Origin of the sequence: Variovorax beijingensis, from assembly GCF_007828835.1 — a bacterium.
GTDB lineage: Bacteria > Pseudomonadota > Gammaproteobacteria > Burkholderiales > Burkholderiaceae_C > Variovorax > Variovorax beijingensis_A.
Genome location: NZ_VIVL01000001.1, coordinates 662,616 through 850,000, shown reverse-complemented (window position 1 = coordinate 850,000; position 187,385 = coordinate 662,616). Strand labels below are relative to the sequence as shown.

Annotated in this window: 183 protein-coding genes and 1 tRNA gene (1 of these 184 only partly in view); 85 read left to right on the top strand and 99 right to left on the bottom strand. The window is 68.4% G+C overall.

Annotation, left to right across the window (positions count from 1 at the left end; all coding sequences use genetic code 11):
• Together FB547_RS04115 and FB547_RS04110 are read left to right on the top strand one after the other, a co-directional pair.
• Positions 1 to 363, top strand: partial view of an ATP-binding cassette domain-containing protein gene (locus FB547_RS04115; RefSeq protein WP_145739860.1) — the 3' portion only. Its footprint begins 1,548 nt before the window's first position; the window shows 363 of its 1,911 coding nt (coding positions 1,549-1,911); its start codon lies beyond the left edge, outside the window; the stop codon is at positions 361 to 363.
• Between the two features lie 93 nt (positions 364 to 456).
• On the top strand, positions 457 to 2,196 hold the full coding sequence (locus FB547_RS04110) for a phospholipase D family protein (protein WP_145739858.1): 1,740 nt from the start codon (positions 457 to 459) through the stop codon (positions 2,194 to 2,196).
• A gap of 10 nt (positions 2,197 to 2,206) precedes the next feature.
• On the opposite strand, the gene FB547_RS33780 is transcribed toward FB547_RS04110, so the two are convergent.
• The 4 genes from FB547_RS33780 to FB547_RS04090 form a co-directional block, all read right to left on the bottom strand.
• Positions 2,207 to 3,115 (bottom strand): copper chaperone PCu(A)C, encoded by a 909-nt coding sequence (locus FB547_RS33780; protein ID WP_145739857.1) that lies wholly within the window; start codon positions 3,113 to 3,115, stop codon positions 2,207 to 2,209.
• A gap of 34 nt (positions 3,116 to 3,149) precedes the next feature.
• The gene (locus FB547_RS04100) at positions 3,150 to 5,432 is read right to left on the bottom strand and encodes a TonB-dependent receptor (protein WP_145739855.1); all 2,283 of its coding nucleotides are present in this window, start codon (positions 5,430 to 5,432) and stop codon (positions 3,150 to 3,152) included.
• Positions 5,433 to 5,549: 117 nt separating this feature from the next.
• Positions 5,550 to 5,921 carry a DUF2946 family protein gene (locus FB547_RS04095; protein ID WP_124958820.1) on the bottom strand — a complete coding sequence of 124 codons (372 nt, stop codon included), beginning with the start codon at positions 5,919 to 5,921 and terminating at the stop codon, positions 5,550 to 5,552.
• An 11-nt stretch (positions 5,922 to 5,932) separates the two neighbouring features.
• Positions 5,933 to 7,075 (bottom strand): TraB/GumN family protein, encoded by a 1,143-nt coding sequence (locus tag FB547_RS04090; protein WP_225613255.1) that lies wholly within the window; start codon positions 7,073 to 7,075, stop codon positions 5,933 to 5,935.
• A gap of 120 nt (positions 7,076 to 7,195) precedes the next feature.
• On the opposite strand from FB547_RS04090, the gene FB547_RS04085 reads away from it, so the two are divergent.
• Both FB547_RS04085 and FB547_RS04080 read left to right on the top strand, forming a co-directional pair.
• The gene (locus FB547_RS04085) at positions 7,196 to 7,609 is read left to right on the top strand and encodes a VOC family protein (RefSeq protein ID WP_145739852.1); all 414 of its coding nucleotides are present in this window, start codon (positions 7,196 to 7,198) and stop codon (positions 7,607 to 7,609) included.
• Positions 7,606 to 8,817 carry a toxin-antitoxin system YwqK family antitoxin gene (locus tag FB547_RS04080; RefSeq protein WP_145739850.1) on the top strand — a complete coding sequence of 404 codons (1,212 nt, stop codon included), beginning with the start codon at positions 7,606 to 7,608 and terminating at the stop codon, positions 8,815 to 8,817. Before FB547_RS04085 ends, FB547_RS04080 begins: the two co-directional genes overlap by 4 nt.
• 4 nt (positions 8,818 to 8,821) lie before the next feature.
• Here FB547_RS04080 and FB547_RS04075 read toward each other — a convergent pair whose 3' ends face one another.
• The 3 genes from FB547_RS04075 to FB547_RS04065 are packed head-to-tail and all read right to left on the bottom strand — an operon-like array spanning position 8,822 to position 11,820.
• On the bottom strand, positions 8,822 to 9,796 hold the full coding sequence (locus tag FB547_RS04075; protein WP_025569699.1) for a Bug family tripartite tricarboxylate transporter substrate binding protein: 975 nt from the start codon (positions 9,794 to 9,796) through the stop codon (positions 8,822 to 8,824).
• Between the two features lie 3 nt (positions 9,797 to 9,799).
• On the bottom strand, positions 9,800 to 10,030 hold the full coding sequence (locus FB547_RS04070) for a hypothetical protein (RefSeq protein WP_145739848.1): 231 nt from the start codon (positions 10,028 to 10,030) through the stop codon (positions 9,800 to 9,802).
• Positions 10,027 to 11,820 (bottom strand): FAD-dependent monooxygenase, encoded by a 1,794-nt coding sequence (locus FB547_RS04065; protein ID WP_145739846.1) that lies wholly within the window; start codon positions 11,818 to 11,820, stop codon positions 10,027 to 10,029. Before FB547_RS04065 ends, FB547_RS04070 begins: the two co-directional genes overlap by 4 nt.
• A gap of 80 nt (positions 11,821 to 11,900) precedes the next feature.
• Between FB547_RS04065 and FB547_RS04060 the strand changes: the two genes are divergently transcribed.
• Positions 11,901 to 12,680 carry a LuxR C-terminal-related transcriptional regulator gene (locus tag FB547_RS04060; RefSeq protein ID WP_145739844.1) on the top strand — a complete coding sequence of 260 codons (780 nt, stop codon included), beginning with the start codon at positions 11,901 to 11,903 and terminating at the stop codon, positions 12,678 to 12,680.
• On the opposite strand, the gene FB547_RS04055 is transcribed toward FB547_RS04060, so the two are convergent.
• Entirely contained in the window at positions 12,681 to 13,754 is a 1,074-nt protein-coding gene (locus FB547_RS04055) for a fumarylacetoacetate hydrolase family protein (RefSeq protein ID WP_145739842.1), read from the bottom strand. It lies immediately after the preceding gene.
• 134 nt (positions 13,755 to 13,888) lie between these two features.
• Between FB547_RS04055 and FB547_RS04050 the strand changes: the two genes are divergently transcribed.
• Together FB547_RS04050 and FB547_RS04045 are read left to right on the top strand one after the other, a co-directional pair.
• The gene (locus FB547_RS04050; RefSeq protein WP_145739840.1) at positions 13,889 to 15,100 is read left to right on the top strand and encodes a DUF3108 domain-containing protein; all 1,212 of its coding nucleotides are present in this window, start codon (positions 13,889 to 13,891) and stop codon (positions 15,098 to 15,100) included.
• Between the two features lie 87 nt (positions 15,101 to 15,187).
• Positions 15,188 to 15,499, top strand: a complete 312-nt coding sequence (locus FB547_RS04045; protein ID WP_145739838.1) for a DUF3567 domain-containing protein — start codon at positions 15,188 to 15,190, stop codon at positions 15,497 to 15,499.
• Between the two features lie 67 nt (positions 15,500 to 15,566).
• On the opposite strand, the gene FB547_RS04040 is transcribed toward FB547_RS04045, so the two are convergent.
• Positions 15,567 to 16,628, bottom strand: a complete 1,062-nt coding sequence (locus tag FB547_RS04040) for an AbrB family transcriptional regulator (RefSeq protein WP_145739836.1) — start codon at positions 16,626 to 16,628, stop codon at positions 15,567 to 15,569.
• Between the two features lie 61 nt (positions 16,629 to 16,689).
• Here FB547_RS04040 and FB547_RS04035 point away from each other — a divergent pair, with 61 nt between their 5' ends.
• Complete coding sequence (locus FB547_RS04035; protein ID WP_186454104.1) at positions 16,690 to 17,526, top strand: ChaN family lipoprotein; 837 nt, start codon at positions 16,690 to 16,692, stop codon at positions 17,524 to 17,526.
• On the opposite strand, the gene FB547_RS04030 is transcribed toward FB547_RS04035, so the two are convergent.
• Positions 17,510 to 18,844 carry an aminotransferase class III-fold pyridoxal phosphate-dependent enzyme gene (locus tag FB547_RS04030; RefSeq protein WP_145739834.1) on the bottom strand — a complete coding sequence of 445 codons (1,335 nt, stop codon included), beginning with the start codon at positions 18,842 to 18,844 and terminating at the stop codon, positions 17,510 to 17,512. The genes FB547_RS04035 and FB547_RS04030 overlap by 17 nt on opposite strands.
• A gap of 67 nt (positions 18,845 to 18,911) precedes the next feature.
• Between FB547_RS04030 and purU the strand changes: the two genes are divergently transcribed.
• Positions 18,912 to 19,769: a formyltetrahydrofolate deformylase gene (purU, locus tag FB547_RS04025; RefSeq protein ID WP_145739832.1), complete on the top strand. Its 858-nt coding sequence runs from the start codon at positions 18,912 to 18,914 to the stop codon at positions 19,767 to 19,769.
• A gap of 27 nt (positions 19,770 to 19,796) precedes the next feature.
• On the opposite strand, the gene FB547_RS04020 is transcribed toward purU, so the two are convergent.
• The 4 genes from FB547_RS04020 to FB547_RS04005 form a co-directional block, all read right to left on the bottom strand.
• The gene (locus tag FB547_RS04020) at positions 19,797 to 20,174 is read right to left on the bottom strand and encodes a YXWGXW repeat-containing protein (RefSeq protein ID WP_145739831.1); all 378 of its coding nucleotides are present in this window, start codon (positions 20,172 to 20,174) and stop codon (positions 19,797 to 19,799) included.
• 131 nt (positions 20,175 to 20,305) lie between these two features.
• Positions 20,306 to 21,643 (bottom strand): SGNH/GDSL hydrolase family protein, encoded by a 1,338-nt coding sequence (locus tag FB547_RS04015; protein WP_261380209.1) that lies wholly within the window; start codon positions 21,641 to 21,643, stop codon positions 20,306 to 20,308.
• A gap of 63 nt (positions 21,644 to 21,706) precedes the next feature.
• Positions 21,707 to 25,003, bottom strand: coding sequence for a carboxyl transferase domain-containing protein (locus tag FB547_RS04010; RefSeq protein ID WP_145739830.1), 3,297 nt, complete (start codon positions 25,001 to 25,003; stop codon positions 21,707 to 21,709).
• Between the two features lie 11 nt (positions 25,004 to 25,014).
• Complete coding sequence (locus tag FB547_RS04005) at positions 25,015 to 26,628, bottom strand: AMP-binding protein (protein ID WP_145739828.1); 1,614 nt, start codon at positions 26,626 to 26,628, stop codon at positions 25,015 to 25,017.
• Positions 26,629 to 26,714: 86 nt separating this feature from the next.
• Here FB547_RS04005 and FB547_RS04000 point away from each other — a divergent pair, with 86 nt between their 5' ends.
• From FB547_RS04000 to FB547_RS03990, 3 genes are all read left to right on the top strand, one after another.
• On the top strand, positions 26,715 to 27,413 hold the full coding sequence (locus tag FB547_RS04000) for a TetR/AcrR family transcriptional regulator (protein ID WP_145739826.1): 699 nt from the start codon (positions 26,715 to 26,717) through the stop codon (positions 27,411 to 27,413).
• 23 nt (positions 27,414 to 27,436) lie between these two features.
• Positions 27,437 to 28,693 carry a branched-chain amino acid ABC transporter substrate-binding protein gene (locus FB547_RS03995; RefSeq protein ID WP_145739825.1) on the top strand — a complete coding sequence of 419 codons (1,257 nt, stop codon included), beginning with the start codon at positions 27,437 to 27,439 and terminating at the stop codon, positions 28,691 to 28,693.
• 421 nt (positions 28,694 to 29,114) lie between these two features.
• Positions 29,115 to 32,345 (top strand): bifunctional cytochrome P450/NADPH--P450 reductase, encoded by a 3,231-nt coding sequence (locus tag FB547_RS03990; protein ID WP_145739823.1) that lies wholly within the window; start codon positions 29,115 to 29,117, stop codon positions 32,343 to 32,345.
• A 12-nt stretch (positions 32,346 to 32,357) separates the two neighbouring features.
• On the opposite strand, the gene FB547_RS03985 is transcribed toward FB547_RS03990, so the two are convergent.
• The 5 genes from FB547_RS03985 to FB547_RS03965 all read right to left on the bottom strand — a co-directional run bounded on the left by FB547_RS03985 (position 32,358) and on the right by FB547_RS03965 (position 36,790).
• On the bottom strand, positions 32,358 to 33,131 hold the full coding sequence (locus FB547_RS03985; RefSeq protein WP_145739822.1) for an esterase/lipase family protein: 774 nt from the start codon (positions 33,129 to 33,131) through the stop codon (positions 32,358 to 32,360).
• A gap of 85 nt (positions 33,132 to 33,216) precedes the next feature.
• On the bottom strand, positions 33,217 to 33,852 hold the full coding sequence (locus FB547_RS03980; RefSeq protein WP_145739820.1) for a TetR/AcrR family transcriptional regulator: 636 nt from the start codon (positions 33,850 to 33,852) through the stop codon (positions 33,217 to 33,219).
• A gap of 42 nt (positions 33,853 to 33,894) precedes the next feature.
• Entirely contained in the window at positions 33,895 to 34,404 is a 510-nt protein-coding gene (locus FB547_RS03975) for a phasin family protein (RefSeq protein ID WP_145739818.1), read from the bottom strand.
• A gap of 17 nt (positions 34,405 to 34,421) precedes the next feature.
• Complete coding sequence (locus FB547_RS03970) at positions 34,422 to 34,976, bottom strand: hypothetical protein (RefSeq protein ID WP_145739816.1); 555 nt, start codon at positions 34,974 to 34,976, stop codon at positions 34,422 to 34,424.
• Positions 34,977 to 35,122: 146 nt separating this feature from the next.
• Complete coding sequence (locus FB547_RS03965) at positions 35,123 to 36,790, bottom strand: WS/DGAT/MGAT family O-acyltransferase (RefSeq protein WP_145739814.1); 1,668 nt, start codon at positions 36,788 to 36,790, stop codon at positions 35,123 to 35,125.
• Between the two features lie 154 nt (positions 36,791 to 36,944).
• Here FB547_RS03965 and FB547_RS03960 point away from each other — a divergent pair, with 154 nt between their 5' ends.
• Positions 36,945 to 39,038, top strand: a complete 2,094-nt coding sequence (locus FB547_RS03960; protein ID WP_145739812.1) for a prolyl oligopeptidase family serine peptidase — start codon at positions 36,945 to 36,947, stop codon at positions 39,036 to 39,038.
• Positions 39,035 to 39,958 carry an arginase gene (gene rocF / locus FB547_RS03955; RefSeq protein WP_145739810.1) on the top strand — a complete coding sequence of 308 codons (924 nt, stop codon included), beginning with the start codon at positions 39,035 to 39,037 and terminating at the stop codon, positions 39,956 to 39,958. Before FB547_RS03960 ends, rocF begins: the two co-directional genes overlap by 4 nt.
• 6 nt (positions 39,959 to 39,964) lie before the next feature.
• Here the strand turns inward: rocF and FB547_RS03950 are convergent, their stop codons facing one another.
• The 4 genes from FB547_RS03950 to FB547_RS03935 all read right to left on the bottom strand — a co-directional run bounded on the left by FB547_RS03950 (position 39,965) and on the right by FB547_RS03935 (position 43,972).
• Complete coding sequence (locus FB547_RS03950; RefSeq protein ID WP_145739808.1) at positions 39,965 to 40,993, bottom strand: FUSC family protein; 1,029 nt, start codon at positions 40,991 to 40,993, stop codon at positions 39,965 to 39,967.
• 155 nt (positions 40,994 to 41,148) lie between these two features.
• Positions 41,149 to 41,841 (bottom strand): DUF2242 domain-containing protein, encoded by a 693-nt coding sequence (locus FB547_RS03945; RefSeq protein ID WP_145739806.1) that lies wholly within the window; start codon positions 41,839 to 41,841, stop codon positions 41,149 to 41,151.
• Between the two features lie 83 nt (positions 41,842 to 41,924).
• Positions 41,925 to 42,581, bottom strand: coding sequence for a nucleoside/nucleotide kinase family protein (locus FB547_RS03940; RefSeq protein ID WP_145739804.1), 657 nt, complete (start codon positions 42,579 to 42,581; stop codon positions 41,925 to 41,927).
• 119 nt (positions 42,582 to 42,700) lie between these two features.
• Entirely contained in the window at positions 42,701 to 43,972 is a 1,272-nt protein-coding gene (locus tag FB547_RS03935; RefSeq protein WP_145739802.1) for a Glu/Leu/Phe/Val family dehydrogenase, read from the bottom strand.
• Between the two features lie 202 nt (positions 43,973 to 44,174).
• Between FB547_RS03935 and FB547_RS03930 the strand changes: the two genes are divergently transcribed.
• Complete coding sequence (locus tag FB547_RS03930) at positions 44,175 to 44,636, top strand: hypothetical protein (protein WP_145739800.1); 462 nt, start codon at positions 44,175 to 44,177, stop codon at positions 44,634 to 44,636.
• Positions 44,637 to 44,651: 15 nt separating this feature from the next.
• On the opposite strand, the gene FB547_RS03925 is transcribed toward FB547_RS03930, so the two are convergent.
• On the bottom strand, positions 44,652 to 47,633 hold the full coding sequence (locus tag FB547_RS03925; RefSeq protein WP_145739798.1) for an L-glutamate gamma-semialdehyde dehydrogenase: 2,982 nt from the start codon (positions 47,631 to 47,633) through the stop codon (positions 44,652 to 44,654).
• Between the two features lie 88 nt (positions 47,634 to 47,721).
• On the opposite strand from FB547_RS03925, the gene FB547_RS03920 reads away from it, so the two are divergent.
• Positions 47,722 to 48,195 carry an Lrp/AsnC ligand binding domain-containing protein gene (locus FB547_RS03920; protein WP_145739796.1) on the top strand — a complete coding sequence of 158 codons (474 nt, stop codon included), beginning with the start codon at positions 47,722 to 47,724 and terminating at the stop codon, positions 48,193 to 48,195.
• On the opposite strand, the gene FB547_RS03915 is transcribed toward FB547_RS03920, so the two are convergent.
• A complete protein-coding gene (locus FB547_RS03915) occupies positions 48,192 to 48,878 on the bottom strand; it encodes a YggS family pyridoxal phosphate-dependent enzyme (protein WP_145739794.1) in 687 nt (228 codons plus the stop codon). The two genes, FB547_RS03920 and FB547_RS03915, sit on opposite strands and share 4 nt — an antisense overlap.
• A 51-nt stretch (positions 48,879 to 48,929) precedes the next feature.
• Between FB547_RS03915 and FB547_RS03910 the strand changes: the two genes are divergently transcribed.
• Genes FB547_RS03910 through FB547_RS03900 form a run of 3 tightly spaced genes read left to right on the top strand, consistent with a single transcriptional unit; the run spans position 48,930 to position 52,087 of the window.
• Positions 48,930 to 49,973, top strand: coding sequence for a type IV pilus twitching motility protein PilT (locus FB547_RS03910; protein WP_145739792.1), 1,044 nt, complete (start codon positions 48,930 to 48,932; stop codon positions 49,971 to 49,973).
• A gap of 25 nt (positions 49,974 to 49,998) precedes the next feature.
• The gene (locus tag FB547_RS03905; RefSeq protein WP_124958857.1) at positions 49,999 to 51,135 is read left to right on the top strand and encodes a PilT/PilU family type 4a pilus ATPase; all 1,137 of its coding nucleotides are present in this window, start codon (positions 49,999 to 50,001) and stop codon (positions 51,133 to 51,135) included.
• Between the two features lie 43 nt (positions 51,136 to 51,178).
• The gene (locus FB547_RS03900) at positions 51,179 to 52,087 is read left to right on the top strand and encodes an NAD(P)-dependent oxidoreductase (RefSeq protein WP_145739790.1); all 909 of its coding nucleotides are present in this window, start codon (positions 51,179 to 51,181) and stop codon (positions 52,085 to 52,087) included.
• A gap of 49 nt (positions 52,088 to 52,136) precedes the next feature.
• On the opposite strand, the gene FB547_RS03895 is transcribed toward FB547_RS03900, so the two are convergent.
• The 3 genes from FB547_RS03895 to FB547_RS03885 all read right to left on the bottom strand — a co-directional run bounded on the left by FB547_RS03895 (position 52,137) and on the right by FB547_RS03885 (position 53,982).
• On the bottom strand, positions 52,137 to 52,895 hold the full coding sequence (locus FB547_RS03895) for a BON domain-containing protein (RefSeq protein WP_145739788.1): 759 nt from the start codon (positions 52,893 to 52,895) through the stop codon (positions 52,137 to 52,139).
• On the bottom strand, positions 52,892 to 53,536 hold the full coding sequence (locus tag FB547_RS03890) for an SIS domain-containing protein (protein ID WP_145739786.1): 645 nt from the start codon (positions 53,534 to 53,536) through the stop codon (positions 52,892 to 52,894). Before FB547_RS03890 ends, FB547_RS03895 begins: the two co-directional genes overlap by 4 nt.
• Before the next feature lie 74 nt (positions 53,537 to 53,610).
• Positions 53,611 to 53,982 carry a YraN family protein gene (locus tag FB547_RS03885; protein WP_145739784.1) on the bottom strand — a complete coding sequence of 124 codons (372 nt, stop codon included), beginning with the start codon at positions 53,980 to 53,982 and terminating at the stop codon, positions 53,611 to 53,613.
• Positions 53,983 to 54,026: 44 nt separating this feature from the next.
• Here FB547_RS03885 and rsmI point away from each other — a divergent pair, with 44 nt between their 5' ends.
• Positions 54,027 to 54,977, top strand: a complete 951-nt coding sequence (gene rsmI / locus FB547_RS03880) for a 16S rRNA (cytidine(1402)-2'-O)-methyltransferase (RefSeq protein ID WP_145739782.1) — start codon at positions 54,027 to 54,029, stop codon at positions 54,975 to 54,977.
• Positions 54,978 to 54,992: 15 nt separating this feature from the next.
• Here rsmI and FB547_RS03875 read toward each other — a convergent pair whose 3' ends face one another.
• Positions 54,993 to 55,832: an IclR family transcriptional regulator gene (locus FB547_RS03875; RefSeq protein WP_145739780.1), complete on the bottom strand. Its 840-nt coding sequence runs from the start codon at positions 55,830 to 55,832 to the stop codon at positions 54,993 to 54,995.
• 100 nt (positions 55,833 to 55,932) lie between these two features.
• Between FB547_RS03875 and FB547_RS03870 the strand changes: the two genes are divergently transcribed.
• Genes FB547_RS03870 through FB547_RS03860 form a run of 3 tightly spaced genes read left to right on the top strand, consistent with a single transcriptional unit; the run spans position 55,933 to position 59,272 of the window.
• Positions 55,933 to 56,922, top strand: coding sequence for a tripartite tricarboxylate transporter substrate binding protein (locus FB547_RS03870; RefSeq protein ID WP_145739778.1), 990 nt, complete (start codon positions 55,933 to 55,935; stop codon positions 56,920 to 56,922).
• Between the two features lie 35 nt (positions 56,923 to 56,957).
• Entirely contained in the window at positions 56,958 to 58,472 is a 1,515-nt protein-coding gene (locus tag FB547_RS03865) for a class I adenylate-forming enzyme family protein (protein ID WP_145739776.1), read from the top strand.
• Between the two features lie 17 nt (positions 58,473 to 58,489).
• Positions 58,490 to 59,272 carry a citryl-CoA lyase gene (locus tag FB547_RS03860; protein WP_145739775.1) on the top strand — a complete coding sequence of 261 codons (783 nt, stop codon included), beginning with the start codon at positions 58,490 to 58,492 and terminating at the stop codon, positions 59,270 to 59,272.
• 30 nt (positions 59,273 to 59,302) lie between these two features.
• Here FB547_RS03860 and FB547_RS03855 read toward each other — a convergent pair whose 3' ends face one another.
• Together FB547_RS03855 and FB547_RS03850 are read right to left on the bottom strand one after the other, a co-directional pair.
• The gene (locus tag FB547_RS03855) at positions 59,303 to 60,031 is read right to left on the bottom strand and encodes a glutathione S-transferase (protein ID WP_145739773.1); all 729 of its coding nucleotides are present in this window, start codon (positions 60,029 to 60,031) and stop codon (positions 59,303 to 59,305) included.
• Positions 60,032 to 60,085: 54 nt separating this feature from the next.
• Positions 60,086 to 60,718, bottom strand: coding sequence for an FMN-dependent NADH-azoreductase (locus FB547_RS03850; protein WP_145739772.1), 633 nt, complete (start codon positions 60,716 to 60,718; stop codon positions 60,086 to 60,088).
• Between the two features lie 104 nt (positions 60,719 to 60,822).
• Between FB547_RS03850 and FB547_RS03845 the strand changes: the two genes are divergently transcribed.
• The 3 genes from FB547_RS03845 to FB547_RS03835 all read left to right on the top strand — a co-directional run bounded on the left by FB547_RS03845 (position 60,823) and on the right by FB547_RS03835 (position 63,959).
• Positions 60,823 to 61,710, top strand: a complete 888-nt coding sequence (locus FB547_RS03845) for a LysR family transcriptional regulator (protein WP_145739770.1) — start codon at positions 60,823 to 60,825, stop codon at positions 61,708 to 61,710.
• Between the two features lie 240 nt (positions 61,711 to 61,950).
• A complete protein-coding gene (locus FB547_RS03840; protein WP_222431233.1) occupies positions 61,951 to 62,961 on the top strand; it encodes an ABC transporter substrate-binding protein in 1,011 nt (336 codons plus the stop codon).
• Positions 62,958 to 63,959, top strand: coding sequence for an isopenicillin N synthase family dioxygenase (locus FB547_RS03835; RefSeq protein ID WP_145739768.1), 1,002 nt, complete (start codon positions 62,958 to 62,960; stop codon positions 63,957 to 63,959). Before FB547_RS03840 ends, FB547_RS03835 begins: the two co-directional genes overlap by 4 nt.
• Positions 63,960 to 64,001: 42 nt before the next feature.
• On the opposite strand, the gene FB547_RS03830 is transcribed toward FB547_RS03835, so the two are convergent.
• Positions 64,002 to 65,000, bottom strand: a complete 999-nt coding sequence (locus FB547_RS03830) for a Bug family tripartite tricarboxylate transporter substrate binding protein (RefSeq protein ID WP_145739766.1) — start codon at positions 64,998 to 65,000, stop codon at positions 64,002 to 64,004.
• 17 nt (positions 65,001 to 65,017) lie between these two features.
• Positions 65,018 to 66,187, bottom strand: coding sequence for a M20 family metallopeptidase (locus FB547_RS03825; protein WP_145739764.1), 1,170 nt, complete (start codon positions 66,185 to 66,187; stop codon positions 65,018 to 65,020).
• 102 nt (positions 66,188 to 66,289) lie between these two features.
• On the opposite strand from FB547_RS03825, the gene FB547_RS03820 reads away from it, so the two are divergent.
• From FB547_RS03820 to FB547_RS03800, 5 genes are all read left to right on the top strand, one after another.
• Complete coding sequence (locus FB547_RS03820; protein ID WP_145739762.1) at positions 66,290 to 67,228, top strand: MurR/RpiR family transcriptional regulator; 939 nt, start codon at positions 66,290 to 66,292, stop codon at positions 67,226 to 67,228.
• A gap of 283 nt (positions 67,229 to 67,511) precedes the next feature.
• The gene (locus FB547_RS03815) at positions 67,512 to 69,194 is read left to right on the top strand and encodes a ShlB/FhaC/HecB family hemolysin secretion/activation protein (RefSeq protein ID WP_261380207.1); all 1,683 of its coding nucleotides are present in this window, start codon (positions 67,512 to 67,514) and stop codon (positions 69,192 to 69,194) included.
• A 21-nt stretch (positions 69,195 to 69,215) separates the two neighbouring features.
• Positions 69,216 to 78,014: a hemagglutinin repeat-containing protein gene (locus FB547_RS03810; RefSeq protein ID WP_145739760.1), complete on the top strand. Its 8,799-nt coding sequence runs from the start codon at positions 69,216 to 69,218 to the stop codon at positions 78,012 to 78,014.
• A 66-nt stretch (positions 78,015 to 78,080) separates the two neighbouring features.
• Positions 78,081 to 78,743: a response regulator transcription factor gene (locus FB547_RS03805; RefSeq protein ID WP_261380206.1), complete on the top strand. Its 663-nt coding sequence runs from the start codon at positions 78,081 to 78,083 to the stop codon at positions 78,741 to 78,743.
• Positions 78,653 to 80,611 (top strand): ATP-binding protein, encoded by a 1,959-nt coding sequence (locus tag FB547_RS03800; protein WP_145739757.1) that lies wholly within the window; start codon positions 78,653 to 78,655, stop codon positions 80,609 to 80,611. Before FB547_RS03805 ends, FB547_RS03800 begins: the two co-directional genes overlap by 91 nt.
• 18 nt (positions 80,612 to 80,629) lie before the next feature.
• On the opposite strand, the gene FB547_RS03795 is transcribed toward FB547_RS03800, so the two are convergent.
• Complete coding sequence (locus tag FB547_RS03795) at positions 80,630 to 81,592, bottom strand: LysR family transcriptional regulator (protein WP_145739755.1); 963 nt, start codon at positions 81,590 to 81,592, stop codon at positions 80,630 to 80,632.
• Between the two features lie 88 nt (positions 81,593 to 81,680).
• Between FB547_RS03795 and FB547_RS03790 the strand changes: the two genes are divergently transcribed.
• From FB547_RS03790 to aroQ, 6 genes are read left to right on the top strand one after another with little or no spacing between them, the layout of a single operon-like run.
• Positions 81,681 to 82,610, top strand: a complete 930-nt coding sequence (locus tag FB547_RS03790) for a ketopantoate reductase family protein (protein ID WP_145739753.1) — start codon at positions 81,681 to 81,683, stop codon at positions 82,608 to 82,610.
• The gene (locus tag FB547_RS03785; protein ID WP_145739751.1) at positions 82,611 to 82,997 is read left to right on the top strand and encodes a VOC family protein; all 387 of its coding nucleotides are present in this window, start codon (positions 82,611 to 82,613) and stop codon (positions 82,995 to 82,997) included. It begins immediately after the preceding gene.
• Positions 82,998 to 83,022: 25 nt separating this feature from the next.
• Positions 83,023 to 83,478: a MaoC family dehydratase gene (locus FB547_RS03780; protein WP_145739749.1), complete on the top strand. Its 456-nt coding sequence runs from the start codon at positions 83,023 to 83,025 to the stop codon at positions 83,476 to 83,478.
• A complete protein-coding gene (locus FB547_RS03775; RefSeq protein WP_145739747.1) occupies positions 83,475 to 84,698 on the top strand; it encodes a CaiB/BaiF CoA transferase family protein in 1,224 nt (407 codons plus the stop codon). Before FB547_RS03780 ends, FB547_RS03775 begins: the two co-directional genes overlap by 4 nt.
• Positions 84,699 to 84,712: 14 nt before the next feature.
• A complete protein-coding gene (gene aroE, locus FB547_RS03770; protein WP_145739745.1) occupies positions 84,713 to 85,534 on the top strand; it encodes a shikimate dehydrogenase in 822 nt (273 codons plus the stop codon).
• Between the two features lie 15 nt (positions 85,535 to 85,549).
• Entirely contained in the window at positions 85,550 to 86,014 is a 465-nt protein-coding gene (aroQ, locus tag FB547_RS03765) for a type II 3-dehydroquinate dehydratase (RefSeq protein ID WP_145739743.1), read from the top strand.
• Here aroQ and FB547_RS03760 read toward each other — a convergent pair.
• The 5 genes from FB547_RS03760 to FB547_RS03740 all read right to left on the bottom strand — a co-directional run bounded on the left by FB547_RS03760 (position 85,978) and on the right by FB547_RS03740 (position 90,539).
• Complete coding sequence (locus tag FB547_RS03760) at positions 85,978 to 86,886, bottom strand: amidohydrolase family protein (protein WP_145739741.1); 909 nt, start codon at positions 86,884 to 86,886, stop codon at positions 85,978 to 85,980. The genes aroQ and FB547_RS03760 overlap by 37 nt on opposite strands.
• Positions 86,883 to 87,836 carry a tripartite tricarboxylate transporter substrate-binding protein gene (locus tag FB547_RS03755; protein WP_145739739.1) on the bottom strand — a complete coding sequence of 318 codons (954 nt, stop codon included), beginning with the start codon at positions 87,834 to 87,836 and terminating at the stop codon, positions 86,883 to 86,885. Before FB547_RS03755 ends, FB547_RS03760 begins: the two co-directional genes overlap by 4 nt.
• A gap of 24 nt (positions 87,837 to 87,860) precedes the next feature.
• The gene (locus tag FB547_RS03750; protein ID WP_145739737.1) at positions 87,861 to 88,835 is read right to left on the bottom strand and encodes a Bug family tripartite tricarboxylate transporter substrate binding protein; all 975 of its coding nucleotides are present in this window, start codon (positions 88,833 to 88,835) and stop codon (positions 87,861 to 87,863) included.
• A 28-nt stretch (positions 88,836 to 88,863) separates the two neighbouring features.
• Positions 88,864 to 89,502 (bottom strand): 4-carboxy-4-hydroxy-2-oxoadipate aldolase/oxaloacetate decarboxylase, encoded by a 639-nt coding sequence (locus FB547_RS03745; protein ID WP_145739735.1) that lies wholly within the window; start codon positions 89,500 to 89,502, stop codon positions 88,864 to 88,866.
• 98 nt (positions 89,503 to 89,600) lie between these two features.
• Positions 89,601 to 90,539, bottom strand: a complete 939-nt coding sequence (locus FB547_RS03740; protein ID WP_307698452.1) for an NAD(P)-dependent oxidoreductase — start codon at positions 90,537 to 90,539, stop codon at positions 89,601 to 89,603.
• A gap of 146 nt (positions 90,540 to 90,685) precedes the next feature.
• On the opposite strand from FB547_RS03740, the gene FB547_RS03735 reads away from it, so the two are divergent.
• Entirely contained in the window at positions 90,686 to 91,360 is a 675-nt protein-coding gene (locus tag FB547_RS03735) for a GntR family transcriptional regulator (RefSeq protein WP_145739733.1), read from the top strand.
• 20 nt (positions 91,361 to 91,380) lie between these two features.
• Here the strand turns inward: FB547_RS03735 and FB547_RS33535 are convergent, their stop codons facing one another.
• The 3 genes from FB547_RS33535 to FB547_RS03715 form a co-directional block, all read right to left on the bottom strand.
• Complete coding sequence (locus FB547_RS33535) at positions 91,381 to 91,626, bottom strand: hypothetical protein (RefSeq protein WP_145739731.1); 246 nt, start codon at positions 91,624 to 91,626, stop codon at positions 91,381 to 91,383.
• Positions 91,627 to 92,467: 841 nt separating this feature from the next.
• A tRNA-Arg gene (locus FB547_RS03720) sits at positions 92,468 to 92,542 on the bottom strand.
• Positions 92,543 to 92,585: 43 nt separating this feature from the next.
• Positions 92,586 to 93,260, bottom strand: coding sequence for a TetR family transcriptional regulator (locus tag FB547_RS03715; RefSeq protein WP_145739729.1), 675 nt, complete (start codon positions 93,258 to 93,260; stop codon positions 92,586 to 92,588).
• A 176-nt stretch (positions 93,261 to 93,436) separates the two neighbouring features.
• Between FB547_RS03715 and FB547_RS03710 the strand changes: the two genes are divergently transcribed.
• The 4 genes from FB547_RS03710 (at position 93,437) to FB547_RS03695 (ending at position 100,049) form a co-directional block, all read left to right on the top strand.
• The gene (locus FB547_RS03710) at positions 93,437 to 94,726 is read left to right on the top strand and encodes an efflux RND transporter periplasmic adaptor subunit (RefSeq protein ID WP_145739726.1); all 1,290 of its coding nucleotides are present in this window, start codon (positions 93,437 to 93,439) and stop codon (positions 94,724 to 94,726) included.
• A gap of 16 nt (positions 94,727 to 94,742) precedes the next feature.
• Entirely contained in the window at positions 94,743 to 97,907 is a 3,165-nt protein-coding gene (locus FB547_RS03705; protein WP_145739724.1) for an efflux RND transporter permease subunit, read from the top strand.
• The gene (locus FB547_RS03700; RefSeq protein ID WP_145739722.1) at positions 97,900 to 99,324 is read left to right on the top strand and encodes an efflux transporter outer membrane subunit; all 1,425 of its coding nucleotides are present in this window, start codon (positions 97,900 to 97,902) and stop codon (positions 99,322 to 99,324) included. Before FB547_RS03705 ends, FB547_RS03700 begins: the two co-directional genes overlap by 8 nt.
• 116 nt (positions 99,325 to 99,440) lie before the next feature.
• Positions 99,441 to 100,049, top strand: a complete 609-nt coding sequence (locus FB547_RS03695; protein ID WP_145739720.1) for a c-type cytochrome — start codon at positions 99,441 to 99,443, stop codon at positions 100,047 to 100,049.
• Between the two features lie 68 nt (positions 100,050 to 100,117).
• Here the strand turns inward: FB547_RS03695 and FB547_RS03690 are convergent, their stop codons facing one another.
• Genes FB547_RS03690 through FB547_RS03680 form a run of 3 tightly spaced genes read right to left on the bottom strand, consistent with a single transcriptional unit; the run spans position 100,118 to position 102,187 of the window.
• Complete coding sequence (locus tag FB547_RS03690; protein WP_145739718.1) at positions 100,118 to 100,669, bottom strand: DUF2946 family protein; 552 nt, start codon at positions 100,667 to 100,669, stop codon at positions 100,118 to 100,120.
• A 5-nt stretch (positions 100,670 to 100,674) separates the two neighbouring features.
• A complete protein-coding gene (locus FB547_RS03685; RefSeq protein ID WP_186454116.1) occupies positions 100,675 to 101,685 on the bottom strand; it encodes a YheT family hydrolase in 1,011 nt (336 codons plus the stop codon).
• 49 nt (positions 101,686 to 101,734) lie between these two features.
• Positions 101,735 to 102,187: a YybH family protein gene (locus FB547_RS03680; protein ID WP_145739714.1), complete on the bottom strand. Its 453-nt coding sequence runs from the start codon at positions 102,185 to 102,187 to the stop codon at positions 101,735 to 101,737.
• Positions 102,188 to 102,405: 218 nt separating this feature from the next.
• Here FB547_RS03680 and rutA point away from each other — a divergent pair, with 218 nt between their 5' ends.
• The 6 genes from rutA to rutF are packed head-to-tail and all read left to right on the top strand — an operon-like array spanning position 102,406 to position 106,685.
• Positions 102,406 to 103,518: a pyrimidine utilization protein A gene (gene rutA / locus FB547_RS03675; protein WP_145739713.1), complete on the top strand. Its 1,113-nt coding sequence runs from the start codon at positions 102,406 to 102,408 to the stop codon at positions 103,516 to 103,518.
• A 13-nt stretch (positions 103,519 to 103,531) separates the two neighbouring features.
• On the top strand, positions 103,532 to 104,290 hold the full coding sequence (gene rutB / locus FB547_RS03670) for a pyrimidine utilization protein B (protein ID WP_261380205.1): 759 nt from the start codon (positions 103,532 to 103,534) through the stop codon (positions 104,288 to 104,290).
• 33 nt (positions 104,291 to 104,323) lie between these two features.
• On the top strand, positions 104,324 to 104,716 hold the full coding sequence (gene rutC, locus FB547_RS03665; RefSeq protein ID WP_145739711.1) for a pyrimidine utilization protein C: 393 nt from the start codon (positions 104,324 to 104,326) through the stop codon (positions 104,714 to 104,716).
• A gap of 2 nt (positions 104,717 to 104,718) precedes the next feature.
• Entirely contained in the window at positions 104,719 to 105,519 is an 801-nt protein-coding gene (gene rutD / locus FB547_RS03660; RefSeq protein WP_145739709.1) for a pyrimidine utilization protein D, read from the top strand.
• A complete protein-coding gene (locus FB547_RS03655; protein WP_145739707.1) occupies positions 105,516 to 106,115 on the top strand; it encodes a malonic semialdehyde reductase in 600 nt (199 codons plus the stop codon). The genes rutD and FB547_RS03655 overlap by 4 nt, the downstream gene beginning before the upstream one ends.
• Positions 106,116 to 106,139: 24 nt before the next feature.
• On the top strand, positions 106,140 to 106,685 hold the full coding sequence (gene rutF, locus FB547_RS03650) for an NADH-dependent FMN reductase RutF (protein WP_145739705.1): 546 nt from the start codon (positions 106,140 to 106,142) through the stop codon (positions 106,683 to 106,685).
• A 129-nt stretch (positions 106,686 to 106,814) separates the two neighbouring features.
• Here rutF and rutR read toward each other — a convergent pair whose 3' ends face one another.
• Entirely contained in the window at positions 106,815 to 107,537 is a 723-nt protein-coding gene (gene rutR / locus FB547_RS03645; protein ID WP_145739703.1) for an HTH-type transcriptional regulator RutR, read from the bottom strand.
• Positions 107,538 to 107,739: 202 nt separating this feature from the next.
• On the opposite strand from rutR, the gene FB547_RS03640 reads away from it, so the two are divergent.
• The 12 genes from FB547_RS03640 (at position 107,740) to FB547_RS03585 (ending at position 119,908) form a co-directional block, all read left to right on the top strand.
• On the top strand, positions 107,740 to 108,744 hold the full coding sequence (locus tag FB547_RS03640; RefSeq protein ID WP_145739701.1) for an isopenicillin N synthase family dioxygenase: 1,005 nt from the start codon (positions 107,740 to 107,742) through the stop codon (positions 108,742 to 108,744).
• A 363-nt stretch (positions 108,745 to 109,107) separates the two neighbouring features.
• On the top strand, positions 109,108 to 109,494 hold the full coding sequence (locus FB547_RS03635) for a VOC family protein (RefSeq protein WP_145739699.1): 387 nt from the start codon (positions 109,108 to 109,110) through the stop codon (positions 109,492 to 109,494).
• Between the two features lie 63 nt (positions 109,495 to 109,557).
• Positions 109,558 to 110,667 carry a BMP family ABC transporter substrate-binding protein gene (locus FB547_RS03630; protein ID WP_145739697.1) on the top strand — a complete coding sequence of 370 codons (1,110 nt, stop codon included), beginning with the start codon at positions 109,558 to 109,560 and terminating at the stop codon, positions 110,665 to 110,667.
• Between the two features lie 12 nt (positions 110,668 to 110,679).
• Positions 110,680 to 112,212 (top strand): ABC transporter ATP-binding protein, encoded by a 1,533-nt coding sequence (locus FB547_RS03625; RefSeq protein ID WP_145739695.1) that lies wholly within the window; start codon positions 110,680 to 110,682, stop codon positions 112,210 to 112,212.
• A complete protein-coding gene (locus FB547_RS03620; protein WP_145739693.1) occupies positions 112,205 to 113,356 on the top strand; it encodes an ABC transporter permease in 1,152 nt (383 codons plus the stop codon). The genes FB547_RS03625 and FB547_RS03620 overlap by 8 nt, the downstream gene beginning before the upstream one ends.
• On the top strand, positions 113,353 to 114,285 hold the full coding sequence (locus FB547_RS03615; protein ID WP_145739691.1) for an ABC transporter permease: 933 nt from the start codon (positions 113,353 to 113,355) through the stop codon (positions 114,283 to 114,285). The genes FB547_RS03620 and FB547_RS03615 overlap by 4 nt, the downstream gene beginning before the upstream one ends.
• Positions 114,282 to 114,986 carry a cysteine hydrolase family protein gene (locus tag FB547_RS03610; RefSeq protein WP_145739689.1) on the top strand — a complete coding sequence of 235 codons (705 nt, stop codon included), beginning with the start codon at positions 114,282 to 114,284 and terminating at the stop codon, positions 114,984 to 114,986. The genes FB547_RS03615 and FB547_RS03610 overlap by 4 nt, the downstream gene beginning before the upstream one ends.
• A 5-nt stretch (positions 114,987 to 114,991) precedes the next feature.
• Positions 114,992 to 115,966 (top strand): isopenicillin N synthase family dioxygenase, encoded by a 975-nt coding sequence (locus FB547_RS03605; protein ID WP_145739687.1) that lies wholly within the window; start codon positions 114,992 to 114,994, stop codon positions 115,964 to 115,966.
• A 40-nt stretch (positions 115,967 to 116,006) separates the two neighbouring features.
• Positions 116,007 to 117,053, top strand: a complete 1,047-nt coding sequence (locus tag FB547_RS03600; RefSeq protein ID WP_225613309.1) for an ABC transporter substrate-binding protein — start codon at positions 116,007 to 116,009, stop codon at positions 117,051 to 117,053.
• Entirely contained in the window at positions 117,050 to 118,165 is a 1,116-nt protein-coding gene (locus FB547_RS03595) for an ABC transporter ATP-binding protein (RefSeq protein WP_145739685.1), read from the top strand. Before FB547_RS03600 ends, FB547_RS03595 begins: the two co-directional genes overlap by 4 nt.
• A 34-nt stretch (positions 118,166 to 118,199) precedes the next feature.
• On the top strand, positions 118,200 to 119,093 hold the full coding sequence (locus FB547_RS03590) for an ABC transporter permease (RefSeq protein WP_145739683.1): 894 nt from the start codon (positions 118,200 to 118,202) through the stop codon (positions 119,091 to 119,093).
• Positions 119,090 to 119,908: an ABC transporter permease gene (locus FB547_RS03585; RefSeq protein ID WP_209501049.1), complete on the top strand. Its 819-nt coding sequence runs from the start codon at positions 119,090 to 119,092 to the stop codon at positions 119,906 to 119,908. The genes FB547_RS03590 and FB547_RS03585 overlap by 4 nt, the downstream gene beginning before the upstream one ends.
• On the opposite strand, the gene FB547_RS03580 is transcribed toward FB547_RS03585, so the two are convergent.
• Positions 119,905 to 120,657 (bottom strand): hypothetical protein, encoded by a 753-nt coding sequence (locus tag FB547_RS03580; protein ID WP_145739681.1) that lies wholly within the window; start codon positions 120,655 to 120,657, stop codon positions 119,905 to 119,907. The genes FB547_RS03585 and FB547_RS03580 overlap by 4 nt on opposite strands.
• 56 nt (positions 120,658 to 120,713) lie before the next feature.
• Here FB547_RS03580 and FB547_RS03575 point away from each other — a divergent pair, with 56 nt between their 5' ends.
• From FB547_RS03575 to FB547_RS03565, 3 genes are read left to right on the top strand one after another with little or no spacing between them, the layout of a single operon-like run.
• Positions 120,714 to 121,307: a LemA family protein gene (locus FB547_RS03575; RefSeq protein WP_145740549.1), complete on the top strand. Its 594-nt coding sequence runs from the start codon at positions 120,714 to 120,716 to the stop codon at positions 121,305 to 121,307.
• Positions 121,308 to 121,319: 12 nt separating this feature from the next.
• On the top strand, positions 121,320 to 122,252 hold the full coding sequence (locus FB547_RS03570) for a TPM domain-containing protein (RefSeq protein ID WP_145739680.1): 933 nt from the start codon (positions 121,320 to 121,322) through the stop codon (positions 122,250 to 122,252).
• Positions 122,253 to 122,254: 2 nt separating this feature from the next.
• Positions 122,255 to 122,779 (top strand): TPM domain-containing protein, encoded by a 525-nt coding sequence (locus FB547_RS03565; protein WP_145739678.1) that lies wholly within the window; start codon positions 122,255 to 122,257, stop codon positions 122,777 to 122,779.
• A gap of 115 nt (positions 122,780 to 122,894) precedes the next feature.
• On the opposite strand, the gene pdeM is transcribed toward FB547_RS03565, so the two are convergent.
• On the bottom strand, positions 122,895 to 123,578 hold the full coding sequence (gene pdeM, locus FB547_RS03560; RefSeq protein WP_145739676.1) for a ligase-associated DNA damage response endonuclease PdeM: 684 nt from the start codon (positions 123,576 to 123,578) through the stop codon (positions 122,895 to 122,897).
• Between the two features lie 76 nt (positions 123,579 to 123,654).
• Between pdeM and trxC the strand changes: the two genes are divergently transcribed.
• Positions 123,655 to 124,104 carry a thioredoxin TrxC gene (gene trxC, locus FB547_RS03555; RefSeq protein WP_145739674.1) on the top strand — a complete coding sequence of 150 codons (450 nt, stop codon included), beginning with the start codon at positions 123,655 to 123,657 and terminating at the stop codon, positions 124,102 to 124,104.
• A gap of 6 nt (positions 124,105 to 124,110) precedes the next feature.
• Here the strand turns inward: trxC and FB547_RS03550 are convergent, their stop codons facing one another.
• From FB547_RS03550 to FB547_RS03540, 3 genes are read right to left on the bottom strand one after another with little or no spacing between them, the layout of a single operon-like run.
• A complete protein-coding gene (locus tag FB547_RS03550; RefSeq protein ID WP_145739672.1) occupies positions 124,111 to 126,876 on the bottom strand; it encodes a ligase-associated DNA damage response DEXH box helicase in 2,766 nt (921 codons plus the stop codon).
• Complete coding sequence (locus FB547_RS03545; RefSeq protein ID WP_145739670.1) at positions 126,873 to 128,528, bottom strand: ATP-dependent DNA ligase; 1,656 nt, start codon at positions 128,526 to 128,528, stop codon at positions 126,873 to 126,875. The genes FB547_RS03550 and FB547_RS03545 overlap by 4 nt, the downstream gene beginning before the upstream one ends.
• Positions 128,525 to 129,670: a ligase-associated DNA damage response exonuclease gene (locus tag FB547_RS03540; RefSeq protein ID WP_145739668.1), complete on the bottom strand. Its 1,146-nt coding sequence runs from the start codon at positions 129,668 to 129,670 to the stop codon at positions 128,525 to 128,527. Before FB547_RS03540 ends, FB547_RS03545 begins: the two co-directional genes overlap by 4 nt.
• 136 nt (positions 129,671 to 129,806) lie before the next feature.
• Here FB547_RS03540 and FB547_RS03535 point away from each other — a divergent pair, with 136 nt between their 5' ends.
• The 8 genes from FB547_RS03535 to hpxZ all read left to right on the top strand — a co-directional run bounded on the left by FB547_RS03535 (position 129,807) and on the right by hpxZ (position 136,943).
• Positions 129,807 to 130,712 (top strand): LysR family transcriptional regulator, encoded by a 906-nt coding sequence (locus FB547_RS03535; RefSeq protein ID WP_018906568.1) that lies wholly within the window; start codon positions 129,807 to 129,809, stop codon positions 130,710 to 130,712.
• Positions 130,713 to 130,849: 137 nt separating this feature from the next.
• The gene (locus tag FB547_RS03530; protein WP_145739666.1) at positions 130,850 to 132,016 is read left to right on the top strand and encodes a ring-opening amidohydrolase; all 1,167 of its coding nucleotides are present in this window, start codon (positions 130,850 to 130,852) and stop codon (positions 132,014 to 132,016) included.
• 163 nt (positions 132,017 to 132,179) lie between these two features.
• The gene (locus FB547_RS03525; RefSeq protein WP_145739664.1) at positions 132,180 to 133,394 is read left to right on the top strand and encodes an FAD-dependent oxidoreductase; all 1,215 of its coding nucleotides are present in this window, start codon (positions 132,180 to 132,182) and stop codon (positions 133,392 to 133,394) included.
• A complete protein-coding gene (locus tag FB547_RS03520; protein WP_145739663.1) occupies positions 133,391 to 133,936 on the top strand; it encodes a VOC family protein in 546 nt (181 codons plus the stop codon). The genes FB547_RS03525 and FB547_RS03520 overlap by 4 nt, the downstream gene beginning before the upstream one ends.
• Positions 133,923 to 134,930 (top strand): ABC transporter substrate-binding protein, encoded by a 1,008-nt coding sequence (locus tag FB547_RS03515; RefSeq protein ID WP_145739661.1) that lies wholly within the window; start codon positions 133,923 to 133,925, stop codon positions 134,928 to 134,930. The genes FB547_RS03520 and FB547_RS03515 overlap by 14 nt, the downstream gene beginning before the upstream one ends.
• 8 nt (positions 134,931 to 134,938) lie before the next feature.
• Positions 134,939 to 135,772 carry an ABC transporter ATP-binding protein gene (locus FB547_RS03510; RefSeq protein WP_026284225.1) on the top strand — a complete coding sequence of 278 codons (834 nt, stop codon included), beginning with the start codon at positions 134,939 to 134,941 and terminating at the stop codon, positions 135,770 to 135,772.
• Positions 135,769 to 136,545 (top strand): ABC transporter permease, encoded by a 777-nt coding sequence (locus FB547_RS03505; RefSeq protein ID WP_145739660.1) that lies wholly within the window; start codon positions 135,769 to 135,771, stop codon positions 136,543 to 136,545. Before FB547_RS03510 ends, FB547_RS03505 begins: the two co-directional genes overlap by 4 nt.
• Positions 136,546 to 136,553: 8 nt before the next feature.
• Complete coding sequence (gene hpxZ / locus FB547_RS03500; RefSeq protein ID WP_261380204.1) at positions 136,554 to 136,943, top strand: oxalurate catabolism protein HpxZ; 390 nt, start codon at positions 136,554 to 136,556, stop codon at positions 136,941 to 136,943.
• On the opposite strand, the gene FB547_RS03495 is transcribed toward hpxZ, so the two are convergent.
• From FB547_RS03495 to FB547_RS03415, 17 genes are all read right to left on the bottom strand, one after another.
• Positions 136,944 to 137,471 (bottom strand): DUF3617 domain-containing protein, encoded by a 528-nt coding sequence (locus tag FB547_RS03495; protein WP_145739658.1) that lies wholly within the window; start codon positions 137,469 to 137,471, stop codon positions 136,944 to 136,946.
• A gap of 80 nt (positions 137,472 to 137,551) precedes the next feature.
• Entirely contained in the window at positions 137,552 to 138,259 is a 708-nt protein-coding gene (locus FB547_RS03490; RefSeq protein ID WP_145739656.1) for a phosphatase PAP2 family protein, read from the bottom strand.
• 49 nt (positions 138,260 to 138,308) lie between these two features.
• Positions 138,309 to 139,472 carry a Gfo/Idh/MocA family protein gene (locus FB547_RS03485; protein WP_145739655.1) on the bottom strand — a complete coding sequence of 388 codons (1,164 nt, stop codon included), beginning with the start codon at positions 139,470 to 139,472 and terminating at the stop codon, positions 138,309 to 138,311.
• Positions 139,473 to 139,549: 77 nt separating this feature from the next.
• Positions 139,550 to 140,512 (bottom strand): substrate-binding domain-containing protein, encoded by a 963-nt coding sequence (locus FB547_RS03480; RefSeq protein WP_055808012.1) that lies wholly within the window; start codon positions 140,510 to 140,512, stop codon positions 139,550 to 139,552.
• Between the two features lie 47 nt (positions 140,513 to 140,559).
• Positions 140,560 to 141,585: an ABC transporter permease gene (locus FB547_RS03475; protein ID WP_186454103.1), complete on the bottom strand. Its 1,026-nt coding sequence runs from the start codon at positions 141,583 to 141,585 to the stop codon at positions 140,560 to 140,562.
• A complete protein-coding gene (locus FB547_RS03470) occupies positions 141,548 to 143,086 on the bottom strand; it encodes a sugar ABC transporter ATP-binding protein (protein ID WP_145739651.1) in 1,539 nt (512 codons plus the stop codon). The genes FB547_RS03475 and FB547_RS03470 overlap by 38 nt, the downstream gene beginning before the upstream one ends.
• Complete coding sequence (locus FB547_RS03465) at positions 143,083 to 144,252, bottom strand: ROK family protein (protein ID WP_145740545.1); 1,170 nt, start codon at positions 144,250 to 144,252, stop codon at positions 143,083 to 143,085. Before FB547_RS03465 ends, FB547_RS03470 begins: the two co-directional genes overlap by 4 nt.
• Before the next feature lie 237 nt (positions 144,253 to 144,489).
• Positions 144,490 to 144,909: a F0F1 ATP synthase subunit epsilon gene (locus FB547_RS03460; RefSeq protein ID WP_145739649.1), complete on the bottom strand. Its 420-nt coding sequence runs from the start codon at positions 144,907 to 144,909 to the stop codon at positions 144,490 to 144,492.
• A 12-nt stretch (positions 144,910 to 144,921) separates the two neighbouring features.
• Positions 144,922 to 146,322 (bottom strand): F0F1 ATP synthase subunit beta, encoded by a 1,401-nt coding sequence (atpD, locus tag FB547_RS03455; RefSeq protein WP_124958922.1) that lies wholly within the window; start codon positions 146,320 to 146,322, stop codon positions 144,922 to 144,924.
• Between the two features lie 127 nt (positions 146,323 to 146,449).
• A complete protein-coding gene (locus FB547_RS03450) occupies positions 146,450 to 146,839 on the bottom strand; it encodes a hypothetical protein (protein ID WP_145739647.1) in 390 nt (129 codons plus the stop codon).
• A gap of 87 nt (positions 146,840 to 146,926) precedes the next feature.
• A complete protein-coding gene (atpG, locus tag FB547_RS03445) occupies positions 146,927 to 147,802 on the bottom strand; it encodes a F0F1 ATP synthase subunit gamma (RefSeq protein WP_145739645.1) in 876 nt (291 codons plus the stop codon).
• A gap of 21 nt (positions 147,803 to 147,823) precedes the next feature.
• Entirely contained in the window at positions 147,824 to 149,377 is a 1,554-nt protein-coding gene (gene atpA, locus FB547_RS03440; RefSeq protein WP_145739643.1) for a F0F1 ATP synthase subunit alpha, read from the bottom strand.
• Positions 149,378 to 149,425: 48 nt separating this feature from the next.
• Positions 149,426 to 149,956 carry a F0F1 ATP synthase subunit delta gene (locus FB547_RS03435; RefSeq protein ID WP_145739641.1) on the bottom strand — a complete coding sequence of 177 codons (531 nt, stop codon included), beginning with the start codon at positions 149,954 to 149,956 and terminating at the stop codon, positions 149,426 to 149,428.
• An 8-nt stretch (positions 149,957 to 149,964) separates the two neighbouring features.
• Positions 149,965 to 150,435 carry a F0F1 ATP synthase subunit B gene (locus tag FB547_RS03430; RefSeq protein WP_007830193.1) on the bottom strand — a complete coding sequence of 157 codons (471 nt, stop codon included), beginning with the start codon at positions 150,433 to 150,435 and terminating at the stop codon, positions 149,965 to 149,967.
• Positions 150,436 to 150,512: 77 nt separating this feature from the next.
• Positions 150,513 to 150,776, bottom strand: a complete 264-nt coding sequence (gene atpE / locus FB547_RS03425) for a F0F1 ATP synthase subunit C (protein WP_007830191.1) — start codon at positions 150,774 to 150,776, stop codon at positions 150,513 to 150,515.
• A 60-nt stretch (positions 150,777 to 150,836) separates the two neighbouring features.
• On the bottom strand, positions 150,837 to 151,706 hold the full coding sequence (gene atpB / locus FB547_RS03420; RefSeq protein ID WP_145739640.1) for a F0F1 ATP synthase subunit A: 870 nt from the start codon (positions 151,704 to 151,706) through the stop codon (positions 150,837 to 150,839).
• 4 nt (positions 151,707 to 151,710) lie between these two features.
• Positions 151,711 to 152,196, bottom strand: a complete 486-nt coding sequence (locus FB547_RS03415; protein WP_015867635.1) for an ATP synthase subunit I — start codon at positions 152,194 to 152,196, stop codon at positions 151,711 to 151,713.
• Positions 152,197 to 152,354: 158 nt separating this feature from the next.
• Here FB547_RS03415 and FB547_RS03410 point away from each other — a divergent pair, with 158 nt between their 5' ends.
• The 4 genes from FB547_RS03410 to lipA are packed head-to-tail and all read left to right on the top strand — an operon-like array spanning position 152,355 to position 155,256.
• Entirely contained in the window at positions 152,355 to 153,248 is an 894-nt protein-coding gene (locus FB547_RS03410) for a D-amino acid aminotransferase (protein ID WP_145739638.1), read from the top strand.
• Positions 153,245 to 153,559: a YbeD family protein gene (locus tag FB547_RS03405; protein ID WP_124958932.1), complete on the top strand. Its 315-nt coding sequence runs from the start codon at positions 153,245 to 153,247 to the stop codon at positions 153,557 to 153,559. The genes FB547_RS03410 and FB547_RS03405 overlap by 4 nt, the downstream gene beginning before the upstream one ends.
• A gap of 25 nt (positions 153,560 to 153,584) precedes the next feature.
• Positions 153,585 to 154,265 carry a lipoyl(octanoyl) transferase LipB gene (gene lipB, locus FB547_RS03400; protein WP_145739636.1) on the top strand — a complete coding sequence of 227 codons (681 nt, stop codon included), beginning with the start codon at positions 153,585 to 153,587 and terminating at the stop codon, positions 154,263 to 154,265.
• A gap of 7 nt (positions 154,266 to 154,272) precedes the next feature.
• On the top strand, positions 154,273 to 155,256 hold the full coding sequence (lipA, locus tag FB547_RS03395; RefSeq protein ID WP_145739634.1) for a lipoyl synthase: 984 nt from the start codon (positions 154,273 to 154,275) through the stop codon (positions 155,254 to 155,256).
• A 17-nt stretch (positions 155,257 to 155,273) separates the two neighbouring features.
• Here lipA and FB547_RS03390 read toward each other — a convergent pair whose 3' ends face one another.
• Positions 155,274 to 156,845: an MFS transporter gene (locus FB547_RS03390; RefSeq protein WP_145739633.1), complete on the bottom strand. Its 1,572-nt coding sequence runs from the start codon at positions 156,843 to 156,845 to the stop codon at positions 155,274 to 155,276.
• A gap of 110 nt (positions 156,846 to 156,955) precedes the next feature.
• Between FB547_RS03390 and FB547_RS03385 the strand changes: the two genes are divergently transcribed.
• The 6 genes from FB547_RS03385 (at position 156,956) to FB547_RS03360 (ending at position 162,674) form a co-directional block, all read left to right on the top strand.
• The gene (locus FB547_RS03385) at positions 156,956 to 157,861 is read left to right on the top strand and encodes a LysR substrate-binding domain-containing protein (protein WP_145739631.1); all 906 of its coding nucleotides are present in this window, start codon (positions 156,956 to 156,958) and stop codon (positions 157,859 to 157,861) included.
• A gap of 111 nt (positions 157,862 to 157,972) precedes the next feature.
• On the top strand, positions 157,973 to 159,505 hold the full coding sequence (locus FB547_RS03380; RefSeq protein WP_145740543.1) for a class I adenylate-forming enzyme family protein: 1,533 nt from the start codon (positions 157,973 to 157,975) through the stop codon (positions 159,503 to 159,505).
• Positions 159,486 to 160,622 carry an SLC13 family permease gene (locus tag FB547_RS03375; RefSeq protein ID WP_145739629.1) on the top strand — a complete coding sequence of 379 codons (1,137 nt, stop codon included), beginning with the start codon at positions 159,486 to 159,488 and terminating at the stop codon, positions 160,620 to 160,622. The genes FB547_RS03380 and FB547_RS03375 overlap by 20 nt, the downstream gene beginning before the upstream one ends.
• A gap of 37 nt (positions 160,623 to 160,659) precedes the next feature.
• Positions 160,660 to 161,364: an AraC family transcriptional regulator gene (locus FB547_RS03370; RefSeq protein WP_145739627.1), complete on the top strand. Its 705-nt coding sequence runs from the start codon at positions 160,660 to 160,662 to the stop codon at positions 161,362 to 161,364.
• Positions 161,365 to 161,434: 70 nt separating this feature from the next.
• Entirely contained in the window at positions 161,435 to 162,277 is an 843-nt protein-coding gene (locus FB547_RS03365) for a DMT family transporter (protein WP_145739626.1), read from the top strand.
• Between the two features lie 73 nt (positions 162,278 to 162,350).
• Positions 162,351 to 162,674: a hypothetical protein gene (locus FB547_RS03360; protein WP_145739624.1), complete on the top strand. Its 324-nt coding sequence runs from the start codon at positions 162,351 to 162,353 to the stop codon at positions 162,672 to 162,674.
• A gap of 76 nt (positions 162,675 to 162,750) precedes the next feature.
• On the opposite strand, the gene FB547_RS03355 is transcribed toward FB547_RS03360, so the two are convergent.
• From FB547_RS03355 to FB547_RS03300, 12 genes are all read right to left on the bottom strand, one after another.
• Positions 162,751 to 163,794, bottom strand: a complete 1,044-nt coding sequence (locus FB547_RS03355; RefSeq protein WP_145739622.1) for an NADP-dependent oxidoreductase — start codon at positions 163,792 to 163,794, stop codon at positions 162,751 to 162,753.
• Between the two features lie 115 nt (positions 163,795 to 163,909).
• Positions 163,910 to 165,310: a sensor histidine kinase gene (locus tag FB547_RS03350; protein WP_145739620.1), complete on the bottom strand. Its 1,401-nt coding sequence runs from the start codon at positions 165,308 to 165,310 to the stop codon at positions 163,910 to 163,912.
• Entirely contained in the window at positions 165,307 to 165,999 is a 693-nt protein-coding gene (locus FB547_RS03345) for a response regulator transcription factor (RefSeq protein WP_186454102.1), read from the bottom strand. The genes FB547_RS03350 and FB547_RS03345 overlap by 4 nt, the downstream gene beginning before the upstream one ends.
• A gap of 50 nt (positions 166,000 to 166,049) precedes the next feature.
• Positions 166,050 to 166,439: a hypothetical protein gene (locus FB547_RS03340; RefSeq protein ID WP_261380203.1), complete on the bottom strand. Its 390-nt coding sequence runs from the start codon at positions 166,437 to 166,439 to the stop codon at positions 166,050 to 166,052.
• Between the two features lie 11 nt (positions 166,440 to 166,450).
• Positions 166,451 to 166,849, bottom strand: a complete 399-nt coding sequence (locus tag FB547_RS03335) for a DUF4260 domain-containing protein (protein ID WP_261380202.1) — start codon at positions 166,847 to 166,849, stop codon at positions 166,451 to 166,453.
• Between the two features lie 94 nt (positions 166,850 to 166,943).
• Positions 166,944 to 167,411, bottom strand: coding sequence for a Spy/CpxP family protein refolding chaperone (locus tag FB547_RS03330; protein WP_145739614.1), 468 nt, complete (start codon positions 167,409 to 167,411; stop codon positions 166,944 to 166,946).
• Between the two features lie 45 nt (positions 167,412 to 167,456).
• Positions 167,457 to 167,828: a DUF4148 domain-containing protein gene (locus tag FB547_RS03325; RefSeq protein ID WP_145739612.1), complete on the bottom strand. Its 372-nt coding sequence runs from the start codon at positions 167,826 to 167,828 to the stop codon at positions 167,457 to 167,459.
• Between the two features lie 121 nt (positions 167,829 to 167,949).
• A complete protein-coding gene (gene ptsP / locus FB547_RS03320) occupies positions 167,950 to 169,743 on the bottom strand; it encodes a phosphoenolpyruvate--protein phosphotransferase (protein WP_145739610.1) in 1,794 nt (597 codons plus the stop codon).
• A 103-nt stretch (positions 169,744 to 169,846) separates the two neighbouring features.
• Positions 169,847 to 170,116: an HPr family phosphocarrier protein gene (locus tag FB547_RS03315; protein WP_124958946.1), complete on the bottom strand. Its 270-nt coding sequence runs from the start codon at positions 170,114 to 170,116 to the stop codon at positions 169,847 to 169,849.
• Positions 170,085 to 170,540, bottom strand: a complete 456-nt coding sequence (locus FB547_RS03310; RefSeq protein WP_124958947.1) for a PTS sugar transporter subunit IIA — start codon at positions 170,538 to 170,540, stop codon at positions 170,085 to 170,087. The genes FB547_RS03315 and FB547_RS03310 overlap by 32 nt, the downstream gene beginning before the upstream one ends.
• Positions 170,537 to 171,784 (bottom strand): MFS transporter, encoded by a 1,248-nt coding sequence (locus FB547_RS03305; protein ID WP_145739609.1) that lies wholly within the window; start codon positions 171,782 to 171,784, stop codon positions 170,537 to 170,539. The genes FB547_RS03310 and FB547_RS03305 overlap by 4 nt, the downstream gene beginning before the upstream one ends.
• Positions 171,781 to 172,323 carry a hypothetical protein gene (locus tag FB547_RS03300; protein WP_145739607.1) on the bottom strand — a complete coding sequence of 181 codons (543 nt, stop codon included), beginning with the start codon at positions 172,321 to 172,323 and terminating at the stop codon, positions 171,781 to 171,783. The genes FB547_RS03305 and FB547_RS03300 overlap by 4 nt, the downstream gene beginning before the upstream one ends.
• 89 nt (positions 172,324 to 172,412) lie before the next feature.
• Between FB547_RS03300 and FB547_RS03295 the strand changes: the two genes are divergently transcribed.
• Entirely contained in the window at positions 172,413 to 172,910 is a 498-nt protein-coding gene (locus FB547_RS03295; protein ID WP_145739605.1) for a TlpA disulfide reductase family protein, read from the top strand.
• A 63-nt stretch (positions 172,911 to 172,973) separates the two neighbouring features.
• Here FB547_RS03295 and FB547_RS03290 read toward each other — a convergent pair whose 3' ends face one another.
• The gene (locus FB547_RS03290) at positions 172,974 to 173,420 is read right to left on the bottom strand and encodes a c-type cytochrome (RefSeq protein ID WP_145739603.1); all 447 of its coding nucleotides are present in this window, start codon (positions 173,418 to 173,420) and stop codon (positions 172,974 to 172,976) included.
• A gap of 159 nt (positions 173,421 to 173,579) precedes the next feature.
• Between FB547_RS03290 and FB547_RS03285 the strand changes: the two genes are divergently transcribed.
• On the top strand, positions 173,580 to 174,293 hold the full coding sequence (locus FB547_RS03285) for a cytochrome b/b6 domain-containing protein (protein ID WP_145739601.1): 714 nt from the start codon (positions 173,580 to 173,582) through the stop codon (positions 174,291 to 174,293).
• Positions 174,290 to 174,877, top strand: a complete 588-nt coding sequence (locus tag FB547_RS03280) for a GNAT family N-acetyltransferase (protein ID WP_145739599.1) — start codon at positions 174,290 to 174,292, stop codon at positions 174,875 to 174,877. The genes FB547_RS03285 and FB547_RS03280 overlap by 4 nt, the downstream gene beginning before the upstream one ends.
• A gap of 12 nt (positions 174,878 to 174,889) precedes the next feature.
• Here the strand turns inward: FB547_RS03280 and FB547_RS03275 are convergent, their stop codons facing one another.
• The 17 genes from FB547_RS03275 to rpsG form a co-directional block, all read right to left on the bottom strand.
• The gene (locus tag FB547_RS03275; protein WP_145739598.1) at positions 174,890 to 175,396 is read right to left on the bottom strand and encodes a peroxiredoxin; all 507 of its coding nucleotides are present in this window, start codon (positions 175,394 to 175,396) and stop codon (positions 174,890 to 174,892) included.
• 96 nt (positions 175,397 to 175,492) lie between these two features.
• A complete protein-coding gene (gene rpsQ, locus FB547_RS03270; RefSeq protein ID WP_015867662.1) occupies positions 175,493 to 175,762 on the bottom strand; it encodes a 30S ribosomal protein S17 in 270 nt (89 codons plus the stop codon).
• A gap of 9 nt (positions 175,763 to 175,771) precedes the next feature.
• A complete protein-coding gene (rpmC, locus tag FB547_RS03265) occupies positions 175,772 to 175,981 on the bottom strand; it encodes a 50S ribosomal protein L29 (protein ID WP_026284221.1) in 210 nt (69 codons plus the stop codon).
• A 55-nt stretch (positions 175,982 to 176,036) separates the two neighbouring features.
• Positions 176,037 to 176,453: a 50S ribosomal protein L16 gene (gene rplP, locus FB547_RS03260; RefSeq protein WP_015867664.1), complete on the bottom strand. Its 417-nt coding sequence runs from the start codon at positions 176,451 to 176,453 to the stop codon at positions 176,037 to 176,039.
• A gap of 28 nt (positions 176,454 to 176,481) precedes the next feature.
• On the bottom strand, positions 176,482 to 177,408 hold the full coding sequence (gene rpsC, locus FB547_RS03255; RefSeq protein WP_015867665.1) for a 30S ribosomal protein S3: 927 nt from the start codon (positions 177,406 to 177,408) through the stop codon (positions 176,482 to 176,484).
• 17 nt (positions 177,409 to 177,425) lie between these two features.
• A complete protein-coding gene (gene rplV, locus FB547_RS03250) occupies positions 177,426 to 177,758 on the bottom strand; it encodes a 50S ribosomal protein L22 (protein ID WP_007838134.1) in 333 nt (110 codons plus the stop codon).
• 9 nt (positions 177,759 to 177,767) lie between these two features.
• Positions 177,768 to 178,046, bottom strand: coding sequence for a 30S ribosomal protein S19 (rpsS, locus tag FB547_RS03245; protein WP_007838132.1), 279 nt, complete (start codon positions 178,044 to 178,046; stop codon positions 177,768 to 177,770).
• Between the two features lie 10 nt (positions 178,047 to 178,056).
• On the bottom strand, positions 178,057 to 178,881 hold the full coding sequence (gene rplB, locus FB547_RS03240) for a 50S ribosomal protein L2 (protein WP_015867666.1): 825 nt from the start codon (positions 178,879 to 178,881) through the stop codon (positions 178,057 to 178,059).
• A gap of 2 nt (positions 178,882 to 178,883) precedes the next feature.
• Positions 178,884 to 179,219: a 50S ribosomal protein L23 gene (rplW, locus tag FB547_RS03235; protein WP_007838129.1), complete on the bottom strand. Its 336-nt coding sequence runs from the start codon at positions 179,217 to 179,219 to the stop codon at positions 178,884 to 178,886.
• Positions 179,216 to 179,836, bottom strand: coding sequence for a 50S ribosomal protein L4 (gene rplD, locus FB547_RS03230; protein ID WP_013543942.1), 621 nt, complete (start codon positions 179,834 to 179,836; stop codon positions 179,216 to 179,218). The genes rplW and rplD overlap by 4 nt, the downstream gene beginning before the upstream one ends.
• Positions 179,836 to 180,516 (bottom strand): 50S ribosomal protein L3, encoded by a 681-nt coding sequence (gene rplC, locus FB547_RS03225; RefSeq protein WP_145739596.1) that lies wholly within the window; start codon positions 180,514 to 180,516, stop codon positions 179,836 to 179,838. Before rplC ends, rplD begins: the two co-directional genes overlap by 1 nt.
• A gap of 235 nt (positions 180,517 to 180,751) precedes the next feature.
• On the bottom strand, positions 180,752 to 181,288 hold the full coding sequence (locus FB547_RS03220) for a hypothetical protein (RefSeq protein ID WP_145739594.1): 537 nt from the start codon (positions 181,286 to 181,288) through the stop codon (positions 180,752 to 180,754).
• Positions 181,289 to 181,302: 14 nt separating this feature from the next.
• Positions 181,303 to 182,886: a hypothetical protein gene (locus FB547_RS03215; protein WP_145739592.1), complete on the bottom strand. Its 1,584-nt coding sequence runs from the start codon at positions 182,884 to 182,886 to the stop codon at positions 181,303 to 181,305.
• Between the two features lie 145 nt (positions 182,887 to 183,031).
• Entirely contained in the window at positions 183,032 to 183,346 is a 315-nt protein-coding gene (rpsJ, locus tag FB547_RS03210; RefSeq protein ID WP_007838118.1) for a 30S ribosomal protein S10, read from the bottom strand.
• A 21-nt stretch (positions 183,347 to 183,367) separates the two neighbouring features.
• Entirely contained in the window at positions 183,368 to 184,561 is a 1,194-nt protein-coding gene (gene tuf / locus FB547_RS03205; RefSeq protein ID WP_012745744.1) for an elongation factor Tu, read from the bottom strand.
• 140 nt (positions 184,562 to 184,701) lie between these two features.
• Positions 184,702 to 186,801 (bottom strand): elongation factor G, encoded by a 2,100-nt coding sequence (gene fusA / locus FB547_RS03200; protein WP_145739589.1) that lies wholly within the window; start codon positions 186,799 to 186,801, stop codon positions 184,702 to 184,704.
• A 96-nt stretch (positions 186,802 to 186,897) separates the two neighbouring features.
• Complete coding sequence (rpsG, locus tag FB547_RS03195) at positions 186,898 to 187,371, bottom strand: 30S ribosomal protein S7 (RefSeq protein WP_013543947.1); 474 nt, start codon at positions 187,369 to 187,371, stop codon at positions 186,898 to 186,900.
• Between the last annotated feature and the right edge of the window lie 14 nt (positions 187,372 to 187,385).

Here is a 187,385-nt window from a genome sequence, read left to right as displayed (position 1 = left end):
CTGATCCAGTCGAAGCGCGCGCGCGAGATCGCGGAGCAAAGGCAGGCCGCCGGCGCCGCGCCTGCCTCCTCGCCGCCCGCACCGGCACCCGTCGCCACCGAGCCGGCGCCCGCGCGTCCGGTCGGCGCCGCGCGCAAGAAGCTCAGCTACAAGGAGCAGCGCGAGCTCGAGGCGCTCCCGGCGCAGATCGAGGCGCTCGAGGCCGAGCAGAAGCGCATCGGCGAAATGCTCGAGCTCGACGGCGGCGCCATCTACGCCACCGACGCTTCGCGCGCGGCCGAGCTGAGCCAGCGCCATGCCCAGATCGACGACGAGTTGCTGGCCGCGCTGGAACGCCAGGAAGAGCTGTCCGTCGGGCGCTAGTCCATTGGTTCTACGCCGGACTGTCCCGCCGTCCCACGCCGGGGCGGCGCCGACTGGGATATATATGCGGCTTCCAAGCTCCGGGAACGCCGCATGTCTTCCTTCTACGCGCTCTTTGGCCGATCCATTGCGCTTCTTGTCCTCGTCCTGCAGGGCGCCTGCGCACAACTGCCCGAGCACGTCGACCGGCCGGTTTCGACCGCGCTCTCCTCGCCCAACGGCACCGCGCTGGATGCCTTGGTGCAGCAGCGGCGCAAAGCCGACGGCGCGCGCTTCGAATCCGGCTTCCTGCTACTCGCGGGACCTCCGGCCGCCTACGGCAGCCGGCTCGCTCTGATCGAAGGCGCGCAGAAATCGCTCGACCTGCAGTATTACGCCATCCATGCCGACGCCAGCACCGGCCGGCTGGTGCGGGGACTCCGCGCGGCGGCCGAGCGCGGCGTGCGGGTGCGGATTCTGCTCGACGATCTGCACAGCACCGGGCGCGATGCGCTGGTGCTGGGCCTGGCTTTCGTGCCCAACATCGAGATGCGCCTGTTCAACCCGCTGGCCGGCGCGCGCGGGTCTTCGTTCGCTCGCGCGCTCAATTCGATCGGCGATGCCTCGCGGATCCAGCAGCGGATGCACAACAAGCTCTTTCTCGCCGACAACGTGCTCGGCGTCACCGGCGGGCGCAACCTGGGCGATGCCTATTTCGGCAATGCGCTGAAGGGCAATTACATCGACGTCGACATCCTGGCGGCCGGGCCGATCGTGCGGGACCTGTCGCGCAGCTTCGACAGCTACTGGAACAACGAACGCGCCTATCCCGTCCAGTCGCTGGTCAAGCGCAGCGAACTGGAAGCCATCCGCGAGCGGGCGCAGCAGGCCGACCGGGAACTGGCCGACGAATCGGCCCGTGCGCAGAACTCACCGCCGCCGCCAACACCCGAGGCAGAACCGAAACCAGGCGCCGCCCCCACGCCGGCACAGCTCGCCCGCGCCTGGGACGAAAAACCGATGGACCTGCAAACCGCCCGTTTCGTCTGGGCGCCCGCGGTGATGCTCGCCGACCAGCCCGGAAAGATCCCGGCCGACAAGGGCGCCGGGACGACGAGGGCGCCGGGCCTGGTCGTGAGCCAGCCCGGGGACGCCGCCAGTTCGTCGCGGCGCGCGGCGGCGCTCGAAGCCAGCTCCGACCTTGCCGCGGGCAGCGACACGGTGGTCGAAGGCCTGCTGCAGCTGATCGGCCAGGCGCGCACCGACCTGCTCATCATCTCGCCCTACTTTGTGCCCGGCCCGGACATGAAGCAGGCTTTCGCGGCGGCTCGCAGCCGGGGCGTGCGCATCCGCGTGCTGACCAACTCGCTGTCGTCGAACGACGCGCCGGTGGCGCATGTCGGCTACTCGCGCCATCGCGAGGACCTGCTCAGGATGGGCGTGGAACTCTACGAGCTGCGCAGCGAGCAGACCAGCGTCGGCAACGCCTTCGGCTCGTCGGGCAGCGGCGGCAGTCTCGGCGAATCGCGCTCGATGCTGCATTCGAAGGTGCTGGTGATGGACGGCCGGCTGCTGGTGGTCGGCTCGATGAACCTGGACCTGCGCTCGCAGCTGCAGAACACCGAGATCGCGCTGCTCGTGCGCAGCGCCGAGCTCTCGCGCGCGGCGTCCGCCCAGATCGAGCGCGGCATGCGCGAGGGCTCATGGCGGGTCGAGCTGAACGATGGCTCGCTGGTCTGGCGGGCGCCCGAAGGCAGCGGGCTGAAGGACACCTCCACCGAGCCCGACGCCAGCCTGACCCTGCGCCTGCTGCTGCGGCTGTTCGGGCCGCTGGCGCCGGACCAGCTGCTGTAGGGCGCAGCCGTCAGTGCTTGTGCTGATGGGCCGGCGCGGCGGCGTCGGCCCCTTCGGGCGCGCCCACCGGCAGGTTCAGCTCGAGCGAGCTCTTCTGGCCCTTGGCATCCTCGAAACGCAGCGTCATCGGGACGGTCGAACCCTTGGCCAGCGCCTGCTTCAGGTCCATCATCATCACGTGGTAGCCGCCCGGCTTGAGCTCGACGGTCTGGCCGGCGGGCAGGTCGAGGCCGCCCGGCAGCTCGCGCATCTTCATGGTGTCGCCTTCCATCTTCATCTCGTGCACCTCGGCCACGCCGGCGGCCGGCGTCGTGATGCCGACCAGCCTGGCGCCGGTGGGCGCAGTGAGCTTCATGAAGGCCCCGGTGCCGCTCTGGCCCGGCACCGACTGGCGCACCCAGCCATCGCGCACGTCGACCGTGGCCACGCCCTGCGCCACCACATCGAGCCTGGCGGCAGGGCTCTTGAGCCCAGCGGTCGAGCTGCCCGAGGCCGGCACTTCCGCCCAGTCGATGCTGCCCACGTCGCAGGTCTGCAGCACCTTGAACCACAGCGGGCCGGGGGTGCCGGGCACCTTGCCGCGCAGCACGAACTCGGCGCGCTCGCTGGCGGGCAGCGCGGCCTGGGGGCTTTCGGCGGTCCAGCGCACTTCGCCGTCGCCGGCGTTCTTCTGCACGTCGAGCTTCCAGCCCTTGCGCGCCTGCGCGTCGCTCAGCAGGAAACCCTTGGGCAGGCGCACGGCCAGGCCGGTGGTGGCCTTGGCGCCTTCGCAGGCGTGGCCGACACGGAAGGCCGCGCTGTAGTCGCTGCCGACGGTAACGCCGCCGCGAGGCAGGGTGACATGGGCGAACGCGGCGGCCGTGCCTGCCAGCAGTGCGCATGCGGCAGCGGTCTTCAGGATGAGGCGTGGGTGGTTCATTGCGGGAACTCCTTGAAAAAATCGGTGAAGAGAATCAGAGGTCGAACTTGAGTTCGGCCACATAGGTGCGTTGCGGATAGGGGTGGAAGGCCCAGTACTTGTTGTTGTTGAGGTTGTCGATGCCGAAGGCGGCGCTCCATTGCCGGTCGATCCGGTAGCGGATGCGCGCATCGACCACGAAGAATTTCGAGAAGCCCATGTAGGCCGCGCCGTTGCCGTCGGTGTTGTCGAGCGTGCCGTACTGCTTGCCGCTGTAGCGTGCGCCGACGGTGTAGCTCCATCTCGCATCGGGCCGGTAGGTGGCGAGCAGCGTGGCCCGCAGCTTCGGCACGCGCGGCTGTTCGCGGCCGACGCTGGCGGGAAAACCGCTGTTGGCCGCGATCTTCGAGCGCGTCAGCGTGAGGCTGCCGCTCAGGTCCAGCCCCTTCACGCCCACGTCGACCGCGTTGAGCGCCACCTCCAGCCCGCGGGTGCGGATGGCATCGACGTTCTGCACCGTGCTCACGAGATTGGTGAGGGCCTGGCTGTAGAGCGCATCCTTGGTGTTCTCGAAAAAGAGCGTGGTGCGCAGCACGCCGTCGAGCCCCCAGCCTTTCAGATCGCGCTCTGCGCTGAGCTCCGTGGTCCACGAGCGCTCCGGGCGCAGGTTGGGATCGGTGTTGACGATCCGGCTGCCGTCGATCGAGCCCTGGTAGAGCTCGCTCACGGTCGGCATGCGCACTGCCCGGCCGGTCGATGCCTTGAGCAGCCAGTCCGGCGTGGCCTGCCAGGCAAGCGCGGCCTTGGGCGAGTCGTAGCTGTTCCTGCGCGGTGCAAAGTCGAGCAGCTTCGTGGCGTTGCCGAGCTGGCCTCCATAGGCTTCCCAGCGTTCGTGGCGCAGGCCGAGCGTGGTCTTCCAGTCCTTGGCGAAGCGCCAGGTATCCTGCACGTAGAGCGACTGCAATCGCGTGTTGCCGTTGAAGGCGGAGAACGGCGACACGGCCGGCCCGGCGATCCAGTCGAAGGTGTTGCCGACGCCGGTGCGCAGGCGGGCCGTGTCCTGCTGGAAGCCGAAGTCGACCACGTGCGCGCCCACGCCCTCGGCCGAGCCGGTGGGCCGCCATGTGCCGGCGGCCTTGAAAGTGTGCCAGCCCGAGCCGCCCATGTCGGTGATGCGCCCCGGTCCGCCGTTGAAGGCACCGGGCAGGGGTGTGGTGGGTGTGCGCGAGGTGTCGCGCGCATAGTCGAACAGGCTCGCGGCCACTTCCCAGTCGAACACGCCGCCGGTATGGCTCTTCACCGAAAGGCCGTGCATGTAATGGGTGAGCGCGGTCTCGGTCGGCGCCAGCGCGGCGCTCGGCGCATCGAGGTTGTAGCTTCGCCCGGCGATGTTCACGCGCCCCGAATACACCGGCCGGCCGAAGGCATCGCGCAGGTAGGTGGCGACGCCGCCGTGCGTGGTGTTGTTCCAGGCGCCGAGCGTGTAGGTGGCGCGCACCGTGGGAGAGAAGTCGTAGGCCAGCTTGAGCTTGGCCTGCTCCTGCGTGGTGTCGTAGATCGTCGAGCCGCCCACCAGCCACCAGGGCTGATTCGACGGGTTCAGCCCCGGCACCGCGCCCGTGACCGGCGTGCCGGCGTTGCCCAGGGCGCCGGCGCTGGCGAGGCGGTTGCCGAACACCAGCGCCTGCCCTTTGCTGTGGGTGCGCGAGGCGCTGAGCCACCACGACCAGTCGCCGCTGCGGCTGCCCAGCGAGAGCTCGAGTTGCTGGCCGGCGGGTGAGGAATGGCTGCCGTACAGGTCGAAGTTCGAGGCGAAGCCGCTGAGCTTGGCGTGCGCTTCGAGTTTCGTGGGCATGCGCGTCACGTAGTCGACCACGGCGCCGGCCGAGTTGCCCGGATAGGCTGCCGAGAACGGCCCGTACAGCACGTCGACCCGCTCGATCTCTTCGGGCGACACCATGCCCCAGCGCGGCGCGTAGGTGGCGCCATTGCCCAGCGGGTTCGACAGCATGATGCCGTCGGCGTACACCATCGAGCGCGCGCTGTTGCCTGTGCCCGAAGCGCGCGTGGCAAGCACCGCATGGTTGAAATCGCCGATGTAGCGCTTGCGCACCACCAGGCTGGGCAGGTACTTGAGCGCGTCTTCGCCGTCGGTGGCGTTGACGGTTTCGGCGATCTGCTCGTGCGTCACGCCCTCGATGGTGGTCGGAATCTGGGTCGGCAGCGAGGTCGGGCGGCCGTCGCTGACCGTGACGGTGCTCAGGGTGCGCGCAGCGCTGCCGCCGGATGGATCAGGCGCGTCCTGCGCCCACGCGGGCGCGCCAAGGGGAAATGCCATGGCGATCGCCACGGCGCGGGAATGCTTTTTCACAGGAAACCTGCTCCACGAACTTCAAGCCGGACAGGCCGCATGCACCCCTCGAATCGGGCGCAGTCGGCGACGGTTTTGACAGCTTCAGGAGAGGGCGGGAGGTCCGCGCGCCGGCAGCGGCGCGGCGGTGGCCGCGGCCAGGCGCGCGGCGGGAATGGACTGGACCACGCGGCCCAGCGGCAGGGGAAGGTCGAAAGCGGCGGCGGCCGGCGACGGCGGCGGTGCGCCGGTCAGCACGCACAGCGGGCAGTCCATGTGCGATGCGCCCATCTCCTGCACGCCGTCTTCGGTGTGGACCACCGCCTTGATCGAGCCGGCGCTCGAGCACACCAGTTCGACGGCCTGCGGATGCACGATCGGCGAGGCCACCGCCGCGCCGATCGAGAGCGCGAACCACAGCAGCACCCAGCGGCCGACGAGGCCGAGGAAGCGGGGATGGTTTCGCAGCAGGTGCATGGCGCTGGCGATTATCGGCGTTGTTTGCTCTTTGGTGCCGGTGCGCGCTGGGCAGACCTGGCATTGCCCGTGCTCCGGGTTCCCGAGGCCTTGGCGCCGGAAGCCTTGGCGCCGCGATTGCTCCTGGCCCCTTGCGCGCCGCGGGCGCTCGCCTTTGGCGCGGGCGCCGTCGGCACCGCGACGGGCGGCTGCGCCACCAGCGGAACCGCCGCCACCTGGAATCCGCGCGCCGCCAGCAGCGCCGGCAGCCCCTGCGGGCCGACCATGTGCAGCGCGCCCACCGCAGCGAACACGCGCTGGCCGCCCGCGTGCATGCGCTCGATGCCGTCGGCCAGGCCGGGATTGCGCTCGTCCAGCAGGCGCTTCATGAGCCGCTGCTCGGCCGGCGTGTTGAGGCAGTTGCACCACTCGGGGTAGCGGCCGAGCTTGTCCGCGTCGCCGCGCGCCCAGATGTCGGCCAGCTCCTTCATCTGCGCGCGCAGCTGGCCCGATTCCAGTTCGGTCAGGGCCGCGTCGATCTGCTCGGCCTCTTCGGCCTCGGAGCCGCCGGTCAGCGCCTTCAATTGCGCGGCAGCGTTTTCGAGGGCGAACACCGGCTTGCTGTTGTTGCGCGCGGAAACCGCCAGGGCCTCGTCGGCGCCGAATTCGGGGTACAGACCATCCGCGCGCGCCACCAGGCCCGCCAGCGACATGACCTGCAGGATGGGCTGCAGCCCCGCGGTCTGGCCGGGCGGCACGCAGGCCGCCTCGTTCTGGCGCGCCAGCCGCTGTGCGCGCTCGCCGCTGAGCAGCCGCGCGACCACGGCCGGGTCGGCCTGCTGCGTCAGGGGCTGCATCGCGACCGGGTCGCGCACGTCGAGTTCCAGCGCGAGCGCATCGCTCTGCTCCAGCGCCTTCTGCACCGTGGGCCCGGGCCGCACCCACTCGGCGCGCCCGAGATGAATGGTTCCATAGAGCCAGGATGTGCGCCCGTCGCGCTCGGCGCGCCACAGCAGGCCGCGGTCGGCCGCATTCCACTGGCCGACGGCGGCACCGGGCTTTCCGAGGCTGGCAATGGCGGACGGGGGGCAGGCGCCCTGCGCCGCCAGTGCGAAAACGCAGCAGGCGCCGGCCAGCGCGAGGCGCGGCAGGCGCAAGAGTACAGACGCCTGCATGCGCATCTTCAAAAGGGTGTCGCGCCTCGGCGCAACCAGGATCCGGAGTATCCGCAAGGCTTGCTCCACGATGAAAGAAAGTCCGGCATTCTCACAGCACCGCTGCCCATAATCCGGAACATGCAGAGCATCTTCCATCTTGCCTTCCACGTCCGCGATCTCGATGCGGCTCGCCGCTTCTATGGTCAGGTTCTCGGCTGTGCCGAAGGCCGCAGCACCGACACATGGGTCGATTTCGACTTCTTCGGCCACCAGATCTCGCTGCACCTGGGCGAACCCTTCGCCACCACGCGCACCGGCCGCGTCGGCGACGCGATGGTGCCGATGCCGCATTTCGGCATCGTGCTTGCCCTGCCCGACTGGCAGGCACTTGCGCAGCGGCTGAAAGACGCAGGCACCGACTTCGTGCTCGAACCGCAGGTGCGTTTCGAGGGCCAGCCGGGCGAGCAGTGGACCATGTTCTTCTGCGACCCGTTCGGCAATCCGATCGAGATCAAGGGCTTTCGCTCCCTGGCAGCGCTCTACGACAAATGAACCCTCCGCCCCGAGCCGCTCCCAGCCGGCTCGCAGCCACTGCGGGCAGCGGTACAAGCGCATTCCGGATCGCGGCCGCCGCACTCTGGCTCTTTGCGGCGGGCCTCGCCCACGCGGCCCTCGATTGCGAGCTCAACGACCGCAAGGTCAATCCCTCCGACGGCAGCAGCACCTCGGGCAAGACGGGGCTGATGCGCTGCAAGGAGCGCGAAACCGGCGAGCTCCAGCGCGAGCAGCAGATCCAGAACGGCGTCTTCATGGGCCTGGCGCGCTTCTATGAAAAGGGCAAGCTGGCCAGGGAGCACACCCTCAACGCCAAGGGCCACATCCACGGCCTCGCGCGCGAGTTCGCGCCCAACGGGCAGGTCGTGCGCGAGGCGGTCTACGACGACGGGCAGGAGCAGGGCCTCGTGCGCAGCTTCTACCCGGGCGGCCAGCTGCGCCGGGTCACTTTCTACCCGGCCGCTGGAACCGACCGCACCTTCGTCGAGTTCACCGAACGCGGCCAGATGTCGGCCCTGCGCTGCGGCGAAACGCCCATGCTGGCGCCGGCCGTCGACGACGCCCGGCTGTGCGGATTCATCGGCGGGCCGTCGCAGGTCGATCTGTTCGATGCGGGCGGCATCCTGCGCTCGCGGCTGTCGTACCTGTCGGGCAAGCGGGTGCGCTCGCAGAACTTCTACGACAACGGCAAGCCTTCGGTGCAGGACGAGATCGTCGGCAGCCAGCGCACCGAGCGCCAGTTTTCATCCGAAGGCGTGAAGCGCCGCGAAACCGTGTGGCTGCTGGTCGAGCGCAGCGCGGTGCGGCAACGCGAGCAGGAGTTTTCCGAAAAGGGAACGCTGATCCGTGACCAGCGATGGAACCCGGCGGGCGAACCGATCGGCGACGACAGCTACCACCTCAATGGCCGGCCGCGCAGCAAGTCGGTCTACCGCGGAAGCGGCAATGCGCGCACGGTCGAGATCACCGAGTTCTACGAGAGCGGCCAGCGCGCCGCCCATGGCCACTACCTGGTGGCGGGCCGCGGGCACCAAGTGCCGGTGGGCACGCACCGGCGCTTCAGCGAAAAGGGCATCCTGCTGGCGGAATCGAGCTTCGATGCCAAGGGCCGCGTGACGCGCGAGCGCAGTTGGGACGAGAACGGCGAACTGCAGCACGACGAGCACGTCCTGGAAGACGGCTCGCGCAAGGCCTACACGCAGTAGCACTTCAGTCCAGCTTGATGCCGGCCTGCTTGATGATCGGGCCCCAGCGCCTGGACTCGGCGCGCGACAGCGCCGCGAACTGCGCCGGCGTGCCCGGCATGGCTTCCATGCCGAAATCGTCGAATCGCTTCTGCACGGCCGGCGTGCCGAACGCGCGGTTCAGCTCGCTGTTGAGCCTGGCGACCACCGCGGGCGGCAGCCCCGCCGGGCCGAGGATGCCCTGGAACGCGAACACCTCGGTGTTGGGCACGCCCACTTCGGCCAGCGTCGGCACGTTGGGCAGCGCCTTGCTGCGCGCGCCCGAGCCGATGGCCAGCACGCGCACCTTGTTGCCCTGCATGATCGGCAGGCCCGAGGCCAGGTCGAGGAACATGCACGGCACCTGGCCGCCCATCACGTCGGCCATGGCGGGCGCCGCACCCCGATAGGGAATGTGGGTGATGAAGGTGCCGGTGCGGGCCTTGAACATTTCCATGGCCAGGTGGTGCGGCGAGCCATTGCCCGGCGAGGCGTAGTTGACCTTGCCCGGATTGGCTTTCACATAGGCCAGGAACTCCTTGAAATTCTTGGCCGGAAAGTCGGGATGCACCACCAGCGCGAGCGGGAACTTGCCGATCGCGCCGATGTAGGTGAAGTCCTTTTCCGGATTGAACGGCAGCTTGCCGAACAGGTGCTCGTTGAAGGCCAGCACCGCGTTGTCCGCCGAGAGGATGGTGTAGCCGTCGGGCTTGCTCTTGGCGACGAGGTCGGCGCCGATGTTGGTCGAGGCGCCGGGACGGTTGTCGACCACGATCTGCTGGCCCAGCGTCTGGCGCATGGCTTCGGCCAGCACGCGTGCGATCACGTCGGTGCCGCCGCCGGCCGGATAGGGCACCACCCACTTGATGAGTTGCGCGGGGTAGTCCTGCGCGCGGGCAAAGGGCGCGGCGGCCACGGCGGCGCCGGAGGCGAGCGTGGCGAGAAGGGTGCGGCGATCCATGGATCAGTCTCCTTTTTGTTGGGGTTCGGTTGCGGACAGCGATGGTACGGGCAGCGCGTGCAGTGCGTCGGCCAGCGCGGCGCGGCAGCGCGCCTCGTCGCCGACCTGCTCGAACAGCAGCAGCGCGAGGCGGGCCAGGAACAGCGATTCGCGCTCGGCGCCCGCTTCGGTGATGGCGCGCGCGCACTCTGCGTAGAGCCGGTCGCGCGCATCGGATGAAAGCGCTGTGGTCATGCGGAGATCTCCGTGGAAGCGGCGGCAGTGGCGCGGGCCAATGCAGCCCGCAGTGCGCCGCGGGGCATGCGCCGCCAGCGCGCGGCCACATGGCCGTCGGGGCGCAGCAGGTAGACGGCGCCGCCGCGCGCGCCCAGCGCCTCGAACACGGCGGGGCCGGCCTGCGCGTCGGCACCTTCGATGCCCGGGCCTGCAATGGTGCGCACCGCGAACGGCAGGAGGCCGCCAAGCACCTGTGCCACTTCATCGTCCGGCAGCGGCACGGCATCGGCGCCCGGCTGAAGCACCAGCAGCGTGAAGACCGGCCCGATCCAGTCGGTCAGGTGGCCTTGCTCGAGCTGCTGCTCGGGCATGACCTCTCCGGGCAGCGGGCCCGCAGGCAGCGCATCGCCTTCGCTCGACAGCGCCGAATCGGCATAGCGCACGGCCTGCGTCTGGCGCGGGTTGATCAGCTGCGCAATGCCGCGATGCACCTGCGACAGCGAGAGCGCGGCCTCGCGCAGCAGGTCGAAGCCGCGCGACGGCGGCGACATGAACTCGGTGCTGCGCATGGCGTTCTCGGCGTTGACGCGAAAGGCCCCGATGCGCTCCTGCGAATACGAGTCGAGCAGCGACGCATCCGAAAGCCCGCGCGCCACGAACGCCAGCTTCCAGGCCAGGTTGTCCGCATCGTCGAAGCCTGAATTGAGGCCGCGCACGCCGAAGATCGGCATCGCATGCGCCGCGTTGCCCGCGAACAGCACCCGGCCATGCCGGTAGCTGTCGAGTGTCATCGCCCCTGCGCGGTAGACCGAAGTCCAGACCGTCTTCCACGGCAGGTGGCCTTCGCCGATGGCGTCCAGGTGGCGCTGCACGAATTCGGCCACGGCCGCCGGCTGCAGCGCTTCCTCGGTGCTCTGGCCTGCGCGCAACTGGTAGTCGATGCGCCAGATGTCGTCGGGCTGGCGGTGCATCAGCACGGTCGAGCCCGGGTTCCACGGCGGATCGAACCAGGCGCGGCGCTCGGTCGGGTGCGTGCTGTGCAGCTCGATGTCGATGATCACGTAGCGGCCTTCGTAGCCCGTGCCCTCGAGCGCGAGCCCCAGCGCCTTGCGCACGAAGCTCTGGCCACCGTCGCAGGCGGCAAGCCATTGGCTGTGCAGCCGGTAGGCGCCTTCGGGGTTGCGCACGTCCAACGTCACGCCCTCTTCGTCCTGTGCGAGGCCGGTGAGCTCGGTGCCCCATCGGATGTCGACGAGCCCCGGTGCCGCCTCGTTGCGGCGATGGATTTCGTCCAGCAGGTACTGCTCGATGTAGTACTGCTCGAGGTTGATCATCGGCGGCAGCTTCTGCCGTTCGTCGTGCGGCATCTCGAAGCGGAACACCTCGGCCGTCTTGTAGAAGCTGCGCCCGCCGGTCCACGGCAGGCCCTTGGCCATGAAGGCCGGCCGCACCCCCAGGCGCTCCATGATTTCCAGGCTGCGGCGCGAGATGCAGGCCGCCCGGCTGCCCACGCACACCGTGTCGTCGGCCTCGAGGATCACGCAGCGCACGCCCTGGTTTGCAAGCCCCAGCGCAAGCGCCATGCCGACCGGCCCGCCGCCCGCGATCACCACCGGATGGCGGCCGGGCTCCATACCGTCATGCGCGAGCGCGGGCGTGCGCGCCGGGTAGCGCGTGTAGTGAAAGGCGCCAACGGCGGGCGGCAGTCCGGTGGCGCTGGCCGGCGGCGGCACGGGGCCGCTGGCGGCATCGGCGGCCCGTGTTCCAGGCGGCGGCGCGGCGGCCGCAACGGTGGGGTTCGTCATCATGCAGCGGGATTGTCCCGATGCGCGGCGCCGGCCATTGTCATAACTTCGTACGAGGTAATTACCCTGCCCTATCTACCCCCATGAGACGCTGGCGCATCCAGCCCGCCGCGGACGCCACGCTGTCCGCCGCCCTCGCCGGCGACGTGCTCGCGGGCATCGGCACGCCGCACCTGGCGGCCAGCTGCCTCGCGGCCATGCACCGTGTGATCCCCGTGACCTTCTGCACCGTGTTCGCGGTCGACGCCACCGGCCGCATCGAGGCGGTGTCGGCCGCCAGCAGCTACGGCACCACGGCCGAACGCACGGCCGAGCGCTACGTGGCGCAGCGCTTCGACCTGCTCGATCCCAACATGACCTGGCTGGCGGCGCGCAAGCTGCCCCGGCGCGCACAGCTCTGGCTGGGCCACCAGCGCGCCGACGAAGTGGCCGACCCGGCCTACCGCGCGGCCTGCTACGGCGACGTGGGCATCCGCGAGCGCGCGTCGGTGCTGCGCCTGACGCCCGCCGGCCAGCGCGTGGCCGTGAGCTTCTACCGGAGCCTTGCGCAGCCCGAATTCGGCGCCGCCGACTTCGCGGCCATCGAGCGCCATGCCACGCTGCTGGCCGACGCCACCCTGGCCCACGGCCGCAGCGCCATGGCCGCCCGGGAGGCGGTGGCGCCCACCCTCGCCTCGCGCCTTCTGACCTTGAGCCTGCGCGAGCGCGAAGTCATCGGCCACCTGATGGCCGGCCGCACGGCCAAGGAAACGGCACGTGAAGTCGGCATCGAACTGACGACGGTGCGCACCCACCAGTACCGGGCGTTCCGGCGGCTGGGGATACGCAGCCAGAAGGAGCTGCTGCGCGCCGCGCCCCGCTAGTCAGTCTCCAGCGCCGTTGTCGTCGTCCTGCGTATCGATCAGCGGCGCCGGCGCCACCTTCGGCCGCCCCGCCGCCGACACGATCTCCTGGTCGATCGCGCCGAACAGCGAGCGGCCGTCCAGGCCCTTCATCTCGATGCGGATGGTGTCGCCGAACTTCATGAAGTCAGTGACGGGCTCGCCGCCCTGGATGGTTTCGATGCAGCGCTTTTCGGCAATGCACGAATAGCCCTTGGGCCAGTCCATCTGGCCGTTCCTTTCCACGCCCTTGTTGCTCACGGTGCCGCTGCCGACGATGCTGCCGGCGCGCACGTTGCGCGTCTTGGCGATGTGGGCGATGAGCTGGCCGAAGTGGAAGGTCATCTCGGGCCCGGCGTCGCACATGCCGACCTTGCGGCCGTTCCAGCTGCTTTGCAGCGTGAGGTGCACGCGGCCGTGCTGCCAGGCTTCGCCGAGCTCGTCGAGCGTCACGGCCACGGGGCTGAAGGCGGTGGCCGGCTTGCTCTGGAAGAAGCCGAAGCCCTTGGCCAGCTCGGCCGGGATCAGGTTGCGCAGACTCACGTCGTTGGCCAGCATCACCAGGCGGATGCCGTCGAGCGCCTGGTCGGGCGTGGCGCCCATCCTCACGTCGCCGGTGACCACCGCGATCTCGGCCTCGAAGTCGATGCCCATGGCTTCGCTGGGCACGACCACGTCATCGGTGGGGCCGAGGAAGTCGTCGCTGCCGCCCTGGTACATGAGCGGGTCGGTATAGAAGCTCTCGGGCACTTCGGCATTGCGCGCCTTGCGCACCAGCTCGACGTGGTTCAGGTAGGCCGAGCCGTCGGCCCACTGGTAGGCGCGCGGCAGCGGCGCCATGCACTGGGCGGGGTCGAACGGGAAGGAATGGCGCGCGCGGCCGGTGTTGACCGCGTCGTACAGGTCCTGCAGCTGCGGGCTCATGAAGCCCCAGTCGTCCAGCACCTGCTGCAGCCGGCTGGCGATGCCGGTGGCGTAGTGGGCGAGCGTGAGGTCGCGCGAGACGACGACGAGCTGGCCGTCGCGCGAGCCGTCCTTCAGGGTGGCGAGTTTCATGATGGCAAATGCGTGATGAAGGACACGGCGCGAACACGAGAGCCGGCGCCGCGCCCACTAAACTGGTTGAACGGGCGGCAGTGTACCGAGGTGCTCCCGGTGAACCTCGGCGCCGGCGCTCACTCCACCACCTCATGCCGACGCTCGTCGCCTCCCCGTTGCCTTCCTCCGCCGCCCCGCCCGCGCGCCCGTCGTGGCGCGCGCTGGCCGGGCTGACGCTGGCGGTGGCGCTGGCCCACGTGCTGCTGCTGGACCTCGCGCCCACTGCGATCGGGCCCGATCCCTCGCCGCTCGCGAACAAGTTCATCACCCGGACCATCGTGATCGCACCGCCGGCCGCGGAACAGCCGGCTGCGCCCGCCGCCGCGCCGCCCGCTGCCGCGGCCAAGCCGCCGCCGCCTGCAAAGCCGCGGCGGCCGCGCGAGCCATCCAGGCCCAGGCCCGCTGCGGCCCCGGAGCCGGCGCCGCAACCCCAGGTTTCGGAACCCGCCCCGGCGCCCACGCCTGACCTGACAGCGCAGACCGCTATCGACTCAGGAGCAGCCGCTCCCGAGCCGGCGGTGAGCGCCCCCGCAGGCGCCGCCCTGGGCGGGGCGGGCAGCACGGCCAACACCGGCGTCGGAAACGGCGCGCCGGGCGAGGCTGCGGGCGCCGCCAGCGCCGCGGCGGGCAATGTCGTCGGGCCCGAGGCGCTGCGCATCCCGGGTTCGGTCAAGCTTGCCTTCGCGGTCACGGGCCAGCAGGGCGCCTCGCCGATGCAGGGGGTTTTCGGCGACCTGGTCTGGCTGCAGGACGGCAGCAGCTACGACGCCCGGCTCTCGCTCAAATTCCTGTTCCGCACCATCCGCAGCCAGCACAGCACCGGCCGGATCGGCCCCACCGGCATCGAGCCGGCGCGCTTTTCCGAAAGCCGCAAGGGCGAGCTCGCCTCGCACTTCCTGCGCGACCAGGGGCAGATCATGTTCAGCAACAACGCGCCCAGCGTTCCCCTGCTGCCCGGCGCGCAGGACCGGCTCAGCGTGGTGATGCAGCTCGGCGGCATGCTGGCGGGCGACCCGGGCCGCTACCCGGCCGGCAGCCGCATTTCCATCCAGACGGCAGGGCCGCGCGACGCGGGCGTCTGGGTGTTCAACATCGAAGGCGAGGAGCAGATGAGCGTGCCGGCTGGCGACTACGCGGTGCGCAAGCTCACGCGCAGCCCGCGGCGCGAATTCGACGACAAGATCGAAATCTGGCTCGCGCCCGCGCTGGGGTACCTACCGGTACGGATGAAACAGACACAGCCCAACGGCGACTTCGCCGACATGCAGTTGCGTGAATCCCTTCCCGCGGGGCCGTCCAGCTGATAGTACAAAACAAGTAAAGAAACACCGTTGTGACCGCAATGCGACAACCCTTCTTGAAACTGGCGCGTTGATTGCTATCTAACCCCCATGAATGCCATCGACATCCTCACAGGCCCCGCAATGAACATGCTCTATGACTCGGAGTCCTTCGTCGTCGTGCACGTGCAGCCGAACGAAGGCGACACCCCGGACCAGCCCAATGTCCCGGTGCTGGAACGCCACGGCTTCGAGATCGTCGACAAGCGCTCGGGCAAGGAGGTCTACCTCGACGGTTCCTGGGCCGAGCTGTTCCAGCAGCAGATTGCCGCCTGGCAGCTCAACACGCCCACGCAGGAAGAGGTCGAGGACACGCTCGAGGGCTATGCCGAGCTGGCCCATACGCCGGTGCTGGTGCACTGAACCACCGTCGGCCGATCAAAAAGCGCCCGAGTGGCGCTTTTTTTTGCGTCTTTTCAGCGCCCGCCACTCATTTCCGTTGGTAAATCCATCGGTACATCGGCCCCACGAGCAGCAGCACCGCCACCAGCCGGCAGACCTGGAACGCCGTCACCACCGGCACGCCCAGCTGCAGCACCTTGGCGGTGATCGACATCTCGGCAATGCCGCCCGGCGAGGTGCCCAGGATCATGGTGGCGGGATGCAGCCCCGTCGCCCGGGCCAGCAGCCAGGCGGCACCCGCGCACAGCACCAGCATGCCGACGGTGCCCAGCGCCACCGATCCGAGCCAGCGCGGCGCCGTGTGCAGGAATTCGCGGCTGAAGCGCACGCCCAGGCTCACCGCAATCACGAGCTGCGCGGTGTTCGACATCCAGCCGGGCACGGCCGACAGCGGCTGGCCCGCGATGGTGAAACCCATGGCCACCAGCAGCGGCCCCATGAACCACGGGTTGGTGCGGCCCAGCGCCCGCATCGCAAGCCCGCCGACACCGGTGGCCAGCGCGAGCAGCAGGAGCCCGCCCGCATTCACTTCGCGCACCGTGGACGGATTGACTTCCAGCCCGTGCAGCCCGCTCCACTGCATCGCAAACGGAATGGCGATGGTCACCACCACCAGCCGCAGGCTGTGCGCCGCGGCCACCAGGTCGGTGCGCGCGCCGGCCGATTCGGCCAGCAGCGTCATTTCGGAGGCGCCGCCGATGGCGCCAGAGAAGTAAGTCGTGGCTCTCATGGATCTGGCCGGCACATGCGGCATCCGCCAGGCATGCACGCCGTGCAGCCAGCGCCCGAATCCCCAGCCGAGCAGCAGGGCCCAGGCAATGGCCAGCGCAATCGCCCACCAGACGCCGGCCACCAGCGCCACCACCTGCGGCGTGAAATAAAGGCCCAGCACCGTGCCGATGGTCCATTGCCCGGCATTGCGCAGCGGCGTGAGGCTGGCCGTGGGCGCGCCGGCAATCGATGCCAGCGAGACCGCCAGCAGCGGGCCGATCATCCACGGCAGGGGTGTGTGCAGGGCGAGGCAGATTTCGGCCGCGGCGAGCGCAAGCAACAGCGTGGCCAGCACGCGAACCAGAAAGCGGAGAGACACGGGCAGGAAGAAGCGGAATTGGATGGCGCTGCGGGCGAGCGCCAGCGCATAGTATGGCGCGATGCGATGCCAACCCTTTCCCGCACGGGCTTCCCGCTTCCTGCTGCCCCTGTTCGCTGCCATGGCCCTGGCGGGTTGCACCGCGTTGCTCGACGGCCCCGATGCACCGGTGGCGCGCCGCGCGGCAGCGCTGCTGCCGGTGGACGCGCTGATCCTCGGCGAGCAGCACGACGCTCCCGAGCACCATGCGATCGAGCGCGAGACCGTCGAGGCACTGGCCGGCCGGGGCCAGCTGGCCGCGCTGCTGCTCGAAATGGCCGAGGAAGGCCACAACACCCTCCGCCTCGACGCCGCGGCCACCGATGCGCAGGTGCGCGACGCACTGGCCTGGAACGACAAAGCCTGGCCCTGGCAAAGCTACGGCCCGGTGGTGATGGCCGCCGTGCGCGCCGGCGTGCCCGTCATCGGCGCCAACCTGCCGCGTTCGCGCATGAAGAACGCCATGGCCGACGTCTCGCTCGACGTGCAGCTCAACGGCGAGGCCTACGCCGCGCAGCAGGACGCCGTGCGGGAAGGCCACTGCAAGCTGCTGCCCGAGCCCCAGATAGTGCCGATGGCGCGCATCCAGGTGGGGCGCGACCGCGCCATGGCGCAGGCCATCGTCAAGGCTCGCCAGCCGGGCAAGACGGTGCTGCTGGTCAGCGGCGCGGGCCACGCCACCAAGGTGCTGGGCGTGCCGCAGCACCTGCCGACCGATGTGTCGGTCAAGTCCGTGCGGCTGCAGGCCGGCGAATCGCCGGACGAGGATCAGGACAAGGAAGCCTACGACGCCGTCTGGCGCACGGCCCCATTGCCGCCGAAGGACTACTGCGCAGGAATCGTCAAGCGAACTTCCTGATCGAATCCGCCAGCGTGTTGACCAGCGTGTCGATGTGCTGCTTCTCCACGATATAGGGCGGCGCGATCACCAGCACGTCGCCCGCGGGCCGCACCAGCGCGCCCTTGTGGAAGCAGTCCAGGAAGATGTCGTAGGCGCGCTTGCCCGGCGCGCCTACGATGGGCGCGAGCTCCACCGCGGCGGCCAGGCCGAGGCTGCGGATGCTGACCACGTTCGGCAGGCCCTTGAAGGTACTGTGGAAGGCATCGCCGAGCACCTTGCCCATTTCGCCGGCGCGCGCGAACAGGTTCTCCTGCTTGAACAGGTCGAGCGTGGCGATCGCGGCGGCGCAGGCCACCGGATGGCCCGAGTAGGTGTAGCCGTGGAAGAACTCGACCACGTGCTCGGGCGCGTCGGTCTTCATCATCGCGTCGTAGAGCTTGTCGCGGCAGATCACGCCGCCCAGCGGGATCACGCCGTTGGTCACGCACTTGGCGAAGTTCAGCATGTCGGGCACCACGCCGAAGTAGTCGGACGCGAAGTTGGTGCCCATGCGGCCGAAGCCGGTGATGACCTCGTCGAAGATCAGGAGGATGCCGTGCTTGTCGCAGATCTCGCGCAGACGCTTCAGGTAGCCCTTGGGCGGCAGGTACCAGCCGGCCGAACCCGCCACCGGCTCGACGATGATCGCGGCGATGTTGCTCGGGTCGTGCAGCGGCAGGATGCGCGTTTCGAGCTCGACCAGCGGGTCTTCGGCCCACACCGGCTCCTCGTTGTGGATGTAGGCATGGTTCACCGGATCGTGGATGAAGCGCATGTGGTCCACGCGCGGCAGGAAGGCCGAGCCGAACACCTTGCGGTTGCCCGGGATGCCGCCCACCGACATGCCGCCAAAGCCCACGCCGTGGTAGCCCTTCTCGCGGCCGATGAACACGTTGCGGTGGCCCTCGCCGCGCGCGCGGTGGTAGGCCAGCGCCACCTTCATCGAGGTGTCGGCCGCCTCGGAACCCGAATTGCAGAACAGCACCTTGTTGAGGTCGCCGGGCGCCAGCGAGGCGATCATCTCGGCCGCCTTGAAGGCCTTGTCGTTGCTGACCTGGAAGGCGGTGGCGTAGTCGAGCGTGTCGAGCTGCTTTTTGATTGCCTCGTTGATCGGCTTTCGGTTGTGGCCCGCGCCCACGCACCACAGCGACGAGATGCCGTCGATCACCTTCTTGCCGTCGTGCGTGGTGAATTCCATGCCGTCGGCGGCCACGAAGACGCGAGGGTCTTTCTGGAAGTGGCGGTTGGGGGTGAAGGGCAGCCACTGGTTGCCCATGTTGAGGTCCTGATAAGCCATCGGTTGCTCCTGCTTAACGCGCACCAAAAAACGGCATTCTGGCACCCCTGCGACAATCGTGCCCCTCATGACGACCACTACGCCCGCTTACATCCTGACCCTCTCCTGCCCCGACCGGACGGGCATCGTGCATGCCGTCTCGGGCTTCCTGCTCGAACGCGGCGGCAACATCGAGGAAGCCGCCCAGTACAACGACCACGACACGGGCCTGTTCTTCATGCGCGTGCGCTTCGCCTGCAGCGACCACCCCGAGGCGGCGCTGCGCGAACAGCTCGCCACCTTCGGCGCCGGCTTCGGCATGAGCCTGCAGCTCCATGCCGCGGCCGAGCCGATGAAGACCGTGATCCTGGTCAGCAAGGAAGGCCATTGCCTCAACGACCTGCTGTTCCGCTGGAAGAGCGGGCTGCTGGCCATCGACGTACGCGCCATCATCTCGAACCACCGCGACTTCTACCAGCTGGCCGCCAGCTACAACGTGCCCTTCCATCACATTCCCGTGACGGCCGCCACCAAGGCGCAGGGCGAAGCCCGGCAGCTGGAGATCATCGAGTCCGAAGGCGCCGAGCTCGTGGTGCTCGCGCGCTACATGCAGATCCTCAGCAACGGCCTGTGCCAGAGCCTGGCCGGCCGGGCCATCAACATCCATCACTCGTTCCTGCCGAGCTTCAAGGGTGCCAAGCCCTACTACCAGGCGCACGACCGCGGCGTGAAGCTCATCGGCGCGACCGCCCACTACGTGACAGCCGATCTGGACGAAGGCCCGATCATCGAGCAGGACGTGGCGCGCGCCGACCACACCGACACGGTCGAGGACCTCACGGCCCGCGGCCGCGACACCGAAAGCCAGGTGCTCGCGCGCGCCGTGAAATGGCACAGCGAGCACCGCGTGCTGCTGAACGGGCACCGCACGGTCGTGTTCCGGTAGGCGGAGCCCATTCAGGAATGCCGCGGGTCAGTTGCGGTTCGGATTGTCCGGACGGCGGTCGTAGCGGTTCGGCACGCCGTCGCGATCGCGGTCCCACTCGCCGCGGCGGTATTCCCAGCGGCCATCGCGTTCGCGCCATTCGGGCGGACGGTAGGCATAGCCCGGACGGGCGCGCACATACATGCCCCGGACCCACACGTGGCGTCCACCACGCCATTCATAGTGCCCCGGAGCCCACACGTAGCCACGGCGCGGCGGCGGCGCACGCTCGAAGCGAGGCGGCGGTGGCGGCACCTCGACGAACACACCGGGCTGCGCCTGGGCGGCTGTCGGCACCATCAGTGCGCCTCCCACCGAGAGCAGCGAAGCGGCCGCGATGGAAAGGGTGATTGCGAGTTTTTTCATGGGTGTCCCTCATGAGTGGTTGGAGCCTTCATGCTGACGAGGCCGTGTGAAGCGCCTGTAAGCACTCGACGGGACATTGTGTAAAGGTGTGTCGCCTAAAGCAGTGCCTTTGTTGGCACTTACTCCCGCAGCTACTCCTGCAGTTCGCGAAGGTCGACGGCCGCGGCCATGGCGGCATGGCCCGCCTTGTTGGGATGCAGGTGGTCGCCGTTGTCATAGAGCGGGTTCAACATCGTCGGATTGGCGGGGTCGCGCAGCACGGCGTCGAAATCGATCACGCCGTCCACGTCCTGGCGGCTGCGGACCCAGCGGTTGACCTCGCCGCGCATGGCCTCGGTCGCCTCCGTCCAGTAGGGCGTGTTCCCGAACGGCGGCACGGTGCCGATCAGCACCTTCACGCCCTTGGCGCGGGCTTGCTTGACCAATTGCTGCAGGCCGTCGGTGATGCGCTCTGCCGTCGCGACCTCGTGCTCCGGCGTCGGCCGCCCCGGCAGGACGAACACGCTGCGGCCGATGTCGTTGGTGCCCAGCAGGATCATCACGTGCGTCGCGCCGCTTTGTCCGAGCGCATCGCGCGCAAAACGCGACAAGCCGTTGGGGCCGATGCCATCGACCAGCAAGCGGTTGCCGCCGATGCCCATGTTGAGCACCGAGACCGCCTGCGCCGCCGAAGGGCTGTTGCGCAGGCGCGTGGCGAGCAGTTCGGGGTATGAGCCGTCGCCCGCCTCGCCGCCGCCCGCAGTGATCGAGTCGCCAAAGGCCACCACCGTTCGCACGGGCTGCGTGGTCATCACGTCGAAGCCCGTCACGATGTGGTTCAGCGGCAAGGGCGCGGCGTCGTGCAGCCTGGGTGTTGCAATGGCATTGCCGCGAGCCACCCAGCTCGCGTCGGGCGAGCGCAGGTGGACGGTCGCGAAGGGCACGGCGCGATCGAAGAAGGCACTCACCGCCACCGCCTGCCCGGCCTCGACCTTCAGGTCGGCACCATCGCTCCAGACTTCGGCACCCGGCGCGACGACCGTGCTTGCGCGCCCGCCGAAGCGCAGCTTGCGCAGTGTGGCCGGCGAGACCGCGCCGCCACCGGTGCCCTGCCCCACGCTGGCCTCGGCGATGCGCAGGGGCGTCTTGCCGAAACGGTTCGAAAAGCGGATGCGAACGCGCTCGCCGCGCAGCGCAGACTCGAACTGCTGCCGCAGCGTCTGTCCGTGGAACGCATCGCCGCCGGGCCGGGGTGCCGCAGCCGTGAGGAGCGGATTCGCACTGAGTTCGCGGAAGTCCACCGGCGCGGCCGCCCAGCCGGCCACCCAGTGTGCCTCGACCGGCTGCTTCGGCTGCGGCTGCCCACCCGCACCTGGCTGGACGGCCTGCACCGCCACTGCAACGGCGAACAGCAGGCAACCGACCGCGGCCATCCAATGCCGCAGCGCACCTTCGCGAAGAACAGAAAGCCGATGCGAACCCAGTTTCATGCGCAAAGCGACTCAGTTTACGGAGCCCCCTTGCCATTGCATGTGACGAGGTTTAGTGCATGGTTACCAAGTGTCCACGTAGGGCGAGGCCGCCCGCATGGAACGCCCCGCGGAAGCGAGTCCGCGCACCAGCCAGGTGCGGGTTTCGGCGGGATCGATCACCGCATCGATCTCGAGCGTCTGTGCCATGTGGATCGCTTCGCCGTTGGCGTACTGCTGCGCCACGAGCTTCCTGAACAATGCGTCGCGCTCCATGCCTTCGGGCACCGCAGCCAGTTCCTTGCGATAGCCCAGGCGCACCGCGCCCTCGAGCCCCATCGCGCCGAACTCGCCGGTCGGCCAGGCCACCGTGAACACCGGCGCATCGAAGCCGCCGGCCGTCATGGCCTGCGCGCCCAGGCCATAGCCCTTGCGCAGCACCACGGCAAAAAAGGGCACGCGCAGGTGCGAGGCCACCATGAACATGCGGCACACATGGCGCACCTGCGCCTGCGCCTCGATCTCGGGGCCGACCATGAAGCCGGGCGTGTCGCACAGCGAGACGATCGGCAGCCCGTGCGCATTGCAAAGCTGCATGAAGCGGGCGGACTTGTCGGCCGCCTCCACGTCGATGGCGCCGCCCAGGTGATGCGGGTTGTTGGCCATCAGCCCCACCGGCTTGCCCTCGATGCGTGCCAGCGCGGTGACGATGCCCGCGCCGAAGCCGGCGCGCAGTTCGAGCAACGATCCGGTGTCGGCCACGCCGCGCATTGCGGCGCGCACGTCGTACACGCGCAGCCGGTTCTCGGGCACCACGTGGCGCAGCGCGCGCGGGTCGGCGCACTGCCAGTCGGAAACCGGCCCTTGAAAATAGGAGAGGTATTGCTTCGCTGCAGCCACTGCCGCCGCTTCGTCTTCCACCAGGATGTCGATCACGCCGTTGCGCGACTGCACGCTGCTCGGCCCGATCTGCTCGGGCGCGAAGCTGCCGAGCCCGCCGCCCTCGATCATGGCCGGGCCGCTCATGCCGATGTTGCTGCCCCTGGTGGCGATGATCACGTCGGCGCAGCCCAGCAGCGCGGCATTGCCCGCGAAGCAGCGGCCATGCACGATGCCCACCACCGGCACCTTACCCGAGAGCGCCGCGAACTGGCTGAAGGTGTGGTTGTTGAGGCCGGCGACGATCGGCATGTCGGTATCGCCCGGCCGCCCGCCGCCGCCTTCGGCGAACAGCACCACCGGCAGCTTCAGCTGGTGCGCGATCGACAGCATGCGGTCGGTCTTGTGGTGGTTGCGCATGCCCTGCGTGCCGGCCAGCACCGTGTAGTCGTAGGCCAGCACGGCGCAGCGCGAGGCCTCGGGGCCGAACTGCTTCGCGTTGATGCTGCCCAGGCCCGTCACCATGCCGTCGGCCGGCGTGTTGGCGATCAGGTCTTCGAGCGTGCGGCGGCGCGTTTGCGCGGCGATGGCGAGTGCGCCGTATTCGATGAAGCTGCCGGGGTCGGAGGCGGTGTCGCACAGGTCGGCGATGTTCTCGCGCGCGGTGCGCCCGCCCTGCGCATGCCGCCTGGCCACGGCCGCGCCGCGGTTGGCATCGAGCGTGAAGGCATGGCGGTCGACCACCTTCTGCAGGTCGGGGCGGATCGCATCGAGGTCTTGCGCGGTGCGCGCCTCGGCTTCCACCGCCTGCGCATCGACCGCTTCCAGCCGCAGCAGCGACTGGCCTTCGACGAGGTAGTCGCCCGGCTCGGCCAGCAGCGCAACCACGCGGCCCGCGACCGGCGCGTGCAGCAGATGCTCCATCTTCATGGCTTCGAGCACACCGAGCTGCGCGCCGGCAGGCAGCACATCGCCCACCGCCACTTCGAACTGCACCAGCTTGGCGGGCATCGGCGCCTTGATCGCCAGGTCGTCCGCGTCGTCGTTCTCGATTGCCGCCGCCTGCGCATCGGCCGGGGCGATCTTCTTTGCATGTTTTTCCAGCGATGCCGCGGCGGCCAGCAGGTCGCCCAGGTGCGCTTCGACAAAACGCGTGTGCACCGCCTGGCTTGCGAACTCGGGCCGCGCCGCAATGGCGCGCAGCAACGCAAGGTTGGTCGCGATGCCGTCGATGTGGCATTCGTCCAGCGCGCGCAGCGAGCGGCGCAACGCATCGGCAAAACGCGGCGATGGCGAATGCACGATCAGCTTGGCCAGCAGCGTGTCGTAGTGCGGCGACGGTGCGAGGCCTGCATAGCCGTGCGTGTCGACGCGCACGCCGGGCCCGCTCGGCAGATCGAAGCGCGCGAGCGTGCCGCCCGAGGGCCGCGCGCTGCCATGGGCGTCGAGCGTCTCGGCATTGATGCGCCATTGCAGCGCGAATCCGCGCTGCGCCGCCGTGCCGTCGGCTTCCACGCCAAGTGCCTTCAGGGATTGCCCGGCTGCCACCGCCATCTGCAGCTGCACGAGATCCAGGCCGGTCACGGCCTCGGTCACGGTGTGCTCGACCTGCAGCCGCGGGTTCGCCTCGATGAAGACGAAGGGAAGCGTGGCCGATCCGGCATCGACGAGGAATTCGAAGGTGCCCAGGCTGCGATAGCCTGCGGCCTTGGCCATGCGCAGCGCAGCCTGCGTGATGGCGGCCCGCAGCGCATCGGGCAGCGAGGGGCTGGGCGCGATCTCCACCAGCTTCTGGAAGCGCCGCTGCAGGGTGCATTCGCGCTCGCCGAGGCTGGCCACGGCCTGGCCGTCGCCGAGCACCTGCACTTCGATGTGCCGCGCGTGGTGCATCAGCCGCTCGACGTACACGCCCTCGACGCCGAAGGCGGCCTTGGCCTCGGACATGCAGCGCGCATGTGCTTCGGGCAGCTCGTCCGCATTCATGACGGCGCGCATGCCGCGCCCGCCACCGCCGCCAATGGCCTTGATCATCACGCCCGCGGCACCCTGCGCCTGCTGCTCGGCAAAGAAGGCCTGCGCCTGCGCGAGCGTCACGGCGCCGGCGCTGCCGGGCATCACGGGAACGTCGCACTGCGTGGCGAGTGCGCGCGCGCGCGCCTTGTCGCCGAACAGCGCCAGCTGCTCGGGCGCGGGCCCGATGAAGACCAGCCCCGCATCCGTGCAGGCTTGCGCGAAGTCCGCGCGTTCGCTCAGGAAGCCGTAGCCGGGATGCACCGCGTCGCAGCCTTGCGCCTTCGCCACGCCGATCAGCGCGGCAACGTCGAGGTAGGCCGATGGCCCGGCCGCATCGAGCGCGACGGCCGCGTCGGCCAGCTGCACATGCAATGCGGACGCATCGTCGCGCGCATGCACCGCCACGCTCGCAATGCCGAGGTCGCGCAGCGCGCGCACCAGGCGCACCGCGATCTCGCCGCGGTTGGCAATCAGGACTTTGGAGAACAAGGGAGAACCTTTCAGGCTTTGTCTTTCAGCAGGCGCCGCAGCACCTTGCCGGCGCCGGTGGTCGGCAAGGCATCGATGAAGCTCACGGCGCGCGGCGCCTTGTAGCTGGCCATGTTGTCGCGCGCCCAGGCCATGAGCGCGTCGGCCTCGAGCGCCGCGCCGGGCTTGCGCACGATGAAGGCCTTGACCACCTCGCCCTTCTCGGCATCGGGCTGCGCGATGACCGCGGCCTGGGCCACCGCGGGGTGCTTGATGAGGATGGTCTCGACCTCTTCCGGGAACACGCTGTAGCCGGAGACCTTGATCATCTCCTTGAAGCGGCCGATGAAGGTGAGATAGCCATCGGCATCGAGCTTGCCCATGTCGCCGGTGTGCACCCATCCACTGCGCAGCGTGGCGGCCGTGGCCTCGGGCTTGTTCCAGTAGCCCTTGAAGGAGCCGGGGCTGGCGAGCACGATCTCGCCGACCTCGCCCGCGGGCAGGTCGGCCTGCGTCTCGGGGTCGACGATGCGAATGCGCACGCCCGGCACCGCGACGCCCTGCGTGCCCCAGCGCGGCGCATGGTGCGGCGTGTAGGTGTCGCAGGTGTGGGTTTCGCTGAGCCCGTAGGCGGCCTCGAACGACGTGCAGTTGGGCGCATGCGCGCGCCACTGCGCGGCCAGCGGCTCGGTGAAGGCGATGCCGAAGCTCGTGACCGGATTGCGCCGCAGGCTCGAGAGGTCGAAGCCCGCGATGTCGGGCACCTGCATGCAGGCCACGTTCATCGGCGCGATGCTGTACCACCAGCTCACCTTGTAGCGCGCGATGGCCTGCAGCACCGCGCGCGGATCGAAGCGGTGCAGCAGCACCGACGCCGCGCCACTGAGCACCGGCACGTTCACCCCCATCAGCATGCCGGCGATGTGATAGAGCGGAGCGATGGAAAGCAGCACATCGTCGCCGGCCACGCCGTTGCAATCGGCGGCGGCGCGGGTCTTGAACAGCGCGTTGCCATAGCTCAGCATCGCGCCCTTGGGCAGCCCGGTGGTGCCGGAGGTGTAGGTCATGAGCGCCACGTCGTCGAGGTCGATGGCCACGGGCTGCGGCGCGGCGTCGGCCTGCATCACGGCCAGGAAGTCCTCGCATCCCTCGGGCACGCTGCGCGGGACGTTGCGCTCGGCGAGCAGTTCGGCGGGCAGGTCGAGCGTGGGCTGTTCGGGCAGCAGGTCGGCGTAGTGCACCACGAACACGTGCGCGAGTGCGCTCTGCGACTGCACCTTGCGCACCACCGGCAGCAGCGGCGCGGCGGCGACGATCACGCGCGCGTGGAGATCGTTGACCTGGTAGGCCAGCTCGTGCTCCTTGTTGAGCGGGCCGCTGGGGCAGACGATGGCACCGATCTTCTGGATGCCGAAATGCGCGACCAGGTACTGCGGGCAGTTGTTGAGGAACAGCACCACCGGTTCGCCCTTCTTCACGCCGATGGCCTGCAGCCGCGCCGCGAAGGCATCGCTCGCGCGGTCGAGCTGCGCCCAACTCATGGCATGGCCGTACCAGATGCAGGCCGGGCGCTCTCCGCGCTCGCGCGCATGGGCACGCAGGTACTCGTGCAGGGGCTGTTGCGGACGGTCGGGCAATGTCTCCATGGCGTCACTTTCTCAGGGTTATCGATAGCCGGCTGCAGGAGCCAGGCGCTTGCCAATGGGTGCATGGTGCACCAACAATCCTACCCATGGGTATAACTTCCGCGACACGGCACAAACCCTCTGGCAAGGCCGCAACCTCGGCCACCACCACGGCACAGCCGCACCTTCCGCAGGGCACCGGGCGCCAGCGCGCGGCCACGCAGGGCACCGACCTGCAGCGCGAGCGCATCCTGCAGGCGGCGGCACAGCTCTTTGCGGCGCAGGGCTATGCCAACACCACCATGGCGCAGATCGTGCGTGCACTGGGCGTGACCAAGCCCTTCGTGTACTACTACTTCCGCGACAAGCAGGAGATCTTCGAAACGCTGTCGTGGCGTCCCGCGGTCGACTGCTTCACCGCACTCGATTTCGCGGCCGGCGATCCGCGCCGCGCGAGCGAGAAGGTGCTCGAAGGCATCGAGCGGCTGATCCGCGCCACCATTGCGCACCATCCCTGCGCCTTCTTTCCATACCGCGAGCCGCAGGTGTACCGGCCCGAATACATCGCGGCGCAGAAGAAGCTCGCGCACCACTTCTACGACCTGCTGTGCCCGCTGCTCGAGGAGGCGCGCCGCGACGGCGACCTGGACTTCGCCGAGACCAAGATCACCGCATTGGCGGCCTGCAGCCTGCCCGGTTTCCTCTACAGCTGGTACCGGCCGAACGGGCGCCTCTCGCCCGACGAGGTGGCGGCCGAGCTCACGAAGCTCGCGAGCCGGGTGATCGGCCTGCGCACCCAGCACTGACCACACAACCCGAGAGACAAACCATGAAGTCCAAGCACGCGCCACTGGCGCCGATCGCCCTCGCCTGCCTGCTGGCCGTTGCCGGCGGCGCCCAGGCCCAGCAACCCGCCTACAAGATCGCCTACATCGACCCGCTCTCGGGGCCGTTCGCGAACGTGGGCGAGCTGATGCTGACGCACACGCAGTACGCCATCGAGGAGATCAACGCCAAGGGCGGCGTGCTCGGCGGCATGAAGCTGCAGCTGCTGCAGTTCGACAGCAAGCTCTCGGCGCAGGAAAGCCAGAGCGCGCTGCAGGCGGCCATCGACCAAGGCGCCAAGGCCATCGTCACGGGTGGATCGGGCTCCTCGGTAGTGACCGCGCTCGTTCAATCGGTGGCGCGCTGGAACCAGCGCAACCCGGGCAAGGAGCTGCTCGTGCTGAACCATTCCTCGATCGACCCCGAGATGACGGGCAAGGGCTGCAGCTTCTGGCACTTCCAGACCGAGGCCAACACGGCGATGAAGATGAAGGCGCTGGCCAACTACATCAAGAAGACGCCCGACGTGAAGAAGGTCTACCTGCTGAACCAGGACTATGCCCACGGCAAGCAGTGGGCGAGCTACGGCAGGCAGCTGGTGGGGCTGGCGCGGCCCGACGTGCAGTTCGTCGGCGAAACGCTGCATCCGATCGGCCGGGTGAAGGACTTCTCGCCCTACATCGCGAACATCAAGCAAAGCGGTGCCGACTCGGTCATCACCGGCAACTGGGGCCAGGACATGACGCTGCTGCTCAAGGCCGCGGGCGATGCCGGCTACAACCTGCGCTACTTCAACCACAGCGCGGGCTCGGTGCCGGGCACGGTGCTGGCGGTGTCGCAGGCCAAGCTCGGCCAGCTGACCTGGGTCGCCGAGTGGCATCCGGGGCAGGCCGACACGCCGCGCGCCGACGCGCTGGCCAAGGCCTACAAAGCCAAGACGAGCAAGGATTTCCTGGCGCCCCGCATCGACCTCACGCCGCGCCTGCTGGCTGCCGCGATCAACAAGGCCGGATCCACCGATACCGTGAAGGTGGCCCATGCGCTGGAAGACATGAGCTACGACTCCGTGGTGGGCCCTGTCCGCATGCGCGCCGAGGACCATCAGCTGCTGCTGCCACAGGTGGTCAACACCATCATGCCGGTGGACGGCAAGGCGGTGAAGACCGGCTGGGAAGGCACCAACTACGGCTTCCGGACGGACGCTGTCTACACGGGCAACGAGCTGGCACAGGGCTCCGAATGCAAGATGGTTCGGCCCTGAGGGCTTTTGCTTGCTGTTGCGGCTGAAGTCCTTCGGGGCGCGTGCACAGATCACCGGGTACTCCCCTCCGCGAATGTCCCCCGGCCTTCGGCCTCCTCCTTGATTTCGCTGCGGGGAGCACCCGATGCTCTGTGCACCAGGGCACGCTCTGGGTGCACCGCTGATCAACCAGTGCTCTGATCCCGCTCCCGCCGATGGGGTGCCTTGCGCAGCGAAATAAAGGAGGAGCGCGAAGCGCGGGGGACATTCGCTTCGCCGCGTACCCCGTCGGCGGGAGCGCGCCCTGAACGGCGGCTCCCCGGACGAGGCGCTGAACCAGCCTAAGGGAAACCCCGTCCTGCCCCCCACCGGTGCCCTCGGGATACTCCGGGTCACACGCCGGAATCTCCGAAGCGGGTCCACTCCAAAGGCACAGCACCCCATGGCAGGCAAAAACTCGCTCCATCCGATCCCGCATCCCGCGAAGAAGCCGTTCGTCGGCAACCTGCTGTCGATCGGGTCCGACTCCCCCGTGCTCGACATGTGGAAGATCGCGCAGGACCTCGGCGGCATCTACTGGCTCGACATGCCGGGCATGCCGGTGATCGTGGTGTCATCGCCCGCGCTGGTCGACGAGCTCTGCGAAGAGGCGCGCTTCGACAAGAGCACGCGCGGCGCGCTGCGCCGGCTGCGCGCCGCATCGCACGGGCTCTTCACCTCCGATACGCACGAGGAAACCTGGTCGAAGCCGCACAACATCCTGCTGGCCAACTTCAGCCAGCGCGCCATGCAGGCCTACCACCCGATGATGCTGGACATCGCGGGCCAGCTGGTCACCAAGTGGGAGCGCCTGAACTTCGACGAGGAGGTGGACGTGGTGCGCGACATGACGGCGCTCACGCTCGACACCATCGGCCTGTGCGGCTTCGGCTACCGCTTCAATTCCTTCTACCGCGAGGGCTTCCATCCCTTCGTCGATGCGATGGTGCGCACGCTCGAAACGGTGCAGAACCGCCGCGGCCTGCCGCTGGAAGAGTTCATGCTGAAGAAGGAGCTCGCGCAGCAGCGCAAGGACATCCGCTTCATGCACAAGATGGTGGAAGACATCATCGAGGAGCGCCGCGCGAGCGGGGCCGACATCGCCACCAAGCCCGACCTGCTGAGTTACATGATCGCGGGCGTCGACAAGAAGAGCGGCGAGAAGCTCACCGACAAGATGATCCGCGACGAGTGCATCGAATTTCTCATCGCGGGGCACGAGACCACCAGCGGCCTGCTCTCGTTCGCGATCTACTTCCTGCTGAAGAACCCCGAGGCGCTGGCCAAGGCGCAGGCCGAGGTCGACAGCGTGTTCGGCGGCGACACCACGCAAAAGCCCACCTACGCCCAGGTCAACCGCCTGCAGTACGTGATGCAGGTGCTCAAGGAGTCGCTGCGCCTGTACCCGACCGCGCCCGCGATCTCGATGCGCGCCAAGGAAGACACCAAGATCGGCGGCCAGTACACGATCAAGAAGAACAACATGGTCATCATGCATGCGCTGGCGCTGCATCGCGACAAGGGCATCTGGGGCGAGGACGCCGACCAGTTCAACCCCGACCACTTCAGCCGCGAGGCCGAGCGCGAGCGGCCGGTGAATGCCTTCAAGCCCTTCGGCAACGGGCAGCGCGCCTGCATCGGCCGCCAGTTCGCATTGCAGGAAGCGGTGCTCACGCTGGGCATGATCCTGCAGCGCTTCAACCTGGTCGACCACACGGGCTACAAGCTCAGGATCAAGGAAGCGCTCACGATCAAGCCCGAGAACTTCAGGATCAAGGCGCTGCTGCGCGACCCGGCCTCACGGCCGCGCGGCAACGGGGAAGCATCGGCAGTAGCAGCCACGCCGGCCGCCTCGGCGAGACCCGCCGCGCGCAAGCCGCAGGCGGCGCGCCACGGCACCTCGCTGCTGGTGCTGCAGGGCTCCAACCTCGGCACGGCCGAAGACCTGGCGCGCCAGCTGGCCGAGGCCGGCGAGCTGCGCGGCTTCTCCACGCAGATGGCTTCGCTCGACGACTACGCCGAGCGGCTGCCCGCCAACGGCGCCGTCGCCATCGTCTGCGCCTCGTACAACGGCATGGCGCCCGACAACGCCGCCGAGTTCCACCGCTGGCTCGACAAGGCCGACGATTCGCTCAACGGCGTGCGCTTCAGCGTCTTCGGCTGCGGCAACACCGACTGGGCCGCCACCTACCAGGCGGTGCCGCGGCGCATCGACGAGCGGCTGGAGGCGCTCGGCGCCGCACGCGTGCATCCGCGCGGCGAAGGCGATGCGCGCGAGGACATGGACGGCGCCTTCCAGGACTGGAGCGATGCGCTCTGGCCCGAACTGGTGAAGGCCTTCGGCATCCAGTCCGGCGCCGACACGCCCGCCGAGGCCGAGCCGCTCTACACGCTCGAGGAACTGCCGCCGCCGCAGAAGAACGCGCTCGTCGATGCACTGGGCGCGGTGGCGCTGCGTGTGATCGAGAACCGCGAGCTGCAGAAGAACCTCGGCAGCGCCGGCGAAGCGGGCCGCTCCACCCGCCACGTCGAGCTGATGCTGCCCGAAGGCGTGGACTACCGCGCCGGCGACCACCTGAGCGTGGTGCCGCGCAACAGCCCGGCGCAGGTGGAACGCGCCATGGCGCACTTCGGCTTCGACCGCGCCGCGCACGTGCGGCTGCATGCCGAGCCGGGCCGCAAGACGGCCCTGCCGGTCGACCAGGTGATCGCGGTCGACCGCCTGCTCGGCGACTATGTCGAACTGCAGGACGTGGCCACGCGCAAGCAGATCGCCACGCTCGCGGCCTACACCGAGTGCCCGGTCACCCAACCGAAGCTCGCCGCGCTCTCGGGCAGCGACGAAGCCTCGCAGGCGGCCTACAAGGCCGAGGTGCTGCACAAGCGAAAGTCGCTGCTCGACCTGCTCGAGGCGCACCGCGCCTGCCAGCTGCCGTTCGCGGTGTTCCTCGAAATGCTGTCGCCGCTCTCGCCGCGCTACTACTCGATCTCGTCGTCGCCGGCGATGACGCCGGGGCGCTGCAGCGTCACCGTGGGCGTGGTGAGCGCGCCGGCGCTCTCGGGCAACGGCACCTTCGAGGGCGTGTGCTCCAACTACCTGGCGCGCGCCGAAGCGGGCGACACGGTGCACGGCGTGATCCGCGAGACCACGGCCGAGGGCTTCCGCCTGCCCGAGGATGCGCAGCGCCCGCTCGTCATGATCGGACCCGGCACCGGCCTTGCGCCGTTCCGCGGCTTCCTGCAGGAACGCGCGGCGCAGGCCGAGCGCGGCCAGGCGCTGGGCGATGCGATGCTGTTCTTCGGCTGTCGCCATCCCGAGCAGGATTTCATCTATGCCGAAGAGCTCGAGGCCTGGTCGCACCGCGGCCTGATGAAGCTGCACACGGCGTTCTCGCGCGCGGGCGAACGCAAGGTCTATGTGCAGGACCTGATCCGCGAGCAGGGCGCGGCCGTGTGGAAGCTGCTGGAAGCGGGCGGCGTGATCTACGTGTGCGGCGACGGTTCGCGCATGGAGCCCGACGTGCGGCGCACGCTGGCCGACCTGGCGCGCGAGCATGGCCATGACGGCGCGGCGTGGATGGACCGGATGATTGCCGACCAGCGCTACGTGCTCGATGTCTGGGCGGGGGCCTGACCCCGCCGGAACTCAGGCCTTGCGGCTCGGATCGGGATAGACCAGCGGCCCGAGCAGCCCGCGGTTGAACGGCTTCCACCCGCCCTGCGGCTGCGCAAGCCGGTCGGCCACCGCATAGAGCACCGCCGGATGCGCGCCCAGCCCCAGGTGGCTCGCGACCACCTCGATGTTTTCTGCCTGCGGACCCGGCTTCTCGAGGCTGCAGCGCCAGGCGACCACGCCATCGGTGCGGCTGAAGATCGAGGTCGTGGGCACCGGCGGCGTGGGCTGCACGAACTTCATGCGGCGCGGGTCGTGCGAGCTCTGGCCGCTCACGCCCTCGTACACGCGCCATGCGTTGGTGGCGCGCGGGCTGCCGGAGAACGGGCTGCCCAGGGTGATGACGTTGCGCACCAGTTCCGGCTGCGCCGACGCCAGCAGCCGCGCATAGACGCCGCCCAGGCTCCAGCCGATCAGGCTGACCTTCTGCCCGCTCTTTTCGGCGAGCGACTTCAGCAGCGCGAGCATGCCGTCCTCCACGCCTTCGCGCGGCCCGAAGTTGCGGCCCAGGCCCCAGCCGTGCGCGTCGTAGCCGCGGCTGCACAGGTAGCGGCGCAGCACCAGCGTCGAGCCGTCGCCCGCCACGAGGCCGGGCAGCACGAGCACCGGATGCCCGTCGCCGCGCGGCGTGAGCTGCAGCAGCGGCCACATCGCGATGCCGGCGCCCGTTTCCCAGAGTGCGCGCGCTTCGGCCAGCAGCAGCAGGCCCGACGGCGGCGCGATGGGGTCCCGGGTGGCGGTGGTCATGGAGGCGGCTTCCTTTCTGTTCTTTGTTCTACAGGACGAGCATGGCGAACCGAAGTTTCACCGCCCCGTCGGACAACAGCGATCTTTATCCGAGGTATTTGCCCCGCAGGTAATCGAGGTAAGCCCTCGATTCGCTCGAAACATACGGCGAAATCAAGGTCAGCGTGTAGAAGGCCGCCAAGCCCGGGTCGGCCTGCGCGAGCGCGTCGCGCCCCGGCACCAGGCGTTCGAACGAGAGCCAGCAGGTGGTGGTGAAGACCATCTGCAAGGCGAGGATGCGCGCCTGCTCGGCGCTGGTCTCTATGACGCCCGAGGCCACCAGCCCTTCGCAGAGCGCCTGGGCCGCGAGCAGGTTCTGCGCGGTGAGCGCCTGCGCGCGCTGGCCGAGCGCGGGGTATTCGCCGGCCAGAAAGGCCATGTCGCGATAGATGAAGCGGTACTGGTCGATGGCCTCGAAGCGAAGGTGCAGCGCGAGCCAGAGGTCGTCGATGGCGCTGATCGAACCCGCGGAGCCATCGAGCACTTCGAGCCGCTGCTCGAAGCGCCGGAACAGCCACTCGACGATCAGCTGCTTGGCCTTGAAGTGGTAGTGCAGGTTGCCCGGGCTGATGCCGAGCTCGGCCGCGATCTTGTGCGTGGACACGGCCGCCAGGCCTTGCGCATTGAACAGCGCGAGGCTGGCCTGCAGGATGCGGTCGCGCGTGGTGTTGGAACTGGCCACAACCGGCTGGTGCTGCTGCGTGCTTCGCTGGGCTGCTGGCGCTCAGCGCTTGCCGCTGCCGCGCGGGCCGGCGTTCTTGGGCTCGAGTTGCGCGAGGCGCTCGCGCAGCCGGATCACTTCTTCACGCAGTGCCTGCACCTCTTCTGCGCTGGGCATGCCCAGCCGCTGCAGGGCGGTGGCCACGCGCTGGTCGAACACGTCCTCGAACTTGCGCAGGCCGAAGCTGTCGAGGCTCGGAAAGCCGCGGGGAACCGCGGCCTTGGCACCCGCCGGATCGAACCTGGCCTGGCCGATGCCCAGCAGCCCTTCGATCACGTTGGCCTGGCGCTTGGCGACATCGTCGCGCACGTTGCCGAGCACCTTGAGGCCGGCGCGCAGCAGGCCTTCGGCGCCACCGGCCTGCTTGCCCGGCACTGCGTCCGGTGCGGCGGCCGCCGTTTTCTTCTTCGGTGCCGCGGCCTTCTTCCCGGCTGCGGGCACCTTCCTGGCAGGCTTCGCAGGCGCCGCCCTCTTCTTCCTGGAATCGTCCGTCGGATCGGGGCGGGTCGCCATGCGTTGTTACTCCAGGGTCAGGCCGCCTTGCGGGCGGCGGTGCGGCGAACCGGCTTCTTGGCGGCGGCGGCCTTGGCCTTCACGCTGCGCACGGGTCTGGCTTCTTCGGTGCCGCTCACGCGCACTTCGATCTGCTTGGCACCGGCAGCCACCTTGTCGGCGATCTGCACCGACACGTTGGCGATCGGCTGGTTCAGCGCATTCAGCGTCTTGACCACCGAGCTGACGACCGGCGATTCGACGCGCGCCACGCGGCCGGCCACGGTTTCGATGCCGCTCGCGGTGCCCGCCGCGACGCGGTCCATCACCGAGACGATGCGGCCGGTGTCGATGTCCAGGCGCCTGGCCAGGAAACCGTTGATCTTTTCCTGCGCGCCGATCAGGTTGGCCTTGACCTGTTCGCTCACCAGCGGAATCTGGCGGCTGCCCAGGAACTCGCTGTAGCGCGAAGCAGCGCCGCCGAGCAGGCGATGAACGCCGGCGCGGTAGGCACCCACCAGGGTCTTGCCGGCGTCGTTGTACTGGCCGATGACGTGGATGGCGGCGGAAGAGAAGGAAGCTTGCGTGGTCATGTGGATGTCCTGGAAGTTGATCGAATCACGGGATTCACGGGAATCGCGATGAAGTGATCTTCTTCCAGAGTGCCTAGTCCTGGAAAGCTAGAACGGTCGGAAAACTAGTCCAACTGCCCCAATTTTCCGGCCCTCGCGCCTGCCGATCATGCCGCAGCGGCCGCCCTGGCGCGCTTGGCGGGCGCCGCGGGCTTGCGCGGTGCCGCCTTGGGAGCGGCGGCCTTGGCCGGCGCTTTCCTGGCGGTGGTCTTGGCGGCCGGTGCCTTGGCGGCGGGGGCTTTTGCTGCCGGCGGCTTCTTCGCGGCGGCCTTTTTTGCAACCGGCCTGGGCGCCGCCTTCACGGCGGGGGCGGGCTCGGGAGCCGCCGCTGCCTTCGCGGGCGCCGCGCCCGTCGCCGGGCGCGTCTGCGTCAGGCCCAGCAGCAGCTGGTGCTCGGCCAGCATGTAGTCGCCGATCTCGGTGATGTCGGGCACGGCCCGGCGGCAGGCGATGAGGCCGTAGTCCATGCGCCCGTTGTAGCTCTGCACCGTGACGTTGAGGGCGGTGCCGTGGCTGGCGATCGACACCGGGTAGTAGCTGGTGACGAGCGCGCCCGCAAAGTACATCGGGAACGGCGCGCCCGCCACGTTCGAGATGGCCACGTTGGCGGCCGGCGGCAGCAGGTTCACCAGGCCCGAGCGGCCCACCATCGAGGCGATGCCCGACACCAGCCAGGGCGCGGCAAAGGTCGGGAAGTCGTCGAGGATCACCGCCTTGAAGCGGTTCATGGTCGACTTCGAGCTGTTCGACGATGCGTTGATGGCCTTCAGCCGCTGCACCGGGTCGGTGATGTCGGTGGCCAGGCTCACGAGGATCATGCTGGCCTGGTTGTTGGCGGTCTCGTCGCCGGCTTCGCGCAGGCTCACGGGCACGCCGGCCACCAGCGGCTTGGCCGGCAGCTCATTGTTGTCGGCCAGGTAGTGGCGCAGCGCGCCGGCCACCGTGGCCATCACCACGTCGTTGAGCGACACGCCGAAGTGCTTGGCGATGTGCTTGGTCTCGGCCAGCGAGATGGTGCGGCCCGCGAAGGTGCGCTGGTTGGTGATCGACACGTTCAGCGAGGTGCGCGGCGCAAACAGGTTGAACTTCTTCGGCGCGGTGGCGGCGTCCTTCTCGGCCGCCTTTTCGTCCGGCCTGGCCAGGCCGCCGAGCGCCCGCGCAATGGCCGGCGCCATCTTGAAGAGCTTCACGTACTGCTGCGCCGTGTTGCGCAGCGCCGCGGTCGCGAGCTCGGCCATGCCCAGCTGGTAGCCGCTGCTGCGCGGACGCGCGCGCGGCGGCTTGACCACGCGGCCGGTGGGCTCGAGGTCGAAGATGGCCTTGCCGAGCGCCACGCCGGCCTGGCCGTCGATGCCCGCGTGGTGCACCTTGGTGTAGAGCGCCACCTGGCCGCTCTTCAGGCCGTCGATGATGAAGAACTCCCACATCGGCCGGCTGCGGTCGAGCAAGGTGGAATGCAGGCGCGCCACGTACTGCTGCAGCTGCCGGTTGGTGCCGGGCCTGGGCAGCGTGATGTGGCGCACGTGGTAGTCGAGGTCGATGTCGTCGTCGGCCACCCACACCGGGTTGGTCATGTCGAAGGGCATCAGCGCGAGCTTGCGCGTGAACACGTCGGCCAGGTGGATGCGGCTGGCCATGAACTGCTTGGCGTCTTCGTAGAAGTCGCCCTTGTAGCCCTTGGGCAGGTCGAGCACGTTGAGCGAGCCGACGTGCATCGGCATCTCGGGGGTTTCCAGGTGCAGGAAGGTGGCATCAAGACCGCTCAGGTGCTTCATGTGTCGTGTCTCCTTGTGTTCGCCAGGCGCCGTCCGTCCGGCAGGATACCCGTGGGAGCCCCGCGCATCGAGGCCAAACAGCCGAACGCGGGTTTGTCACTAGGGCCGGTTGACGCTATGAATTCAATAGCTTTGGCCGACCCTGCCGGCAGGCATGCCTTTCTTCACGGCGGATTCGTACACTGCGCCCATGACATCCACCGCTTCCACGCAGACCGACGAGCACCAGTGGCTCGAAGACATCGACGGCGCCGAACAGCTCGCATGGGCCCGCCAACACAACGCGAAGACCGTGCAGCGCTACGCGCAATCGCCCGCCTTCGAGCGCATGGAGCAGGGCATCCTCGAAGTGCTCGACTCCGAGGCCCGCATTCCGATGGTGCGCAAGATCGGCCCGCTCTTCTACAACTTCTGGCGCGACAAGAAGAACCCCAAGGGCCTGTGGCGGCGCACCACGCTGGCCGAATACCGCAAGCCCCAGCCCGACTGGGAAACCGTGCTCGACCTCGACGCGCTGGCCGAGGCCGACAAGGAAAACTGGGTCTGGCACGGCGCCGACTGCCTGCAGCCCGGCTACAAGCGCTGCCTGGTCTCGCTCTCGCGCGGCGGCGCCGACGCGAACGTGGTGCGCGAGTTCGACCTCGAACTCAAGCAGTTCGTCGCCAGCGGCTTCACGCTGCCCGAGGCCAAGAGCAACGTGGCGTGGAAAGACATCGACCATCTCTACGTGGCCACCGATTTCGGCCCCGGCTCGATGACCAGTTCGAGCTACCCGCGCATCGTGAAGGAATGGAAGCGCGGCACGCCGCTGGAAAGCGCGGCGACGGTCTACGAGGGCGGCGCGGACGACATGACGGTCAGCGCCTGGCGCGACAACACGCCGGGCTTCGAACGCGACTTCGTCTCGCGCCAGATGGACTTCTACGACAGCGAGACCTGGCTGCGCACGAGCGACGGCCGGCTGGTGAAGATCGACGTGCCCGACGATGCCAGCACCGAGGTCACGCGCGAGTGGATGCTGGTCGAGCCGCGCAGCCCCTGGACCGTGGGCGGCGCCACCTACAGGCCGGGCTCGCTGCTGGCGGCGCGCTTCGACGACTACATGGCCGGCCAGCGCGAGATCACCGTGCTGTTCGAGCCCGACGACACCACCGCGCTCGACGACCATTCGTGGACCCGCCACCACCTGATCCTCAACGTGATGCACGACGTGGTGAACCGGCTCGAGGTGCTCACGCCGCAGGCCGGCTCGAAGGAATGGAAGCGCGAGAGCCTGGGCGGCGCGCCCGAGCTCTCGACCATCGCGGCCGGCGGTGTCGACGAAGACGAGAGCGACGACTACTTCCTGACCGTGAGCGGCTTCCTGCAGCCGACCACGCTCTACGTCGGCACCATCGGCCGCGGCGAGCCCGAAGCGCTGAAGGACAGCCCCGCCTTCTTCGACGCCTCGCGCTATCGCGTGAGCCAGCATTTCGCCACCTCGAAGGACGGCACGCGCGTGCCCTACTTCGAGATCGCGCCCAAGGACCTGCAGGCCGACGGCAGGAACCCCACGCTGCAGTACGCCTACGGCGGCTTCGAGATCTCGCTGCAGCCGAGCTACAGCGGCACCATCGGCCGCGCATGGCTCGAACGGGGCGGCGTCTACGTGGTCGCCAACATCCGCGGCGGCGGCGAGTACGGGCCGCGCTGGCACCAGGCCGCGCTGCAGCACGACCGCCTGCGCACCTGCGAGGACTTCGCCGCGGTGTCGGAGCACCTCATCGCGCGCAACATCACCTCGCCGCGGCACCTGGGGGCCATGGGCGGCAGCAACGGCGGGCTGCTGATGGGCAACATGCTCACGCTCTACCCCCGGCTCTATGGCGCCATCGTGAGCGAGGTGGCGCTGCTCGACATGAAGCGCTACACCCACCTGTCGGCCGGCGCCTCGTGGATCGCCGAATACGGCGACCCCGACCAGCCGGAAGAATGGGCCTGGATCCGGGCCTTCTCGCCCTACGAGAACGCGAAGCCCGGCCAGCCCTATCCGCCGGCGCTCTTCACCACGTCGACGCGCGACGACCGCGTGGGCCCGGTGCATGCGCGCAAGATGCATGCGAAGCTGGCCGCCATGGGCTGCGACAGCAGCTTCTACGAGAACATGGAAGGCGGCCACAGCGCAGCCACCGACAACAAGGAGGCGGCCTTCATGGACGCCCTGGGCTACGCCTACCTGTGGGAGCACATCGGACGGACATCGACATGAGCAACGACCATGGCACCACCCTCGAACTGATCGGCGCGCCCACCGACGTCGGCGCCAGCGTGCGCGGCGCCGGCATGGGCCCCGATGCGCTGCGCGTGGCCGGGCTGCCGGAGGCGCTCGCGCGGCAGGGCTTCGCCGTGATCGACCGCGGCAACCTCGCGGGCCCCGCCACCCCATGGACCGCGCCGGCCAACGGCCTGCGCCACCTCGACGAGGTGATTGCCTGGAACCGTTCCGTCTATGCCGCCGTCGACACCGCCCTGGGCACCGGCCACGTGCCGCTCATGATGGGCGGCGACCATTGCCTGGCGATCGGCTCGATCAGCGCCGTGGCCTGGCATGCGCGCAAGCGGGGCAAGAAACTGCGCGTGCTGTGGCTCGACGCGCACTCCGACGTCAACACCGAAAGCACCAGCCCGAGCGGCAACCTGCACGGCATGCCCGTGTCCTGCCTGCTGGGCCACGGGCCGGCGGCGCTCACCGGCTGGAGCGGCGAACGCGCGGCGCTGGAGCACGACGCCATCCGCTTCATCGGCATCCGCAGCGTCGACGAGGACGAGAAGGACGCCATCCGCACGCTTGGCCTGCACGTGTTCGACATGCGCCACATCGACGAGCACGGCATGCGCACCACCATGACCGAGGCGCTGCAGGACGTGGACGAGGACACCCACCTGCACGTGAGCTTCGACCTCGACTGCCTCGACCCCGGCATCGCGCCCGGCGTGGGCACCGGCGTGCGCGGCGGCCCGACCTACCGGGAGATGCAGCTGTGCATGGAAATGGTCGCCGACACACGCCGCCTCGGCTCGGTCGACGTGGTGGAGCTCAACCCCGCGCTCGACGTGCGCAACCAGACTGCCGAAGTGGCGGTGGAACTGATCGAGAGCCTGTTCGGAAAGTCGACGCTGGTGCGCTGAGCGGCTTCAGGCCGCGGCCGCCACGCAGCGCTGCATGCGCTGCAGGTCTTCGAGCAGCAGGCACGCCGGCGCCGCCAGCAGCAAGGCAGGCGAGGTGCCCGGCGCCTCATGCCGCCGTGCGACCTGCGCAAGCTTGGCAAGATCGGGCGTGCCCTGGCCTTCGAGCGCATCGGCCATGGCGGCGAGTGCGGCGGCCGCGGCCCGGGCGGTGTCCTGCCATGCGGGATCGCCGGACGGCGCGCGGCGCAGCATGCGTTCGAGCATGGCGGCATCCTGGAAGATCCGCGCCGCGAGCCGCGCCTTGCTGCGGCAGGACTGCGCCGCCGGCACGGCAGCACCGCGGCGCCACCAGCGGGCTTCCAGGTCGGCACTGCCCGCGAGCACCGCCAGCCGCGCGAGCGCCGCGCGCGCCGCAGCGTTGGCGCGCTCGCTCTCGGACTCGGCAGGCAGCCCGGCAGCGCCGCCGCTGTCCAGCGCGGCCAGGCGCCTGGCCATGCCGCGCAGCAATGCGGCACAACCCGCATCGAAGCGCGGACCCGCGCGGTATTCCGACGCAATGACGGAAACCGCGAGCGCCACGCCCACGCCGACGCCGATCTGCACCATGCGCAGCAGCGCCACCTGGAGCGGCGAGTGGCCGGGAATGGCGCTGGCCGAGAGGATGATCAGCGCGGCCACGGGCGCACTGCGCAAGCCCGGCAATGCGGCGCCGGCAAAAGCCAGCAGCGTGACGGTGGCCAGCGTGGTCGCGAGCACCGGCGCGCCCAGGTGCTGCAGGTAGACCCCCGCGAGTCCGCAGAGCGCGCCAGCGGCCGTGCCGCGCACGCGCTCCCATCCGGCATCGAGCGTGGCGCCGGCGCTCGGCCGCATGACGATCAGCACGCTCATCACGGCCCAGAAGCTTTCGGGCAGCCGCATCGCCACGGCCACCCCCCAGGCCAGCGCCACCGCGGCCGCGAGCTGCGCGCCCGCGCGCCAGCGGCCCTCGCGCCAGAAGCCGCCGATGCGCTGCAGGGCCGGCGCCATCGGCATCATCGCGGCCGTGCCTCGCCCGGCGAAGGCTCGCCGATGGCGCGGGCCAAGGCGGCCTCGCGCGAGGCACACTGCGCCGCGTCGGGGGAATCGATTTTGGAAGCCATGCCAGATCATAAGACACGTCTTACGATTTGGCGATCCGCCAGCACGGCGGCTCAACCCGGGTTCGGCACTGGCTTCACGGGAAAGGTGAGGGCTGGCGCCGGTGGCGCAGAGGGTCGTGGCATTTCAGGCGCCACGCTCGGCACATCGGGCTCTTCGCCGCCCTGGCCTTCGAGGAAGCGGTCGAGCAGCGCGAAGAAGCGGTCGTAGAACAGCTCGTCGGTGAGCGTTTCGCTGGCCACCTTGATCATCGCGTCGTCGCTGCCGGCAAAGGGCAGCGAGAGCGAACCGAAGGCGCCCACGCCCACGCTGGCCGAGCTGTTGACCTTCTTGATGCCGTAGCGGTCCTGCAGCGCGGTCGCGAAGGCCACGGTGCTGCGCTTGCCGGCCTTGCCGCCCTCGCGCGCGCACACCACGCGGAACTCGACCTCCACATGCACCTCGGACGCCGGCTGGAAGCTCTTGCGCCCCGTCACCAGGTCGGCGTTGGCCGCGCTGATCATGTAGCCCTGGCTCAGCAGCGCGCGGCGCGCGGCCTCGCAGGTCTGGGCTTCGGTGGCGGCGTAGGTGCGCGTATGGGTGGTGGTGGAGTCGAACTCCTCGGTCTCGTACGACACACGGCGCGTGCCATTGCTGCCGCAGCCGGCAAGCACCAGCAGGGACGCGAGGCCGAGGACCAGGAGAGGCGTACGGAGGACGGAAAAGGCGGGAGAAAAGGCGAAGGAGGAAGGACGGGGCATGGTCATGGAGCGGCGAATCCTAACCGGCGTGTGCGCCGGCGAAGCTTCGAGCATGCCCGGGCGCGGGTGTTCCCCGCCGCCGCGAATTTTCAGGACCAGCGCAGCAGGTGGTGCGCGCGCCCGCGGGTGGCGGCAATCAGGCGTGCGTTGGGCGCATCGGTGGCGTCCACCCAGTCGCGCGCGGCCTCGGCGCTGCGGCCGAATTGCTGGTGGCGCTTCAGCAGGCGCTCTTCGCGCACGGCGTCGTCGATGTCGACGTACCAGGCCTCGTCGAGAATGGCCGCCGCGCCGGCCCACGGGCCGGCGTCGTGCAGCAGGTAGTTGCCTTCGGTGATGACCAATTGGGTCTGCGGCAGCACCGCGATCGCGCCGGCGATGGGCTCCTCGATCTCGCGGCGGAATTCGGGCGCATAGACGATCGGGTCGTCCGGCCCCTGCGTGCGCAGCCGCCGCAGCAGCGCCACATAGCCGGCGCTGTCGAAGGTGTCCGGGGCGCCCTTGCGGCCCGCGCGTCCGAGCCGTTGCAGCTCGACGTTGGCCAGGTGGAAGCCGTCCATCGGCACGACCTGCGCGCGCCCGGCACCCACGGCCCGCAGCAGCGCCAGCGCGAGCGTGGACTTGCCCGCGCCGGGCGCACCGACCAGCCCCAGCAGCTTGCGCCGCCCGTCGGCCATCAGCGCCTGCAGGCGGGCAAGGGCGTCGGCGGGAAGAGCAGGAAGGTCACTTGGCGAAAGAGCAGCTGTCATGCCGCCAAGGGTATCAAAGGCCCGTTCCAGGAACACCGCGGAACCGGCTTTGCCGGACCGCAGGTGTTGCCCCCTTGAGGGGAAGGCGGCTACACGAAGTGAGCCGCTTCGGGGGAGGGTCAGGGATACAAACCGCGTTCCTGGCGGGCCATCAGGATGCGCTCGCAGGCCACCGCATACGTCGCGGTGCGCAGCGTGATCTTGTGCCTGTCGGCCGTGTCCCAGATCTGGTTGAGCGCCTTCATCATGATGCGGTCGAGGCGCACGTTGATTTCGTCCTCGTCCCAGAAGAAGGACGAGAAGTCCTGCACCCATTCGAAGTACGAGACCGTCACGCCGCCGGCGTTGCAGATCACGTCGGGCACCACCAGCACGCCGCGCTCGGCCAGGATGTCGTCGGCCGTGGGCACCGTGGGGCCGTTGGCGCCTTCGAGCACCAGCTTGGCACTGGTCTTCTGCGCGCGCTCGGCGGTGATCTGGCCTTCGAGCGCGGCGGGAATCAGGATGTCGCAGGCCACCTCCCAGAAGGCTTCGTTGGGCACCACCTCGCCGCCCTTGAAGGCGACGACGCCTTCCTTGTTGGCCACCGGAATCAGCGTCGCGAGGTCGAGGCCGTTGGTGTTGACGATGGTGCCGGTGTGGTCCTGCACCGCGACGATCCTGGCGCCCGCTTCGGCAAAGAGCTCGGCCGCGACCGAGCCCACGTTGCCGAAGCCCTGCACCGCGATGCGCGCGCCGCGCAGGTCCATGCCGAGGCGGCGCGCCGCTTCGCGGCCGGTGACGAACACGCCGCGGCCGGTGGCCTTGACGCGGCCCAGCGAGCCGCCCAGGTGCAGCGGCTTGCCCGTGACCACGCCGGTGGCGGTGCCGCCGACGTTCATCGAGTAGGTGTCCATCATCCACGCCATGATCTGCGCGTTGGTGTTGACGTCGGGCGCGGGAATGTCGGTGTGCGGGCCGATGATGATGCCGATCTCGCTGGTGTAGCGGCGCGTGACCTTCTCGAGCTCCTGCAGCGAGAGCTTCTTCGGATCGACGCGGATGCCGCCCTTGGCGCCGCCGTACGGCAGGTTGACGGCGGCCGTCTTGATGGTCATCCAGGCCGACAGCGCCATCACTTCTTCGAGCGTGACGTCGGGGTGGAAGCGCACGCCGCCCTTGCCCGGGCCGCGGCTCATGTTGTGCTGCACGCGGTAGCCCTCGAAGTGGGCGATGGTGCCGTCGTCCATTTCGATCGGCACGTCCACGATCAGCGCGCGCTTGGGGCGCTTGAGCGTCTCGACCCAGCGGGCCAGCGGGCCGAGGTACGGCACCACGCGGTCGACCTGCGAGAGGTAGGTGCCCCAGGGGCTGTTGGCGGTCGGATTGACGAAGGAGAGCTTTTCACTCATGGGAGATCCCTTGGTTGGAATGGATGGCCGCAACGATAGACCTCTCGCGCCCGCCGCGCCATGTCTTATGCGCGCCGCGATGACGGTTATGCAAGAGAGGTTTGGCCGAACATGACAAAACGGTCATCGCCGGGTCATCGGCACTCGAACTGCGGTTTCTAGAGTGGGGGGCCACCAACCACCGATCGAAAGGACCCATTCCATGACCCGCTCCTGCACCCGCCTCCTGGCCGCCGCCGCCGTCTCGTCGCTGCTGGGCCTGGCCTCCGCGCCGAGCCTGGCCGGCAACTATGCGGAGGGCGATCCGCGGCCCGTGCCGTTCAGCTCGTCCACCACGCGCGCCGCCGTCTCGGCCGACGCCCGGCAGTGGCTCGCGGGCGCGCCCGCGCAAGGCTATGCCGAAGGCTCGCCGCAGCCCGAGCCGCGCGTGTCGGCAAACAGCCGCGCGGCCGTGGCCGCGGACACGCAGCTCTGGATCCGCTCCGGCCTGGCCGCGCGGCAGTACGGCGAAGCGGGCGCCGATCCGTCGAGCCCCGCCTACCGGCAGGCCGCCGCCGAATATGCGCGGCTGCGCACCAGCCCGGCCTACGGCGCGCTGATCGACCAGTTCAACAGCCGGTCATCGTCCGCACGCGCCGAAGAAGACGGCAATCCCCTGCGCTGAGGACGAACGGCGGCCTCAGGCCACCGCGCTCAGCAGCGCCGCGTTGCCGCCGGCCGCCGTGGTATTGACCGTGACCGTCTGCTCGGCACAGAAGCGGTACAGGTAGTGCGGCCCGCCGGCCTTGGGCCCGGTGCCGCTCAGACCCTCGCCGCCGAAGGGCTGCACGCCGACCACCGCGCCGATGATGTTGCGGTTCACGTAGATGTTGCCCACGTGCGCACGCGCCGCGAGCGCCTGCGCGCGAGAGTCGATGCGCGTCTGGATGCCGAGCGTGAGGCCGTAGCCGAGCGCGTTGATGCGATCGATCACCTCGGCGGGATCGCTCAGCTCGCCCGTGCCCCAGCGCGCGATCTGCAGCACCGGCCCGAAGATCTCGCTGGTCACGCTGTCGATGGAGGGCACCTCGTAGGCCTGCGGCGCGATCATGTTGCCTTCGGCTGAAGAAGAAGAAGAAGAAGCCGGCGCGAGCAGGCGCTTCGCTTCCGAATCCAGGCGCTTCAGATGGCGCCGGATGTTGTCGGCCGCCTCGCCGTCGATCACCGGCCCCACGTCGGTCGAAAGCAGCGCCGGGTCGCCGGCGGCCAGCTCCGCGGCCGCGCCGCGGATCATCTCGATCACCGCGTCGGCGATGCCCTCGTGCAGCACCAGGAGGCGCAGCGCCGAGCAGCGCTGGCCGGCCGAACGGAACGCGCTCTGCACCACGGCGTCGACCACCTGCTCGGGCAGCGCGCTCGAATCGACCAGCATCGCGTTGATGCCGCCGGTCTCTGCGATCAGCGGCACGATCGGGCCCTCCTTGGCCGCGAGCGCGCGGTGGATGATGCGCGCCACCTGGGTCGAGCCAGTGAACACCACGCCCGCCACGCCCGGCGCCGCCACCAGCGCGGCGCCCACCGTTTCGCCGGGGCCGTGCAGCAGCTGCAGCGCATCGGCCGGCACGCCGGCTGCGTGCAGCAGCTTCACGGCTTCGAGCGCGACGGCCGGCGTCTGCTCGGCCGGCTTGGCCAGCACCGTGTTGCCGGTGGCAAGCGCGGCCGCCACCTGCCCCGCGAAGATCGCGAGCGGAAAATTCCACGGGCTGATGCACACCCAGGGGCCGCGCGCCGTGAGCCGCAGTTCGTTGCTCTCGCCCGTGGGGCCGGGCAGCGCCACCGGCTGCATGATGCGTTCGGCCTCGTCGGCGTAGTAGCGCAGGAAGTCGACGGCTTCGCGCACTTCGGCCACCGCGTCGCCCCAGGTCTTGAAGGCTTCCTTGACCAGCAGCGCGCAGAAGCGCGGCAGCTCGCGCTGCAGCGCGTCGGCGGCCTGGCGCAGCATGGCGGCGCGCGTCTCGACCGGCGTCTTGCGCCAGCTGCGGAAAGCGGCGGCGCTGGCGGCAACGGCCTTGGGCGCGCTCGCAACATCGAACAGTTCGACAGCAGGCACCGCGGTGGTCTCCAGCGCCGCCAGCAGCGGCGCGCGCATCGGCTCGACGGCAAGGTCCACGCCTTCGCTGTTGCGCCGTGCCGGCGCCGGACCGTAGAGCGCCGGCGGCAGCGGCAAGGCGGGGTTCGATGGCTCCAGCCAGAGCGGCGACATCAGCAGTTCGCCGATGTTCACCTGCTCGTCGCCAAGCTGGTTCACGAAGGACGAATTGGCGCCGTTTTCCAGCAGGCGCCGCACGAGGTAGGCGAGCAGGTCCTTGTGCTGGCCCACCGGCGCATATACGCGTACCGGCGCTGTGGTGCTCTTCATCACCTCGCGGTAGACGCCCTCGCCCATGCCATGCAGGCGCTGCAGCTCGAAAGGCGCCTGGGCGGCCTCGGCCATCTGCAGGATGGCCGCGATGGTGCCCGCGTTGTGGGTGGCGAACTGCGGATAGACCGCATCGGGTGCCGACAGCAGCGCACGCGCGCAGGCCAGGTAGCTGACGTCGCTGTGGTGCTTGTGCGTGAAGACCGGGTAGTGCGGCAGGCCGAGCTCCTGGGCGCGCTTGATCTCGGCGTCCCAGTAGGCGCCCTTCACGAGCCGGCACATCAGCCGCAGCTTGTGCCGGCGCGCCACCGCCGTAACGTGCGCGATGAGTTCCAGCGCGCGCGTCTGGTAGGCCTGCAGCGCCAGGCCGAAGCCGCGCCATTGCGGCCGCTCGGCGGCCACGCGCGCGGCCAGCGCCTCGAACACATCGAGCGAAAGCTCGAGCCGGTCGACCTCTTCCGCATCGATGGTGAGGTTGAGATTGGCATCGGCTGCGAGCTCGCACAGCCGCCACACGCGCGGCACCAGTTCGCGCAGCACGCGCTCGCGCTGTGCGTCTTCATAGCGCGGATGCAGCGCGCTGAGCTTGATGGAGATGCCGTCGTTGTGCTCGGGCCCGCGCGCCGCATCGGCACCGGCCGCAATGGCGCCGATGGCCTGCGTGTAGCTGTCGAGGTAGCGCAGCGCATCGGCGTCGGTGCGCGCGCCCTCGCCGAGCATGTCGTAGCTGAAGCGTAGCGCGCCCTGCCGGCGGTGCGCCGAGCGGGCCTCGTCCATGGCTTCGGCGATGGTCTGGCCCAGCACGAACTGGCGCCCCAGCAATTGCACCGCGCGCAGCGTGGCGGCCACCACCGTGCGCGCGCCGAGCTTGGCCATGAGGCCGGGCGGGTGGTCGCCTTCGGGCAGGAATTTCTTCGACATCGCGATCGCGGCGGACGACAGCCGCGACAGCGTGGAATCGGCCGTGCCCTCGAAATCGGCCCGGCCCAGCTGGTCGGCCGTGAGCGCGATGGCCGTGGCGGCGTCGGGCACGCGCAGCAGCGCCTCGGCCAGGCGCATCAGCGCAAGGCCCTCGGCGCTGGAGATCGGGTACTCGCGCAGCAGGCTTTCCATGGCCCAGAACGGCGGCGGATGGCGGCGCACCGCCTCCACCCAGGGCGTGGCGGCGGCGGCTGCGGCGCTCCAGTCGAGCGCGCCTTCGAGCGAGGCGAGCCGGTGCGAGACGACATCGGCTTCAGGGCGGTAAGGGATGGGCAGGTGCATGGCAGTTCCTTGGTTCTATCCCCTATGGTCTTTGGATATAGACCGAATCTTTTGCCAAAAAATATGGACTCGACCGGATAATTCACCAATGCTCGACCTGGACCTGGATCGCATCGATCTCCGGCTGCTGAAGATTCTTCAGGAAGACGGCCGCATCACCAACCTCAAGCTGGCCGAGATGGTGGCGCTATCACCCACTGCCGTGCTGGCGCGGGTGCAGCGGCTCACGCGCGACGGTTTCATCCAGGGCTACGAGGCGCGGCTCGATCCGCACAAGCTCGGGCGCGGCCTCACGGTGTTCGTCGAGATCCTGCTCGACCGCACCACGCCCAACGTGTTCGAACAGTTCAAGGCGGCCGTGCAGGTGCGCGACGAGATCATGGAATGCCACATGGTCGCGGGCGGCTTCGACTACCTGCTCAAGACCCGCATGGCCGACATGGCGGCCTACCGCGAGTTCGCCGGCACGGTGCTGTGGCAACTGCCGGGCGTGCGGGAGACGCGGACCTACGCGGTGATGGAAGAAATCAAGAGCAGCGCGCGGCTGCCGCTGGGCATCTAGCGGCGGCCGAAGATCGCGGTGCCGATGCGCACCATCGTGCTGCCGGCGCTGACGGCCGCCTCGAGGTCCGCGCTCATGCCCAGCGAGAGCGTATCGAGTTCGATGCCGGCGGCGCGGATCGCGTCGTACACGGCGCGGGCGCGCAGGCACAGTTCGCGCTGCGCCGCGAAATCCGGCACCGGTTCGGGAATGGCCATGAGCCCGCGCAGCCGCAGATGTGGCAACGCCGCCACAGCGCGCGCGAGCGGCAGCGCCTCTTCCGGAGGCACGCCGGACTTGTTGGCGCCGCCGTCCACGTTGACCTGCAGGCACACCTGGAGCGGCGGCAGATGCGCCGGCCGCTGCGCCGAAAGACGCTCGGCGATCTTGAGCCGGTCGATGCCGTGCACCCAGTCGAAATGCTCGGCCACGGGCCGCGTCTTGTTGCTCTGCAGAGGGCCGATGCAGTGCCATTCGAGTTCCGCGCGCAGCTCCGACAGCGCGGCGATCTTGTCCAGCCCCTCCTGCACATAGTTCTCGCCGAAGGCCCGCTGACCCGCCGCATACGCCTCGCGCACGGCCTCCGGACCGAAGGTCTTGGACACCGCCAGCAGCCGGACTTCGGCCGGGTTGCGCCCATGCTCGGCGCAGGCCTTTGCGATCCGGTCCTTTACTTGCTGGAGGTCGTCGCCAATCATCGTCATAATCTTCCAAAATCGTATCAAAACGTCACCGAACTCGAGCCGAGGAGCCCCGTGGACATTACCCAACTGCTGGCATTCAGCGTCAAGAACAAAGCCTCCGACCTGCATCTGTCGGCCGGCCTGCCGCCGATGATCCGCGTCCACGGCGACGTGCGGCGCATCAATGTCGATGCGCTCGACCACAAGTCGGTGCACGCCATGGTGTACGACATCATGAGCGACACGCACCGCAAGCACTACGAAGAGTTCCTGGAGGTCGATTTCTCGTTCGAGATCGACGGCCTCGCGCGCTTCCGCGTGAATGCGTTCAACCAGGCGCGCGGCGCGGCGGCGGTGTTCCGGACCATTCCTTCGAAGATCCTCACGCTGGAGCAGCTCAACGCGCCCAAGATTTTCGCGGAACTGGCGCTCAAGCCGCGCGGGCTGGTGCTGGTGACCGGGCCCACCGGTTCGGGCAAGTCGACCACGCTGGCCGCGATGGTCAACTTCCTCAACGAAAACGAGTACGGCCACATCCTCACAGTGGAAGACCCGATCGAATTCGTGCACGAATCCAAGAAGTGCCTGATCAACCAGCGCGAGGTCGGGCCAATGACGCTCAGCTTCTCCAACGCGCTGCGCTCGGCGCTGCGCGAAGACCCGGACGCCATCCTGGTGGGCGAGCTGCGCGACCTGGAAACCATCCGCCTGGCCATGACCGCGGCCGAGACGGGCCACCTGGTGTTCGGCACGCTGCACACCTCGTCGGCCGCCAAGACCATCGACCGGATCATCGACGTGTTCCCGGGCGAGGAAAAGGAAATGATCCGCGCCATGCTGTCGGAGTCGCTGCAGGCCGTGATCTCGCAGACGCTGTGCAAGACCAAGGACGGCCAGGGCCGCGTGGCGGCGCACGAGATCATGCTGGGCACGCCGGCCATCCGCAACCTGATCCGCGAGGCCAAGGTGGCGCAGATGTATTCGGCCATCCAGACCGGCCAGGGCTCGGGCATGCAGACGCTGGACCAGAACCTGACCGACCTCGTTCGCCGCAATGCCATTTCGGCCGCCGAGGCGCGCGGCAAGGCCAAGATCCCCGAGAATTTCCCAGGCTGATCCCAGCCCTTCGGAGTACCGACACATGGAACGCGATCAAGCCAGCCAGTTCATCAACGACCTGCTCAAGCTCATGGTGAGCCGCAACGGCAGCGACTTGTTCATCACCGCCGACTTTCCGCCCGCGATCAAGGTCGACGGCAAGGTCACCAAGGTGTCGCAGCAGGCGCTGGGCGCGCAGCACACGCTGGCGCTCACGCGCTCGGTCATGAACGACCGCCAGACGGCCGAGTTCGAGCGCACCAAGGAATGCAACTTCGCGATCTCGCCCACCGGCATCGGCCGCTTCCGCGTGAACGCCTTCGTGCAGCAGGGCAAGGTCGGCATGGTGCTGCGGACCATCCCGGCCAAGCTGCCGACCATCGACGGCCTGGGCATGCCGCAGGTGCTGAAGGACGTGTCGATGACCAAGCGCGGCCTCACCATCCTGGTGGGCGCCACGGGCTCGGGCAAGTCGACCACGCTGGCGGCCATGATCGACTGGCGCAACGAAAACTCCTACGGCCACATCGTGACGGTGGAAGACCCGGTCGAGTTCGTGCACCCGCACAAGAACTGCGTGGTCACGCAGCGCGAAGTGGGCATCGACACCGACAGCTGGGAAGCCGCGCTCAAGAACACGCTGCGCCAGGCGCCCGACGTGATCCTGATGGGCGAAATCCGCGACCGCGAGACCATGGAGCACGCCGTGGCCTTTGCCGAGACCGGCCACCTGTGCATGGCCACGCTGCACGCCAACAGCGCCAACCAGGCGCTGGACCGGATCATCAACTTCTTCCCCGAGGAACGCCGCGCCCAGCTCCTGATGGACCTGTCGCTGAACCTGCGCTCGTTGATCTCGCAGCGCCTGGTGCCCACCGAGGACGGCCAGGGCCGCGTGGCGGCGGTGGAAGTGCTGCTGAACACGCCGCTCATCTCCGACCTGATCTTCAAGGGCGAGGTGGGCGAGATCAAGGAGATCATGAAGAAGAGCCGCAACCTCGGCATGCAGACCTTCGACCAGGCGCTGTTCGACCTGTTCGAGAGCCACTCGATCACCTTCGAGGACGCCATCCGCAACGCCGACTCGGCCAACGACCTGCGGCTGCAGATCAAGCTCAACAGCCAGCGCGCGCGCAGCACGGATCTCTCCGCCGGCACCGAGCATTTCGCGATTGTTTAGACGCAGGTGACGCGGGCGCCGCGTTGGCTTTAAGCTCTCGCCCATGAGCAGCATCAACCCCCGAACCTACGAATCCATCCCCTCCCAGACGGTGGCCTTCCTGGGCCTTGGCGTCATGGGCGGTCCGATGGCCGGGCACCTGGCCAAGGCCGGCCACAAGGTCACGGTCTACAACCGCACACCGGCCAAGGCCGAGGCCTGGGTCGCCGAATTCGGCGCGCCCGGCCGCCATGCCGCCACCCCGCGCGAAGCGGCCGCGGGCGCCGACATCGTCTTCAGCTGCGTGGGCAACGACGACGACCTGCGCGCCGTGGTGCTGGGGCCCAACGGCGCCTTCGCGGGCATGAAGAAGGGCAGCGTGCTGGTCGACCACACCACCGCCTCGGCCGACGTGGCGCGCGAACTCGCGAACGCGGCGGCAGCAGCCGGGCTGCAGTTCATCGACGCGCCGGTGTCCGGCGGCCAGGCCGGTGCGCAGAACGGAGCGCTCACCGTGATGTGCGGCGGCGACAAGGCGAGCTTCGAACGCGTCAAGCCGGTGATGGACGCCTTCGCGCGCGCCGTCACGCTGCTGGGCGCAAGCGGCGCCGGCCAGCTGGCAAAAATGGTGAACCAGATCGCCATCGCGGGCCTGGTGCAGGGCCTCTCCGAAGCCATTGCCTTCGGCCAGCGCGCCGGCCTCGACATGAAGCTGGTGCTCGAGGTGATCGGCAAGGGCGCCGCCCAGAGCTGGCAGATGGACAACCGCGGCAAGACCATGATCGACGGCAAGTTCGACTACGGCTTTGCCGTCGACTGGATGCGCAAGGACCTGGGCCTGGTGCTCGACGAGGCCAAGCGCAACGGCGCACGCCTGCCCGTGACGGCGCTGGTCGACCAGTTCTATGCCGACGTGCAGCAGGCCGGCGGCCGGCGCTGGGACACGTCGAGCCTGATCATCCGGCTCAAGTAAAAAAAGAAAAAGCCCGCGCAAGCGGGCTTTGTTTTTTTGCCGTAGCGGATCAGCGCACCGGCGTGGTCGTCGCGCCGCCGGGCTGGGCCGGCGGCAGCGGCTCCATCGGCGGCAGCGGCACGCGCGACGATGAAGAAGATCCGGGCGCCGAAGACGGTGCCGGCGGCGGCGATCCGGTGCCGCCGCGCTGCGCCTGGCTGGCCAGCTCGGCCTCGCTCACCACCTCGACCACGCGCACCACCTTCTGCACGCCCGAGATGCCGCGTGCGATTTCGGTCGCGCGGTCGGTCTCGCGGCGCGTCGCGATGCCCATCAGGTAGACCACGCCGCGCTCGGTCACCACCTTGAACGAATTGGCGAAGATGTCCTTGGCGTCGAGCAGCGAGGCCTTGACCTTGCCGCTGATGAACAGGTCGTTGGAGCGTTCCTGGAAAGTGCTGGACTGGCCGACGGTGAGCTCGTTGACCACCGAGCGCACGTTGTCCACGCGCTGCACCACGTCCTCGACGCGGCGACGGTCGGCATCGCTGCCCACGGCGCCGGTCAGCAGCACCTGGCGGTTGTAGCTGGTGACGCTCACGTACATGTTGTCGTTGGCGATCTCGCGCACGCGCGCGGCCGCGCGCAGCTCGATGCCCTGGTCGTCGAGCTGGGCGCCGGAGCTGCGGCGGTCGGTCGCCACCATGCCCACGCCCACCGCGGCGGCCCCTCCGACCACGAGCGGCACGCAGGCCGAAAGCCCGGCAACCAGAACGGTTCCCGAGGCAAGTGCAATGGCGAAGCGCTGGAACGGTGTCGTTGTCGTCATGTGGAAGCTTCCTGTTCTCCGAGTAGCTGGGCATCCACGCCGTCGCACAGGCAGTGCAGTGCGAGCAGGTGGACTTCGTGGATACGCGCCGCACGTTCGTGCGACACGCCGATCTGGACATCCGTTTCGCGCAGCGCGCGGCCGATGGCGCCGCCGGTGCCGCTGCTGCCCGCGCCGGGCGATGCCGGCTGGCCGGCACTGGCGTTGCCCAGCAGCGCGACCACCGTCATGTCGCGCTCGTGCGCGGCCAGCACCGCGGCCAGCACGGCCGCCGACTGCCCGCTGGCGCTGAGCGCCAGCAGCACGTCGCCGGCCTGGCCGAGCGCGCGCACCTGGCGGGCGAAGCGGTCGGCATCGACGGCGGCGGCGCTGTCGGCCGCCGGGTCGTTGGGGTCGCCGGGCAGCGCGATGGCGCCCAGCTCGGGGCGCTCGCGCTCGAAGCGGCCGACGAAGTGCGCCGCGAACTGCGCCGCCAGCAGGCCCGAGACGCCCGCACCGCAGGCCAGCACCTTGCCGCCGCTGGTCACGCACGCAAGGATCGCCTGCATGGCCTGCGAAATGGGTTTGCTGAGGATGGGGCCGGCCTGGTACTTGAGGTCGGCGCTGTCGATGAAGTGTTGCTGAATCCGTTGCTCGAGCATGGGGCGCGATGATACCGGGGGGCGTTGAAACAAGACGTTTGCGTTCGATGTGGAGTGGAGCGCGCGGCGCGGCTTCAGTTCCCGCCCGCGTCGAACGCGCCCTGCAGCCAGGTGATGCGCTCCTCGACTAGCACCACGTCGAAACGGCACGGCGGCAGCGTGCGCAGGCCGTTCAGGTAGTGGCGCGCCGCGAACACGATGCGCCGCTGCTTGAGACCCGTGATGCTGCCGCCGGCGCCGCCGTGCGTGCCCGTGCTGCGCTGGCGCACTTCCACGAACACCAGCGTGGCGTCGCGCGGATCGCGCATGATCAGGTCGATCTCGCCGCCGCCGCGCCCGGGCGTTCGATAATTGCGCGCTACCAGCGCCAGGCCGGCGCATTGGAGGTGGTCGAGCGCGGCGTCTTCCGCCGCATCGCCGCGATGCTTGGTCGTGATGGTCTTCATGCTGGCTCCCTGCCGGCTTCTTTTTGTTCCTACGGAGAAACCCCTTGGCTTCACTAGTACCCGCTGCCTTCGGCGCCGCCCTCGCAGCCGCGCGCGACGCCGCGGGTGGGCAGCATTATCCGCAGGGTACGCTGTATGTGGTGGCCACGCCCATCGGCAACCTGGCCGACATCACGCTGCGCGCGCTGCACGTGCTGCAGCTGGTCGACGCCGTCGCCTGCGAGGACACGCGCCACACGCAGAGCCTGCTGCGCGCCTACGGCATCGACCGGCCGAATGCCCAGCTGCTGGCCGTGCACCAGCACAACGAGGCCGAGGCCGCGCAGGCCGTGGCCGCGCGGCTCGCGCAGGGCGAGCGCATCGCCTACGTGAGCGACGCCGGCACGCCGGGCGTGAGCGACCCGGGCGCGCGGCTGGTCGCGGCCGTGCGCGCTGCCGGCCTGCGCGTGCTGCCGCTGCCGGGGGCGAGCAGCGTCACCACGCTGGTCGGCGCCGCCGGCCTCGTGGCGGCGGGCGACGAGAGCAGCGCCTTCGTGTTCGCGGGCTTCCTGCCGACCAAGGCCGGCGAGCGCGACGCGGCCGTGCAGGCGCTCGCGCAGGAGCGGCGCGCGGTGGTGCTGCTGGAAGCGCCGCACCGCATCGAGGCCGTGGCGCGCGCACTTGCGACGCTGGGCGAGCGCCGCCTCACCGTCGGCCGCGAGCTCACCAAGCAGTTCGAGGAGATCGCGACCGTCGCCGCCGCCGGGCTGCCGGCCTGGTTTGCGGCCGGCCGCGACCGCACGCGCGGCGAATTCGCGCTGGTGCTGCACCCGCTGGCCGCGGCCGCCGACGACGGCAGCGCCGAAGGCGAACGCGTGCTGCGCCTGCTGCTGGCCGAGCTGCCCGTGAAGACCGCGGTGCGGCTTGCGGCCGAGATCAGCGGCGCACCGCGCAATGCGCTGTATGACGCGGCGCTGCGCATTCGCAATAACGACGAAGACGAGAGCGGCGCGTAGCCGCACCCTGCAGACCTACAGCCCGCCCGGCAGCAGCGCGGCCAGCGCCTCGCGCATCCAGCGCGCGATCAACTGCTGGCGCTCGCGCGGCATGCGGTCCAGCGTCGACGCCACGCTGATCGCGGCCACCGGCTCGCCTTCGCTGCTGCGCACCGCCATCCCCACGGCCAGCACCCCATCGGTCGCATGGTTGCCGATGACCGACCAGCCGCGCTCGCGTGTCGCGCGCACCAGCAGCGCCATGCGCTCGGCCGTCATGCCGCCGTAGCGTCCGAGGACGGGGGCATTGGCGGCAATGGCGGATGCCATCTCGTCGTCCGGCAACGCCGACAGCAGCGCCAGGCCCGCCGCGCCCACGCCGAGCGGCTGGCGCGTGCCCACCTGGATCACCAGGATCTGTACCGGATGCGTGCCCACATGGCGCGCGATGCAGTGCGATGCCGGGCCTTCGCGCACGATGGCGAAAGCCGCATCGCCGCAGGCCGCGCTCACGCGTTCGAGCACCGGACGCAGGCGCACCGCCATGTTGGGCATGCCGGCGGGCTGCGCCATGGCCGCGAGCCGCGGCCCCGCCACGTAGCGAAAGCGCCCGCGCTGCGCGGCATAGCCGCTCTCCACCAGCGTGGCCAGCAGGCGGTGGACCGTGGCGCGCTCCAGTCCCGCCGCGCGGCACAGGTCCACCACGCGCAGGCCTTCGCGGCCGCTCGCCAGCACCGCGTCCAGCAACTGCAGGCCGCGCCGCAGCGTGCGGCTGCCGGCGTCGTCGCCGGGCTCGGCAGCGGGTGCCTGGGCGGCCGCGGCACGGGTTGAAACGTCCGGCTGATGGACGTTCTTGTTCGCGGTTCGGGAGGGCATACGAAAGAATTTCTCGGTCGACGGAGCCATTGCGCAGTGTGCCGCAGCACGGCAGGACACGGCCCGCGACAGGCATTGCATACCCAACTGGAGACAAGAAGTGACCTCGTATTCCGCACCTCGCCGGCATGGGCTGGCGTTCGCCGCCGCCCTCGCCTGCTGCGCCGCGCTGCCCCTGCAGGCGCAGCCCGCCGCCTGGCCGTCCAAGCCCGTGAAGCTGGTGGTCGGCTACGCCGCCGGCGGCGCCACCGACGTGATCGCGCGCCTCGTCGCCGTCAAGCTGGGCGAGCAGCTCGGCCAGCCCATGCTGGTGGACAACCGCACGGGCGCCAACAGCAACGTGGGCGCCGAGTACGTGGCCCGCGCGCCGGCCGACGGCTACACGCTCTACGTCTACACCATCGCGAACACCATCAACGCCTCGCTCTACGGCAAGCTGGGCTACGACCCGGTCAAGGACTTCGAGCCCATCGGCCTGATCGCCAAGATTCCCAACATCCTCGTGGTGAATCCGTCGCTGCCCGTGAAGAGCGTGTCCGACTACGTGCGCTTCGCCAAGGAGTCGAAGGAGGGCATCACCTTTGCCTCGTCCGGCAGCGGCTCGTCCATCCACCTGTCGGGCGAGATGTTCAAGATGCAGGCGAAGCTCAACATGCTGCACGTGCCCTACCGCGGCAGCGCGCCCGCGGTCACCGACCTGCTCGGCGGCCAGGTGCAGTCGATGTTCGACAACACGCCCTCGGCCCTTCCGCATGTGCAGGGCGGGCGCCTGCGCGCCATCGCGATCACCAGCGCCCGGCGCTCGCCGCTGCTGCCCGACGTGCCCACGCTGGCCGAGTCGGGCTATCCGGGCTTCGACGTGCAGTCTTGGTTCGGCCTGGCGGCCCCCGCTGGCACGCCGCGCCCCGTGATCGATCGCCTGAATGCCGCGCTCGGCAAGGTGCTGGCCGCACCCGAGGTGCGGCAGCGCCTGCAGGACCTGGCCGCATCGCCCGAAGCCGGCACGCCCGAGCAGATGCGCAGCTTTGCCGCGGCCGAGATCAAGCGCTGGCGCGAAGTGGTGAAGGAGTCCGGCGCCAAGGCCGAATGACGACGACAAGAAAGCCCACAGGAGCACACCGACCCATGTTTCCGATCGACTTCTTCTGGCGCGCCGCGGCGCGCTGGCCCGACAACATCGCCATCGACGCCCCCGAGGGCACCCTCCGCTACGAGGCGCTGGCCGCCCAGGTGGCGGCGCTGGCGGCCGCGCTGGTCGCGCTCGACCCCGCGCCGCAAAGCCGCGTGGCCATCTGCGCGAAGAACAGCGCGGAGCACATCGCCGCGCTGCTCGCGGTGCTGGCCTGCGGCAAGGTCTGGGTGCCGCTGAATCCGCAGAGCACGCGGCCCGAGATCCGCCGCATCGTCGATGCCACCGAGCCGTCGATCCTCGTGCTCGACGGTGCCTGCGCCGGGCTGCTCGACGGCGCGCCCGGCACGCGCATCCACACCGGCACGGCGCCGCAGCATGAAGCCACCATCGCGGCGCTGGTGGCCCGGCATGCGGGCGCGCCGCGCCCATCATTCGCGCTGCCGCTGGACGCCACGCAGGCGATCAAGTTCACCGGCGGCACCACCGGCGCGCCCAAGGGCGTGATGCAGCCGTACCGCGCATGGCTCGCCAACATCGCCAACCAGATCCACGCCTGGGGCTTCGACGCGCACGAGCGCTACGTCGTGGCGGCGCCGATCACGCACGGCACCTCGACCTACGTGCTGCCCATCCTCGCGCAGGGCGGCTGCCACGTGGTGCTGCCCGCGGCCGGCGCCGAGGCCGTGCGCACGGCCTTCCGCGAGCGCGGCGGCACGGCATGCTTCATGCCGCCCACGCTGGTCTACATGCTGATGGCGCTGCCGGGCGCGTCGCGCGCCGACTTCCCGCACCTGCGCCGGCTGATCTACGGCGGCGCGCCGATGCCCTCCGAAAAGATCCGCGAGGTGCGCGAATTCTTCGGCCCGGTGCTGGGCACCACCTATGGCCAGACCGAGGCGCCCCAGATCCTCACCGTGATGCTTCCCGCGGACTTCGAGGACGAGCGCAACTGGGCCGCCGTGGGCCGCACCGCCTGGTTCAGCGACGTGGCCATCATGGCGCCGGACGGACGGCTGCTGCCCGCTGGCGAAGTGGGCGAAGTGGTGGCGCGCGGCGACCTGCTGATGACCGGCTACTGGCGCCTGCCCGAGAAGACCGCCGAGACGCTGGTGGACGGCTGGCTGCACACCGGCGACCGGGGCCTGATCGACGAGCGCGGCTACCTCTACCTGAAGGACCGCCTGAAGGACATGGTCATCACGGGCGGCTTCAACGTGTACCCGGTGGACGTGGAGAACGCGCTGGGCCAGCACCCGGCGGTACACGAGTGCGCCGTGTTCGGCATTCCCGACGACAAATGGGGCGAGGCGGTGCAGGCCGCCGTGCAGCTGCGCCCGGGCCGCCGCGCCACCGAGGCCGAGCTGATCGCCTTCGTGCGCGAGCGCCTCGGCCCGGTACAGACACCCAAGCACATCCATTTCCACGAGGCCCTGCCGCGCTCACCCGTGGGCAAGGTGCTCAAGAGCGCCGTGCGCGAACTCGCCATGGCCACCGCCGCCGCTTCCTGAATGAAAGAAACCACGCCATGACTTCCACCTCCAAAACGCCCGTCACCCGCCTGTGCACCCACACGCTCACCAGCCTGCACTACCGCGATGCCGACCTGGTCGAAGACCTGCTCGGCAAGAAAACCTTCACCGAGGTGATGCTGATGCAGATCCTGAACCGCACGCCGCGCGGCGTGGACCTGCGCATCACCGATGCGGTGCTGGTGGTGCTGATGGAGCACGGCCTCACGCCCAGCGCCATTGCCACGCGCCTGATCTACATGAGCGCGCCCGAGAACCTGCAGGGCGCCGTCTCGGCCGGGCTGCTGGCCGTGGGCAGTTCGTTCGTGGGCACCATGGAGAACTGCTCCGGCCTGCTCGACCGCATCGGCGCCGCCGCCGACCCGGATGCAGAGGCGATGGAGATCGCGCGCCACTACAAGGGCCTGAAGAGCCCGGTGCCCGGCTTCGGCCACCACCTGCACAAGCCGGTGGACCCGCGCGCCTACAAGCTGCTCGACATGGCGCGCGCCGAGCCCGAGTTGGCCGGCGACAAGCTGCGGGCGCTGGAGCGCCTCTCCGCCGCGGTGGATGCCGTGGCCGGACGCCCCATCACCATCAACGCGACCGGCGCGGTGGCCGCGCTGCTCGGCGAGATCGGCGTGCCCACCGGGGTGATGCGCGGCTTCGCCGTGATCTCGCGCGCCGCCGGGCTGGTGGCGCACATCGTCGAGGAGCAGCAAAGCCCCTCGGGCCGCTTCATCTGGGACACCGTCGAGCATGCGATTCCGTTCGCCGGCGCGAGCGTCAAGCCTGCATGAGCCCTTGGCCGGCCCGCCGATGCGCGGGCCTCAGGCATCCAGCTCCGCATAGCGCCTGAAGATCCCGTCCTCGTTGAACGCGATGCGGCGCGGGCTTTGCAGGTAGTCGTGCACGCGCTGGCGGCGCTTGACGTTGTCGTGCAGTTTCTCGACCGCCGGCGTGGCAGCCAGCGCGCGGGCCGCGGCTTTCGGGAACGCATAGCGCAGGCCTTCGACCAGCTGGAACAGCGACAGGTCGGCGTAGGTCAGCACGTCGCCCACGAGGTGCAACGATCCCGCGGGGTTGCGCCGCAGCACGCGCTCGAACCAGTTCAGGAACTTGGGAATCCGCTCTTCGCGGAAGGCCCGCGCGCGCTGCACGGCTGCATCGCGCTGGTCCTCGTAGTAGGCGCCGGTGGAAATCGGATGGTGCGTGTCGTGCGCCTCCGCCACCACGTCGGCAATGGTGAGCTGCAGCTGGTGCGTCCAGAGGCCGTCGGATTCGCCGACGCCCGCGAGGCCGAGCCGCGGCCCGAGGTACAGCAGGATGGCCGCGGTCTGCCCCACGACGATGTCGCCATCGATCAGGAACGGCGGCGCGAAGGACGGGCGGACGATGTCCGGGTCGTCGAGCCGGTCGCCCAGTGCGGACTCGCCGCCGCCTTTCGATTCGGGCAGCCGCGCCACGTCGACATAGTCCGCACCGGCCGCCTCGAGCGCGAGCCGCACGAATTCCCCGCGGCCCTGGATGGTGGGCCAGTAGTGAAGTTGGTATGTCATGCGGCCATGGTGTCAGGCTCCGCATGCCCCTGCAACCGCCCCGCTCTTAGGCCCTCAGAGCCCCTCGGCGAGCTCCACCGCGCGGCGCTTCGCGCCGGCCCTTGCGCCGGCATCCACCTCCGGGCCCATCAACGTCTTCTCGACCACCACCGAGCGCACCTCCTGCACGCCGATGAAGCGCAGCCAGGTCTCGATGTAGGGCAGCTGGAAGTCGAGCGCGTGCGCGGAGCCGTCCTTTCCCAGCGGGTAGTCCAGCCCCCTTGCGCACACCACCGTCGCCCGCCGGGTCTGCAGCATGCCGGACAGGCCCGAGGCGTCGAAGCGGAACAGCACGTCCTTGTGCGACACCACGTCGATCAGGTGCTTCAGCTTGTAGGGAATGCCAAAGTTCCACAGCGGCATCGCCAGCACGATGTGGTCCGCCGCGTGAAAAGGCGCGGCAATGCGCCGCACCTCGTCCCAGGCCGTCTGCTGAGCGGCGGTGAGCGACACGCCGTTGATGCCGGCGTACTTGGCATCGAGCATGTCCTGCGACAGCTCGGGTAGCTGCATGGTCCAGGGGTTCAGCGTGGTGACATGGCAGGCCGGGTGGATGCGCCTCACTTCGTCGATGAAGGCGCCGGCCACCTCGATGCTGGCGGAGCGCGTGGTGCGGGGCGAGGTCTCGATGTAGAGCAGTTCTTTCATGGCGTGCGGGGGTGAGTGGTTCGGAATGCCAAGGCTAGGCAGCGCAGACCCTGCACACAAGCAACATAATTTGCAGCCATTCAGAACCAATTTCACTGAAACCCATGCTCGACTCCCAGCAGCTGCGCGCCTTCGTCTCGGTGGCCGACCATGGCAGCGTGACCCGCGCGGCCGAAGCCATGCACCTGACGCAATCGGCAGTGAGCGCGCAGATCCGGCGGCTCGAGGAACAGCTGGGCTGCCGCGTCTTCGACCGCACCACGCGGTCGCTGGAACTCACGGCCCAGGGCAGCGTGCTCCTGAGCTATGCCAGGAGCATCCTCAACCTGCAGCAGCAGGCGGTCTCCAGGCTTGCGGCGCCCCGGCGTGCGCCGACCACGCTGCGCCTCGGGTGCTCGGAGGGCTTTCCCAGCGAATGGCTGTTTGCCGCGCTCGCGGGCTTTCGCCAGCGCAGGCCCGACGTGCATGTGGAAATCACCTGCGGCATCAGCACGGCGCTGGCCAAGCAGGTGCGGCAGCGCTCGCTGGACCTGATGGTCGGCACGGTCTGCGACGCCGGCAGCGACACCGAAACGCTCTGGATGGAGCCGCTGGTGTGGGCCTTTTCGGAAAGGGCGCTGCTCGACCCTGATGCGCCCGCCCCGCTGGCTTTTCTCTCGGAGCCCTGCCCGTTCCGCGAAGCCGCGCTCGCCTCGCTGGCCGGACACGGAACAACCCACTGGCAGATCGTGCTGACCGCGCACGGCTCCGGCCCGTTGATGGCCGCCGCGGCCGCCGGCCTGGCCATCACCGTGCTGACGCCGTCGGGCATGCCGCCCCTGCTGCGTTCCATTCCGCCGGGCAGCTTCCTGCCGCCGCTGCCGCCTGCCCGCTTCGTGATCCAGCAGGCCGAAGGCAGCGCGGCGCCGGAGCCGCTGGCGGCGCTGGTCGATGAGGTGCGCGAGGCCTGCTTCCGCTGGCGCGGGGCGCATGCCTTGCCGCCCCGGTCCTGACCCATCTGCAGGCCACTCGCTGGCACAGATTCTGCTCGCCACGCCAACGCGGAGTAGAAGCGGTCAGCAGATGCACCATCTGCGGGACATTGCTCCGGATGACATCCAGGCAAGCCTCGCTTTGCTTCGTGCGTTTCATCCGCTCCGCCGGCATCACCGGTGCCTTCAGCGGACGAGCTTCGCATGGTGGCGATGCACCCCTGGATATTTCCAAGGCAACGCATCCACAGGGACGAACGCATGAAACTCTTCACCACTGGCCGCGCCACACTGCTGCGGCGCTGGAGCCTCCCCTTGTCGCTGATCGCGGCCATCGCTGCGCCCGCGCACGGCGCCGACAAGCTCCGGTTCGGCTTGAACTGGTATCCGCAGGCCGAGCATTGCGGCTGGTTCCAGGCGCAAGCCGCCGGGCTGTACAAGAAGGCCGGGCTGGAAGTGGAACTGATCGGCGGCAGCCCCGACCGGAACGTGCCGCTGCTGGTGGCCGCGGGCGAGCTGGACCTTGGCATGGGTTCGAGCTTCACCACGCTCAACATGGCGGCGCGCGGCATTCCCGCGCGCACCATCGCCGCCTTCCTGCAGAAGGATCCGCAGACGCTGGTCGCGCACGCCGACCAGGGCGTGAAGACGCTGGCCGACCTGAAGGGCCGGCCGATCATGGTCGCCAAGTTCTCGCAGGCGGAGTTCTGGGCTTTCCTCAAGCAGAAGCACGGCTTCAGCGACAGCCAGCTGCGCCCCTACGCGTATTCCCCGGCGCCGTTCCTGGCGGATGCCAAGGCGGTTCAGCAGGGCTACATCACGGAAGACGCCCAGCTGCTTGGCAAGGCGCTGCCGAAGCCGCCGGTCTCCATCCTGCTGGCCGACTACGGCTACGAGAACTACGCATCGACGATCTTCGCGATGGACCGCTACATTGCCGCGAACGAGAAGGCGGTTGCCGCGTTCGTCGAGGCAACCCGGGCCGGGTGGCAGCAATGCATCGATGGCGACTACGCCCCCGCCCTGAACGCCGTGGTTGCCGCGGACCCGAAGCACGACGTCGCGCTCTTCCACTTCAAGATGAAGCAGATGAAGGAGCTGGCCATGGTGAAGCATGGCGATGCGCTGCAGTCCGGTGCCGGCGCCATGTCGGATGCACGCTGGAAACGCTTCTTCGACACCATGTCGGCGGCCGGCATCTACCCTGCGACCCTCGACTACAAGGCCGCCTACACGCTTCGGTTCAGCAACGCCAAGGCGGCCTGGCAATGACACAGCAAGCCAGGCACGGCACCGCGTCGGTGCCGCTGATCGACATGGCGCCGTTCATGCGCGGGGATGCCGCCACGCGGCGCGACACCGCCCGGCAGTTTGGCAGGGCCTTCGAGGAGACCGGCTTCGCGGCCATCGTCAACCATGGCGTCTCCGCGCGCCTGGCGGACGATGTCTGCGCGCAGGCCAAGGCCTTCTTCGCCTTGCCGCTCGACCACAAGTCGCAACTGATGCCGCCCGAGAAGGTCAAGGGCCGCGGCTACCTGCCGATGGGCATCGAAAGCGTGGCGGCAACCCTGGATGGCGAGACGCCGCCGGACCTTTGCGAGGCACTCGTCTTCGCCTCGCTGCAGCGCGAACGCGATGGCCGGGGCCAGCGCAACCTCTGGCCCAGCGAGCCGCCTGGGTTCGAGCAGAACATCAACGCCTGGTTCGACGCCATCCATGGCCTGTGCGGCCGGCTCATGCGCATGTCGGCGCTGGCGCTCGACCTGCCCGAAGACTGGTTCGATGCCTGCTTTAGCGAACCCGCGCTCACGCTGCGCTTCGTCAACTATCCGGACCAGCCGGTCGAGCCGCGGCCGGGGCAGCTGCGCTACGGCGCGCACCACGACTACGGCGGCCTCACCATCCTGCGCCAGGACAACGCGCCGGGCGGGCTGGAGGTCTGCGATCTTCAGGGCCGCTGGCACGACGTGCCGGTGATTGCGGACAGCTTCGTGATCAATGTCGGCGACCTCATGCAGCGCTGGACCAACGGCCGGTGGCGGTCGACGCTGCACCGCGTCAGCAACCCGCCGCGCGACCTGACCGGCTCCACGCAACGGCTGTCGATGGTGGCGTTCACCGGCCCGGAGGAAAGCACGAGCGTCGAATGCCTGCCCTCCTGTTGCGATGCGGCCCATCCGGCCCGCTTCGAGCCGGTGATTGCGGGTGAGTACATCCAGGGCAAACTGCGCTCGTCGATGGAATTGACGGCCCCGGCATCATCGCGCTGACTGCCGCCGCGAACCCGCAGCGGCATCAACAGCGGCGGCTCGCTACTCGGCCGTGATCCCCGCCTTGCGCACCACCTCGCCAAACTTCACGAGGCGCTCGGACATCATCTTCTCGAAGGCGGCGGGCGTCATTTCCTCGGGCGCGATCACGCCGCGGTCCTTCAGGCTGGCCTGCATGGCCGGCGACGCGGCCACCTGGCGCACGGCCTTGTACAGCGTCTGCACGATGGCGTCCGGCGTGCCGCCCGGTGCGGCCAGGCCGGTCCACGAGCTGAGGTTGAGCTGCGGGTAGCCCACTTCGGCCATAGTGGGCACGTCGGGCAGCTGCGGCAGGCGCTGGTCGGCCGCCACCGCCAGCGCGCGCACCTTGCCGGCCTGCACGTGGGGCAGCATGATGACCAGGTTGTCGAGGATGAACTGCACCTCGTTGGACAGCACCGCCGTGATCAGCGGCGAGCCGCCGCGGTAGGGGATGTGGGTGGTGAACACGCCCGTGGCGGCCTTGAGCATCTCCACGTTGAGCTGGCCCATGCTGCCCACGCCGCCGCTGCCGTAGTTGAGCTTGCCGGGGTTCTTCTTCGCGTAGTCGATGAACTCCTTGAAGCTCTTGATGGGCAGGCTCGAATGCACCACCAGCGCATTGGGCTGGCGGCCCAGGATGGCGATGTTCTCGAAATCCTTGATCGGGTCGTAGCCCACCTTGGGCTGCGTGAGCGGGTTGGCCAGGTGGCTGCTCTGCGACGACACCACCAGCGTGTAGCCGTCGGGCTTGGCGCGCGCCACCATCTGCGACGCCACCGAGCCGCCCGCGCCGGCGCGGTTCTCCACCACGATGGGCACGCCCAGCGCGCTCGACAGCGGCTCCGAATACTGGCGCGCCATGATGTCCACCGACCCGCCCGGAGGAAACGGCACCACGAGCGTGATGGGGCGCGAGGGGTACTTGTCGTCGGCGCGCGCCGCCAGCGGGGCGAGGCCCGCAAGGCCAAGGCCCAGGCCGGCGTTGAGGATGTGGCGGCGGGTGGGTTGTGTGGAATGCATGAGTCGGTTCTCGAAAATCAGGGGTGGTCCAGGATGGCCAGCGCCACGGCCTGGGCGCGCGGCACGAAGGTGGCGAGCTCGCAGTACTCGCGCTCGGTGTGCGCATGCCCGCCTACGGGGCCGGTGCCGCACAGCGTGGGCGCGCCCACCGAGGCGGTCAGGCCGCTGTCGGCCGCGCCGCCCGTGAACTCGCCCTGCACCTCGAAGCCCAGCGCCCTGGCGCCGCGCTGGTAGAGCGCCAGCAGCTCGTCGGGCGTGGGCTTCATGGGCATGGTGCGGCGCGTTTCCGTGATGCGCCCCTTGGTGCGCGACACCGACTCTTCCTCGACGATCGCGCGCACCTTCGCGAGCAGTTCGTCCGGATCGGTTTCCGAGGTGAAGCGCATGTCCAGCTCGGCCTTGGCATGCGGCGCCACCATGTTGGGCACGATGCCGCCGTGCACCACGCCCACGTTGGCCGTGACGCCCGTGGCCGGGTCGGTCAGCGCATGCAGCGCGAGGATCTTGCGGGCCAGCGCCTCGATGGCACTGGCGCCCGCCGCGTGGTTGATGCCCGCATGGGCGGCGACGCCCTCGACCTCGAACTCCACCACCATCGAGCCCTTGCGGCTGGTCACGAGATTGCCGCTGACGCGGCCCGGTTCGGCATTGAGCACCGCCCGCGCGCCGCGCGCCCTGGCCATGATGCGGTCGCGCGTGGCGGCCGAGCCGATTTCCTCGTCGCACGAGAAGAACAGCTGCAGCGGCGCCTGGAGCCCGCCGCAGCGTGCGAAGGCCTCGGCCACGAACACGTTCATCACCAGGCCCGACTTCATGTCGGCCACGCCGGGGCCGTAGGCGCGCCCGTCTTCCACGCGGAAGGGCCGGCGCGCCGCGGTGCCCGCCGGGTACACGGTGTCCATGTGCCCCATGAGCAGGATGGGCGCGCCCTCGGCGGGCCCGGGCACCTGGGCATGCAGCAGCACGCCATAGCCCGGCACCGGCTCGAACTGCACGGCCACGCCGGCGGCCTCCAGCCGTTCGCGCAGGGCCGCGGCCACGGCGGTCACGCCGGCTTCGTTGCGGCTGCCGCTGTCGATGTCGACCACTTTCTGCAACAGGTCTTGCATGGCCTGCCCCTGGCCGGCCAGCCAGTCCAGGATGCGGGCCCGCACCTGCGAGCGGCTCTCTTCAAGGGTATCCTGCATCTTTGTCCTTAGGTAAACCCCGCGGCACCGGGGTGAAATTTGGGCCGCAGTGTTGCACGCGTTGCTTGTGTTTGCAATGCTTTTTTCATAAAAGAGACATCAATGAAATCATCATTGCAAGGATCAGCCGGCCTGCTCACCGAGCGCCTGGCCCGCCAGGGCGGCGAGCTCACGGCCAGCGAACGCGCCCTGGCCGAGGCCCTGGGGCGCGACTATCCGCACGCGCTGCTCGAATCCGCCACCGCCCTGGCCGCGCACAACGGCACCAGCGCCTCCACCGTGGTGCGGCTGTTCGCCAAGCTGGGCTATGCGAGCTATGCCGAGGCGCAGCGCGAAGCGCGCGCGGAAGTCACCGCGCTGCTGCAGACCGCCGGCCAGCGCGCCCCCGTGACCATCGGCACGCAGCGCAGCCTGCAGCAGTGCGTGGACGATGCCCTGCTGCACGACCAGCACAACATCAACGCCACCCGCGACGGCCTGGACATGGCGGCATTCGAGGCCATGGCCACGCGCATTGCCAAGGGCAAGGGGCGCCTCTTCGTGCTGGCGCAGATCAACAGCGCGCCCGTGGCCGCCTGGCTGGCCCTGCACCTCAACATGTGCCGCCCCGGCGTGCATGAGCTGGGCGCGGGCGCGGTGGCCGCCACCGACCAGCTGCTGTGGATCCAGCCCGAAGACGCCCTGCTGGCCTTCAGCATCCGCCGCTACGCCAGCGGGCCGGTGAAGGTGGCGCAGCGCTTTCGCGAAGCCGGCGCGCAGGTGCTGGCCATCACCGACAGCCCCGCCGCGCCGCTGGCCGCACTGGCGCATCACCGGGTGCAGGTGCGCACATCGAACGCATCGCCGTTCGATTCCTACACGGCGGCGTTCTTCGTCTGCAATGCGCTGGTGTCGGCGGTGGCGCAGCTGCGGCACGAGGCCGTGCCGCAGGTGCTGGCGCGGCGCGACCAGCTGTGGAAGGACGTGGAGGCCTCGCAGCTCATCGTGGATGAGGCGCCTGTGCGTTCAGTGTCCGCGCGGCGCAAGGCGGGCAAGGGGTAGGCGGGCTCGCCATGGGTGTCGCTTCGAGCGCAGCAGTGCTCGACCGGGACGATCCATTGCCTTTGCGCGCAGGCATCGCGCACCAATCACCGGTTTCCGTGATTCCCAGAATTGCGGCCACATGTAACAGTCCGCGTCCTAACGAAGCTGCCCCGAGGCCCCTCGCAGGGCCTGCATCCCGCACTCGGTGCCGGCCTCGAATCGGACCCGAACCATGCCTCTCGCCCAGCGCCGGCGCCGCCCCTCGCGGCAGACACAGAAAATACATCTTCTGACATTTGTCTTGCTGGCGGCCGCGGCGCAGGCGCAGGCGCAAATCACCCCGGGCGCCCTGGACCGCCAGAACCAGCTCATCGAGCGCCAGCAGCAGGAGTTGCTGCGCCAGGAACAGGAGCGCGCCCTGCCGCAGCGCCCGCCGCCGGGCGGCACCGACCTGAGGACGATCGAGCCGAAGGTGTCGGTGCCGGACCTCGGCGCCCCGTGCCGAGAGATCCGCGAGATCCGCATCGGCGGCGCGAGCCGCCTGCCCGAGGACGTTCGCACCGCCATCACGCGCGACCATGCGGGCCGCTGCCTCGGCACGGCCGAGCTCGAGGCCGTTCTGGCGGCGCTCACCAAGAGCTACATCGACCGCGGCTTCATCACGACGCGCGCCTACCTGCCCGCACAGGACCTGCGCAGCGGCGTGCTCGACATCGCGGTGGTGGAAGGCAGCATCGAGCGCTTCGAGCTGCAGCAGATGGGCCGCAGCGCCAGCGCGGTGTCGATTGCCGGCGCCTTCCCGGCACGCCCCGGCGACCTGCTGAACCTGCGCGACCTGGAGCAGGGCATCGACCAGATCAACAGCCTGTCCTCGAACGAGGCCACGCTCGATGTCCAGCCCGGCAGCCAGCCCGGCCGCAGCGTGGTGGTGGTGCGCAACAAGGCGCGCCTGCCGGTGCACCTGTTCACGACCTACGACAACACAGGCACGCCGGCCACCGGGGAAAGGAGTGCCTCGGCCACCCTGAGCCTGGACGGCCTGCTGGGCCTGAACGAGCTGATCGCGATCACGCGCCGCCAATCGGTGCCGCACGACCGCGAGCACAACGCCGGCATGACGGCGCTGCGCGCCTCGGTGCCCTTCGGCTACAGCAGCTTCAGCCTGGACGCGAGCGAAAGCGACTACACCAACACGCTGGTGCTCCCGAGCGGCAGGAAGCTGGCGTCCGAGGGACGCACCGCCACGCAGAGCCTCGGCGTCGACCACGTGGTGTACCGCGACCAGGCCAGCCGCATATCGATGTCGGCCAGGCTCTCGGTGCAGGACAGCCGCAACTTCCTGGGCGGCGAGTTCCTCTCGGTGAGCAGCCGCAAGCTGAGCACGCTCGACCTCGGCACCGCGGCCTTCACCCAGCTGGGCGGCGGCGTGCTGAACGCACGCCTCGGCTTCGTGCGGGGCCTGGCGATCCTGGGCGCGCTGGAAGACCCGGCGGGGCTCTCCGACAAGCTGCCGCATGCGCAGTTCAGCAAGTTCACGCTCGACCTGGGCTACAGCCGCCGCTTCGACGCCGGCGGCCTGCCGCTCCTGTGGTCGAGCCAGTTCAGCGGGCAGCACAGCCGCGACACGCTCTACGGCTCGCAGCAGATCCTGGTGGGCGGCATCGCCTCGGTGCGCGGCTCGCTGCTCAACACGCTGAGCGGTGACAGCGGCTACTACTGGCGCAACGAGATCGCCCTGCCCTGGCAGACCGTGGCGGGCGGCGAAGCGCTGTCGGGCCGCGTCTACCTCGGCTACGACTTCGGCCGCGTGAGCAACCGCGCGGACGGCGTGCCCTCGGGCTCGATGTCGGGCGCCACGCTCGGCGCCTCGCTGCTGTGGCGCCGGCTCAGCCTGGACGTCTTCGCCTCGCGTGCGCTCCACCTGCCCGCCTCCATGACGCGCGAATCGACGCGCGTCGGGGTGCGCCTGTCCTATTCGCTCTGAACCTGCGCTGAAAGGCCTCCCATGAACCACATCTATCGCGTCGTCTGGAACGCCGCCTTCGGCAGTTGGGTCGCCGTTGCCGAAACCGCACGCGGACGCGGCAAGGGCAGCAGGCGCTCGCGCCTGGCCGCCGCGGCCGTGCTCGGGGCCGCGCTGTCGGCCGCGCAGGCCCAGGTGCCTTCCGCCGTGCTCGCCCCCGGCGGGCAGGCCAGCGCCTACGTCTCGCCCAACGGCACGACGGTGGTCAACATCAACGCCGCCAACGCGGCGGGGCTGTCGCACAACCGCTACCAGCAGTTCAACGTGAACGCGAACGGCCTGGTGCTGAACAACACGACCAGCACGCAGCAGATCAACTACCAGTCGCAGCTCGCCGGCCAGGTGCTGGCGAACTTCAACATGGTTGCGCCGGCGAACGTGATCCTCAACGAGGTGGTGAGCAACAACCGCAGCACGCTGGCCGGCTTTACCGAAGTGCTGGGCAACAAGGCCGACGTGGTGCTGGCCAATCCCTACGGCATCACCTGCTCGGGCTGCGGCTTCATCAACACCGACCGGGTGACGCTCTCGACCGGCGTGCCCTTCTTCACGGCGAACGGTGCGCTCGGCGGCTTCAACGTCAACCAGGGCGACATCCTGGTCACGGGCAACGGCCTGAACGCCACGGCGCAGCAGGTGCTGGACCTGGTGACGCGCTCGGTGCGGCTGGAAGCCAGCGTCAACGCGAAGGACCTGGGCATCTTCGCCGGCCCGAACCGGTGGGACTACGGCACGCGCGCCATCACCGGCAGCGCCGATGCGCTCGGCAGTGCGCCGGCCTACGCCATCGACAGCTCGGCGCTGGGCGGCATGTACGCCAACCGCATCCGCCTGATGGCCACCGAAGCGGGCGTGGGCGTGCGCATGCTGGGCGATGCGGCGGCCAGCGCCGAGGACTTCACGCTCTCGGCGGCCGGCCGCATCGAATTGCGCAACCGCCTGTCGGCGCAGCGCGACGTGCTGGTGGCGAGCAGCAGCACCGATGCCGCGGCCATCGCGCTGGTCGATGCCACGCTGACCGCCGCCCGCGACGCCCGGGTGGCCGCGGCGCAGGGCGGCCTGGCGCTCGACCGCGCCTCGCTCATTGCCGGCAACGACCTCGAGGCGGGCGCGAGGCGCATCGACGCGGGGCAAGGGTCGCGATTGCAATCGGCGCGCGCCCTGGAAGCCCGCGCCACCGCGGGCGACCTGGCCCTCGGCGCCGCGGCCGTGCGGGCGGGAGGCGACCTGCACCTGGCTGCGGCCGGAACAGTGTCGACCGCGAGCGGCGACGGCCAGGGCGTGCAAAGCACCGGCGGGCAGCTCGCCATCGATGCGGCGCAGGGCATCGCCAATGCCGGCACCCTCACGGCCGACCAGGGCAGCGTCACGCTGCGTGCGAACGGCGTCATCGCCAACAGCGGCCAGATCAACGCGGGCCAGAACCTCGACATCGCCGACGCCGCGGGCGGCGCGACCCAGGCGATCGACAACCGCGGCACCCTGCTGGCGGGCCGGTCGATCACGGCGCGTGCCGCCGCGATCGACAACAGCGGCTGGATGCAGGCCGGCGACGCCAACACGATCGACGCCGCGAGCCTGCACAACAGCGGCAAGCTGATCGCGGTGACCGGCACCGCCACCCTGCACGTGGCAGGCACGCTCTCCAACACCGGCAGCGTGCGCGCCGCCCAGGACATCGCCGTCGCCGGGCGCGACGGCGCGGCCGTGCAGGTCCTGACCAACAGCGGCGACCTGCTCGCCGCCCGCGCGATGGACCTGAACGCCGCCGTGCTGAGCAACCAGGCCGGCGGCTGGATCCAGGCAGCCACCGGCTCGGTCGTCCGTGCCGGTGCGCTCGACAACAGCGGGACCTGGCTGCTGTCGCAACAGGCCGGCGCGGCGGATCGCATGGAGATCGGCGGCACCCTGCTCAACAGCGGCGTGATGCAGTCCGCCGGCGATGCCGCGATCACGGCCGGCGCCATCGACAACCGCCATGCCATCGCCGCCGCGGGGAACCTCGGCGCCACCACGTCGGGCGGTATCCAGAATGCCAACGGCGCCGTGATGCAGGCGGGCCAGACGCTCTCGCTCGCGAGCGGCGGCGCATTCGGCAATGCCGCGAGCGGCACGCTGGCCGGTGCGAACGTCGCGCTGAGCTCGGCGCAAGGGCTGGACAACGCGGGCGTCGTGGATGCCACCAGCGGCAGCGCCGTCGTGCGCGCGGACGGCACCATCGCCAACAGCGGAACGATCCATGCCGGCACCTCGCTGGACATCGCCGACCGCAGCGGCGGCGCCACCGAGGTGCTCGACAACAGCGGCAAGCTGCTCTCGGACGGCAGCCTCGCGCTCGCCGCCGGCACGGCCCGGAACCAGGCCACCGGATGGATCCAGGCCGCGGGCGGCAGCCGGGTCGATGCGGGCTCGCTCGACAACGCCGGCACCTGGCTGCTGTCCACGCAAAGCGGCGCGGCGCCGAGCCAGGTGAACGTGGCGGGCCTGCTGGCCAACCACGGCACGCTGCAGGCGCGGGAGGATGCCACCCTCAACGCGAACCGCCTCGACAACCAGTCGGGGGCATTGCTGCGCGCCGGCGGCCGCTTGCAGGCCAACGTCGGCGCGGCCGATGGCCTGGACAACGCCGGCACGATGCAGGCCGGCAGCACGCTCGGCATCTCGGGCACCGGCAGCAAGCTGGCCAATGCGGGCCTGATGCTGGGCGACAGGCTGGCGATCTCGGTCGCCGAGATCTCGAACGCCGGCACGATCCAGGGCGGCAGCAGCGCGGACTCCAGCGTCGCGGCCACGGGCAGCGTGGACAACCAGGCCGGCGCGACCATCACCCTCGCCAGCACGGGCACCGGCGGCGGCACGCTGTCCGGCCAGAGCATCGCCAATGCCGGCATGCTGCAGTCGCTAGGCGCGCTCACGCTCGGCATCGGCAGCGGCGGGCTCGCGACCCAGGTGGACGGCACGGCGGGCCACGGCGACATCGTGGCCAACGGTGCGCTGACGCTGCAGGCCCTTGGCGCCAACAGCTTCACGGCCACCGTCAACGGCTCGCTGCAAGGCGGCGGCCTGCTGCGCGTGCAAGGCGATGCGAACTCCACCCTGGCGCTCAACGGCAACGCGCTCGGCGATTCGATCGCCGTGAACATCGGCAAGGTCAGCATCGGCGCACAGGCGGCGATGGTGTCGCAGTACACGCTCGACCTCGACGCCTCCGCGCTGTCGCTGGCGGTCCAGGGAACCGGCGCGAGCGCCAAGACCGGCCGCATCCTCGCCGCGGTGGACGCAAGCCGCCAGGGCAAGGGCACGATCCACGTTTCGAATGCCTTCACCAACGACGGCCTGCTGTTCTCGGCCCACGACCTCGAGGTGCAGGCGCCGTCGATCGCGGTCGGCGCGACCGGCGCCATCTCGGCGCTCAACGACCTGAAAGTGCACGCCAACGGCGGCACGCTCGACCTCGCGGCCGCCACGCCCGATGCACAGGCAGGCAACCTGAACAACGCAGGCCTGCTGTACGCGGGCCGCATGCTCACCGCCCAGGCCAACGGCACGCTCGCCAACACGGGCGACATCCACAGCGACGACAGCCTCTCGCTGCGCGCGAACACCCTGCTCAACGGCCGCATCATCAACGCCGCCAACGACATCGCGATCGTGGCGGCCACCCTGAAGAACGAGGTCCCGGGACTCGAGCGCATCACCACGCGGGGGCCTGACAGCGCCCACACCGAGGTCGCCTCGCGCGACGACTACCACGACGGGGCTGCGGATGGCGGCAACAAGGACGAGGCCACGCTGTACCAGTACAGCTACACCACCACGCAGTCCTATTCGCAGCCACTGCCGGAGGTCATGCCGCAGATCACGGCCGGCCGCAACATGCGGCTGGCGTTCCATGAAGGCAGCAACATCGGCGGCACCATCTATGCCGGCGCCTCGATGAACCTGCAGGGCTTCTCGCACGATCCCGCGCAGGCGAACGGCAGCTTGCATGCCGGCCTCGGCATCGCGGACGATGCGGGCCACGGCTTCCAGCTCACCGGCGCGAAGTTCACCAACGACAACCTGGCGCTCACCACCACCACGCATATCGTTCGCTATTCGCTGACGACAAAGTACGTGGCGCTGGGTCCCAAGATCGATTACGAAGACCGCCTGTGCGACCGCAACGGCACGTGGGATGCCGTCTGCTACACCAGCGGCTACGAAGACAGCCCGCAGTCGTCCAGCGCCAACAACGTGCTGCGGGCCGGCCTCTACACCGCGAGCCTGCGCGGCTCCGGCTTCAGCCTCGTCAACAACGGCTCCACGGCGCAGGACGTGGGCAGCGACCAGAATCTCGACGGCGTGCGCGAAGCCGCTGCGCCCGCATCGACGGACGCGCCGCGCACGGTCGGCCAGGGCGCGTTGCCCGGCAGCGCCGTCGGCCGCGGCCCCAGCGTGGCCGTCGCTGCCGTCGACGCCGCGTCTTTCGGCGGCAGCACCGGCACGCGGCCGCTGCCGGCCATGTCCTTCCTGGATGCCAACGCCGCCAACGGCGTGAGGGGGACATCCTTCGGCGGCATCAACATTGCGCTGCCGGGCAACCCGAACGGCTACTTCGTGACCGCGCGATCGCCAGACGCGAGATACCTGGTGGAGAGCAATCCGCTCTACCTGACGGGCACCGCCTCGGTCGGGTCGGACTACCTGACCCGGCTGCTGGGGTACGACGCCGACAAGCTGACCATGCGCCTGGGCGATGCCAGCTACGAAGCCTGGCTGGTCAAGCAGCAGCTCATCAAGCAGACGGGCAGCGCGGTGCTCGCGAGCTACCAGGGCGCCGACACGCAGATGAAGGGGCTGATGGAGAGCGCCGCCACGCAAAGCGGCTCGCTGGGGCTGGTCTACGGCAAGGCGCTCACGCCCGAGCAGCAGGCCTCGCTCAAGCAGGACATCGTGTGGATGGTGCAGACCGAGATCGGCGGCAAGACGGTGCTCGCGCCGGTGGTCTACCTCGCGCAGGGCACCAAGAACAAGATTGCCAGCGGCGCCGTCATCTCGGCCCAGGACGCCGACCTCAGCCTCACCTCGCTGACCAACACCGGCGGCACCATCGTGGGCGGCCGCTCGCTGGTGATCGCATCGGCCGGCGACATCACCAACCTGTCGGGCCTGATCAAGGGCGGCGACGTCAGCCTCAGCTCGACGCAAGGCAGCATCGTCAACAAGACGGCCAGCGAAGGCGGCGGAGGCGAGCATTTCTACAACACGGTGGTCGGCAAGACCGCGGGCATCGAGTCGACCGGCACCCTCTCCCTGGACGCAAAGAAGGACATCACGAACCTCGGCGCCACCCTGAACGCCGGCACCGATGCCAGCCTCAAGGCCGGCGGCAACGTGAGCTTCGACACCATCGAGAAGAAGGAGACGAGCAGCACATTCTCGAACATCCAGGTCAAGAACGGCAGCGGCACCAAGGACAGCACCACGACCAGCGTCACCCAGGTGAAGTCCGGCCTCACGGTCGGCGGCAACCTGGCGGTGCAGGCCGGCAACGACATCACGCTGGCCGGCACCGATGCCAAGGTCGGCGGCAACGCCGACCTGCAGGCCGGCAACAACCTCAACATCGTCGCGCGAGAGAACACGACGACGACGCACACCGAGACCAAGGCGAGCGGCCTCGGCATGAACAACTCGCTGTACGGCACCACGAAGACGACCAGCGATTCGCTGTCGGTGCGCAACGTGGGCAGCAGTCTCGAAGTGGGCGGCAACGCCAGCCTCGCCGCGAAGAACGACATCACCGTCCAGGGCTCGAACGTCGACGTCAAGGGCGACGGCAGGATCAGCGCCACCAACGTCAACGTGCTGGCGGGCCGCAACTACGACGAGACCCACACCACGACCAGGAACACGGGCGTGATGCAGGTCGGCGCCTCCGGCAAGGGTTCGGCCAGTGCCGCGGCGGCGTCCAAGGCCGGCTCGGGGCGCGGGCTCGCCAATGCCTCGGCCGAAGCGTCGGCCGGCGCGGCCGGCAAGGGTGCCGCGGGCCTGGCCTTCAGCTCGACCACCACCACGACCACCGACACCACCGACCTGCGCCATGTCGGCTCGAACCTGAACTTCGGCGGCAACCTCGCGGTGGATGCCTCGAAGGACCTCACGCTGCAGGGCTCGACCGTCAATGCCGGCGGCAACGCGGCGGTGAACGCACAGAACGTGAACCTGCTCGCCGCGGAGGACAAGAAGACCTCCACCACCAGCACGGCCACCACCAAGGTCGGGCTGATGGCCAGCACCGACAACAAGGCCCAATCGGGCGCGGGCGTCAGCGCCTCGGCCGCAGGCGGCAAGGGCAACCCGAACGCGGGCGCCGACGCCAATGCCGGTGCCTCGGCCACGAGCGAGAACCACCTCGACGTCTTCCAGCAGACGAAGAGCACCACCCGCACGCTCGACACGACGCACCAGGGCTCGGCCATCAACGCCAAGGGAAACCTCGACGTCACGGCGCGCGACAACCTGACGCTCGAAGGTTCGACCATGAGCGCGGGCAAGGACATGAGCCTTGCGGCGACCGACATGAGCTTCAAGGCGGTGCACGACGAGCACCAGGTGTCGAACACCAGCAGCAGCACCACCGCGGGCCTCTATGCATCCGGCAAAGCGCAGGCCGGCGCGAGTGCCGAAGCCGGCGTGGGCATCGGCGCCAAGGCGGGCGCCCAGGCCAACGCCTCGGCCACGGGCGAAGTGGGCCTGTACGGATCGAACACCAGGGCGAGCTCCGTCGAAGGATCGACGACGGCCGTGACCTCCGGCCTCTCGGCCGGCAACAACATCACGCGCAAGGCGGCCAACAGCATCACCGACGTGGGCACGCGCATCGAGGGCGGCGGCAACCTCGAGCAGTCGGCCAAAACCATCACCAGCCTGGCAGCGGCCAACACCACCTACGCCTCCTCGGAGAGCACGAGCCACACCGCCAAGGTGGGCGCCTACGGCGAGGCATCGGCCAGCGTTTCGGGGGAGGGCCAGGTCGGGCCGGGCGCCAGCAAGCAGTCGATGAACGTCGGCGTCGGCGGCGGCGTGAAGGCGAGCTACGAGTACGGCAAGGAGACCGCGCAATCCAGCAGCAGCACGGCCGTCGTGTCCACCATCCGGATGGGCGGCAGCGTGAGCAGCAGCTCGAGCGGCCAGACCACGCTCGAGGGCACGCAGATCGAAGCGAAGAAGAACGTCACGCTGGAAGCCGGATCGCTCGACTACAGGGCTGCGCAGGACACGAGCAGCAGCAGTTCCAGCACGACGAGCGCGGGCGGCTCGGTCAAGGCCGACATCGTCAACAAGGGCGGCAGCGCCGAGGTCAGCTACCAGGGCGAGAAGAGCAAGGAGAGCACCAGCACCGCGGTGGCCGGCGGCATCGCGAGCGGGGGCAACCTCACCATCAGGACGCAGGGCGACACGCGCCTGGAAGGCACCCACATCGCCGCGGGCGGCGCAGCCACCGTGGATGCGGGCGGCAAGCTCGACTTTGCGGCGGCCAAGAACACGGCCTCTTCCAGCAGCGAGCAGGTCGGCGTGGCAGCCGGCGTCACCGCGACCAAGAAGGGCGGCAGCGGCAGCGTGGACGTGAGCGTCGGCAAGTCGCGCAGCAGCCTCGACCAGGACGTGGCCGGCAGCATTTCGAGCGGCAGCGGGCCGCTGACGCTGCGCAGCGGCGGCGACGCGAGCTTCACCGGCACGGCCATCGCCAGCACGGCCGGCGACGTGACGGTGGCGGCCGGCGGCAACCTGGCGATGAACGCGGCGCGCACCATTGCCACCAGCGAGTCGCTCAGCGTCGACGTCTCGGCGGCGGGCGGCGGCGGCAACAAGGAGAAGGTCACGGGCAGCACCTTCATCGGCAGCCTGCCCTCCGACAAGGGCACGGCCGTCAACCACCGCAGCGGGCAGGCGTCGCTCGGCGTCGGCTCGTCCAAGTCCGACAGCAACATCGCCACCGCCGGCAGCATTTCGAGCGGCGGAAAGATCAGCCTGTCCTCGGGCGGCAACACCTCGCTCGAAGGCACCCAGGTGGCGGCGGCCAACGGCGTGGCGGTCGACACCGGCGGCAGCTTCGAGACCAAGGCGGCCGTCAGCACCAGCAGCTCGCAGTTGGTGGGCTTCTCGGCCTCCGCCTCCGGATCGAGCATGACGCCCTCCGGCAAGACGGGTGCGAAGACGAACCCTCCGGCTGCACCGGCACCGGCACCCGCACCTGCCCCCGCTCCAACCACAGCCCCGCCGGCTCCCAGCCAGCCACCGACGACGCCTCCCCCCGCGACGCCCGGCAGCAACAATCCACCGGCCGTGCCACCGCCGCCGACGCCCACGGCAGCAGCTGCGGCAGGCACACCGGCCGCACCTGCCCCCAAGCCCCCGGCCTCCCCCTACGAACAGCAGAAGGGCGGCGGCATGGCCAACGTCTATGTGGACAAGCAGAAGAACACCACCGTGCAGAACACCGCGATCAGCGGCGGCGCGGGCGGCATCGTCATCAACCAGGGCAAGTCGACGCCCGGCGCGCAGCAGGTCACGGCCAGCGTCCCGCTGCCCGCCGCGATGCCGCCTGGCAAGGCGCCCCAGGCCCTGACCAGCGACGGCAAGCCGCTGCCGGCATGGCTGAAGTTCGACCCGAAGACCGGCACCTTCCAGGGCAAACCGCCGGCCGGCTTCAAGGGCGAACTCAAGGTCAACGTCAGCGTGCCGCAGGCCGACGGCACGACCAAGACGGTGCCGATGCGCTTCTCCGGCCAATGACATGGAAGTTGTTGAGAGAATCCAGGCCCACCCTGCCGCCGGCATGGCCCGATGAAGGAAGAGCGCTTGCTGTTGAACGTCCTGATCGTCGATGACGACGAACCCGTGCGCCGGCGCCTGCAGCGCATCGTCTTGCAGGTGCACGGCCACGCGCTGTGCGAGCAGGCCGATTCGCTGGCGCACGCACGGGCGCAGCTGGCCCTGCGGCGCTTCGATCTCGCGCTGGTCGACGTCGGCCTGCCCGACGGCAGCGGCATCGAGCTCGTGGAATGGATGCAGGCGCATGCGCCGCAGACCGAGACGGTGATCGTCTCCAGCCTCGGCGACGACGCGACCGTGCTGCGCGCCATCCGCGGCGGCGCGACCGGCTACCTGCTGAAGAACGGCGAGGACGTGGAGCTGGAGCTCTCGCTGCGCAGCATGCAGCGCGGCGGCGCTCCCATCGACCCCGTGATCGCGCGGCGCATCCTGCAACTGATGGCCGAGCCGCCGGCCGCGCAGGTGGTTAGGATGGCAGCCGCCCCAGCGGACGCGGGCCTGCTCAGCGAACGCGAGATCGAGGTGCTCGAACTGGTGGCGCAGGGGCAGAGCAACCGCGAGATCGCGCAAAGCCTGTACATCTCGGTCAATACCGTCGAATGCCACGCCAAGAACATCTATCGCAAGCTCGCGGTGCACTCGCGGGCCGCGGCCGTCCACAGCGCCCGCGGGCGTGGCCTGCTGCCCTGATCCGGCGCGGCCGCGTACTGCGGCAACTGCTGGCGGTCCTGCTGTTCCTGTTCCTGCTTGCGGGCCTGGCGCCGGCCGCCGCGCTCGATGCGCCCGGCTTCGAACGCATCGAGGTCGCGCGTGCCGACCCGGCGAGCCCCGACACGCCGCCGGCCGAGGGCTGGACCGCGGTGACGCTGCCCGACGCCTGGGCCGGGCGCTGGCCGGCGCACGACGGCGTGGTGTGGTACCGCCTGCGGTGGAGCGAGCCCGCCACGGCCGGCGCGCCCGCGCCGCGGGGCCTCGCGATGGACTATCTCTCGATGGCCGGCGCCATCTACCTCAATGGCGCCCTGCTGGCGCGCGACCCGCAGCTCGAGGAGCCGCTGTCGCGCAGCTGGAACCATCCGCGCCACTGGCTCTTGAGCGCGCCGCTGCTGCGCCCCGGGCCCAACGAGCTGCTGGTGCGCGTCTCGGGCCTTGCAGCCTATGCGCCCGGCCTCGGTCCGGTGCTGGTGGACACCCCGGCCGCGGCCGATGCGCACTACCGGCACGAGCGGCTGATCCGGGAGTCGCTGCACATGCTGAGCCTGGGCATCACCCTTGCCATGGGTGTGCTCTACGGCCTGTTCTGGCTGCTGCGGCGCAACGAGACCTTCTACGGCTGGTTCAGCCTGTTCTCGCTGCTGTGGGTGCCGGTGGGCTACAACTACGTCGCGCGGAGCACCTGGCCCTTCGGCAGCACCGACACCTACCAGGCCGTCAACATGTCCGCCCTGGTGCTGGGCACCGCCGCCTTCCTGATGTTCGCCCTGCGCTTCTGCGGCCTGCGGCGGCGCCGCGCGGTGCAGCTCATCGGCGGCGCCGTCGGCCTGACCACGGCCGCCCTGTGGCTCGCGCCGCACGCGCACGCGCTGCTGTCGCCGGTGCGCGGCGCCGCGGTGGTGGTGGCGCTGGCCACCTACACGCTCAGTGCCTGGATCATCTGCCGCCATGCGCTGGCCTCGCCGCGCAAGCGCGAGGTGCAGGCGCTGGCGTTGTGCACCCTGCTGCCGCTGGCCGCCGGCACGCACGACGTGCTCGTGTTCCACGGTGTGCTGGCCACCAACCTCTACTACACGCCCTGGTCCTCCAGCGCGATGCTGGTGGGCATCTCCTTCGTGCTGACCTGGCGCTTCGTGGTCGGCATGCGCCTGGTCGAACATTTCAACGACGAACTGCGCCACCACGTGGAGGACGCCACCCGGCGCCTGTCCTCGATGCTGCACCGCGAGCACGCCACCGAACTGCAGAACACGCGCCTGGCCGAACGCATGAACCTGGTGCGCGACCTGCACGACGGCCTGGGCATGACGCTCAGCGGCCACATCGCCTCGCTCGAGAACCGCAGCGCGGCCGGCCACGACACCGCGCTGTGGGCGCTCAAGGAGGTGCGCGACGACCTGCGCCTGATCATCGAAAGCTCGTCACTCGACGACACCGACCGGCTGTCCGAACGGATCGCGCCATTGCGCCACCGCACCACGCGCGTGCTGGAGGCGGCCGGCATCGAATGCACCTGGGCATTGCAGGGCCTCGACCAGTGCCGCCTCGACGACCGGCGCGGGCTCGACTTTCTGCGGCTGCTGCAGGAAGCGCTGGCCAACGTGCTCAAGCACAGCCGCGCCTCGAAGGTGCGCATCGGCATCGAGGCGGCCGACGGACAGCTCTCGCTCTCGGTGGCCGACGACGGCAGCGGATTCACCGCCGGCCGCGACGCGCACGCCGGCATGGGCCTTCGCAACATGGAGGCGCGCGCACGCCGGCTGAACGGCACGCTGGACATCCGGCCGACGCCCGATGGCACCACCGTGGCGCTGCGCTTTCCGGTCGAGTTGCCCGCCGGGTGATGGCTGCGCGGCAGGGAGTCAGGGCACGCGATTGCGCTTCGGCGTCGACCTGGCAGCCCTCTTCGCAAACAAGTCTTCGCACAGTCCCCGAAGCCAGCGGTTGGCTGGGTCCTGGTGGTAGCGCGCATGCCAGTGCTGCTTGACGGTGAAGGGCGGAACCGGCACCGGGCAATCGAACACCTTGAGCTCGCCGGTGCGCGCCAGCGTCTCGCCGATGTGGCGCGGCACGGTGGCAATCAGGTCCGTCGTCGACACGATGGCGGCCAGGCCCAGGAAGCCCGGAAGTTCCAGCAGGATGCGGCGTGCCACGCGTTGCCGCAGCAAGGCCGCCTCCAGCAGCTGAACACCCGTGCCGCCGACGATGCCGACGTGCGCCTCCGCCTTGTAGTCGCGCAGGCTGAAGCCCTTGCCGCCGATGCGCGGATGGCGCGCGTTGACCAGGCACACCCAATCCTGCGGGTAAAGCACCTGCTGATAGAAGCCTGACTCCAGCCAGGGCACCAATCCGATGGCCAGGTCCGCCTGCCCGGATTGCAGCGCCTGCGCGCTCTGCTCGTCGATGCGCGCCGCTTCCAGCCTCACCCCCGGCGCCACGGCACGCACGTGCGCCAGCAGCTGGGGCAGCAGCGTGATGTGGCTGGCGTCCGTCATGCAGATGCGAAAACGCCGCGTGGCACTGGAGGGGTCGAAGGCCTGCGCAGGCGCAGCCAGGCGCCGCAGCGAAGCCAGCGCTTCGCGCGCCGGCACGATCAGTTCCTCCGCACGCGGCGTGGCCTGCATGCCGGCGGCCGTGCGCACGAACAGCTCGTCCCCCAACTGCCTGCGCAGGCGCCCGAGCCAGTTGCTCACCGTCGGCTGGCTCTGGCCGAGTTGCTCGGCGGCGCGCGTCACGCTGTTCGTGCTGTAGAGCAAGTCGAAGAGCCGCAGCAGCTTGACGCTGAGCAGCGCCGTGCCGTCATCGGTGTCGTCGTCGAGGTTCATTTCAAAACGGAATGTAGATCATTTCAGTCATGTCATGGACGGAATGTTGGTCGAAACCTATCGTTCAGACATTCCAACGGAGACACGCATGAAGATCTACTTTCTCGGCGCCGGTGCACTGGGGTGTGCCATTGGCGGAACGCTCGCCGCCGCAGGGTCCGACGTCACGCTGATCGACCCTTTCGAGGCGCACGTCGACGCCATCAGGCGCGATGGCCTTCGCATGAAGGACGGCGACACGGAGCGCGTCGTCAAGGTTCGCGCGGCGCTGGACAGCAGCGGCCTCGAACCCGCCGATCTGGTGATCGTGCTGGTCAAGTCCTTCCACACGCGTTCGGCCATCGAAGGCGCCAAGGGCATCGTCGGACCCGGCACGGCCGTCATGTCGCTGCAGAACGGCATGGGACATGAAGAGATCCTGTCCGAGGTGGTGGGCCGCGAGCATGTGCTGGCCGGCAAGACCTATGTCGGCGGCGTGCTGCTCGGCCCCGGCCGCATCATTGCCGGCACGCGAGGCAAGCGCACGGTGATCGGCGAGCTCGACGGCGCCATCAGCGAACGCGCCAAGGCGATCGCCGCCGAGTTCGAGCGCGCCGATCTGCCCTGCGAGGTCAGCGGCAACATCATGGGCGTGATGTGGGACAAGCTCCTCATCAACGTGTCCACGGGCGCGTTGAGCGCCATCACGGGGCAGGTCTACGGCAGCCTTTATGCGGTGCCGGAGATCGAAGCCACGGCCATCGCGGCCGTCGCCGAGGCCATGGCGGTGGCCAAGGCCGGCGGCGTGAGCCTGTCGATCAAGGAACCGCGCGACGCCTGGCTGATGGCCGCCGAAGGCCTGCCGTACGAGTTCAAGACCTCGATGCTGCAGAGCCTGGAGAAGGGGTCGATCACCGAGATCGACTTCATCAACGGTTCGGTGGTGCGCAATGGCCAGAAGCACAACGTGCCGACGCCGGTCAACCAGACGCTGGTCGCCGCGATCAAGGGCATCGAGCGCCGCATGGAGGCGAAATAAATGAGCGCCGCACCCAAAGCCTATGTCGAGCATGTCGCGATCTGGGTGAAGGACATCCACTGGCACATCAAGTTCTTCCACGACGTGTGCGGCATGACCATGCGCGAAGTGCAGGGCACGGTGGAGGACCCCATCCAGTACTGGACGCTGGGCGGCATGCAGTTCATGGCCAAGCCTGACTTTGCAGGCCCCGAGGGCCGCCTCGGCCACCTCGGCGTGATGTGCGAAGACCTCGAAGCCGCGCTCGCCGCCGCGCGCGCCTTCGGCGTCACCGAAATGCCGCAGGGCCGCAACTGGCTGCGCCTGCCCGACGGCCTCGCCGTCGAATTCATCCAGGCCAGCCCCGGCGCGGTCGCACAGGCCCTGGCCGTCAATCCGCGCGCCTGAACAACCCATTCCACAGAGACACACCATGACCACCATCGAAGACAAGTATTGGGACGACGCCGTCGTCGGCGAGGAGTGCATCAGCCCGCCCTACGAAGTGACCGAAGCCCGCGTGATGGCCTACGCGGACCTCACCGGCGACCACACGCCCGTGCACACCGACGAGGCCTATGCGCGCACCACGCCATTCGGCACGCGCGTTGCGCACGGCCTGTTCGGCCTGTCGGTCGCCGACGGCCTCAAGACGAAGAGCGACATGCGCTTCATGCCCGGCATGTCGCTCGGCTGGGAATGGAGCTTCGTCGGGCCGATCAAGCTGGGCGATACGGTGCGCGTGAAGTTCCACGTCGGCGCCAAGCGCGAATCGAAGAGCCGTCCGGGCTGGGGCATCCTGGTGCTGCCGTCCGAGCTGATCAACCAGCGCGACGAAGTGGTGCAAAAGGGCGAGCACCGCGTGATGGTGCCGCGGAGGCCTTCATGAGCGCGCAGCAAGCCCTGCCGCTGGCCGGCATCCGCGTCGTCGACTACAGCCACTTCCTGGCCGGCCCGTACGTCGGCCGCTGCCTGGGGGCACTGGGTGCCGAAGTCATCAAGGTCGAGCGGCCCGGCACCGGCGACGCCGGCCGCCAGCACGCCTGGTTCATTGGCGACCACAGCGGCTACTTCCTGCAGCAGAACATGGGCAAGAAGGGGCTGTGCGTCAACACCAAGGACCCGCGCGGCAATGAGCTGATGCAGAAGCTGGTGGACAGCGCCGACGTGTTCGTCGAAAACTACCGCCCCGGCGCGCTGAAGAAGCTGGGCCTGGGCTACGAGGAACTGGCCACGCGCAATCCCGGCCTTGTGTATTGCTCGATCTCGGCCTACGGCCACACCGGTCCCGATGCGCACCGCGCCGGCTTCGGCCTGATCGCCGAGGCCAAGAGCGGCATCATGCAGATGGTCGGCAATCCCGGCGAGGCGCCGCCGCTGCTGCGCATCTCGCTCGGCGACATGTACACCGGCATCCACGCGGTGGCCGCGATCAATGCCGCGCTGCTCGGCCGCGTGAAGTCGGGCCGCGGCCAGCACATCGACATGGCGCTGTACGACACGCTGGTGTCGATGCACGAGTACGCGGTGCAGTGCTACACCCTTTCGGGCGGCAAGGAAGTGCCGGTGCAGACCGGCCACGACATGCCCAACTCCACGCTCTATGGCGTGTTCCGTGCGCAGGACGGCGACCTGGTGATTGCGGCGCAGGTCGACGACGCCTGGAAGCGCTTTGCCGCGCTGGTGGCGCAGACCGCCGGGCCGGCCGGCTTCGGCGACGCCACGCGCTACCACACCTCGGCCGGGCGCAACGCGAACCGGCTGGAGATCCTGCCGGTCGTCCGGGCCTGGGTGAAGGCTCGCCCCGTGGCCGAGGTGCTGAAGATGCTCGACGCCATCGATGTGCCCTGCGCCAAGGTCCAGCGCATCGACGAGGTGCTGGCCGACCCGCAGATCCAGGCGCGCGGCATGGTGGTCGAACAGGACCATCCGGCGCTGGGAAAGATCCGCCTGCCCAACCTGCCCTTCCGCTTCTCGGACTGCGACACCACGCAGACGCAGGTGGCGCCCGACCTCGGCGAGCACAACGCCGAGGTCGCCGCCAGCCTGGGCTTCAGCGACGCGCAGATCGCCGCCATGCAGGCCGATGGCGTGCTCTACAGCAAGTGAAGGAGACGAAGCTCATGACCGACCGCTACGCCGTCATCGGCAACCCCATCGGGCACACCAAGTCGCCCATGATCCACGGCAGCTTCGCGCAGGCGACCAACCAGGACATCGACTACAGCGCCATCGAAGGCCCGCTCGACGGATTTTCCGGTGCCGTGCTTGCGTTTCGCGACGCCGGCGGCCGCGGCATGAACATCACCGCGCCGTTCAAGCTGCAGGCCTTCGAGCTCGCGACCGACAAGCTCGAGCGGGCCGAGCTGGCCGGTGCCACCAACGCGCTGAAGTTCGAGGGCGACCGCATCTACGCGGACAACTTCGACGGGGTCGGCCTGGTCAACGACATCACGCGCAACCTCGGCGTTGCGATGAAGGGCGCGCGCGTGCTGTTGCTTGGCGCCGGGGGCGCCGCGCGCGGTGCGCTGCTGCCGTTCCTGGCACAGCAGCCGGCGGAACTGGTCGTGGCCAACCGCACGCTGGCGACCGCCAGGACGCTGGCCGACAGCTTCGCATCGCATGGCCGCGTGATGGTGTCGGGCTACGAGGACCTTGCCCGGCAGCGCTTCGACATCGTCGTCAATGCGACCTCCGCGAGCTTGAAGGCAGAGCTGCCGCCGGTGCCCGCCGAAGTGCTGAAAGGCGCGAAGCTGGCCTACGAACTCGTCTACGGCAAAGGCCTCACGCCGTTCCTGCGCCTGGCCCGGAACGCAGGCGTGCCGCAACTGGCCGACGGCGTCGGCATGCTGGTCGAGCAGGCGGCCGAGGCCTTCGCGTGGTGGCGTGGCGTGCGTCCCGACACGCGCGCCCTCATCGAGCGCATGACCATCCCGCTGGTCTGAAGAAGAGGAGACACCATGAAGATCCTCATGCTGCACGGCATCAACCACAACATGTTCGGCAAGCGCGATCCGGTGCAGTACGGCACCGTCACGCTGGCCGAAATCGATGCGCAACTCCAGGCGCTCGGCCGCGAACTCGGCGCCGAGGTCGAGAGTTTCCAGACCAACAGCGAGGCCGCGATGTGCGAGCGCATCCACCAAGGCTTCACCGACGGCGTGGATGCCGTGCTGATCAACGCGGGCGCGTGGACGCACTACAGCTACGGCATCCGCGATGCCTTGGCGATCCTGACGATGCCGGTGGTCGAACTGCACATGTCGAACATCCACGCACGCGAAGCCTTCCGCCACCACTCGGTGTTTGCAGAAATTGTCAGGGGCCAGATCTGCGGGTTTGGCATCGACAGCTATTTGCTGGCGCTGCGCGCCGCGGTGTCGGCTGCTCAGCGGTCATTGAACGAAGCCGGCGCGAAGCGATAAAGCCGAGCAGCATTCTCCACAAGAACCAAACGAATCTCGTCTTCGGACAGCCATCGTGCGAGCAGATTGATCAGCACGGCGTCATCCGGCTTGCTCGACTCCGTGACGTGCGGCCAGTCGGTTCCCCAAACCAGCCGGTCGAGGCGCTCAGCCGCAAGGTGGCGGACGAAGCCGTCGAGGTCTTCATAGGCTTTGGAGTCGGGCGAGGCGATGTAGGGCGCCGACATCTTCATCCACACATTGCCGCTGCCCATCATGCGCAGAAGGACGGCCTTCACGCGGTCCGACATCGCGGGCTCGGCATTGATGCGCGCGAAATGGTCGATGACCACGGGCACCGGCAGCGCGGTCAGGCGATCGGCGAGGTTCAGCAGATCGACAGGGTGCGCGTGCAGCTGGATGTGCCAGCCGAAGGGGCGAATCAAGCGCGCAACGTCTTCCAGCATTTGCTCGCTGGACGCGCCTGCCTGGACGAGGTTGAAACGCACGCCCACGACGCCGGCAGCGCGCAGCACCTCCAGTTCGGACTGGGTCGCCGACGGATCGATCACCGCCACCCCGCACGCGCTGTTGCCAAGCGACTGCAATCCCCTCAGGAGAACCTGGTTGTCCCGCCCATAGCCGGAAGGCTGGACCAGCACGCAGCGTTCGATGCGAAGCCGGCGCTGCAGCTGCCGGTAGTGCTCGACGGTGGCGTCTCCATGCGTGAGTACGGGGCCGGGAGCGAACGGCGCCTTCGCGTCGAAGAAGTGCACGTGGCAATCGCACGCTCCTGCCGGCACGCTGAATGCCGGCCCCTTCCGTCCGGTGGAATGCGGGGCTTCGCATTCCACCCCGGAGGAGTGCAATGGCAGGCTGCCGCGCAGCATCATTTTCTTTGCGTGGCTGCTTCGCGCCAGAACGCGTAGGACTTCGCGAGCTCGCTGGCCGACTGGTCGAGGTCCGTGGGCGCGAGTTCCAACGACATGTCCTTGATCCTGCCCTGGACCTCAGGATCGTTCAGCACCGTTCGCAATGCGGCGTTGAACTTTTCCGCCAGCGGCCGAGGCAACCCCTTGGGTGCGAAGAACGCATTGAAGCTGTTGACGTTCACGCCGGTGAAGCCCAGTTCCTCGAATGTCGGCACCGAGGGAAGCAGCGCCGAGCGCTTGCCGCCCGAGATCGCGAGGATGCGGACCTTGCCGCCGCGCGACATGGTCACCCCCTCGGGCTCTCCCGTCACGCTGGAAGCCAGCTGGCCGCCTATGAGCTGCGGCATCATCTGCGCCGATCCTCCGAAGGCGATCGCTTCCATCTTCACATTGGCCTTGCGAGTGATGGCAGCACCGATGATGTCCGGCACGCCGCCGATCAGCGGAACGCCATAGTTGCCGTTCTGAGGTTCCCTGCGCACGAATTCGACGAACTCCGGCAAGGTCTTTGCCGGACTGCTCATGGGCACCGCGAAGGTCCACTGAAAACGCGCCACTTGGCCGACCGGGACGAAATCCTTCATGGCGTCGTAGCCCGCCGTCGGCGTGATCAGCGGAACCACCACCACCGAATGATCCAGGGCCAGCAAGAAGGTGGCGCTGTCGGGCGGCGCGGCCTTGACCGCTGCGGTGCCGATCTGGCCGCTGGCGCCCGGCTTGTTGTCGATGATGACCGTCTGCAACAGCTCCTTGCCGAGCTTGGGCCCCAGCAGCCGACCCAGCGCGTCGGTGGCTCCGCCGGGCGCAAAGGGAATGACGATCCTGATGGGGTTCTTGAAGTCCTGTGCGGCAGCACCCGCCATCAGGAAGGCCGCGACGGCGCCGGCAACGAAGGTGCGTTTTTTCAGCATGATGATGTCTCCCGTGTGCCGTGCTCAATCGAGCTTCGCGCCGGTGTCCTTGATGACCTTCGCCCAGCGGTCGCCTTCGAGCTTCATGTAGTCCGAATAGTCCTTTGCCGTGCCGCCCAGCACGATGGAACCCTGCGCAACGAGGCGATCCTGCAGGGCCTTGTCGGCAAGCGCCTTCTTGAGCGCTGCAGAAATCTTGCTCACGACATCGTCCGGCACGCCCTTTGGCAGCATCAGCCCCTGCCAGGCCCCCATGTCCATGGTCGATTTTCCGGTGGCCTCCCGGATCGTCGGGACGTCCGGCATGAGCGGCGAGCGTTTGTCGCTCGTGATCGCGAGCGCGCGCAACGCGCCGCCTTTCACATGAGGCATGGCCTCGTTGATCGGCAGGAACATGAACTGCGTGCTTCCGGCAAGGAGGTCGGCAACCGCGGGGGCGCTGCCCTTGTAGGCCACGTGCGTGGCCTGGATGCCGGCCTCCTTGGCGAACAATGCACCTCCCAGATGCAGCAATGCACCGGCACCCGAGGAGCCATAGTTCAACTCATTGGGCTTGCTCTTGGCCAACGCAACGAGCTCATTCACCGTCTTGGCTGGCACTGCCGGGTTCACGACCAGCAAGAGCGGAATGGTTGCCGTCAACGAGACCGGCGTGTAGTCCGCGTAAGGATCGAAGCCCGGCTTCGCATACAGCGAGGGCGCAAGCACGACGGCAGAGGTTGCATAGAACATCGTGTAGCCGTCCGGTGCGGAGCGCTTGGCCTCGACCGCCCCCAGGTTGCCGCCGGCACCGCCCTTGTTGTCCACGACGATCGTGCCGCCGAGCTCCTTGCCCAGCTGCTGCCCCACGATGCGGGCATTGATGTCCGCGGAGCCGCCGGCGGCGAATCCGACCACCATCCGGATCGGCTTGGACGGATAGGCATCGGCGGAATGCGCCGCGGCCGGTGCAAGGATGGCGGCGCCGAGCAACGCCAGGGAATTGATGAGCTTGCGCATGCTGATGTCTCCGTGATTTTTGTGGATGTCAGACCAGGCCGAAGCGCTTCAGGGTGTCCGTCAGATTCAGCAGCTCCGCCGTGGTGGCGCCTTCGTCAATGGCCTTGCGCTGCTTCGCTTCCTTTTCCTCGCGGGCCAGGCTGCTGGAGATGGCGGTTTCGACTTCGCCCTGGGCGACGACCACCAGGCCGTCGCGGTCGCCGACAACGATGTCGCCGGGCTGGATCAGCACGTCGCCGATCGCGATCGGCACGCCGACCTTTCCAGGCTGGTTCTTGCCCGTGCCCTTGATCGAAAGGCCGCGGCAGAACACCGGAAAGCCGAGGTCGATGATGAGGTTCGCGTCGCGCACGCAGCCATTGATGACAAGTCCTGCAATGCCAAGCTTCATCGCCTGGATCGTCAGCACGTCGCCCCAGGGGCCAGCTTCCATGAAGCCCTTCGCGTCCACGACCAGCACGTCTCCAGGCTTGGCCTTTTGCACTGCGTAGTGAAGGATCAGGTTGTCCGCAGGGCGTGCGTCGACGGTGAATGCGGGGCCGGCCAGGCGCACCGTCGGGTCGATCGGCTTCATGCCGCTGTCCAGGGCGCCCTTGGCGCCTTGCGCCTCATAGACGGTGGCTGCGCCGAGGTCGCGCAATTGCTTGATCTGCTCAGGAGTGGTCATGGGTGAATCCAGTAGAAAAAAGACGAAGAAAGGCCAGGCGACCGCCAGGCCGCCAACGAAACGAAGAGAGAAGAGAAGAAGCGGAAAGAAGGAAGCGGCTAGTGCCCACCTGCGCTGGCCAGAAGCCAGTTCAAGGCTTGGTCGACGGTCGGTTCCGCAACGCCGAGCGGCCGCCTGGACAGCGCGTCCACCGTGTCGTTGAAGCGCTGTTCGACACCGCGCATGACCACCGAAGGAAGGCCCTGCGCCGCCAGTTCGGCCTGGACGTCGTGCACTTCGTGCGCCCGGCGCCTGGCGTGAATGACATGCGTGCGCACCAGCATGTCGATGAACGAGCGCAGCGGCGTCTGGTCGATGTCGCTGAGCTGCTCGTAGAGTTCGCTGCGCACGCCCTGCTTCTCGGCGCTCATCAGCAGCTCCACGCAAAGCGCTTCCATGCCCTTTGTGAACACGCTGCGCAGGATCTTCAACGAGATGGCATCCCCGGCCTTGCCGCCCGCGATGACCTGAACACGCGCACCGGCGCTCTCGAGGACTTCTTTCAGCTGCCCGGCCCCGCTGCCGCAAGCCAGCAAGGGCGTGCGCACCAGGTTGAGCGAGATCGCGCCCATGATGGCGGTGTCGACGTAGCGGATACCGGCCTCTGCCGCACGGGCCGCCCCTTCGCGCTTGACCTCGGGGCTGGCCGTCGTGAAGTCGGCCAGCAACGCGTTCTTGGAGAGATGCGGCAGCACCTGCGCAAGCACCGGCAGGGAGGTGGTCCCCGTCACGCAGGAAAGCACCAGGTCCGCCTTGGACAACCAACCACCGGCCCGCTCTTGGATCGGCAACTCCATCGACGCCGCCAGCGCCGTGGCGGCCGCTGACGGGTGCGCTTCGCACAGGCCGAGGGTATGGCCCGCTTCATACAAGGGAGCCGCGTAGCAGCGGCCGACTTCGCCCAACCCGATGATTGCAATGTTCATACGCAGACCCTTTTCGAGGCCCAGAGAATACAAAGCGAGTACAAATAATTCAATGGGATGCAGGGAAATCACCTAGTTTTCCTCTACAGACGTCGGCCCACTCAACCACCAAAGTACAAATCAAGAACGACGCATGTACTCGATTTGTTCGCGGAGCGCCAAGGCAAAGTAGCGGCGACCTACAATCCCGGCTCCATATGCAGCGAGTTCATGCCCCCATGCAGCACGGCAGAGACAAGGCCTACGAGATCCTGAGACAACGACTGGTGGGGGGGCACTACGCCCCGGGAGTGCAGCTCAAGGAGGAGCCGCTGGCCCGCGACCTGGGACTGAGCCGAACCCCCGTTCGCACCGCGCTGCGCCGACTCGTGGAAGACGGGTTGGCAACGGACGCCGCAGGCCAGGGCATCCGCGTGGCGGAATGGAGCGAGTGGGATGTGGAAGAGACCTTCCAGCTTCGAATGCTGCTGGAGCCATACGCATCATTCCTGGCGGCCACGCGCGGCGGAGACGCACTCGTCCAGCAACTGCAGGCGAGCAACCAGGCGATGGCCGAGGGTATTGCGGAAGGCGAGGAAGGAATAGCCAAGGTGCAGTCAGCCAATCGCGACTTTCACCACGCCTTGCTCGATGCTTCGGGCTCCCCCAGGCTGCGCGCGATGCTCGAAACGATGATCGACATGCCCATCATCAAGCGCTCGTTCTACATCTACACCCCGCAGGAACTGGAGCAGAGTCTTCATCACCATCGCGACCTGACACTGGCCGTGCAGGCTGCGGATGGCGAGCTGGCAAGGCAGGTGATGCAACTGCACCTGCGGATGTCCTATCACCGGTTCATGAGGCATCGCAGCGAGTACAGGCATGGCACCGCCAAGGGCGAGGCGGCGTGAGCGCTGGGGACAAGTAGTAGCTACCGGCCCGGCTTTCGACGACCATCCTGCGCACGAATCCGCTGTCCCCGGTCAACGCCTACCTGGTGGATGCTGACCAGTTCACAGCGCCGCCAGAAACCCACGCCCTCCAGCGCCGTGGAGATGTCGATCTTCGCCAGCCGGAAGAACCCCAGGACCACCCCTTGCGCGAACGCGCTGATCAGCGGCTCCGCATGCCCGGCAACCCGGGAGCTGCCGCGGATCAGCTGGCCACCGAGCTCCATGAGCTTCAGCGCGTGGCTCGACCCGGCCAACTTCCCCGGCTTGGATCCCCAATCCCTCACAGTGGACAGTCCAGTTCCGTTCAGCCTCAAGCAATGCTGGTACGACCCCATCGACTTTGAGACCCGAACGCTCAATGGGCCGCAACGGGACCAGCCGGCATTGGAGCGGGCCGGAGATGCTGGGACTCTCATCCCTCCGAAGTACACACCGGCTGCAATGGGGGCTGCCGGACCATTCCTCAACCAACAAGCCAAAGGCATACGGCGGCAGTTGAATCTGATGCGATCGCGTCTGCTGGACCATCGTTTCGACTTCATTCTGCACCCCGGACCTTGGGAACCATCGTTAAATGGAACCGTTCGGTGCGATCTCGACACGCTGTTGGACGACTGGTTGGGGCACGAGAAGCCTGTCACGATTCTTGATCTATCGGGTGTTCCAAGCTCGGTATTAACGACCCTCATCGGTTCGATTCTCAGAATCGTCTACGAAGCGCTCTATTGGAGCCGCGAGAAAACCGAAGGCGGAATACACCGCCCCCTTCTGGTGGTGATGGAAGAAGCGCATAGATACCTCTCCGGCGCTAAAGAAGACGGTCCGGCTGCTGATGTAGTCAAACGAATTGCTAAGGAAGGCCGGAAGTACGGCATCGGTGCGATGGTGGTTTCTCAACGCCCCGCCGAAGTGGATGAAACCATTCTCTCGCAGTGCGGCACGATCCTGGCCACCGCGCCAGAAAAATGGAGAGGAATTGGCCGCGTTTCCTGTCCCCAACTGCCATCTTCCCCCAGACGAGAAAACAAAAAGCCGGACACCCTTGAAAGGGTCCGGCTTGATATCTGGTCCCGCCGCCAGGAATCGAACCTGGATCTCAGCCTTCGGAGGGCCGAATTCTATCCGTTGAAATACAGCGAGGAATCTGGGCTCCGGCAGAACCGGAGCCACGCATTATCGCCCATCAGACGGCGACTTCTTCAGCTTCGTTTCCGATGCCCGCCGCCAAGTTCCGTGGAAAGCCCAGTCCGGCCAGGTAAACGTTGAAGGTGCGCCGGCCGGTGGGCACCAGGTCGAAGGCGGTGGGGTCGAGCAGCCAGTTCTGGATGAGCCCGCTGATCAGCGCGTGCAGGCCCTGGGCCGCCACGTCGCCGGGCACGGGCAGCTTGATGCGGTCGCGGCGCGCGGCCAGGCGCAGGGCTTTTTCGAAATCGCTCACGCAGGCGTTGCGCGCGCTCAGGTGGCGCTGCTGCACCGAGGCCATGTCGTGGGTGTATTCGACCTTGTGGGTGGCCACGTCGAACACGCGGCGCACCTGGGGGTCGGTGGTCATGAGGGTGAGGGCGTGCACCATGCCCTCCTCTATTTCGGCCAGGGGGTCGTCGTCGGGGCCCGCGGCCACGGCGGCGGCCCGGGGGCCGGCCTCCAGCGGGAGGATGACGCGCTCCATCATTGCGTTGAAGAGGGCGGCCTTGTCCTTGAAGTGCCAATAGATGGCGCCGCGCGTGGCCCCAGCCTGCTGCGCAATCTGCTGCAGCGTGGTCTGCGAGACGCCTTGCGCCTGAAACAGCAGCTCCGCGGCATCGAGCAAGCGATTCCGCGTGGCCAGTGCCTCTTCCTTCGTACGACGTGCCACCAAGTCTCCCAATTTGTAAAGCCAAGCCCTTTCCGATTCGTGGGGCCATTCGATGCTGTCACTATACATCCATGAATGTATGTAAACTACCGGGCTTCCCCGATGGCCCGGCTGTTTATGCTGGCTTTCTGTTCGCTCCGCGAACGCGCCATCTCCCGTCTTTGCTTCAAAGGATTCGCATGCCTCTCCTGCATGTTTCGCGTCAATCGTCGTTTTCGCCGCGCCTCGCGATCGTGGCCGCTGCTGTGGTGTTGGCGCTCGCGGCCTGTTCCAAGGCCGATGCGCCGGCCGGCCCGGGTGGCGGTGCCGGCGGCGGCGCCCGCCCCGCGCCAGAGGTGGGGGTGGTGGTTGCCACGCCGGGCGACGTGGGCCTGGTGACCGAGCTGCCGGGCCGGCTCGAAGCCTCGCGCGTGGCGCAGGTTCGCGCCCGGGCCTCGGGCATCCTGCTGAAGCGCGAGTTCCGCGAAGGCAGCGACGTGAAGGCCGGCCAGCTGCTGTTCCGCATCGACCCGGCACCGCTGGTGGCCGCCGCGCAGAACGCGCAGGCCACGCTGGCGCGCGCCGAGGCCAACGCGGTGCAGGCCAAGGCCCTGGCCGACCGCTACAAGCCGCTGGTCGAGGCCAATGCGGTGAGCAAGCAGGAATACGCGACGGCCGTGGCCTCGCAAAAGACGGCCGAGGCCGACGTGGCCGCGGGCCGCGCCGCGGTGCAGACGGCCAAGATCAACCTCGGCTACGCCGACGTGACCTCGCCCATTTCGGGCCGCATCGGCCGCGCACTGGTGACCGAGGGCGCGCTGGTGGGCCAGGGCGACGCCACCGAGCTGGCCGTGGTGCAGCAGATCAACCCGGTGTACGTGAACTTCACGCAATCGGCCTCCGAGGTGCTGAAGCTGCGCCGCGCACTGGCTGCGGGCCAGTACAAGCGCGCGAGCGGCGAAGAGGCGGCCAGCGTGACGGTGGTGCTGGAAGACGGCACCGAGTACGCGCTGCCCGGCAAGCTGCTGTTCTCCGACCTGACGGTGGATTCGACCACCGGCCAGGTCACGCTGCGCGCCGAGGTGCCCAACCCGAAGGGCGAGCTGCTGCCGGGCCTGTACGTGCGCGTGCGGCTGGAGCAGGCGCAGGCCACCAACGCCATCACGATTCCCCAGCAGGCGGTCACGCGCACGCAGCAGGGCGACACGGTGTCGGTGGTGAGCGCGGACGGCAAGATCAGCCAGCGCACGGTGAAGATCAGCGCCGCCAAGGACAACCAGTGGGTGGTGCTCGATGGCCTGAAGGCCGGTGAGCAGGTGATGGTCGACGGCTTCCAGAAGCTGCAGATGATGCCGCCCGGCACGCCCGTGAAGGCGGTGCCCTGGAAGAAGCCCGCGCCCAACGGCGCGGCACAACCGGCTGCGCCGGCGGCGTCTGCCGCGGCGGCGCCAGCGAGCGGTCCGGCGCCTGCCACGGCCGAGAAGAAGTAATCAGGAGCGCGCCCGCATGGCCAAATTCTTTATCGACCGACCGATCTTCGCCTGGGTGATCGCGCTGTTCATCCTGGTGGGGGGCAGTGTCGCCATCACCCAGCTGCCGATCTCGCAGTACCCGCCGGTGGCTCCGCCGGCCATCGTGATCAACGTTGCCTACCCGGGCGCCTCGGCCCAGACGCTGGAGGACAGCGTGCTGTCCGTGATCGAGCGTGAAATGAACGGCTCGCCGGGCCTGATCTACATGGAATCGGTGGCCCAGGCCGACGGCACGGGCACCATCACCATCAGCTTCGAGGCCGGCACCAACCCCGACCTCGCGCAGGTGGACGTGCAGAACCGGCTCTCGCGCGCCACGCCTCGCCTGCCGGCGGCGGTGACGCAGCAGGGCGTGCGCGTGGACAAGTCGCGCAACAACTTCCTGCTGTTCGCGATGCTGTCTTCGGACAACCCGAACTTCGACCCGGTGGCGCTGGGCGACTACGCCGCGCGCAACATCGTGCCGGAGCTGCAGCGCGTGGTGGGCGTGGGCCAGGCGCAGCTGTTCGGCACCGAGAACGCGATGCGCATCTGGATCGATCCGGCCAAGCTGCAGGGCTACAACCTGTCGGCCACGGACGTGAACAACGCGATCCGCGCGCAGAACGCGCAGGTGTCCTCGGGCACGCTGGGCGACCTGCCCAACATCCCCGGCCAGGCGATTGCGGCCACGGTGGTGGTGAACGGCCAGCTGGCCAATGTCGACCAGTTCAAGGAGATCGTGCTGCGCGCCAACACCGACGGCTCGACCGTGCGGCTGAAGGACGTGGCGCGGGTGGAGCTGGGCGGGCAGTCGTATGCCACCTCGGCGCGCCTGAACGGCGTGCCCGCGGTGGGCATTGGCGTGCAGCCCACGCCCAACGGCAACGCGCTGCAGTCGGCCAAGGCGATCCGCGCCAAGATGACGGAGCTGGAGCGCTTCTTCCCGCAGGGCGTGAAGTGGACCATTCCGTACGACAGCTCGCGCTTCGTGCAGATTTCCATCACCGAAGTGGTCAAGACGCTGCTCGAAGCGATTGCGCTGGTGTTCGTGGTGATGTTCCTGTTCCTGCAGAACTGGCGCTACACGATCATCCCGACCATCGTGGTGCCGATTGCGCTGCTGGGCACCTTTGCCATGCTGCTCGCCATGGGCTTCTCGATCAACGTGCTGACCATGTTCGGCATGGTGCTGGTGATCGGTATCGTGGTGGACGACGCCATCGTGGTGGTGGAGAACGTCGAGCGCATCATGAGCGAGGAGGGGCTGTCGCCGCTCGAAGCCACGCGCAAGGCGATGAAGCAGATCTCGGGCGCCATCATCGGCGTGACGGTGGTGCTGATCTCGGTGTTCGTACCGCTGGCGTTCTTTGCGGGCTCCACGGGCAACATCTACCGCCAGTTCTCGGCGGTGATGGTGACCTCGATCGCCTTCTCGGCCTTCATGGCGCTGTCGCTCACGCCGGCGCTGTGCGCCACGCTGCTCAAGCCGGTGGAAGCCGGCCACCACCACGAGAAGACCGGCTTCTTCGGCTGGTTCAACCGCGGCTTCACGCGCACGGCCAAGGGCTATGAAAGCGTGGTCGCGCGCATCCTGCGCCGCGCAGCGCGCTACCTGATCATCTACGTGGCGATCATCGGCGCGGTGGTGTTCACGTACCTGCGGCTGCCGAGCTCGTTCCTGCCGGCGGAAGACCAGGGCAACATCATCGTGAACGTGCAGCTGCCTCCGGGCGCGACGCAGGAGCGAGCGCTGTCGGTGATGCAGCAGGTCGAGGGCTTCATCCTGAAGCAGCCCGAGGTGCAGAGCATGGTGGGCGTGATGGGCTTCAGCTTCTCGGGCCAGGGGCAGAACGCGGGCCTTGCCTTCGTGACGCTGAAGGACTGGGAAGAGCGCAAGGACCCGGCCCACTCGGCCAGCGCCCTGGCGGGCCGCGCCTTTGGTGCGCTCTCGGGCATCCGCGATGCGTTCATCTATCCGCTGAGCCCGCCGCCCATTCCTGAGCTGGGCAATGCCAGCGGCTTCAGCTTCCGGCTGCAGGACCGCTCGGGCGCAGGCCACGAGGCGCTGATCAACGCGCGCAACCAGCTGCTGGGCATGGCCGGGCAGAGCAAGATCCTGTCGCAGGTGCGCCCCGACGGCCTGGAAGACGCGCCGCAGCTGCAGATCGACATCGACCGCGACAAGGCCAACGCGCTGGGCGTGACCTTCGACGCGATCAACGCCACGCTGTCGACGGGCCTGGGTTCGAGCTACATCAACGACTTTCCGAACCGCGGCCGCCTGCAGCGCGTGGTGGTGCAGGCCGATGCGCCGGCGCGCATGCAGCCGGACGACCTGCTGCAGCTGAACGCGAGCAACACCAAGGGCCAGCCGGTGCCGCTGTCGGCCTTTGCGACCACCAAGTGGGTCAAGGGCGCGACGCAGACGGTGCGCTACAACGGCTACCCGGCCATCCGCATCAGCGGCGACGCCGCCGCGGGCTACAGCACGGGCGCCGCGATGGCCGAGATGGAAAAGCTCGCCGGGCAGCTGCCGCAGGGCTTCGGCTTCGAATGGACGGGCCAGTCGCGCGAAGAAAAGCTCGCGGGTTCGCAGGCCATCATCCTGTACGGCTTTGCGATTTTGGCGGTGTTCCTGTGCCTGGCCGCGCTGTACGAGAGCTGGTCGATCCCGCTGTCGGTGATCCTGGTGGTGCCGCTGGGCGTGCTGGGCGTGCTGCTGGCGACCATGCTGCGGGCCTACTCGAACGACGTGTACTTCCAGGTGGGGCTGATCACCATCATCGGCCTGTCGGCGAAGAACGCGATCCTGATCATCGAGTTTGCGAAGGACCTGCAGGCGCAGGGCCGGGGCATCGTCGAGTCGGCATTGGCCGCGGCCCACCTGCGGTTCCGCCCGATCATCATGACCTCGCTGGCCTTCGGCCTGGGCGTGGTGCCGCTGGTGCTCGCCTCGGGTGCCGGCTCGGCCAGCCAGCGCGCCATCGGCACGGGTGTGCTCGGCGGCATGGTGACGGGTACGGCGCTGGCCGTGATCTTCGTGCCGGTGTTCTTCGTGGTGGTGCGCAGCCTGTTCAAGGGCAGCGCGCGCCAGCACGAGGCCGACAAGCGGCACGCGGAAGCAGCCGGCATCACGGAAGAAAAAGCACATGACTAAGAAACTGATTCCCACAGCCCTGGCCGCGACAATGCTGCTGGCCGGCTGCTCGCTGATTCCGACCTACGAACGCCCGGCGGCGCCGGTGCCCACCACCTTTCCGGGCGACCCGGCGCAGCCGGCCGGCCCGGCCGCGGCGGCCGTGCCGTGGGAAGACTTCTTCACCGATCCGCGGCTGAACGGGCTGATCCGCACCGCGCTGGAAAACAACCGCGACCTGCGCGTGTCGGTGCTCAACATCGAGCAGGCGCGCGCGCAGTTCCAGATCGAGCGCGCGGCGCTGTTCCCGGCGCTGGGCCTCACGGGCAGCGGCTCGCGCTCGAGCCCCAACCCGTACCAGGCCTTCGACAGCAGCGCGGGCAGCGTGTCCTCGCAGTACAGCGTGAACCTGGGCGTGACCGCCTGGGAGATCGACTTCTTCGGCCGCGTCCGCGCGCTGAAGGACCAGGCGCTGGCGCAATACCTGGCCACCGAGGAATCGCGCAAGGCCGCGCAGGTGAGCCTGATCGCCGCGGTGGCCACCGGCTGGCTCACGCTGATTGCCGACGACGAGCTGCTCGAACTCACGCGCCAGACGCTGGTCACGCGCGAGGAGTCGGTGCGCCTGACCAAGATGCGCTTCGACAACGGCGTGTCGTCGGAGCTCGACTTCCAGGCCGCGAACTCGCTGGCCGAAACCGCACGCGCCTCGTATGCGCAGCAGCAGCGCACGCGCATGCAGGACGAGAACGCGCTCGCCCTGCTGCTGGGTGCGCCGGTTCCGGCCGACGCCACAGCGGGCGGCATCAAGGGCCTGGACAGCGTCAAGCCGATGCCTGACGTGCCGGCGGGCCTGCCTTCCGACCTGCTGACGGAGCGGCCCGACATCCGCGCCGCCGAGCAGCAGCTGATTGCGGCCAACGCCAACATCGGCGCGGCGCGCGCGAACTTCTTCCCGCGCGTCTCGCTGACCACCACGCTGGGCACCGCGAGCAGCGAGTTCTCGGGCCTGTTCGACCGCGGCTCCAAGGCCTGGTCGTTCGCGCCGTCGGTCACGCTGCCGATCTTCGACGCGGGCCGCAACCGGGCCACGCTCGACTCGGCCAAGGCCGGGCGCGAGATTGCCGTGGCGCAGTACGAGAAGTCGATCCAGACCGCGTTCCGCGAAGTGGCCGACGCGCTGGCGGGCCGCGCCACGCTGGGCGAGCAGGTGCGTGCGCAGCGCGCGCAGGCCGATGCGGAGGCCGTGCGCTTCCGGCTCTCGGACATGCGCTACCGCAACGGGATTGCCAGCGCGCTCGACCTGCTCGATGCGCAGCGTTCGCTGTACACGGCGCAGCAATCGGCGGTCACCACGCGGCTCTTGCAGCTGCAGAACCAGGTCACGCTCTACAAGACGCTGGGCGGCGGCTGGGCCACGCCGGGCAGCAAGGGCTGAGGCTTTCGCGCGACGGACTCGAAGAGGCCTTCCGTCCTTTGGGCGGAGGGCCTCTCTATAATCGCCGGTTGATTCGAAAAAGCCCCCCGACGAGCCCCCGTTAATTGAGGACGCCAATGAGCGCAGACCCGCATTACCAGGCCACAGAAGAAGCCCACACCGGCCCGATCAAGAACCCGAAGCAACTGCTGCTCGCGGTATTTTTCTCCTTCGTAGCACCCATCCTGATCATCGTGGGCCTTGTGGCCTATGTGGTGTCGGGCAACAAGCCCGCAGGCACGGCCGAGGGCGACAACATGTCGCTGTACGGCGTGTCGAAAGATGCGCGCGACCGCGAAGTGGCCGAGCGGCTCAAGAAGGTCGGCGCCATCGAGATCCGCGATGCCAACCGCCCGCTGGCGGCCGGCGAGGCCGTCTTCAAGGCGCAGTGCGCGGCCTGCCACGCGTCTCCCGGCATTCCCGGCGCTCCGCACTACGGGGACGCTGCAGCCTGGGGCCCGCGCATCGGCCAGGGCTACGAAACGCTGCTCGACCATGCGCTGCATGGCAAGGGCGCGATGCCGGCCCAGGGCGGCGGCGACTTCGAAGACCTCGAAATCGGCCGTGCCGTGGTCTACATGGCCAATGCCGGCGGCGCCAAGTTCGCAGTGCCCGAGCGTCCCGCAGCGGCAGCGGCTCCCGCCGATGGCGCGGCTTCGGCGCCCGCGGCGGCGGCCAGCAAGTAAGCGAGCCACGCCCCCAAAAGACAAAGCCGGCCTCGAGCCGGCTTTTTCATGGGCGCTGCAAGCTGCAGCTACTCTTTTGATAGCGCGATGAGCCGGCGCCCCGCCGGGCTCAGCACATGGCCGAAGCGCTGCGGCAGATCGGCCGCTTGCACCGGCTCGGGGGTCCACAGGCCCTGCTCCACCGCGTCGGCGGCCAGGCCCACGTCCTGCGTATGGACCAGCCCGAGCCCGAGGGGCGCGGCCAGGAAGAGGCGGCCCTGTTCGTCGAGCAGGCAGGCCGAAATGCCGCCCGCCGCCTGCCCGGTGTGGGCCGTGACGGCAAAGCCCGCGCCATCGGCAATGCGCCAGACGAAGGGCGCGGCCTCCAGCTCGACATACACGCGCTGCGGACCGTTCTGGAAGAACCACTGGCCTTCGTCGTCGTGGTCGTAGTTGCGCTGGATGAAGTCGATCAGCTTCTCGTGCCGCAGCATCGAGCCCTTGGCCACGGGGAAGGCGCCTTCGGCCTGGGTGCGGTCGTCGCGCATGTACCAGTTGCCGCGCGCGTCCAGGCCGAGCCAGCCGTAGCAGTGCGGCACGTTGGGCCACTTGGCGAGCGCCTGTTTGACGATGTCGTCCATGGGAGCTATTTTGCGCGCGCCTGCGGCGCAGTGGGTGGTGCAAACCCGGCCAGCCAGCCGCCCACGCGCTCCGGCATGCCGAGCACATGGCCGGGCGGCGGCCCGAGCGGAAAGCCCACGTGGCCGCCGTGCGCGGGCTGCCACAGCGTGACGTGCGGGCCGACCTCGCCGGGGCCGGGCAGGCTGCTGGCCGGGATGAACGGGTCGTTGAGCGCATTGACCACCAGCGTGGGCACGCGGATCGCGCGCAGGTGCGGCTTGGACGAGCCGCGGGCCCAGTAGTCGTCGGTGTTGCGAAAGCCGTGCAGCGGCGCGGTGAACACGTCGTCGAAGGCGTAGAGGTCGCGCGCCGCAAGCAGCCGCTCGCGGTCGAACAGGCCGGGAAACTGCGCCAGCTTGGCGAGCGCCTTGGGCTTCATGGTCGAGAGGAACATGCGCGTGTAGACCAGCCGGTTGAAGCCGCGGCCGATGGCCGCGCCGCCGGCCGCCAGGTCGAGCGGGGCGGACACCGAAGCCACCGCGTTGACCACATCGCGGGCCGTGTCGCCAGCCTCGCAGGCCCAGCGCAGCAGCGCATTGCCGCCGAGCGAGACGCCCACCGCCAGCACCGGGCCGCCGACCTGGCGCGCGTGCTGGTCGTGCATGCGCTGCAGGATCCAGCCGATCTCTTCGTAGTCGCCCGAGTGGTAGGCGCGCGGCGCCAGGTTCATCTCGCCGCTGCAGCCGCGGAAATGCGGCACCGCGAAGGCCATGCCCTGCGCGGCGGCAAAGGCCGCGAACGCCTCCGCATAGTGGCTGCGGGAGGAACCCTCCAGCCCGTGGAACAGCACCAGCAGCGGCCGCGGGCCGGGCAGGTCCGCATCGACGAAGTCGACGTCGATGAAGTCGCCGTCGGGCGCGGTCCAGCGCTCGCGGCGGTAGGCGGGCGCGGGCCCCTCGAAGCGGCGCGCATAGAGCGCCGGCCAGATGGTCTGCAGGTTGCCGCCGGGCAGCCAGCGCGGCGCCATGTAGCCCATCGACGCATGCAGGGCGGATGAAGAATAAGGCGCGTCGGCGGACATCGCTTCAGTGCAGGGTCTGGGGCAGCTCGTTCAGGTCGCTGGGCTCGCGCGCGCTGCCGGGGCTCGCGTGGTGCGCCACCAGGCGCCACCCTTCGACGGTCTTGTGATAGACGTTGGTGGCCAGCACGAAGGCATGCTTGGGGCCTTCGGCCGTGAGCACCTCGATGCGCTCGAGCACGTTGTGCACCGCGCTCGCCAATGATTCGATCTTGCGCACCCGCGCCGGCGTCGCATGGATGGCGCCGTTGCCGAACATCTGCTCGAAGGCCGCGCGGATCGCGGTGGCACCCACCAGCCGCGGGCCGCCGGGATGCACGCAGAACACCTCGTCCTCGTCGGCCCAGCAGGCCATCAGGGCATCGATGTCGCCGCGCTGCAGCGCTTCGTAGAAGGCGGCTTCGATGTCGTCGGCAGTGCCGCCGATGGCCGCGGCGGCGCGAAGTGGGGTCTTGGGCATGGGGTGATTTTGCCGCGCGATCGGTGACATGGGGCTGCACCGCTTTGGCCTTGCGGCGCACCGCGTTGCCGCAGCGCGGGCGGTTCGCCTGCTCCACTTTGGACCAAATGGTCAAAACACAACATCTGGAAACTCTCAAGCCTTTGATTTAAAAGGGATTTTCCAATTGGCACGGGCCATGCATAGGGCTTTGCGACCTCGCAACAGGAGCTTTTTGCATGAACGTCGGCATCTTCATTCCCATCGGCAACAACGGCTGGCTGCTCTCGGAAAACGCGCCGCAGTACAAGCCCAGCTTCGAGCTCAACAAGGAGATCACGCTGAAAGCCGAACGCTATGGCGTGGACTTCGTGCTTTCGATGATCAAGCTGCGCGGCTTCGGCGGCAAGACCGAGTTCTGGGACCACAACCTCGAGTCGTTCACGCTGATGGCCGGGCTCGCTGCGGTCACCACGAAGATCAAGCTCTTTGCCACCGCCGCCTCGCTGGTGATGCCGCCGGCCATCGTCGCGCGCATGGCGTCGACCATCGATTCCATCTCCAACGGACGCTTCGGCCTGAACCTCGTCACCGGCTGGCAGCGGCCCGAGTATTCGCAGATGGGCATGTGGCCCGGTGACCAGTTCTTCGGCACGCGCTACCAGTACCTCTCGGAATACATCCAGGTGCTGCGCGACCTCTGGGGCAGCGGCCGGTCGGACTTCAAGGGCGAGCATTTCAAGATGGACGACTGCCGCCTGAGCCCGCAGCCGAAGGCCGACATGAAGGTGATCTGCGCGGGCCAGAGCGATGCGGGCATGGACTTTTCCGCGAAGTACGCCGACTACAACTTCTGCTTCGGCAAGGGCGTGAACACGCCCAAGGCCTTCGCGCCCGCGGCCGAGAAGCTCATCGAGGCCACGCGCAAGACCGGCCGCCACGTCACCACCTACGTGCTGATGATGGTGATTGCCGACGAAACCGACGAGGCCGCGCGCGCCAAGTGGGAACACTACAAGGCCGGCGCCGACCACGAGGCCATTGCCTGGCTGGGCCAGCAGGGCGCGGCCGACACTAAGTCCGGCGCCGACACCAATGTGCGCCAGATGGCCGACCCGACCTCGGCCGTCAACATCAACATGGGCACGCTGGTCGGCTCCTACGCCACCGTCGCGCGCCTGCTCGACGAAATGGCCGAGGTGCCGGGCACCGAGGGCGTGCTGCTGACCTTCGACGACTTCGTGCGGGGCGTGGAGGCCTTCGGCGAACGCATCCAGCCGCTGATGAAGAGCCGCGCGCACGTGCAGAGCCCCGTGCCGTCGCAGGCCGAAGCCGAGCGCCTTGCGGCCTGAGCAGGAGCGTCACGTGAGCACTCCCGCACGCAACACCACCCTCACATCGAACACCCCGGTCGGTGCGCCGCGCCTACCCGGCGCACCCGCACCGCGGGTGCTGCCCGCGCGGCCCGAACCGCTCGCGCTGCATGCCACCGACTCAGCGCTGATCGTGGTCGACATGCAGAACGCCTATGCGTCGATCGGCGGCTATGTCGATTCGGCCGGCTTCGATATTTCCGGCGCGCAGGGCACCATTGCCAACATCGCGCGCACCATCGCGGCGGCGCGCGCGGCCGGCATGCTGGTGGTGTTCCTGCAGAACGGCTGGGACGCCGCGTATGTCGAAGCCGGCGGACCGGGCTCGCCCAACTGGCACAAGTCGAACGCGCTCAAGACCATGCGCGCGAAGCCCGAGCTGCAGGGCAAGTTCCTCGCCAGGGGCGGCTGGGACTACGAGCTCATTGCCGAGATGAAGCCGCAGCCCGGCGACATCGTGGTGCCCAAGACGCGCTACAGCGGCTTCTTCAACAGCACGCTCGACAGCACGCTGCGCGCGCGCGGCATCCGCCACCTGGTGTTCACCGGCATCGCGACCAACGTGTGCGTGGAGTCGACCCTGCGCGATGCCTTCCACCTCGAATACTTCGCCGTGATGCTGGAAGACGCGACGCACGAGCTGGGCGGCGCGGCGATCCAGAAGGCCTCGGTCTACAACGTGGAGACCTTCTTCGGCTGGGTCTCCACCGTCGACGACTTCGTGCGCAGCTTCGCGCCTGCCGCCGCCTGACTCCCATCGTTCAACCCACAGCAAGGAAATCCCATGCCCAAGCAAGCCATCATCCCCGCCGGAACCACCACGCCGATCGCTCCCTTCGTGCCCGGCACCATGGCCGACGGCGTCGTCTACGTGTCGGGCACGCTGCCCTTCGACAAGGACAACAACGTGGTCCACGTGGGCGACGCCTCGGCGCAGACGCGCCACGTGCTCGAGACGATCCAGCGCGTGATCGCGACGGCCGGCGGCACCATGGACGACGTGACCTTCAACATGATCATGATCAAGGACTGGGCCGACTACGCGAAGGTCAATGCCGTGTATGCCGAGTTCTTTCCGGGCACCAAGCCGGCGCGCTACTGCATCCAGTGCGGCCTCGTGAAGCCCGATGCACTGGTCGAGATCGCCTCGATCGCCCACGTCGGCAACAAGGCCTGAGCATGCCGCTGCACTATGAAGTGCACGGGCCGGCCGATGGCGAGGCGGTGCTGCTGTCGTCGGGCCTTGGCGGTTCGGCCGCCTTCTGGCAGCCGCAGCTTGGCGCGCTGCTCGAAGCGGGCCATCGCGTGATTGCGTACGACCAGCGCGGCACGGGCCGCAGCCCCGCGGCGCTGGACGCGGGCTACGCCATTGCCGACATGGCGCGCGACGTGGTGCAGATCCTCGACGCCACCTCGACGCCGCGCTGCCACCTGGTGGGCCATGCACTGGGCGGGCTCGTGGGCCTGCAGCTGGCGCTCGACGAGCCCTCGCGCGTGGCGAGCCTGGTGCTGGTCAATGCGTGGTCGAAGCCCAATCCGCACTCGGCGCGCTGCTTCGATGCGCGGCTCGCGCTGCTCGATGCCTGCGGCCCGCGCGCGTACGTGGAGGCGCAGCCGATCTTCCTGTACCCCGCGGCCTGGTGCGCGGAACATGCGCAGCGCGTGGCCGACGAGGTCGACCATGCGTTCGCGCATTTCCCGGGCGAAGCCAACATGCGCGCACGCATCGGCGCGCTGCGGGCCTTCGACGTCGACGCGCGCCTTGGCGACATCACCATGCCCTCGCTGGTGGCCGCCGCCATGGACGACGCCCTGGTGCCATGGACCTGCTCGCAGCGCCTGGCCGATGGCCTCAAGGACGTGACGCTCCACTTCATGCCGCACGGCGGCCACGCGCACAGCGTGACCGAGGCCGACGCCTTCAACCGCAGCCTGATCGACTTTCTCGCCCGGGTCAGCGCACCCGGTGTTCCCGCATGACCATGATGAAACCTGCTCTCGACGACGCCGCACTGGCGCTTCTTTTTACCGAGGCGCGCAGCCACAACGGCTGGACCGCCGAGCCCGTGACCGACGCGCAGATCCGGCAGATCTACGCGCTGGCCTGCATGGGCCCGACCTCGGCCAACTGCTCGCCCGCGCGCTTCGTGTTCGTTCGCACGCCCGAAGGCAAGCAGCGGCTCGCGCCGGCGCTTTCCAAGGGCAACCTCGACAAGACCATGGCCGCGCCCGTCACGGTGATTGCGGCATGGGACCGCAAGTTCTACGACAAGCTGCCCATGCTGTTCCCGCATGCCGACGCGCGCAGCTGGTTCACCGGCAGCCCCGAGGCCGCGCACGAAACCGCCTTTCGCAACGCCAGCCTACAGGCGGCCTACCTGCTGCTGGCCGCGCGCGCGGTGGGACTCGATGCCGGACCGATGTCGGGCTTCGACAAGGCGAAGGTCGACGCCGCGTTTTTCGAGGGCACCGACTGGAGCGTCAACTTCCTGATCAACCTCGGCCATGGCGATCCGGCCAAGGTGTTCGGCCGCCTGCCGCGGCTGGGCTTCGACGAAGCCTGCCTCCTCGCCTGAATCCCGTCACAGGAATTCCTCCTCATGCTGCTGAACGCAATGGCACCCCACCACGTCATGCCGAGCGGCGCGCCTGCCGCGCTGCCCAAGGCCGACTACCGCAACGCCATGGCGCGGCTGGGCGCGGCGGTCAACATCATCACCACCGACGGCCCCGCGGGCCGCGCCGGCTTCACGGCCTCGGCCGTGTGCAGCGTGACCGACGAGCCACCGATGCTGCTGGTGTGCCTGAACCGCTCGGCCTCGGTGTACCCCGCGTTCACTGCCAACGGCGTGCTCTGCGTGAACGTGCTCGCGGCAGGACACCAGGCGCTCTCGGGCCTGTTCGGCGGCAAGACGCCGATGGACGAGCGCTTTGCCGCGGGCCGCTGGAGCCGCAAGGCCACGGGCTCGCCGGTGCTCGAAGATGCTGCGGCCTCGTTCGACTGCCGCGTGGTGCAGGCTACGAGCGCGGGCACGCACGACGTGCTGTTCTGCGAGGCGCTGGCGATTGCCATCGGCGGCAAGGCGCAGAGCCTGATCTATTTCGATCGGCGCTATCACGAGATCGCGGTGCCGCCGCAGCACTGACCGTCCCGGGGCGTTTGCATGGCTCCTTCCCCTCTGGGGGAAGGTTGGGATGGGGGCTTGCAGAGCGCCCAACAGGTACGCCGCTTGCCCCCACCCCTGCCCTCCCCCGGAAGGGGAGGGAGCAACTCCCTAACGCGGCGTGATGCCCTGCAGCACGATGCGCTGCACGTTCTCCACCGTCTGCTCGAAGAAGGCCGGGTCTTCGAGCGTATGCCCCGTCAGCGCCTGCACCTGCACGCCGAAATCGGCGTAGTGCTGCGTGATGGCCCAGAGCGCGAAGATCAGGTGGTGCGGATCGACCGGCGCGAGCTTGCCGGCGGCGATCCATGAACGGATGACCTCCGACTTGCGCTCCACCAGCGTGCGCAGTTCGCGGTCGAGCTCGTCGCGCAAGAGCGGCGCGCCCTGGATCATTTCGAGGCAGAACAGGCGCGATGCATCGGGCCGGTCGCGCGAGACCACGAGCTTGCGGCGGATGTAGCCGCCGATGGCTTCGCCCGGATCCTGCTCGGCGCTGAAGCCTCGCAGCGGCTCGAGCCACAGCGCGAGCAGGTCGCGCAGCACGTTGACGTACAGCTCTTCCTTGTTGGCAAAGTAGTAGAGCAGGTTGCTCTTCGACACATCGGCGCGCGCCGCCACCTGGTCGATCGACGTGCCATGCAATCCGAAGCGCGAGAACAGGCCCAGCGCGGCGCCCAGGATGGCGCTGCGCTTGTCCTCGATCTGGCGCAGCCTGCGGCTCACCGCGGACGCGCTGCGCACGGCGGGCTTCGCGCGCTCGCGCGCCGGGCCCTTCACCGGGATCTTCTTCTTGGTGCTGCTGGCTGCGGCCAGCGCCTTGGTCTTCGGCATCTTCCCTCGCTTCGTCGATTACTTGCGGACTCTTCTTCCAACGCGCACCACTGTAAGGCCGCGGTGCATCGCGTTGCGCCAGCGCGGCCTCAAGGCACGGCCGGCACGCACCATGCTGACGCGGCCAACGCGTTTTGTCCATTTGGTCCAACTGGCACAGACGTTGCATGGCGAAAGGCATGCCAAGCACGAGGACCGACACATGAGCACCCTGCTGTCCGTACCCATCATCGATCTCGCGCCCTACTTCGCCGGCACGGCCGAAGGCAAGGCGCAGGTTGCGGCCAAGGTCGACGAGGCCTGCCGCAGCATCGGCTTCCTGGTCATCACCAACCATGGCATTCCGGCCGAGCTGATCGCGCGCGTGTCGCGGCTCTCGCGCCAGTTCTTCGACATGCCGCTGGCCGAGAAGCGCAAGGTCGACCGGCCGCGCGAAGACGCGGTGCGCGGCTACAGCGCGGTCGGCGAGGAAGGGCTTTCCTACAGCCTGGAAGAGGCCGCGCCCGGCGACCTGAAGGAATCGTTTTCCATCGGCCCCTCCAACGTGCCGGACGACGACTACCACCGCGGCCCTGCCGCCGGCCCGCACTTCGAGCCCAACAGCTGGCCGCCGATCGACGGTTTCCGCGAAGCTTATGAAAGCTACTTCGAGGCCATGAGCGATCTCTCGCGCTCGCTGATGCGCATCTTCGCGCTCGGCCTTGCGCTGCCCGAGACCTTCTTCGACGACAAGATCGACAGGCACATCAGCATGTTCCGCGTGCTGAGCTATCCGCCGCAGCGCGAAGCGCCGCTGCCGGGCCAGCTGCGCGCGGGCGCGCACAGCGACTACGGCAGCCTCACCATCGTGCTGCCCGACGACAAGGGCCTGCAGGTGTTCAACAAGGCAGGCCAGTGGGTCGACGTGCCGCAGGTGGAAGGCGGCCTGGTGGTCAACATTGCCGACCTGATGATGCAGTGGACCAACGACCAGTGGGTGTCGACGCTGCACCGCGTGGTCAACCCGCCGTTCGAGGTGGCCAGCACCAACCGCCGCCAGTCGCTCGTGTTCTTTCACCAGCCCAACTACGACGCGATGGTCGAGTGCCTGCCGAGTTGCCTCGCGCCGGGCGAGCAGCCGAAGTACGCACCCATTTCTTCGGGCGACCATCTCACGTCGAAGTTCGTGAAGCAGACGACCTTTGGTGGGACCAAGGTGGCGGTCTAGATGAAGTCCTGCTTTTCTGTTCGTCGGCGTGTGTGTTTGGTGCGTGGTTTGGGCCACTGCCGTTCAGGGCGCGATCTCGCCGACGGGGTACGCGGCGAAGCGAATGTCCTCCGGCCTGCGGCCTCCCCCTTGATTTCGCTGCGCAAGGCACCCCATCGACGTGATCGTTGGTCAGAGCAGTCGTTGATCGGCGATGCAACAGCAGCGTGTCCAGGTGCACAGAGCATCGGGTGCTCCCCGCAGCGAAATCAAGGAGGAGGCCGAAGGCCGGGGGACATTCGCGGAGGGGAGTACCCGGTGATCTGTGCACACGCCCCGAGCAAGAACGCCAGAACCACCACGAACGCGCAATGAGCACTTGACATGCCCCATCTCTCCTACGTCAACGTCTTCGCAAAGGACGTGGTCGCGCTCAGCGGCTTCTACCAGCGCGTGTTCGGCTTCCCCGAGATCGAGGCGATCCGCTCGCCGATCTTCCGCGGGCTCGACACCGGCAAGTCGAGCCTCGGCTTCAACGCGCTCGAGGCCTACGAGCTGCTGCACCTGGCCGAATTTTCCGACACACGTGGCGTGAAGTTCCTGCTGAACATCGACGTCGACAGCAAGGACGACGTGGACCGCATGGTGCCCGTCGCGCTTGAGGCCGGCGCCACGCTGGTGAAGCCGCCCTACGTCACCTACTACAACTGGTACCAGTCGGTGCTGCTCGACCCCGAGGGCAATGTGTTCCGCATCAACTTCATGATGTGACGCGCGCGGCGCGCCTTCCCTTCTTCCTTCCCTCTCGACACGCTCCCCACGAAAGGTTGCTCCATGCTGCTGCGCACTCCCACCCACGGCTTCGCCCTTGGCCTTGCATCGGCGCTCGCGGCCGGCGGCGCGTTGTTCGCGCTGCCCGCCGCGGCGGCCGACGGCCTCACGCTCAAGGACAAGCCGAAGATCGCCATGCTCTACTTCGGCCCGAAAAACGACGGCGGCTGGACGCAGGCCTTTGACGAAGCGCGCGTGAAGATCGAGAAGGAGATCGGCCAGAAGATCCAGTTCGTCGAGAACGTGCCCGAGGACGCGTCGGCCATCAAGCCCGCGGCCGAGAAGTTCATCCAGCGCGGCGCCAACATCGTGATCGGCACCGCCTTCGGCTACTCCGACAGCTTCAAGGACCTGGCCGCCAAGTACCCCGACGTGGCTTTTCTCAACGGCTCGGGCACCACCAACGGCAGCAATCTCGAATCGTTCTACGGCCGCACCTACGAGAGCCAGTATCTCTGCGGCATGGCCGCGGGCGCAGCCTCCAAAAGCGGAAAGCTCGGCTTCGTGGCGGCCAACCCCTTCGGCGTGGTGAACTGGACCATCAATGCCTTCGCGCTGGGTGCGCAGAAGATGAACCCCAACGCCACGGTCAACGTGATCTACACCGGCGCCTGGAACGACCCGGTGAAGGAACGCGCCGCCGCGGCCGCGCTGATCGACCAGGGCGCCGACGTGATCGGCCAGCACGTCGACTCGCCCACGCCGCAGATCGTGGCGCAGGAGCGCGGCGTGTACGGCACCGGGCACCACCGCGACCTGCGCCAGTTCGCGCCCAAGGCCACGCTGTGCTCGTCGGTATGGGTGTGGGACCGCTTCCTGACGCCCGAGCTCAAGAAGATCATGGCCGGCAACTGGAAGCCCGGCCAGTACGGCGCCTTCATCGAGATGAAGGACGGCGGCACCGACATCGCGGGCTTCGGCCCCGCGGTGCCCAAGGACAAGGCCGCGCAGATCACGGCCGAGCGCGACGCAATCATGAAGGGCAAGCAGGTCTACGCCGGCCCGCTCGCCGACCGCGACGGCAAGGAGCGCGTGGCCAAGGGCGCGGTGCTGTCGGATGCCGACCTCTGGAAGATGGACTGGTTCGTCAAGGGCGTGGTCACGCAGAAGTAAGCAGGCCGCCCGATGCCCAACGCGCTCCAGCTCACCGGCATCCGCAAGTCCTTCGACGGCTTTGCGGCGCTGACCGACGCGCACTTCGAAGCGCGCTGGGGCGAAGTGCATGCGCTGCTGGGCGAGAACGGCGCGGGCAAGTCCTCGCTCATGAACATCGCGGCCGGGCTCTATGCGCCGGAGGCGGGCCAGCTGCTGGTCGACGACAACCTGGTGCACTTTGCCGGACCGCGCGATGCGGCCAGGCACCGCATCGGCATGGTCCACCAACATTTCAAGCTGGTGCGGCCGTTCACGGTGGCGCAGAACATTTTGCTCACGGCGCCCGCGCCGGCCGAGTTCCAGAGCCACGGGGAGCGCCTGCGCGAGATTTCGCGCGACATCCGCAACAAGGCCTCGGAGCTGGGCTTCGAGATCGATCCGTCGAAGCGCATCGATGCGTTGTCGATCGCGGAACAGCAGCGCGTCGAGATCCTCAAGGTGCTGCTGGCGGGCGCGCGCATCCTGATCCTCGACGAGCCGACCGCGGTGCTGACCGACCAGGAAGCCGCACGCCTCCTGCAGACGGTGCGGGGCCTCGCGCGCGGCGGCTCTGCCGTGGTGCTGGTCACGCACAAGATGGCCGACGTGAAGACCTATGCCGACCGCGTGACGGTGATGCGCGGCGGCCGCACGGTGGCCACGCTGGAGCCCGGCGCCACCTCGGTGGCCGAGCTCGTGAAGCTCACGGTGGGCGAATCGGTTGCCACGCAGGGCTTCGAGCCCGCGAAGTCGCCGCGCGGCCCGGTGCGGCTCACGGTGCGCGGCCTGCGCTCGGCCGCATCGCCCGAGGGCCGCCGCGTGCTCGACGGCGTCGACCTCGAACTGCATGCGGGCGAAATCTACGGCCTGGCCGGTGTCGGCGGCAACGGGCAGGGCGAGCTGGCCGGCGCCATCATGGGCCTGCCGGATGCCGGCGGGCCGCTCGAAGGCGAGATCCATCTGAGCGGCCACGGCGACCTCAAGGCCATGCCCGCACCCGAGCGCCGCAACGTGGGCATTGCCACGATCCCGGCCGACCGCTACGGCCTCGCGCTGGCCGGCAGCCTTTCGGTGGCCGAGAACTACGCGATCGGCCGCGTGCACACGGGCCGCTACGGCCCCGCCTGGCATCTGCGGCGGCGCCGCATCCAGGACGATACGCAGGAAGCGGTTCGCGCCTTCGATGTGCTGGGGGTGCGCTCGGTGGCGCAGAAGGCCGCGCTGCTGTCCGGCGGCAACGCGCAGAAGCTGGTGCTCGCGCGCGAGTTCGGCAAGGCCCCCTCGCTGGTGCTCGCGCACAGCCCGAGCCGCGGGCTCGACGTGCGCGCGAGCGCCGAGGTGCATGCGCGGCTGCGCGCCGCACGCGACAGCGGCGCCGCGGTGCTGCTGATCAGCGAAGACCTCGACGAGGTGCTGCAGCTGGCCGACCGCGTGGGCGTGATGACGCGCGGGCGCATTGCCGGCGAATTCGCGCAGCCGGCCGACCGGCAGGCCATCGGACAGGCGATGGTGGACCATGGTTGACGCCACGCTCGCGGCCATCGCGCAGCCGGCGCAGACCGATCCGGAGGCCGCGCTCCGGGCGCGGCGCCAGCCGCTGGCGCGCCGACGCTATGCGCTGGAAATCCGCCAGCACATGGGATGGCGGCGGCAGGCGCTGATCCTTGCGGCGGCGCTCCTCGTCGGCCTTGCGATTTCCGCCGCCATCCTGGTGGCGGCCGGCGTTCCCGCCAACGAGCTCGCCAACGAGTTCGTGATGCAGACCTTCTTCGACGGCCAGAACTTGCGCGCCGTGCTGTTCCAGGCCGCACCCATGGTCCTCGTGGGCATGGCCGGCTCGCTGGCGTTTCGCGCGCGCTTCTGGAACCTGGGGCTCGAGGGCCAGATGATCTGGGGTGCCATCGGCGCGACGGCCGTCTCGATGTGGCAGATCGGCCCCGAGCCGCTGCGCCTGCCGCTGATGTTCGCGGCCGCCATCGGCTGCGGGCTGCTCTGGGTGCTGGGGCCGGCGTGGCTGAAGATCAGGCTCGGCGTGAACGAGATCATTTCCACGCTGATGCTCAACTACATGGCGGCCAACTTCCTGCTGCACCTGGTCTATGGCAGCTGGAAGGACCCGAAGGACAACTTTCCCTATTCGCCGCAGTTCCGCGCCTTCGAGCGGCTGCCCGAACTGGGCGCCGGCGTGAGCAGCGCCATCGTGCTCGCGGCCGTGGTGGCGCTCTTCGCCTGGTGGCTGGTGGGCCTGAGCCGCGCCGGGCTGTACCTGCGCTTCGTCGATGCCAATCCGCGCGTGGCGCATGCCAATGGGGTGCCGGTGCGCCGCACCATCTACGGCGCCGTGCTGCTGTCGGGCGCGATGGCCGGGCTCGCGGGCCTTGCGGTGGCCGCCGGGCAGGAAGGGCGGCTCACGCAGGCCTTCTACCAGGGCTACGGCTTCTCGGGCATCCTGATTGCCTTTCTTGCGCGCAACAACCCGCTCGCGGCCACCGTGGTGGCGCTGCTGGTGGCGGCGCTGTTCGTCACCGGCCGCAGCCTGCAGGTGTTCTACCAGGTGCCGTTCTCGATGGTGCAGCTGATCCAGGCCATCATCGTGGTGTGCGTGGCGGCCAGCGATTTCTTCATTCGCCATCGGCTGCGGCGCGTGGGTGCGGAGGCTGTGCAATGAGCGGCGGCATCGTGCTGAACTGGCTCGCGAGCACGCCCGATTTCGCGGTGCCCTATGCGCTCGCGGCGCTGGGCCTGATCATCAGCGAGCGCGCGGGCGTGCTGTCGCTCGGCGCCGAAGGGCTGATGTTGGTCGGAGCGCTCGCGGGCATCGGCGCGCAGCTTGCCATGGGGCAGCCGGCCGTGTCGCTGGTGCTGGCGATGCTCGCGGCCAGTGCGGTGTCGCTGCTGTTCGCGGTGATGGTGATCTGGCTGCGCGTGAACCAGGTGATCGCGGGGCTCGCGCTGGTGTTCTTCTGCCAGGGCCTCACGGCACTGGTCGGCTCGCTGGCCGAATGGACCAACCATGCCACCGAGGGCATCGGCGCGATGGCGCTGTGGCCGCTGTCGCTCCTGCCCGGCGCCGGCCGGCTGTTCGAGCAGAACGCGATGGTCTGGCTCACGCTGCCGATCTTCCTTGCCGTGGCGTGGTTCTTCTCGCGCACCTCGGCCGGGCTGCGGTTGCGCGCGGTGGGCGAGAACCCGCAGGCGGCCGATGCGGCCGGCATCCGCGTTGCCATGTGGCGGCTGGCCGCGGTGCTCGCGGGCTCGGCGCTGGTGGGACTGGCGGGCGCATACATCTCGGTGGTCAGCACCAAGCTGTGGATCGCGGGCATGACCGGCGGGCGCGGCTGGATCGCGGTGGGGCTGGTGATCTTCGCGCGCTGGTCGCCGTGGAAGGCGCTCGCGGGCGCACTGCTGTTCGGCTGCATCGAGGCGCTGATCCCGCAGCTCGCGGCGGCCGGCGTGCAGCTGCCGCAGTACTTCGTGATGATGACGCCCTATGCGGTGACGCTCGGGGTGATGGTGTGGGTCGCGCTCTCGCGGCGCGGCGCCGACGAAGAACCCGGTGCGCTGGGCCAACCCTATGTGCGGGAAGAACGCCGATGAAGGCCTGGGTCTACAACGAGGAGCGCGAGCTCGACGCGGCGCAGTTCGCCGACTACCTGGACCCGGCCACCACCGCGGTCGTGTCCATCGACATGCACCGGGGCCACCTGGACGACAGCCCCGACTGCCCCTGCCCCGCCCCGCGGGCGCGCGACGTGGTGGCGCCCATCGACACCTTCCATGACGCGGTGCGCGCGCTGGGCGTGCGCATCGTGCACATCAGGTCGGTGCTGCGGCCCGGCGGCGTGGACGACGTCCACGGCATTCCGTCCGCATGGCGGCGCACCTTTCCGCTGCACGTGGGCGCAATACCGAATGCCGACGCGCACGCCATCGAAGGCTCGAAGTGGACCGAGTGGGTCACGCGCGTTGCGCCCGGCGACATGCGCGTGGACAGCAAGCGGCGCCTCTCGGCCTTCTACCCGACCGATCTCGACTTCCTGCTGCGCAACCAGCGCATCGAGACGGTGGTGCTCAACGGCGGCTTCACCGACTGCTGCGTGCTCAACACCGCCTTCGACGCCAGCAACCGCAACTACCGCGTGATCGTATTGCGCGACCTGGTGCGCGGCACCGATGCGCATCTGGAAGGCGCGGCGCTTGCGATGGTGTCGCTGCACCTGGGGCTGGTCATGGACTCGCACGAGCTGCTGGGCCGATGGCGCGGCGGCCTCCGTTCTTCCGTCAACCCGATTCGCTGACACCGATGCTGAACTCCATTCCCCTCGTCGACCTTGGCGGCAACCTCGACCCGGGCGTTCCCTCTGCCAGGAAGGCGGCCCTGCAGCTTCACGAAGCGCTGAGCACCATCGGCTTTGCCTACATCTCGGGACACACCGTACAGCGCGCCACGCGCGACGCGGCCTTTGCGGCCTCGCGCGAGTTCCACGCCTCCACCCTCGAGCAAAAGCGCTCCCTCGCGATCAATGCCTTCCATCGCGGCTACATGGGCATGGCCACCTCGACCATCGTGACCTCGTCGGTGGCCAGGGTCACCAGGCCCAACATGAGCGAATCGCTGATGCTCATGCACGAACTGCCGCCGGACGACGCAGGCCTTCTCGCCGGCCTGCCGATGCAGGGGCCGAACCAGTGGCCCGGATGGCTGCCGGGCTTCAAACCCGCCATGACGCAGTACGTGAGCGAGGTCGACGCACTCGGCCGCTACATCGTGCGCCTGATCGCGATGAGCCTGGGCCTGGAGGCCACCGCGCTCGACCACCACTTCGACCACCCCACCACCTTCCTGCGCGCGTTGCACTATCCCCCGCAGCCGCCGGTCGAAGACGACCAGATGGGCTCGGCGCCCCACACCGACTACGGGATCATCACGCTGCTCGCGCAGGACGACTCCGGGGGCCTGCAGGTGCGACCGCGCGGCGGCGACTGGATCGAGGCGCCGCCGATTCCGGACACCTATGTGCTCAACGTCGGCGACATGCTCGCGCGCTGGACCAACGACCGCTTCGTGTCCACGCCGCACCGCGTCATCAACCGCTCGGGGGGCGACCGCTATTCGCTGCCCTACTTTCTCGACCCCGGCATGGACGCGCTGATCGAATGCCTGCCGACCTGCACCGACGCGCAGCATCCGCCCCGCTACGAGCCGGTGTCCTACGGCGAGTACCTGCTCGAGAGGCTCGACAAGAACTACGCCTACCGCAAGCCGGCGAACACCTGAACGGCCTCTTCTTCTTTTCTTCTCTTCCCAGGACGCAACCATGAAAGCCTTCTCCCGCCGCGACTGCCTGCAAGCCATGGCCGCCGCAGCCGGCATGTCCGCACTCGCGATGCCGGGCATGTCGTTCGCCGCGCAGAACCTCGTCGTCAACACCTACGGCGGACGCTGGGAAAAATTCTGGCGCTCCGACCTGATGCCCACGTTCATGAAATCGGCCGGCGTGGAAACCACGCTCGACGTTGGCCTGGGCAAGAACTTCGTGGCCAACCTGCGCGCAGCCGGCGTTGCGAAGCCGCCCTACAGCATCCTGATGGTCAACGAGAACATCGCAAGCCTGGTGCGTGCCGAAGGCTACTTCGAGCCCATTCCCGCGGCCAAGGTGCCCAACCTCGCAAGCGTGTACCCGATCCTGCGCAATGCCGAGGACAACGGGGTGCGCGGCATTGTCTCGACCATCGGCATCGGCTACCGCAAGGACCTGGTGAAGACACCGCCCAAGGCGTGGTCGGACCTGTGGAGCAACCCCGAGTTCAAGGGCAAGATCGGCCTCTACCAGATCGGCAACACGGCCGCGATGCTGTTCCTGCTGATGACGGCCAAGCTCTACGGCGGCTCGCAGGACGCGATCGACCGCGCCTTCACCGAGATCAAGAAGCTCCTGCCGTTCACGCAGGCCGACTGGAGCGGCACCCTGTCGACCATGCTCACGCGCGGCGACGTGACGGTGGCGGTGATCGACTTCCCCGAGATCGTGGCCCTGCAGAAAAAGGGCGTGCCCGTGGAGATGGTGGTGCCCACCGAGGGCGTGCTGGCCTTCGAACAGTCGTTCAACGTGCTGAAGAATGCGCCGGCCAAGGAAGAGGCTTACAAGTACCTCGACTTCATCCTGCGCCCCGACGTGCAGGAAATGATGGCCAAGGAGTTCTTCACCTCGCCGACCAACACCCGGTCGAAGCTTTCGCCCGACCTTGCCAAGGACGTGCCGGTGAGCGGGGACCGCATGAAGTCGATCTTCCAGTTCGACTGGGCCAAGGTGAACCCGCAGGTCGCGGCCATCACCGACCGCTGGAACCGGGAGATGAAGTGAGCGAAACCGCCTCCGCACGCGCCGCCACGGGCCGCCGCACCACGCGGGTGTCGCTCGACGGCCTGCGCAAGCACTTCGACAACGCACCCGCGCCGGCCATCTCGCACCTCGACCTCAAGACCGAGGAAGGCGAATTCATCTCGCTGCTGGGCCCGAGCGGCTGCGGCAAGACGACCACCCTGCGCTGCGTGGCCGGGTTCGAGTTTCCCGACGAAGGCCGCGTGCGCCTGAACGACGAGGACATCACCGACCTGCCGCCCGAGAAACGCGACATCGGCATGGTGTTCCAGAACTACGCGCTGTTTCCGCACCTGACGGTGTGGCGCAACCTGGCGTTCGGCCTGGAGATGCGCGGCATCGGCAAGGCCGAGTGCAAGCGCCGCATCGACGACGTGCTCGCGATGGTGCAGCTCACCGCCTTGGCCGAGCGTTATCCGCGCCAGCTCTCGGGCGGCCAGCAGCAACGCGTGGCGCTGGCGCGCGCGCTGGTGATCGAGCCGCGCCTGCTGCTGCTCGACGAACCGCTCGCGAACCTCGACGCGGTGCTGCGCGAGGACATGCGCGTGTTCATCCGCGAGCTGCAGAAGCGCGTGGGCATCACCACGCTCTACGTGACGCACGACCAGTCGGAAGCCATGGTGATGTCCGACCGCGTGGCCGTGATGCTCGGCGGCAAACTGCTGCAGTTCGACGTTCCCGAGGCGATCTACATGCGCCCGCGCAGCGTGGAAGTGGCGCGCTTCATCGGCCGCTCGAACCTCATCGAAGGCAGCGTCGAAGGCCTGACCGACGAACCCGGTCCATATCCCACCTACCGCGTGAGCACCGCACTCGGCAGCGTGCCGGCAAGCCACGACCAGCCCCTTGCGACAGGGCAGCCGGTGCACGTGACGATCCGCCCCGAGGCGATCCGCTTCCGCAACGACGGGCCTTACGCCGGGCGCGTGCAGTCGGCCTACTTCCTCGGCAGCACGGTCGAGCACACGGTGCAGTGCGCCGGTGGCCAGGGCCTGCTGGTGCAGACGTCGCCGGGCCGGCGCATGGACGCCGGCGCCCAGGCGGCCTTTGCCTTCGACCCGGGCCACGCCTGGATCATCGCGGCCGCGCCATGAGCGCAGCGCCAAGGGTGCGCCAATGAGCGCCGTGATGACAGCCGAAGCGCCGCCGCGCAGCAGCGCCCGGCGCAAGGCGCGCCCGGGACGCGGCGCGTTCTGGCTGATCGCACCGGCGCTGGTGCTGATCGGCGTGTTCCTGGTGCTGCCCTACCTGAACATCATCGCCATGAGCCTGCGGCCCACGGCCGTGGGGGCACCCTATGGCGCGGGCTTCACGCTCGGCAACTACGCCCATGCGCTCGGCGACGGCTACATCCTCGGCGTGCTGGCCGACACGCTTGTGCTCGGCGCGACGACCGTGCCCATCTGCCTGCTGCTGGGCTACCCCGTGGCCTACCACCTGGCGCGCACGCGTTCGCGCTGGGGCAGCCTGCTGTATGTGCTGGTGCTGTCGCCGCTCCTGGTGGGCGTGGTGGTACGCAGCTTCGGCTGGCTGATCCTGCTGTCGGGCAACGGCGTGATCAACCGCGTGCTGATCGATCTCGGGCTGGTCGAGACCGGGCTGCAGCTCATGAACAACCGCCTGGGCGTGACAGTCGCGCTGGTGCATGTGTTCCTGCCGTTCATGATCCTGCCGCTGGTGGGTGTGATCCAGAGCATCGACCCGACGCTGGAGCAGGCCGCGCGCTCGCTCGGCGCCTCCCGGTTCAAGGTGTTCTGGCGGCTCGTTCTTCCGATGTCGTGGCCCGGCATCCAGGCGGGCACGGTCCTGGTGTTCGTGCTCACGCTGAGCGCCTACGTGACGCCGGTGATGCTGGGCGGCGCGCAGGTCAAGACGATGTCAGTGCTCGTGGTGCAGAACCTGATCGACAACTTCCAATGGCCCACCGGTGCAGCGCAGGCGCTGGTGCTCTCGGCCTGCGGCATGGTGGCGGTGTGGGTCTATGCTCGCCTCACCGGGCACTTCATGAAGGGCCTGCAATGAGAACGAAGCGCAAGCCCCTGGCCACACGCGTGGCCGATGCCATGGGCCTGGCGTACGTCGGCGCGGTCTACGTGTTCCTGCTGCTGCCGATCGCGGTGATCGTGCTGATGTCGCTCAACGCAGGCGAGTTCCTGACCTTTCCGCCGCAGGGCATCTCGCTGCGCTGGTTCGGCGCGCTGTTCGCCAACGAGGCCTTCATGCGCGCCATCGGCACCTCGCTGCAGGTGGCGGCAATCGCGACCGTGTGCTCGACCGTGATCGGCGTGGCTGGCGCGCTCTACGTGGTGCGCCATGCCACGCGGCTGCGCGAGGGCCTGCGCATGCTGTTGATGCTGCCGCTCATGCTGCCCGAGATCCTCACGGCGATCGCGCTGCTGTTCTTCCTGTACGCGAGCGGCGTCGGCACGCGCACGATGTTCGGGCTGCTGGTGGGCCACGTACTGGTCACGCTGCCCTATGTGTTCACCAACGTCGCGTCGTCGCTCTACAACCAGGACGGCTCGCTGGAGCAGGCCGCGCGCAGCCTCGGCGCTTCGCCGTGGCGGGCCTTCGTGCGCGTGACGCTGCCGCTGATCAAGCCGGGCATCATCACGGGCGCGCTGTTCGCGTTCGTGATCTCGTTCGACCTGTTCAACATGTCCCTGCTGCTCAAGGGCATCGGCATGACGACACTGCCGCTGCAGCTGTTCGACTACCTGCGCTGGGACTTCGACCCGACGGCTGCGGCCGTGTCGACGGTGAGCATCGTGGTCACGCTGGTGGCCGTCGTCTGGGTCGACCGCACCGTGGGGCTGCGCTCGCTGCGTTTCGGCTAGGGCTGGAGCCAGCGGCGCGCCACGGCCTGCATGTCGCCCTGCGCAGCCTCCCACACCAGCTCCGGCGCCGCCACGTGCACACCCGGCGGCGCGATGCGCAGCGCCAGGTCGACCAGCTCGGCCACCTTCGACGCGCGCACCGGCTGCTCGCTCGTCGGCACCATGAAGCGCACGATGGAGAGCATCCACGCCGCGAGCCTTTCGGCGGGGTTGGCGAACTTTGCGTTGAGCGGCTTGCGCGCCGAGCGCACGAGGATCACGCGGTCGAAGCCGTTGGCGACCACGGCCTGCTCGTCGAGGCTCGCAAGGCCGCGCTTGAGTGCCTCGGGCAGCCTGCCCTGGTCGTGCGGCTGCACGATGGCCAGCGTTTGCACGCCGCAGGCGCGCAGCCAGCGCGCGAGCTCGGGCAGGTCCGAAGGCTGCGGCACCCAGAGCGCGCGTTCGCGGTCGTGGTAGAGCCGCGGCGGGTCGAAGGCGATGACCGCGCTGTCGGCCGATGCCAGCGGCCATTGCGCGATCGGCAGGCCGGGGGCGAGGTAGGTTTCAACGCCGCGCAGCCCGTCGCGGATGGGCTCGCGCGCCAGCACGCGCGCATGGGCGAAGCGGTGGCTGCCCGCCAGGCGGCGCAGCAGCTCCTGGCCCAAGGCGCCGGTCGCGCCGGCCATCAGCAGCGTGCCGGCGCCTGCCGCCGCAGCGGGCAATGCTGCGCGGTTCGCGCCTTGCAGCGCATGGAGAGGATCGAGGGCCATGGAGCCTTCTATGCTAACTTCGGCTTCCTTCTGCGGAGGTAATGCAAATGACGATGATGAAACGCTGGCTCCTGATTCTTGCGGCGGCGCTGTCGCTGAGCGGCTGCGGCTACAACCAGTTCCAGTCGCTCGACGAGGCCAGCAAGTCGGCCTGGAGCGAGGTGCTCAACCAGTACCAGCGGCGCGCCGACCTGGTGCCCAACATCGTGGCCACCGTGAAAGGCGAGGCCAGCTTCGAGCAGGACACGCTCACCAAGGTGATCGAGGCGCGCGCCAAGGCCACCTCGATCCAGGTCTCGCCCGAGACGCTCAACAACCCCGAGGCGTTCAACAAGTTCCAGCAGGCGCAGGGCGAGCTTTCATCGGCGCTCTCGCGGCTCATGGTGGTGGCGGAACGCTATCCGGAGCTGAAGGCCAACCAGGCCTTCCGCGACCTGCGCGTGACGCTCGAAGGCACCGAGAACCGCATCACCGTGGCGCGCAACCGCTACATCCAGACGGTGCAGGAGTACAACGTGCTGGCGCGCAGCTTCCCGACCAACATCACGGCCAAGATCTTCAGCTACCAGCCCAAGCCCAACTTCTCGGTGCAGAACGAAGCGCAGATCTCGACGCCGCCCACGGTCGATTTCAGTGCACCTAAAAAGTAAGACGCCCGCCTGATGGCTCTTGCCCTCTTCCGCCGCGCACTGGCCACCGTCCTGCTGGCTGCGGCCGCATGGGGCGGTCTTGCGGCGGCGGCATGGGCACAGGGCCTGCTGCCGGTGCCGGCGCTCACGGCGCGGGTGATCGACCAGACGCAGACGCTGGCCGACTCCGAGCGCGCCGATCTCGAAGCCAAGCTGGCCGCATTCGAACAGCGCAAGGGCTCGCAGATGGTGGTGCTGATGGTGCCCACCACCGAGCCCGAAGACATTGCGAGCTATGCCAACCGCGTGGGCAACGCCTGGAAGATCGGGCGCAAGGAGGTCGGCGACGGCATCCTGGTGATCGTGGCCAAGAACGACCGCAAGATGCGCATCGAAGTGGCCAAGGCGCTCGAGGGCGCAGTGCCCGACCTGGCGGCCATCCGCATCATCGACGAGGAGATGAAGCCACGCTTTCGCAACAACGACTTCGCGGGCGGGCTGAACGCGGCCGTGGCCCGGCTCATCGGGCTGGTCGACGGCGAGGCGCTGCCCGCGCCTTCCAGTGGCGACGGCGGCAAGGATTCCAGCGAAGGCATCGACTGGGAGAACCTCGCGATCTTCCTGTTCGTGGGCGTCTTCATCGCGGCGCCGATCGTGCGCTCGATCGTCGGCAAGAAGCTGGGCTCGGTGGTCATGGGCGGCGGCATCGGCGTGATTGCCTTCCTCATCACGACCAGCATCGTCATCGCGGTGCTGGCGGGCCTGGCGGCGCTGATGGTGTCGCTGTTCTCGGCCGTGGCTGCGACGAGCCCGGGACGCCGCGGCGGTGGTGGTGGCGGCTTCGGTGGTTGGGGCGGCGGCGGTGGCGGCGGCTGGAGCAGCGGCGGCAGCAGCGGCGGCGGCGGTGGCTTCAGCTCCGGCGGCGGCGGCGATTTCGGGGGCGGCGGCGCCTCGGGGGACTGGTAGGCATGGCAACGGCAACGCTTTTCTCGAAGCTGGCCCGCATCTGGCGCCACCAGTGGATGGATGAAGCCGATGTGCGGCGCGTGCTGCCCGATGCCGCCATGGAACGCCTCGCGGCGCGCGTGGCCGCGAGTGAGCGCCGCCACAGCGGCGAGATCCGCATCTGCGTGGAGGCGGGCCTGCCATGGTCCTACCTGCGGCGCGATGCTTCGGCGCGCGAGCGTGCCGTCACGCTGTTCGGCAAGCTGCGCGTGTGGGACACCGAGCACAACAACGGCGTGCTGATCTACCTGCTGCTGGCCGAGCATGCGATCGAGATCGTGGCCGACCGCGGCATCGACGCGCGCGTCGACGATGCCGAATGGGCCGCAATGGCGCAGCGCATGGGCGCGGCCTTCCGCGAAGGCCGCTTCGAGGACGGGCTCACGCAGGCGCTGGAAGAGATGTCGGCCTTGCTGGTGGCGCATTTTCCGTTGGGCGAGAACGAGCCCGACACCAACGAGCTGCCCGACGAGCCCGTGGTTCTTTGAATTTCTCCCTCCCCTTCCGGGGGAGGGCCGGGGAGGGGGCAAGCGGCGTCGACACTGGGCACGCTCTGCCTGCCCCCATCCCAGCCTTCCCCCGGAGGGGGAAGGAGCTAAATCCTTACTCCGATGACGGCAGCGCCCACACGGCCGCGCCGCCCACCGCATAGAAACGCCGCCCCGGCGCGCGCTCCATCAGCCACCCGCCCGTGAACTCGCCGAAGGCCGGCAGCACGGCCTGCTGCGCATCGCTTGCAAAGCACGGCAGCCGCACGCTGTCGCGTCCCGGGCCGTGCAGCCTGCACACGGGATGCAGGTGCCCCGCGAGCACGAAGTGCGTGGCATGCGCCTGCGGATGGTGGCAGCAGGCAAAAGGCCCGAGCAGATAGGGCTCGTCGACCACCTCGATGCCGAGCGCGGCGGGCGGATCGCCCGCGCGGCTGTCGTGGTTGCCCCGCACCAGCACCATGCCGACGGAGGCATGCGCGGCGCGCCAGGCGGCCAGCGCCGCCAGCACCTGCGGCGTGCGCGCCTGCGCCGCATGCAGGAAATCGCCAAGGAACACGATGCGCTGCGGCGCATGGGCCGCGACGAGCGCGTCGAGCCGCGCCAGGTTCTGTTGCGTGGTGCCGCCCGGCACCGGCTGGCCGAGCGCGCGGTAGGTAGCGGCCTTGCCGATGTGCAGGTCGGCAATGAACAGCACGCGGCCCTCGGGCCACCAGAGGGCGTGCTCGGGCAACAGGTGCAACAGTTCGCCGGCCCACTGGACGGGGAGCGCCGATGCGGGGAGATTCGAAGCGGTCACGGGCCACGAGTGTCGCAAAAGACGGCCGGGCCGGCGGCCATCTTGCAATTCACCCCGCGGACCCCAGTTCTTCGTCATGACCGAAACGCCTTCGCTGCACATCGTCTGCCCGCACTGCCACACGACCAACCGCGTGCGCGCCGCGCAGCTGGGCAGTGCGCCCGACTGCGGCAGCTGCCACCGCGCGCTGTTCACCGGCCATTCCACCGCGCTGCCGGACGAAAAGACCTTCGACCGCCACATTGCGCGCAATGAAATCCCGGTGCTGGTGGACTTCTGGGCGCCCTGGTGCGGCCCCTGCCGCCAGATGGCGCCGGGCTACGAACAGGCCGCGGCCCAGCTCGAACCGCAGGTGCGGCTGGCCAAGGTGGACACGGAAGCCGTGCCGGCGCTGGGCGCGCGCTTCAACATCCGCAGCATCCCGACGCTGGCGCTGTTCCGCGGCGGCCGCGAAGTGGCGCGCCAGGCCGGCGCCATGGGCGCGGCGGACATCGTGCGCTGGGTCAAGGCGCACGGCGCGGGCTGAGCAGGCTCACAGGGGCGGCAAGGGCCGTGACGACCGACTGCGCTCGCGGCGCGGCGCGGCCGGCGGCTTGCCCGGCCCTTCCTGGCCGAATGCGAGCGTGCGCTTCACGCGCTCCACGCCCCCGGCCGTGACCACGCCGCCCGCGGCCTTCTCGAGCTGCTCGACCATGCGCGCAATGCGGTCGGCCACGTTCTCGTTCGACAGCTTCTCGCGGAACAGCTCGACCATGAGCGGGAACGAGAACGGCGTGGGCCGCTCGAGCGGCTTCAGCACCAGCTGCTGAGCCGCCATGCGCGCGAGGCTGGCACCCAGGCGCCCGATCTCGAGTTCCTGCGCAAGCAGTTCCTGCTCGGCCTGCAGCAGCAGCTTGTTCGCCGGGTCGTACTTGCGGAACACCTCCCAGAACAGCGACGAGGAGGCCTGCAGCTGCCTGCTGCTGCGCTTCTCTCCCGGATAGCCCTGGAAGACCAGCCCCGAGACGCGCGCAATCTCGCGGAAGCGGCGCTGCGCCAGTTCGCCTGCGTTGAGCGAGGCCAGCACCTCGTGCAGCAGCGTGGCATGCGCATCCTCGCCCTGCGGCAGGCGCAGCACCTGCGGCAGCAGCGCGGGCCAGTCGACCGGCGTGGCGCTCAGCAGCTCGAAGCCGTAGTCGTTCACTGCAATGGAGAAAGTGCGCGCCTCGTGCTGCGCCACGCGCCAGGCCAGCAGGCTCGCAAGCCCCAGGTGCACATGCCGCCCCGCGAAGGGATAGAGGAACAGGTGCGAGCCTTCGCGCGTGGCGAGCGTTTCGGCCAGCAGGGTCTCTGGCGTGGGCAGGGCCGACCATTGCTGCTGGATCTCGAGCAGCGGCCGCACGCATTGCAGCTCGGGCGATCCGTAGCGCCCCTCGCCGGCCAGCGCGAGCTGCTGCACCACCGCATCGGCCAGCGTGGTCGACAGCGGCATGCGCCCGCCGTTCCAGCGCGGCACCGCGGCGCGCTTGCCCGAAGCGCGCCGCACCCAGGCCGTCATGTCGTGGATGCGCACGAGTTCGAGCAGCCGGCCGCCGAACAGAAAGCAGTCGCCGGGCTTCATGCGCGCGACAAAGCCCTCCTCGACGCTGCCGATCCTGGCGCCGCCCATGTACTGCACCGCCATGCTGGCATCGCTCACGATGGTGCCGATGTTCATGCGGTGGCGCCGCGCAAGCCGCGCATCCGGCACGCGCCAGACGCCCTCTGCATCAGGCACCGCGCGCCGGTAATCGGGGTAGGCGGCCAGCGAAGGCCCGCCCTGCGAGACGAAGGCCAGGCACCACGCCCAGCTCTCGCGCGACAGGTCCGCGTAGGCGGCGGTGCCGCGCACTTCGGCATACAGATCGTCGGGCACGAAGCCGCCGCCGAGCGCCACCGTGACCAGATGCTGCACCAGCACGTCGAGCGGCTGCACCGGCGTGTGGCGCGCCTCGATGTGGCCGGCCGCGATGGCCGCGCGCGCCGCGGCGCCTTCGACCATCTCGATGCTGTGGGTGGGCACGAGCGTGATGCGCGAGGGCCGGCCCGGCGCATGGCCCGAGCGCCCCGCGCGCTGCAGCAGCCGCGCCACGCCCTTGGGCGAACCGATCTGCAGCACGCGTTCGACCGGCAGGAAGTCCACGCCCAGGTCCAGGCTCGAGGTGCAGACCACGGCCTTGAGCTCGCCGTTCTTGAGGCCCAGCTCGACCCACTCGCGCACCGCGCGGTCGAGCGAGCCGTGGTGCAGCGCGATGATGCCGGCCCATTCGGGCCGCGCCTCGAGCATCGCCTGGTACCAGATCTCGGATTGCGAGCGCGTGTTGGTGAACACCAGCGTGGTGCTGCTGGCGGCAATCTCGTCGAGCACCTGCGGCAGCATCGTGAGGCCCAGGTGGCCGCCCCACGGAAAGCGCTCGGCGCGGCCGGGCAGCAGCGAATCGACAATCAACTTCTTGGTCACTGCGCCCTGCACCAGCACGCCCTGTTCACGTCCCAGCAGGGCGTGCATGGCCTCCTGCAGATTGCCAAGAGTGGCCGACATGCCCCACACCGCGAGCCCCGCATTCCAGCGCCTGAGCCGCGCGAGCGCCAGCTGCACCTGCACGCCGCGCTTGTTGCCGAGCAGCTCGTGCCATTCGTCGACCACCACCATCCTCACGCGGCCCAGCACCTCGCTGGCATCGGCGCGCGCGAGCAGCAGCGACAGGCTCTCTGGCGTGGTGACGAGCACGGTCGGCAGGCGCTCGTTCTGCGCGCTGCGCTCGGCCGGCGAGGTGTCGCCGCTGCGCGCGCCGGCGCTCCAGCGGTGCACGTCGATGCCCTGGGCATCCATCGCCTCGAGCGGCTGCTGCAGCGCGCGCAGCGTGTCGGCCGCGAGCGCGCGCATGGGCGTGATCCACAGCACGGTGAGCGGCGGCGGCGTGGTCTTTCCGCTGCGCGAGGAAGGCGGCGCTGCGGACGAGAACGCCTGCAGCGCGCCGAGCCACACGGCGTAGGTCTTGCCTGCGCCGGTGGTCGCATGCAGCAGCCCCGAACGCCCTGCAGCCACGGCCTTCCACACGTCGCGCTGGAACTTGAAAGGCTTCCAGCCGCGCGCTGCAAACCAGGCGTCGAGCGCCGCCTTGACTGCTGCTGCCCTGCTCCTTCCTCTTCCGGGGGAAGGCTGGGATGGGGGCACGCGGCCTTCGAGAGGCGGCGGATCCTTGATACGCCGCTGGCCCCCACCCCGGCCCTCCCCCGGAAGGGGAGGGAGAAATTCGGGGTCCGGTCGCTCGGTCATGACGGCAGCAGCGCGGCCAGCGTCTGCAGGGTGTCCGCTTCCACCACCGGCTTGTCCTCGCGCCAGCGCAGCATGCGCGGAAAGCGCACCGCGATACCGCTCTTGTGACGCGTGCTGCGCGCAATGCCTTCGAAGCCCAGCTCGAACACCAGCGTGGGCTTGACGCTCTTCACCGGGCCGAAGCTCTCGACCGTGGTCTTGCGGATGATCGCGTCCACGCGTGCCATCTCGGCGTCGGTGAGGCCCGAATAGGCCTTGGCAAATGGCACGAGCTTGCGGCCTTCCTGTTCGGGCGGACCGTCCCAGACGGCGAAGGTGTAGTCGCTGTAGAGGCTCGCGCGCCGGCCGTGGCCGCGCTGCGCGTAGACGAGCACGGCGTCGATGCTGAGCGGATCGATCTTCCACTTCCACCACACGCCCACGTCCTTGGTGCGGCCCACGCCGTACTGCGCGTCGCGGCGCTTGAGCATCATGCCCTCCACGCCCAGGCTGCGCGCCGCCTCGCGCTGGCGTGCGAAGTCGCTCCACTCGATGCCGGTGAGCATCGGGCTCGGCAGCAGCGAGGGATGCTGCATGCGCGTGACGAGCTCGTCGAGCAGCAGCCGGCGCTGCGACTGCGGCAGCGCGCGCAGGTCGCGCCCTTCCCATTCGAGGATGTCGTAGGCCAGCAGCACCACCGGAATCTCGCGCAGCAGCTTCGCGCCCAGCGTCTTGCGGCCGATGCGCTTCTGCAGCTCCGCGAAGGGCTGCACGCGGTCGCCGCGCCAGACGGCAATCTCGCCGTCGAGCACCGTGCCGTCGGGCAACGCATCGCCCAGCACGGCCAGCTCGGGGAAGCGCTCGGTCACCAGCTCTTCGCCGCGCGACCACAGCCATGCGGCGCCTGCGCGCTTGACCAGCTGCGCGCGGATGCCGTCCCACTTCCATTCGACGATCCAGCCGGCCGGCGGGCCGAGCACGGCATCGAATTGTTCGAGCGGCAGGTTGAAGGCATGCGCGAGAAAGAACGGGTACGGCTGCCCACTGGTCTTCTGCACCTGCTCCGCACCGGACTCCGGCGCGATCAGCGCGCGGTAGTCTTCCGCGCGCGGCCGGCCGCCGATGTGGGTGTAGCCCATGAGGCGCTGCGCCACGCGCTTGGGATCGATGCCGCCCACGCCCGCGAGCGCCTGCGTGACCTGCAGCTTCGACACGCCCACGCGGAAGGCGCCGGTGATGAGCTTGAAGTACACCAGCCGTTCTTCGGCCGCGAGCTGGCGCCACTGCGCGCGCAGCCGTGCGGGCAGTTCGTCGGGCGCCGCCTTGCCGGCCTCGCGCAGCGGCAGCAGGTGCTCCTCGACCCAGCGCGCCAGGCCGAGGTCGTGCGCCTCGGTGGGCGGCGGCAGCAGCAGCGCGATGGTTTCGGCCAGGTCGCCGACCGCCTCGTAGCTCTCGTCGAACAGCCATTCGGGCAGGCCCGCGGCTTCCTGCGCGAGCAGGCGCAGCAGCTTGGTGGGCACGAGCTGGCGCGGCTTGCCGCCAGCCAGGAAGTACACGGCCCACGCGGCATCGGCCGGATCGGCCTCGCGCAGGTAGCGCTGCAGCGCAGCCTGCTTGGCGAGGCTCGAAGTGCTGGCGTCGAGCTCGCGGTAGAGCGCGGCGAACGCTTTCATGCCTTCGCTCCTTCCCCTTCCGGGGGAAGGTCGGGATGGGGGCTCTCGGCGTCCCCATCGAGCGCCGCCTGCCCCCTCCCCTGCCCTCCCCCGGAAGGGGAGGGAGCTTCCTGGTCGTCCTCGTCGCCGTACTCGGTCCTGAAGCCCTGCGCGTCCAATCCGTTCTCGCTGAGCCAGCGCACCATCACCGCCACGCTGCCGTGGGTGACGAACACGCGCCCGGCCCCCGTGCCCGCAATGGCCTGCTGCAGGCCGGGCCAGTCGGCGTGGTCCGACATCACGAAGCCGCGGTCCACGCCGCGCCGCCGGCGCGTGCCGCGCAGCTGCATCCAGCCGCTCGCGAAGGCGTCGGCATGGTGGCCGAAGCGGCGCATCCATGGCGTTCCCTGGGCCGAGGGCGGCGCCAGCACCAGCGCCCGCTTGAGCAGCGCGGCATCGACGCCCGGATCGGTCACGCGCAGGGTCTGCGGCAGGGCCACGCCCGCGGCGCGGTACACCGCGTTGAGCGGCTCCACGGCGCCATGCACCACGATCGGCCCGATGGAGGCGTCCACGCCATGCAGGATGCGCTGCGCCTTGCCGAAGGCGTAGCAGAACAGCACCGACGCGCGGCCGGCCTCGGCATTGGCGCGCCACCAGGCGTCGATCTCTGCGAACAGCGCGGCCTGCGTGGGCCAGCGGTAGATCGGCAGGCCGAAGGTCGACTCGGTGATGAAGGTGTCGCAGGGCACGGGCTCGAAGGGCGCGCAGGTGCCGTCGGGCTCGGTCTTGTAGTCGCCCGAGGCCACCCACACGCGGCCGCCGTGTTCGAGCCGCACCTGCGCCGAGCCCAGCACGTGGCCGGCCGGATGCAGCGAGATGCGCACGCCGTGGTGTTCGATGTGTTCGCCGTACGCGAGCGTCTGCAGCGCGATGTCGCTGCCGAGGCGGGTGCGCAGCGTGCCGGCGCTGTCGGTGTGCGCGAGGTAGTGGCCGTGGCCGGCGCGCGCGTGGTCGGAATGCGCGTGGGTGATGACGGCGCGCGCCACCGGCCGCCAGGGGTCGATGTAGAAGTCGCCCGGCGGGCAGTAGAGGCCCTCGGGGCGCGCCACCACGAGGTCGCCAGGGCGCAAGGCGGAACTGTGGGGCAGCGGCGCGGTCATGGCCCGACATCGTAGGCCGGCCCGGTGGTCCGCGTGCCGAAGGCCGGGCGCGAAGCGGTGTGGGCGGCGGCCTACGCTCGCTTCGCCGGCCCGGCCGTGCATGGCCCTGTGGAACAATCTTCGCCACTCACTCCCCATGCTGCATCCGCCTCGCCACTTCGTCTACCTCGATGCCGTCGCGCGCGCGGGGTCGATCCGCAAGGCGGCCGAGAAGCTGCACGTGGCCTCGACGGCGCTCAACCGCAAGATCCTCGAGATCGAGTCCGACATCGGCACGCCGCTGTTCGAGCGCCTGCCGCGCGGCGTGCGCCTCACGGCAGCGGGCGAGGTGCTGATCACCGCGGTGCGGCGCAGCATGGCCGACATGCGCTCGGCCGAGTCGCAGATCGAGCAACTGCGCGGGCTGGTGCGCGGCACGGTGCGCATCGGCTGCGCCGAATCGGTCGCGACCGACCTGATCCCCGGCACCATCGCGCACTACCAGCAGACGCACCCGGGCGTGCAGTTCCAGATCGTCTCGGGCGTGACGGGCAACCTGGTCGCGTCGCTGATGGCCGACGATGTGGAACTGATCCTGGTGCACGACCCGCAGCCCTCGGAGACGCTGCGCGTGATCAGCGCGATCGCGCAGCCGCTGTGCGCGATGCTGCGGCCCGACCACCCGCTGGCGAAGCGCGCCACGCTGCGGCTGGCCGATTGCCAGAAATACACCGTGGCGCTGGGCGACCGGTCGTTCGGCAGCCGGCGGCTGCTCGACGACGTGATGGCGCGCTCGCGCATCGCGCTGCAGGTCGCGCTGGAGGCCAGCACCGTGCAGACGCTCAAGGAGTTCACGCGGCAGACGGGCGCGATCAGCTTCCAGTTCCAGATCGGCACGCTCAACGAGGTGCGGCGCGGCGAGCTGGTATCGATCCCGCTGTCGGACCGGGCGCTGGCGCACAGCCAGCTGGTGCTGGCGGCGCGCGCCGGCCGCATGCTGCCGATCGCCACGCTGTCGTTCATGGAAACGCTGGTCAACCGGCTGGCAGCGTTGCCGGGCTGAGCGGCCCGGGGGCGCGCGCCGTCAAGGCGGCGAATCGCGCACTGCACACAATTTGCGCTCGGTCCGAGCGAAACATTGCGCTGGAGGTTTGCACCCCGGCTGCCCATACTGCGTTCATCTGTTGCACCGCAGCATCCATGGACGCCCACACCCTCCTTCCCCCAGGCACCGCGCCAACGCAGGCTGCCACGCGCCCGCAACTGGCCGTGCACCGCCTGCCGATGGCCCATCCGGGCGACCTCTCGGCGCTCGCCGCGCTGTTCGACGAGGGCGTGATCGAGCCCGCCCAGGTGGTAGCCGTGATCGGCAAGACCGAAGGCAATGGCGGTGTCAACGACTTCACGCGCGGCTACTTCACCCAGACGCTGATGAGCCTGCTGGCCGCGCGGCTGGGCCGGCCGGCCGCCGAACTGCTGCGCGAGCTGCCCTGCATCCTGTCGGGCGGCACCGAGGGTGTGCTGAGCCCGCACTACGTGGTGTTCGCGCGCACCGGGCAGCCCGCCGCGGCCGCAGGGCCCGGCCCGGGCGCACTGGCGATCGGCACGGCCGTCAGCGCGCCGCTGCCCGCGCAGCATGTCGGGCGCTGGGCGCAGGTGGCGTCGGTGGCCGGCGCGGTGCGCGAGGCGATGCGCGGCGCCGGCATCGCCCGCGCCGAGGACGTGGCCTTCGTGCAGGTCAAGTGCCCCTGCGTGACGGCCGCGCGCGCCCAGGCCGCCACCGCGGCCGGCCACACGGTGCTGACCGCCGACTCGGGTCGCTCGATGGCGGCGGCGCGTGCCGCCGGCGCTTTCGGCGTGGCGATCGCACTGGGCGAGCTGCCCGACGACCCGGCGCTGGAGGCCGCGATGGGGGCCGACTTCGAGCGCTTCTCCCGCCGTGCGAGCATTTCGTCGGGCATCGAGGTCGAGGCCAACGAAGTGATCGTGCTCGGCCACAGCGCGGCATGGGAAGGCACGCTGCGCATGGCCTGCGCACCGATGCGCGACGCGCTGGACATCGGCGCGGTGGCCGAGGCGCTGCGGCCGCTGGGCATGAACGCGGCGCCCCAGCTGAGCGCGGCCGATGCAGCACGGGTGGCGGCGGTGTTCGTCAAGTGCGAGCCCGACCGCCGCGGCCACGTGCGCGGCCTGCGCCACACCATGCTCGACGACACCGACATCAATGCCCAGCGCCACATCCGCGGCGCGGTCGGCGGCATGGTGGCCGGCGTGCTGGGGGACGCGCGCATCTTCGTTTCGGGCGGCGCCGAGCACCAGGGGCCGGACGGCGGCGGACTGGTCGCGGTGATCGCGCACGCGGCATGACAGCACGCTTGCAAACCGATGCCGGCGCGGACTTGGTACGCATCCTGCAGGTGACCGCACCCACCATGCACGCCACCGGCCACGCCTTCGAACAACGCCATCCCCGGCAACACCGGCGTCGCGCGCCTGCCGCGGCGGCGCCTCTCAGCGAGACCTCATCCGCATGAAGATCGTGATCATCGGAGCCGGCGTGGCCGGCGCCATCCTGGCCCGCCGGCTCGCCGCGCTGCCCGGCGTCGAACTGCATTGCCTGGAGCGCGTCGGGCCCGACGACCACTCCGAGGCCGGCACCGGCCTCAACGTGGGCCCCAATGCGGTCAAGGCGCTGCGCCTGTGCGACGCGGCGCTGGCCGCCGAGGTCGAGGCTGCGAGCCTGCCGTGGAAGCACTGGCAGATCGCCCTGACCGACGGCACGGTGCTGTTCGACCTGCCGCTGTCGCAGGTGGCGGACAACCCCGGCATCCGCATCCGCTGGTCGGAGCTCTACCGCGTGCTGCGCGAAGGCGCGGGCGCGGCGATCCGGTATGGCTGCGAGATCGCGTCGATCGCCGCGGCCACGGGCGGCGGCGGACGCACCGCCGTGCGCTACGTCCAGGGCGGCGTCGAGCACCGCATCGACGACATCGACCTGCTGGTCGGCGCGGACGGCCGCTATTCCGCCACCCGTGCGGCGTTCTCGGGCCTGCCCGAGCCGCGCCATGTGGGCGTGGCGATCCTGCGCACGCTGGTGCCCGACACCAGCGCCGGCCTGATCGACGACTACGGCCAGTGGTTCAACGGCCCGCACCGGCTGCTGGCCTTCCGCGTGCCGCCGGGGCATGTCTACATCGCGGCGACCTACCCGGTCGAACCCGGCGCGCCGCTGCGCGACGAATGGAAGACCGAAGCCACGATGCGCGCCACCTACCGGCCCGCGCAGGGTGCGCCGAGCGCGCAGGTGCAATGGCTGATGGACGCCATGTGCGCCAACCTGCCGCACAGCCACTGGGCCCGCATGCAGGAGTCCGACGTGCTGTTCGGCGAAGCCGATTTCAATGTGATGTACCTGGGCGACAGCGCCCACGGCATGGCACCCACGCTGGGCCAGGGCGCGACCCAGGCCATGGAGGACGCCTGCGCCGCCGCGCTGATCCTCGAGCGCGAGATCCGCGCCGGCCGCCAGGCGCCGCGCGACTGGCTGGCGCTGGTGGACGCCGCGCGGCGCGAGCGCATCCGCTTCGCGATGGCGCTGTCGATCACGGCCACCGACACCATGCTGGCCGGCGCCGATCCGGTGGCCGGAACGCGCTGGAAGACCGGGCCCGGGTTCCTCGGCGACCTTTCCACCCTGTTCCGCGACGTGTCGCTGGGCCAGCGCGAGCCGGTGCCTGCGCCATGACAACGACGAACGCCGCCATCACGCACGGCCTCTTCCATCTCGCGATCAAGACCGCGGACCTTGGCCGCACCCGCGCCTTCTGGACCGGCGTGATCGGCCTGCGCGAGATCGCGCGGCCCGACTTCGGCTACCCCGGCGCATGGCTGGCCTGCGGACAGCCGGGCGGCCAGGCCATCATCCACGTCTATGCCGGCGGCCCGGCGCTCGGCCAGGGCGGCCAGGTGCCGCACGGCAGCGGCGCCATCGACCATGTGTCGCTGGCCTGCTCGGGCTACCACGCCTATGTCGCGCGCTTTCGCGCCGCGGGGCTGGACTGGCGCGAATTCCTCGTGCCCGGCACCACGCTGTGGCAGCTGTTCGTCTACGACCCGAGCGGCGTGCAGCTCGAGCTCACCTTCGAAGGCGCGGTGGAAGACGGCGCGCCGCCCGACATGTCGGCCGCGCGCGTGTACCGCGCCGGCAGCTCCTTCTTCGACCCGCTTGCCTATCCCGCCCTGACCCCGCCACCCCGTTCCGGAGAACCCCACGATGCCACGCCCTGAGCTTTCCTTCGCCGCGCCCCTTCGTGCCGCCGCCCGTCTCGCCGGCGCCGCGGCCTTCGTCCTCGCAGCGTTCGCGGTGCTGCCGGCCCAGGCGGCCGACAGGATCAAGGTCGGCGTGTTTCCCTCGAGCGCGGCACTGCCGTTCTACGTGGCCGTGAACCGCGGCTACTTCAAGGAGGCCGACCTGGAGATCGAGGAGGTGCCCATGACCAGCCACCCGCTGACCGTGCAGGCGCTGGTGTCGAACGGCATCGACGCGGCGGTGAACCTGGTGACGCTCGAAGGCGCCAACATGGAATCGCGCCGGCCCAACACGCTGAAGTACATCTCGCTCAACGGGCAGAACGCGCAGCACGTGATCGAGCAGTTCGTCGTCAAGGCCGACAGCCCGGCGCGGACGCTGAAGGATTTCAGGAACGGCTTCAAGCTGTTCTCGGCGCCCGGCCCCGCCAACATCGGCGCGGCGCGCGCGGTGCTCAGGAAGGTGGGCCTGACCGAAGGCCGCGACTTCACGATCCAGGAGCAGCAGATCGGCGTGCACCTGGGCGCGCTGCAGTCGGGCAACTTCGACGGCGGCTACACGCTCGAGCCGTCGGCCACCATCATGGTTGCGCAGAAGATCGGCAAGCGCATCGAGGCCGGCGTGATCTCCACCTACCTGCTGGGCAACAAGAGCGCCTCGGCCTTCGCGGCCGGCGCCGTGATGTCGGGCAGGTTCATGGCCGACAAGCCCGACGTGGCCAGGCGCTTCGCCGCCGCCTGGGCGCGCGGCGTGAAGGAAGCGCAGGCCGACAGCAGCGCGCGCGGCTACCTGGTGCAGGGCATGAAGGTGCCGCCCGAACTGGCCGCCACCGTGCCGCTGCCGCGCATCGTGATGGCCAAGGACATGACCCCCGCCGATGTGGGCGACTTCCAGAAGTTCCTCGACATCGGCACCGAGCTGGGCGTGGTCAAGGACAGGATCGACGGCAAGGCGCTGGTGCGGGCCTTCTGATGCGCACCATGAGCACCCATCTGCCGATCGGCACCGCCGCGCCCGATGCCGCGGATGCCGGCGCCTCGCACCGCTGGTACCCGAAGGGCACGCACATCACGATCCGCGGGCTGACCAAGCGCTTCCAGGACGCGACCATCTACGACAACTTCGACCTCGACATTCCGAAGGGAAAGATCGTGTCGGTGTTCGGCCCCAACGGCTGCGGCAAGAGCACGCTGATCAACATGATCGCGGGCATCCTGCCGTGCGACAGCGGCCAGATCCTGTTCGAGGGCAAGGAAGCGCGCGAGACGCGCATCGGCTACGTGTTCCAGAACTACCGCGAGGCGGTGTTCCCGTGGCTGCGCGCGATCGACAACATCCGCTACCCGCTGCAGTACCTGAACCTGTCGAAGGCGGAGCAGCAGTCGCGCATGGACAGGCTGATGGAGAGCTTCGACGTCAAGCTCGACCTGCAGCGCTACCCCTACCAGATGTCGGGCGGCCAGCAGCAGCTGGTGTCGATCATGCGGGCACTGGTGGTCGACCCCGAGGTGCTGTTCCTCGACGAGCCTTTCTCCGCGCTCGACTACGAGATGGTGATGTTCCTGCGCGAGCGGCTGCAGAAGGTGCTGGTCGAACGCCGGACCACCACCTTGCTGGTCTCGCACGACCTGGACGAGGCCGTGCTCTTGGCCGACGAGGTGCTGCTGCTGACCAAGCGGCCCACGCGCGTGGCCGAGAACCTGCCCTTCGACGTGGCGCGCCCGCGCACGGCCGACACCACGATCACGCCGGCCTTCATCGCCACCAAGACCCGCGCGCTGGACGTGTTCCAGCGGGAGGTGCGCAAGCCATGAGCCTCGCCCATCGAGCCAACGCCTTCGGCGCCCGCCTGCGGCCGCTGTTCGGCATCGCCGCGCTGATCGGCCTCTGGGCCTTCGTGCATGGGACACGCGCGGTCGACCCGGTGCTGCTGCCCTCGCCGCTCGAGGCGCTCGCGGCCTTCTGGAACGGCCTCGCGCACGGCACGCTGTGGGGCGACTTCTTCAAGACCATCGTGCGCACCGTCACGTCCTTCGGCCTTGCGCTCGTGATCGCGGTGCCGCTGGGCATCGTGCTGGGGTCGAACGAGAAGATCTACGAATCGATCGAGTTCGCGATCGACTTCTTCCGCTCGACGCCGGCCTCGGCCATGTTCCCGCTGTTCCTGGTGCTGTTCGGCGTCGGCGAGGCCACCAAGATTGCGGTCGCGGCCTTCGGCGCGGCGCTGGCCATCCTGTTCAACGTCGCCTACGGCGTGATGAGCGCGCGCAAGCAGCGCCAGCTCGCGGCCAAGGTGATGGGCGCGCCGCGCTGGCGCGTGCTGACCGACGTGATCCTGCTCGAATCGATGCCGCAGGTGTTCGTCGGCATGCGCTCGGGCGTGTCGATCGCACTGGTGATCGTGATCGTGGCCGAGATGTTCATCGGCTCCACCGATGGCCTCGGACAGCGCATCATGAACGCGCAGACCATTTTCGACATGCCCGACATGTACGCCTCGATCTTCGCGGCGGGCCTGCTCGGCTACGTGATGAACCTCGTATTCCTGGTGGCGGAGCGGCGCTTCGTCCACTGGGGCGGAAAGTAAGACAAGCCATGACCGTTTCCATGACCGACATCAACCTGCCCGCCGTGCTCGCCGAAGTCGAGGCCGCGTTCGCCGAGTACGAACGCGCGCTCGTCACCAACGACGTGCCGGTGCTCGACAGGCTCTTCTGGGATTCGCCGCACACGCTGCGCTACGGCGCCGGCGAGAACCTCTACGGCTATGACGCGATACGCGCGTTCCGCCAGGGCCGGCCTGCGGTCAACCTCGAGCGCGAGATCACCGCCAAGGCCATCACCACCTTCGGGCAGGACTTTGCGGTCGCGAACGTCGAGTTCAGGCGCGCGGGCAGCGACCGCACGGGCCGCCAGAGCCAGACCTGGGCGCGCCTGCCGGAGGGCTGGCGCGTGGTGTCGGCGCACGTGAGCCTGATGGGCTAGCTATTTCTTCGGCTGGCCCTTCATCATGTCGACGACGTTCATCTTCATGCCGTTCCCCATGATCATGTCGCCGGGCTTCTGCCCGGCCTTGCACGGGCCGACCCACTTCGCCTCCATGACGAAGCTCGCGCCGGATTTGCCCATCATCGGCGGCTTGTAGGTCGAGCTGCTTTCCATCCGGTAGCTGGAACCGAAGTCGCCCGTGACCACCGCGTGGCTGGTGGCGGTGGTCGTGCCCATCTTGCACACGGAATCGATCACCAGCGTGCTGCCTTCCCTGCGCATCTCCTGCTTCGAGCAGGCGTCCTTGCCCATGCCCTGCCCCATGTCGCGCAGCGCCTGGTCGGTGGCGGCGTCGATGCATTGCTGCACGGTTTGCGCCGGCGCGCTGCTGGCGCCACCGGCGCTGTCCCCCATCTTCATCTCCCAGAGGCCGGGCTTGCGCGCGGGATAGTCGATGGCCAGCGCGGGCAAGGCCGTGCTGCAAGCCAGCATGAAAAGGGCAATGGCGGATGGACGAATCTTCATGGCGGACTCCGCGTCGGTTCGAAGAAAAGGATGCCCGGGTTCTACCGCGCGCGGCGCGCGGCTGGAATAGTGCAATCGGCCTACGCCGGCCGTGCCTGCACGGCGGCTGCCGCCGCCACGGCCTTGCGGGGACGCGAGGCCAGCCCGAAGCCGATGCCCAGCGCCAGCCCGCCGAGCACGTCGACCAGCACGTGCTGGCGCACCGCCATCGTCGAATAGACGATGGCCACGGCCCACGCGATGTTGAGCGCGCGAGCCCACGCGGGCGCCGCCACCTCGCGCAACTGCCGCGCGAGCACTACGCACGCAAACACGGAGAACGACACATGCAGCGACGGAAACGCATTGCCGGCCGCATCGACGGTTTTCAGCAAATGCAGCGAGGTGCCCGGGCTGCTGTCGATGCTGAAGTTCGGGATGGCCGTGGGCACGAACCAGAACACCACGAGCGCGATGCCGGTCATGAAGGCGCAGCCCAGCGCAAAGCTCCAGAGCTCCCGCCTGTCCTTGGCAAGGAACACCGGCAGCGCGATGTAGAGCCACAGCGAAAGATAGACCGGCAGCAGCGCCGGCCAGAAGGCGATCAGCCGGTCGAACGCGGTGAGCGGCAGCGTCCAGGGCTGGTCGGCGTTCTTCATGATCCAGAAATACAGCGGAAAGAACCCCGCGGTCGCGACCGTGTTGCCGACCAGCTTCAGCGGCCAGAGCGCGCGGCACCGCCGGCCCAGGGCGCGAAGCCAGGGCTGCGGGTTCGAAGGCGGCGGATTCTCGAAAGAAGAAGGTGTCATGAACGCCCGATGCGGTGCGCCTGGAACTCGCGCAAGCGAGCCCGCGGCCCTACCAGGGCGTCCATTTTGATTCGCTTTGGGCCGAGGCCACCGTGCGCTCGATGAAGCGCACGCCGCGTGCGCCGTCTTCCACGCGTGGATAGTCGGCCGCGATGGCATCGGCCGGCTGGCCCGCATGCCGTGCGCGGATGTCCGCCACGACGCCGGCATAGATGTTGGCAAAGGCCTCGATGAAGCCTTCGGGATGGCCGGCCGGCAGGCGGCTGGCGCGCTGCGCGGCCTCGCACAGCCATGGCGAGCCGCGCGTGAGGATCTGCTTCGGCCCGTCGTGCGGCAGGTGCACCAGCTGGCTCGGCTGCTCCTGCCGCCACTCGAGCGTGCCGAGCGTGCCCGAGACGCGCAGCCGCAGGTCGTTCTCCAGGCCGGTGTTGATCTGCGAGGCAATCAGCACGCCGCGCGCGCCGCCCTTGAAGCGCAGCAGCAGGCTGCCGTCGTCGTCGAGCATGCGGCCCGGCACCAGCGCGCTCAGGTCGGCGCACAGGCTCTCGATCTCCAGGCCGGTGACGCTCGCGACCAGGTTCTCGGCGTGCGAGCCGATATCGCCGATGGCGCCGGCCGCGCCGCTCCTCGCGGGATCGGTGCGCCAGCCGGCCTGCTTGTTGCCGGCGCCTTCGAGCTGGCTCGCGAGCCAGCCCTGGTTGTATTCGACCACCACCTTGCGCAGTTCGCCGAGTCGGCCCGAGCGGACCATCTCGCGCGCCTGCCGCACCATCGGGTAGCCGGTGTAGTTGTAGGTCACGCCGAACAGCGTGCCCTGCTTCTTCACGGCCGCAACCAGCGCATCGGCCTGCGCGCGCGTGTGCACCAGCGGCTTGTCGCACACCACGTGGAAGCCGGCTTCGACGAAGGCCTGCGCGACCGGAAAGTGCACGTGGTTGGGCGTGACGATGGAGACGAAGTCGACGCGTTCCTCGGGCGGGCGCTTCAGCTCGTCGGCCAGCAGCGACTGCCAGTCGCCGTGGTTGCGGCCGTCGGCCAGGTGCAGGTCGCGCCCCGAGGCGCGCGCCTTGTCCGGACTCGACGACAGCGCGCCGGCCACGAGCTCGATCTGCCCGTCGAGCGCCATGGCGTTGCGGTGCACGGCGCCGATGAAGGCGTCGCGGCCGCCGCCGACCATGGCGCAGCGCAGCTTGCGGGGAGGTGTATCGGTCATGTCGAAGCGTTCCTGGAAACTGTCCCCTCTCCCTCTGGGAGAGGGAGTGAAGCGATCGGCCGGACGGCCGATGGCATTCAGAACGGCGAATTGGGGTGGTAGAAATCTTTCGCGTTTTCCTTGGTGATCAGCACCGAGGGAATGATCGTGGTCGCGGGCAGCTTCTCGCCCTTCAGCCGCGCCTCGGCCGTGAGCTTGATCGCGTCGTAGATGAACTTGGGCGAGTAGCTCACGTCGGCGCCGATGCGCTTGTCCTTGCCGTCCATGATGGTCTTGACCATGCCCTTGGCACCCGCGCCGCCGAAGACGATCTTGATGTCGTCGCGCTTGGCCTGTTCGATGGCCTTGAGCACGCCCACGGCCATGTCGTCGTCGGCGGCCCAGATGGCGTCGATGTTCTTGAAGCGCGTGAGATAGTCCTGCGTGACCTTGAAGGCATCGTCGCGGTTCCAGTTGGCGTACTTGGCGTCGAGCAGCTTGATGTCGGGATGGTTCTTGAGCACCGCGTTGAAGGCGTCCATACGCTCGTTGTCCAGCGTGGTGGCAATGCCGCGCAGCGCAACCACGTTGCCCTTGCCGCCGAGCTGCTTGGCGATGTACTCGGCCGGGATGCGGCCGAAGGCAGTGTTGTCGCCGGCCACGTAGGCATCCTGCGCGCTGGTGTCGGTGAGGCCGCGGTCGACCACGGTCACGTAGGCGCCCTTGGCCTTGACCTGCGCCACCGGCTTGGTGAGCGCGGCCGATTCGAACGGGAACACCACCAGCGCATTGATCTTGGTGACGGTCGACAGGTCCTGCAGCTGGTTCGCCTGCTCGGGCGCGTTGGCCGCGGTCTTGATCGTGATCTTCAGGTCCTTGTGTTCCTTCTCCAGATCCTTCTTCGCCTGGTTGGCCCAGTAGTTGATGCCACCCATGAAGCTGTGCGTGGCCGCTGGAATCGAAACGCCGAGGTTCACCTTCTCGGCAGCGAATGCGGGCAGGCTCGCGAGCGCTGCGGCCGCCACGGCCGTGAGTGCGATGCGACGTGTGAAGCTTGTCATGCTGGATGTCTCCTCTTGGTGGATGGAACGGAACGAACGGGAAAGAACTAGCGCCGGCCGCGTTGGAGGAACGCGACGATGATGATCACGAAGCCCTGCACCGCGGCGTTGAGGTACACGCTGATGATGCTGGTGAGGTTCAGGATGTTGCTGATGACCGAGAGCAGGATGGCGCCGATCACCGTGCCGGTGATGCTGCCCGCACCGCCCTTGAGCGCGGTGCCGCCGACGATCACCGCGGCAATCGCCTCGAGCTCCCACAGGAGGCCCGTGGTCGGCGAGGCCGATCCGAGGCGCGGCACGTAGAGCAGCGTGGCAATGCCCACGCACACGCCGAGCAGCACGTAGGTGAGGATCTTCACGCGGTCCACGTCCACCGCCGCATAGCGCGCGACCTGCTCGTTGGAACCTATGGCCTGCACGTAGCGCCCGTAGGCCGTGCGGTTCAATATGACGCCGCCGATGATCGCGACGATCACGAACACCCACACCGGCACCGGGATGCCCGCGAGGCTTGCGTAGTACACCGGCGCATAGAGGTCCGACAGCTCGTTGTCGAGCGTAAGCGCGCCGCCGTCGGCAAAGTACGTGAGGTAGGCGCGGAAGATGCCGAGCGTGCCCAGCGTGACGATGAAGGGCTCGATGCGCCCCTTGGTGATCAGCAGCCCGTGCGCCAGGCCGAACAGCGCACCCAGCACCACCGCAAGCACCGCGCCCATCACCACCGCCATGAGCGGCGAGCCCGAGGCTGGCCCGGCCCAGTTGATGAACATGATCACGCTGCCCGCGATGAGCGCCGCCATGGAGCCCACCGACAGGTCGATGCCGCCGGAGATGATCACGAAGCACATGCCCACCGCGATGATGCCGATGAAGGCCGTGCGCGTGAGCACGTTCATGGCGTTGTCAACGGTGGCGAAGTCGCTGTTCAGCAGCGTGCCGCCGATGCACAGCAGCACCAGGCCGATGACCGGCCCGAGCCCGTGCAGGTGCTCGGTCCAGCGCGGCCTGCCGCCGCTGCGGTGTTGCGCGGCTTCAGGCTGCGGCATGGAGGTCTGCGGTTCCGGTGGCATGAGCGATGAGCTCCTCTTCAGTCAAGTGGTCGGCGTTGAGCGTGGCAACCAGGCGGCCCGCGCGCATCACCGCGACGCGGTGGCACAGGCCGATGAGTTCCATCAGCTCCGACGAGACGACGATCACCGCGAGCCCTTCGCGGGCGAGTCGCTGGATCAGGAAATAGATGTCGCGCTTGGCACCGATGTCGACGCCGCGCGTGGGCTCGTCGAGCACCACCACCTTCGGTCTGGGCTGCAGCACCTTGGCGAGCGCGAGCTTCTGCTGGTTGCCGCCCGAGAGCGACGATGCGCGCACCTCGAGCGAACCGGTGCGGATGCCGTAGTCCTTCACGGCCTCGGCCAGCGCGCCGCGTTCGGCCTCGGGCTGGAGCCATGGCTTCGCGTAACGTTCGAGCGCCATCAGCGTGAGGTTCTCGCGCAGGCCGAAGTTCACGTGCAGGCCCTTGCCCTTGCGGTCCTCGCTCAGGTAGGTGAGGCCATGCCTGGCGGCCTCGCGCGGATTGCGCCAGCCCTTGCGGTGGGGCACCGGCCTGCCGAGCATCTCGACATCGCCGCCCGCGGGCCTGAGGCCCAGCAGGCCTTCGAACAGCTCGGTGCGGCCCGCGCCAACCAGCCCCGCGAAGCCGAGGATCTCGCCGGGGCGCACCTCGAAGTTCACATCCTGCGCCCAGCCGGGCACGCTGAAGTTGCGCACGCGCATGGCGGGCGCGTCGGCGGCCACCACCACGTCGCGCGGCGGGTACAGGTCGGCCAGCTCGCGGCCCACCATGAGGTTGGCCATCTGGTGGCGCGTGAGCTCGGGTGTGGGCGCACGCGCCACGAAGCGGCCGTCGCGCATCACGATCACCTCGTCGGTCACCTGCTCCACTTCGTCGAGCTTGTGCGAGATGTAGACGATGGTCACGCCGTCGGCGCGCAGCTGGGCGATGAGCTTGAAGAGGCGCTCGGTTTCGCCGGGCGTGAGCGTGGCCGTCGGCTCATCCATGACCAGCAGGCGTGCTCGGCGTGCAATGGCCTTCGCAATTTCGACGAGCTGCTTCTCGGCCACGATGAGCCTGCGCACCTTGGTGCGCGGATCGATGTTCAGGCCGACGGCGGCGAGTGCGGCGGCAGCGTCGCGCTCCATCGCTGCATCGTCGAGCAGCCAGCCTTTCTTCTTCTCGTGGCCGAGGAAGATGTTCTGCGCCACGCTCAGGTCTTCGGCGAGATTGAACTCCTGGTGGATCAGCACGATGCCCAGCGCCTCGGCCTCGCGCGAACTCGCGAACTGCTGCGGCTGGCCGTTGATGCGCAGCGTGCCGCCGGTGAGCGGCTCGTAGCCCGACAGGATCTTCATCAGCGTGGACTTGCCCGCGCCGTTCTCGCCGAGCAGGCCGTACACGCGTCCGGGCGCGAGCGAGAAGCTCACGCCGTGCAGCACCTGCACCGGACCGAAGGCCTTCACTACGCCGTCGAATTCGACCGCGACGCTTCCCTTGGTTTTTTCTGCTGCCGTCATGGCGCCACTCCGCGGACCTTGAGTGTTTCATGCATCGCGAGCACGCCGGCGCCGACCAGGCCGCCCTGCACGCCCAGCGGCGTGTACTGGATTTCGAGATGCCGCGTCGAAAGCGCGAGCGAGCGCTGGTACACGCTCTGCCGCACGGCCGCCAGGAACAGCGGCCCGATGCGCGTGATGCCGCCGCCGATGAACACATGCGAGGGATTGAAGAAATTCACCACCGACGCCAGCATCTGGCCGATCAGGTTGCCCGCGCGCTGGATGATGCCGTTCGCGGCCGTATCGCCGGCGCGGCTCGCCTGCCCCACGTCGACGGCATCGATGCGCCCGTGCAGGCGCAGGCATTCGGCCAGCATGGCGCTTTCGCCGGCTTCGGCCGCCTGCACGGCCATGCGCGTGATGGCCGGGCCCGCGGCCATGGCCTCGACGCAGCCGACGTTGCCGCAGTGGCAGCGCGGGCCGTCCTGGTCGACGCAGATGTGGCCCACGTCGCCGGCCGACCCGGCCGCGCCGCGATAGACCTCGCCATGGCAGACGATGCCGCAGCCGATGCCGGTGCCGATCTTGATGACGAGGAAGTTGTTGAGCGAGCGCTTCAGCCGCCAGAGCTCGCCGAGCGCCATCAGGTTCACGTCGTTGTCGACGAAGACGGGCGCCGCGTAGTCCTCGCGCAGGTAGTCGCGGATCGAGAAGCTGTCCCAGGCCGGCATCAGCGGCGGATTCACGAGCTGGCCGATTTCGAAGTTCACCGGACCTGGCACGCCGATGCCGATGCCCAGCACCTCCTTCGGGCCGTGGCCGCAGCGCGCGAGCAGCTCCCGCATCAGCGCGCGCACCCGCGCCAGCACCACGGCCGGGCCTTCGCGCACATCGGCCGGTTCGTCGTGCTGCGCGAGCACCGTGAGGTCGGGGCGCAGCACAGCAACGTCGAGACTGGTGGCGCCGATGTCGATGCCCACGAGCACGCCGAGGCCGGCATGCAGCTGCAGGTTCTCGGCGCGGCGCCCGCCCGAGGAGCGCTGCAGGCCCGCTTCGGCCAGCAGGCCTTGCTCGACCAGGCCGGCGATCAGCGCATTGGCCTTGCTCTTGGAGAAGCCGAGCTGTTCGGCCATGGCATGGCGCGAGCCGCCGGCCGACCAGAAGGTGGTCTCCAGCAACCGCATCTCGTCCGCAGTGATGCCACTCCAGGGTGCCACGCGCTTTGTCTCCAGATATTCTTTTGGCCGCCGGCTGCAGCCGCTGCAGTCCGGGGCGAAGGCGAATACTAGGGGCGCGGCTTCAGCCGGACAAGGCCAAACTTCGACCAAGTTCAAACCAAAGTTGGGCTTTTGCAGGAGCGCCGGACGCAAAAAAGCCGCCCGGAGGCGGCTTTTTCGTGAAGAGCTTTTCTGCGCTCCTGCTTACTTCTTCTGGCGGTACTTGCGCAGCGCAGCGATCTGCGCAGCCATCACGGCCAGTTCCGACTGCGCCATCGCGATGTCGATGTCGCTCTTGGCGTTCTTGAGCGCTTCCTCGGCGGCGGCCTTGGCCAGGTTGGCCTTCTCGTCGTCGAGGTCCTTGCCGCGGATCGCGGTGTCGGACAGCACGGTGACGGCGTTGGGCTGCACTTCGAGAATGCCGCCGGCCACGAAGACGAATTCCTCGCCGCCGTCGGCCGTTTCGATGCGCACCGCACCCGGACGGATGCGCGTGATCAGCGGGGTGTGGCGCGGGTAGATGCCGAGCTCACCGGCTTCACCGGGCAGCGCGACGAACTTGGCTTCGCCCGAGAAGATCGACTCTTCCGCGCTGACCACGTCCACATGAATGGTGCCTGCCATGGTGATTCCTTTTTAAGCGACCTTCTTGGCCTTCTCGAACGCTTCGTCGATGCTGCCCACCATGTAGAACGCCTGTTCCGGCAGGTGGTCGGCTTCGCCGTTCACGATCATCTTGAAACCGCGGATGGTTTCGGCCAGCGGCACGTACTTGCCGGGCGAACCCGTGAACACTTCGGCCACGTGGAAAGGCTGCGACAGGAAGCGCTGGATCTTGCGGGCGCGGGCCACGGCCAGCTTGTCTTCCGGTGCCAGTTCGTCCATGCCCAGAATGGCGATGATGTCGCGCAGTTCCTTGTAGCGCTGCAGCGTGCCTTGCACGGCGCGGGCCACGTTGTAGTGCTCTTCGCCGACCACGTTCGGGTCGAGCTGGCGCGAGGTCGAATCGAGCGGGTCCACGGCGGGGTAGATACCGAGCGAAGCGATGTCGCGCGACAGCACCACGGTGGAGTCCAGGTGGGCGAAGGTGGTGGCGGGCGACGGGTCGGTCAAGTCGTCGGCCGGCACGTACACGGCCTGGATCGAGGTGATCGAGCCGACCTTGGTCGACGTGATCCGCTCCTGCAGGCGGCCCATTTCCTCGGCCAGCGTCGGCTGGTAGCCCACGGCGGAAGGCATGCGGCCCAGCAGAGCCGACACTTCGGTACCGGCCAGCGTGTAGCGGTAGATGTTGTCCACGAAGAACAGCACGTCGCGGCCTTCGTCGCGGAACGACTCGGCGATGGTCAGGCCGGTCAGCGCCACGCGCAGACGGTTGCCCGGGGGTTCGTTCATCTGGCCGTAGACCATGGCCACCTTCGAGTCCTCGAGCTTCTCGAGGTTCACGACGCCGGAGTCGGCCATCTCGTGATAGAAGTCGTTGCCTTCGCGGGTACGTTCACCCACACCGGCGAACACCGACAGGCCCGAGTGAGCCTTGGCGATGTTGTTGATGAGTTCCATCATGTTCACGGTCTTGCCCACGCCGGCGCCGCCGAACAGGCCCACCTTGCCGCCCTTGGCGAACGGACACACGAGGTCGATCACCTTGATGCCGGTTTCCAGCAGGTCCTGCGAAGGCGACAGTTCGTCGTACGCGGGTGCCTTGCGGTGGATCGATGCGGTGAGGTCCTGGCTCACGTCGCCGCGCTCGTCGATCGGACGGCCGAGCACGTCCATGATGCGGCCGAGCGTGGCCTTGCCGACGGGCACCGTGATGGGCGCGCCGGTGTTGGTCACGATCAGGCCGCGGCGCAGGCCGTCGGACGAGCCGAGCGCAATGGTGCGCACCACGCCGTCGCCGAGCTGCTGCTGGACTTCGAGGGTCAGCCCGCCGCCTTCGAATTTCAAGGCGTCATAGACCTTGGGCATCTGGTCACGCGGGAACTCCACGTCGACCACGGCGCCGATACATTGGACAATTTTTCCTTCAGCCATGGCGTTTCCTTCTGGATCTCAATAATGTTGCGACAGGTTCTTGCAGAAGCGTCCTTGTGCCATCGCGGGCCGCTTTTGCAAGAATGCCGGACGGGCCGGCACCCTTGGTTTCTTCAGATACTTCCGATCAGCACTTCATGGCCGCGGCCTGCGCGGCGAAGGCATCGCTGGCAGCCTTGCAGGCCTGGCCCAGCGCGGCCTTGTCGGTGCCCATCGAAGCCCATGCCGCCTTGGTCTGCTCGACGCTCGCCTTCATCGCATCGGCGGCAGCGCCGCTTTGCGCCGACACGCACGCCTGGGCCTTGGCCAGGTAGTCGTTGCACTCCTGCGGCAGGTCCGCGGCCGATGCCGTGGGAGCGGCGGCTGCGGGCGCGGCCGGTGCCGCCGGAGCGGCAGGCGCCGCGGGAGCGGGCGCCGGCGCAGCGGCAGGTGCCGGCGGTGCAGCAGGCGCCTCTTCCTTCTTGGAACAGGCAGTCAGGGCGGCGGCCATGGCCACCAGAACGAGAAGTTTCTTCATTTGTGCAGAGTCCCCAGAAAAAGGCCTTCGGTTATCGGTTCGCAGTGCGAAGCGCGAATGGCAATGTGGCCCGGTCCATTGCCGCAATCAAACACCGGCAGCCGCAGCGGCGCCGGACACGATTTCCGAAAGCTCCTTGGTGATGCCTGCCTGGCGGGTCTTGTTGTAGACCAGCTTGAGCTCGTTGATCACATTGCCGGCGTTGTCCGTCGCCGCCTTCATTGCGACCATCCGGGCGGAGTGCTCGGACGCCATGTTCTCGGCCACGGCCTGGTAGACCAGCGACTCCACATAACGCACCAGCAGCTCGTCGATCACGCTCTGCGCATCGGGCTCGTAGATGTAGTCCCACGAATGCTGGCCGGCCTCGACCTGCAGCGAGTCCGCGGCCAGCGGCAGCAGCTGCTCGACGAGCGGCTCCTGCTTGATCGTGTTGATGAACTTCGTGTAGCACAGGTACACGGCCGACAGCTTGCCTTCCGCATAGGCGTCGAGCAGCGTCTTGACCGGGCCGATGAGCTTGTCGAGATGCGGCGTGTCGCCCAGGTGGGTGACATGGGCCACCACGCGCGCACCGATGCGGTTCAGGAAGCCCAGGCCCTTGCTGCCGATGGCCACCGACTCGATCGCGATGCCCGCGCTCTGCGCTTCCCGCAGCTTGGCCGTCACGGCGCGCAGCAGGTTGGTGTTCAAGCCGCCGCACAGGCCCTTGTCGCTCGTGACGATGATGAAGCCGATGGCCTTGGCCTCGTTCTTCTTCATGAACGCGTGCGTGTACTCGGGATTCGCCTTGCCCAGGTTGGCCGCGATGTTGCGGATCTTTTCGCTGTAGGGGCGGGCGGCACGCATGCGCTCTTGCGCCTTGCGCATCTTGGAAACCGAGACCATTTCCATGGCCTTGGTGATCTTCTTGGTGTTTTCCACCGATTTGATCTTGCCGCGGATTTCCTTACCAGCTGCCATGAGTGCTCCTTGTCCGGCCGATCAGGCGAACGACTTCTTGAACGACGTGATGGCGGCGGTCAGCTCGGCTTCGGCGTCCTTGTCGAGTGCCTTGGCCTTTTCGATCTTGTCGAGCAGCGCAGCATGGCTGGACTTCAGGAACTGGTGCAGGCCGTGTTCGAACGGCAGCACCTTCTTGATGTCCAGGTCGTCCATGAAGCCCTTGTTCACCGCGAACAGCGTGGCGCCCATCAGCGAGATCGGCAGCGGGCTGTACTGGGCCTGCTTGAGCAGTTCGGTCACGCGGGCACCGCGGTCGAGCTGCTTGCGGGTGGCTTCGTCCAGGTCGGAGGCGAACTGCGCGAACGCAGCCAGCTCGCGGTACTGGGCCAGGTCGGTACGGATACCGCCCGACAGGCCCTTGATGACCTTGGTCTGCGCCGACGAACCCACGCGCGACACCGAGATACCGGCGTTGATGGCGGGGCGGATACCGGCGTTGAACAGGTTGGTTTCCAGGAAGATCTGGCCGTCGGTGATCGAGATCACGTTGGTCGGAACGAAGGCGGACACGTCGCCGGCCTGCGTTTCGATGATCGGCAGCGCCGTGAGCGAACCCGTCTTGCCCTTGACTTCACCCTTGGTGAAGGCTTCGACGTAGTCGGCGTTCACGCGGGCTGCGCGCTCGAGCAGGCGGCTGTGGAGATAGAACACGTCGCCGGGGTAGGCTTCGCGGCCTGGCGGGCGGCGCAGCAGCAGCGAAACCTGGCGGTAGGCCACGGCTTGCTTGGAAAGGTCGTCATAGACGATGAGCGCGTCTTCGCCGCGGTCGCGGAAGTATTCGCCCATGGTGCAGCCCGAGTAGGCCGACACGTACTGCATGGCGGCCGATTCGGAGGCCGATGCGGCCACCACGATGGTGTAGTCCATCGCGCCGGCTTGTTCGAGTGCGCGCACCACGTTCTTGATCGACGAAGCCTTCTGGCCGATCGCAACGTAGACGCAGGTCATGTTCTGACCCTTCTGGTTGATGATCGCGTCGATCGCCACGGCCGTCTTGCCGGTCTGGCGGTCGCCGATGATCAGCTCGCGCTGGCCGCGGCCGATCGGCACCATCGAGTCGATCGACTTGAGGCCGGTCTGCATCGGCTGGTCGACCGACTTGCGGGCGATCACGCCCGGTGCGACCTTCTCGATCACGTCGGTCATCTTGGCATTGATCGGGCCCTTGCCGTCGATCGGCTGGCCGAGGGCGTTCACCACGCGGCCGATGAGTTCGGGGCCGACGGGCACTTCCAGGATGCGGCCCGTGCACTTGACGGTGTCGCCTTCGGAGATGTGCTCGTACTCGCCCAGAATCACGGCGCCGACCGAGTCGCGCTCGAGGTTCAGCGCCAGGCCGAACGACGGCGTGCCGTCGGCCGTGGGCGGGAACTCGAGCATTTCGCCCTGCATTGCATCGGACAGGCCGTGCACGCGCACGATGCCGTCGGTCACCGAAACCACGGTGCCCTCGTTGCGGATGTTCGCGCTGACTCCGAGGCCCTCGATGCGGCTCTTGATCAGTTCGGAAATTTCTGCGGGATTGAGTTGCATGACTCTTTCCTTCTTTCTTTGAGGCTACAAGTAGAGGGCTGAAGACCGTCAGGCCGCCAGCGCAACTTTCATTTGTTCAAGGCGCGCTTTGACGGAGGTGTCGAGCACCTCGTCGCCGACCACCACACGAATGCCGCCGATCAGTTCCGGCTCTTGCTGGACCGTGACCTGCAGCTTGCGGCCGAAGCGCTTTTCGAGCGCGGCCGCCACATTGGCCAGGGCCGAGGCGTCGATCGGGAAGGCGCTGTAGACCACGGCGTCGGACGAACCGCTCTTCGCGTTGGCCAGTGCCCGGAACTGCTTCGCAATTTCCGGCAGCACCGAGAAGCGCCCGTTGTCGAGGAGCGCACCCAGGAAGTTCTGGGCATGGGCGGGCAGCGGCGCACCGAAGGCGCCGGCGACCACGCCGAGAACCTGCTCGGCCGTGGCCTTGGGGTTGTCGGCGAACTGCTGGAGCTCCGGACTGGCCGCGATGACGGCCATCTTTTCGAGCCAGGCGCTGGTGCCGGCGACGTCGGACGACGAGGCCTTGAAGAGCGCCTCGGCGTAGGGGCGTGCAATGGTGGCGAGTTCTGCCATGGCTTCTATCAGAGTTCGGTCTGCAGGCGGGCGAGCAAATCGGCGTGAACGCCTGCATTCACTTCCTTGCGCAGGATCTGCTCTGCGCCCTTGACGGCCAGGGCCGCGACTTGCTCGCGCAGCGCTTCGCGCGCCTTCAGTGCCTGCTGGTCGGCTTCGACGCGTGCGGCTGCAACGATCTTGTTGCCTTCCTCGGTCGCGCGGGCCTTGGCCTCTTCAACGATGGCCTGGGCGCGACGTTCGGCGTCGGCAAGACGTTGTGCGGACTCGTTGCGTGCCTGGCCCAGTTCGGCTTCCACGCGCTTGTTGGCGGCGGACAGTTCGGACTTGGCCTTGTCGGCGGCAGCGAGGCCTTCGGCGATCTTCGCAGCGCGGTCGTCCAGCGCCTTCGCGATCGGCGGCCACACGAACTTCATCGTGAACCCGACCAGGATCAGGAACACGATCATCTGAACGATCAGGGTACCGGTAATGCTCACTTTTCACCCTCTCTTTGGGATTGAATGCGAAGCCATTCCACAGAGGGGAACGACGACACGGGTCCGACGAGAAAGACTTACTTCGGCAGGTTGGCGATCTGAGCCAGGAACGGATTGGCCGTTGCGAACCAGAGGGCGATACCGGTGCCGATAATGAAAGCGGCGTCGATCAGACCAGCCAGCAGGAACATCTTGGTTTGAAGTTCACCCATGAGTTCAGGCTGACGTGCGGCCGACTCGAGGTACTTGCTGCCCATGATGCCGATGCCGATACATGCGCCCACAGCGCCCAGACCGATGATCAGGCCGGCGGCCAGTGCAACAAAGCTAATAACTTCCATGATGACTCCTAGAGGACTTTGGTTGAAGAGAAAACAAAAAACGAAAACGAAAACGGATGATCAGTGGTGATCGTGGGCCTGGCCGATGTAGACCAGCGCCAGCATCATGAACACGAACGCCTGCAGCGTGATGATCAGGATGTGGAAGATGGCCCAGGCCGTGCCCGCGATGATGTGGCCGATGGCCAGGCCGATGCCGGTGGCCGACAGCGACCAGGCGCCGCCCATCAGCGCGATCAGCAGGAAGATCAGTTCGCCGGCATACATGTTGCCGAACAGCCGCATGCCGTGCGAGACGGTCTTGGCGATGAACTCGATCATCTGCATCGCGAAGTTGAACGGATACAGCGCCCAGTGGTTGCCGAACGGCGCGGTGAAGAGCTCGTGCACCCAGCCGCCCAGGCCCTTGATCTTGATGTTGTAGTAGAGGCAGACCAGCAGCACGGCCACCGACATGCCCATTGTCACCGAGAGGTCGGCCGTGGGCACGACGCGCAGGTAGGCATGGTGCGGGTCTTCGCCGGCGATGTGGAAGATCTTGGCCCAGATCGCCGGGAACAAATCGACCGGGAACAGGTCCATTGCATTGAGCAGGAAGATCCAGACGAAGATCGTGAGCGCCAGCGGGGCCACGAACTTGCGGCTGGTGGCGTTGTGAACGATGCCCTTGGCCTGCTGGTCGACCATTTCCACCAGCAGCTCGACAGCCGCTTGAAAACGGCCGGGAACGCCCGAAGTAGCCTTGCGGGCAGCCAGCCAGAGCAGCCAGCAACCCAGGATGCCCAGTGCTATCGAGAAGAAGAGCGAGTCGAAATTGAAAACCGAAAAGTCCGCAACACCGCCCGGCTTGGAGCTTTGCAGGTGCGTCAAGTGGTGAATGATGTATTCACCCGCGGTCTGACCATGTTCCGCAGCGTTTTCAGCAGCCATTCAGTTACTCGTCTCTATGTTGCCGGCGCCGGGGCGAGAACATCACCGCCAACCAGGCCGCCTTCATTGTCACCACCAAACCGATCAGCATTGCTGGCCAGCTCAGCGCCGTTATCAGCCTTGGCGCTGCGAACAACATCGCAATCGACAAGGCCATCTTGACCATTTCCCACAGGAAGAACCCAACCACCGCAGTGCCCGGATTCAGGGAAGAAAACCGGCCGGTCAGCCCCCGCGCGAACACCGCAGCAGGAATGACCACCGCAATCGCGCCGTAGCCGGCGGACCACCCCAGATTTTGCCTCCCCGTCAGTCCCCAGGCGGCCAAAGCCACCAGCAGACCGACAACCAACTGCCCCGCGATGACCCACCAGGGGGAGATCGAGGGATGCCTTGCTCGCAGTTCACGCGCCTCATCGGCGGTCAACGGCTTGTATTCTGCGTCGAGGTCTTCCGCGACTTGCTCATCTTTTCGGGCGATTGTTTTCATTTCGAATGAAGCCCGGATGACGACCCAGAATTTCTACAAAGCCATTGATTATAAGTAAAAACCCAGCCCGTCCGGCCACCCGAGCTGTCGCGTTTGCAAATCGAGGCCTCGTTGGCTGACGAGAACCCGACCTGCCGCGCGCAACCATAATTCCAGACATGCACCCTCTTACCGCCGCACTCCCCTCCACGCTCTGCTACCTCGACGGCGAGTACACCGCACTCAAGGACGCACGCATCAGCGTGCTCGACCGCGGCTTCATCTTCGGCGACGGCGTCTATGAAGTCGTCCCCGTCTACGGTGGCCAGCCCTTCTGCTTCGAGGAGCACATGGCGCGCCTCGATCGCTCGCTGGCCGAACTGCAGATCGCCAATCCGCTCACGCTCGCCCATTGGCGCGGCATCGTGATGCGGCTCGTCGAGCCGGGCGGCGATGCGCCCCAGGCCGTGTACTTTCAAGTTACCCGCGGTGTCGCGCCGCGCGATCATGCCATGACCCGGGGCGTGCGCCCGACGGTGTTCGTGATGGTGAATCCGCTGCCGCCGGTGGCCGATGCCGTGCGCGCCAAGGGCGTGGCCTGCGTGAGCGCGGCCGACTTCCGCTGGCAGAAGGCGCACATCAAGAGCACCAGCCTGCTGGGCGCGGTGCTGGCGCGGCAGATCAGCGTCGAGGCCGGCGCGGCCGAGACCATCATGTTCCGCGACGAATGGCTCAGCGAGGCCTCGTCGAGCAACGTGTGGATCGTGAAGGACGGCGGCCTCGTGGGGCCGCCCAAGGACAACCTGGTGCTGACCGGCATCCGCTACGGCCTGCTCGAACGCCTGTGCGCCGAGTGCGGCATCCCGTTCACTCTGCGCCGCATCTCGCGCGATGAGGTTTTCGGCGCCGACGAGCTGCTGCTCTCGTCGGCCAGCAAGGAAGTGCTGCCGGTGGTGACGCTCGATGGCCAGGCGATTGGAAATGGCCGGCCCGGCCCCATCTATCAAGCCTTGTACGCGGCCTACCAGCAGGCCAAGCTGAGCAACGCGCAAGCGCAAGGAGTTCCCGCATGACCGACACCAACGACAAGATCGAAACCGCCACCGTCCACGTTCCCGATCCGCGCAAGGAATCGCTGATCGAGTACCCCTCGCAGTTTCCGATCAAGGTCATGGGCGTCAAGGCCGATGGCTTCGTGCATGCCATCACCCAGATCGCCGAGCGTTTCGATCCGGCGTTCGACGCCACCACGGTCGAGCTGCGCGACAGCAAGGCGGGCAACTACCTCGGCGTGACGATCACCGTCACCGCCACCAGCCGCGAGCAGCTCGACGATCTGTACCGCGCGCTGTCGGCCCATCCGATGGTCAAGGTCGTTCTCTGAAGAAGCGCTGGGCGCCGGGCACGCGATGAGCACGGGCATCGAAGCCACATGGCTGGGCGCCGCCGACTACGCCGCGACCTACGGCGCGATGAAGCAGTTCACGCTCGAGCGCCTGCCCGAGACGCCCGATGCGCTGTGGATCTGCGAGCATGCGCCGGTCTTCACGCAGGGCATTGCGGGCAAGCAGGACCACATCCTGAACCCCGGCGCAATCCCCGTCGTGCAGACCGACCGCGGCGGCCAGGTCACCTTCCACGGCCCGGGCCAGGTGGTGGCCTATCCGCTGATCGATCTTCGGCGCGCAGGCTACTTCGTGAAGGAATACGTCTTTCGCATCGAGGAATCGGTGCTGCGCACGGTGGCGCACTTCGGCGTGACCGGCCACCGCGTGGCGGGCGCGCCGGGCATCTACGTGCGGCTCGACGACCCTTTTTCGCATGCCGCGCTGACCGGCCCGCTGCCCGCGGGCGACCCGTTCCGCGGCCTCGGCAAGATCGCCGCGCTCGGCATCAAGGTGAGCCGCCACGCCACCTACCACGGCGTGGCGCTCAACGTCGCGATGGACCTCGAACCCTTCTCGCGCATCAACCCTTGCGGCTATGCGGGGCTGCAAACGGTCGATCTTTCTACAATCGGGGTCCAAACCACATGGGAAGAAGCTGCCCGGGTCCTGAGCCAGAAGCTCAGCACCTACCTGGCGCCTTGACACTCCAATGAGCACCACAGAAGTCGTCCGCGACGCACAAAGCGCCGAAACCTACAACCCGCTGGCCAAGCAGAAGGCCGCGGCCAAGCTCTCGCGCATCCCCGTCAAGGTGGTGCAGCAGGGCGAGGTGCTCAAGAAGCCCGACTGGATCCGCGTGAAGGCCGGCAGCCCCACCACGCGCTTCTACGAGATCAAGCAGATCCTGCGCGAGAGCAACCTGCATACGGTCTGCGAAGAAGCCTCCTGCCCGAACATCGGCGAATGCTTCGGCAACGGCACCGCCACCTTCATGATCATGGGCGACAAGTGCACGCGCCGCTGCCCGTTCTGCGACGTGGGCCACGGCCGCCCCGACCCGCTCGACAAGGACGAGCCGCTCAACCTCGCCAAGACCATCGCCAAGCTGCGCCTGAAGTACGTGGTGATCACCAGCGTCGACCGCGACGACCTGCGCGACGGCGGCAGCCAGCATTTCGTCGACTGCATCACCAACATCCGCGAGCTCTCGCCGATGACGCAGATCGAAATCCTCGTGCCCGACTTCCGCGGCCGCGACGACCGCGCATTGGAAATCCTCAAGGCCGCACCGCCCGATGTGATGAACCACAACCTCGAAACCGCGCCGCGCCTCTACAAGGAAGCGCGCCCGGGCAGCGACTACCAGTTCAGCCTCAACCTGCTGAAGAAGTTCAAGGCGCTGCATCCGCAGGTTCCGACCAAGAGCGGCATCATGGTGGGCCTCGGTGAAACCGACGAAGAGATCCTTCAGGTGATGCGCGACATGCGCGCCCACGACATCGACATGCTGACCATCGGCCAGTACCTGTCGCCATCGGGCTCGCATCTGCCGGTGCGCCGCTACGTGCATCCCGACACCTTCAAGATGTTCGAGGAAGAGGCCTACAAGATGGGCTTCAGCCATGCGGCCGTGGGCGCGATGGTGCGCTCGAGCTACCACGCGGACCAGCAGGCGCACGCCGCCGGCGTCTGAGAGACCGCCGGCGCGCCTCAGCGCCCGCCGGCCGCCCGGGGTGAAGCTTCCCGCGCGGCAGCCGGAGCCTGCCGGCCGCCGAACACCGCGAAGCTGAGCGCCGCGGCCAGCCAGGCGCCGAGCCCGCCGTACAGCATGACCCAGCCGAAGCCATGGGCCACGGCGGCCTGCAGGAGTGCACCGGACGCATCCGGCACCGCCAGCGTCGCCAGCGCCTGCTGCGCGCCCGCCATGTCCCCGCCCGCGAGCTGCCCGGCCAGGGCGCGCAGCCGCGCCGCATCGAGCGCCGTCCCCAGCGAGCCCCGCAGCGCAGCCAGGATGCCCGCCACCAGCACCAGGCCCATCAGCGCGATGTTGATGGCCAGCGAGATGAGGCGCGCGCTGACGTCCATGCCCGAGGCCATGCCGGCGCGGTGCGCGGGCACCGAGGCGGTGGTCATGTTGGTCGCGGGCGTGGTGGTCAGGCCCAGGCCGATGCCGGCAATGAGCGCACCGGGCAGCACCGTCCAGCCGCCCAGGTGCGCGAGGCCGCTGCCCCACTTCATCGCCATGAAGCCCAGGCCGATCAGGAACAGGCCGGCGGGGATCACGAAGCGCGCCTGGTAGCGCAGCAGCAGCCATTGCGCGATCGGCGGCATCACCAGGAAAGGCACCGTGTAGACCAGCAGCGCCAGCCCCACGGTGGCCGTGTCGTAGCCCAGGCCGGCGGAAAAATACAGCGGCAGGTAGATCATGAACGGCCAGTAGCTGCAGTTCATGCCGATGCAGCCGACGATGGCACCCGAGAAGTCGCGGATGCGGAACACCGAGAAGTCGAACATCGGGTGCGGATGGAAGCGCTCCACCGCGACGAAGGCTGCGAGGCCCGCCGCGGTGACGGCCATCAGCCCCAGCGCGGCCGGGCTGGTCCAGCCCAGGCTGTCGCCCTGCGTGATCAGCCAGGTGAGCCCGAGCACCGCGATGGTCAGCGTGACGATGCCCGCCAGGTCCAGCTTCTGCTGGCTGGCCAGCGGATCGCGGGACTCCGCCACGCCGGCCATGATCAGCGCCAGCCCGAGCAACGCCAGCGGCGCATGCACCAGGAAGACCCAGTGCCAGCTGGCCAGCGCAATGATCGCACCGCCCACCACCGGCCCGAAGCCCAGGCCGATGCCGGCCACCACGCCCCAGATCGCAAAGGCGCGGCCGCGCGCCCGGCCGTCCGGAAACTGGTGCGACAGGATCGCGATCGAGCAGATGAACATCGCACCGCCCGCCATGCCCTGCAGGAAGCGCGTGGCAATCAGCACCGGCGTGCCGGGCGCCAGCCCGCACAGCAGCGAGGCCACGCCGAAGGCCAGCACCGTGAGCGCGAACATGCGGCGCCGTCCGTAGCGGTCGGCCAGCGTGCCGGTGGCCATCAGCACCGTGGTGCAGGCGATGGTGTAGGCGTTCATGATCCATTGCAGGTCCTGGAAGTCGGCGTGCAGCCGCGCTTCGAGCACCGGCAGGATGATCGGCACGCTGGAAATCTCCAGGCCGAACATCAGCGCAGCGAGGCAGATGGCGGCCAGCGCGAGGGAGGGATGGCGGGGAGCGGAAGAGGACATCGGGGTGAGGAGAAAAAGGTGGTCCGAGGCATTCTCAAGACCCCGATTTCATTAGGCAAATGATTAAATTTCTACCCATTCAAGACGTAATTTCATTAATCTAGGCAGCCATGAGCTTCGACACCGGCCTGCTGCAGGCCTTCATCGCCGTCCATCAGGCCAACGGCTTCACCCGCGCCGCCGGGCAGCTGCACCTGACGCAATCGGCGGTCAGCCACCAGATCCGCCGGCTCGAGGAACTGGTCGGGCGCCCGCTGTTCCACCGCACCACGCGGCGCCTGCGCCTGACCGCCGATGGCGAGGACTTCCTGCGCCATGCCGAGCGCATCCTGCAGGCGCAGGACGCGCTGGCGCGGCACTTCCGCTGCTCGCCGATCGAAGGCACGGTGCGCTTCGGCGTGCCCGAGAGCTTCATGAGCGAGGGCCTGCCGCAGCTGCTGCAACAGTTCGCGCGCAGCTGTCCCAATGTGCGGCTGGAAGTGAGCGTGGGCCTGACGCTCGACCTGGCCACGATGGTGCGTGAGCGCGAGCTCGACCTGGCGGTGGTGGTGTCGGTCTCGGGCGAGGTCGAGGGCACGCTGCTGCGGCGCCTGCCGATGGTGTGGGCCGCGGCCGAAGGCTTCGAGCGCACGGAGGGAGCCTCGCTGCCGCTGGCCTATTCGCCGCCGCCCTGCGTATGCCGCCAGGTCAGCATCGATGCGCTGAACCAGGCCGGCATTCCCTGGCACGGCGCCTTCAGCTCGCACAGCCTGCAGGACCTGCGCACGGCCGCGCTGAGCGGCCTCGCGGTGGCCACCTTCACGCGCGACAACCTGCGCCCCGGCATGGCGGTCCTGGACGAGCGCGACGGCCTGCCCGCGCTGCCGATGCTGGACTTCACGCTGGCCTACGGCGAAGGCGATGCGGGGGAGCGCAGCCCGGCCGTGGCCGAGCTCGGCCGCCTGATCGAACAGGCCGAGTGGGCGCGCCGGGACAAGCCTGTGCGGCAGCCGCGCCGCACGCTGCGCGCGGCATAGGCTCACGCCCGTCGCGTGCGGCTCACCGCCGGGCCGGGGTCTTCGCTATCCTGCCGTTCTGGCCAAGACGAAGGATAGATTTTGCAAACGCACCCTGCCATTCAAGCCGCCATGGAGCGCAGCTTCGGCGCCATCGCCGACCTGGTTCGCCTCCACGCGCAACACACGCCCGACCATGCCGCGCTCGCGGACGCGCAACAGGCACTGAACTATGGCGCGCTCAACGCGCTGATGGACCGCGTCGCGGCCGCACTGCAGCGCGACGGCCTCGGGCCGGGCAACGCCATCGCGGTCTGCGCGGCGTCCTCGGTGAACTATGCGGCGGTGTTCCTCGGCGCCTTGCGCGCGGGCGTCGCGGTCGCGCCGCTGGCGCCCGGCTCCACGCCAGCCAGCCTGGCGCGCATGATCGAGGATGCCGAGGCGCGCATCCTCTTCACCGATGCGTCGGCAGCCGAGGTCGTCGGCCCTGCGAAGGAAGACGGCATCCCGCGCGTGGCGCTCGACGGCTCCGCCGCCGGGCAGGCCCTCGAGCGCTGGCTGGCTCCCGCAGGCACGCAGCCGCGTGCCGTGGAAACGCAGCCCTCGAGGCCCTTCAACATCATCTATTCGTCGGGCACCACCGGCGAGCCCAAGGGCATCGTGCAGGGCCACGGCATGCGCTGGGCCCATGTGCAGCGCGGCGCCAAGTACGGCTATGGCCCGGACACCGTCACGCTGCTGTCGACGCCGCTCTATTCGAACACCACGCTGGTGGTGTTCTTTCCGACCATTGCCTTCGGCGGCTGCGTGGTGCTGATGCCCAAGTTCGATGCGGCCGGCTACCTGCAGCTGGCCGAGCAGCGCCGTGTGACGCACACCATGCTGGTGCCGGTGCAGTACCAGCGCCTGATGGCGCATCCCCGCTTCGACGCGCACGACCTCTCGTCCTTCCGCTTCAAGTTCAGCACCAGCGCGCCCTTCAACGCCGCGCTCAAGGCCGACGTGCTCAAGCGCTGGCCCGGCGGGCTGATCGAGTTCTACGGCATGACCGAAGGCGGCGGCACCTGCATCCTCGAGGCGCACCTGCATCCGGACAAGCTGCACACGGTCGGCCAGCCGGCCGAAGGCAGCGACATCCGCCTGATCGACGAGGAAGGCCGCGAGATCCCGCGCGCCAACATCGAACTGGCCGGCGAGGTGGTGGGCCATTCGGCCGGCATGATGACCGGCTATCACCGCCAGCCCGGCAAGACGCGCGAGGCCGAGTGGTTCGACGCCACCGGCAAGCGCTTCATCCGCACCGGCGACGTGGGCCGCTTCGATGCCGAGGGCTTCCTGACGCTGTTCGACCGCAAGAAGGACATGATCATCAGCGGCGGCTTCAACATCTATCCGAGCGATCTCGAAGCGGTGCTGCGCGGCCACGCGGCCGTGGCCGACGTGGCAGTGGTCGGCGTGCCTTCGGAGCAATGGGGCGAGACGCCGGTGGCCTTCGTGGTGCGCCGCGAGGGCAACGACATCACCGAGGACGCACTGCTGCAACGGGCCAATGCCCAACTCGGAAAGACGCAGCGCCTGGCGCGGCTGCAGTTCATCGACGAGCTGCCGCGCAGCGCGATCGGCAAGGTGCTCAAGCGGGAGTTGCGTGAACTCGTCGGCCGCTGAAGCACAGGCGCAGGCAGCCGCGTCCTCCGAACAAGGCGGCGGCAACGGCCTGCTGTGGCTGCTGGCCGCCGTTGCGGTGCTGTTCGCCTTCCTGCGCCCGCGTGCGCCGATGGACTGGCTCCGTTTGGTCGACTGGCAGACCGTGGGCGCGCTGGCCGGGCTGCTCGCGATCACGCAGGGGGTCGAGAAAAGCGGCATGCTGCAGGCCGCCGCCGAGCGCCTGCTCGCGCGCACCCACAGCCAGCGCAGCCTGGCGCTGCTGCTGACCGCCAGTGCGGCGTTCCTGTCCGCGCTGGTGACCAACGACGTGAGCCTGTTCCTGCTGGTGCCGCTGACGCGCGTGCTCGCCAGCCAGGCGCACCTGCCGCTCGCGCGGCTGGTGGTGCTCGAGGCGCTGGCCGTCAATGCGGGTTCGGCCCTCACGCCCATCGGCAACCCGCAGAACCTCTACCTGTGGCACCGCTCGGGCGAGAGCTTCGTCGGCTTCATGGGCATGATGCTGCCGACCGTGGCCGTGATGCTGTTCTGGCTCTTCGCGGCGGCCTGGCTGCTGGTGCCGCGCACGCCCATCGCGCTCAAGCCCGAGACCGAAGCCGCGCCGGTGCAGCCGCGCCTTTTGGCACTGGCGGGCGTCCTGTTCGTCGGTTTCGTGGTCGCGCTCGACCGGCACTGGCTGCTCGCGGGCCTGGGCGTGGTGTTCGCGGTGTTCCTGCTGACTTATCCGCGCGTGCTGAAGGGCATCGACTGGGCACTGCTCGCGATCATTGCGCTGATGTTCGTGGACCTGCGGCAGCTGGCCGAGCTGCCGGCGGTTCAATCGCTGCTGAACCACTGGCCCATCACCGAGGGATGGCGCGCCTACCTCGCCGCCATCGTCGCCTCGCAGCTCATCAGCAACGTGCCGGCTGCGATCCTGCTCGACGGCCATGTGCGCGACCTGCCCGCGCTCGCGGCCGGCGTGAGCGTGGGCGGCTTCGGCTGCGTGCTGGGCTCGCTGGCCAACCTGATCGCGCTGCGCCTGGCCCGGCTGCCGCACGGGCTGCGCGAGTTCCATCGCATCAGCATCCCGTTCCTGCTGGTGTGCGCGGCCTCGGCGCTGCTGCTGCGGCTGGGGTGACAGGCGGGGATCCCCCCAGGACAATGGCCCCTTTCCCATGCACCAGCCCGCCCCGCCAACCCTTTCGCTGCGCAACTACGGCACCTCGCGCGGCAGCCATGCGCACGACCACTTCCAGGTGGTGGTCGGCCTCGAGGGCGTGCTGGAGATCGAGGTCGAAGGCCGCGGTGCCGGCATCGGTGCCGGCCAGGCGCAGGTGGTCGCGCCGGGCGACCGGCACGACTTCGAAGCGCGCGGCAGCGGCAGCATGTGCCTCGTGCTCGACACCACGCATGCGACCTGGGCCCGGTGCGCCGAACGCGCGCCGGCCGACGTGCCGCAGCTGCATGCGCTCGCACGCTATCTCGCGCACTGCATGAAGCAGCCCCGGCAATTCGCGCTCGCGTTGCAGCAGGGCCCCGCGCTGCTGCTGGAAGCCTGGCGCCCCGCGCCTTCTTCGATGCCGCACGTGCGCCGCCGCCGCATCGACTGGCCGGCGCTTGCGGCCTGGGCCCGGGCGCGGTGGCACGAGCCGCTCACGGTCGCCGACCTGGCCAGCATCGCCTGCCTGAGCCCGAGTCAGCTCGCACAGCGCTGCCGCGAGGAACAGGGCATGAGCGCGATGCACTGGCTGCGCGGCCTCAGGCTCGCGCATGCGCGCGAACTGCGGCTCGAAGGCATGGGCGTCGCCGAAACCGCGCGCCGCACGGGCTACCGCTCGCCTTCGGCGCTCACCGCCGCGCTGCGCCGCCTCGATTCCTGAAGGCAACACCGTCGTTGCGCGACGACGCACCGGCGCTGCGCGACAGCCGGCCGGGTTAGCCTCGTTCTCCATGTCGCCCACCTTCCACGCCCTGCTCGCGATTGCGCTCTGGGCCACGCTCGCCTCGCTCGGCACTGCCCTCTCGCACTTGCCACCGTTCCTCTTGACCGGGCTCGCGCTCATCATTGGCAGCCTGCCGAGCTGGCCGCTGGTGCTGCGCGACCGCGCGGCCTGGCGCGTGCCGCCGCGTACGCTGGCCCTCGGTGTCTACGGCCTGTTCGGCTTTCACTTCCTGCTGTTCATCGCGCTGCGGCATGCGCCGCCGGTCGAGGCCAACCTCGTCAACTACCTGTGGCCGCTGTTCATGGTGGTGCTGGCGCCGGTGCTGCTGCCGGGCATGTCGCTGCGGCCGCTGCACCTGGTGGCGGCGCTGCTGGGCTTTGCGGGCGCGGCGGTCGCGATCCTGGGCACGCGAGGCGGCGGCAACAGCGCGCCCCATGGGTACTGGGGCTTCCTGCCGGCGCTGGGCTCGGCCTTCATCTGGGCCAGCTATTCGCTGTGGACGAAGCGCGTCGAGGCCTTTCCAAGCTCGGCCATCGGCCTGTTCGGGCTGGTCTCGGGGGTGCTCTCGCTGGCCTGCCATGCGGTGCTCGAAGCGCCGGTGGCGCTGTCCTCCAAGGACTGGCTGCTGCTCGCGCTGTGCGGCCTCGGCCCGCTCGGCGCGGCCTTCTTCGTGTGGGACATGGCGCTCAAGCGCGGCGACCCGCGGCGCATCGGCATCCTGAGCTATCTCACGCCTCTGGGCTCGACCGCGCTGCTGCTGCTCGTGACCGGCCGGCCGCTGACCTGGACCATCGCGCTGGCGGCCCTGCTCATCATTTCGGCGGCAGTCATGGGCACACGCGCCCGCTGAATGGCTCCTGTCCGACGGAGCCGCGCGTTTTTATGGCTAGAGTGGAGGCTCAGGAAAAAAGGAGCCCCCACTCATGGAAAACAAGAACAAGAACGAAGATTTCGAGATCACGCCCAAGCTGGTGTTCGACCTGAACCTGGCGCTGTACCTCGACCTGGTGGCCGCACTCGAGGGCGCGGGCGCCATCACCTACCGCCAGATGGCGGCCCGGGTGCTCAACATCAGCATGGACGCGCGCGCCGACGGCGAGACCGGCCTCGCGACGGCGCTGGAAGGCGTCGCCAAGGGTTTCGCCGGCCAGGGCGGCGGCTTGTCGATCGAACTGCTGAAGGCCGCACGCAGCCTGCGCGAGGACGACGCGATGGGCGACATCCCGATGCGGCCCGACGAAGGCTGAGCCGCAGCGCCCTCCAGAGAGCTGCCCGGATCGTCGCCGGAATCCGGCTCGCGGCCGGCCGTCCAGCGCCTGTGCTTCAGCTTTGTGCCACCTGCAGCACCAGCTTGCCGAAGTTCTCGCCGCTGAAAAGGCGGTTCAGCGCCTCGGGGAAGGTGTCGAGCCCCACGACCACGTCTTCCTTGCTCTTCATGCGGCCGTCCTTGAGGTAGCCGGCAAGCTCGGCCACGGCAATGGGGAAGCGGTCCGCGTAGTCGAACACCACGATGCCTTCCATGCGCGCGCGGTTCACCAGCAGGCTCAGGTAGTTCCGGGGGCCGGCCGCGGGCATGCTGTTGGCGTTGTTGTACTGGCTGATGGCGCCGCAGATGATCACGCGGGCCTTGCGCGCGAGCCGCGCGAGCACCGCGTCGAGGATCTCGCCGCCGACGTTGTCGAAGTAGATGTCCACGCCCTTGGGGCAGTGCGTCTTGAGGCCGTCGCGCACGGCACCGGCGCCGGCCTTGTAGTCGATGCAGGCGTCGAAGCCCAGCTCCTTCACCACCCAGTCGCACTTGGCCTGGCCCCCGGCGATGCCGACGACGCGGCAGCCCTTGATCTTGGCGAGCTGCCCGACCGTCTGCCCCACGGCGCCCGCGGCACCGGAGATGACCACGGTTTCGCCCGCCTTGGGCTGGCCCACGTCCATCAGCCCGAAGTAGCCGGTCATGCCCGGCATGCCGAGCACGTTGAGCCACTGGTGGATGGTGCCCGCGCGCAGGTCGATTTTGGCGAGCCCGCTGCGCTTGATCTCCTCCTTGGGAACGAGCATGTATTCCTGCACGCCCAGCGTGCCGTAGACCGTGTCGCCGACCGGGAAATCCGGGTTCTTCGAGGCGATGACGCGGCCGATGCCGCCTGCGCGCATCACCGCACCGATCTCCACCGGCGCAATGTAGCTCTTGGCATCGTTGAGCCAGCCGCGCATCGCGGGGTCGAGCGAGAGCGAGAGTGTCTTGACCAGCACGCCGCCCTCGGCGGGTTCGCCGACCGGCTCGGTCGTGAACTGCCAGTGTTCGCGCGTTGCCGCGCCTTCGGGCCGCTTGGCGAGCCTGACCTGGTGATTGACGGGCGAATGGGCCATGGGGGTCTCCTGGGAAGGGTCGATGTTTCGGCGCCATGCTAGCGGCGCTCGGCGCCGCGGGCCGTAGCGCAGGCGACAGCACTGCCGCCGGCACCGGGCCCAGCCCGGCGGCCGCTCAGGCCAGTCGCACGACGATCCGCAGGCCCGGATTCGCGTTGCGCACCGCGAGGCTGCCGCCGTGCGCCTCGGCGATCAGGCGGCAAAGGTACATGCCCAGCCCGACGCCGCCGGTGGCACGCTGGCGCGCGCTGTCGGTGCGGTAGAAGGCCTCGGTCAGGCGTTCGAGCTGGGCCTCGTCGACACCGGGGCCGTGGTCGCGGAACTCGATCTCCACGCCCTGCTGCGCCGGCCCGTCGACCACGGCGCGCAGCGACACGACGGGCGGACGGGGCGCGTCGGTGCTGTAGCGCAGGGCGTTGTCCAGCAGGTTGCGCACCAGGAGGCGGATGCGCATGCGGTCGACGGCATGCGGCGGCAGTCCCTCCGCCAGGTCCAGGTGCACCTGCGGGGCGCCCGGCATCTCGGCCGCGACCTCGCGCACCAGCGCCGCCAGGTCGACCGGCTCGCGCTGCAGCGCCACGTGCGGGCTCGCGAGGCGCTCGCTCTCGAGCAGGTCGCTGATCAGGTCGCGCATTTCGTTGAGGTCGCGCAGCAGCGCCTCGCGCTCGGCCTGGCTTTCCGGCGTGGCCGGCAGCAGTTCGGCATTGAGCCGGGCGCGCGTGAGCGGCGAGCGCAGTTCGTGGCTCAACGCGAGCAGCAGCCCGCGCTTGGCATCGAGCATGGCCTGGATGTCGTCGGCCATGGTGTTGATGTGCTCCGCAAGATCGCCGAGGTCGTCGTTGCGGCGGATCGGGATCGGCTGCGTGAACTCGCCGCGGCCGAAGCGCTGCGCGCCTTCGCGGATGTCGATCAGTGGCCGCAGCAGCCGGCTGACATAGGCATAGCCCAGCACCACGAGCAGCAGCAGCGCGCAAAGGGTGGCCCAGCCGACGATGCGCGGCGCGAGCTGCCAGAGCCTGGGCGACCAGCCGAAGATGACGCGGTGGCCGTCCGCTGTCGGGCGAACGAACCATTTGTCGTTCCAGGCCTCCTCGTCGCGGCCGTGCATCCAGCCGCCGCGGCCATTGCTGCCGCCGGGGTTGGAGTCCCAGTTGACCTTGGGGCCGGTGATGCGGATCGTGATCGGCAGCCGGGCGACCAGCGCCTGCGCGCGTGCCACGTCGGGCGGCGTGCCGATCTCGGCGACGAGCCGGTCGGCATAGTCGATCAGCATCGGCTTGGCGGCCTCGGCCCAGCCGGTGGAAAAGGACTTCTTCATGCCGCCCATGAACACCGCCGCCATCACCAGCGCCAGCATCACGAACATCATGACCAGCCGGATGCGCAGCGAACGGCGCCAGCGGCGCTTGCCCTGCACCTTCTCGTGCCACTGGGCATGCCATTGCCTGTGCAGCTCCGCGCGGCGCGATGCGATCCCGTGCAGCGCCTCGCGCAAACTCCGCCGCCTGCGCCTCATGCAGGCTCGCTGCGGGCGACGGCCAGCGCATAGCCGGCATTGCGCAGCGTCTTGATGCAGTCCAGCGGCTCGAGCTTCTTGCGCAGGCGGCTCACCACGATGTCGACCGCCCGGGTGTAGAGCTCGGCCTCGTGGCCGCGCAGGCGGTTCAGGATGTCGTCGCGGCTGAACACCTTGCCGGGCTCGGCCGCCAGCAGCGCGAGCAGTTCGAACTCGGTGCCCGTGAGCTCCACGCGCTCGCCATGGCGCAGCACCTGGCGCCGGTCGAGGTCGATCGACAGCCCGTCGAACACGCGGTGCTGGGTGCCGTTGGCCGCCGCCGGCGTGCTGCGCTGGCGGCGCAGGATGGTCTGCACGCGCGCCACCAGTTCGCGTGGCTCGAAGGGCTTGGGCACGTAGTCGTCGGCGCCCAGCTCGAGGCCGACCACGCGGTCCATCACCTCGCCGCGCGCAGTGAGCATCACGATGGGAATGTCGCTCTCCTTGCGGATCTCGCGGCACAGCGCAAAGCCATCCATCTCGGGCAGCATCACATCGAGGATCGCCGCGTCGTACGGCTCCGCACGCAATTTGGCGAGCCCTTCGCTCGGGCGCACCGCGCTCTCCAGCGTGTAGCCGAAGCGGGCGAAGTAGGTGGTCAGCGGCGCGGCGAGATGTTCGTCGTCGTCGATCAGCAGGATGCGCGGCATGGCGGGATTGTGCCTCCTGACAAGAAGGTGGCGAATGACCTCGCCGACCATCAGACCGGCCGGCATCGCAGCGCCCAGGCCAGGCCCGCCACGAGAACGCAGAGCAGCAGCGCGTGGTAGACGAGGTCCGGCACCGTGCGCGGACCGATGCCCGCGATGATGGTGCCGAGCCCGACCAGCGTGCCCAACAGCGCGAAGCCCTGGCCGAAGATGGCGGCGCGGCGCGCATGATGGGGACGCAGCCAGGTCTCGGCCGAGGCCAGCACCAGCACGGCGGCTATCACCGCCTCGGCGTTGCGGGCCGCAGCATGCGCGTAGCCGGACACCAGGAACCCCGCGTGCACGGTCGACGCGAGCCCGAGCATGAGCGTCTCGGCCAGCATCCATGCGCGCGCGGCCGGCGCGTGCACCACGGGGGAAGCGCTGCGGCCGCTGGGCATGGACGCGCCGCTCACCATGGATCGGCCCTGCCTATGCGGCCCAGGTGCGTGGTGGCGAAGCCCGCTGCGTACTTGAGCCCGTAGCCCAGCGCACGGTCGACGCCGATGTGGGCCAGCCAGATCAGGCTACCGGCCACCGCCCAGGGCATGGCCGCGAGCACGCCGAGCGCCAGCAGCAGCACCGGGCCGACGTACGAGTGCGCCGCGTTGTAAAGCGCCGCGCCCGTGCGCGGGCCCGCGAGGTAGCCCAGCAGCGACAGATCGGGCACGAGCAGCCAGAGCGCGAACGCCCCCCAACCCGCGCCGAACTGGGCGTAGGCGGCGAGCGCCACGCCCAGCACCGCGGCGCCTTCGAGCCGCAGCAGCGCGCGCACGCCGCCCCTCGCGGCCACCGCCTGGTCGCGGGACACCGCGGAACCGGCTGCGCCGGGCCGCAGGTATCGCCCGCCGGCAGGGGGTTGGCGAAGCGATACGAAGTGCGCGAAGGCTGGGAGTGAGCCAAGCCTAGCCATGATGGCGCCAGCGGCGTCCGCCGCGGTCCATGAAGTCACGCACCTTCTGCTGCTGCTCGGCGTTCAGGCTGTCGAAGAAATCGGCGGCGGCTGCGATGATCTCCGGGCTGCCGTTGCGCACGGCCGTGGTCTTCTCGTCGACGAGCCGCGTGGCGGCTGCCTGGTCGAGCTTGTTGCCCGCGAACAGTGCCTTGAACTGCGAACGCGGATCGCCCGACCCGCCCGCGCCGCGCATGGCTTCGCGCTGCGCCTGCAGCTTCTCGGCCAGCACGGTGAGCTTCTGCTTCTGCGCTGCGTCGAGTTCCAGCTTGCTGCCGACGCGTTCGACCATCCTGGTGCGGAACTCGGCGGAATCGCCGCTGCCCCAGCCGTGCCGATGGCCGGCGCAGCCGGCAATGCTGCCCGCCACGACCGCAAGGCCGGCGAAACCGAAGAGAGTGCGTTTGATCCAGTGCTTCATGATGTTCCTTGCGGCCCGCGGAGTGCCCTGCGGGCGTGATGGGTCTTAGAGCCTGTTGCTGTTGCCGGCGGCTGCGGCACGTGCATCGACAGGGTTCTGCAGGGTCGAGATGACCTTGCTGTTCACGCGCGAACCCGAGGTCACGTTCTGGTCGGGTGCGGCGGCGGTGCGCATGGCTTCGAAGACGACGCCCGCGCGGTCTCTCGACACGGCCATGGTCTCGGCGCCGCGCGAACCGCGCACGACGTTCTGGTCTGGAGCGGAAGCCTCGCGAACGGCCTCGGCATTGACTTCGGCGCGGCTCTTTGCCGAGGTGAGAGGCTGGACGCCTTCGTAGGATTCGGCCTTGGCCCCGGCTGCAGCGAGCAGCGCGAAGGAGCCGACGGCGACGACTTGGGTCAGGGAGAGAGATTTCATGGTCTGGCCTTTCTGTGGTGGAAGAGGAGACCTGATGGTGCTTGCCGCAGTGCGGCAAGTCCTTTCGCCGCGGTTTCGGCGTGTTTCGTTATGTTTCGCTTCTGGAAGCGAACCGCGCGGCTCAGCCGGCCAGGGCGGCCGCAGGATCGTCCGACTCGAGCACGCCCTTGGCCCATTCCTCGAGCTTGCTGGTGTCCGCGCGCAGCACCTCCTGCTTAACGGCGAGGATGCGCGAGGGATGCATCGAGAAGCTGCGCAGTCCCAGGCCGAGCAAGAGACGCGTGAAGGCCACGTCGCCCGCCATCTCGCCGCACACGGCCACGCTCTTGCCCTGGCGGCGGCATTCGGCAATGGTGTCGGCCACGAGCCTCAGCACTGCGGGATGGGCCGGGTCGTAGAGATGGGCCACGGCCTCGTCGGCCCGGTCGATGGCCAGCGTGTACTGGATCAGGTCGTTGGTGCCGATCGACAGGAAGTCGAAGTACTTCAGGAAGGTCTTGAGCGTGAGCGCGGCGGCGGGAATCTCGATCATCGCGCCGAGCTTCACCTTGCCGTATACGGCGCCGCGGCTGTCGAGCTCCGAGCGCGCAAAGTCGATCAGCGACAGCGTCTGGCGGATCTCGCTGACGTGCGCGAGCATGGGGATCAGCAGGTGGATCTCGCCGTGCGCCGCCGCGCGCAGGATGGCGCGCAACTGCGTGAGGAACATCGCCGGGTCGGCCAGGCTCCAGCGGATGGCGCGCAGGCCGAGCGCGGGATTCAGATGCTCCTGCTTGCTGGCCGCCTTGCCGTCGAGCGGCTTGTCGGCGCCCACGTCGATGGTGCGGATGGTGACCGGCATGCCCTGCATGCCCTCGACCGCGCGCTTGTAGGCCTGGTATTGCTCTTCCTCGTCGGGCAGGCGGGTCTGGCGCTGCGACTCGCGGCCCATGAAGAGGAACTCGCTGCGGAACAGCCCCACGCCCACTGCGCCGGCCTTGACGGCGCCGACGGTGTCCTCGGGCATCTCGATGTTGGCAAGCAGCTCGACGCGCTGGCCGTCGAGCGTCACCGCGGGCTTGTGGCGCAGGCGCGCGAGCCGGCCGCGCTCGAGATCGCCCTGGCGCTGCTTGAAGCCGTACTCGGCCAGGATGATCGGCGAGGGATCGACGATCACCACGCCGGCATCGCCGTCGATGATCACCCAGTCGTCCTGGCGCACCAGCTGGCTCGCGGTACGCGCGCCCACCACAGCCGGAATGTCCATGCTGCGCGCGACGATGGCGGTGTGCGAGGTGCGCCCGCCCACGTCGGTCACGAAGCCGGCGAACACGCTCTTCTTGAACTGGAGCATGTCGGCCGGCGACAGGTCGTGCGCGATCAGCACCAGCGGCGCGTCGATGCCGTCGCCGGCGGTGGGGTCGTCGTCCTCCTCGGCCGCAGGACGCTTGCGGCGCGGTGGGCTCGGCGCCAGCACCGCGGCCGTGCCCTTCATGCGGTGCAGCAGCCGTTCGACCACCTGCTCGAGGTCGGCCTTGCGCTCGCGCAGGTACTCGTCCTCCATCTCGTCGAACTGGCGCGCGATGATTTCGAGTTGCGTGGTCAGCGCCCACTCGGCGTTGTAGAGCCGGTCAGTGATCCAGTGCTTGACGCCGCCGGTGAGCGCCTCGTCCTGCAGCAGCATCTGGTGCACTTCGAGCAGCGCCGCGAGCTCGTGCGGCGCATCGTTGGGGCCCATCAGCGCGACGCTGGCCTGCAGCTTGGCAAGCTCGTCGGCCACCGCGTTGCGGGCCATGCGCACCCGGTCGATCTCGGTTTCTATTTCTTCGGGCTTGATGAAATAGTGGGCCACGTCGATGCGGCTGGACACCACCAGCACCGCGCGGCCAATGGCAATGCCACGGGCGACAGGGAGGCCGTGGACTGCGAAGGTCATGGGCGCCTACCGAAGTTCACCGGCCGCCGCCGGGCCGCCCCAAGGCGGCCGAGCCCCCTCGGGGGGCAGCGACGACACGCAGTGCGGAGCGTGGGGGCCACCTTCATTCGCCTTCGCCGAACTTGTCGTTCATGAGTTGGACGAGGGCGTCCATCGCCTCTTCTTCCTGCTGGCCGTTGGTCTCGAGCTCGACGGTCGAGCCGAGCCCGGCGGCCAGCATCATGACGCCCATGATGCTCTTGGCATTGATGCGGCGGTCGCCGCGCGAGAGCCACACCTCGCAAGGAAAGCTGCCTGCGATCTTGGTGAGCTTGGCCGATGCGCGCGCATGGAGGCCCAGCTTATTGCTGATGGTCACGGATTTCTTGATCACTGTGCTTTCTCTTCGCCTGGTTCTGGGGTGCAGCCACCGCCACCTGCATGACACCCGCGGTGCCGCCCGCGATGGCGCGCTGCACCAGCGTCTCGAGCGGCTCGTGGCGGTAGGTCACCGCGCGCAGCAGCATCGGCAGGTTGACGCCCGCCACCAGCCGCGAGCGGACGCCGTCCACCAGCTTCTGGGCCACGTTGCAAGGTGTTGCGCCGAACACGTCGGCCAGCACCAGCACCTGCGAGCGCGGCGCATTGAGCTGCTGCGCGAGCGTGATGCGGGCGGCCGCCAGCGTTTCTTCGGGCGACACGTTGGGCAGCACGTCGAGTGCGACGATGGCCTGTTCGCAATCGGGGAACACATGCAGCGCGCACCGCCGCAGCGCCTGCGCGAACGGTGAGTGGGCGATGATGAGGATGCTGTTCATGCGGGTCGGGGGACTACGCACCGATTATGCGGGGGCGCCCAAAGGAAGTAGACATACGACATAACGCAGCAGGCCAGGAAAAAGGACAGGGCCGCGCGGAACGCGGCCACTGGATCGAGCCCGGCGCTGGCGAACAGGTCGATCAGCAGGCCGATGCCCCACTGCACGACAAATACGCCTGCAAAGACCATCAGGTTGTAGGCCGACAGCGCGCGGCCCGCGAGCGCTGTCGGCAAGGCCAGGGCGACGGCGGGCTGGGCCAGCGTGACGACGGTGGAGACGCACAGGAAGACCATCCACGCCACCGTCCCCGCCGCGGGACCAGCTATCAAAACGAGAGCAAGCGCGAGCATCCCGAGCGGCATGCCCCACGCCAGCAGCCGGGCGGCGGGGATACCGCGGTGCGCGAGCCGCGGGTTGACCATGCCCCAGAGCCCATAGGTGGCGAGCAGTGCGATGCTGATCCAGAACAGCGCGCCGGCAGCCTCCTGGGGCGTGTAGCCCGCCACGCGCGTGAGCCATGGCACGACCCAGAGCGTCTGCATCGCGACGAAGCCGCCGTAGTTGAAGAAACCGATCGGCGCGAGCTTGCGGAAGAAGGGATCGCGCCATACGGCCGCGTAGCTGCCCTCGTCCTGATTTTTCTCCTTCGCGGCGGTTTCGTCGTGCCATGCCGGTGCAGCCCATGCGATCAGCGCCATCGACACCAGCACACCCGCCGCCAGCAGCCAGAACAGCGGTCGCCAGCCGAGGTAGGGCATGAGCCACTGCACAGGCAAGGTCGCGCCGACCAGGCCGAAGGAGCCCACCATCAGCATCCACGAGTTGCTGCGCAGCTGCATGGGCGGCGTCAGCCAGCGCCGATAGCCGGTGAGCGGCGCCATCAGGCAGGCGCTCACGCCGACGCCGGTCAGCACGCGCGCCGCGAGCAGCAGCCAGAAATGCGTGGCCACCGAAAACAGCAGGCAGCCGGCCACTGCGGCAGACAGGAAGCAGACGATCACGCGCTTGGGCCCATGGCGGTCGAGCCAGGTGCCCATGGGCAGCTGGGTGAACGCGAAACCCAGGAAATAGCCGCCCGCGAGCAAACCGAGGTCGCGCGATTCGAGTCCGAATTCGGCGGTGAGCGCGGGCGACAGCGTGGCCGTGATGGCGCGCACCAGCGTCGAGAGGAAATAGGCGAAGGCAAAGGCCAGGAAGACGGTGGCGATTTGCCGCCGTCCGGCAAGCAGGCCGCCGCTCATGGAAGACGCAGGCCCTCGAAGAAGGTGTTCACCGCCTCGGGCGCAGAAGGGCGGCCGAGCACGGTCGCCTGGTAGAGCGAGACACCGCCGTTCTTCTTCGACTGGGCGAACCAGAGCACCTGGACCGGCGCGGCGCCCTGGCGCGGCGGCTGGGCATCGAGCCGCACCGGCGCGGGCGCGGCGGTCGCGCGTTTCAGCGCCGCGGGGGCTTCGGTCACCTGCGCCTCGCCCAGCTGGCTGCGGGTGGCGGCACGCCACGCCCTGAGCCAGGCCTCGGCCTGCGCCGGGCTCTCGGCGGATGCATGGGCCACGGCAAAGGTCGCACCGCCGGTCTCGCAGCCCGCCATGTCGACCTGCACCGACTCGACGCCCAGCGGCAAGGCACGATGGGCGCGGTCCGGCTTGCAGGGCAGGAGGACGACGAGGCCGTCGTCGGCAACCGGCACCTCGCGCCAGTTGAAGGTGGGGCTGCAGGCGGCAAGCGCGAACGCGGCGGCTGCGGCAATCGCGGGCCGGAAACGGGAAACGGGCGATGGCATCGGGGAACGATTATCGAGCCGGCCGGCCGGGTGCCAGCACGATCCGGCCGGCGGAACTAAAATTGCCCGGCCTTCCTCCATCCGCTGCCATGAAAAAGTACATCACCGTCGCCGCAGTTGCCCTTGCATTGGCCACTGGCGTGGGGGTGTATCTCGGCTCCGGCGCCACCGCGGCACCGGCCTCGACCTTCGTGCTGCTCGACGGCAGCAAGAAAAGCACCAACGACCTGAAGGGCAAAGTCACCCTGGTGAATTTCTGGGCCACGAGCTGCGTGACCTGTGTGGCTGAAATGCCCAAGGTCATTGCCACCTACGACAAGTACAAGTCCAAGGGCTACGACACGCTGGCCGTGGCCATGAGCTACGACCCGCCCAGCTACGTCGTCAACTTTGCCGAGACCCGCAAGCTGCCGTTCAAGGTGGCGATCGACAACACCGGCAGCGTGGCCCAGGCCTGGGGCGACGTGAAGCTCACGCCCACCACCTACCTGGTCAACAAGAAGGGCGAGATCGTGAAGCGCTATGTGGGCGAGCCCGATTTCGCCGAGCTTCACAAGCTGATCGAAAAACTGCTCGCCGAGGCTTGATCCGCCGCTGGATTCAAGAAAGGCGCTCCCTCCGGGAGCGCCTTTTGTGTTTCCGCAGCTCGCCTACTGGTTGCGGAAGCTGTCGTGGCAAGCCTTGCAGCTCGCGGCGGTGGCGCTGAACTGGGCCTTGAGCGCCTCGATGGTGCCGGCCTTGGCCGCGATCACCAGCTTGCCGGTCTCGGCAACCATCTTGTCCTGGTGTTCCTTGAACTTCGCAGCTTCCTTCCAGACCTCGGGCTTGCCCTTGCCGCCCTCGGTTCCGGCCCCAAAGGCGGTCCAGGGCAACTTGGCCATTTCAGCCACGATCTCGGCATTGGCGGAGGCGGCAGCCGCATCGTAGGGAATGCGTCCATTGGCCATGGCGCCGACACGGCTGAAATGCTGTCCCATCACGAACAGCGCGCTCTGGCGGTACTTGATGGCGTCCTCGGGCTTGGCGAACTGGGCGGCGGCCGGCAGGGAAATCGCGGCGCAGGCAGCGGCCAGTGCGAACGAAGCAAGTCGAATCATCGGGGGTCCTTGTTTGTGGGTTCGGCACCGTCGAGAGCAGCGCCGCGCCGAGTGTAGGGGCAGCATTCCAGGTGCGCATAGCAACAACCCGAAGCATGCAGCGGCCCGGACTTTGCTAATCTGCGCGTTCCGCAGTCTTTTGCGCACCTCCCCTCTTCGATGACCGACTCCCCCGTGGCCGCCGTGCAGGCCGCAGCGTCCGACACCCCCGTCCGAAAGCGCATCTGGGATCTGCCGACGCGCGTTTTCCACTGGACATTGAGCGTTGCCGTGATCGGCCTGATCGCCACTGGCCTCGGCGGCGTCATGGAGTGGCACTTCCGCCTGGGCTACACAGTGCTCGCCCTGCTGCTGTTTCGGTTGCTCTGGGGTTTCGTGGGCGGACACTGGTCGCGTTTTGCCTCGTTCTTCTATGGTCCGGGTTCGGTCATCGCGTACCTGCGCGGGCGGGCCCATCCCGATCATGTGATCGGCCACACGCCATTGGGCGCCCTCTCGGTTTTCGCCGTGCTCGCGGTGCTCGCGGTACAGGTCGGCACGGGGTTGATGGCCGACGACGAGATTGCCGCGGCGGGGCCGCTCACGCGCTTCGTCCCCGGCGACGTGGTGAGCCGTGCAACGGGCTGGCACGAGGGGCCGGGCAAGACGATCGTGATCGCCCTGGTGAGCCTGCACGTGCTGGCGGTGCTCTTCTACGTACTGGTCAAGCGGCATCGCCTGGTGCGGCCCATGGTCTCGGGCGACAAGCTGATCACGCCCGTCCGCAGCCAGGTGGCGCCGAGCCGCGACGACGCCGCCTCGCGCGGGCTCGCACTGGTGCTGTTCGCAGCATGCGCGGGCGTGGCGTACTGGATCTCATCGTTGCGCGTATGAGCTTTTCGGTTTCACGCCCCCTGCCGCTGGCCGACACCCCAGCCGTCGTGCTCCTGACGCCGGAGGAACCTGCCGAAATCGATGCGGCACGCGCGATCTTCCGCGACTACGCCGCCTCGCTGGGCATCGACCTGTGCTTCCAGAACTTCGAGGAAGAGGTCGCCACGCTGCCAGGCGACTACGCCGAGCCGCGCGGCGCCCTGCTGCTCGCGCTGGTCGATGCCGCCCATATCAAGGAGGAAGCCGGGCAACGCGCGCCGACCCTCCTGCGCGCCAACGGCACGCTGGCGCACGTGGCTGGCTGCTGCGCGCTGCGCCCGCTCGACAACACCGACTACGCCAATGCCGCGGAGATGAAGCGCCTGTTCGTACGGCCCGGCTTTCGCGGGCTGGGCGTCGGGCGGCAACTCGCCGAAGCCGTCCTCGACGCCGCGCGCGGCGCGGGCTATGCCTGCGTGCTGCTCGACACGCTGGACGAGATGGAATCGGCCCGCGCGCTCTACGAAGACCTGGGTTTCGAGGAAGTGCCGCCCTACTATCACAACCCGATCGCGGGCGCGCACTACCTCAAGGTGGATCTTTAGTCAGCTCGGCCGTCAGCCGCGGGCCTGGGCCAGCAGCGTCTCGGCATTGCTGACCTCGAACTTGCCCGGCGCCTCGACATTCAGCGTGGCCACCTTGCCGTCCTTCACGAGCATCGAATAGCGGTTGCTGCGCAGGCCCATGCCGCGGCCGGTCAGGTCGAGCGTGAGGCCGGTGGCCTTGGCGAAATCGGCGCTGCCGTCGGCCAGCATGCGCACCTTGGTGCCGGTCTTCTGGTCGCGCGCCCAGGCGCCCATCACGAAGGCGTCGTTCACGCTCACGCACCAGATCTCGTCCACGCCGGCGGCCTTGAAGTCGTCGTAGTGCTGCACATAGCCGGGCACATGCTTGGCCGAGCAGGTGGGCGTGAAGGCGCCCGGCAGCGCGAACAGCGCAATGGTCTTGCCGGCCGTGGCCTTGCCCACGTCCACCGGGTTCGGGCCAATGCTGCAGCCTTCGCCTTCGACCTCCGAATATTCCTGCAGGGTTGCCGAAGGAAGGGTGTCGCCGACTTTGATCATCTGAGTGCTCCTGAAAAAGAAAAACGGCCCACATTGTGGGCCGTTTCCGGATGGGTTGCCTTCGAGAGGCTTCCCGAGAGGTCGATCAGCCGGTGATCAGACCAGCACGGCCTTCTCGACCAGGCGGGTCACGACCCAGTTCTTGGTCTTCGAGATCGGACGGCTTTCCGTGATCTCGATGGTGTCGCCCAGCTTGTACTCGCCCTTTTCGTCATGGGCGTGGTACTTGCTCGTCTTGGCCACGATCTTGCCGTAGAGCTCGTGCTTCACACGGCGCTCGACCAGCACGGTCACGGTCTTGGCACGCTTGTCGCTGACCACCTTGCCGATCAAGGTGCGCTTGAGGGATTTTTTAGCTTCCGTCATGTTCACTCCTTACTTGGCGGCTTGGGTTTCTTGCTGCTTCTGAGCAAGAATGGTCTTGGCGCGCGCGATGTCGCGGCGCGTCACGCGCAGCGTCGAGGTGTTCGACAGCTGTTGCGTGGCTTTCTGCATGCGCAGGCCGAAATGGGCCTTCTGCAGGTCCTTGATCTCGGCTTGCAGGCCTGCGACGTCCTTCGTGCGCAGGGTTGCAGCCTTGGTCACCTTGGCCGGAGCCGCGGTTTCTTTTTTCTTACGTGTTGCCATGGATGTTCTCCTCTCAGGCGCCGAGCTGGCGAGCGACGAAGGTCGTACGCAGCGGAAGCTTGGCGGCGGCCAGGCGGAACGCTTCGCGGGCGAGTTCTTCGGGCACGCCGACGATCTCGAACACGATCTTGCCAGGCTGGATTTCAGCGACGTAGTACTCGGGGTTGCCCTTACCGTTACCCATCCGCACTTCGGCGGGCTTGGTAGAGATCGGCTTGTCCGGGAACACGCGGATCCAGATACGGCCACCACGCTTCACGTGACGCGAAATCGCGCGGCGAGCGGCTTCGATCTGGCGCGCCGTGAGGCGGCCGCGGTCGGTGCATTTGAGACCGAAGTCACCGAAGGCAACCGAGTTGCCCCGGGTTGCGACGCCGGTGTTGCGGCCCTTTTGTTCCTTGCGGAACTTTCTGCGTGCAGGTTGCAGCATTTTTAATACTCCGTAGTTCTAAGACCGATCACTCGGTCTTGGCACCGTCAGCTGCTGCAGCTGGCGCGGCTTTGCGGACGCGCTTAACGGCGGGTTTCGAGTCTGCACCCGGAGCAGCGGGGGCTGCGCCAGTGGCTTCTGCGGGCTTGTCGCTGCCGTCGGCAGGGGCGGTGTTGCCACCGATCGGGCCACGGGCACCGGCGCGCGGGCCGGGACCACGGCGGTCCGAACCCGGACGGTCGCCACCCGGGCGGCCATCGCGGCGCGGACCACGCGGACGACGCTCGTCGTCCGGACGCGGCGTTTCGACGGCCGGCAGGTCGTTGCGGCCCAGCGTGTCGCCCTTGTAGACCCAGACCTTGACGCCGATGACGCCGTAGGTGGTCTTGGCTTCCGAGGTGCCGTAGTCGATGTCGGCGCGCAGCGTGTGGAGGGGCACGCGGCCTTCGCGATACCACTCGGTACGGGCAATTTCGATGCCGTTCAGGCGGCCAGCCGACATGATCTTGATGCCCTGGGCACCCAGACGCATGGCGTTCTGCATGGCGCGCTTCATGGCGCGGCGGAACATGATCCGCTTTTCGAGCTGCTGCGTGATGCTGTCGGCGATCAGCTGGGCATCGATTTCGGGCTTGCGCACTTCTTCGATGTTCACTGCCACCGGCACGCCGAGCTGCTTGCCCAGTTCGCGCTTGAGGTTCTCGATGTCTTCGCCCTTCTTGCCGATCACGACGCCCGGACGAGCCGAGTAGATCGTGATGCGCGCGTTCTTGGCGGGACGCTCGATCATGACGCGCGACACCGAAGCGTTCTTCAGCTTCTTCTTGAGGTATTCGCGGACCTTGATGTCTTCGGCCAGCATGCCCGCGAAATCGCGGTCGCTTGCGTACCAGCGGCTGGACCAGTTACGGGTAACCGCAAGGCGGAAGCCGGTCGGATGGATTTTCTGTCCCATATTTCTTCCAGGCGTTCTTAGTTGCCAACCGTCACGTACACATGGCACGTGGGCTTGCTGATGCGGTTACCGCGACCCTTGGCTCGCGCGGTGAAGCGCTTGAGCGTTGCGCCCTGTTCGACGTAGATGGTCTTGACCTTCAGTTCGTCGATATCGGCGCCATCGTTGTGCTCGGCGTTGGCAATTGCCGACTCGAGCACCTTCTTGATGATCACAGCGGCCTTCTTCTGCGTGAATTGCAGAACGTTGAGCGCTTGATCAACCTTCTTGCCGCGGATCAGGTCAGCGACCAGACGGCCCTTGTCGACCGAGAGGCGGACACCGCGGAGGACTGCACGTGTTTCAGACATGGTCGTTCCTTACTTCTTCTGGACTTTCTTGTCCGCGGGGTGCCCCTTGAACGTGCGCGTGAGCGCAAATTCGCCGAGCTTGTGGCCGACCATCTGGTCGGTGATGTAGACAGGCACGTGCTGCTTGCCGTTGTGCACGGCAATGGTCAGGCCGATGAACTCGGGCAGAACCATCGAGCGGCGCGACCAGGTCTTGATCGGCTTCTTGTCCTTCGTCGTCACGGCCTTGTCGGCCTTGGCCACGAGGTGATGGTCAACAAACGGACCCTTTTTGAGAGAGCGAGTCATTTGCTATCCCTTACTTCTTGCGGCGCGACACGATGAAGACCTGCGTGCGCTTGTTGTTACGGGTACGGTAGCCCTTGGTCAGGTTGCCCCACGGGTCGACAGGATGGCGGCCTTCGCCGGTCTTGCCTTCGCCACCACCGTGCGGGTGGTCGACCGGGTTCATCACCACGCCGCGAACGGTCGGGCGAATACCCATGTGGCGCTTCACACCGGCCTTGCCGAGTTGGCGCAGGCTGTGCTCTTCGTTAGCGACTTCGCCGATGGTGGCGCGGCATTCGATGTGGATGCGGCGCACCTCACCCGAACGCATGCGGACCTGGGCGTAGACGCCTTCGCGAGCCAGCAGCGTGGCCGACGTGCCGGCCGAACGCGCGATCTGCGCGCCCTTGCCGGGTTGCAGTTCGATGCAGTGGATCGTCGAGCCGACCGGAATGTTGCGGATCGGCAGCGTGTTGCCGGCGCGGATCGGGGCTTCCGAACCGCTCAGCAGCGTTGCACCAGCCTCAAGACCGCGCGGGGCGATGATGTAGCGGCGCTCGCCGTCGGCGTAGCAGACCAGGGCAATGTGGGCGGTGCGGTTCGGGTCGTACTCGATGCGTTCGACCTTGGCCGGGATGCCGTCCTTGTTGCGCACGAAGTCGACAACGCGGTAGTGGTGCTTGGCACCGCCGCCACGATGACGGATCGTGATGTGGCCGTTGTTGTTGCGGCCGGCCTTCTGGAACTGGGGTTCCAGCAGAGGCGCGTGAGGAGCACCCTTGAACAGGTGGTCCCGCGAGATCTTCACCGCGCCACGTTGGCCCGGCGAAGTGGGTTTCATCTTGATGACGGCCATGATTAAGCGCCTTCCCCGACGAGGTTGAGCTCTTGACCGGGCTTCAGCGTCACATAGGCCTTGCGAACGTTGTCGCGGCGGCCGATGGACTTGCCAAAGCGCTTGGTCTTGCCCTTGGTGTTGAGCACCGACACGCCCTGGACTTCGACCTTGAACATCAGTTCGACAGCGGCCTTGATCTCGGGCTTGGTGGCGTCTTGCAGCACCTTGAAAGTGACAGCGTTCGACTTCTCGCCGACCATCGTGGCCTTTTCGGACACGATCGGGGCGACCAGCACCGCCATCAGGCGGCCTTCTTCGAACGTACGTTCAGCGGCGGTAGGGTTCACGCGGCTCATGCGAACATCTCCTTGAGCTTGTCGACGGCACCCTTGGTGACCAGCACCTTCTTGTAGTGGACCAGCGACACCGGATCGGCGTAGCGGGGTTCGACCACGAGAATGTTGACCAGATTGCGCGAGGCAAGGTACAGGTTTTCGTCGACTTCTTCGGCGATCACGAGCACGGACTCGAGATTCATCGCCTTGAAACGGGCTGCCAGCGGCTTCGTCTTGGGCGAATCCACGGTCAGCGAATCCACCACGGCCAGACGGCCTTCGCGAGCGAGCTGCGAGAAGATGGCGGCCATGCCGGCGCGGTACATCTTCTTGTTGATCTTCTGCGAGAAGTTTTCGTCAGGCATGTTCGGGAAGATCCGGCCACCCCCGCGCCACAGCGGCGAGGACGTCATACCGGCACGGGCGCGGCCCGTTCCCTTTTGCTTGAAAGGCTTCTTGGTCGAGTGCTTGACCTGCTCGCGGTCCTTCTGGGCGCGCGTGCCTTGGCGGGCGTTGGCCTGGAACGCAACGACGATCTGGTGGACCAGGTCTTCGTTGTAGTCACGGCCGAACACGGTCTCGGGGGCGTCGTACTTCGACGCGGCCTGGCCCTGTTCGTTCAGGAGTTCGAGTTGCATTACTTCGCTCCTTCAGCCGCTTGCGGCTTGGCCTTGATGGCGGGACGCACGGTGACGAAGCCACCCTTCGAACCCGGGATCGCGCCCTTGATGAGCAACAGTTGACGCGCTTCGTCGATGCGGAAGACATCGAGGTTCTGCGTGGTCTTGGTGACGTCGCCGAGGTGGCCCGTCATGCGCTTGCCGGGGAACACGCGACCGGGGTCTTGTGCCATGCCGATCGAGCCGGGAACGTTGTGCGAACGGCTGTTGCCATGCGACGCGCGTTGCGAGCTCATGTTGTGGCGCTTGATGGTGCCGGCGTAGCCCTTGCCGATCGAAGTGCCTTGCACGTCGACCTTCTGGCCCACCGAGAACACGCTGCTCGCGGCGATCACGGCGCCCGGCTTGTGCTGGCCAGCGGTATCGGCGGTCACGCGGAATTCGCGGATGATTTCACCAGCTTCGACACCCGCCTTGGCGAGGTGGCCGGCTTGCGGCTTGGTCACGCGCGATGCCTTGCGCGAACCGAACGTCACTTGCAGTGCGACGTAGCCGTCGGTCTCTTGCGACTTGATCTGGGTCACACGGTTGTTGGACACATCCACCACCGTGACAGGAACTGCGTCCCCGTCATCGGTGAAGAGACGCATCATCCCCACCTTGCGGCCCAGCAACCCGAGGGAGTTGCTCAGACTCATTTGTTTTCTCCAAAAATGGAAGCTTCCTTCGCCGCTGCCACTTCAATTGGCGACAGCGTTTGCCGGGTTTCCCCGAACAGCGGAAGAAGGTTGATAAATCTCGGCTCTCACGGCGCCCAAATGGACGCACGAAGGGCAGAGCCAGCGATTATAGCCCGCGAGGCGGGCGCAGTGCAAGCTGCATTGCGAAGCGGCCCGAAGGGCGCCCCGCCCCCTGGTTTTACAGGCTTCCGGCCTATTTGACAGGCATCGTGATGATGCTGTCGCCACCTGGCGTGGTCTTCATTTCGCCGCTGGACTTCAGGGTTGGCGCCGCCGTGCCGGTCTGGATGGGGACCGAAACCACGCTCGAGGCACCGCCCTGCTTGATGAACACATTGAGGTAGGCCAGCCCCTCGGTCTCGCTCACCACGAGGACGGTGGCCGTGGTCCGCTTGCCGGCCGGCAGCACGAGCGTGCTGCTTCCCTGAAGGGCCAGCCCCTTGTCGGCGCTCAGGCGGACCGTGGCACCCTCGGCCTCCGTCACGCCCTCGAATTGCAGCACCACAGGCGTGGCCTGGCCCAGTTTCGGTGCGCCATCGAGCCGATATTCGAGCTTGACGCCGGCGCCGCCGGGCTTTTGCGGCGCCGCGGTCATCGGGGCGGCATGGCGTGGCGACGCCGGATGCCCGGCGTTGCGCGACGCAGGCTCGCCGTCTGCCGCGGCCGGCGCCGACAGCGTTGCCATTGCGAGGCACGCGAGGGCCATCATCGAATTCGATCGGATGTTCATGGCGGCCTTTCTTGCTACTGAATGGAGACGTTGAAGCATGCGTCGAGACTGCTGAGGTCCGTCACTGCCAGAACGTACTCGCCAGCCGAGAGGCTGACCGTATTGCCGGTGCGGGCGATCAGGCCGCCCCTGAAGATCTCGAAATCGGGGTTGGATCCCGCCGGACCGCCATTCACGGCAATCTGGTAGCTGCGGTTGGCAGGCGCATTGAAGCGTACATAGGAGAAGTTGCCGAGCTTGTTGCCCGTGCCGGCGTCGTTCGAGACGCAGGTCTGGGTCACGCCGCCGCCCACGGTCGCCATCTTGTACATCGGGATGGCGACAGAAATTCCACCGTCGTTGGTTTCGGCGCCGCCAAACGGATCATTGTCCGCCGCATTGATGCTCTGCCCGCCGAGCAGGGCAGCCAGGGCCGGAGCGCTGCCTGGAGCGGTCGCGTTGAAGGCCGCCGAGAAAGGGTGGATCGAGGTGACGGCCGCGCCGCTCCTGAACTGGAAGCCGGTCAGCGTGTCGTGGATCGGCTTGAAGCCGACCTGCTGGTTGAGGTTCCAGAAAATCGACTGGATCGAGGTCTCGCGGTACCAGCCCGCCACGGTTGCCGCGCCGGCGGAAAGGTCGATGTTGATGCTCTCCCGAGCGGACGCCTGCTGCGCGCCGCCCGAATCGACATAGTTCCGGCGCCCCAACGCAATGCCCGACCAGGCATTGCCCCAGCCTTCCGAGAAGGCGAGCCGGCGATCGGTACGCTGGCTCTGGCTGTGGTCCCCGCCCATCGAGTCGTCGCGGCTGAAGGCGGACTGGTAGTAGTGCCCCCATTCATGGGCAATCACTGAGGTGTCGTATTCATCGGTATCGACATCTTCCTTGCCCAGCACGTAGATTTCTCGGCCGTTGCTGCCTCTGTCGACGAAGAAGGTGGTGCCGATCTGCCCCGCCGCCACACTGCCAGGGGAGGGCGCATTGTTGGGACTCCAGAACACGCGCAATGCCGGAAACGCCGTTGCAGGCGCAACCGACACCACTTTCTGCATCGCGGTGTAGACCGTATCGAGTACGGCGAACGGCGCCGCCACCCGGTCCCCGGTGTAGCTCGAGCCACCCCAGCCCGAAGGTGCGTGGAGGTCGCGCACCGAGGCGACCACGCCCGACGAGAAGGTGGGACTCTGCATGGTGTAGAGGCCGCCGGAGCGCGTGTTGTCGCGCACCGTCACATCCCAGTTTGCGCCCGGGCCACTTCGAACCAGCTGGGCCTTGACCCGCACCGCGACCATCGTGTTCGCGGGCACGGACACCGCGTAGGCACCGTTGTCGTCGGTGGTGGCCGTGGCCAGTTGCGCGGACGTTGCCGCATTGAGCACTTCCACACTGGCCCCTCGCACGGGCCTGGGGGCCGAACTGGCATAGACCAGCGTGCCGTTCGGATTCGGCACGGATTCATAGGTGGCCGTACCGCTCAGGATCACCGGACCCGCCACCGGCAGCGGGAAGCCGGCCAGGCCGCCGCCACCTCCCCCGCCTCCGCCTCCGCCACCGCAGCCGGCCAGCAGCGCCATCGCGACACACGCCGCGATCCATGCAGAAGAGTTCCTGTAGCTCATAGCGTGTACTGCCCTCGTTTCAGCCCCGGCACTGTTGGCCAGAAGAGTCCCGGTGCGCGAGGATGCCATAGTTGGGAGACAAATGAAAAAAGCCCGCTTGCATTTCTGCAAGCGGGCTTTTCAGGAAACGCAGCGCGAGGCCGGTTTACTGCAGCTTGATCTCGACGTCCACGCCGGCCGGCAGGTCGAGCTTCATCAGCGCGTCCACGGTCTTGTCGGTCGGGTCGACGATGTCCATCAGGCGCTGGTGCGTGCGGATCTCGAGCTGGTCGCGCGAGGTCTTGTTGACGTGCGGCGAACGCAGGATGTCGAAACGCTTCATGCGGGTCGGCAAGGGCACGGGACCCTTGACGATCGCGCCGGTGCGCTTGGCGGTATCAACGATTTCGGCTGCCGACTGGTCGATCAGCTTGTAGTCGAACGCCTTCAGGCGGATGCGGATTTTTTGCTTGGTGGCCATGGTGATTCCTTTGCGTGCGGCTTAGATGTCGAGGATCTTTGCCACGACGCCCGAACCCACGGTGCGGCCGCCTTCGCGGATGGCGAAGCGCAGACCTTCTTCCATCGCGATCGGGTTGATCAGCTTCACGGTGATGCTGACGTTGTCGCCAGGCATGACCATTTCCTTGTCCTTGGGCAGCTCGATCGCGCCGGTCACGTCCGTCGTGCGGAAGTAGAACTGCGGACGGTAGTTGTTGAAGAACGGCGTGTGACGGCCACCTTCGTCCTTGGACAGCACATACACCTCGGCGGTGAAGTGCGTGTGCGGCTTGATCGAGCCGGGCTTGCACAGCACCTGGCCGCGCTCGACTTCTTCGCGCTTGGTGCCGCGCAGCAGCACGCCCACGTTGTCGCCCGCCTGGCCCTGGTCCAGCAGCTTGCGGAACATTTCCACGCCGGTGCAGGTGGTCTTGACGGTCGGGCGGATACCCACGATCTCGATTTCCTCGCCGACCTTGATCACGCCGCGCTCGACGGCGCCGGTCACCACGGTGCCGCGGCCGGAGATCGAGAACACGTCTTCCACAGGCATCAGGAAGGTGCCGTCCACGGCGCGCTCGGGCGTCGGGATGTAGGTGTCCAGCGCCTCGGCCAGCTTCATGATGGCTTCTTCACCGAGCTTGCCCTTGTCGCCTTCGAGGGCGAGCTTGGCCGAGCCGTGGATGATGGGGGTGTCGTCGCCCGGGAATTCGTACTTGTCGAGGAGTTCGCGCACTTCCATTTCGACGAGTTCGAGCAGCTCGGCGTCGTCCACCATGTCGCACTTGTTCAGGAACACGATGATGTAGCCCACGCCCACCTGGCGCGCCAGCAGGATGTGCTCGCGGGTCTGGGGCATGGGGCCGTCTGCGGCCGAGCACACGAGGATGGCGCCGTCCATCTGGGCAGCGCCGGTGATCATGTTCTTGACGTAGTCGGCGTGGCCGGGGCAGTCAACGTGCGCGTAGTGGCGGTTGGCCGTCTCGTACTCGACGTGGGCGGTGTTGATGGTGATGCCGCGGGCCTTTTCTTCGGGCGCCGCGTCGATCTGGTCGTAGGCCTTGGCTTCGCCGCCGAACTTGGCCGACAGCACCGTGGCGATGGCCGCCGTCAGCGTGGTCTTGCCGTGGTCAACGTGACCGATCGTGCCCACGTTCACGTGCGGCTTGGTGCGGGTGAATTTACCTTTTGCCATTTTTCAATCCTTGAAAGAGCATTCCCGTGTATTGGTTTTATGTCTGCATCCGATTGCTGGTTCGCCCCGCACGGGAACGCGGCGGCACCGGATCGCAGACAACGAGGGCCGCGCACTGCGCGGCCCTGCATTCTTGAAACTTACTTTGCGCGAGCAGCCACGATGGCTTCGGCCACGTTACGGGGAGCTTCGGCGTAGTGCTTGAACTCCATCGTGTACGTGGCGCGGCCTTGCGACATCGAGCGCAGCGTGGTCGAGTAGCCGAACATTTCCGACAGCGGCACTTCGGCCTTGATGGACTTGCCGCCACCGATCATGTCGTCCATGCCCTGCACCATGCCGCGGCGTGACGAGAGGTCGCCCATCACGTTGCCGGCGTAGTCTTCGGGGGTTTCGACTTCCACGGCCATCATGGGCTCGAGAATCACGGGGTTGGCCTTGCGGGCGCCTTCCTTGAAACCGAAGATCGCGGCCATCTTGAACGCCATTTCGTTCGAGTCCACATCGTGGTACGAACCGAAGTGCAGCGTGACCTTGACGTCGACGACGGGGTAGCCCGCCAGCACGCCTTGCGTCAGCGCTTCCACAACGCCCTTTTCCACCGCGGGGATGTATTCGCGAGGAACCACACCGCCCTTGATGGCGTCGACGAACTCGAAGCCCTTGCCGGCTTCCTGCGGTTCGATCTTGAGCACGACGTGGCCGTACTGGCCCTTGCCGCCCGACTGGCGAACGAACTTGCCTTCGGCTTCTTCGACGGTCTTGCGGATCGTTTCGCGGTAGGCCACCTGCGGCTTGCCGACGTTGGCTTCCACGCCGAATTCGCGCTTCATGCGGTCCACGATGATTTCGAGGTGGAGCTCGCCCATGCCGGCGATGATGGTCTGGCCCGATTCCTCGTCGGTCTTGACGCGGAACGAAGGGTCTTCCTGCGCGAGGCGCTGCAGGGCGATGCCCATCTTTTCCTGGTCGGCCTTGGTCTTGGGCTCGACGGCCTGCGAGATCACCGATTCCGGGAACACCATGCGCTCGAGCGTCACGATGGCCGCCGGGTCGCACAGGGTTTCGCCCGTGGTGACTTCCTTCAGGCCCACGCAGGCGGCGATGTCGCCGGCGCGGATTTCATTGACTTCTTCGCGGTTGTTCGCGTGCATCTGCACGATACGGCCGATGCGTTCCTTCTTGCCGCGTACCGGGTTGTAGACGCTGTCGCCCTTGGTCAGCACGCCCGAGTAGACGCGCACGAAGGTCAGCTGGCCCACGAACGGGTCGGTCATCAGCTTGAACGCGAGCGCCGAGAACTTCTCGTTGTCGTCGGCCTTGCGGGTGACAGGCGCTTCGTCTTCGTCGAGGCCGTTGACCGGGGGAATGTCGGTCGGTGCCGGCATGTATTCGACGACGGCGTCGAGCATGGCCTGCACGCCCTTGTTCTTGAAGGCCGAGCCGCACAGCATCGGCTGGATCTCGCCGGCGATGGTGCGCTGGCGGATGGCCTTCTTGATTTCTTCCTCGGTCAGCTCGTTGCCTTCGAGGTACTTGTTCATCAGCTCCTCGCTCGCTTCGGCAGCGGCTTCGACGAGCTTTTCGCGGTATTCGTTGCAGACGTCGGTCAGGTTCGCGGGGATTTCACCGTAGGTGAAGGTCACGCCCTTGTCTTCGTCCCAGATGATCGCCTTCATCTTCACGAGGTCGACGATGCCCTGGAAGTGCTCTTCGGCACCGATCGGGATCTGGATCACGACGGGGTTGGCCTTCAGGCGGTCCACCATCATCTGGCGCACGCGCAGGAAGTCGGCGCCGGTGCGGTCCATCTTGTTGACGAACGCAAGGCGCGGAACCTTGTACTTGTTGGCCTGGCGCCAGACGGTTTCGGACTGGGGCTGCACGCCGCCGACCGCGTCGTACACCATGACGGCGCCGTCCAGCACGCGCATCGAGCGCTCGACTTCAATCGTGAAGTCCACGTGGCCGGGGGTATCGATGATGTTGATGCGGTGTTCGTCGAACTTGCCGGCCATGCCCTTCCAGAAGCAGGTGGTGGCAGCCGAGGTGATCGTGATGCCACGCTCCTGCTCCTGCTCCATCCAGTCCATCGTGGCGGCGCCATCGTGCACTTCACCGATCTTGTGGTTCACACCGGTGTAGAACAGGATGCGCTCGGTCGTCGTGGTCTTGCCGGCGTCGATGTGCGCGGAGATGCCGATGTTGCGGTAGCGCTCGATGGGGGTCTTGCGGGACATGATTTACTTTCGGGTTAAATGCGTTGAGCGCTGGGCCTCGAGCACGGGCGACACCGCCCGAAACCCAACACCCAACGCCCAAGCGAAGTTTGATTCTTAGAAGCGGAAGTGGCTGAACGCCCGGTTGGCTTCTGCCATGCGGTGCACTTCATCGCGCTTCTTCATGGCGCCGCCACGGCCTTCCGTGGCTTCCATGAGTTCGTTGGCCAGGCGCAGGGCCATCGACTTCTCGCCGCGCTTGCGGGCAGCTTCCTTGATCCAGCGCATCGAGAGCGCCAGGCGGCGCACGGGACGCACTTCGACCGGCACCTGGTAGTTGGCACCGCCGACGCGGCGCGACTTGACTTCGACCATCGGCTTCACGTTGTTGATGGCAACGGTGAAGGCCTCGAGCGGGTCCTTGTCGGGGTTCTTCTTTTCGATGAAGTCGAGCGCGCCATAAATGATGCGCTCGGCGATCGCCTTCTTGCCGCCTTCCATGATCACGTTCATGAACTTCGACAGCTCGACATTGCCGTACTTGGGGTCCGGCAGGATTTCACGTTTGGGGACTTCGCGACGACGTGGCATTTTTCTAACCTCTT

What these genes read in the sequence shown, in the direction of transcription:
- FB547_RS04110 (WP_145739858.1), top strand. Translation starts at nt 457, where the DNA reads ATGTCTTCCTTCTACGCGCTCTTTGGCCGATCCATTGCGCTTCTTGTC.
- FB547_RS33780 (WP_145739857.1), bottom strand. Translation starts at nt 3,115, where the DNA reads ATGAACCACCCACGCCTCATCCTGAAGACCGCTGCCGCATGCGCACTG.
- FB547_RS04100 (WP_145739855.1), bottom strand. Translation starts at nt 5,432, where the DNA reads ATGGCATTTCCCCTTGGCGCGCCCGCGTGGGCGCAGGACGCGCCTGAT.
- FB547_RS04095 (WP_124958820.1), bottom strand. Translation starts at nt 5,921, where the DNA reads ATGCACCTGCTGCGAAACCATCCCCGCTTCCTCGGCCTCGTCGGCCGC.
- FB547_RS04090 (WP_225613255.1), bottom strand. Translation starts at nt 7,075, where the DNA reads ATGCAGGCGTCTGTACTCTTGCGCCTGCCGCGCCTCGCGCTGGCCGGC.
- FB547_RS04085 (WP_145739852.1), top strand. Translation starts at nt 7,196, where the DNA reads ATGCAGAGCATCTTCCATCTTGCCTTCCACGTCCGCGATCTCGATGCG.
- FB547_RS04080 (WP_145739850.1), top strand. Translation starts at nt 7,606, where the DNA reads ATGAACCCTCCGCCCCGAGCCGCTCCCAGCCGGCTCGCAGCCACTGCG.
- FB547_RS04075 (WP_025569699.1), bottom strand. Translation starts at nt 9,796, where the DNA reads ATGGATCGCCGCACCCTTCTCGCCACGCTCGCCTCCGGCGCCGCCGTG.
- FB547_RS04070 (WP_145739848.1), bottom strand. Translation starts at nt 10,030, where the DNA reads ATGACCACAGCGCTTTCATCCGATGCGCGCGACCGGCTCTACGCAGAG.
- FB547_RS04065 (WP_145739846.1), bottom strand. Translation starts at nt 11,820, where the DNA reads ATGATGACGAACCCCACCGTTGCGGCCGCCGCGCCGCCGCCTGGAACA.
- FB547_RS04060 (WP_145739844.1), top strand. Translation starts at nt 11,901, where the DNA reads ATGAGACGCTGGCGCATCCAGCCCGCCGCGGACGCCACGCTGTCCGCC.
- FB547_RS04055 (WP_145739842.1), bottom strand. Translation starts at nt 13,754, where the DNA reads ATGAAACTCGCCACCCTGAAGGACGGCTCGCGCGACGGCCAGCTCGTC.
- FB547_RS04050 (WP_145739840.1), top strand. Translation starts at nt 13,889, where the DNA reads ATGCCGACGCTCGTCGCCTCCCCGTTGCCTTCCTCCGCCGCCCCGCCC.
- FB547_RS04045 (WP_145739838.1), top strand. Translation starts at nt 15,188, where the DNA reads ATGAATGCCATCGACATCCTCACAGGCCCCGCAATGAACATGCTCTAT.
- FB547_RS04035 (WP_186454104.1), top strand. Translation starts at nt 16,690, where the DNA reads ATGCGATGCCAACCCTTTCCCGCACGGGCTTCCCGCTTCCTGCTGCCC.
- FB547_RS04030 (WP_145739834.1), bottom strand. Translation starts at nt 18,844, where the DNA reads ATGGCTTATCAGGACCTCAACATGGGCAACCAGTGGCTGCCCTTCACC.
- purU (WP_145739832.1), top strand. Translation starts at nt 18,912, where the DNA reads ATGACGACCACTACGCCCGCTTACATCCTGACCCTCTCCTGCCCCGAC.
- FB547_RS04020 (WP_145739831.1), bottom strand. Translation starts at nt 20,174, where the DNA reads ATGAAAAAACTCGCAATCACCCTTTCCATCGCGGCCGCTTCGCTGCTC.
- FB547_RS04015 (WP_261380209.1), bottom strand. Translation starts at nt 21,643, where the DNA reads ATGAAACTGGGTTCGCATCGGCTTTCTGTTCTTCGCGAAGGTGCGCTG.
- FB547_RS04005 (WP_145739828.1), bottom strand. Translation starts at nt 26,628, where the DNA reads ATGGAGACATTGCCCGACCGTCCGCAACAGCCCCTGCACGAGTACCTG.
- FB547_RS04000 (WP_145739826.1), top strand. Translation starts at nt 26,715, where the DNA reads ATGGGTATAACTTCCGCGACACGGCACAAACCCTCTGGCAAGGCCGCA.
- FB547_RS03995 (WP_145739825.1), top strand. Translation starts at nt 27,437, where the DNA reads ATGAAGTCCAAGCACGCGCCACTGGCGCCGATCGCCCTCGCCTGCCTG.
- FB547_RS03990 (WP_145739823.1), top strand. Translation starts at nt 29,115, where the DNA reads ATGGCAGGCAAAAACTCGCTCCATCCGATCCCGCATCCCGCGAAGAAG.
- FB547_RS03985 (WP_145739822.1), bottom strand. Translation starts at nt 33,131, where the DNA reads ATGACCACCGCCACCCGGGACCCCATCGCGCCGCCGTCGGGCCTGCTG.
- FB547_RS03975 (WP_145739818.1), bottom strand. Translation starts at nt 34,404, where the DNA reads ATGGCGACCCGCCCCGATCCGACGGACGATTCCAGGAAGAAGAGGGCG.
- FB547_RS03970 (WP_145739816.1), bottom strand. Translation starts at nt 34,976, where the DNA reads ATGACCACGCAAGCTTCCTTCTCTTCCGCCGCCATCCACGTCATCGGC.
- FB547_RS03965 (WP_145739814.1), bottom strand. Translation starts at nt 36,790, where the DNA reads ATGAAGCACCTGAGCGGTCTTGATGCCACCTTCCTGCACCTGGAAACC.
- FB547_RS03960 (WP_145739812.1), top strand. Translation starts at nt 36,945, where the DNA reads ATGCCTTTCTTCACGGCGGATTCGTACACTGCGCCCATGACATCCACC.
- rocF (WP_145739810.1), top strand. Translation starts at nt 39,035, where the DNA reads ATGAGCAACGACCATGGCACCACCCTCGAACTGATCGGCGCGCCCACC.
- FB547_RS03950 (WP_145739808.1), bottom strand. Translation starts at nt 40,993, where the DNA reads ATGATGCCGATGGCGCCGGCCCTGCAGCGCATCGGCGGCTTCTGGCGC.
- FB547_RS03945 (WP_145739806.1), bottom strand. Translation starts at nt 41,841, where the DNA reads ATGACCATGCCCCGTCCTTCCTCCTTCGCCTTTTCTCCCGCCTTTTCC.
- FB547_RS03940 (WP_145739804.1), bottom strand. Translation starts at nt 42,581, where the DNA reads ATGACAGCTGCTCTTTCGCCAAGTGACCTTCCTGCTCTTCCCGCCGAC.
- FB547_RS03935 (WP_145739802.1), bottom strand. Translation starts at nt 43,972, where the DNA reads ATGAGTGAAAAGCTCTCCTTCGTCAATCCGACCGCCAACAGCCCCTGG.
- FB547_RS03930 (WP_145739800.1), top strand. Translation starts at nt 44,175, where the DNA reads ATGACCCGCTCCTGCACCCGCCTCCTGGCCGCCGCCGCCGTCTCGTCG.
- FB547_RS03925 (WP_145739798.1), bottom strand. Translation starts at nt 47,633, where the DNA reads ATGCACCTGCCCATCCCTTACCGCCCTGAAGCCGATGTCGTCTCGCAC.
- FB547_RS03920 (WP_145739796.1), top strand. Translation starts at nt 47,722, where the DNA reads ATGCTCGACCTGGACCTGGATCGCATCGATCTCCGGCTGCTGAAGATT.
- FB547_RS03915 (WP_145739794.1), bottom strand. Translation starts at nt 48,878, where the DNA reads ATGACGATGATTGGCGACGACCTCCAGCAAGTAAAGGACCGGATCGCA.
- FB547_RS03905 (WP_124958857.1), top strand. Translation starts at nt 49,999, where the DNA reads ATGGAACGCGATCAAGCCAGCCAGTTCATCAACGACCTGCTCAAGCTC.
- FB547_RS03900 (WP_145739790.1), top strand. Translation starts at nt 51,179, where the DNA reads ATGAGCAGCATCAACCCCCGAACCTACGAATCCATCCCCTCCCAGACG.
- FB547_RS03895 (WP_145739788.1), bottom strand. Translation starts at nt 52,895, where the DNA reads ATGACGACAACGACACCGTTCCAGCGCTTCGCCATTGCACTTGCCTCG.
- FB547_RS03890 (WP_145739786.1), bottom strand. Translation starts at nt 53,536, where the DNA reads ATGCTCGAGCAACGGATTCAGCAACACTTCATCGACAGCGCCGACCTC.
- FB547_RS03885 (WP_145739784.1), bottom strand. Translation starts at nt 53,982, where the DNA reads ATGAAGACCATCACGACCAAGCATCGCGGCGATGCGGCGGAAGACGCC.
- FB547_RS03875 (WP_145739780.1), bottom strand. Translation starts at nt 55,832, where the DNA reads ATGCCCTCCCGAACCGCGAACAAGAACGTCCATCAGCCGGACGTTTCA.
- FB547_RS03865 (WP_145739776.1), top strand. Translation starts at nt 56,958, where the DNA reads ATGTTTCCGATCGACTTCTTCTGGCGCGCCGCGGCGCGCTGGCCCGAC.
- FB547_RS03860 (WP_145739775.1), top strand. Translation starts at nt 58,490, where the DNA reads ATGACTTCCACCTCCAAAACGCCCGTCACCCGCCTGTGCACCCACACG.
- FB547_RS03855 (WP_145739773.1), bottom strand. Translation starts at nt 60,031, where the DNA reads ATGACATACCAACTTCACTACTGGCCCACCATCCAGGGCCGCGGGGAA.
- FB547_RS03850 (WP_145739772.1), bottom strand. Translation starts at nt 60,718, where the DNA reads ATGAAAGAACTGCTCTACATCGAGACCTCGCCCCGCACCACGCGCTCC.
- FB547_RS03845 (WP_145739770.1), top strand. Translation starts at nt 60,823, where the DNA reads ATGCTCGACTCCCAGCAGCTGCGCGCCTTCGTCTCGGTGGCCGACCAT.
- FB547_RS03840 (WP_222431233.1), top strand. Translation starts at nt 61,951, where the DNA reads ATGAAACTCTTCACCACTGGCCGCGCCACACTGCTGCGGCGCTGGAGC.
- FB547_RS03835 (WP_145739768.1), top strand. Translation starts at nt 62,958, where the DNA reads ATGACACAGCAAGCCAGGCACGGCACCGCGTCGGTGCCGCTGATCGAC.
- FB547_RS03830 (WP_145739766.1), bottom strand. Translation starts at nt 65,000, where the DNA reads ATGCATTCCACACAACCCACCCGCCGCCACATCCTCAACGCCGGCCTG.
- FB547_RS03825 (WP_145739764.1), bottom strand. Translation starts at nt 66,187, where the DNA reads ATGCAGGATACCCTTGAAGAGAGCCGCTCGCAGGTGCGGGCCCGCATC.
- FB547_RS03820 (WP_145739762.1), top strand. Translation starts at nt 66,290, where the DNA reads ATGAAATCATCATTGCAAGGATCAGCCGGCCTGCTCACCGAGCGCCTG.
- FB547_RS03810 (WP_145739760.1), top strand. Translation starts at nt 69,216, where the DNA reads ATGAACCACATCTATCGCGTCGTCTGGAACGCCGCCTTCGGCAGTTGG.
- FB547_RS03800 (WP_145739757.1), top strand. Translation starts at nt 78,653, where the DNA reads ATGCCACGCCAAGAACATCTATCGCAAGCTCGCGGTGCACTCGCGGGC.
- FB547_RS03795 (WP_145739755.1), bottom strand. Translation starts at nt 81,592, where the DNA reads ATGAACCTCGACGACGACACCGATGACGGCACGGCGCTGCTCAGCGTC.
- FB547_RS03790 (WP_145739753.1), top strand. Translation starts at nt 81,681, where the DNA reads ATGAAGATCTACTTTCTCGGCGCCGGTGCACTGGGGTGTGCCATTGGC.
- FB547_RS03785 (WP_145739751.1), top strand. Translation starts at nt 82,611, where the DNA reads ATGAGCGCCGCACCCAAAGCCTATGTCGAGCATGTCGCGATCTGGGTG.
- FB547_RS03780 (WP_145739749.1), top strand. Translation starts at nt 83,023, where the DNA reads ATGACCACCATCGAAGACAAGTATTGGGACGACGCCGTCGTCGGCGAG.
- FB547_RS03775 (WP_145739747.1), top strand. Translation starts at nt 83,475, where the DNA reads ATGAGCGCGCAGCAAGCCCTGCCGCTGGCCGGCATCCGCGTCGTCGAC.
- aroE (WP_145739745.1), top strand. Translation starts at nt 84,713, where the DNA reads ATGACCGACCGCTACGCCGTCATCGGCAACCCCATCGGGCACACCAAG.
- aroQ (WP_145739743.1), top strand. Translation starts at nt 85,550, where the DNA reads ATGAAGATCCTCATGCTGCACGGCATCAACCACAACATGTTCGGCAAG.
- FB547_RS03760 (WP_145739741.1), bottom strand. Translation starts at nt 86,886, where the DNA reads ATGATGCTGCGCGGCAGCCTGCCATTGCACTCCTCCGGGGTGGAATGC.
- FB547_RS03755 (WP_145739739.1), bottom strand. Translation starts at nt 87,836, where the DNA reads ATGCTGAAAAAACGCACCTTCGTTGCCGGCGCCGTCGCGGCCTTCCTG.
- FB547_RS03750 (WP_145739737.1), bottom strand. Translation starts at nt 88,835, where the DNA reads ATGCGCAAGCTCATCAATTCCCTGGCGTTGCTCGGCGCCGCCATCCTT.
- FB547_RS03745 (WP_145739735.1), bottom strand. Translation starts at nt 89,502, where the DNA reads ATGACCACTCCTGAGCAGATCAAGCAATTGCGCGACCTCGGCGCAGCC.
- FB547_RS03735 (WP_145739733.1), top strand. Translation starts at nt 90,686, where the DNA reads ATGCAGCACGGCAGAGACAAGGCCTACGAGATCCTGAGACAACGACTG.
- FB547_RS33535 (WP_145739731.1), bottom strand. Translation starts at nt 91,626, where the DNA reads ATGGAGCTCGGTGGCCAGCTGATCCGCGGCAGCTCCCGGGTTGCCGGG.
- FB547_RS03710 (WP_145739726.1), top strand. Translation starts at nt 93,437, where the DNA reads ATGCCTCTCCTGCATGTTTCGCGTCAATCGTCGTTTTCGCCGCGCCTC.
- FB547_RS03705 (WP_145739724.1), top strand. Translation starts at nt 94,743, where the DNA reads ATGGCCAAATTCTTTATCGACCGACCGATCTTCGCCTGGGTGATCGCG.
- FB547_RS03700 (WP_145739722.1), top strand. Translation starts at nt 97,900, where the DNA reads ATGACTAAGAAACTGATTCCCACAGCCCTGGCCGCGACAATGCTGCTG.
- FB547_RS03695 (WP_145739720.1), top strand. Translation starts at nt 99,441, where the DNA reads ATGAGCGCAGACCCGCATTACCAGGCCACAGAAGAAGCCCACACCGGC.
- FB547_RS03690 (WP_145739718.1), bottom strand. Translation starts at nt 100,669, where the DNA reads ATGGACGACATCGTCAAACAGGCGCTCGCCAAGTGGCCCAACGTGCCG.
- FB547_RS03685 (WP_186454116.1), bottom strand. Translation starts at nt 101,685, where the DNA reads ATGGGCTACATGGCGCCGCGCTGGCTGCCCGGCGGCAACCTGCAGACC.
- FB547_RS03680 (WP_145739714.1), bottom strand. Translation starts at nt 102,187, where the DNA reads ATGCCCAAGACCCCACTTCGCGCCGCCGCGGCCATCGGCGGCACTGCC.
- rutA (WP_145739713.1), top strand. Translation starts at nt 102,406, where the DNA reads ATGAACGTCGGCATCTTCATTCCCATCGGCAACAACGGCTGGCTGCTC.
- rutC (WP_145739711.1), top strand. Translation starts at nt 104,324, where the DNA reads ATGCCCAAGCAAGCCATCATCCCCGCCGGAACCACCACGCCGATCGCT.
- rutD (WP_145739709.1), top strand. Translation starts at nt 104,719, where the DNA reads ATGCCGCTGCACTATGAAGTGCACGGGCCGGCCGATGGCGAGGCGGTG.
- FB547_RS03655 (WP_145739707.1), top strand. Translation starts at nt 105,516, where the DNA reads ATGACCATGATGAAACCTGCTCTCGACGACGCCGCACTGGCGCTTCTT.
- rutF (WP_145739705.1), top strand. Translation starts at nt 106,140, where the DNA reads ATGCTGCTGAACGCAATGGCACCCCACCACGTCATGCCGAGCGGCGCG.
- rutR (WP_145739703.1), bottom strand. Translation starts at nt 107,537, where the DNA reads ATGCCGAAGACCAAGGCGCTGGCCGCAGCCAGCAGCACCAAGAAGAAG.
- FB547_RS03640 (WP_145739701.1), top strand. Translation starts at nt 107,740, where the DNA reads ATGAGCACCCTGCTGTCCGTACCCATCATCGATCTCGCGCCCTACTTC.
- FB547_RS03635 (WP_145739699.1), top strand. Translation starts at nt 109,108, where the DNA reads ATGCCCCATCTCTCCTACGTCAACGTCTTCGCAAAGGACGTGGTCGCG.
- FB547_RS03630 (WP_145739697.1), top strand. Translation starts at nt 109,558, where the DNA reads ATGCTGCTGCGCACTCCCACCCACGGCTTCGCCCTTGGCCTTGCATCG.
- FB547_RS03625 (WP_145739695.1), top strand. Translation starts at nt 110,680, where the DNA reads ATGCCCAACGCGCTCCAGCTCACCGGCATCCGCAAGTCCTTCGACGGC.
- FB547_RS03620 (WP_145739693.1), top strand. Translation starts at nt 112,205, where the DNA reads ATGGTTGACGCCACGCTCGCGGCCATCGCGCAGCCGGCGCAGACCGAT.
- FB547_RS03615 (WP_145739691.1), top strand. Translation starts at nt 113,353, where the DNA reads ATGAGCGGCGGCATCGTGCTGAACTGGCTCGCGAGCACGCCCGATTTC.
- FB547_RS03610 (WP_145739689.1), top strand. Translation starts at nt 114,282, where the DNA reads ATGAAGGCCTGGGTCTACAACGAGGAGCGCGAGCTCGACGCGGCGCAG.
- FB547_RS03605 (WP_145739687.1), top strand. Translation starts at nt 114,992, where the DNA reads ATGCTGAACTCCATTCCCCTCGTCGACCTTGGCGGCAACCTCGACCCG.
- FB547_RS03600 (WP_225613309.1), top strand. Translation starts at nt 116,007, where the DNA reads ATGAAAGCCTTCTCCCGCCGCGACTGCCTGCAAGCCATGGCCGCCGCA.
- FB547_RS03590 (WP_145739683.1), top strand. Translation starts at nt 118,200, where the DNA reads ATGACAGCCGAAGCGCCGCCGCGCAGCAGCGCCCGGCGCAAGGCGCGC.
- FB547_RS03585 (WP_209501049.1), top strand. Translation starts at nt 119,090, where the DNA reads ATGAGAACGAAGCGCAAGCCCCTGGCCACACGCGTGGCCGATGCCATG.
- FB547_RS03580 (WP_145739681.1), bottom strand. Translation starts at nt 120,657, where the DNA reads ATGGCCCTCGATCCTCTCCATGCGCTGCAAGGCGCGAACCGCGCAGCA.
- FB547_RS03575 (WP_145740549.1), top strand. Translation starts at nt 120,714, where the DNA reads ATGAAACGCTGGCTCCTGATTCTTGCGGCGGCGCTGTCGCTGAGCGGC.
- FB547_RS03570 (WP_145739680.1), top strand. Translation starts at nt 121,320, where the DNA reads ATGGCTCTTGCCCTCTTCCGCCGCGCACTGGCCACCGTCCTGCTGGCT.
- FB547_RS03565 (WP_145739678.1), top strand. Translation starts at nt 122,255, where the DNA reads ATGGCAACGGCAACGCTTTTCTCGAAGCTGGCCCGCATCTGGCGCCAC.
- trxC (WP_145739674.1), top strand. Translation starts at nt 123,655, where the DNA reads ATGACCGAAACGCCTTCGCTGCACATCGTCTGCCCGCACTGCCACACG.
- FB547_RS03550 (WP_145739672.1), bottom strand. Translation starts at nt 126,876, where the DNA reads ATGACCGAGCGACCGGACCCCGAATTTCTCCCTCCCCTTCCGGGGGAG.
- FB547_RS03545 (WP_145739670.1), bottom strand. Translation starts at nt 128,528, where the DNA reads ATGAAAGCGTTCGCCGCGCTCTACCGCGAGCTCGACGCCAGCACTTCG.
- FB547_RS03540 (WP_145739668.1), bottom strand. Translation starts at nt 129,670, where the DNA reads ATGACCGCGCCGCTGCCCCACAGTTCCGCCTTGCGCCCTGGCGACCTC.
- FB547_RS03535 (WP_018906568.1), top strand. Translation starts at nt 129,807, where the DNA reads ATGCTGCATCCGCCTCGCCACTTCGTCTACCTCGATGCCGTCGCGCGC.
- FB547_RS03530 (WP_145739666.1), top strand. Translation starts at nt 130,850, where the DNA reads ATGGACGCCCACACCCTCCTTCCCCCAGGCACCGCGCCAACGCAGGCT.
- FB547_RS03525 (WP_145739664.1), top strand. Translation starts at nt 132,180, where the DNA reads ATGAAGATCGTGATCATCGGAGCCGGCGTGGCCGGCGCCATCCTGGCC.
- FB547_RS03520 (WP_145739663.1), top strand. Translation starts at nt 133,391, where the DNA reads ATGACAACGACGAACGCCGCCATCACGCACGGCCTCTTCCATCTCGCG.
- FB547_RS03515 (WP_145739661.1), top strand. Translation starts at nt 133,923, where the DNA reads ATGCCACGCCCTGAGCTTTCCTTCGCCGCGCCCCTTCGTGCCGCCGCC.
- FB547_RS03510 (WP_026284225.1), top strand. Translation starts at nt 134,939, where the DNA reads ATGAGCACCCATCTGCCGATCGGCACCGCCGCGCCCGATGCCGCGGAT.
- FB547_RS03505 (WP_145739660.1), top strand. Translation starts at nt 135,769, where the DNA reads ATGAGCCTCGCCCATCGAGCCAACGCCTTCGGCGCCCGCCTGCGGCCG.
- hpxZ (WP_261380204.1), top strand. Translation starts at nt 136,554, where the DNA reads ATGACCGTTTCCATGACCGACATCAACCTGCCCGCCGTGCTCGCCGAA.
- FB547_RS03495 (WP_145739658.1), bottom strand. Translation starts at nt 137,471, where the DNA reads ATGAAGATTCGTCCATCCGCCATTGCCCTTTTCATGCTGGCTTGCAGC.
- FB547_RS03490 (WP_145739656.1), bottom strand. Translation starts at nt 138,259, where the DNA reads ATGACACCTTCTTCTTTCGAGAATCCGCCGCCTTCGAACCCGCAGCCC.
- FB547_RS03485 (WP_145739655.1), bottom strand. Translation starts at nt 139,472, where the DNA reads ATGACCGATACACCTCCCCGCAAGCTGCGCTGCGCCATGGTCGGCGGC.
- FB547_RS03480 (WP_055808012.1), bottom strand. Translation starts at nt 140,512, where the DNA reads ATGACAAGCTTCACACGTCGCATCGCACTCACGGCCGTGGCGGCCGCA.
- FB547_RS03475 (WP_186454103.1), bottom strand. Translation starts at nt 141,585, where the DNA reads ATGCCACCGGAACCGCAGACCTCCATGCCGCAGCCTGAAGCCGCGCAA.
- FB547_RS03470 (WP_145739651.1), bottom strand. Translation starts at nt 143,086, where the DNA reads ATGACGGCAGCAGAAAAAACCAAGGGAAGCGTCGCGGTCGAATTCGAC.
- FB547_RS03465 (WP_145740545.1), bottom strand. Translation starts at nt 144,252, where the DNA reads ATGCGGTTGCTGGAGACCACCTTCTGGTCGGCCGGCGGCTCGCGCCAT.
- FB547_RS03460 (WP_145739649.1), bottom strand. Translation starts at nt 144,909, where the DNA reads ATGGCAGGCACCATTCATGTGGACGTGGTCAGCGCGGAAGAGTCGATC.
- atpD (WP_124958922.1), bottom strand. Translation starts at nt 146,322, where the DNA reads ATGGCTGAAGGAAAAATTGTCCAATGTATCGGCGCCGTGGTCGACGTG.
- FB547_RS03450 (WP_145739647.1), bottom strand. Translation starts at nt 146,839, where the DNA reads ATGAAGAAACTTCTCGTTCTGGTGGCCATGGCCGCCGCCCTGACTGCC.
- atpG (WP_145739645.1), bottom strand. Translation starts at nt 147,802, where the DNA reads ATGGCAGCTGGTAAGGAAATCCGCGGCAAGATCAAATCGGTGGAAAAC.
- atpA (WP_145739643.1), bottom strand. Translation starts at nt 149,377, where the DNA reads ATGCAACTCAATCCCGCAGAAATTTCCGAACTGATCAAGAGCCGCATC.
- FB547_RS03435 (WP_145739641.1), bottom strand. Translation starts at nt 149,956, where the DNA reads ATGGCAGAACTCGCCACCATTGCACGCCCCTACGCCGAGGCGCTCTTC.
- atpE (WP_007830191.1), bottom strand. Translation starts at nt 150,776, where the DNA reads ATGGAAGTTATTAGCTTTGTTGCACTGGCCGCCGGCCTGATCATCGGT.
- atpB (WP_145739640.1), bottom strand. Translation starts at nt 151,706, where the DNA reads ATGGCTGCTGAAAACGCTGCGGAACATGGTCAGACCGCGGGTGAATAC.
- FB547_RS03415 (WP_015867635.1), bottom strand. Translation starts at nt 152,196, where the DNA reads ATGAAAACAATCGCCCGAAAAGATGAGCAAGTCGCGGAAGACCTCGAC.
- FB547_RS03410 (WP_145739638.1), top strand. Translation starts at nt 152,355, where the DNA reads ATGCACCCTCTTACCGCCGCACTCCCCTCCACGCTCTGCTACCTCGAC.
- FB547_RS03405 (WP_124958932.1), top strand. Translation starts at nt 153,245, where the DNA reads ATGACCGACACCAACGACAAGATCGAAACCGCCACCGTCCACGTTCCC.
- lipB (WP_145739636.1), top strand. Translation starts at nt 153,585, where the DNA reads ATGAGCACGGGCATCGAAGCCACATGGCTGGGCGCCGCCGACTACGCC.
- lipA (WP_145739634.1), top strand. Translation starts at nt 154,273, where the DNA reads ATGAGCACCACAGAAGTCGTCCGCGACGCACAAAGCGCCGAAACCTAC.
- FB547_RS03390 (WP_145739633.1), bottom strand. Translation starts at nt 156,845, where the DNA reads ATGTCCTCTTCCGCTCCCCGCCATCCCTCCCTCGCGCTGGCCGCCATC.
- FB547_RS03385 (WP_145739631.1), top strand. Translation starts at nt 156,956, where the DNA reads ATGAGCTTCGACACCGGCCTGCTGCAGGCCTTCATCGCCGTCCATCAG.
- FB547_RS03380 (WP_145740543.1), top strand. Translation starts at nt 157,973, where the DNA reads ATGGAGCGCAGCTTCGGCGCCATCGCCGACCTGGTTCGCCTCCACGCG.
- FB547_RS03370 (WP_145739627.1), top strand. Translation starts at nt 160,660, where the DNA reads ATGCACCAGCCCGCCCCGCCAACCCTTTCGCTGCGCAACTACGGCACC.
- FB547_RS03365 (WP_145739626.1), top strand. Translation starts at nt 161,435, where the DNA reads ATGTCGCCCACCTTCCACGCCCTGCTCGCGATTGCGCTCTGGGCCACG.
- FB547_RS03360 (WP_145739624.1), top strand. Translation starts at nt 162,351, where the DNA reads ATGGAAAACAAGAACAAGAACGAAGATTTCGAGATCACGCCCAAGCTG.
- FB547_RS03355 (WP_145739622.1), bottom strand. Translation starts at nt 163,794, where the DNA reads ATGGCCCATTCGCCCGTCAATCACCAGGTCAGGCTCGCCAAGCGGCCC.
- FB547_RS03350 (WP_145739620.1), bottom strand. Translation starts at nt 165,310, where the DNA reads ATGAGGCGCAGGCGGCGGAGTTTGCGCGAGGCGCTGCACGGGATCGCA.
- FB547_RS03345 (WP_186454102.1), bottom strand. Translation starts at nt 165,999, where the DNA reads ATGCCGCGCATCCTGCTGATCGACGACGACGAACATCTCGCCGCGCCG.
- FB547_RS03340 (WP_261380203.1), bottom strand. Translation starts at nt 166,439, where the DNA reads ATGCCCAGCGGCCGCAGCGCTTCCCCCGTGGTGCACGCGCCGGCCGCG.
- FB547_RS03330 (WP_145739614.1), bottom strand. Translation starts at nt 167,411, where the DNA reads ATGAAGCACTGGATCAAACGCACTCTCTTCGGTTTCGCCGGCCTTGCG.
- FB547_RS03325 (WP_145739612.1), bottom strand. Translation starts at nt 167,828, where the DNA reads ATGAAATCTCTCTCCCTGACCCAAGTCGTCGCCGTCGGCTCCTTCGCG.
- ptsP (WP_145739610.1), bottom strand. Translation starts at nt 169,743, where the DNA reads ATGACCTTCGCAGTCCACGGCCTCCCTGTCGCCCGTGGCATTGCCATT.
- FB547_RS03310 (WP_124958947.1), bottom strand. Translation starts at nt 170,540, where the DNA reads ATGAACAGCATCCTCATCATCGCCCACTCACCGTTCGCGCAGGCGCTG.
- FB547_RS03305 (WP_145739609.1), bottom strand. Translation starts at nt 171,784, where the DNA reads ATGAGCGGCGGCCTGCTTGCCGGACGGCGGCAAATCGCCACCGTCTTC.
- FB547_RS03300 (WP_145739607.1), bottom strand. Translation starts at nt 172,323, where the DNA reads ATGCCATCGCCCGTTTCCCGTTTCCGGCCCGCGATTGCCGCAGCCGCC.
- FB547_RS03295 (WP_145739605.1), top strand. Translation starts at nt 172,413, where the DNA reads ATGAAAAAGTACATCACCGTCGCCGCAGTTGCCCTTGCATTGGCCACT.
- FB547_RS03290 (WP_145739603.1), bottom strand. Translation starts at nt 173,420, where the DNA reads ATGATTCGACTTGCTTCGTTCGCACTGGCCGCTGCCTGCGCCGCGATT.
- FB547_RS03285 (WP_145739601.1), top strand. Translation starts at nt 173,580, where the DNA reads ATGACCGACTCCCCCGTGGCCGCCGTGCAGGCCGCAGCGTCCGACACC.
- FB547_RS03280 (WP_145739599.1), top strand. Translation starts at nt 174,290, where the DNA reads ATGAGCTTTTCGGTTTCACGCCCCCTGCCGCTGGCCGACACCCCAGCC.
- FB547_RS03275 (WP_145739598.1), bottom strand. Translation starts at nt 175,396, where the DNA reads ATGATCAAAGTCGGCGACACCCTTCCTTCGGCAACCCTGCAGGAATAT.
- rpsQ (WP_015867662.1), bottom strand. Translation starts at nt 175,762, where the DNA reads ATGACGGAAGCTAAAAAATCCCTCAAGCGCACCTTGATCGGCAAGGTG.
- rplP (WP_015867664.1), bottom strand. Translation starts at nt 176,453, where the DNA reads ATGCTGCAACCTGCACGCAGAAAGTTCCGCAAGGAACAAAAGGGCCGC.
- rpsC (WP_015867665.1), bottom strand. Translation starts at nt 177,408, where the DNA reads ATGGGACAGAAAATCCATCCGACCGGCTTCCGCCTTGCGGTTACCCGT.
- rplV (WP_007838134.1), bottom strand. Translation starts at nt 177,758, where the DNA reads ATGTCTGAAACACGTGCAGTCCTCCGCGGTGTCCGCCTCTCGGTCGAC.
- rpsS (WP_007838132.1), bottom strand. Translation starts at nt 178,046, where the DNA reads ATGACTCGCTCTCTCAAAAAGGGTCCGTTTGTTGACCATCACCTCGTG.
- rplB (WP_015867666.1), bottom strand. Translation starts at nt 178,881, where the DNA reads ATGGCCGTCATCAAGATGAAACCCACTTCGCCGGGCCAACGTGGCGCG.
- rplW (WP_007838129.1), bottom strand. Translation starts at nt 179,219, where the DNA reads ATGAGCCGCGTGAACCCTACCGCCGCTGAACGTACGTTCGAAGAAGGC.
- rplD (WP_013543942.1), bottom strand. Translation starts at nt 179,836, where the DNA reads ATGCAACTCGAACTCCTGAACGAACAGGGCCAGGCCGCGTCGAAGTAC.
- rplC (WP_145739596.1), bottom strand. Translation starts at nt 180,516, where the DNA reads ATGAGTCTGAGCAACTCCCTCGGGTTGCTGGGCCGCAAGGTGGGGATG.
- FB547_RS03220 (WP_145739594.1), bottom strand. Translation starts at nt 181,288, where the DNA reads ATGAACATCCGATCGAATTCGATGATGGCCCTCGCGTGCCTCGCAATG.
- FB547_RS03215 (WP_145739592.1), bottom strand. Translation starts at nt 182,886, where the DNA reads ATGAGCTACAGGAACTCTTCTGCATGGATCGCGGCGTGTGTCGCGATG.
- rpsJ (WP_007838118.1), bottom strand. Translation starts at nt 183,346, where the DNA reads ATGGCCACCAAGCAAAAAATCCGCATCCGCCTGAAGGCGTTCGACTAC.
- tuf (WP_012745744.1), bottom strand. Translation starts at nt 184,561, where the DNA reads ATGGCAAAAGGTAAATTCACCCGCACCAAGCCGCACGTGAACGTGGGC.
- fusA (WP_145739589.1), bottom strand. Translation starts at nt 186,801, where the DNA reads ATGTCCCGCAAGACCCCCATCGAGCGCTACCGCAACATCGGCATCTCC.
- rpsG (WP_013543947.1), bottom strand. Translation starts at nt 187,371, where the DNA reads ATGCCACGTCGTCGCGAAGTCCCCAAACGTGAAATCCTGCCGGACCCC.